General features: G+C 63.0%; 178 protein-coding genes, 2 tRNA genes, 1 other RNA gene and 3 pseudogenes (1 of these 184 only partly in view). 120 read left to right on the top strand and 64 right to left on the bottom strand.

The window, feature by feature from the left end; translation table 11 throughout:
- Nucleotides 1-380 precede the first annotated feature (380 nt).
- Nucleotides 381-1,379 (bottom strand): hypothetical protein, encoded by a 999-nt coding sequence (locus BKX98_RS16690; RefSeq protein WP_083586924.1) that lies wholly within the window; start codon nt 1,377-1,379, stop codon nt 381-383.
- 6 nt (nt 1,380-1,385) lie between these two features.
- On the opposite strand from BKX98_RS16690, the gene BKX98_RS16685 reads away from it, so the two are divergent.
- The 10 genes from BKX98_RS16685 (at nt 1,386) to BKX98_RS14065 (ending at nt 11,110) form a co-directional block, all read left to right on the top strand.
- Complete coding sequence (locus BKX98_RS16685; protein WP_083586922.1) at nt 1,386-2,150, top strand: hypothetical protein; 765 nt, start codon at nt 1,386-1,388, stop codon at nt 2,148-2,150.
- Between the two features lie 48 nt (nt 2,151-2,198).
- Entirely contained in the window at nt 2,199-3,206 is a 1,008-nt protein-coding gene (locus BKX98_RS14100; protein WP_038990318.1) for an HAD-IIA family hydrolase, read from the top strand.
- Nucleotides 3,207-3,208: 2 nt separating this feature from the next.
- On the top strand, nt 3,209-3,382 hold the full coding sequence (locus BKX98_RS17070) for a hypothetical protein (RefSeq protein WP_158024703.1): 174 nt from the start codon (nt 3,209-3,211) through the stop codon (nt 3,380-3,382).
- Nucleotides 3,379-4,167 carry a TlyA family RNA methyltransferase gene (locus tag BKX98_RS14095; protein WP_066137492.1) on the top strand — a complete coding sequence of 263 codons (789 nt, stop codon included), beginning with the start codon at nt 3,379-3,381 and terminating at the stop codon, nt 4,165-4,167. The genes BKX98_RS17070 and BKX98_RS14095 overlap by 4 nt, the downstream gene beginning before the upstream one ends.
- Before the next feature lie 74 nt (nt 4,168-4,241).
- Nucleotides 4,242-5,267: an NAD kinase gene (locus tag BKX98_RS14090; protein ID WP_052253599.1), complete on the top strand. Its 1,026-nt coding sequence runs from the start codon at nt 4,242-4,244 to the stop codon at nt 5,265-5,267.
- Between the two features lie 117 nt (nt 5,268-5,384).
- The gene (gene recN / locus BKX98_RS14085; RefSeq protein ID WP_073707688.1) at nt 5,385-7,139 is read left to right on the top strand and encodes a DNA repair protein RecN; all 1,755 of its coding nucleotides are present in this window, start codon (nt 5,385-5,387) and stop codon (nt 7,137-7,139) included.
- A 107-nt stretch (nt 7,140-7,246) separates the two neighbouring features.
- A complete protein-coding gene (locus BKX98_RS14080) occupies nt 7,247-8,926 on the top strand; it encodes a CTP synthase (RefSeq protein ID WP_038990321.1) in 1,680 nt (559 codons plus the stop codon).
- 116 nt (nt 8,927-9,042) lie between these two features.
- Nucleotides 9,043-9,687 (top strand): NUDIX hydrolase, encoded by a 645-nt coding sequence (locus BKX98_RS14075; RefSeq protein WP_083586920.1) that lies wholly within the window; start codon nt 9,043-9,045, stop codon nt 9,685-9,687.
- Complete coding sequence (gene xerD / locus BKX98_RS14070) at nt 9,684-10,607, top strand: site-specific tyrosine recombinase XerD (protein WP_073707686.1); 924 nt, start codon at nt 9,684-9,686, stop codon at nt 10,605-10,607. Before BKX98_RS14075 ends, xerD begins: the two co-directional genes overlap by 4 nt.
- Nucleotides 10,607-11,110, top strand: coding sequence for an 8-oxo-dGTP diphosphatase (locus tag BKX98_RS14065; protein WP_083586918.1), 504 nt, complete (start codon nt 10,607-10,609; stop codon nt 11,108-11,110). The genes xerD and BKX98_RS14065 overlap by 1 nt, the downstream gene beginning before the upstream one ends.
- On the opposite strand, the gene BKX98_RS14060 is transcribed toward BKX98_RS14065, so the two are convergent.
- From BKX98_RS14060 to BKX98_RS14035, 6 genes are all read right to left on the bottom strand, one after another.
- Complete coding sequence (locus BKX98_RS14060) at nt 11,107-11,337, bottom strand: helix-turn-helix transcriptional regulator (protein WP_038990325.1); 231 nt, start codon at nt 11,335-11,337, stop codon at nt 11,107-11,109. The genes BKX98_RS14065 and BKX98_RS14060 overlap by 4 nt on opposite strands.
- A complete protein-coding gene (locus tag BKX98_RS14055) occupies nt 11,337-11,834 on the bottom strand; it encodes a DUF2975 domain-containing protein (RefSeq protein ID WP_038990326.1) in 498 nt (165 codons plus the stop codon). The genes BKX98_RS14060 and BKX98_RS14055 overlap by 1 nt, the downstream gene beginning before the upstream one ends.
- A gap of 152 nt (nt 11,835-11,986) precedes the next feature.
- On the bottom strand, nt 11,987-13,126 hold the full coding sequence (locus BKX98_RS14050; RefSeq protein ID WP_038990327.1) for a bifunctional 2-methylcitrate synthase/citrate synthase: 1,140 nt from the start codon (nt 13,124-13,126) through the stop codon (nt 11,987-11,989).
- A gap of 95 nt (nt 13,127-13,221) precedes the next feature.
- On the bottom strand, nt 13,222-14,151 hold the full coding sequence (prpB, locus tag BKX98_RS14045) for a methylisocitrate lyase (RefSeq protein ID WP_038990328.1): 930 nt from the start codon (nt 14,149-14,151) through the stop codon (nt 13,222-13,224).
- 1 nt (nt 14,152) lies between these two features.
- Nucleotides 14,153-15,670 carry an MmgE/PrpD family protein gene (locus tag BKX98_RS14040; RefSeq protein WP_073707685.1) on the bottom strand — a complete coding sequence of 506 codons (1,518 nt, stop codon included), beginning with the start codon at nt 15,668-15,670 and terminating at the stop codon, nt 14,153-14,155.
- Nucleotides 15,667-16,320: a GntR family transcriptional regulator gene (locus BKX98_RS14035; RefSeq protein ID WP_038990330.1), complete on the bottom strand. Its 654-nt coding sequence runs from the start codon at nt 16,318-16,320 to the stop codon at nt 15,667-15,669. Before BKX98_RS14035 ends, BKX98_RS14040 begins: the two co-directional genes overlap by 4 nt.
- Nucleotides 16,321-16,507: 187 nt before the next feature.
- On the opposite strand from BKX98_RS14035, the gene BKX98_RS14030 reads away from it, so the two are divergent.
- Nucleotides 16,508-18,424 carry an AMP-binding protein gene (locus tag BKX98_RS14030; protein ID WP_073707684.1) on the top strand — a complete coding sequence of 639 codons (1,917 nt, stop codon included), beginning with the start codon at nt 16,508-16,510 and terminating at the stop codon, nt 18,422-18,424.
- A 12-nt stretch (nt 18,425-18,436) separates the two neighbouring features.
- On the opposite strand, the gene BKX98_RS14025 is transcribed toward BKX98_RS14030, so the two are convergent.
- Both BKX98_RS14025 and BKX98_RS14020 read right to left on the bottom strand, forming a co-directional pair.
- Nucleotides 18,437-19,186 (bottom strand): response regulator, encoded by a 750-nt coding sequence (locus BKX98_RS14025; RefSeq protein ID WP_083586917.1) that lies wholly within the window; start codon nt 19,184-19,186, stop codon nt 18,437-18,439.
- 15 nt (nt 19,187-19,201) lie between these two features.
- Nucleotides 19,202-20,899 carry a sensor histidine kinase gene (locus BKX98_RS14020; RefSeq protein WP_158024702.1) on the bottom strand — a complete coding sequence of 566 codons (1,698 nt, stop codon included), beginning with the start codon at nt 20,897-20,899 and terminating at the stop codon, nt 19,202-19,204.
- Nucleotides 20,900-21,076: 177 nt separating this feature from the next.
- Between BKX98_RS14020 and BKX98_RS14015 the strand changes: the two genes are divergently transcribed.
- Both BKX98_RS14015 and BKX98_RS14010 read left to right on the top strand, forming a co-directional pair.
- Complete coding sequence (locus BKX98_RS14015) at nt 21,077-22,375, top strand: cation:dicarboxylate symporter family transporter (protein ID WP_038990332.1); 1,299 nt, start codon at nt 21,077-21,079, stop codon at nt 22,373-22,375.
- Between the two features lie 128 nt (nt 22,376-22,503).
- Nucleotides 22,504-22,947, top strand: a complete 444-nt coding sequence (locus tag BKX98_RS14010) for a cytidine deaminase (protein ID WP_073707683.1) — start codon at nt 22,504-22,506, stop codon at nt 22,945-22,947.
- Nucleotides 22,948-22,963: 16 nt separating this feature from the next.
- Here BKX98_RS14010 and BKX98_RS14005 read toward each other — a convergent pair whose 3' ends face one another.
- Both BKX98_RS14005 and BKX98_RS17065 read right to left on the bottom strand, forming a co-directional pair.
- The gene (locus BKX98_RS14005; protein ID WP_233125393.1) at nt 22,964-23,356 is read right to left on the bottom strand and encodes a VOC family protein; all 393 of its coding nucleotides are present in this window, start codon (nt 23,354-23,356) and stop codon (nt 22,964-22,966) included.
- A 76-nt stretch (nt 23,357-23,432) separates the two neighbouring features.
- The gene (locus BKX98_RS17065; RefSeq protein ID WP_158024701.1) at nt 23,433-23,609 is read right to left on the bottom strand and encodes a hypothetical protein; all 177 of its coding nucleotides are present in this window, start codon (nt 23,607-23,609) and stop codon (nt 23,433-23,435) included.
- A 391-nt stretch (nt 23,610-24,000) separates the two neighbouring features.
- On the opposite strand from BKX98_RS17065, the gene BKX98_RS14000 reads away from it, so the two are divergent.
- From BKX98_RS14000 to BKX98_RS13950, 11 genes are all read left to right on the top strand, one after another.
- Nucleotides 24,001-24,897: a ParA family protein gene (locus tag BKX98_RS14000; protein WP_038990337.1), complete on the top strand. Its 897-nt coding sequence runs from the start codon at nt 24,001-24,003 to the stop codon at nt 24,895-24,897.
- The gene (locus BKX98_RS13995) at nt 24,897-25,799 is read left to right on the top strand and encodes a ScpA family protein (protein ID WP_073707682.1); all 903 of its coding nucleotides are present in this window, start codon (nt 24,897-24,899) and stop codon (nt 25,797-25,799) included. The genes BKX98_RS14000 and BKX98_RS13995 overlap by 1 nt, the downstream gene beginning before the upstream one ends.
- Nucleotides 25,792-26,382 (top strand): SMC-Scp complex subunit ScpB, encoded by a 591-nt coding sequence (gene scpB / locus BKX98_RS13990; protein ID WP_073707681.1) that lies wholly within the window; start codon nt 25,792-25,794, stop codon nt 26,380-26,382. Before BKX98_RS13995 ends, scpB begins: the two co-directional genes overlap by 8 nt.
- A gap of 102 nt (nt 26,383-26,484) precedes the next feature.
- Nucleotides 26,485-27,591: a pseudouridine synthase gene (locus tag BKX98_RS13985; RefSeq protein ID WP_038990340.1), complete on the top strand. Its 1,107-nt coding sequence runs from the start codon at nt 26,485-26,487 to the stop codon at nt 27,589-27,591.
- Between the two features lie 3 nt (nt 27,592-27,594).
- Nucleotides 27,595-28,695, top strand: coding sequence for a prephenate dehydrogenase (locus BKX98_RS13980; protein WP_073707680.1), 1,101 nt, complete (start codon nt 27,595-27,597; stop codon nt 28,693-28,695).
- Nucleotides 28,662-29,372 carry a (d)CMP kinase gene (gene cmk / locus BKX98_RS13975; RefSeq protein WP_369826796.1) on the top strand — a complete coding sequence of 237 codons (711 nt, stop codon included), beginning with the start codon at nt 28,662-28,664 and terminating at the stop codon, nt 29,370-29,372. Before BKX98_RS13980 ends, cmk begins: the two co-directional genes overlap by 34 nt.
- Before the next feature lie 65 nt (nt 29,373-29,437).
- On the top strand, nt 29,438-30,970 hold the full coding sequence (der, locus tag BKX98_RS13970; protein WP_073707678.1) for a ribosome biogenesis GTPase Der: 1,533 nt from the start codon (nt 29,438-29,440) through the stop codon (nt 30,968-30,970).
- A 101-nt stretch (nt 30,971-31,071) separates the two neighbouring features.
- Nucleotides 31,072-31,148 (top strand) — tRNA-Pro (locus BKX98_RS13965).
- A 99-nt stretch (nt 31,149-31,247) separates the two neighbouring features.
- A complete protein-coding gene (locus tag BKX98_RS13960; protein ID WP_073707677.1) occupies nt 31,248-32,090 on the top strand; it encodes a PhzF family phenazine biosynthesis protein in 843 nt (280 codons plus the stop codon).
- A 205-nt stretch (nt 32,091-32,295) separates the two neighbouring features.
- Nucleotides 32,296-34,002 carry a ribosomal protection-like ABC-F family protein gene (gene abc-f / locus BKX98_RS13955; protein WP_083586915.1) on the top strand — a complete coding sequence of 569 codons (1,707 nt, stop codon included), beginning with the start codon at nt 32,296-32,298 and terminating at the stop codon, nt 34,000-34,002.
- Nucleotides 34,003-34,427: 425 nt separating this feature from the next.
- Nucleotides 34,428-36,317, top strand: a complete 1,890-nt coding sequence (locus BKX98_RS13950; RefSeq protein ID WP_073707676.1) for an FAD-binding monooxygenase — start codon at nt 34,428-34,430, stop codon at nt 36,315-36,317.
- Nucleotides 36,318-36,562: 245 nt separating this feature from the next.
- Here BKX98_RS13950 and BKX98_RS13945 read toward each other — a convergent pair whose 3' ends face one another.
- A complete protein-coding gene (locus BKX98_RS13945; RefSeq protein ID WP_073707675.1) occupies nt 36,563-36,925 on the bottom strand; it encodes a DUF488 domain-containing protein in 363 nt (120 codons plus the stop codon).
- A 266-nt stretch (nt 36,926-37,191) separates the two neighbouring features.
- Here BKX98_RS13945 and BKX98_RS13940 point away from each other — a divergent pair, with 266 nt between their 5' ends.
- The 4 genes from BKX98_RS13940 (at nt 37,192) to BKX98_RS13925 (ending at nt 39,833) form a co-directional block, all read left to right on the top strand.
- Nucleotides 37,192-37,644, top strand: a complete 453-nt coding sequence (locus tag BKX98_RS13940) for an FHA domain-containing protein (RefSeq protein WP_038990347.1) — start codon at nt 37,192-37,194, stop codon at nt 37,642-37,644.
- A 74-nt stretch (nt 37,645-37,718) separates the two neighbouring features.
- Nucleotides 37,719-38,474, top strand: coding sequence for a MerR family transcriptional regulator (locus tag BKX98_RS13935; protein WP_223308918.1), 756 nt, complete (start codon nt 37,719-37,721; stop codon nt 38,472-38,474).
- Nucleotides 38,475-38,514: 40 nt separating this feature from the next.
- The gene (locus BKX98_RS13930; RefSeq protein WP_038990348.1) at nt 38,515-38,997 is read left to right on the top strand and encodes a bifunctional nuclease family protein; all 483 of its coding nucleotides are present in this window, start codon (nt 38,515-38,517) and stop codon (nt 38,995-38,997) included.
- A 242-nt stretch (nt 38,998-39,239) separates the two neighbouring features.
- A complete protein-coding gene (locus BKX98_RS13925; RefSeq protein ID WP_038990350.1) occupies nt 39,240-39,833 on the top strand; it encodes a MerR family transcriptional regulator in 594 nt (197 codons plus the stop codon).
- Nucleotides 39,834-39,938: 105 nt separating this feature from the next.
- Here the strand turns inward: BKX98_RS13925 and BKX98_RS13920 are convergent, their stop codons facing one another.
- Nucleotides 39,939-40,754, bottom strand: coding sequence for a ParA family protein (locus BKX98_RS13920; RefSeq protein ID WP_038990475.1), 816 nt, complete (start codon nt 40,752-40,754; stop codon nt 39,939-39,941).
- 351 nt (nt 40,755-41,105) lie between these two features.
- On the opposite strand from BKX98_RS13920, the gene BKX98_RS13915 reads away from it, so the two are divergent.
- Nucleotides 41,106-44,558, top strand: coding sequence for a pyruvate carboxylase (locus BKX98_RS13915; RefSeq protein ID WP_073707674.1), 3,453 nt, complete (start codon nt 41,106-41,108; stop codon nt 44,556-44,558).
- Nucleotides 44,559-44,658: 100 nt separating this feature from the next.
- Nucleotides 44,659-45,201, top strand: a complete 543-nt coding sequence (locus tag BKX98_RS13910) for a hypothetical protein (RefSeq protein ID WP_038990352.1) — start codon at nt 44,659-44,661, stop codon at nt 45,199-45,201.
- Here the strand turns inward: BKX98_RS13910 and BKX98_RS13905 are convergent.
- From BKX98_RS13905 to BKX98_RS13895, 3 genes are all read right to left on the bottom strand, one after another.
- On the bottom strand, nt 45,174-46,985 hold the full coding sequence (locus BKX98_RS13905; protein ID WP_073707673.1) for a long-chain fatty acid--CoA ligase: 1,812 nt from the start codon (nt 46,983-46,985) through the stop codon (nt 45,174-45,176). The two genes, BKX98_RS13910 and BKX98_RS13905, sit on opposite strands and share 28 nt — an antisense overlap.
- Before the next feature lie 113 nt (nt 46,986-47,098).
- Nucleotides 47,099-47,533 carry a hypothetical protein gene (locus tag BKX98_RS13900; RefSeq protein ID WP_052253602.1) on the bottom strand — a complete coding sequence of 145 codons (435 nt, stop codon included), beginning with the start codon at nt 47,531-47,533 and terminating at the stop codon, nt 47,099-47,101.
- Nucleotides 47,530-48,306 (bottom strand): carboxylesterase, encoded by a 777-nt coding sequence (locus BKX98_RS13895; protein ID WP_158024700.1) that lies wholly within the window; start codon nt 48,304-48,306, stop codon nt 47,530-47,532. Before BKX98_RS13895 ends, BKX98_RS13900 begins: the two co-directional genes overlap by 4 nt.
- A gap of 133 nt (nt 48,307-48,439) precedes the next feature.
- Between BKX98_RS13895 and BKX98_RS13890 the strand changes: the two genes are divergently transcribed.
- On the top strand, nt 48,440-49,111 hold the full coding sequence (locus BKX98_RS13890; protein WP_066137548.1) for a 1-acyl-sn-glycerol-3-phosphate acyltransferase: 672 nt from the start codon (nt 48,440-48,442) through the stop codon (nt 49,109-49,111).
- Nucleotides 49,112-49,191: 80 nt separating this feature from the next.
- A complete protein-coding gene (locus BKX98_RS13885) occupies nt 49,192-50,586 on the top strand; it encodes a class II 3-deoxy-7-phosphoheptulonate synthase (protein ID WP_369826794.1) in 1,395 nt (464 codons plus the stop codon).
- Between the two features lie 72 nt (nt 50,587-50,658).
- Here the strand turns inward: BKX98_RS13885 and BKX98_RS13880 are convergent, their stop codons facing one another.
- The 3 genes from BKX98_RS13880 to BKX98_RS13870 all read right to left on the bottom strand — a co-directional run bounded on the left by BKX98_RS13880 (nt 50,659) and on the right by BKX98_RS13870 (nt 57,774).
- Nucleotides 50,659-52,875: a Stk1 family PASTA domain-containing Ser/Thr kinase gene (locus BKX98_RS13880; protein ID WP_073707672.1), complete on the bottom strand. Its 2,217-nt coding sequence runs from the start codon at nt 52,873-52,875 to the stop codon at nt 50,659-50,661.
- A gap of 202 nt (nt 52,876-53,077) precedes the next feature.
- Nucleotides 53,078-53,326 carry a WhiB family transcriptional regulator gene (locus BKX98_RS13875; protein WP_013348560.1) on the bottom strand — a complete coding sequence of 83 codons (249 nt, stop codon included), beginning with the start codon at nt 53,324-53,326 and terminating at the stop codon, nt 53,078-53,080.
- 614 nt (nt 53,327-53,940) lie between these two features.
- Nucleotides 53,941-57,774 carry an FHA domain-containing protein gene (locus BKX98_RS13870; RefSeq protein ID WP_073707671.1) on the bottom strand — a complete coding sequence of 1,278 codons (3,834 nt, stop codon included), beginning with the start codon at nt 57,772-57,774 and terminating at the stop codon, nt 53,941-53,943.
- Nucleotides 57,775-58,023: 249 nt separating this feature from the next.
- On the opposite strand from BKX98_RS13870, the gene BKX98_RS13865 reads away from it, so the two are divergent.
- From BKX98_RS13865 to BKX98_RS13800, 14 genes are all read left to right on the top strand, one after another.
- Entirely contained in the window at nt 58,024-59,244 is a 1,221-nt protein-coding gene (locus BKX98_RS13865; RefSeq protein ID WP_038990359.1) for a CpaF family protein, read from the top strand.
- Between the two features lie 2 nt (nt 59,245-59,246).
- The gene (locus BKX98_RS13860; RefSeq protein ID WP_038990360.1) at nt 59,247-60,098 is read left to right on the top strand and encodes a type II secretion system F family protein; all 852 of its coding nucleotides are present in this window, start codon (nt 59,247-59,249) and stop codon (nt 60,096-60,098) included.
- Nucleotides 60,095-61,036: a type II secretion system F family protein gene (locus tag BKX98_RS13855; RefSeq protein WP_066137554.1), complete on the top strand. Its 942-nt coding sequence runs from the start codon at nt 60,095-60,097 to the stop codon at nt 61,034-61,036. The genes BKX98_RS13860 and BKX98_RS13855 overlap by 4 nt, the downstream gene beginning before the upstream one ends.
- Nucleotides 61,037-61,099: 63 nt before the next feature.
- Entirely contained in the window at nt 61,100-61,333 is a 234-nt protein-coding gene (locus BKX98_RS13850; protein ID WP_223309010.1) for a hypothetical protein, read from the top strand.
- 6 nt (nt 61,334-61,339) lie between these two features.
- A complete protein-coding gene (locus BKX98_RS13845; RefSeq protein ID WP_073707670.1) occupies nt 61,340-61,759 on the top strand; it encodes a TadE family protein in 420 nt (139 codons plus the stop codon).
- Nucleotides 61,752-62,198, top strand: coding sequence for a hypothetical protein (locus BKX98_RS13840; protein ID WP_233125390.1), 447 nt, complete (start codon nt 61,752-61,754; stop codon nt 62,196-62,198). Before BKX98_RS13845 ends, BKX98_RS13840 begins: the two co-directional genes overlap by 8 nt.
- Before the next feature lie 46 nt (nt 62,199-62,244).
- Entirely contained in the window at nt 62,245-62,646 is a 402-nt protein-coding gene (locus BKX98_RS13835; RefSeq protein WP_083586908.1) for a hypothetical protein, read from the top strand.
- A 60-nt stretch (nt 62,647-62,706) separates the two neighbouring features.
- On the top strand, nt 62,707-63,822 hold the full coding sequence (gene prfB, locus BKX98_RS13830) for a peptide chain release factor 2 (RefSeq protein ID WP_038990407.1): 1,116 nt from the start codon (nt 62,707-62,709) through the stop codon (nt 63,820-63,822).
- A gap of 280 nt (nt 63,823-64,102) precedes the next feature.
- On the top strand, nt 64,103-64,900 hold the full coding sequence (gene ftsE, locus BKX98_RS13825; protein WP_038990409.1) for a cell division ATP-binding protein FtsE: 798 nt from the start codon (nt 64,103-64,105) through the stop codon (nt 64,898-64,900).
- A complete protein-coding gene (gene ftsX / locus BKX98_RS13820) occupies nt 64,897-65,811 on the top strand; it encodes a permease-like cell division protein FtsX (RefSeq protein WP_066137562.1) in 915 nt (304 codons plus the stop codon). The genes ftsE and ftsX overlap by 4 nt, the downstream gene beginning before the upstream one ends.
- A 107-nt stretch (nt 65,812-65,918) precedes the next feature.
- The gene (locus BKX98_RS13815) at nt 65,919-67,328 is read left to right on the top strand and encodes a M23 family metallopeptidase (RefSeq protein ID WP_233125389.1); all 1,410 of its coding nucleotides are present in this window, start codon (nt 65,919-65,921) and stop codon (nt 67,326-67,328) included.
- Between the two features lie 54 nt (nt 67,329-67,382).
- Nucleotides 67,383-67,862: an SsrA-binding protein SmpB gene (gene smpB, locus BKX98_RS13810; protein WP_073707668.1), complete on the top strand. Its 480-nt coding sequence runs from the start codon at nt 67,383-67,385 to the stop codon at nt 67,860-67,862.
- A gap of 113 nt (nt 67,863-67,975) precedes the next feature.
- Nucleotides 67,976-68,344: a transfer-messenger RNA gene (gene ssrA, locus BKX98_RS13805) on the top strand.
- Between the two features lie 176 nt (nt 68,345-68,520).
- Nucleotides 68,521-68,994 carry a DUF2568 domain-containing protein gene (locus BKX98_RS13800; RefSeq protein ID WP_066137568.1) on the top strand — a complete coding sequence of 158 codons (474 nt, stop codon included), beginning with the start codon at nt 68,521-68,523 and terminating at the stop codon, nt 68,992-68,994.
- A gap of 47 nt (nt 68,995-69,041) precedes the next feature.
- Here the strand turns inward: BKX98_RS13800 and crcB are convergent, their stop codons facing one another.
- Genes crcB through aroA form a run of 7 tightly spaced genes read right to left on the bottom strand, consistent with a single transcriptional unit; the run spans nt 69,042 to nt 74,296 of the window.
- Nucleotides 69,042-69,422, bottom strand: coding sequence for a fluoride efflux transporter CrcB (gene crcB / locus BKX98_RS13795; RefSeq protein WP_073707667.1), 381 nt, complete (start codon nt 69,420-69,422; stop codon nt 69,042-69,044).
- Nucleotides 69,422-69,883: a CrcB family protein gene (locus tag BKX98_RS13790; RefSeq protein WP_073707666.1), complete on the bottom strand. Its 462-nt coding sequence runs from the start codon at nt 69,881-69,883 to the stop codon at nt 69,422-69,424. Before BKX98_RS13790 ends, crcB begins: the two co-directional genes overlap by 1 nt.
- Complete coding sequence (locus BKX98_RS13785) at nt 69,880-70,374, bottom strand: universal stress protein (protein WP_158024699.1); 495 nt, start codon at nt 70,372-70,374, stop codon at nt 69,880-69,882. The genes BKX98_RS13790 and BKX98_RS13785 overlap by 4 nt, the downstream gene beginning before the upstream one ends.
- Nucleotides 70,375-70,424: 50 nt before the next feature.
- Nucleotides 70,425-71,054, bottom strand: a complete 630-nt coding sequence (locus tag BKX98_RS13780; RefSeq protein WP_073707664.1) for a metal-dependent transcriptional regulator — start codon at nt 71,052-71,054, stop codon at nt 70,425-70,427.
- A gap of 14 nt (nt 71,055-71,068) precedes the next feature.
- Entirely contained in the window at nt 71,069-71,881 is an 813-nt protein-coding gene (locus tag BKX98_RS13775) for an inositol monophosphatase (RefSeq protein ID WP_369826795.1), read from the bottom strand.
- Nucleotides 71,882-71,888: 7 nt separating this feature from the next.
- Nucleotides 71,889-72,980: a ribosome small subunit-dependent GTPase A gene (locus BKX98_RS13770; protein WP_369826792.1), complete on the bottom strand. Its 1,092-nt coding sequence runs from the start codon at nt 72,978-72,980 to the stop codon at nt 71,889-71,891.
- On the bottom strand, nt 72,980-74,296 hold the full coding sequence (aroA, locus tag BKX98_RS13765) for a 3-phosphoshikimate 1-carboxyvinyltransferase (RefSeq protein ID WP_073707662.1): 1,317 nt from the start codon (nt 74,294-74,296) through the stop codon (nt 72,980-72,982). The genes BKX98_RS13770 and aroA overlap by 1 nt, the downstream gene beginning before the upstream one ends.
- A gap of 295 nt (nt 74,297-74,591) precedes the next feature.
- Here aroA and BKX98_RS13760 point away from each other — a divergent pair, with 295 nt between their 5' ends.
- Both BKX98_RS13760 and rsrA read left to right on the top strand, forming a co-directional pair.
- Nucleotides 74,592-75,245, top strand: coding sequence for a sigma-70 family RNA polymerase sigma factor (locus BKX98_RS13760; RefSeq protein ID WP_168202065.1), 654 nt, complete (start codon nt 74,592-74,594; stop codon nt 75,243-75,245).
- Between the two features lies 1 nt (nt 75,246).
- A complete protein-coding gene (gene rsrA, locus BKX98_RS13755; protein ID WP_038990421.1) occupies nt 75,247-75,507 on the top strand; it encodes a mycothiol system anti-sigma-R factor in 261 nt (86 codons plus the stop codon).
- 87 nt (nt 75,508-75,594) lie between these two features.
- Here the strand turns inward: rsrA and BKX98_RS17420 are convergent, their stop codons facing one another.
- The 3 genes from BKX98_RS17420 to BKX98_RS13745 form a co-directional block, all read right to left on the bottom strand.
- A complete protein-coding gene (locus BKX98_RS17420) occupies nt 75,595-75,669 on the bottom strand; it encodes a 50S ribosomal protein bL37 (RefSeq protein WP_369299107.1) in 75 nt (24 codons plus the stop codon).
- A 98-nt stretch (nt 75,670-75,767) separates the two neighbouring features.
- Nucleotides 75,768-76,373: a GDSL-type esterase/lipase family protein gene (locus BKX98_RS13750; RefSeq protein WP_038990422.1), complete on the bottom strand. Its 606-nt coding sequence runs from the start codon at nt 76,371-76,373 to the stop codon at nt 75,768-75,770.
- 213 nt (nt 76,374-76,586) lie between these two features.
- Nucleotides 76,587-80,342 carry a multifunctional oxoglutarate decarboxylase/oxoglutarate dehydrogenase thiamine pyrophosphate-binding subunit/dihydrolipoyllysine-residue succinyltransferase subunit gene (locus BKX98_RS13745; RefSeq protein WP_073707710.1) on the bottom strand — a complete coding sequence of 1,252 codons (3,756 nt, stop codon included), beginning with the start codon at nt 80,340-80,342 and terminating at the stop codon, nt 76,587-76,589.
- Between the two features lie 429 nt (nt 80,343-80,771).
- On the opposite strand from BKX98_RS13745, the gene BKX98_RS13740 reads away from it, so the two are divergent.
- The 5 genes from BKX98_RS13740 (at nt 80,772) to BKX98_RS13720 (ending at nt 85,695) form a co-directional block, all read left to right on the top strand.
- Complete coding sequence (locus BKX98_RS13740) at nt 80,772-82,094, top strand: hemolysin family protein (RefSeq protein ID WP_038990424.1); 1,323 nt, start codon at nt 80,772-80,774, stop codon at nt 82,092-82,094.
- A complete protein-coding gene (locus BKX98_RS13735) occupies nt 82,087-83,160 on the top strand; it encodes a hemolysin family protein (RefSeq protein ID WP_073707660.1) in 1,074 nt (357 codons plus the stop codon). The genes BKX98_RS13740 and BKX98_RS13735 overlap by 8 nt, the downstream gene beginning before the upstream one ends.
- Before the next feature lie 129 nt (nt 83,161-83,289).
- Nucleotides 83,290-84,123 (top strand): metal ABC transporter ATP-binding protein, encoded by an 834-nt coding sequence (locus BKX98_RS13730; RefSeq protein WP_073707659.1) that lies wholly within the window; start codon nt 83,290-83,292, stop codon nt 84,121-84,123.
- A gap of 9 nt (nt 84,124-84,132) precedes the next feature.
- Nucleotides 84,133-84,990, top strand: a complete 858-nt coding sequence (locus BKX98_RS13725) for a metal ABC transporter permease (protein ID WP_038990428.1) — start codon at nt 84,133-84,135, stop codon at nt 84,988-84,990.
- 75 nt (nt 84,991-85,065) lie between these two features.
- Nucleotides 85,066-85,695 (top strand): maleylpyruvate isomerase family mycothiol-dependent enzyme, encoded by a 630-nt coding sequence (locus tag BKX98_RS13720; protein WP_073707658.1) that lies wholly within the window; start codon nt 85,066-85,068, stop codon nt 85,693-85,695.
- Between the two features lie 27 nt (nt 85,696-85,722).
- Here the strand turns inward: BKX98_RS13720 and BKX98_RS13715 are convergent, their stop codons facing one another.
- Both BKX98_RS13715 and BKX98_RS13710 read right to left on the bottom strand, forming a co-directional pair.
- A complete protein-coding gene (locus BKX98_RS13715; RefSeq protein WP_073707657.1) occupies nt 85,723-87,183 on the bottom strand; it encodes an HNH endonuclease in 1,461 nt (486 codons plus the stop codon).
- A gap of 80 nt (nt 87,184-87,263) precedes the next feature.
- Nucleotides 87,264-87,689, bottom strand: coding sequence for a Fur family transcriptional regulator (locus BKX98_RS13710; RefSeq protein WP_073707656.1), 426 nt, complete (start codon nt 87,687-87,689; stop codon nt 87,264-87,266).
- A 152-nt stretch (nt 87,690-87,841) separates the two neighbouring features.
- On the opposite strand from BKX98_RS13710, the gene BKX98_RS13705 reads away from it, so the two are divergent.
- From BKX98_RS13705 to BKX98_RS13685, 5 genes and pseudogenes are all read left to right on the top strand, one after another.
- Nucleotides 87,842-88,546: an MBL fold metallo-hydrolase gene (locus BKX98_RS13705; RefSeq protein ID WP_073707655.1), complete on the top strand. Its 705-nt coding sequence runs from the start codon at nt 87,842-87,844 to the stop codon at nt 88,544-88,546.
- Complete coding sequence (locus tag BKX98_RS13700; protein ID WP_073707654.1) at nt 88,543-89,379, top strand: sulfurtransferase; 837 nt, start codon at nt 88,543-88,545, stop codon at nt 89,377-89,379. The genes BKX98_RS13705 and BKX98_RS13700 overlap by 4 nt, the downstream gene beginning before the upstream one ends.
- Nucleotides 89,380-89,408: 29 nt before the next feature.
- Nucleotides 89,409-89,837 (top strand): HIT family protein, encoded by a 429-nt coding sequence (locus BKX98_RS13695; protein WP_066137601.1) that lies wholly within the window; start codon nt 89,409-89,411, stop codon nt 89,835-89,837.
- Between the two features lie 86 nt (nt 89,838-89,923).
- Nucleotides 89,924-90,364, top strand: a pseudogene (locus BKX98_RS13690) (branched-chain amino acid ABC transporter permease); the annotation flags it as partial.
- Nucleotides 90,354-90,677, top strand: coding sequence for a branched-chain amino acid transporter permease (locus BKX98_RS13685; RefSeq protein ID WP_073707652.1), 324 nt, complete (start codon nt 90,354-90,356; stop codon nt 90,675-90,677). The pseudogene BKX98_RS13690 and the gene BKX98_RS13685, both read left to right, overlap by 11 nt.
- On the opposite strand, the gene hrpA is transcribed toward BKX98_RS13685, so the two are convergent.
- Entirely contained in the window at nt 90,672-94,652 is a 3,981-nt protein-coding gene (gene hrpA, locus BKX98_RS13680; protein WP_073707651.1) for an ATP-dependent RNA helicase HrpA, read from the bottom strand. The two genes, BKX98_RS13685 and hrpA, sit on opposite strands and share 6 nt — an antisense overlap.
- A 409-nt stretch (nt 94,653-95,061) precedes the next feature.
- On the opposite strand from hrpA, the gene BKX98_RS13675 reads away from it, so the two are divergent.
- From BKX98_RS13675 to BKX98_RS13665, 3 genes are all read left to right on the top strand, one after another.
- The gene (locus BKX98_RS13675; RefSeq protein WP_073707650.1) at nt 95,062-96,057 is read left to right on the top strand and encodes an ABC transporter substrate-binding protein; all 996 of its coding nucleotides are present in this window, start codon (nt 95,062-95,064) and stop codon (nt 96,055-96,057) included.
- 101 nt (nt 96,058-96,158) lie between these two features.
- Entirely contained in the window at nt 96,159-97,079 is a 921-nt protein-coding gene (locus tag BKX98_RS13670; RefSeq protein WP_038990442.1) for an ABC transporter permease, read from the top strand.
- Nucleotides 97,072-97,863, top strand: a complete 792-nt coding sequence (locus BKX98_RS13665; protein ID WP_038990443.1) for an ABC transporter ATP-binding protein — start codon at nt 97,072-97,074, stop codon at nt 97,861-97,863. The genes BKX98_RS13670 and BKX98_RS13665 overlap by 8 nt, the downstream gene beginning before the upstream one ends.
- A 74-nt stretch (nt 97,864-97,937) precedes the next feature.
- On the opposite strand, the gene BKX98_RS13660 is transcribed toward BKX98_RS13665, so the two are convergent.
- The 3 genes from BKX98_RS13660 to BKX98_RS13650 all read right to left on the bottom strand — a co-directional run bounded on the left by BKX98_RS13660 (nt 97,938) and on the right by BKX98_RS13650 (nt 99,378).
- On the bottom strand, nt 97,938-98,426 hold the full coding sequence (locus tag BKX98_RS13660) for an N-acetyltransferase (protein ID WP_073707649.1): 489 nt from the start codon (nt 98,424-98,426) through the stop codon (nt 97,938-97,940).
- A gap of 29 nt (nt 98,427-98,455) precedes the next feature.
- Complete coding sequence (locus BKX98_RS13655) at nt 98,456-99,178, bottom strand: VIT family protein (RefSeq protein ID WP_073707648.1); 723 nt, start codon at nt 99,176-99,178, stop codon at nt 98,456-98,458.
- Between the two features lie 124 nt (nt 99,179-99,302).
- Nucleotides 99,303-99,378: transfer RNA gene (locus BKX98_RS13650), tRNA-Arg, on the bottom strand.
- Nucleotides 99,379-99,544: 166 nt separating this feature from the next.
- Here BKX98_RS13650 and argS point away from each other — a divergent pair.
- The 20 genes from argS (at nt 99,545) to BKX98_RS13550 (ending at nt 120,930) form a co-directional block, all read left to right on the top strand.
- Entirely contained in the window at nt 99,545-101,188 is a 1,644-nt protein-coding gene (gene argS / locus BKX98_RS13645; protein ID WP_073707647.1) for an arginine--tRNA ligase, read from the top strand.
- A gap of 6 nt (nt 101,189-101,194) precedes the next feature.
- Nucleotides 101,195-102,616: a diaminopimelate decarboxylase gene (gene lysA, locus BKX98_RS13640; protein WP_073707646.1), complete on the top strand. Its 1,422-nt coding sequence runs from the start codon at nt 101,195-101,197 to the stop codon at nt 102,614-102,616.
- Nucleotides 102,617-103,903 (top strand): homoserine dehydrogenase, encoded by a 1,287-nt coding sequence (locus BKX98_RS13635; protein WP_066137615.1) that lies wholly within the window; start codon nt 102,617-102,619, stop codon nt 103,901-103,903.
- 1 nt (nt 103,904) lies between these two features.
- Nucleotides 103,905-105,005, top strand: coding sequence for a threonine synthase (gene thrC / locus BKX98_RS13630; RefSeq protein ID WP_038990449.1), 1,101 nt, complete (start codon nt 103,905-103,907; stop codon nt 105,003-105,005).
- Nucleotides 105,006-105,136: 131 nt separating this feature from the next.
- Complete coding sequence (gene thrB / locus BKX98_RS13625) at nt 105,137-106,069, top strand: homoserine kinase (protein WP_073707645.1); 933 nt, start codon at nt 105,137-105,139, stop codon at nt 106,067-106,069.
- Between the two features lie 334 nt (nt 106,070-106,403).
- Nucleotides 106,404-108,596, top strand: coding sequence for a transcription termination factor Rho (rho, locus tag BKX98_RS13620; RefSeq protein WP_073707644.1), 2,193 nt, complete (start codon nt 106,404-106,406; stop codon nt 108,594-108,596).
- A gap of 187 nt (nt 108,597-108,783) precedes the next feature.
- Nucleotides 108,784-109,857 carry a peptide chain release factor 1 gene (gene prfA, locus BKX98_RS13615; protein WP_038990452.1) on the top strand — a complete coding sequence of 358 codons (1,074 nt, stop codon included), beginning with the start codon at nt 108,784-108,786 and terminating at the stop codon, nt 109,855-109,857.
- A 7-nt stretch (nt 109,858-109,864) separates the two neighbouring features.
- On the top strand, nt 109,865-110,722 hold the full coding sequence (prmC, locus tag BKX98_RS13610; RefSeq protein WP_073707643.1) for a peptide chain release factor N(5)-glutamine methyltransferase: 858 nt from the start codon (nt 109,865-109,867) through the stop codon (nt 110,720-110,722).
- Nucleotides 110,723-110,757: 35 nt separating this feature from the next.
- Complete coding sequence (locus tag BKX98_RS13605; protein ID WP_038990453.1) at nt 110,758-111,441, top strand: L-threonylcarbamoyladenylate synthase; 684 nt, start codon at nt 110,758-110,760, stop codon at nt 111,439-111,441.
- Nucleotides 111,438-112,559, top strand: coding sequence for an MraY family glycosyltransferase (locus BKX98_RS13600; protein ID WP_073707642.1), 1,122 nt, complete (start codon nt 111,438-111,440; stop codon nt 112,557-112,559). Before BKX98_RS13605 ends, BKX98_RS13600 begins: the two co-directional genes overlap by 4 nt.
- A 170-nt stretch (nt 112,560-112,729) precedes the next feature.
- Nucleotides 112,730-113,164, top strand: coding sequence for a hypothetical protein (locus tag BKX98_RS13595; protein WP_052253623.1), 435 nt, complete (start codon nt 112,730-112,732; stop codon nt 113,162-113,164).
- 284 nt (nt 113,165-113,448) lie between these two features.
- Entirely contained in the window at nt 113,449-114,240 is a 792-nt protein-coding gene (atpB, locus tag BKX98_RS13590; protein ID WP_083515384.1) for a F0F1 ATP synthase subunit A, read from the top strand.
- A gap of 106 nt (nt 114,241-114,346) precedes the next feature.
- Complete coding sequence (locus tag BKX98_RS13585; RefSeq protein ID WP_073707641.1) at nt 114,347-114,559, top strand: F0F1 ATP synthase subunit C; 213 nt, start codon at nt 114,347-114,349, stop codon at nt 114,557-114,559.
- A gap of 80 nt (nt 114,560-114,639) precedes the next feature.
- Entirely contained in the window at nt 114,640-115,194 is a 555-nt protein-coding gene (locus tag BKX98_RS13580; protein ID WP_038990457.1) for a F0F1 ATP synthase subunit B, read from the top strand.
- Entirely contained in the window at nt 115,194-116,006 is an 813-nt protein-coding gene (locus tag BKX98_RS13575; RefSeq protein ID WP_038990459.1) for a F0F1 ATP synthase subunit delta, read from the top strand. The genes BKX98_RS13580 and BKX98_RS13575 overlap by 1 nt, the downstream gene beginning before the upstream one ends.
- A gap of 126 nt (nt 116,007-116,132) precedes the next feature.
- Complete coding sequence (atpA, locus tag BKX98_RS13570) at nt 116,133-117,770, top strand: F0F1 ATP synthase subunit alpha (protein WP_038990460.1); 1,638 nt, start codon at nt 116,133-116,135, stop codon at nt 117,768-117,770.
- A gap of 76 nt (nt 117,771-117,846) precedes the next feature.
- The gene (locus BKX98_RS13565; RefSeq protein WP_066137623.1) at nt 117,847-118,740 is read left to right on the top strand and encodes a F0F1 ATP synthase subunit gamma; all 894 of its coding nucleotides are present in this window, start codon (nt 117,847-117,849) and stop codon (nt 118,738-118,740) included.
- Nucleotides 118,741-118,775: 35 nt separating this feature from the next.
- Nucleotides 118,776-120,221 carry a F0F1 ATP synthase subunit beta gene (atpD, locus tag BKX98_RS13560; protein ID WP_066137625.1) on the top strand — a complete coding sequence of 482 codons (1,446 nt, stop codon included), beginning with the start codon at nt 118,776-118,778 and terminating at the stop codon, nt 120,219-120,221.
- Nucleotides 120,222-120,223: 2 nt separating this feature from the next.
- Nucleotides 120,224-120,493, top strand: a complete 270-nt coding sequence (locus BKX98_RS13555) for a F0F1 ATP synthase subunit epsilon (protein WP_038990466.1) — start codon at nt 120,224-120,226, stop codon at nt 120,491-120,493.
- Between the two features lie 8 nt (nt 120,494-120,501).
- Nucleotides 120,502-120,930 (top strand): DUF2550 domain-containing protein, encoded by a 429-nt coding sequence (locus BKX98_RS13550; RefSeq protein WP_066137627.1) that lies wholly within the window; start codon nt 120,502-120,504, stop codon nt 120,928-120,930.
- Nucleotides 120,931-120,989: 59 nt separating this feature from the next.
- Here the strand turns inward: BKX98_RS13550 and nagA are convergent, their stop codons facing one another.
- The 3 genes from nagA to nucS all read right to left on the bottom strand — a co-directional run bounded on the left by nagA (nt 120,990) and on the right by nucS (nt 123,850).
- The gene (nagA, locus tag BKX98_RS13545) at nt 120,990-122,198 is read right to left on the bottom strand and encodes an N-acetylglucosamine-6-phosphate deacetylase (RefSeq protein WP_073707640.1); all 1,209 of its coding nucleotides are present in this window, start codon (nt 122,196-122,198) and stop codon (nt 120,990-120,992) included.
- A 90-nt stretch (nt 122,199-122,288) separates the two neighbouring features.
- Nucleotides 122,289-123,011, bottom strand: a complete 723-nt coding sequence (locus tag BKX98_RS13540) for a DUF4126 domain-containing protein (protein ID WP_143181135.1) — start codon at nt 123,009-123,011, stop codon at nt 122,289-122,291.
- 143 nt (nt 123,012-123,154) lie between these two features.
- On the bottom strand, nt 123,155-123,850 hold the full coding sequence (gene nucS / locus BKX98_RS13535; protein ID WP_038990509.1) for an endonuclease NucS: 696 nt from the start codon (nt 123,848-123,850) through the stop codon (nt 123,155-123,157).
- Between the two features lie 59 nt (nt 123,851-123,909).
- Here nucS and BKX98_RS13530 point away from each other — a divergent pair, with 59 nt between their 5' ends.
- On the top strand, nt 123,910-124,281 hold the full coding sequence (locus BKX98_RS13530) for a hypothetical protein (protein WP_073707638.1): 372 nt from the start codon (nt 123,910-123,912) through the stop codon (nt 124,279-124,281).
- A 23-nt stretch (nt 124,282-124,304) separates the two neighbouring features.
- On the opposite strand, the gene BKX98_RS13525 is transcribed toward BKX98_RS13530, so the two are convergent.
- Nucleotides 124,305-125,675: an AI-2E family transporter gene (locus BKX98_RS13525; RefSeq protein WP_073707637.1), complete on the bottom strand. Its 1,371-nt coding sequence runs from the start codon at nt 125,673-125,675 to the stop codon at nt 124,305-124,307.
- Between the two features lie 161 nt (nt 125,676-125,836).
- On the opposite strand from BKX98_RS13525, the gene BKX98_RS13520 reads away from it, so the two are divergent.
- The 6 genes from BKX98_RS13520 (at nt 125,837) to BKX98_RS13495 (ending at nt 133,276) form a co-directional block, all read left to right on the top strand.
- Entirely contained in the window at nt 125,837-127,543 is a 1,707-nt protein-coding gene (locus tag BKX98_RS13520; protein WP_121866565.1) for a hypothetical protein, read from the top strand.
- A gap of 5 nt (nt 127,544-127,548) precedes the next feature.
- Nucleotides 127,549-128,460, top strand: a complete 912-nt coding sequence (locus BKX98_RS13515) for a co-chaperone YbbN (protein ID WP_038990505.1) — start codon at nt 127,549-127,551, stop codon at nt 128,458-128,460.
- A 137-nt stretch (nt 128,461-128,597) separates the two neighbouring features.
- Nucleotides 128,598-129,356 (top strand): ABC transporter ATP-binding protein, encoded by a 759-nt coding sequence (locus BKX98_RS13510; RefSeq protein WP_038990503.1) that lies wholly within the window; start codon nt 128,598-128,600, stop codon nt 129,354-129,356.
- The gene (locus tag BKX98_RS13505) at nt 129,338-130,903 is read left to right on the top strand and encodes a hypothetical protein (protein WP_073707635.1); all 1,566 of its coding nucleotides are present in this window, start codon (nt 129,338-129,340) and stop codon (nt 130,901-130,903) included. The genes BKX98_RS13510 and BKX98_RS13505 overlap by 19 nt, the downstream gene beginning before the upstream one ends.
- Nucleotides 130,904-131,202: 299 nt before the next feature.
- A complete protein-coding gene (locus BKX98_RS13500; RefSeq protein WP_038990501.1) occupies nt 131,203-131,454 on the top strand; it encodes a DUF3039 domain-containing protein in 252 nt (83 codons plus the stop codon).
- Nucleotides 131,455-131,509: 55 nt separating this feature from the next.
- Nucleotides 131,510-133,276, top strand: a complete 1,767-nt coding sequence (locus tag BKX98_RS13495) for a DEAD/DEAH box helicase (RefSeq protein ID WP_073707634.1) — start codon at nt 131,510-131,512, stop codon at nt 133,274-133,276.
- Nucleotides 133,277-133,352: 76 nt separating this feature from the next.
- On the opposite strand, the gene BKX98_RS13490 is transcribed toward BKX98_RS13495, so the two are convergent.
- Complete coding sequence (locus tag BKX98_RS13490) at nt 133,353-133,946, bottom strand: isochorismatase family protein (protein WP_038992073.1); 594 nt, start codon at nt 133,944-133,946, stop codon at nt 133,353-133,355.
- Nucleotides 133,947-134,049: 103 nt separating this feature from the next.
- Nucleotides 134,050-135,348 (bottom strand): nicotinate phosphoribosyltransferase, encoded by a 1,299-nt coding sequence (locus BKX98_RS13485; protein WP_038992074.1) that lies wholly within the window; start codon nt 135,346-135,348, stop codon nt 134,050-134,052.
- Nucleotides 135,349-135,490: 142 nt separating this feature from the next.
- On the opposite strand from BKX98_RS13485, the gene clpS reads away from it, so the two are divergent.
- From clpS to BKX98_RS13465, 4 genes and pseudogenes are all read left to right on the top strand, one after another.
- The gene (clpS, locus tag BKX98_RS13480; RefSeq protein WP_121866567.1) at nt 135,491-135,775 is read left to right on the top strand and encodes an ATP-dependent Clp protease adapter ClpS; all 285 of its coding nucleotides are present in this window, start codon (nt 135,491-135,493) and stop codon (nt 135,773-135,775) included.
- A 2-nt stretch (nt 135,776-135,777) separates the two neighbouring features.
- Complete coding sequence (locus BKX98_RS13475) at nt 135,778-136,356, top strand: DUF2017 domain-containing protein (RefSeq protein WP_073707632.1); 579 nt, start codon at nt 135,778-135,780, stop codon at nt 136,354-136,356.
- Between the two features lie 4 nt (nt 136,357-136,360).
- Nucleotides 136,361-137,284 carry a glutamate racemase gene (gene murI, locus BKX98_RS13470; RefSeq protein ID WP_073707631.1) on the top strand — a complete coding sequence of 308 codons (924 nt, stop codon included), beginning with the start codon at nt 136,361-136,363 and terminating at the stop codon, nt 137,282-137,284.
- Nucleotides 137,281-138,075: pseudogene (locus BKX98_RS13465) on the top strand (MBL fold metallo-hydrolase); the annotation flags it as partial. The gene murI and the pseudogene BKX98_RS13465, both read left to right, overlap by 4 nt.
- Before the next feature lie 324 nt (nt 138,076-138,399).
- On the opposite strand, the gene BKX98_RS13460 reads toward BKX98_RS13465, so the two are convergent.
- Nucleotides 138,400-139,200, bottom strand: a complete 801-nt coding sequence (locus BKX98_RS13460) for an SDR family oxidoreductase (RefSeq protein ID WP_073707629.1) — start codon at nt 139,198-139,200, stop codon at nt 138,400-138,402.
- Between the two features lie 182 nt (nt 139,201-139,382).
- On the opposite strand from BKX98_RS13460, the gene BKX98_RS13455 reads away from it, so the two are divergent.
- From BKX98_RS13455 to BKX98_RS17415, 3 genes and pseudogenes are all read left to right on the top strand, one after another.
- A complete protein-coding gene (locus BKX98_RS13455; protein ID WP_073707708.1) occupies nt 139,383-140,762 on the top strand; it encodes an aldehyde dehydrogenase family protein in 1,380 nt (459 codons plus the stop codon).
- 33 nt (nt 140,763-140,795) lie between these two features.
- Nucleotides 140,796-141,737, top strand: a complete 942-nt coding sequence (locus BKX98_RS13450) for an MBL fold metallo-hydrolase (RefSeq protein ID WP_073707628.1) — start codon at nt 140,796-140,798, stop codon at nt 141,735-141,737.
- 146 nt (nt 141,738-141,883) lie between these two features.
- A pseudogene (locus BKX98_RS17415) lies at nt 141,884-142,405 on the top strand (GrpB family protein).
- A gap of 643 nt (nt 142,406-143,048) precedes the next feature.
- On the opposite strand, the gene BKX98_RS13435 reads toward BKX98_RS17415, so the two are convergent.
- The 4 genes from BKX98_RS13435 to BKX98_RS13420 form a co-directional block, all read right to left on the bottom strand.
- Nucleotides 143,049-144,407: an MFS transporter gene (locus tag BKX98_RS13435; protein ID WP_038992087.1), complete on the bottom strand. Its 1,359-nt coding sequence runs from the start codon at nt 144,405-144,407 to the stop codon at nt 143,049-143,051.
- Nucleotides 144,408-144,608: 201 nt separating this feature from the next.
- Nucleotides 144,609-145,808, bottom strand: a complete 1,200-nt coding sequence (locus BKX98_RS13430; RefSeq protein ID WP_038992088.1) for a cytochrome P450 — start codon at nt 145,806-145,808, stop codon at nt 144,609-144,611.
- An 11-nt stretch (nt 145,809-145,819) separates the two neighbouring features.
- On the bottom strand, nt 145,820-146,800 hold the full coding sequence (locus tag BKX98_RS13425; RefSeq protein WP_083586907.1) for a PDR/VanB family oxidoreductase: 981 nt from the start codon (nt 146,798-146,800) through the stop codon (nt 145,820-145,822).
- 145 nt (nt 146,801-146,945) lie between these two features.
- Nucleotides 146,946-147,737 carry an IclR family transcriptional regulator gene (locus BKX98_RS13420; RefSeq protein WP_073707626.1) on the bottom strand — a complete coding sequence of 264 codons (792 nt, stop codon included), beginning with the start codon at nt 147,735-147,737 and terminating at the stop codon, nt 146,946-146,948.
- Nucleotides 147,738-147,933: 196 nt separating this feature from the next.
- On the opposite strand from BKX98_RS13420, the gene BKX98_RS13415 reads away from it, so the two are divergent.
- Nucleotides 147,934-149,247 (top strand): MFS transporter, encoded by a 1,314-nt coding sequence (locus tag BKX98_RS13415; RefSeq protein WP_073707625.1) that lies wholly within the window; start codon nt 147,934-147,936, stop codon nt 149,245-149,247.
- A gap of 179 nt (nt 149,248-149,426) precedes the next feature.
- Here BKX98_RS13415 and BKX98_RS13410 read toward each other — a convergent pair whose 3' ends face one another.
- On the bottom strand, nt 149,427-149,891 hold the full coding sequence (locus BKX98_RS13410; protein WP_073707624.1) for a hypothetical protein: 465 nt from the start codon (nt 149,889-149,891) through the stop codon (nt 149,427-149,429).
- A gap of 88 nt (nt 149,892-149,979) precedes the next feature.
- On the opposite strand from BKX98_RS13410, the gene BKX98_RS13405 reads away from it, so the two are divergent.
- The 3 genes from BKX98_RS13405 to rdgB all read left to right on the top strand — a co-directional run bounded on the left by BKX98_RS13405 (nt 149,980) and on the right by rdgB (nt 152,089).
- On the top strand, nt 149,980-150,636 hold the full coding sequence (locus BKX98_RS13405) for a metalloregulator ArsR/SmtB family transcription factor (protein WP_073707623.1): 657 nt from the start codon (nt 149,980-149,982) through the stop codon (nt 150,634-150,636).
- 89 nt (nt 150,637-150,725) lie between these two features.
- Nucleotides 150,726-151,460 carry a ribonuclease PH gene (gene rph, locus BKX98_RS13400; RefSeq protein WP_038992098.1) on the top strand — a complete coding sequence of 245 codons (735 nt, stop codon included), beginning with the start codon at nt 150,726-150,728 and terminating at the stop codon, nt 151,458-151,460.
- On the top strand, nt 151,457-152,089 hold the full coding sequence (gene rdgB / locus BKX98_RS13395) for an RdgB/HAM1 family non-canonical purine NTP pyrophosphatase (RefSeq protein ID WP_073707622.1): 633 nt from the start codon (nt 151,457-151,459) through the stop codon (nt 152,087-152,089). The genes rph and rdgB overlap by 4 nt, the downstream gene beginning before the upstream one ends.
- 63 nt (nt 152,090-152,152) lie before the next feature.
- On the opposite strand, the gene BKX98_RS13390 is transcribed toward rdgB, so the two are convergent.
- Nucleotides 152,153-153,157, bottom strand: a complete 1,005-nt coding sequence (locus BKX98_RS13390; RefSeq protein WP_143181134.1) for an HNH endonuclease — start codon at nt 153,155-153,157, stop codon at nt 152,153-152,155.
- 507 nt (nt 153,158-153,664) lie between these two features.
- Between BKX98_RS13390 and BKX98_RS13385 the strand changes: the two genes are divergently transcribed.
- From BKX98_RS13385 to BKX98_RS13365, 5 genes are all read left to right on the top strand, one after another.
- On the top strand, nt 153,665-154,024 hold the full coding sequence (locus tag BKX98_RS13385) for a GntR family transcriptional regulator (protein ID WP_038992147.1): 360 nt from the start codon (nt 153,665-153,667) through the stop codon (nt 154,022-154,024).
- A 29-nt stretch (nt 154,025-154,053) separates the two neighbouring features.
- Entirely contained in the window at nt 154,054-154,971 is a 918-nt protein-coding gene (locus BKX98_RS13380; protein WP_038992105.1) for an ABC transporter ATP-binding protein, read from the top strand.
- Nucleotides 154,968-155,663 (top strand): hypothetical protein, encoded by a 696-nt coding sequence (locus BKX98_RS13375; RefSeq protein ID WP_038992107.1) that lies wholly within the window; start codon nt 154,968-154,970, stop codon nt 155,661-155,663. The genes BKX98_RS13380 and BKX98_RS13375 overlap by 4 nt, the downstream gene beginning before the upstream one ends.
- Before the next feature lie 158 nt (nt 155,664-155,821).
- Nucleotides 155,822-156,319, top strand: a complete 498-nt coding sequence (locus BKX98_RS13370; protein WP_073707620.1) for an SRPBCC domain-containing protein — start codon at nt 155,822-155,824, stop codon at nt 156,317-156,319.
- A 218-nt stretch (nt 156,320-156,537) separates the two neighbouring features.
- Nucleotides 156,538-157,539 (top strand): exonuclease domain-containing protein, encoded by a 1,002-nt coding sequence (locus tag BKX98_RS13365; RefSeq protein WP_073707707.1) that lies wholly within the window; start codon nt 156,538-156,540, stop codon nt 157,537-157,539.
- Between the two features lie 86 nt (nt 157,540-157,625).
- Here the strand turns inward: BKX98_RS13365 and BKX98_RS13360 are convergent, their stop codons facing one another.
- Nucleotides 157,626-158,564 (bottom strand): hypothetical protein, encoded by a 939-nt coding sequence (locus BKX98_RS13360; RefSeq protein WP_143181133.1) that lies wholly within the window; start codon nt 158,562-158,564, stop codon nt 157,626-157,628.
- Nucleotides 158,565-158,616: 52 nt separating this feature from the next.
- Here BKX98_RS13360 and BKX98_RS13355 point away from each other — a divergent pair, with 52 nt between their 5' ends.
- The 3 genes from BKX98_RS13355 to BKX98_RS13345 all read left to right on the top strand — a co-directional run bounded on the left by BKX98_RS13355 (nt 158,617) and on the right by BKX98_RS13345 (nt 164,253).
- Nucleotides 158,617-159,783: an exonuclease SbcCD subunit D gene (locus BKX98_RS13355; RefSeq protein ID WP_073707618.1), complete on the top strand. Its 1,167-nt coding sequence runs from the start codon at nt 158,617-158,619 to the stop codon at nt 159,781-159,783.
- Nucleotides 159,780-162,866 carry an AAA family ATPase gene (locus tag BKX98_RS13350; protein ID WP_073707617.1) on the top strand — a complete coding sequence of 1,029 codons (3,087 nt, stop codon included), beginning with the start codon at nt 159,780-159,782 and terminating at the stop codon, nt 162,864-162,866. The genes BKX98_RS13355 and BKX98_RS13350 overlap by 4 nt, the downstream gene beginning before the upstream one ends.
- Nucleotides 162,867-163,026: 160 nt before the next feature.
- Nucleotides 163,027-164,253, top strand: coding sequence for an MFS transporter (locus BKX98_RS13345; protein ID WP_255209557.1), 1,227 nt, complete (start codon nt 163,027-163,029; stop codon nt 164,251-164,253).
- 114 nt (nt 164,254-164,367) lie between these two features.
- On the opposite strand, the gene BKX98_RS13340 is transcribed toward BKX98_RS13345, so the two are convergent.
- Nucleotides 164,368-165,063, bottom strand: a complete 696-nt coding sequence (locus BKX98_RS13340; RefSeq protein ID WP_066137671.1) for an IclR family transcriptional regulator — start codon at nt 165,061-165,063, stop codon at nt 164,368-164,370.
- A gap of 268 nt (nt 165,064-165,331) precedes the next feature.
- Between BKX98_RS13340 and BKX98_RS13335 the strand changes: the two genes are divergently transcribed.
- Nucleotides 165,332-166,672: an MFS transporter gene (locus BKX98_RS13335; protein ID WP_073707616.1), complete on the top strand. Its 1,341-nt coding sequence runs from the start codon at nt 165,332-165,334 to the stop codon at nt 166,670-166,672.
- A 137-nt stretch (nt 166,673-166,809) separates the two neighbouring features.
- On the opposite strand, the gene BKX98_RS13330 is transcribed toward BKX98_RS13335, so the two are convergent.
- Nucleotides 166,810-167,814, bottom strand: coding sequence for a LacI family DNA-binding transcriptional regulator (locus BKX98_RS13330; RefSeq protein WP_073707706.1), 1,005 nt, complete (start codon nt 167,812-167,814; stop codon nt 166,810-166,812).
- Between the two features lie 113 nt (nt 167,815-167,927).
- A complete protein-coding gene (locus tag BKX98_RS13325; RefSeq protein ID WP_073707615.1) occupies nt 167,928-169,616 on the bottom strand; it encodes a glycoside hydrolase family 13 protein in 1,689 nt (562 codons plus the stop codon).
- A 266-nt stretch (nt 169,617-169,882) separates the two neighbouring features.
- On the opposite strand from BKX98_RS13325, the gene BKX98_RS13320 reads away from it, so the two are divergent.
- From BKX98_RS13320 to BKX98_RS13290, 7 genes are all read left to right on the top strand, one after another.
- Nucleotides 169,883-171,151 (top strand): maltose ABC transporter substrate-binding protein, encoded by a 1,269-nt coding sequence (locus tag BKX98_RS13320; RefSeq protein ID WP_038992122.1) that lies wholly within the window; start codon nt 169,883-169,885, stop codon nt 171,149-171,151.
- A gap of 115 nt (nt 171,152-171,266) precedes the next feature.
- Entirely contained in the window at nt 171,267-172,862 is a 1,596-nt protein-coding gene (locus BKX98_RS13315; RefSeq protein WP_143181132.1) for an ABC transporter permease subunit, read from the top strand.
- On the top strand, nt 172,862-173,776 hold the full coding sequence (locus tag BKX98_RS13310; protein ID WP_073707614.1) for a sugar ABC transporter permease: 915 nt from the start codon (nt 172,862-172,864) through the stop codon (nt 173,774-173,776). The genes BKX98_RS13315 and BKX98_RS13310 overlap by 1 nt, the downstream gene beginning before the upstream one ends.
- 101 nt (nt 173,777-173,877) lie before the next feature.
- Complete coding sequence (locus tag BKX98_RS13305; protein ID WP_073707613.1) at nt 173,878-174,867, top strand: hypothetical protein; 990 nt, start codon at nt 173,878-173,880, stop codon at nt 174,865-174,867.
- A gap of 62 nt (nt 174,868-174,929) precedes the next feature.
- Complete coding sequence (locus BKX98_RS13300) at nt 174,930-175,685, top strand: TetR/AcrR family transcriptional regulator (protein WP_073707612.1); 756 nt, start codon at nt 174,930-174,932, stop codon at nt 175,683-175,685.
- Nucleotides 175,686-175,782: 97 nt separating this feature from the next.
- Nucleotides 175,783-177,339: an MFS transporter gene (locus BKX98_RS13295; RefSeq protein ID WP_073707611.1), complete on the top strand. Its 1,557-nt coding sequence runs from the start codon at nt 175,783-175,785 to the stop codon at nt 177,337-177,339.
- Between the two features lie 43 nt (nt 177,340-177,382).
- Entirely contained in the window at nt 177,383-177,799 is a 417-nt protein-coding gene (locus BKX98_RS13290) for an META domain-containing protein (RefSeq protein ID WP_038992131.1), read from the top strand.
- A gap of 21 nt (nt 177,800-177,820) precedes the next feature.
- Here BKX98_RS13290 and BKX98_RS13285 read toward each other — a convergent pair whose 3' ends face one another.
- Both BKX98_RS13285 and BKX98_RS13280 read right to left on the bottom strand, forming a co-directional pair.
- On the bottom strand, nt 177,821-178,921 hold the full coding sequence (locus tag BKX98_RS13285; protein WP_073707610.1) for an acyl-CoA desaturase: 1,101 nt from the start codon (nt 178,919-178,921) through the stop codon (nt 177,821-177,823).
- A gap of 127 nt (nt 178,922-179,048) precedes the next feature.
- Nucleotides 179,049-180,689 carry an ABC-F family ATP-binding cassette domain-containing protein gene (locus BKX98_RS13280; RefSeq protein ID WP_073707609.1) on the bottom strand — a complete coding sequence of 547 codons (1,641 nt, stop codon included), beginning with the start codon at nt 180,687-180,689 and terminating at the stop codon, nt 179,049-179,051.
- 83 nt (nt 180,690-180,772) lie between these two features.
- Here BKX98_RS13280 and BKX98_RS13275 point away from each other — a divergent pair, with 83 nt between their 5' ends.
- Together BKX98_RS13275 and BKX98_RS13270 are read left to right on the top strand one after the other, a co-directional pair.
- A complete protein-coding gene (locus tag BKX98_RS13275) occupies nt 180,773-181,138 on the top strand; it encodes a metalloregulator ArsR/SmtB family transcription factor (protein WP_073707608.1) in 366 nt (121 codons plus the stop codon).
- A 26-nt stretch (nt 181,139-181,164) separates the two neighbouring features.
- A complete protein-coding gene (locus BKX98_RS13270; RefSeq protein WP_073707704.1) occupies nt 181,165-182,388 on the top strand; it encodes an MFS transporter in 1,224 nt (407 codons plus the stop codon).
- Nucleotides 182,389-182,527: 139 nt separating this feature from the next.
- On the opposite strand, the gene BKX98_RS13265 is transcribed toward BKX98_RS13270, so the two are convergent.
- Both BKX98_RS13265 and BKX98_RS13260 read right to left on the bottom strand, forming a co-directional pair.
- Nucleotides 182,528-183,190: a phosphoribosyltransferase gene (locus BKX98_RS13265; protein WP_073707607.1), complete on the bottom strand. Its 663-nt coding sequence runs from the start codon at nt 183,188-183,190 to the stop codon at nt 182,528-182,530.
- A 169-nt stretch (nt 183,191-183,359) separates the two neighbouring features.
- Nucleotides 183,360-183,824 carry an HD domain-containing protein gene (locus tag BKX98_RS13260; RefSeq protein WP_073707606.1) on the bottom strand — a complete coding sequence of 155 codons (465 nt, stop codon included), beginning with the start codon at nt 183,822-183,824 and terminating at the stop codon, nt 183,360-183,362.
- A gap of 163 nt (nt 183,825-183,987) precedes the next feature.
- On the opposite strand from BKX98_RS13260, the gene BKX98_RS13255 reads away from it, so the two are divergent.
- Both BKX98_RS13255 and BKX98_RS13250 read left to right on the top strand, forming a co-directional pair.
- Complete coding sequence (locus BKX98_RS13255) at nt 183,988-184,317, top strand: PadR family transcriptional regulator (RefSeq protein WP_073707605.1); 330 nt, start codon at nt 183,988-183,990, stop codon at nt 184,315-184,317.
- Nucleotide 184,318: 1 nt separating this feature from the next.
- Nucleotides 184,319-185,314: a hypothetical protein gene (locus BKX98_RS13250; RefSeq protein WP_073707604.1), complete on the top strand. Its 996-nt coding sequence runs from the start codon at nt 184,319-184,321 to the stop codon at nt 185,312-185,314.
- 133 nt (nt 185,315-185,447) lie between these two features.
- Here BKX98_RS13250 and hpaD read toward each other — a convergent pair whose 3' ends face one another.
- From hpaD to BKX98_RS16895, 8 genes are all read right to left on the bottom strand, one after another.
- Nucleotides 185,448-186,545, bottom strand: coding sequence for a 3,4-dihydroxyphenylacetate 2,3-dioxygenase (gene hpaD / locus BKX98_RS13245; protein WP_038991538.1), 1,098 nt, complete (start codon nt 186,543-186,545; stop codon nt 185,448-185,450).
- Between the two features lie 62 nt (nt 186,546-186,607).
- A complete protein-coding gene (gene hpaE, locus BKX98_RS13240) occupies nt 186,608-188,104 on the bottom strand; it encodes a 5-carboxymethyl-2-hydroxymuconate semialdehyde dehydrogenase (RefSeq protein WP_073707603.1) in 1,497 nt (498 codons plus the stop codon).
- A gap of 80 nt (nt 188,105-188,184) precedes the next feature.
- Nucleotides 188,185-188,844 carry a GntR family transcriptional regulator gene (locus tag BKX98_RS13235; protein ID WP_073707602.1) on the bottom strand — a complete coding sequence of 220 codons (660 nt, stop codon included), beginning with the start codon at nt 188,842-188,844 and terminating at the stop codon, nt 188,185-188,187.
- Nucleotides 188,844-190,346, bottom strand: coding sequence for a fumarylacetoacetate hydrolase family protein (locus BKX98_RS13230; protein ID WP_073707601.1), 1,503 nt, complete (start codon nt 190,344-190,346; stop codon nt 188,844-188,846). The genes BKX98_RS13235 and BKX98_RS13230 overlap by 1 nt, the downstream gene beginning before the upstream one ends.
- A gap of 387 nt (nt 190,347-190,733) precedes the next feature.
- The gene (locus BKX98_RS13225; protein WP_073707600.1) at nt 190,734-191,969 is read right to left on the bottom strand and encodes an ABC transporter permease; all 1,236 of its coding nucleotides are present in this window, start codon (nt 191,967-191,969) and stop codon (nt 190,734-190,736) included.
- Entirely contained in the window at nt 191,966-192,673 is a 708-nt protein-coding gene (locus BKX98_RS13220; protein WP_073707599.1) for an ABC transporter ATP-binding protein, read from the bottom strand. The genes BKX98_RS13225 and BKX98_RS13220 overlap by 4 nt, the downstream gene beginning before the upstream one ends.
- Nucleotides 192,663-193,742, bottom strand: coding sequence for an efflux RND transporter periplasmic adaptor subunit (locus BKX98_RS13215; protein ID WP_073707598.1), 1,080 nt, complete (start codon nt 193,740-193,742; stop codon nt 192,663-192,665). Before BKX98_RS13215 ends, BKX98_RS13220 begins: the two co-directional genes overlap by 11 nt.
- Before the next feature lie 776 nt (nt 193,743-194,518).
- Complete coding sequence (locus BKX98_RS16895) at nt 194,519-195,091, bottom strand: hypothetical protein (protein ID WP_143181131.1); 573 nt, start codon at nt 195,089-195,091, stop codon at nt 194,519-194,521.
- 64 nt (nt 195,092-195,155) lie between these two features.
- Here BKX98_RS16895 and BKX98_RS17060 point away from each other — a divergent pair, with 64 nt between their 5' ends.
- Nucleotides 195,156-198,903 carry the 5' portion of a hypothetical protein gene (locus BKX98_RS17060; protein WP_158024698.1) on the top strand. 1,469 nt of this gene lie beyond the right edge of the window, so 3,748 of the gene's 5,217 nt are visible here — the first part of the coding sequence; the start codon lies at nt 195,156-195,158; its stop codon lies beyond the right edge, outside the window.

Here is a 198,903-nt window from a genome sequence, read left to right as displayed (position 1 = left end):
TCACCTGTTTAACCCGCAGGAGTGCGGCCAGGTGCTATTGCCTGGCCTGTTCGTGTTTAAGGGGGTTTGGCCGCTGGCCGCTGCCGTGCCCCGCTCCACAACGGATCAGGCCGGCATTGAGCCGAAGAGAAAACCTAAGTGGAGTGACTGAGTGTCTTGCCACATTGCACCTGTTTCCCTATGGTATGTCTCGTGGCTCCCGTAGACTTGAAGTTAGATGTACATGCCTTTATGGCGTGCAGAATAGTTAATAGTGAAGTGATTTGCTAAGGCAATCACGAAGGTTGCGGTATTGAGATAGCCGCTGAAGGGGACATTAGATGTCTAACGAATTCCGCCGTAACTCCGACAACGGACGAGGCGACTTCCGGAACTCAAACTCAAGCCGCAACAACTCCCGCGATGGTTTCAAGCGTCGCGATGACCGCAGCGATTTCAAGCGCACCGACGATAACCGTGGTGGATTCCGCGGTGAGCGCCGTGATGACAACCGCGGTGGCGGGTTCAAGCGTAATGATGATCGTGGCGGTTTCCGTGGTGAGCGCCGTGATGACAACCGCGGTGGCGGGTTCAAGCGTAATGACGACCGTGGCGGTTTCCGTGGTGAGCGCCGTGATGACAACCGCGGTGGCGGGTTCAAGCGTAATGACGACCGTGGCGGTTTCCGTGGTGAGCGCCGTGATGACAACCGCGGTGGCGGGTTCAAGCGCAACGATGATCGCGGTGGCTTTAAGCGCAACGATGACCGTGGCGGTTTCCGTAGCAATCGTAACGATGACCGTGGCGGTTTCCGTAGCGAGCGCCGTGATGACAACCGCGGTGGTGGCTTCAAGCGCAATGACAACCGCGATGGCGGGTTCAAGCGTAATGATGATCGCGGCGGTTTCAAACGCAACGATGACCGTGGCGGTTTCCGTGGTGAACGTCGCGATGACAACCGCGGTGGCGGGTTCAAGCGTGATGACAACCGCGTCGATTTCAAGCGCAACGATGACCGTGGCGGTTTCCGTGGTGAACGTCGTGATGACAACCGCGGTGGCGGGTTCAAGCGTGATGACAACCGCGGCGATTTCAAGCGCAACGATGACCGTGGCAGCTTCCGTGGCGAGCGTCGTGATGACAACCGCGGTGGCGGCTTCAAGCGCGCCGATGACCGTCGTTCCAAGGGGGATCGTCCAGCACGCGAGGACCGCTTTGCCGACAAGCGCGAGAATGCACCACGCGCGCACAACCCGGGCGATCTGCGCATCTCGAACCGCTCCGATCGCGAGCAGTCCCCGGACATCGATGAGGACGTTACTGGCAAGGAGCTGGACCGTGTAGCACGCGCACAGCTGCGCTACCTCGAAGAGCGTTCGGCAAGCTGGGTCGCCAAGCACCTGGTGATGGCTGGCCGCCTGCTGGAAGAGGACCCGGAACTGGCTTACCAGCACACCCTGGCGGCATCGCGCCGTGGCGGCCGCGTCGCCGTCGTGCGCGAAGCCGTTGGCATTGCCGCCTACCATGCCGGCAAGTACGCCGACGCGCTGCGTGAGCTGCGCACCCACCGCCGCATTTCCGGCTCGGACTACAACCTGCCGTTGATCGCCGACTCGCTGCGCGGCCTGGGCCGTGCGGAGAAAGCCATCGAGCTGGCGCACTCCGAGGAATGCGCCAACCTGGAAACTGCCGTCAAGGTCGAAATGCAGATGGTTGCCGCTGGCTCCTACGCCGACCTGGGTAAGCTGGACAAGGCACTGGCTGAGCTGGAGTCGCTGGAGCAGCTGAACTTCAACCGCGCCTTCTCCTTCAGCCCGCGCCTGTTCACCGCCTACGCTGACCTGCTCTCGGCTGCCGGCCGTGCAGAAGACGCGAAGCGCTGGAATGCACAGGTGGAGGTTGCCGAAAGCGCCCTGGGCATCGAACGCGAAACCGAATCCTTCATCATGGACCTGGCTCCGGAGCTGGACGAGGAAGAGGAAACCCCGCGTGCCAAGGATCTGATCGAACCTTCCGAGTCCTCGGAAGCGGCTGCCGACGCAACCGCAGACGAAGCTGAAGAGCCTGGAGCCGAGCAGACCGGCATCGACGAGGACGATGACCTGAACGTGGTCGTCGAATCCGACACGGACGCCGCCGAAGCCGACGTGGAAGACGAATCGACGAAGTAAGCTTTGGCGTAGTAGCCAAATACCTAAAGTAGTAGGAACCACCACCGAATGCTGATCTCCGGATTTGATTCTGTCCTCTCCGATTTGGATGGCGTCGTCTATGCTGGCCCGAACGCCATTGACGACGCCGTCGAGTCGCTGAACACCCTCGCGGAAGTGAATGTCACACTGGCGTTCATTACCAACAATGCCGGGCGTTCGCCGATGTCGGTCGCGGCGCACCTGCGCCAGCTGGGTGTGAAGACCAGCGCCGAGCAGGTCTTCGGCTCGGCCGACGCCGGCGCGGAGATGCTGGCCCGCGAACTGAATCCGGGATCCAAGGTCCTGGTGGTCGGTTCCCCCTACCTGCGCGAATGCATTGCCGTGCGCGGGCTGGAAGTCGTCGAAACCCATAAGGAAGAACCCGTAGCGGTGATCCAGGGGTTCGACCCGGACATCTCGTGGACGAACCTGGCCGAGGCCAGCTATGCGATCAATAACGGCGCCGCATGGGTTGCCACCAACACCGACCTGACGATCCCGCGCGCCGAGGGCCTGGCCCCGGGCAACGGGTCGCTGGTCAACGCGGTGAAGCTGGCTACCAGCGTGGAACCGCGGGTGGCCGGAAAGCCCGAATCCTACCTGTTCGCACGGGCCGCCGACCGGCTGGATTCCCAGCGCCCGCTGGTCGTCGGCGACCGCCTGGACACCGACATCCTCGGCGGCTTCCGTGCAGGATTCTCCACCGCGCTGGTGCTCACCGGCGTCGACACCCCGCGCACAGCGCTGGGCGCTCCGGTCGAGCAGCGACCCAACTACCTCATCAACTCCCTGGCCGACCTGTACCGTCCCTACCCGACCATCAAGGTGCTCGGCTACGGCGTGCAGGTCGGCGACGCGGTCGCCAAGGTCGATCACGGCGCGATCGAAGTGACGGGCAGCGACCAGGACCTGAACGCCTGGCGCGCCGCCTGCCATGCCTGGTGGCTGGCCCACCCGCGCCAGTCGCGGCACGAAGAACCGGAAATCCGGTTCACCGAACGCGGGCTGGATGCCCTGCGGAAGGTGCGGGGCTAGCCATGCAGCCACAGGAACCTGTCCCAGGCCCCGGCCCCCGAGGGCTGGATGAGGCGGCAGTCGAGCAGGCGCTGTCCTCGCTGGCCGACCACGACATTACCGAGCATGCCGGAATCTATGAGCAGCTGCTTGCCGGCCTGCAGCACGAACTGAACCGTACGGAGCACGGCGCGTGAATCGCCTGGATCAAGAACTTGTCACCAGGGCGCTGGCGCGCTCGCGCACCGAAGCTGCCAAGCTGATCGATGCCGGGAGGGTGCTGCTGAACGGGCAGGCAACCGCCAAGGCCTCCAAGAAGGTGTCCGCGGCCGACGAGCTGGCCCTGGTGCCCAGCGAAGGCGAGGAGTACGTCTCTCGTGCCGGGCACAAGCTCGCCGGCGCACTAGATGTCTTTGCGACTATCGATCCTGCGGGCCTGCGCTGCCTGGATGCCGGCGCCTCCACCGGCGGTTTCACCGACGTGCTGCTGCGCCGCGGGGCAAAGTCCGTGGTCGCAGCCGATGTAGGCCATGGCCAGCTGGTCGATGAGATCCGCGAAAACCCGCGCGTCACGGTCCGCGAAGGGCTGAACGTGCGTTATCTGCTCCCCGAAGATATTGGTGGACCAGTCGACCTCGTAGTAGCCGACTTGTCCTTTATCTCGCTGCGCTTGGTGATCGACGCTTTGGCCTCGGCCACCAAGGACGGCGGCGGGCTGCTGCTGATGGTCAAGCCGCAGTTCGAGGTCGGGCGCGAGCATCTGAACCGTACCGGCGTGGTCACCGATCCGCAGCTGCGCCGCAGCGCCGTGGAAGCGGTCGTGGCCAGCGCGCACGCTGCGGGCCTGCAACTGCGCGGCTTGGCCCGCAGCCCCCTGCCGGGACAGGACGGCAACGTCGAATTCTTCCTCTGGCTGGCCGCCGGCGGGAATCCACAGCCTGCCGATGTGCCGCTCTTCGGGCAGGACGTTGACTATTCTTAGTAGTGACGTGTTTTAGCCGTGGTCGATAACCACGGTCATTTTGCACCTCGCGAAGCTGAGAGGGGCCGACCGCCTTGCGCCGAATCCTGATTTTCACCCATACCGGCCGCCAAGAAGCGATCACCGCGGCCATCGAAACCTGCGCCCTGCTCAATGAAGCAGGCGCCATCCCGGTGATGCGCCGCAAGGACCAGCTGGCGATGACCGAAGCGATCGGCGCGGCTGTGCCCTCGGTGCAGGTGCTCGACGAGGATTGCCAGATCGAAGACGTCGACTTGGGCGTGGTGCTCGGCGGCGACGGCTCGGTGCTGCGCGCCGCGGAACTGGTCCGCGAATCCCCGATGCCGCTGGTGGGCGTGAACCTCGGGCATGTGGGTTTCCTCGCCGAAGCTGAACGCAGCGAACTGGCCTCCACCGTCCAGGCGCTGGTCAATGAGACCTATACAGTGGAAGAGCGCATGACCATCGAGGTCAAGGTGTGGCTGGATAACGTCTGCCTTGCCGAGACCTGGGCCTTGAACGAGGCCGCCGTGGAAAAGGCCAACCGCGAGCGCATGGTCGAGGTCGTGATCGAGGTCGATGGGCGTCCGATCTCCACCTTCGGATGCGACGGCGTCGTAATGGCCACGCCGACCGGCTCCACCGCATACTCCTTCTCTGCCGGCGGACCAGTGGTGTGGCCGGATGTCGCGGCGCTGATCATGGTGCCAATCTCCGCGCACGCCCTGTTCGCCAAGCCCCTGGTCATTTCCCCGGATTCGATCATGGCCGTGGAAATGCTCACCCGCACCGATGCCGGCGCGGTGCTCTGGTGCGATGGCCGGCGCACCATCGAGCTGCCGCCGGGAGCCCGCGTGGAAGTGACGCGCAGCGATCGGCCGGTCTACATGGCCCGGCTGAACACGACCCCATTCTCCGAGCGACTGGTCAACAAATTCGAACTGCCGATTACCGGCTGGCGCGGTCCGGCAACGGAAGAGGCCCGCCGTCCGGCAACCACGGCATTGCCGGTGATCGGGCCGGGACTGCAAAGCGTCGATCCGCACTACCGCGATGAACCGGGGATCCCCATGGTGGGACGGCCTGAGGACCAGGGCTAACCGCCCGCATCAGCGAAAAATTCTCCACCCGCTCGAACATAGTTGCGAAAAATAGGATTAGAACACATATACTAAAAACGCACGGTACGACTTGAACTCGACATTCGGGAGCAGGCAATGATTCAGGAAATCCAGATCTCCAACCTCGGAGTGATTACCGAGGCCACGCTGCCGCTTGGCCCCGGGCTCACGGTAGTCACCGGTGAAACGGGCGCTGGCAAGACCATGGTGATCACCGCCCTGTCCCTGCTGCTTGGACGCCGGGCCGATGCCGGTGCGGTGCGCAACGGTGCCAAGCATGCCCTGGCCGAAGCCGTAGTGCACCTGCCCCCGGATCACCACGTGCTCGATGCCGCAGGCCAGGCCGGTGCGTTCATCGAGCCGGCGGGGGAGAACAGCGAGCTGCTGCTGTCCCGCTCGCTCTCGGCCCAAGGTCGTTCGCGGGCCACCATTGGAGGACGAAGCGCCCCGGTCGGGTTGCTGGCCGAGCTGGGCCATGATCTGGTTGCCGTCCACGGCCAGTCGGACCAGATCCGCCTGAAAGAACCTGTTGCCCAACGTGACGCGTTGGACCGCTTTGCCGGTAGCTCGCTGTCGCGCACGCTCAGCAGCTACCAGCGCGCCTATCGCCAGTGGCGTTCGGCTTCCAAGGAGCTGGCTGGCCTGAAAACCGATTCGCGCAACCGCGTACGCGAAGCAGAGAACTTGCGCCTGGCGTTGGATGAGATCGATTCGCTGGATCCGCAGCCCGGCGAGGACGAGTCGCTGCGCGAGCAATCCATGAAGCTGGGCAATATCGAATCCCTGCGTACCGCCTGCCAGCAGGCCCAGGCCATCATCGACTCCGAAGATTTCGAAAACCCGGGCGTGACGACCTTGGCCGAGACCGCCCGCGGCGTGCTGGGCCAGGCCAGCGGCGATGACACCGTGCTGGCGGCTTTCGCAGGGCGGGCAGCTGAATTGGGCATTCTTGCATCTGAGCTCTCCAGTGATCTTTCCTCCTACGTAGCCGACCTCGATGAAGAAGGCCCGGAGCGCTTGGCGCAGATTGAAGCCCGCCGTGCCGACCTGAACAAGCTCATGCGCAAGTACGCGCCGAGCATCGATGAGGTGCTGGCCTGGGCGGCCGAATCCCGCTCCCGGCTCGAAGAACTTGGCGGGGACGACTCGCGCATCGAGGAACTGGAAGTAGAAGTCGTCGACCTGGAGCACAAGGTTTCCTCGCTGGCCTCGGACCTCTCCGATGCGCGCCGCAAGGCAGCCAAGAAGCTCTCCGCGCAGGTTTCGGCCGAGCTTAAGGCCCTGGCGATGCCCGATGCCAAGCTCGTCATCGAGGTGAGCGAATTGGAAGAACCCGGCGGTTTCGGGCAAGACGCAATCTCCATGCTGCTGGCCCCGCATGCTGGCGCTTCGCCGCGGCCGCTGGGCAAGGGGGCCAGCGGCGGCGAGCTCTCCCGCGTCATGCTAGCCATAGAAGTCGTCCTGGCAGCCGTCGATCCGGTACCGACCTTCGTCTTCGATGAAGTGGACCAGGGCGTGGGCGGCAAGGCAGCGGTGGCCATTGGCGAGCGCCTGGCCATGCTGGCCAAGCATGTGCAGGTCATCGTGGTGACCCACCTGCCCCAGGTGGCCGCCTATGCGGATCGGCATATCCGTGTGATCAAGAATTCAGATGCCAAGTTGAAGGCCGGAGCTGGCTACACTGCCAGCGACGTCATCAGCCTGGATCAGGAAGCCCGCGTCAAGGAGCTTGCGCGCATGCTCGCCGGCCAAGAGGAATCCGGCACCGCGCAGGCGCATGCCGAGGAGCTGCTCGAGGATGCCCAGAAGCTAGTGTCATCGCTCACCTCAAAGAAATTGGCGAAGGCCTAAAAGTCTTGGTGAACCCCTGAATTACGCGGATGCTATGGCATTGGCCGGTGGTGCACTAGAGTCTTATGAGGATGCGAAATATTGGAATGGTGATAGGATGAAATCCCGTGGTGCAGCGTAATTCAACTCGTGATTCTCGGTCGTCTGAAACGACAAAGCATATCTTCGTCACCGGCGGTGTGGCCTCTTCCCTGGGTAAGGGTTTGACGGCATCCAGCCTCGGACATCTACTTCGAGCTCGTGGTCTCTCAGTGACCATGCAGAAGCTCGACCCGTACCTGAACGTCGATCCAGGTACCATGAACCCTTTCCAGCACGGTGAAGTCTTCGTTACCGACGATGGTGCCGAAACCGACCTGGACATCGGCCACTACGAGCGTTTCCTGGACGAAAACCTGCCAGGTACCGCCAACGTGACCACCGGACAGGTCTACTCGACCGTCCTGGAACGCGAACGCCGCGGTGAATACCTCGGCGATACCGTGCAGGTCATCCCGCACATCACCGATGAGATCAAGCGCCGCATGCGCTTGGCGGCTACCGACCCGGGCGCCGGCAAGTCGGCTCCCGACGTGATCATCACGGAAATCGGTGGCACCGTTGGCGATATCGAATCCCAGCCATTCCTCGAGGCGGCGCGCCAGGTCCGCCAGGACATCGGCCGAAAGAACGCATTCTTCGTGCACGTTTCCCTGGTTCCGTTCATCGGCCCGAGCCATGAACTGAAGACCAAGCCTACCCAGCACTCCGTTGCGGCTTTGCGCTCGATCGGCATCCAGCCAGACGCACTGGTGATCCGCTCGGACCGGCCAATCCCTGCGGAGATGCGCGCCAAGCTCGGCCGCACCTGCGATGTGGACACCGAAGCAGTCATCAACTGCGCCGACGCTCCAAGCATCTACGACATCCCCAAGGTCATCCACTCCCAGGGCCTGGACGCTTACATCGTCCAGACCTTGGAGATGAAGTTCCGCGATGTGGACTGGGAGTCGTGGGATCGACTGCTCGAAGTCGTGCACAACCCGGCAACCGAGCTGACCGTCGCTTTGGTGGGCAAGTACATCGATCTGCCGGATGCCTACCTGTCGGTCACCGAAGCACTGCGTGCCGGCGGTTTCGCCAACAACGCGAAGGTCAACATCCGCTGGGTGCCGGCTGACGACTGCGCTACCGAGGCAGGGGCTGCCAAGGCGCTTGAAGGCGCAGAAGCAATCTGCGTCCCCGGCGGCTTCGGCATCCGCGGCCTGGAAGGCAAGCTGGGCGCACTGCGCTTCGCTCGCGAAAACAAGCTGCCAACCCTGGGCCTGTGCCTGGGGCTGCAGTCGATGGTCATCGAATACGCCCGCAACATGGCTGGCCTCACCGATGCCTCGTCCACCGAATTCGATCCAGAAACCTCGACCCCGGTCATCGCTACCATGGAAGAGCAGCTGGAGATCGTCGACGGCAAGGGCGATCTGGGCGGCACCATGCGACTGGGCCTGTACGACGCGAAGCTGCTTGAAGGTTCGGTTCTTGCTGAAACCTATGGCAAGACCGAGGTCGCAGAGCGCCACCGCCACCGCTACGAGGTCAACAACGCATACCGTGCCCAGCTTGAAGAAGCTGGTCTGGTCTTCGCTGGCACCTCGCCAGACGGCAGCCTGGTCGAGTTCGTTGAACTGCCGAAGGACGTGCATCCGTACTACGTCTCCACGCAGGCGCACCCAGAGCTCTCCAGCCGCCCAACTCGCCCACACCCGCTGTTCGCAGGTCTGGTCGAGGCAGCCCTGGAGCTGCGCAAGTAATACAGCTTGCCAGGGGTGAAACTCTGAAGGCAATGCGCGCCGGTCAGTACTGACCGGCGCGTTGCTGTTTAAGCTGGAGAGTAACGACCAGCTTTTTCTACCGAAGGACGATCCTCGTGCCGCTGCATCCGATAGCCGATGAATTCTCACCGCGTGAATTGCTGAACCGCGAAACCGTGTACGAGGGCCGCATCTGGGACGTCATCCATGACACCGTGAAGCTCTCTGAATCAGGGGCGACGATCGAACGCGACTACATCAACCACCCCGGTGCGGTCAGCGTGCTGGTCATGGACGCCGAGGAACGCATCTTGATGGTCAACCAGTACCGCCACCCGGTCGGCATGCGCCTGTGGGAAATCCCGGCCGGCCTGCTCGACGTAGCTGGCGAACCGCCGTTGGAAGCCGCCAAGCGCGAATTGTGGGAAGAAGCGGACCGCACCGCCGATCACTGGTCGATCCTCACCGATGTCTTCTTGAGCCCGGGCTCGTCGGCCGAGGCCGTGCGGATCTACCTGGCACGCGATGCGAAGCTGGTCGCAGCAGACCATCGCCATCAGCGGACCGAAGAGGAAGCCGAAATGGTCAGCACCTGGGTTCCCCTGGAAGAAGCCGTTGCCGCGGTGCTGGCAGGAAAGATCCATAACCCCACCGCGACCATCGCCATCCTGGCCGCCCATGCCGCCCGCGCCAACAAGTACCTCGACCTGCGCGATGCGAACGAGCCATTCGACGTGCACCCGTACCTGCGCGAAGGATGAGCAACCGGTTCGAAACCCCGCTCAAGCGCTACCTGCAGCATCTGGCGATCGAGCGCGGGCTGGCCGAGAACACCTTGGCGTCCTACCGCAGGGACCTGACCCGATACACGGATGCGCTGCAAGCGGCAGGCATCGCGCAGCCGCAGCAGATTACCGAGGCAGCCATCAGCGGCTACCTGCAGGAGCTCTCGCGCGGAGACGAAGAGCATCAGCCGTTGAGTGCCCGCTCCGTCGCACGCCACTCGGTAGCCATCCGCCAGCTGCACAAGTACTGGGAGCTCGAAGGGATCTGCGCGCCGAATCCTGCCCGCGAGATCCAGCCCCCGGCCATCGGCCAATCCCTGCCCAAGGCAATATCCATCGACCAGGTCACCCGGATCCTCGAATCGGTGAGCATCGAAACCCCTGCCGGACTGCGGGATCGGGCGATCCTGGAATTCTTGTACTCCACCGGCGCACGCATATCCGAAGTCGTGGACTTGGATGTCGATGATCTGCACTTTGCCGACGATGCCGTGGTGCGCTTGTTCGGCAAGGGATCCAAGGAGCGGGTGGTTCCGGTCGGCAGGTACGCCCAGCGTGCGGTCAGCGATTATCTGGTACGTGCTCGTCCCGGGCTGGCCGCCAAGGGAAAGGGCACCCCGGCATTGTTCCTGAACCAGCGCGGGGGACGGCTCTCGCGCCAATCGGTATGGCTGCTGCTGGCCAAGGCGGCCGAACGGGCCGGGATAGCTACCGAGGTCTCTCCGCATACGCTGCGCCATTCCTTCGCCACGCATTTGCTGGAGGGCGGAGCAGATGTCAGGGTGGTCCAGGAACTGCTGGGGCATGCATCGGTCACCACCACGCAGATCTACACCAAGGTCACCGTTGATTCGCTGCGCGAGGCCTACCAGTTGGCCCACCCGAGGGTGAACTAGTGGCGGGCCGCCGGATGCCCGGTGCCAAGCAGGTAGCCCTCGTTGCCCTGTTGCAGGAACGCGCCGGTCGCCTGCACGTGCTGCTCGGGCGCAAGCGCCGCGGGTTCGGCAAGGGAAATATCGTCTTGCCCGGCGGCAAGATCGAGCCCGGAGAGAGTGCTGTGCAAGCGGCCATCCGGGAATTCCGCGAGGAAACTGGCCTGGTGCTCGCACCGCAGGAACTGGAGCTTGCGGCACAAATCAATTTCCGATTCCCGGCTCAGCCGGCAGCCGACATGGAATGCGCAACCTTCATTGCTAGGCAAGCAACGGGCCAGCCGGAAGCCACCGAGGAACTGGAGCCGCTGTGGGCAGATCCGGATGCCCTGCCGGTCGAGCAGATGTGGCAGGATTCCCCGTTGTGGCTGCCCAAGCTCGTAGCCGGTGGGAATTTCACCGTTGAAATCGTGCTGGCGGGGGACAACATTTCGGTGCAGGAGATCAGCTTCGAGAACTGGGACTAGCTATCGGCCAGTTGCCCGGCTTCGCCGGGTTCAAAGACCAGCAGGTCGCCTGGCTGGCAATCCAGCTCCCGGCACAGCGCTTCAAGGGTGCTGAAGCGTACCGCCTTGGCACGCCCATTCTTGAGCACAGCGAGGTTGGCCGGGGTAATGCCGATGCGTTCGGCCAACTCGCCGACGGCCATTTTACGGCGGGCCAGCATCACGTCGATATCTACGCGGATTCCCATCAGATGACGCCGCCCAGCTCGGTTCGCAGCTCAGCTGCCTGTGCCTCGGTCATCGCGGCTTGCGCGAGCAGCTGGCGCAGCACGAGCACGATGATGCTGATCCCGATCATCAGCAGCCCGGCTCCGCCAACGAGGAGGACGACCCCAGGGGCGATGTCGGTGCTCGCGGCAAAGATGGTGCCGAGGGCGAAAGTGGCAAGCGCACCAACCGCGAAGGCGACGATGATGGGGGTGACATAGCCCAGCGACGCGGGATCGAAGACGGTGCCGCGCTTGACTCTCGTAGCCAGTTTCCACACGCTGTAGACACAAGTTTCAATGACCAGTCCGGCGAGAATCAGATAGCCGAGGAAAGCGGCTTGGAAGAACTTGTCGGTGCCGTTGCTTGGCGATTCATGGATAAGGATCATCGGTATCATGAACAGCTGCACAAAGAGCGTTCCGGCCAGGATGACGGCGAGAACTACCTTCAGGCCGATAATGCTGTATTTTCCCATGGCTAGGACCTTATCGTTCTTCGAAATGTTTCTATCGTTAAACGATAGGGCAAGAGGTCTGCGACGGCAACTCCGGATAGCTTGGGCATGCGAATGGCCACGGGCTGACGCGCTTGCGCCATTCCCGTGGCCAATGCCAGGAAGCGAAATTCTTACAGCGAACGCTGCTCCACCCCGTTGTAGGCCGAAAGCGGGCGGATCAGCGCGTTGGCTGCGCGCTGCTCGAAGATGTGGCTGGTCCAACCGGTGATGCGCGCCGCGATGAAGATCGGGGTGAACATCTCGGTGTCGAAGCCCATCAGGTGATAGGTGGGACCGGCAGGGTAGTCGAGGTTCGGCTTGATGGCCTTGGCCTCGTCCATGGCGGCCTCCAGGCCGTCGTACAGGCCCAGCATTTCATGGCGGCCATAGTGCTCGATCATGCGATCCAGTGCGGCCTTCATGGTAGGCACGCGGGAGTCGCCGTGCTTGTAGACGCGGTGGCCGAAGCCCATGACCTTCTTCTTGGCGGCCAGTGCTTCTTCCATCCAGGCCTTGGCACGCTTGGCGGCATCCTCGCGGGATTCCTCCTTGTTGATGCCGATCTCGTTGAAGGTGTGCATGACTGCTTCGTTGGCGCCGCCGTGCAGCGGGCCCTTCAGCGCGCCGATCGCCCCGGTGACTGCCGAGTGCAGGTCTGAGAGGGTCGAGGTGATCACGCGGGCGGTGAAGGTCGAAGCGTTGAAGGAGTGCTCCGCGTAGAGCACCATGGACACGCGGAAGGCGTCGACAACCTCTGGGGCCGCTTCTTCGCCGAAGGCCATCCACAGGAAGTTCGAGGAGTAGTCCAGATCCTCGCGTGGAGCCACGGCATCCTGGCCGCGGCGGCGGCGCTGGTCGTAGGCAACCACTGCAGGGAAGGCGGCGAACAGTTCCTTGGCCTTGAGCAGCTCAGCCTCGGGGGAGGAGTTCTCGGCCTCGGGGTGGTTGGCGCCGATCACCGAGACCGCGGTGCGGCCCACGTCCATCGGGTGGCAGTCGGTTGGCAGCAGGTCGATGGCTGCCTTGACGCGTGGGTCCAGAGCGCGGTTGGCCCGCTCGAAAGCGCAGAACTCGGTCAGTTCGCTTTGGGTTGGCAACTCGCCGGTCCAGAGCAGCAGTGCCACCTCTTCGAACGACTTGTTCGCGGCCAGGTCCTGGACGGGGTAGCCGCGGTAGAGCAGCGAGTTGGTTTCTGGATTGACCTTGGAGACGGCGGTGTAGTCAACGACGACGCCTGCCAGGCCCTTCTTGATTTCCTCGGTGGCAGTCATTCTTGCTCCTCTTCATTGCCGGAGAATAGTAATGCTTTGGATTGCGCCGGCCAGCGGGTGCCGGCCGGCGCAGATGGTGCTAAATGCTTGCGAGCCTAGAGGTTCGCGCTGTTGGAATCAATGTCCAGGGTCGGGACCTGGAAGTTGAAGATTCCGGTATCGAAGCGGTTGTAGGCCTCGTAGTCCACGAGCTCGTACAAACGTGACCTAGTCAACATGTTATCCACTTCGCGCTGCTGGGTGCCATCTTCGCTGATGGCATCCAGTACGCGTTCAGCGGCGCCCATGGCGCTGCGCAGCAGGGTGACCGGGTAGATGATCAGCGCGACGCCGGCATCTGCCAGTTCCTGGCGCTTGAACAATTCCGACTTGCCGAACTCGGTCATGTTGGCCAGCACCGGCACGTCCACCGCGTTGCAGATCGCCTCGAACTCGGCGACGTTCTTCATCGCCTCCGGGAAGATCGCGTCCGCTCCGGCATCAACCATCGCCTTGGCGCGATCGACTGCCGAATCCAGGCCCTCGACCGCGCGGATGTCGGTGCGGGCCATGATCAGGAAGTTCGCATCGATGCGCGCGTCGGCGGCGGCCGCGATGCGCTTGAGCATGGTTTCGGTATCCACCACGTTCTTGCCATCCAGGTGGCCGCAGCGCTTCGGGTTGAACTGGTCCTCGATGTGGCAGCCCGCCAGGCCGGCGTATTCCAGTTCCTGGATGGTGCGGGCCACGTTCATCGGCTCGCCGAAACCTGTATCGGCATCCACGATCGACGGCAGGTCGGTCATGCGGGCGATCTGCCCGGCGCGGGTGGCGACCTCGGTCAGCGAGGTCAGGCCGATATCCGGCAGGCCCAGGTCGTTGGCCAGCACCGCACCGGAGATGTAGACGCCGTCGAAGTTCTTCTCGCTGATCAGCTTGGCCGAGAGCGGGTTGAAGGCTCCGGGGAACTGGCGGGCAGCACCCGGGGTGAGCATCTCGCGCAGCGCGGCGCGCTTTGCATCTGGAGTTTTGGTTGAATACAGCATCTTAGAACAGGCCCTTCGGTGCGGCCGCGGTGTCGATGACGCCTGCTGCGGCCTGGATGTTCAGCTGGTCCAGTTCGCCGGCGGCCAGGTTTTCCAGGTTCTCGGCGGCGGCGATGAAGCGGTTGATCTCTGCCTCATCGACCAGGCCCTTAGCCAGGGTGCGGAACTTGTTGATGTACTGCTCGCGGGCGAATGGACGTGCGCCCAGCGGGTGCGCGTCGGCCACTGCGATCTGATCGCTGATCACGGTGCCGTCGTTCAGGGTGATTTCCACCGAACCGCCGAAGGCCTTCTCCGAGATGTCCAGCGAGTGGTAGCGGCGGGTCCACTCGGCGTCTTCCTCGGTGGTGACCTTGTTCCACAGCTCAACGGTATCGGCACGGCCGGCGCGCTCCGGCGAGTAGGAATCCACGTGGTGCCAGGCGCCGTCCTGCAGGGCGACGGTGAAGATGTACGGGATCGAGTGGTCCAGGGTCTCGCGCGAAGCGGTCGGATCGTACTTCTGCGGGTCGTTGGCGCCGGAGCCGATGACGTAGTGGGTGTGGTGGCTGGTCTTGATCAGCACCGACTTCACGTTCTTCGGGTCGGTGGCTTCCGGGTGCTCGCCGTGCAGCTTGCGGGCCAGGTCGATCCAGGCCTGCGCCTGGTACTCGGCCGAGTGCTCCTTGGTGTAGGTGTCCAGGATGGCGCGCTTGGCTTCGCCGGCCTCTGGCAGCGGCACCTCGTAGGCGGCATCCTTGCCATCGAGCATCCAGGCGATGACGCCGTCTTCGCCTTCGTAGATCGGCACTGGGGAGGTCTGGCCGCGCATGGCGCGGTCGGCAGCCTCGACTGCCATCTTGCCGGCGAAGGCCGGGGCGTGGGCCTTCCAGGTGGAGATTTCGCCCTTGCGCGACTGGCGGGTGGCGGTGGTGGTGTGCAGGCCCTGGCCCACGGCCTGGAAGATGGTCTCGACATCGAGTCCGAGCAGGGTGCCGATGCCGGCGGCGGCCGATGGGCCCAGGTGCGCTACGTGATCGATCTTGTGCTTGTGCAGGCAGATGGCCTTGACCAGGTCCACCTGGATTTCGTAGCCGGTGGCGATGCCGCGGATCAGGTCCTTGCCCGATGCGCCGGTGTGCTGGGCAACGGCCAGGATCGGCGGAATGTTATCGCCCGGGTGGGAGTACTCGGCGGCCAGGAAGGTGTCGTGGTAGTCCAGTTCGCGCACGGCCACGCCGTTGGCCCAGGCGGCCCATTCGGGGGACACCTTCTCGGAAATGCCGAACACCGAGGCACCCTTGCCGCCGGTGGAAGGGGCGTGGGTCAGCGCCTGGGCGCGGGCAGCGACGATCGGGCCGCGGTTCAGCGACGCGATGGCAACCGAAGCGTTGTCGATGATGCGGTTGATGATCATTTCGGTCACTTCGCTGGTGACCTCTACCGGATCGGCGGCAACCTTGGCGATCTTATGTGCCAGCTGGTCTTCGCGAGCCAGGTTTTCCTCGGAGCGGTATACGCGTACTGGGTGGTTGATCATGCTAACTGCCTTTCTGATCCGACCGCGTGGGTCATGATGTGGGTGAAGGATTCGTGCAGGTGGACTGTGGTGGCCGCGGCTGCGACCTCTGGGTTTCCGCTGGCAATCGCTCGTGCGATGGCCGCATGCTCGGAAGCGGAAGCCTTGAGCCTTTCGGGGTTGTCCTTGGCCAGGCGTCGCACCCGTTGCAGGTTCACCCGCAAGGTGCGCAGCGCGTTGGACAGGTACTTGTTGCTGGCCGCTTCGTCGATCGACTCGTCCAGCAGCTGCACCAGCTGGTAGTAGGACTCCCGGGATCCGGGAAGCTCCACTTCCTTGACGGCTGCTTCGAAGCGGCTGGCCAACTCGTTGAAGGCCGATCGCCCCGTCGACTTGGCAGCTTCGCGTGCGCTGGCGCATTCCAGCGCCACGCGCAGAACGAACAGGTCCTCTACGTGGTCTTCGCTGACCTCGGACACGACGGCGCCGCGTCCGCGTTGCTGCACCGCCAAGCCGTCGGCGACCAATCGGCCCAGGGCCTCGCGCACCGGAGTGCGGGAAACGCCCAGGCGTTCGGACTGCTCTACTTCTGCAAGAACGGTGCCGGGAGCCAGCCGCCATTCGACGATGTCGGCGCGGAGGCTCTCGTAGACCTTATCGCTTGCTCTCATGGCTCCAGTGTATACATAGAAGCGGGAAATGTGTGAGCCGGATCCAATTTATTTGGAATTTTTTCGAAATCTGTATACAACGTAGTTGCGATCATGTGATCGTACTCATACAGTTAATGCCAAGAGGACGACCTCAATCACCACGCAGGTGCCGGGTAATGACGCCCGGGGCCAGGAGGAGAGAACCATGGTGCAGGAATACCGCCAGGCCTTTGAGCAAGCCACCACTGACCCAGCAGCATTCTGGCTGCAAGCCGCCCAGGATATCCGCTGGGATACGGCACCGCAGACGGCGCTGGATGATTCGCGCAAGCCGTTGTACGGCTGGTTCCCGGATGGCACGCTGAACCTTTCGGCCAACGCACTGGACCGCCACGTCGAAGCCGGCCGCGGGGAGAGCACCGCGCTGATCTACGATTCGGCCATGCTGGGCACCGTCACCAAATACACCTACTCCGAGCTGCTGCGCGAAGTGGAAATCTTCGCCGGCGTGCTGGCCGAACGCGGCGTGAAGACCGGGGACCGCGTGCTGATCTACCTGCCGATGATCCCGCAGGCGGCTATCGCGATGCTCGCCTGCGCACGCCTGGGCGCGATCCATTCGGTGGTCTTCGGCGGGTTCGCGCCCAAGGAACTGGCGGCGCGCATCACCGACTGCGCCCCGGTGGCGATCGTCACCGCCTCGGGCGGCATCGAGCCGAGCCGCCGCATCGAATACCTGCCGGCGGTGGCCGAGGCGCTGAGCCTGGCGGAGCCTGCGGTCAGGGACGTGATCGTCGCCCGCCGCGAAGGCTTCGAGCACTCGCTGGATGAATACCAGGGCAAACCGGTCAACGGGCAGCAGATCAATTGGCTGGACTGGGATGAGCAGGCGAAGACCGCGTCGCCGGCCGGGCCGGTATCCGTGCCATCCACCCACCCGCTCTACGTGCTCTACACTTCGGGCACCACCGGGGCGCCGAAGGGCGTGGTGCGCGATACCGGCGGCTACGCCACCGCGCTGCAGTTCTCCATGAACGCGATCTACGACGTGCATCCGGGCGATACCATGTTCACCGCCTCCGACGTGGGCTGGGTGGTCGGCCACTCCTACATCGTCTACGCGCCGCTGATCGCCGGCGCCACCACGGTGCTCTACGAGGGCAAGCCCATCGGCACCCCTGACGCCGGGGTCTTCGGCCGCATCATCGCCGACCACAAGGTCACCACGATGTTCACCGCGCCGACGGCCTTGCGCGCGGTGCGCAAGGCCGATCCGGAAGGTGCGCTGATCGCCAGCCACGACCTGTCCAGCCTGCGCGCGCTGTTCGTCGCCGGCGAGCGGCTGGACCCGGACACCTACCACTTCGCCTCGAAGCTGCTGGGCATTCCGGTGGTGGACAACTGGTGGCAGACCGAAACGGGCTGGCCGATCGCCTCGAACCCGCTGGGCCTGGAGGAGCTGCCTGCCAAGGCCGGTTCGCCCACCACCCCGGTGCCTGGCTTCGACGTGCAGATCCGCGACGCGCTGGGCGAGCGGCTCGAAGCGAACCAGGAAGGCAACATCGTGGTCCGGCTGCCCTTGCCGCCCGGCGCCCTGACCACCCTGTGGGGCAACGACCAGCGCTTCATCGATACCTACCTGTCGCAGATCGACGGGTTCTACCTGACCGGTGATTCCGGCTATCTTGACGACGACGGCTACCTGTTCGTCATGGGGCGCACCGATGACGTGATCAACGTGTCCGGGCACCGGCTGTCCACCGGCGCCATGGAACAGGTGCTGGCCAGCCATCCGGCCGTGGCCGAATGCGCCGTGATCGGACTGGCCGATGCGCTCAAGGGCCAGCGGGCCAGCGGCTACGTGGTGCTCAAGTCGGGGGTCGACGTCGAGGAGGAGGCGCTGAAGAAGGAAATCGTCGCGCTGGTGCGCCAGCACATCGGTGCGGTCGCCGACTTCCGCGAAGTCACCGTCGTCGCCGCGCTGCCCAAGACCCGTTCGGGCAAGATCCTGCGCAAGACCATGCGGCAGATTGCCGATGGCAAGGAATACTCGGTCCCGTCGACCATCGAGGACACGAGCGTGCTCGACGAACTGGTGCCGCTGCTGCGTCCAGAGGCCTAGATCTCGGCAGTGCTAGCCATGGGAGGCCGCCCGGTATTCATATTCCGGGCGGCCTCTCGTGCCATGCCGGGGCTGCTTGACCACGGCCTTGGCCTCGGCCAGATGCTCCAGATAGCGCCGTGCGGTGACCCGGGAGATGCCCAGCTCTTCGCCGAGCTCGGTGGCGGACAAGCAGGTTTCGGGCTTGCTGCGCAGCAGGCCGGTGATCTGCGCCAGCGTTTCAGGGATCAGGCCCTTGGGCAGCGACGCCGAGGCAGTGGTGGTGCGCAGTGCGGAGAACGCATTATCCAGCGCAGCCTGGCTGGTATCCGGGCCGCTGGAGCTGATCTCGGAAATGAAACGCCGGTGGTTCTCCAATTTCTCGGTGAACGCCGCGAAGGTGAAGGGCTTGATCAGGTACTGGGTGATGCCTGTGGCGACCGCCGAACGCACCACCGCCAGGTCGCGCACCGCGGTGATCGCGATGATGTCGGTGGTCAGCCCGTGGCCGCGCATCCGCTTGGCGACATCGATGCCGTGCAGGTCGGGCAAGGTCATATCCAGCAGGACCAGGTCGAACGGTTCGTGCGCTGCGCGCGCCTCGGACAGCAGCGCGAGCGCCTGCTGGCCATTGGCTGCAATGGCTCCGGTGGCGAATCCGGGCACGCGGTTGACGTACTTCGCGTGGGAAGCTGCGGTTTCCGGTTCGTCGTCGACAACGAGGACCTTGAAGGTGTGCGCGGGCAAGCCCGGCGCGGGCGTGGCTGCAGCGGAGTCGTGCACTCGAAACCTCCCGGTCTAGTCGCTGTTTTTCAGGGGCAGGGTGACGGTGAAGATTGCTCCGGCGTCGTTGTCAACATTCATTGTGCCACCTAGCCGGAGCACCGCCTGCTGCACCAGCGCCAGGCCGAGGCCGCGCGGTTGGCCGCCGGCCTTCGTGCTGACCCCGAAGCGCAGCAGCTGATCGAGGAATTCCGGCTCGATGCCCGGACCCGAATCGGCTACCGAGATGATCAGCTCGTCATCGGCCGCTGCGACTTCCACCCACACCGTCGCGTCCTCGGTGCCGGCCGAGGCGTCCAGCGCGTTATCCAGCAGGTTGCCGACGATCGTGACGATATCGGTGGCGGCGAACGCGTCGCTCGGGATCTGTCCTTGCGTGTTGATATCGAGCTGCACGCCGCGCTCGTTCGCCTGGGCGGCCTTGGCCACCAGCAGGCTGGAGAGGTAGACGTCGTCGATGGAATGCACAATCGCATCGGTGAGCTTCTGCGAGTGCTGGCGGTCATCGACCGCGAAAGCCAGCGCCTTGCCGCTCTGCCCATTTTCGATCAGCGTGGCAATGGTGTGCAGGCGGTTGGCATGCTCATGGGTCTGCGCTCGCAGGGCGGTGGAGAAGGTCTTCAGCGACTGCACCTCGCCGGCCAGCTCCTGCACTTCGGTCAGATCGCGCAGCGTCATGACCTGGCCGGTCAGCGGCTGGGAACGGAACCAGCGCACCGGCAGCCCGCCGCGCCGGGGCAGGCGCGCGTTGGTCAGGCGGGCCGGCCCCTGGGAGATGGACAGCACCGTGCGGGCGCCCAAATGGATCTCGTCCTTGCAGCTGCGCCCGGTCGCCATCAGGGTGCGCAGGGTTTCGGGGATCTGCACCTGGTCGAGATCCAACCCGCCGGGAGGGACTTCTTCGGGGAAGCCGAGCAATCGGGCCGCTTCCTGGTTATAGAGCACGATGCGGTGCCGCCGATCCAGCAGCACCAGGCCTTCGCGCACCGAATGCAGCGCGGAGAAATAGAAAGCGTAGAGCCGGCGCAACCCGTGCGGGCCGAAGCCCAGCGTGGCCTGGTTGACGTAGCGGGAAAAGGACCATGAGCTGAAGCCGGCCAGCAGCAGGGCCAGCGCCGACACGGCCAGGATCTGCGGCAGCTCGCTGCGGTAGATCGACTGCAGGCTTTCCAGCGTGATGCCAGTGGCGACCATGCCCACCAGCTTGCCATCGTGGTACACCGGGGCGATGGTGCGCACCGAAAGCCCTAGGGTGCCCAAGGCGACCTCGTTGTAGGTTTGGCCGGCCTGCGCCTGGCGGATGCTTCCCGAATAAGGCTTGCCCAGCTGCGCGGGATTGGGGTGGGTGACGCGCAGGGCTTCGGCGGTCATGATCGTGATGAAATCCACGCCCTGCCCGCGGTCCAGGATCTTGTTGGTGTAGGGCTGCAGCAGCTCGGTGGGGTTCTCGCCGGCCAGCGCTTCGGCCACGAAGGGGTCGTTGGCCAGGGTGATGGAGATCGCGGCCACCGTGGCCTGCTTGTCGTCCTGGATCACCTGCGCCTGGTGCTGGTAGGTGGCGACGGCCAGGCCCACGACAACGAGGATGACCACCATCATCTGCGCCGCGAAGATGACGACCGCCAGGGACCAGCCGTCGCGGCTCAGCGGGGCGGGGGAAGCGGTGTTGCCAGCGCGCCGGGCCAGCGACAGGTCGGTGAAATGATCGGTCACTGCGCGCATCTCCTCGTGCTGGTTGCTCCTGGCAGGCCCACCGCGTGACCAATATGAACGCAATGGAGATGCGGATCACTTTGCGCCGCACCATGGATACAGAACGATTCTACGTAATGCCGGCCGCGCAAGGGTGCGCCGTCCGGTTCCACACGCACACGAGGGTAGGACCACGCAATGGCTGTCACAGACCAGATGACGCCGGCAGGCAATTCGCCGCAGGCCGGAACGAAGAAGAAGGACAAGACCCACTGGCTGTACATCATGGTGATTGCCGCCGTGGTGCTCGGCGCAGCGGTCGGCCTGATGGCCCCGGATCTCGGCAAGGCGCTCAAGCCGCTGGGCACCGGATTCGTCGCGCTGATCAAGATGCTGATCGCACCGGTCATCTTCTGCACCATCGTGCTGGGGGTCGGCTCCATCGCCAAGGCGGCGACCGTCGGCAAGGTCGGCGGCCTGGCGCTGCTGTACTTCATTACCATGTCCACCTTCGCGCTGGCCATCGGCCTGGTCGTGGGCAACATCATCCACCCGGGTTCGGGCCTGCAGCTCGAACCGTATGAGTCTGGCGCCAAGGGCGAAGAGAACTCCACCGTGGCCTTCTTGCTGGACATGATTCCGGGCGACATCCCCGTGCTGCCGACCCTGGTGCTGGCGCTGCTGGTAGGCTTCGCGCTGCAGTCCATGGGCAAGAGTGGCGAACCGGTGCTCAACGGCATCAAGCACATCCAGGCCGTGGTCTTCCGCCTGATGATGATGATCATGTGGGCTGCCCCGATCGGCGCGTTCGGTGCCATCGCCGCAGTGGTCGGTGCCACCGGCTGGGCCGCCATCGGCTCGATGGCGATCCTCATGGGCGCCTTCTACGTCACCTGCGCGCTGTTCATTGTCGTCATCCTGGGCAGCCTGCTGCGCCTGGTCACCGGCCTGAACATCTTCCTGCTGCTGAAGTACCTGGCTCGCGAGTACCTGCTGATCTTCTCCACCTCTTCCTCCGAGTCGGCGCTGCCGCGCCTGATCGCCAAGATGGAGCACGCTGGCGTGTCCAAGCCGGTTGTCGGCATCACCGTGCCGACCGGCTACTCCTTCAACCTCGATGGCACCGCCATCTACCTGACCATGGCTGCCCTGTTCGTTTCCACCGCCATGGGCATGCCGATGAGCCTGGGCGAACAGGTCGGCCTTCTGGTCTTCATGATCATCGCTTCCAAGGGCGCCGCCGGCGTGACCGGCGCCGGCCTGGCAACCCTGGCTGCAGGCCTGCAGTCGCACCGTCCGGAGCTGCTGGACGGCATGGGCGTGATCGTGGGCATTGACAAGTTCATGTCCGAGGCCCGCGCGCTGACCAACTTCACCGGCAATGCCGTGGCAACGCTGCTGATCGGCAAGTGGACCAAGGAAATCGACATGGACCAGGCCCAGGCAGTGCTGGCCGGCAACCGTCCATTCGACGAGAACAGCGTCGAAGGACACTAGTCCGCCAGGCCCTTAGCCAGGAATCCGTTATCCGACATGCTCGGGTAGCGGATTTTCTGCGTTGTGGCGCTTTCGGCAGACAGGCCCAAGCGTCGCGGCTGCGAGACGCATGCGGCTAGGCTGGAGCCATGAAATCAACACCGCACGAGCTGCACTGCCGTGAACTGGCAGAAGCCGAAGTAGAACTGGTTGAGCTGGCCCGGCGAACCATCGAGGCGGTGACCGACGCGCCCTATGGCGGCGACGGGATGCACACCATGGGGGCCGGTGTGCTTGCTGCCGATGGCACGATGCACGCAGGAGTGAATTTCTGCCATTTCACCGGAGGCCCGTGCGCAGAGCTGGTGGCCCTGGGAGCCGCTCGCGCAGCCGGGGCGGTGGATCCGCAGGTGGTGGTCGCGGTGGGCAATCAGGGGCGCGGAATCAAGAACCCGTGCGGTCGGTGCCGGCAGGTGATGGCCGACAGCTATCCGCGGCTTCGGGTCATTGTCCAGACCCCGGCCGGGGCGCGCAGCATCGCGATCGGTGAACTGCTGCCATGGTCCTTCGATTGGGTGGCCGAGCAGGCCTGAGCACCTGGGGCCAGGCTCAGCGCGAAAGTCCCACCAGGGGAGAGGCGAGCACCACCCGGTTGCCGTCGGGGTCCTGAAGCTGCAAGATCCGTGCCCCGCCGCCGGGCTGCGGGCCCTGGTGCTCGATGCCTGAGGCGAACAGGCGTTCGGCCTGGGCATCCAGGTCGGCGACTTCCAGGACCACTGTGCTGTGCCCTGCGCGTTCAGGGTCCGCGTAGACCTGGACGCCGAAGCCCGGGGCCAGATGCCATTCGATCAGCCCGTCCATGGGCCGCGCATCCGGCGCCCTGCCGAAGACCCGGGCATACCAGTTCTCCGCCCGAGCCGCATCGGACACCGTGCAATTGCCGAGCATTCCCGTGAACATCGCCCTCGCCCCTTTGGCCGCCAGATACCAGCGCGTGTTCATCCATTCGACCACTGCCGGGTACCAGGTTCAAGAACCCTTGGGTGATGGCCAGCGAATGTCCGGACTGGGCGCCGGATCAGCGGCCGCTCGAGGCGAGCAGCCGCTGCAGGCGCGGGCCGAAACGGACCTCGTGCTCCAGCTTCACCAGCTCCTCGGCGGGCTCCTGGATCTGCTGGGCGGCCAGCAGGGAGGCGATGTACTCCCAGTAATCGTGCAGCGCCTCGGCCTGCGTCCGCCCCCGGCGCCGGCTCATCCGGGCCCACCATAGCCAGTGCGGTGTCGCGGATTTCCTCCGGTCTCGCCTGCTGCCACTGCGCGCTCGTAAAGAACCCGCGGTCATCGAGCAGCACGATGCATTTCCCGTCTTCCAGCTGGGCCTGGAAGAGCACGCCGACGCTGACCTGCGTGCTGCCCGGCTCGGCTTCGGCCAGGCTGGGGAACTTGGCATTCGCCTTCATCGCTGCCTTTCGGTTAATGCCAGTTGGCATTCAGCTCGCATACAACATTAGAGCTAAGGTTCAAGGTAAAGGCTCGCCGTGAAAGAGACCAAAAAACCAAGATCTTTTGCTTCGGCCGATAACCTTGGAATGAGCTTACAGCTCGAGGAATCAGGTTTATCGAACGGGAAGTGTGGTTTACCCATCGTGAGCGAGGAACAGGGAAATAAGCACCGCGGAGCGGGGATGCTCAAGGAGCCTCGTCCGGTGGGTCCAACTGGCAAGCCATTGACAGATTTCCCCGTGCCAGCACCGCTGCCTTCGCACGGCCCGGCACGCGTGATCGCCATGGTGAACCAGAAGGGCGGCGTCGGCAAGACCACCTCCACCATCAACCTCGCTGCCGCGCTCGCCGAGTACGGCCGCAAGGTGCTGCTGGTGGACTTCGACCCGCAGGGCGCGCTGTCCGCGGGCTTCGGAACCAACCCGCACGAAATGGACATCACCGTCTACAACGTGCTGATGGACCGCAAGGTCAAGATCACCGACGCGATTGTGAAGACCGACGTCGAGAACATCGATCTGCTGCCGGCCAACATCGATTTGTCCGCCGCCGAGGTGCAGCTGGTCAACGAGGTCGCCCGCGAGCAGGTGCTCGAACGCGCGCTGCGCCACGTCATCGACGACTACGATGTGGTGCTCATCGACTGCCAGCCATCCTTGGGCCTGCTGACCATCAACGCGCTGACCGCCGCCCACGGCGTGATCATCCCGCTGACCGCAGAGTTCTTCGCGCTGCGTGCGGTGGCCCTGCTGATGGAAACCATCGACAAGGTCAAGGACCGGCTGAACCAGGTGCTGGAGCTGGACGGCGTGGTGGCCACCATGTACGACGCGCGCACCCTGCACAGCCGCGAGGTCATCACCCGGCTGGATGAGGCCTTCGGCGACAAGCTCTTCGAAACCGTGATCAAGCGCACCATCAAGTTCGCCGACGCGAACGTGGCCGCCGAACCGATAACTTCCTACGCGGCCAACCACCCGGGTGCCGAGGCGTACCGCAACCTCGCCCGCGAACTGATTTGGCGTGGTGGTGCCCCGTAATGAGCGCCACGCTCAGCGAGGAAACCGCCACCGAATCCACGACGCCAGCTGAAGCTGGGCAGGAATCGGCTGGCGGTTTTCGCCTTGCCCTGCAGAACTTCAACGGGCCCTTCGATGTGCTGCTGCACCTGATCACCAAGCGCGAGCTGGATATCACCGAGGTCGCACTGGCCGAGGTCACCGACGAATTCATCGCCTACCTGCGCGAACTGCAGGCTGCCAGCGCAGAAAGCGGCAGCGACGGGATGAAGGTGCTCGACGAGACCACCGAATTCCTCGTGGTCGCCTCCACGCTGCTGGATCTGAAGGCTGCCCGGCTGCTGCCGCGCGGCGAAATGGCCGACGAGGAGGACTTCGAGCTGCTCGAAGCCCGCGACCTGCTGTTCGCCCGCCTGCTGCAGTACAAGGCTTTCAAGCAGGCCGCCGAATTCCTGGGCGAACGCTACACCGCCGAGGGTGCCCGGCATCCCCGCGAGGTCTCGCTGGAACCGCAGTTCGCCGCCCTGCTGCCGGAACTGGTGTTCACCATCGGGCCCGACGCGCTGGCCGCGATGGCTGCCAAGGCGCTGGCGCCGAAGCCCGAACCTGCCACCGAGGTCGGGATCGGGCACCTGCACGGGGCGAATGTCACGATCGCCGAGGAAGCCGAGTCGATCACCGCCCTGCTCGAAGCCCGCGGCACGCTGGCCTTCACCGAACTGGTCGCGGACGCGCCGGCGCAGCTGGTGGTGGTCGTGCGTTTTCTGGCATTGTTGGAGATGTTCAGGCAGAAAGCCATCAGCTTTGCGCAACAAGATCCGCTCGGGCCGCTGCTGATCTCGCTGATCCAGGAATCGAGCTTCGATGCGCAGGCGGTGCAAGACGACTACGAGGGGAGTGGTGGTGAGGTGAATCATGAGTGAGATTGCACCCATTGACCGGCTGCCGGGGGGCCTGGAATCGGGTCTTGAAGCGGTGCTGATGGTCGCCGATATCCCCGTATCCTCGGCGCGTTTGGCCGAAATCTTCGAGGTGCCCACGGCCAGGGTTGCCGCCGCTTTGGAGAATCTTGCTTCCGAGTATGATGGTAAGGATCGCCCGCGCGGATTTGAACTGCGTCGCGCCGCCTCCGGGTGGCGCTTCTATTCGCGGGCCGATTACGCCGATTTCGTCTCCAGTTATGTGCTCGACGGGCAGACAGCACGCCTGTCGCAGGCCGCCCTAGAAACCCTGGCTGTCATCGCTTACCGACAGCCGGTCTCGCGTGGACGTATTTCGGCGATTCGAGGTGTCAACGTCGATTCAGTGGTGCGCACGCTGCTCACCCGCGGATTGATCACGGAGTATCCGGAAGTCGGGGATGGCGGAGCGACGCTGTACCAAACCACCGAATACTTCCTGGAACGACTGGGACTGGGCTCGCTTGATGAGTTGCCTGCGCTGTCCCCGTATCTTCCCGGGGTGGCCGATCTCGAATCGCTCGATTCGGCAACCTACGACGACTAGGTAGCTGCCAGCCGGCAGCTACACCGGACCAACCACGCGTGAAGCCGATGCCACTGGCGGGCTCGCGCAGCGAACACGTAACAGCAAGGGACACAGGCAAGCATGAGCAGGGGATCCTCCTCCGGCCGCGGCGAACGCGGCGGCAATTCAAACTTCGGCGGCAAGCCAGCAGGCGGCCGCAACAGCAACGGCGGCAAATCCGGGGGCAAGTCCTACGGCAAGCCAGGTGGCGCTGGCCGCACCGGCGGCAAGTCCTTCGGCGAGAAGCCGTACGGCAAGTCGTCCTCCGGCAAGCCGGGCGAGAAGTCGAACCCGGCCAAGCGCAACACTTCGGCAGCGCGCAAGAACTCCGAGCGGGCTTTCGGCAAGGAACGCTTCGGCAACTCCGTGCCGAACAACTACGCACGCCCGACCCAGCGCGCCCGCGCCCAGGCCCGTGCCGAGAACCAAGCGGCCCGCGAGATCAACGGGGAGCAGCAGGATGGCATCCGCCTGCAGAAGGCCATGGCCAACGCCGGGGTGGCATCGCGCCGCGTCTGCGAGGAGATGATCCTCGAAGGCCGCGTCGAGGTCAACGGCAACCTGGTCGTCGAGCTGGGCACCCGCGTGGACCCGGACAAGGACCGCATCCACGTCGATGGCATGCGCATCCAGACGAACCAGGCCAACCGCTACTTCGTCTTCAACAAGCCGAAGCACGTGATGTGCACGATGGACGACCCGGAAGGCCGGCGCACCATCGCCGACTACTTCAAGAACGAGCACAAGTCGCTGCGCCTGTTCCACGTCGGCCGCCTGGACTACAAGACCGAAGGCGTGCTGATCCTGACCAACGACGGCGAGCTGGCCAACCGCCTGCAGCACCCGAAGTACGAGGTCCCGAAGACCTACCTGGTGCAGATCCCCGGCCCGCTGCCGCGCGCGGTGAGCAACCAGCTGCGCGAGGGCATCAAGCTCGAAGACGGCTGGATCAAGGTCGATGACCTGAAGATCATCGCCACCACCCCGAAGCACGTGATGGTCGAGGTGACCCTGCACTCGGGCCGCAACCGCATCGTGCGCCGCATGTTCGACGCCGTGGGCCACCCGGTCCAGCGCCTGGTGCGCGTCGCAGTGGGCCCGGTGCAGCTGGGCGACCAGAAGCAGGGCACCATCCGCTCCCTGGGCAACCAGGAAGTCGGGCACCTCATGGCCATGGTGGGGATGTAGCTGATGGCCGCCTCGCACCTCGCAGGCCCGGTGCTGGTCATCGGCACCGGCTTGCTGGGCACCTCTGTGGGACTGGGACTGCGCGCCAAGGGCGTGCACGTCTACCTGTCGGATATTTCGCCGACCGCGGCCGGGGTTGCCCAGGACATCGGCGCCGGCGTGCTGCTGGATAACCAGCAGATCGCCCCCGAGCTGGTAGTGATCGGCGCTCCGCCGGATGTCACCGCCGCGCTGGTCGGCGATGCGCTGCTGGCCTACCCGAACGCCACGGTGGTGGACATCGCCAGCGTCAAGGGCTCGATCCTGGCCGGCGTGCTGGCCGATACGCGGCTGGGCGAGGCCGAGAGATCCCGCTATGTGGGGACGCACCCGATGGCCGGCCGCGAGAAATCCGGCCCGGCCGCTGCCCGCGGCGAGCTGTTCACCTCCATGCCGTGGGTCATCTGCGCCCACGAAGGGGCGCAGGCCTCGCGCGTGAAGGCCGCCGAATCCCTGGCCATCGACCTGGGCGCGACCATGCACCGGATGAGCGTCACCGAGCATGACGAATCCGTCGCGCTGATCAGCCACTTCCCGCAGGCGGCCAGCTCGATGATCGCCTCGCGCCTGCTGAACGCCGAAAGCCACCAGCTGGCCCTGGCCGGCAACGGGCTGCGCGACACCACGCGCATCGCGGCCAGCGACGAGAAGCTCTGGATCCAGATCTTCTCGCACAACGCCGACGCGCTGGTGCCGATCCTGACCGGGATGAAGGAAGACCTGGACCGGCTGATCAACACGCTGCGCAACCCGCAAGGGGCCGGCGCGCTGCTGGACCTCTCGCAGCTGATGACCGAAGGCAACGCCGGGCGTGCCCGGATCCCGGGCAAGCACGGCGCACCGCCGCAGGCCTTCGCCCTGGTGACCGTCGTGATCGACGACCGCCCGGGGCAGATCGCCCAGCTGCTGACCGAAATCGGCGATGCGCAGATCAATATCGAGGATTTGCGCATGGAGCACTCCGCCGGCCACCAGGTCGGCATGGTGGATGTTTCGGTCGTGCCCGGCCGGCGCGATGAACTGATCGACGTATTGACCAAGAACGGATGGAAAGTAGCCCAGTGAGCACCTTGAACAACGACAAGCTTGTTATTGCCATCGACGGCCCCAGCGGCTCCGGCAAGTCCTCGGTCTCCAAGGCCGTCGCCCGCAAGCTGGGCGCGGCCTACCTGGATACCGGTGCCATGTACCGCGCGATCACCTACTCGGTGCTCGCCGACGGCACCGACCTGGCCAACGCAGACGCCGTGGCCCAGGCAGTGCGCGATGCGAGGCTGTCCATCTCGGTTGATCCGGATGCCGAACTGGTCGAAATCGGCGGGGTGGATGTGACCGCGGCGATCCGCGAACCGCGCATCTCCGAGCAGGTCTCCACCGTGGCCACCAATCTGGACGCGCGAGCCGAACTGGTCCGCCGCCAGCAGGAGATCATCGCCGCCAACGCCCGCATCGTGGCCGAAGGCCGCGACATCACCACCGTGGTCGCCCCGGATGCCGATGCGCGCATCCTGCTGACTGCTTCGGAGGAAGCCCGCCTGCGCCGCCGCGGCCTGCAGCTGGGCGGAACCCAGAACGACGCGCAGCTGGCCACCCAGGTGTTGGCGCGCGATGCGAAGGACTCCACCGTGGTGAACTTCACCCAGGCCGCCGACGGGGTCATGACCGTTGACTCCTCGGAGCTGGATTTCGAGCAGACCATCGACGCGGTGCTTGACGCCATCAGCACCGCAACGAAAAACTAGCCTCAAGCTGGTGCCCATCCTCGGCGAGAGCCGATGAAGATTACGATCGCTGTGAAGGGAAAATCATGAGCGAGAACAACTCCACCCACGACGAGGAATACATCCCCGTTGGAGACGACGATATCGCCGAGCGCCTGGCCGAACTGAGCGAGGAAGAGGCCGACGTCCGCGCCAAGGCCCTGCTCAGCGGACTGGAAGACTACGAACTGGACGACGAGGACTCGGCCCTGCTGGCAGGCCTGGACCACTTCGACGACGACGATGAAGACGTCGTCATTCCACCGGTCCTGGCTGTCATCGGACGCCCCAACGTGGGCAAGTCCACCCTGGTCAACCGCATCCTCGGCCGCCGCGAAGCGGTCGTGGAGGACACCCCGGGCGTCACCCGCGACCGCGTGTCCTACTCCGCCGAGTGGATGGGACGCCCATTCACCATCGTGGACACCGGCGGCTGGGAGCACGATGCCAAGGGCATCCACGCCTCGGTGGCCGACCAGGCGGAAATCGCCGCCGACGTCGCCGACGCCATCCTCTTCGTGGTCGACTCCCATGTGGGGGCCACCTCCACCGACGAGGCCGTGGTGAAGATGCTGCGCAAGAAGGGCAAGCCGGTCTTCCTGGTGGCCAACAAGGTCGACGATTTCAACCAGGAAGCCGAAGCCGCCGTGCTCTGGGGCCTGGGCTTCGGCCAGCCCTGGCCGGTCTCGGCCCTGCACGGCCGCGGCACCGCCGACCTGCTGGACGCGGTCATGGAGAAGCTGCCGGAGCATTCGGCGTTTGGCGGCATGATCCCCTCGGGCGGTCCGCGCCGCATCGCGCTGATCGGCCGCCCGAACGTGGGCAAGTCCTCGCTGCTGAACAAGGTGGCCGGTTCCGAGCGGGTGGTGGTCGACGACTACGCCGGCACCACACGCGACCCGGTGGACGAACTGGTTGAGCTGGGCGGCGAAGTCTGGCGCTTCGTGGATACCGCAGGCATCCGCCGCCGCCAGCACATGGCCGTCGGCTCGGACTACTACGCGTCGCTGCGCACCCAGACCGCGCTGGAAAAGGCCGAGGTTGCAGTGATCCTGCTGGCCGCCAACGAGACCATTTCCGAGCAGGACGTGCGCATCATCCAGCTGGCCATCGAGGCCGGCCGCGCGATGGTCATCGTCTACAACAAGTGGGATGAGGTGGACGAGGACCGCCGCTACTACCTTGAGCAGGAGATCGAGCGCGACCTCGCGCACATCGAATGGGCCCCGCGCGTGAACATCTCGGCGAAGACCGGCTGGCACAAGGACAAGCTCGTTCCCGCGCTGAATACTGCGCTGGAATCCTGGGACAAGCGCATCCCGACCGGCAAGCTGAATGCCTTCCTGGGCGAGCTTGTCGCGGCCCACCCGCACCCGGTGCGCGGCGGCAAGCAGCCACGCATCCTGTTCGGCACCCAGGCCTCGGCCCGCCCGCCGCGCTTCGTGCTGTTCACCACCGGCTTCCTGGATCCGGGCTACCGCCGCTTCATCACCCGCCGGCTGCGCGAAACCTTCGGTTTCGAGGGCAGCCCGATCGAAGTTTCGATGCGAATCCGCGAACGCCGCGGGCGCAATCGCTAAATTTCGAATTTAGCCCTTCACTTGGTGTAGGCTAATGGAGGAGCTTTTCGCAGACGGCACCCTTGGTTCTCACGACTTGGGGATAACGGCTGCGAGGGCATCGGGCTATGGCGCAGCTTGGTAGCGCGCCTCACTGGGGGTGAGGAGGCCGTGGGTTCAAATCCCGCTAGCCCGACCAACCGATCGGAAAACCCCGTCGAGATGACTTCTCGGCGGGGTTTTGCCGTGCCCGCCCGCAATTGCGCATCCCGCGCCCGAACATCCGGAGGATGGTCCAATGCAACGCAGATTCCAGCAGGTCGACGTCTTCAGCACCGTCCCGTACAAGGGCAACCCCTTGGGTGTGGTGCTCGATGGCGACGGGCTGGAGGACGAAGCGATGCGCAACTATTCGCTGTGGTCCAACCTCTCGGAGGCCACCTTCATCCTGCCGGCACGCCACGTGCAGGCCGACTACCGGTTCCGGATCCTCGCCCGCGACCGCGAATACCCGTTTGCCGGCCACCCGGCCCTGGGCACTGCACGCGCCTGGCTGCAGGCCGGGGGAGTGCCGCGCGACCCGAAGCAGCTGATCGCCGAATGCGGTGCCGGGCTGGTGCCGATCAGGATCGACGGCGAGCTGCTGTCCTTCGCCTCGCCGCCGGCGACGCGCACCGGCGCGATCGGGCGGGGGGAACTGGCGGAAATGCTGCAGATCCTGGGCATCGGCACGGAGCAGGTGGTGGACGCGCAATGGGTGGACAACGGCCCAGGCTGGGCCGCTATCCTGCTGCAGGATGCGCAGCAGGTCCTGGAGATCTCGGCGCAGGCTCCGCAGCGGTTCGGCCGCTGGAAGATCGGGGTCCTTGGCGCGTTGCCACCCAGTACGCCAGGCGGGGGCTTCGAGGTGAGGGCGCTGACCATCGAAAACGGCGCAGTGCGCGAGGATCCGGTCACCGGGAGCCTGAATGGCGCGGCCGCGCAATGGCTGATCGACGCCGGGCATGCCGCCGCGCCGCTGGTCAACCGGCAGGGCGCCAAGGCGGGGCGCGATGGAGAAGTGCATTTGGAGATGGCCGACGGGCAGCTCTGGGTGGGCGGCGCCACGAATGTGCTCATCGAAGGCAATATCGACCTCTAGCCGCACGAGCCTTGCCAGCACCGAACCCAGAGCATTAGCCTTGGACGATGGGCACGATAATTCTTGGGATCCATTTCCTCTAGGCGCCAGCCAGCGTTGAGCTCTGCTTCGCTGCCGCCAAGTCCTCGGCACCTGCGAGTGCCTCCAACCACCAGCACCGAAGCCTGCTCCGGCGGGCGGAACCGGTGCGAGGCAGGAATGACCCATGACCCACTCCCGGAATGTGCGCCCCTCCGATCGGCGCGAACAAGACACCGAACCGGATTACGTCTGCTTGTTGCAGGACATCGCGGTCAGCTTCGGCGAACGAGATGTCCTCGCCGGCATCGAACTGTCCATTTCCGCTACCGATCGCATCGCCGTGCTTGGTGATAATGGTTCGGGCAAATCTACGCTGATGCGTGTCATCGCCGGAAATCTGGCACCCGACCGCGGGCAGCGCACGATGAACGCGCCCGGCGCCGTTGCCTATGCCGCGCAGAACCCGCGCTTCGCGCAAGCGATGAGCGTGCAGCAGGTTATCGACTCCTACCACCAGCGCTTCCGCGAACTGGAAACCTTGATGCGCGTCATATCCAATAGGCTCGACGATGCCCCGGAGGATCAGGCCCAACGGCTCCTGCAGCAGCTGCAGAAAGTTACCGATCTGTACGAAGCCGCCGACGGCTATTCGCTGGCGCCACGCCTGGACAGCGCGCTGGAGCAGCTGGGGCTGGGGCAGATGGACCGGCAACGACCCGTTGCGCAGCTATCCGGCGGGCAATCCTCGCGACTCGCCCTGGCCTGCGTGCTGTGCTCCGGTGCGCAATTGCTTCTTCTGGATGAACCGACGAACGACCTTGACGAGACAGCCATGAACTGGCTGGAGCGGACCATCGACAAGCACCGCGGCGCCCTGGTGCTGATCAGCCACGACCGGATGTTCCTCAAGCGCTTCGCCCGGTCCATCATCGAGGTCAGCGATGGCCAGCTCGCGCACTACGGCAACGGCTATGACGGTTACCTGCATGCCAAGGAGCAGGAGAGAACCGCAATCCGCGTGGCCTATGGGAAGTGGGTCCAGGAGTATGAGCGTTCGCAGAATCTGGTCGACAAGTACGCTTCGCGCGTTGCCGCCATCCCGCGCAAGCGGGAGAAGGCAGGTTTCGGGCACGGCAATTTTCGTGCCCGCGATTCCAGCCACGGCTCGACTTCGAAGATTCGCCAAGCCAAGTCGCGTATCGAGGAACTCGAAACCCACCGTGCCCCTGAGCCTGCCGCCGAATTGGCATTCGCCATGCCTAGCGGCGGCGAAGGCCAGCACAGCGGTGAAACCCTGCTGAAGGTGATGAACGCGCAGCGCAACATCGCGCCGAAACTGTCCACCGGCAGCTTCGAAATCAAGCTCGGTGAGCGTTGGCTGGTCACCGGCTCCAACGGCGCTGGCAAATCTACGTTGCTGAAGATGCTTGCCGGCGAACTGGAATGCACCGCGGGGCGGATCGAGCGCGCTGCTCACCTGCACTGCGCTTGGCTGCGCCAGGACATCGGGATCCTTCCCGGCGACAGCCTGATCGAAGCTTTCGCCTCGGCCACCAGCCAGTACGTCCAGGATGCTGGTGCGTCCTTGGCCAAGCTTGGCTTGTTTGCGCCGCAGGATTTCCTGCGGCATCCCATGGCGCTGTCGGTGGGCCAGCGCCGCCGCTTGGAACTGGCCGTTGCGGTCAGCACCAAGGCGCAGGTGCTGCTTCTCGACGAGCCGACAAACCATCTTTCCCCGGCTCTGGTCGAGCAGCTGGAAGCCGCACTGGTGGATTACCCGGGCACCGTGATCACGGTGAGCCATGACCGGCGATGGCAGCAGAAAATGCGCGAGCACGCGGTAGTGCATCGCCTCTCAGTCTCAGCCGGACGCGTCGAGCTGGTTAAGTAGCCCTCTGCCAGCCAGCATCTGCCACTCAAGCCGCCGTTTCGATTCTCCGGTTCGCTGCCCGAACCGCCGACGAACGTGCCGCGGGGTGGGCACGGCTCAGCTGTAATCCAATTCATCCGCTGCTTGCTGCCAGCTGCACAGTCCCGGCTCCCGGGTGGTCTGCGCAAAGGCCGGCAGTGCACCGAGCGCTCAAGTGCAGTTCGAACCTCCATGAACAACAAATACTGGAGTCTGCTGGCGCGCAGTGGGAGCCTCTGCGGCAAAGGGCATCAAGCGACCCGAGCGCGTGGGGTGCCGCCTACGTCCGCTTGTGTGTGAGCTCACAGATCGTATATGATTAATGTGCGATAAAAGATCATGGAGTTCTAATATCGAACAAGTAGCGCATTGACTGAGGTCATCAGAGGGAATTGGGAGATGAAACGGTGCAGTTTCACCACAACGGATACATTTCGGCAGATCCACGAGTGCAGCCAGCTGCTGGTGCGGGCGTAAATCGTCCCGCCGAGCTGCCGGATGAAATGGATGTGCTGATCGTCGGCGCCGGTCCTGCCGGGATCATCACCGCCGCCCAGCTGGCCCAATTCCCTGATGTGCACACCCGCATCATCGACCGGCGCCCGGGCCGGCTGGAAATCGGCCAGGCCGACGGAATCCAGTCGCGCACCGTCGAGACCTTCCAGGCATTCGGTTTTGCCGAGCGCATCACCGCCGAGGCCTATATCATCAAGGAAACCACCTTCTGGAATCCCGACCCGGCAAACCCGGAGCGGATCATCCGCACCGACCGCACCCCCGATGACCCAACGGGTGTCAGCGAATTCCCGCACCTCGTCGTCAACCAGGCTCGAGTCATCGACTACTTCGCTGAATTCGCCGCGAACTCGCCAGCCCGCACCGTCCCGGACTACGGCTGGGATTTCAAGGAACTGGTCGTCGAGGACGACGAGGAATACCCGGTCAAGGTCACCCTGATCGGTTGCACGGATGGCAACGAGGGCATCGAGCGCGTAGTGCGGGCCAAGTATGTGGTCGGATCCGACGGGGCCCGTAGCAATGTCCGCAGCTCAATTGGCGCGAAGCTCTCGGGAGATAAGGCCAACCACGCCTGGGGTGTCATGGATACCCTGGCGCTGACCAACTTCCCGGACGTGCGCACCAAATGCGCCATCCATTCCAAGGCCGGCTCGATTCTGCTGATCCCGCGCGAGGGCGGGCAGCTCTTCCGCCTCTACGTCGACCTCGGCGAAGTTCCGGAGGATGACAACGGCAAGGTCCGCGAGACCCCGCTGCAAGAAATCATCGAGCGCGCCAAGGCGATCCTGAATCCCTACACCCTGGAGGTCAAGGACGTTGCATGGCACAGCGTGTACGAAGTCGGCCACCGCCTGGCCGACCGCTTCGACGATGTAGCGGTCGAGCAAATCGGCCCCCGCGAACCGCGCGTGTTCATCACCGGCGATGCCTGCCACACGCACTCGGCCAAGGCAGGCCAGGGCATGAACGTGTCCATGCAGGACGGCTTCAACCTGGCCTGGAAGATCGGCTACGTGCTCTCCGGCCGGGCTCCGGAAAGCCTGCTGCGCACCTACTCGGAGGAACGCAAGGTGATCGCCAAGGACCTGATCGACTTCGACAAGAAGTGGTCCTCCATCATGGCTGCCTCGCCCGAGGAGCTTGAAGGCCAGGAAGGAGTTGCCGAGTTCTACGTGCGCACAGCCGAATTCCCTGCGGGCTTCATGACCGAGTACCCGCAGTCGTCGCTGACCGCCGGCAAGGACTACCAGGAACTGGCTGCCGGCTTCCCTATGGGCAAGCGCTTCCGCTCCTCGCAGGTCATGCGCCTGGCCGATGCCAATCCGAAGCACCTGGGCCACCACCACCGGGCTGATGGCCGCTACCGCATCTACGTCTTCGCAGACCAGCTGCCAATCGGGCAGTCGCAGAAGATTGCCGACCTGTCGAGCTGGCTGCTGGAGGACGAGCGGTCGCCGCTGGTGCGCTTCACCCCGAAGGGCGCCGACACCGACGCGCTGTTCGACATCAAGGTCGTCTACCAGCAGGACTACACCACGATGAACGTCAACGACGCGCCCAAGGTGTTCCGTCCGAACATCGGGGACTTCGGGCTCATGGATTACGAGAAGGTCTACACCACGCTGGAAGGCTCAGATATCTTCGAGGAGCGCCAGATCTCCCGCGATGGCGCGATCGTGATTGTCCGTCCGGACATGTACGTAGCCAGCATCCTGCCGCTGGACGCTACCGAAGAGCTGGCCGGCTTCTTCGAACCGATCCTGCTCGATCAGCGCTAAGCAGTGCGCTGACTGACGGCATCCAAGATGCCGATGGCACCGCGAATATCTCGCGGTGCCATCGGCATCTTGCTGGAGTCGGTCGCAGCTTCAAGTCCGGAATATTTGCTGGGCTGGCGCGGTTGTACCACTAGGACAGGGCTATTCGACGAAAGGTGCCACGGTGGGCGGGGATTTCAGCTTCGATCTTCAGCAGGTTGTCGCTTCGGACATGGTGTGCGCCGACGGCGTGTGCTTCGTGCCTCCTACGGAGCAGACAGCTGATCCAGCAGATAGTCACGCAACACCACCGCGTGATTAGCCTGCTCATCCTTCGCTCCGTAGACGAAGGTGACCACTGGATGCTGGGAGAGTAATTCCAGGAAATCGTCGACTGCGGGATTCTGGTTCAGTTCGGTACGGTAGTGCTGCGCGAATTCATCAAAGCGGGCGGGGTCATGATCCCAGCCCTTGCGCAGCTCGGTGCTCGGCGCAATGCCCTTGGCCCAGTGATCGAGCTGGAGTACCGCCTTGCTTTGCCCGCGGGGCCAGAGCCTGTCAACCAGAATCCTGTACCCGTCCTCGGCGCTGGGCGTTGCGTATGCCCGCTTGAGCAGTATTTTCGTCATGATTCACCTGAAAGTTCCTGATATGGCCTTGCATCGATTTCATCTGTACGAAAAGATCGAAGTGTTGGCGATCCCAGTGCATCTTCTTCTCTAATGGCATCATGCCACACTGGCCATCCTGCGCATCGGAAAATATGTACTTTCTGTTATCACTTGGGCAGTGAGTAGGCTAATCTGTAAATAGTTTGGTAATACTGACTGTGCCAACGTAGAACACAAGGTCGTCACGCACGAACTGTAAGCAGAATTTTCTGGAGGACCCCACAATGTCGGAACATCGGCCGGTTGACCCGCACAACGAGTCTGCCTCTGAGACGACCAATATCGCTCTTCCTGGGGCGCACAAGGGTGCTGAACCTTCGGTCATCTACACCCTGAGTGAAGATGAGAAAAACGCAGTTAACGCCCTTCCAGCTGGTTCTGCGCTGCTTATCGCCCATTCAGGACCGAATAAGGGCGCACGTTTCCTGCTGGACACCGACGAGAGCATCGCAGGCCGGCATCCGAACGCCGATATCTTCCTGGATGACGTAACCGTTTCGCGTCGTCACGCCAAGTTCTCCCGTACTGGCGAGCGCTTCACCCTCAGCGACATCGGATCGCTCAACGGCACCTACATCAACGGGGACCGCATCGACGAAATCCCATTGAGCACCGGCGTGCAAGTTCAGATTGGCAAATTCCGCCTGAATTTCTACCAAAGCGTTCCCAACCTTTAAACTGGTAGAGTTCGAGGTTTTGTCCGCCGGCGTCTAGCACGCCGACATATCCATACATCCGAGGTGTAGACCCTTTGCCGATCTTTGACGCAGCCCGCAGCCCACGACTCGAGGCACCACGCCACGAGACCGTCCGGCAGGCCGCGCTGAATATCGGCGAAGTGCTCTCGGAACTCAAGGATGAATTCCCGCGCGTCACCGCTTCCAAGATCCGTTTCCTGGAAGACAAGGGTTTGATCATCCCGCAACGCACCTCAGCCGGATACCGGAAGTACTCCGCGTCGGACGTGAGCCGCTTGCGTTTCATCCTGTCCGTGCAACGCGACCAGTACCTGCCTTTGAAGGTCATCAAGGACCACCTTGACTCGGTGGACCGCGGTGAAGCACCGGCGGCATTGCCTGGGGGAGCCCCGGTGGCTCCCAAGGCAGTCAACAACGACATGGCCGAGGCCGTGGAGCGAAAGGCCCGTTCGGTCTCCATGGCTGAGCTGCAGGGGCTGACCGGCGCCAGTGAGGATCTCATCGGCGAATTGATCAAGTATGGCTTGATCGAACCGTTGGCTGGCCTGTTCGACGCCAGCAGCATCAAGGTCACCAAGTCGGCGGTACAGCTGGCCGGTCATGGCGTCGAGCCTCGCCATCTGCGGCAGTTCCGCACAGCGGCCGATCGCGAGTTCTCGCTGATCGAATCGATTGTCGGCAACGAACTGAAAAAGCCGGAAGTTTCCGCCCGCGCCCGTGCCGCGGAAGAGGCCCAGGAAATCTCCCGCCAGTGCCTGGAAATTCACGAAGCCCTAGTGCAACGTGCTATTTCCCAACTAGATCGCTAGGCTGAATTCCAACAGGAAACCACAACTCTAAGGGGCTAGCATGCTGGAACTGGAGTTTGCCGGGATCCGTATTCAACTGCCGGCGAATCAGCCGCTGCTGCTGCTCAAGTATCCAGAGCGGAATCTCTACCTGCCGCTGTGGATTGGCGCGCCCGAGGCTTCGGCCATTGCCATGTCCGAGCAAGGGCTCACACCGCCGCGTCCGATGACTCACGACCTGTTGATCAGCGTCATTGAAAGCATGGGCGTGAAACTTGAACGGATCGAAATCGTCTCGGTGCACAACGCCGTATTCGTCGCCGAACTCGTCCTCTCCAACGGAAAACGCGTGGATTCGCGTTCCTCTGATGCGGTGGCGCTGGCCGTGCGCGCGCAGTGCCCCATCATGTGCGCCGAGGATGTCCTGGAGGAAGCAGGAGTGGCGATCGAAAACGAGTCAGACGGCGAAGAAGCGCCCGAAGAGCAAATGCGGGAATTCCGGGAATTCTTGGACAACATTGATCCAGAGGATTTCTCCTCATAGAAATCGGACGTTTGGTTTCAGCGGAATACAGGCCTTGAATTGGGTAATTCCCGAAGCTCGCGCGACACGCCTTAAAGTTAAGCTTGAAGGTCTTTGACCATTAGGCATTATCGCCGTACCGTCTTTGCATAGGGACATTTAAATAGAGCTGTATTTTGATGGTCATCACTCGCATCTGCGCGGTTCTTATTCGGTCCCTGGATACTCGTTTAGGAACGTGCTGACACGCAAGGAGCAATTGGATGGAGTCTCGCCAGACTGGACCTCACTATGGGGTCGATGGTGGCACCAAGCAATCCAGTACCCAAGGGTTGCTCTTCACCGATGACCTGCCTGAGCTGGACGAGCATGCAGGCTACCGTGGTCCGATTGTGTGCAAGGCGGCAGGCATCACCTACCGCCAGCTCGACTACTGGGCACGTACCGGCTTGGTGGAGCCAGCAGTGCGCGGAGCCAAGGGCTCTGGCAGCCACCGGCTCTACTCCTTCCGGGACATCCTCGTGCTCAAGGTCGTCAAGCGGTTGCTGGACACCGGAGTATCACTGCAGCAGATCCGTTCGGCTGTTTTGCATCTGCGTGAACGCGGTGTCGAGGATCTTGCCCAGATCACCCTGATGAGCGATGGCGCTTCGGTCTACGAATGCACGAGCGCCGATGAGGTCATCGACCTCGTCCAGAAGGGCCAAGGCGTGTTCGGCATCGCCGTGGGCCGCGTCTGGCGCGAGGTCGAAGGATCGCTGGCCCAGCTGCCATCTGAGAGCTCTGCGCAGCAGACCCTGCCTGAAGACGAGCTGGCTGCCCGTCGTGCCGCCAAGGCCGCTCGCAACGTCGGCTAAGCTCGGGACTGGAAACCAATACTTAAACTACTGGCCGGATCTTCCACGAAGGAAGATCCGGCCAGTAGTTTAAGTTCCAATTTCTCCAGATATCGTCCGGAGATCCTAGGTGTTGTTCGGGCCTGCGGCAGACATGACTTCCTTGAGCAAGGCGTCAAACTGGGCCAGCATCGGGGCGGTGGCTTTCGAAGGCCACTGGTGCACCGAATACGCGGCGCCCTGGATCTGCTGCCACTCCGGGTGCTCGGGAATTTCGGGCTTGACCATGGAATCGCCGAACATCTGGCGCATTTCGCCCAAGCGGAAGGTATGCTCTGCAGAATCCTTGCGGACCCGGTTGGCGACGACGTGTACCGGTCCCAAGGAGGGAGCGAACTCGCGGCGGAACAGTTCCAATGCGCGCTGGGTGCGCTCGGTGCCGGCGACGGAGAACAGGCTGGGTTCTGCGACCAGCAGGAGCTGATCCGATGCGCTCCATGCCATGCGGGTCAGGCCGTTGAGCGATGGCGGGCAGTCGATGAGCACCAGCTGGTAACCGCTGGTGCGGCTCAGGAGCTGGGAGAGGCGGCGCAGGTCGCGGGTGCGCAGATCAGGGCGATCGTAGATTCCGGTGAAGGCGTCGCCAACAGCAACGTCGAGCACTGGAATGCGGGTGCGGGACTTCTTCTCTGCTGCCTTTGACTGCCAGGCGCTGGCGACAACCTGATCCTGCAGGCGGGCACGGCGAGCGTTCTTGAGCATCTGCCCAATTGGCTGCTTTCCGTTAGCCCGGACTCCGAGGCCAGTGCTGGCATCCGCATGGGGATCCAGGTCAATGACGAGAGTCGGAATGCCGGCGGCAAGTGCTGCTGAAGCCAATCCGAGTGTCACGGAGGTTTTTCCTACGCCACCCTTGAGGCTGCTGATGCTCACTACGTGCACGGACCAGACCACGCCTTTCACTGTTCGTTAGTTTAAACGTCCCACCGAATTTTTAGTCTCTCATCATCATAGTGTGCCGACCGGCGTTTCTCCGACTTTGCAACGTGAGTTTTTGCCATTAGGCACAAGTTAGTGATTAAAACTTCACAGCTCCAATTATTTCATGTGGTCTGACCACAAGATGAAATGTTTGGACGTTCTGGAGATTCCCCGTGTAGGGTATTTCACAGAAGTGGCAAATGCTTGCCGCTTTTCGAGACCCGACACGCTGGTGTGGCGGGCAAGCACCCGACGGAAACAGTCCCGAGGGTGCCGTTGTGCCAGCGTGTAATGATTCGATGTAGGGACACTATGTTTGAAAAGATCTTGGTCGCCAACCGCGGTGAGATTGCAATTCGTGCCTTCCGTGCCGGCTATGAGCTGGGCGCAAAGACCGTTGCTGTCTACCCACATGAAGATCGCAATTCGATCCACCGCCAGAAGGCCGCAGAGGCCTACCAGATCGGCGAAGAGGGCCATCCAGTCCGAGCCTACCTGGATATAGACGAGATTATCCGCGTTGCCAAAGAAGCCGGCGCGGACGCAATTTACCCGGGCTACGGATTCCTCTCGGAGAACCCCGATCTCGCCCGCGCTGCCGAAGCAGAAGGCATCAAGTTCATCGGTCCAAAGGCGGACGTGCTTGAACTGGCCGGCAACAAAGTTGCGGCACTGAAAGCGGCCCGCGAAGCAGGCATTCCGGTACTGGAATCCTCCGAGCCAAGCGATGACGTCGACTACCTGATCGCCGAGGCCGATCGCATCGGCTTCCCGATCTTCGTCAAGGCAGTAGCCGGCGGCGGCGGGCGCGGCATGCGCCGCGTCGACAAGCGCGAAGACCTGCCGGAACTGATGGGGGCGGCCATGCGCGAAGCCGGCACCGCCTTCGGCGATCCAACCGTCTTCCTGGAGCAGGCAGTGCTGCGTCCGCGCCACATCGAGGTGCAGATCCTCGCCGACGAGCAAGGCAACATCGTCCACCTGCATGAGCGCGACTGCTCGCTGCAGCGCCGCCACCAGAAGGTTGTCGAGATCGCTCCGGCACCGAACCTGGACGAGTCGATCCGCCAGGCGTTGTTCCGCGACGCCGTGAAGTTTGCCCAAACCCTGGGCTACCAGAACGCCGGTACCGTCGAATTCCTCGTCGATACCGTGGGCGAGCGCGCCGGTCAGCACGTCTTCATCGAAATGAACCCGCGCATCCAGGTGGAGCACACGGTGACCGAAGAAGTCACCGACATCGATCTGGTCCAGGCGCAGATGCGCATCGCCTCCGGCGAATCGCTGAAGGACCTGGGCATCAGCCAGGATGCAGTCCAGGTGCGTGGCTGGGCACTGCAGTCCCGCATCACCACCGAAGATCCGGCCAACGGCTTCCGTCCGGATGTCGGAACCATTACGGTGTACCGTTCGGCCGGCGGCTCGGGCGTACGCCTGGATGGCGGCACGATCTACACCGGTGCGGAGGTCTCGCCGCACTTCGACTCGATGCTGGTCAAGCTCACCTGCCGCGGCCGCGACTACGCTACCGCTGTGGCCCGCGCCCGCCGTGCGCTGGCCGAGTTCCGCGTGCGCGGCGTGGCCACCAACATCCCGTTCATCCAGAATGTGCTCAGCGACCCGCAGTTCCTGGCCGGTGATGTCGCTACCAACTTCATCGATTCCCGTCCGGATCTGCTTACCGGCAACGAGTCCCAGGACCGCGGCACCAAGGCGCTGAACTACCTGGCCCATGTCACGGTGAACCAGCCCAATGGCAGCCGTGTCGAGGGCATCGACCCGCGCAAGAAGCTTCCCGCGTTCCCGGGCGACAAGTCCGACGAGCCGGAGCGTTCGCCATTCGACGGCCCATCGAAGTCTGCCGCACCGGTTGATGGCTGGCGCCAGAAGCTGCTGGAGCTGGGCCCCGAGGGCTTTGCCAAGGCGCTGCGCGACTCGAAGGCGGTGGGCATCACCGATACCACCTTCCGCGACGCGCACCAGTCGCTGCTGGCCACCCGCGTGCGTACCCGCGACCTGCTCGCCGCCGCTCCGGCCTACGCGCACAACGTGCCGCAGCTGTTCTCCATGGAGGTCTGGGGCGGTGCCACTTACGATGTGTCCCTGCGATTCCTGGGCGAGGATCCATGGAAGCGCCTGGAGCTGCTGCGCGCCGAGCTGCCGAACATCCCGCTGCAGATGCTGCTGCGCGGACGCAACACCGTGGGCTACACCCCATACCCGACCGAGGTAACCGACGCGTTCGTGAAGGAAGCAGCCTCCGCCGGCATCGACATCTTCCGCATCTTCGACGCGCTGAACGATGTGTCGCAGATGGCCCCGGCCATCAAGGCAGTGCGCGAAACCGGCACCGCGGTCGCCGAAGTGGCCCTGTGCTACACCGGCAACTTGCTGGATGCCAACGAGAAGCTGTACACCCTGGACTACTACCTGGACCTGGCCCAGCAGATCGTCGATGCCGGTGCGCACATCATCGCGATCAAGGACATGGCAGGCCTGCTGCGCCCGGCCGCTGCCACCAAGCTGGTGACCGCGCTGCGCGAACGCTTCGACCTGCCGGTGCACCTGCACACCCACGACACCTCCGGCGGCCAGCTGGCAACCCTGATGGCTGCCATCGATGCCGGCGTCGACGCCGTGGACGTGGCCAGCGCGGCCATGGCGGGCACCACCTCGCAGCCTTCGGCGTCCGCACTGGTTGCGGCGCTGGAATTCACCGAACGCGATCCGGGCCTGTCGCTGGATGCCGTGGCGTCGCTGGAACCGTACTGGGAAGCAGTGCGCGCGATGTACAGGCCATTCGAATCCGGACTGCCGGCGCCGACCGGCCGTGTCTACCAGCATGAGATTCCTGGCGGCCAGCTTTCGAACCTGCGCCAGCAGGCCATCGCGCTGGGCCTGGGCGAGCGTTTCGAAGCCATCGAGTCGATGTACGCTTCGGTCAACGACATGCTCGGCAACGTGGTGAAGGTTACCCCGTCATCCAAGGTCGTCGGCGACCTGGCCCTGCAGCTGGTCGGCTCTGGCGTGCCCGCCGCGGACTTCGAAGCGAACCCGCAGAACTACGACATCCCGGATTCGGTCATCCAGTTCCTCTCTGGCGAGCTGGGCAACCCTCCAGGCGGATGGCCAGAGCCATTCCGCACGAAGGCGCTGCAGGGACGCAACGTCAAGGCCCGTATCGAGGACCTCTCGGCGGAAGACGCGGCGGCGCTGAAGTCGGATTCGGAGACGATCCGCGGCACCCTGAACCGGCTGCTCTTCGCAGGCCCAACTCGCGACTTCGAGAAGTCGGTGGAGAACTACGGCGATTTGTCCGTGCTGCACACCCGCGACTACCTCTACGGCCTGGTTCCAGGCATCGAGCATGTCATCTCGCTGGGCACCGGCGTCCGACTGCTCGTCCGGCTGGTATCGGTGTCGGAAGCTGACGAGAAGGGCCTGCGCACCGTCGTGGTCAACCTCAACGGCCAGTCCCGCCAGGTCAGGGTCCGCGATGAATCGGTGGAATCCACCGTGAAGTCCGCGCCGAAGGCCGACCCTAACGACAAGGGCCATGTCGCCGCACCATTCGCCGGAGCCGTGACGGTCAACGTCAAGGTCGGCGACTTGGTCGAGGCCGGCCAGTCGGTAGCCACCATCGAAGCCATGAAGATGGAGGCAGGCATCACCGCCAACACCGGCGGCGTGGTCAGCCAGGTAACCCTGAACGGCACCAGCCAGGTGCAGGGCGGTGATCTGCTGCTGGTCATCGAACCGAAGTAGCACCCGCCGTACCCGGAGCGCAGGGGCTCGCGACCACGGTTGCGGGCCCCTGCGCTCTGCCGCAAATGATCGTGCGAACCAACTAGCTGAAGGAGCAGGGATGCGCGCACACAAGACGAAGCCCGGGGCTGCGCCCGAGGAGCTGAAGCAACAAGTTGCCGAGCTGGGATCCAGGATCCTGCCCATCTCGGTACTGGTCTTCACCCTTGACACGCATCTGCCATTTTGCGAAATTGCCGAGCACTTGGCCGAGCAATTCGGCGAGCTGGAGTGCCAGGCCACGGTAGCCACGGCCGGGCCGCAGCGCGTGCAATCGGTGAGGGAAGGCAAATTCACCGGTGTGAACGTGCTGGTGGCGGTGGGGGATACCAGCGCCGAATCCGAAGACCGGTTGATGGAACTGGTGGAATGGCTGCTGGCCAATGGCCGCAAGGAGCTTGCCGCGAACCTGATCTACGCGGTGCTCGGCCACGAGCACCAGAACCACCCTGCCCCGGCGTTCAGCCGCGTGGTCCTGCCGCGCAGCTACTATGCCCGGACACAGCAAAGCGGCCTCAAGTTGCCTTGGGCCGCTTCAGCTCGCGAATCGTGGGAGCTGGCTCATGCTGTGCTGGATTATGCAGTGGGCTTGGGAGCCGAGTAGATCTGATCGATCACTGCTTCGTAGTCCTTGAGCACTACCGCACGCTTGATCTTCATCGAGGGAGTCAGATGGCCGGTTTCCTCGGTGAAGTCAGCGGGCACGATGCGGAAGGACTTGATTGCCTCTGCCTTGGAGACCGAGGCATTGGCCTTGTCGATTACCGCCTGCACGGTTTCGAGCACCTTCGGATGGGTCGACAACTCCTCCAGCGACAGGTCCTTGTCCATCTGGTGGCGGGCCAGCCAGCCCGGCAGGGCTTCCTGGTCCAGGGTCACCAGGGCCGCAATGAACGACCGGCCCTCGCCGATGACGACGCATTGGGATACCAGCGCGTCGGCGCGGATCTGGTCCTCGAGCAGGGCAGGAACCACGTTCTTGCCGCCAGCGGTCACGATGATTTCCTTCTTGCGGCCGGTGATCTTCAAGAATCCATCGGCATCGAGCTCGCCGATATCCCCGGTACGGAACCAGCCGTCGGTGAAGGTCTCGTCCTGGAGTTCCGGGCGGTTGCGGTAGCCGCGCATCACGCAGATGCCCTTGGCGAGGATCTCGCCGTCAGCGGCAATGCGCACGGCGTTGCCCGGCAGCGGCTTGCCGACGGTGCCGATCTTGATGCGGTCAAGCGTATTGACCGAAATCGGCGCGGTGGTTTCGGTCAGTCCGTAGCCTTCCAGAATGGTCACGCCCATCCCGTTGAAGAAATGGCCCAGGCGTTCGCCCAGCGGGCCGCCTCCGGAGACGGCATGGCGGATGTTGCCGCCCATGGCGGTGCGCAGCTTCTTGTAGAGCAGGGCGTCGAAGAGCTTATGCTTCAGATTCAGCGCCAACGGAACCTTGCCCTGCTGCGTGGCCTTGGAATACGCCACCGCGACGCTGACGCCGGCGTGGAAGATCTTGCCCTTGCCGCCGTCCTCGGCCTTGAGCATGGCCGAGTTGTAGACCTTCTCGAAGACGCGCGGCACGGCGAGGATGAAATTCGGCTTGAAGGACTGCAGGTCCTCGAGCAGGTGCTTGACGTCCGGGGTATGCCCGGTGCGGCAGCCGGCGGCCACGTTGACCACAGAGATGAAACGGGCGAATACGTGGGCCAGCGGCAGGAACATGATGGTCGATGCGCCCGGGTAGACGGCACCGGGCAAGGCAGCCACCGCATTCTCGGCCAGTTCCACGAAGTTGCCGTGGGTCAGCTCGCAGCCCTTGGGGCGGCCGGTTGTGCCAGAGGTGTAGATGATTGTGGCGACATCTTCCAGGGATGCGCCTGCCCGGCGGGTTTCGAGCAGCTGGTCATCGACGTTCTTGCCATCTTCGGAGAGCTGGTCCAGCCCGCCGTCGAACTGCCAGACATGATCCAGGGAATCGAGCTGCTCCTGATGGGCGGCGCGGCGCACGACCGCTTCTTGGGCGGCGGCCTCGACAACCACGGCCTTGGCGCCGGAATCCGAAACGATCCAGGCAACCTGGCTGGGGGAGGAGGTTTCGTAGATGGGAACGGTGATGCAACCGGCGAACCAGATGGCGAAGTCGACCAGTGTCCACTCGTATCGGGTCTTGGCCATCAGGGCGATCCTGTCGCCGGCCTCGATGCCGTTGGCGATGAAGCCCTTCGCGATGGCCCGGGCATCGGCAGCGAACTGCGAGGCAGTGACATCATTCCATGTTCCGTCGGCTCCCGGCTTGGAGAACAAGGCCGGGTTCGCCGCTGAATTCGCGTGGCGCAGCAGCAGATCGGTAATGTTCGACTGCTCTGGCGAATGAATGCGAATTGGCGAGCTGTATTCGCGCATCTGGTCTTCAACTCCTGAAACTTCGTGTGACCCCATTAGCAATTGCGGGTAATCCGCATCACATGTTTATTACTATAGAGTAACCTACGGTGGTTCGTGCTCAAAGCCGTTTTCTAGACTTGCGCCCCATCATCTCCCGGATCGCGTTCAGTGGGAAGACGTTTCAGTAAGTATGCGACTCCGAGCAGGGCGATGATTCCCAAACCGAAATAAATGAACGCCGGAGCCGAGCGGAAAAACAGCACGCACAGCAGCAACCCCAGCGGGCCGCCAGCCGCGCCAGCCCAGGCGAGATTCAGCATCGGATCGCCCGAACCCAGTGCGGCGGGTGCTTCTGGAACGAACTCCTCGCCGGTGTCGTCGACTTCGTAGTCGCGTGGACCGCGAACCGCGGCAGGTCCGGTGTTGAACAGCTTCTCCAGCTGCGCCTTGCGCTCTTCGGCGCTGGGTTCGCGTGGTGCCGCGGCATCGAGCTGGCGGAAATTCTCGACCAGCTCATCCCATTGCGGGTCTTGCTGGTTCGAAGGATGGGCATCATCTGGATTCATGCGCGTTCCTCCTTGCGCTTCTGCTCCTTGGCGGCCAGCTGCGCGAAGAAGCGGGCCGATTCATGGAAGATCTGCTCGGCATCGTAATCCAGCGTGGCCACATGCTTGGAGTGCAGGAGCATATGGTGCTCGGCCAAGGTGCCCGGGTTCAAGCCCCCGACCAGTTCGCGCACCGATTGCTCCGAAACCACGTTGTCAACGGTGGACCGGAAGAGCTGCACCGGGGCGCTGACCAATTCCAGGCGGCGGCGGGTCTGGGCAAAGAGCGCGTGGAGTTCGGCTACTGCCGCTACCGGGGTGCGCGGGTAGGCCCCTTCATCGACGCCGCGCTTGGCAATGTCATTGCTGATCGGGGCGACAGTGCGCACGGCATGCTTGAGCCAACGGGTATAGGGCGCCAAGCGGGAGTCCACGACCAGTCCCGGGTTGACCAGCGACACACCAGCCACGTTGCGCCGGGTCGCCAGATGCAGGGCCAGCGCGCCACCCATGGAAAGTCCGGCGACGAATACCTGCTGGTGGGTCCTGGCGAGCTCGTCGAATGCTTCTTCGGTGGCACCGATCCACTGGTCGTACCCTCGGCCGACCATGTCCTGCCACTGTGTGCCGTGGCCTGGCAAAAGCGGGACGTCAGTGTCGAACCCGGCCAGCTCCAGGGAATCCGCCCAAGGCCGCATGGCGACGGGGGAGCCGGTAAAACCATGGATCAAGAGCACTGCGTTGGAGCGCACGGGCTCATTGAGCGGAGTATTGCCTTCATCAATTTTCATCATGGTACCCTCCCGAATTCTGCCTACACCTCCGAGCGTAGTGCACAATTGAATGGTGCGGAGTGCGCTTCGACCAGCAAGGTCGCGGTTTCTCTTCCCGCGTAGCTGGTCAACTAGAAGAAGGACTTTTCCCGCCGTGCTGTACGACTTCCTCAAGCGTTTCGCTGTCCGGCCAATTATCCGAATTTTCTTCCGCGTCAAGATCCAGGGCATCGGCAATGTGCCGGAAACCGGCGCGGCAATCCTGGCTTCGAATCACTTGTCGGTGTGCGACTCGGTGTTCCTCCCCGCTGCGTTGGACCGCACCGTCATCTTCCTGGCCAAGGACGAGTACTTCAATGGCACCGGCATCAAAGGCAGGATCACCGCGTGGTTCTTCCGCAACATCAACCAGCTGCCCATGGACCGGTCGGGCGGGCAGAAATCGGCGGCCTCGCTGGCCAGCGCCAAGAAGGCGCTGGAGCAGGGACAGGTGCTGGGCATCTATCCCGAAGGGACGCGTTCTCCGGATGGCCGGTTGTACCGGGCCAAGCTCGGTGTCGCCAAGCTCGCCTTGGAGACCGGCGCACCGGTGATACCGATTGCGATGATCGGTACCGACAAGGTGCAGCCCATCGGCCAGAGCCTGCCTCATCCGGGAAAGGTCGGCATCAAGATCGGCAAGCCGCTGACCTTCGAGCACCTGGGCGGCCAGCCATCGAACCCCGAAACGCTCCGTGCCTGCGCCGACGAAATCCGCAAGGCGATCAATGTCCTCTCAGGACAGAGCTACGTTGATATCTACGCACCGCGCAAAGCGAAGAAGTAGCAGCGCACCAGCGGCAGTGTTACGGCTCGTTGTTACATTCGTCGCGGTGCTTTGAGCCCACGCCACGTAGAATGGGCAAGGTGAGCGAAGAAAACCGAACCCCATTGCCCGGCTCCTCTGTAGCCGGCCCCGCCACCGATCCGCAACTAGATTTGTGGCGTGAACTGCCAATTGCCCAGCAGCCGACCTGGCGTGAGCACAAGGACTATCAGTCCTCCATCAAGGAATTGGGTTCGCGTCCGCCACTGGTATTTGCCGGCGAAGTCGACGTACTGCGCGAACGCCTGGCCGCGGCGGCCCAAGGCAAGGCCTTCTTGCTGCAGGGAGGCGACTGCGCCGAAACCTTTGCCGACGCGACCGCAGACAAGATTTCCTCGCGTGTGCGCACCATCTTGCAGATGGCCGTCGTGCTGACCTATGGCGCCTCGATGCCGGTCATCAAGATGGGGCGCATGGCTGGCCAGTTCGCCAAGCCGCGCTCCTCGAATGACGAAACCCGAGATGGTGTAACTTTGCCGGCATTCCGCGGCGACATCGTCAACGGCTTCGATTTCACGCCGGAGTCCCGTGCCCACGATCCAAAGCGCATGGTGCAGGCCTACAACACCTCATCTGCGACGTTGAACCTGATCCGCGCCTTCACCCAGGGCGGATTCGCCGACCTGCGCAGCGTTCACTCTTGGAACAGCGGCTTCATGGCCAATCCGGCGCACTCCGCCTACGAGCAGCTGGCCGGGGAAATCGACTCGGCCATCCGCTTCATGGATGCCTGCGGAGCAGACTTCGAGGCGCTCAAGCGCACCGAGTTCTTCGCTTCCCATGAAGCCTTGCTGCTGGACTACGAGCGTGCGCTGACCCGTACCGACTCCCGCACCGGCCTGCCGTACGCGACCTCGGGCCACTTCCTGTGGATCGGCGAACGCACCCGCCAGCTGGACCACGCCCACGTTGATTTCCTCTCGCGCGTGCGCAACCCAATCGGCGTGAAGCTGGGCCCAACCACGGATCCAGAAGATGTCTTGGCGCTGATCGACAAGCTCGATCCGAACCGCGAGCCGGGCCGACTGACCTTCATCACCCGCATGGGTGCGAAGAACATCCGCGAGAAGCTGCCGAACCTGGTGGAGAAAGTCACTGCATCAGGAGCACAGGTGCTGTGGGTTACCGACCCAATGCACGGCAACACGGTCACCAGCCAGAACGGCTACAAGACCCGCAACTTCGAAGACGTCATGGACGAAGTCCGCGGCTTCTTCGAGGTGCACGACTCGCTGGGCACCTTCCCGGGCGGTCTGCATGTGGAGATGACCGGCGACGATGTTGCTGAGTGCCTCGGCGGCGCGGATCCGATCCGCGAGGAAGACTTCGATTCGCTGTATGAGTCGCTGTGCGACCCGCGGCTGAACCACCGCCAGTCCCTGGAAATGGCCTTCCTGGTCTCCTCGGCACTGCAGAGCCGCAGCCGCAATCGCTAGCAGCTAGAAAAGTAATCCGGTTCCCCAAGCGGGAACCGGATTATTTTTTGTGAACTGGAAGCGCCAACGGCCCTAGAAAGCGTAGATGCTGATCTCGCTGCCGCGCACGGCTTGCTGGTGCAGCGGAGATTGCATGCGCACGGTTTGGCCGAAACCGCCAAAGACATCATGGGTCTTGACGGTAAAACCGGCGGATTCCAGCGTCGTGACGGCTTCTTCCACGCCCATGCCAATCACGGACGGGATCTGGACGTACTCCGGTCCTTGCGAAAGATTTACCGTCACGGTGCTGCCATATGGGACGGTGCCCTGAGCTGGATCCTGGAGTGCGATGAGGTCGTTTTCGACCGTCGAGGAATGGACGGCTTCACCTGCCTCAAGCTCCAGGCCAACCGCCTCAAGCTTCTCCTTGGCCGCCTCCTTGCCAAGGCCGATGACCGAGGGAACGCTGACCGGAGCATGTCCCTTTGAAATGGCAAGGGTGATGATGTTCTTCCTCGGCAATTTCTCGCCGGCGGCCGGGGTGGAACTGATGACTTCGCCCTCCTTGACCGATTCCGAGTAGGCTTCGGTGGTCTTAATGTCCTCGAAGCCGACCTCGGCCAGGGCCGTGGTGGCCTGCTCAAGGGTTTTCCCGGCAACATCCGGTACCGCAAAAAGCTGCGGCCCTTGTGAAACGATCAGGTCGATTCCCTGGAACTTCATGATGTTTTCGCCGGTTCCAGGTTGCGAATCCACCACCCGGCCGATGGCAATCTCATCGTCGTAGGCGGTGCCTATGCGAACGGGAACGCCTTGGCCGTCCATCTGCGCGACTGCCTGGGACTGGAGCATTCCGGTCAATGACGGGATGCGGATAATTGTTCCGGGGCCGCGGCCGAAGAACCATCCTGCGCCGGCCACCAGAGCGACGACGAGGATCCACATCAGCGTGATGACGAACCTCTGCGTTCCGGTGCGCGGCTGGCGCAAACTGTGGGTGGGCACCTGGGCTTCCTTGCGCCACTTCCTTGCGGCTTGCTTCTGCGCACGCTTCTGGCCACGGACCGACAGCGGAGCTTCATCGGCTTCGCCATGTTCTTCGGTTGATTCCAACTCATCGCCACGGGAGTACACCGACGTCGCGGCAATTCCAGGATCCGAGCCGGGATCAGCCGCACGAGGCGGGGCCAAGGTGGCTTGGGCGTCGCGAAGGTCCAGGACCTCGGTGGCATCGGCGGCGGCAATGACCGTCGTACGATCAGGATCGGCTGGAGCATCATCTAGTTCGTAGCCGGCCTCTTGCTGTGCAGCGTTCCGCTCCAGCCACAGCTGTTCACGTTCTTCCTCGCGCTCGCGTTGCATCGCATCTAGGCGCTGCTGCAGCGTCGTAGGCATCTGGGCGAATGCTTGCGGCGCGAGATCTTCGATCCCGCCGAGGTCCTCGGCACCGACATCCAATTGCGCATCGCTGAGCGTGGAGCGGATCTGGATGATCTCCTCCAGCAGCAATGAGGCATCCTGCGGACGCTTTTCCGGATCCTTCTCGGTGCACCATCGAACAAGTTCATCGAGATCTTCGGCCAAATCGGGAACGAGGTCCGAGGGCGGGGGCATGGGGGAGTCCAGATGATGTTTCATCAATGCGGCTGCATTGGTTTCGGTGTACGGCAATTGCCCAGTCAGCATCTGATAGATCATGATGCCCAGGGCATAGATGTCGCTGCGCGAATCGGCTGGCGCGCCTGAAACCAGTTCAGGAGAAACATGGGACAGCGTTGCCACGAGCGTCGCCGACTGGGTATGGGCGCTCGCGGCACGGGCCAAGCCGAAGTCGGTGACTTTGACTTCACCGGTATCGGAGAGCAGCACGTTGGCCGGTTTCATGTCCCGGTGGATGATGCCCTCGCTGTGCGCGGCGCTGAGGCCGCGGCAAATCTGCTCAAGGACGCTGAGGGCCTGGCGCGGTGTAAAACGCCCGCGTTCCTCTATGACCTGTTCGAGATTGCGCCCGCGAACATATTCCATCACGAGGTACACCAGATTGTCGCTCACGTTGTGATCTCGGATGGAGACCACATTCGGATGGGTGATATTCGCGGCGATGACAGCTTCAGATTCGAATCGTTCACGAACCGTGGACTCGCTGGCGAAGTTGTCATTCAAGATCTTCACGACAACGGCTCGGTGCAACCGCTTGTCCATGCTGCGGTAGATCCGTGACATGCCACCCAGAGCGAGCAGATGGTCGAGCCGGTAGCGGCCATCCAGCGTCTTGCCCAGGTTCGGGTCGGTCGGGGCCGGGCTCATTTTGCGGACGCACCTGCCTGAACGGTGCGCGCGAAGCGGGCCAGAGTCACTAACGGATCCTTTCGAACATGAATACTACTTTTAATGTACCTAGGTGAGCTGACAATTTGCCGTTTAAACTCGAAATCCGCCAGTGGTGTTGACCGCTGGCGGATTTCGTATAGCGTCTCGGGTTGCGAGAATTACCTCGAGCGCAGCTCAATTAGGAAGCGCGGCGAGCTCGTGCTGCGCGACGCTTCAAGGCACGGCGCTCATCTTCGCTCATGCCGCCCCATACCCCTGCGTCCTGGCCGGACTCAATGGCCCACTGCAGGCAGGTTTCGGTTACTTCACATCGACGGCAGACGCTCTTGGCCTCTTCGATCTGCAACAGGGCCGGACCGGTGTTTCCCACTGGGAAAAACAGTTCCGGGTCCTTTTCCAGACACGCCGCGCGGCTACGCCAATCCATGCTTATTGATGCTCCTTGAAATCTGAGAGGGTCTGAAACGCCAACGGCAATCAACACACAGGCAACAACGACCTAGGAGTGAAATGAATTCCTGGTTGCCTAGTGGTTAACTTCTGGCGTTTCGAAAGGTCGGTGAAGTCCATTCGGGCACTTCGTTTAACCAACCACATAAGGTTTTCATGTAACGCGGAAGTAAACAAGAGTCACGGAAGTGAAAAGTTGCTGAATGCCTGAGGGCTTTCTCACATGGCATTTGGCACCTGGATCCGCTAGTTATCGGTGGTGTGGCGCGAACAACAGCGAAAGTCAATTGTTGCGGTTTGAGTTCCCGTAGAAGGTCAACGAAAATTGTTGATGTGAGCAACGAAAATACAACCTCGTCCCGCCCAACCAGTGTTTTCGTGGTTGCCGCGCTGGTCCTGATTGAAGCACTGGCCACCCTGGCGTACGCCATCAGCTACATGCTGAACCTGGATGCCAATGGAACAGTCAACATGGGCGGGCAGCTATTCATGCTGGCTCTTTGCTTGCTGCTTGCTGTTTGGCACGGCTCGGTTGCCATTAACTTCTTCAAGGGAAAAGCGTTCACTCGTGCTCCGATTATCGTTTGGCAACTATTCCAGCTCATCCTCTCCGTTTCGTTCCTGAGCTCCGACATCCCGATGGTGACGGCCGCGGCGGTCCTGTCCATTGTGATCGCGGGAACTACTGTGGTGATGCTCTTCGCCCCGAAGACGACCGCATTCCTCGGAGACCGGCCGAATCGCTGAAAGCCCGCCAGATAATTCGTACGGAATGTGAATCACACGAGGGTTGCCTCGTTTAGAGATGATGGCGGCCCAATAATCCTTGAACCCTTGGTCAATCTCCGGGTGGATCGGCGGCCAGTTCATCGGTTGAAGATCCTGCGGATGATGGGCTTCGACAACAATCACCTGGCGATCATCTAGCCCATTGACGCTCATTCCCAAGTCGTAGGCGATCCTGTTGGACGGTGGAACGAATAGCACGACACCGATCCCACTGGACTTCAGTGCCTCAATGATCGGCGGCAGGCGCGAATCACTAGTGGTTTCCAAGTACACGCAGAGCAATTCCTGCCGGTCCCCGGATGAGGCGTCATCGAGAGCCCGGACGAACCGATCCAAGTCCGACAAGCCGCAAATATGCATGGCGTTCCAGCGCCCAGCGAGCACATCGCTCAACTGCCCGCGCTGTAGCGTATCGGGACAGAGCACAATGGCTAGTTGCCCTGCTGGTCGAGGCACGGCTTCACCATCAAAGGGCGAGAATCCCAGAAAAGTTTCCGGGCGCAGCGCAGATCCTGCAAAGATCTCTCTGGCCGTTGGCCGGACCGGCCAGGCGCTATCGGCGACGCCAGCCGAATGTGCGTGGGTGAGTTGGAAGACTTGCGGCGGTTGCCCGGAACTTAGTTTGACTCCGCGGCCAGGCAGCGGAGAACAAGCCGGAATCTTGGGCCAGATCATCTTCAACGACTCGGTGGCGTTGAATGGGAAAAACCATTGCTCGGTGCAAAGACCAGTGGACTTTAAGGCATTCTGGTCCCGGTCGACGGAACAAAGAACCATTGGCGATTCAGGCCCGCCGAAGCGCAATAGCGTACCGAGTGCTTCATCCAAGCGTTGAAAATGCTGGGGGTGGATGTTGGACTGCAACTGGGTGAGTGAATGTACAAGAATGATCAATGCCGGATCCTTCGGCATGGATTCCACGAAGTCGACAGCTTCGAAGAAGTCGTAGGGATCTTCACCGGTGACAACTTTGAGGTTCTTGGCGGCATCAGGAACTGGTGATGGACCGAAGCACAATATTTTTCTTGTCGAATCGGCAAGGGAAGCAAATAGCGCGCGTGCACCGGCTTCAGGCAGGCCGCAGATCAACGTTGATCGTGAACGGGCAGGGTCGAGGACCAGCGGCTCGAGCCGGGCCAGATGCAGGTTATCTGCAATACCGCAGCAGATAGCCCCGCGCTCCTTCCCCTCCCAAGACGGCGGCGAAGGCCATGGTTCTGATGGCAATGGCAACGCCGGGGCAAAACCGGATGCCGGCAGCTCCGTACCTGACCATCGTGAAGAAAGCTCGGAGGCACGGTCGCGCAATGGATCTCCGGTTGCTGATGCAACGCTCTTCTCGAATTGGCACAGGGGAAGCAAGGTGAGATCTTGGCGATTCCGCTCGAATAATTCGCCGTGCAGAGGTGGCTCGATGGCCAGATGGAATTGCAGGCACCGAGTTGGCTTGGAAGCACTCTTGATGATCGCCTGGCCAGGGAAGAGGAATTTGGATGCTTGGACGGAGCCAACCAGTTCGATCGATTCGCCTGGGTCGTTGACCCTCAAGGCGATTGTCGTGTTCAAGTTCGCCTTGGTTTGCCCGGTCAAGGCGCCAGCCGGTCGTTGCGTACTGAGAATCAGGTGGATACCGAGAGCCCGGCCTACCGCAGCCAAGCGATCAATTCTGGCGCTGGCTTGAGGCAGGGTTTCGATGAAGACGCGGAATTCGTCAATGACGACTACCAAGCGAGGCAGGACTGGGCCTGGTTCAGCGAGATCTTGATATTCGGCAATGTCGCTGCAACCGTGATCCGCCAAAAGCTCTTCGCGCCGATGCACTTCATGCTCCAATTGCTCTAACGTACGCTGAGCCGCGGCTTCATCAAGGTCGCTTGCGAAGAGCTGGACGTGGGGCAAGCCTGCATAAACACCGAGCCCAGCTCCACCCTTGAAATCAATGAGCACGAGAGCGAGCTGAGCCGGCGAATAGTTGCAGGAAAAATCTGCGATGATGCGCCGGAGCGCTTCTGACTTGCCCGAGCCGGTCGTGCCGCATACCAGTACGTGCGGACCGTCCTCGTGAAGGTCGAGGAACACGTCCTCTTGCTGGTCATCCAGACCCAGAAGCGCGCGTAGGCACCGGGAGCCAGATGGCCTTGAGTCTGGATTCTCTGTTGCTGCTTTCTTAGGCAGCTGCACATATTGCTGCACCATCTTGTCGAACCGAGCGAGGCTCAGCGTGCCCAGGCTCTGAAGAACTAGCCGTTCGTCGGGCAAATGCGCACAGACGGGGCTTGGAACAATCCAATTCTCCACAGACTCGGACAGTACCGGCGAAATGCCCAGCACCAGTGTGCCGGATATGGGCTGCGGTGATTGGGCAGTGACGTACAGCGTGGCCAGACCGGCTTCCTCTTTCCTGAGGAAGCTCGATTCATCGGAATCGGACAGATGGGACATGCAGACGTTGTTCATCAAGAGCAATGACGCAGGAAGACAGCGAATACTGGGATCGATCACCAGCCGTAGCTGGCCGGCATGTATAGCCGGGAGGTAACGCGCAAGAACTGCGGCGAGAATCGATCCCGCACTTTGCCCTTGCACAGTCTTCAATTGCCAGACGCCCGGGGTGCTTGGGAAGAACACCGGACCAAACCAGGGCGCATCCGTCTTCGTCTTTCTGAGGCCTCGAAATATCTTGCGCACGCCCGTGGAAGAAGGACGAGAGAATTCTTGGGGAGACCACAGGCCCTCGCCCCAAACCAAGGGTGGTATCCGATTACAGGACAGGCCCAAAGACGAAGCATCCAGTCCAGCTACGAACGCTTCGCCAAGGTCCGGGGAGTATCTCGTTCTTGCGGCGATCGCGAACGCCCGCTGCTCTTGCATTTCGCTTTTCCACCGACGCCGTTCCACCACCAGCTGACCCGCAGGTACCAGCCCCATCAGGGCAGAAACGCCGCTCAAGACCAGGAAGAGCATTGAACCGGTAACCACGGCAAGCAAGACGCCGGAAATGATCGGAACAAATGCGGCTAAGGCCAATGCAATCAATCGGGACAGTTCGGGCTTTGAAGGTGCCTGGATTTCCAACTGTTCGGAGGAGACCAGATGACCGGAGTCGGCAGCTAATGGATCGCCTACGGCGAATTCGGTGTTGCCTAGCCGGAAGCGTGACCCCTGCTCCAGCTCGACGGACTGGCGGTGGCTTCCATCTGGCATGGCAATTTCTTGCTCGGCACACGCGTGCAGGTGCAAGCCCTGTGCTGTCACGATGACCTTCGCATGATTCCTGGAAACCAGCGGATCTTCCAACCAGAGCGGGGCAGTTCGGCCGATGACATGCTCTCCCTTCGTGAGCGGAATCCAGGCACCAGCGTCGGGGCCGCGAAGCACTAGCAGCTTGAGGCGCGAAGCAGCGGTGCCTGAGACGAGAGCGGGCTGGGGCAGTTCATGGAGCACGAGGCGATCGGCAGCAGACAGAGTCTCCAATTCTTCTATCCGCGTTGCTCCCGCAAACCATCGATGGTCCGGGAAGTTCCGCTGCAGGAGCGCGGCGAGCTGCTCGCCCGAGATTCGCCCGGACATGACAAGTTCGAATTGTCTCGGATGCTGGAATTTTCGGGAAACCAGAAGCAATTCATAGCGGACCATGAGCCCTCCTGAAGGTGATGGAAAGTAGCCTTTCCCATCAAAACCAGCAATTTGGTCGGCATCGGGAAATATAAATCCCATTGTGGAGAGAGAATTAAGAACTATCCACAACTGCAGCAACCTCTTGAAAGCGGTCTCCGCTGCAGATAGCATCCCTTGTCATACGAATAGGTATGCTGCACCGACGACGCGCTCGCCGATGGTCCCCGACTTCGGGATCCTCCAACAGGAAAGCCAAAGGAGCCAGTGGTGGATGCGCTGTCCATTGTCGAAGACGAAGTACGTGAGCTGGTCCGGCGTCGCGGATTGGACCCAGCCAAGCAGCCAGCGATGATCCGGGCCTTAATCGATGAAGTCATCCGAGACTACGACGAACGCGCATTGCTTGGAGCTGTGCCTTCACTTGGATCGCTAGAGGCCGCCCAACGTTCAGTTTTCGACAACGTGTCCGGTTTTGGACCATTGCAACCCCTGCTGGATGATCCTTCTGTCGAGGAAATTTGGGTCAATTCACCGCATCAAATTTTTTGCGCAAGGGGCGGCCAAAGCGAACTGACCCACATCCGCATGGAATCGGCCGAAATTGCAGCCCTGGTAGAACGGATGCTCAAGTCCTCTGGCAGGCGCCTGGATCTTTCCCAACCATTCGTCGACTGCCAGTTGCCCGACGGATCTCGTCTGCACGTCGTGATTCCGGATATCACCCACGAGCATTGGGCCATCAACATTCGCAAGTTCATAGCACGCGCAGGAAAGCTCGAAGACCTGGTCGAGCTCGGATCATTGAGCGAACAAGCGGCGAGATTCCTTTCCACCGCCATCGGCGCAGGTCTTAATGTCATCGTGACTGGCCCTACCCAGGCCGGAAAAACCACAATGCTCAACTGCCTGGCATCAGCGATCGGCCCCAGGGAACGAATCATCACCATCGAGGAAATTTTCGAGCTCAATCTCTCGCTACGGGATGTCGTTGCGATGCAAACACGTCTCGCCAATCTTGAAGGAACTGGCGAAATCACCATGCGCCGATTGGTCAAGGAAGCTCTGCGCATGCGCCCTGAACGCATCATTGTCGGCGAGGTTCGCGAGGCAGAGTCCTTGGATATGCTGATTGCGTTGAACTCGGGAATCGCGGGGCTGTGCACCTTGCATGCGAATTCTGCCCGTGACGCGATCACGAAAATTTGCACCTTGCCTCTGCTTGCCGGACCGAACATCACCAGCGACTTCACCATCAAGACGGTAGCCGCATGCATTGACCTAGTTGTCCATTGCGTACGAAGCCCCCAGGGCCATCGCTACGTCAACGAAATTCTCAGTGTGCGCAATCGCGTGGAGGAGGGGCAAATTGAGTCCTCGACGCTTTTCGAACGGCAGGCCGATCGCCTGCAACCGGCCAGGGGTGCTGATTGGTCGCATGAAAAGTTCGATGTAGCTGGCATCAATATTGCCGAACTGATGGCGGTGTAGCGGTGGTTGCTTTCTTTGCTCTCCTCGGCGGGCTGGGCATTGCCCTCATGGTTGACTGGTTGCTGTTTGCCCCGTGGGAGAAATCGCCTAAACGCAGCTCGGCGATCAAGAACGCATTGCTCCATGCGGGCATGAGCAATCTGGCGCCGGCAAAATTCATCGCAATTTGCGCGGTCTGCGGGCTGACTTTCGCGTTGGTGACCTTGGGACTCACCGCTTCGTGGCTCTTCGCCGTCGTGTTTTGCCTCTTTGGGTCATTTGCACCATGGGTTTATCTGCGCCATCAGGCAGCTAAACGCCACGCGGCGTTGCAAGAGCAATGGCCCGAAGTGGTTGACCACTTGCGAAGCGCCATCCGGGCAGGTCTCTCGCTTCCTGAAGCCTTGAGCCAGTTGGCAGTTGTGGGACCGGACGTATTGCGGCCTCTATTCCGGGACTTCGCCTTGGACTATCGAGCCACCGCGAACTTCTCTGTGGCACTGGACCAGCTGGGCGAACGATTGGCAGACCCGGTAGCTGACAAAATTCTCACGACATTGCGCATCACCCGTGAGGTCGGAGGCACCGACTTGGGCCATACGCTCACAACGTTGTCGGCGTTCCTGCGAGATGACGTGAGAACACGAGGAGAACTCGCGGCCAGGCAATCATGGATTGTTTCAGCAGCACGTCTGGCCGTTGCGGCGCCGTGGATCTTGCTGCTGGTCCTGGGCACCCAGGAAGCTGCGAAAGATGCGTATATGACATTCGGGGGAGTGATCGTGCTCGGCCTCGGCGTGGTGGTTTCGTTCGTCTGCTATCGAATCATGCTCCGGCTCGGTACCTTGCCGGTAGAAGAACGAGTGCTGGCATGAGCAGCTATACGTCATGGGCGGCGCTTTGCGGTTTGGGACTTGGTCTGGGTCTATGGCTGGTCTTCGTGAACCTGCCGGGCTGGCGCAGAATGGCCTTCGCTGATCGTATTGCGCCGCACGTCCGTGTTGGCGTTCGAAGCTCGCGCATGCTTGAAGACTCCTGGCACTCGGACTCCGGGCACTCGGCTTTGGGCCAGCTAGCTGCCCCCATGCTGCAACAAATCAAGAAGCTGGCTAGCTTGCACAGTCCTTCTGCCGGTACGCTCCGGAAGCGCCTGAACGCTGCAGGATTGGACATGAGCCTCGTTGACTATCGGTCCCAGGAAATCGTTTATGCTTTGGCTGGTTTGGTAGCAGGTTCTGCATTCATGGCTCTTGCTGCCGTCCAGTATCACGTTTCTTTGTTCTTGTCAGTGCTGGTTGTCATTGGTTTCGGAATTTCGGGCTACGCCTTGCGTGGTTGGTGGCTTGGCGAACAAATCCACCGGCGGTCTAGAAAAATACTGACTCAATTCCCCACCGTGGCCGAGGTGCTGGCGCTAACTGTCGGCGCGGGCGAATCCACAACGGGAGCAATCGAGAGAATCTCGCGAATCTGCCATGGAGTGATCGGCGAGGAATTCACGAAGACCTTGAACGACATTCACGCAGGTACGCCGATGGTCCAAGCTATGCAGAATATGTCTGACCGGATGCAAGTCGGGGCGATGACGCGCTTTGTCGATGCGATCGTTGTTGCCACAGAGCGGGGCACGCCCTTGGCACAGGTGCTCAGAGACCAGGCGCAGGATGTTCGCGATGCGTCGAAACGCGAACTGATGGAAGTTGCCGGAAAACGTGAAATTTCCATGCTCATCCCGGTGGTATTCGGCATTCTGCCGCTCACGATCGTTTTTGCCGTATTCCCCGGCCTAGCGTTATTGGAGATGAGCTACTGAACGGTGCATAGAAAATCTTGAACCTCTCACTTTGAATTCTTTTAGCACGTTGGAAGGGCTGTCATGAACCACGTACAACAAATGATGCTCAAACTGGCAATGCAGATCATCGCGGCCGGTGAACTACTCATTCATATGCTTTTTCCGAAACTCAGGGATAGCAGAGGCGACGTTCCGGGGTGGGTCATGATCACGCTCATGTCTGCTTTGCTGGTCGCCGCGTTGCTGGCCATCGCAGGACCTAGGCTGCAGGACCTGTTCAACCAGGCAATCGATCGAGTTTCCGGATTGGGATAACCGCGCATGAGCTTTGGTGCGCGGTCATCCGGAATTCTGCGCTCCGTGGAGCCCACGCGCAGCGAGCGCGGGTCTGCTGTAGCGGAATTTGTCATGGTGACAACGTTGCTTGTGGTGATCGCAATGACACTTGTCCAACTCGCGCTGGTTCTGCATGTGCGCAATACGCTGATTGACGCGGCTTCCAACGGCGCCCACTACGGTGCACTGGCCAATCGTTCAGCGGCCGATGCCCAAGGCAGAACCCGGACATTGATCACCGAAAGCTTGCATGGTGGATTCGCCCGTGACATTGCCGTGAGCACCACTCCAGTAGGGGACAGCCAGTTGGTTACCGTATCGGTCAGCACCCGAGTGCCATTGATCGGGCTCTTGCCCAATGGGTGGGACTTGCACGTGGAAGGAGAAGCAGTGCGTTATGGGTAAGGCCAAGAATCTGGCTACCGCCATGCATCGCAGAATTCGGGATGAAGATCGTGGAAGTGCGGTAGTGGAATTCGTTTTTGCTTCAACCGTCTTGCTGATTCCCCTGGTGTACTTGATACTGGCCGCCGGCCAGCTTCAAGGAGGCAGCTATGCCGTGGTTGGTGCTGCCGATCATGCCGCCAAGGTCTTTGCCGCCGCCGAAGACCCTGTGCAGGCGAGGAACGATGCACACGCTGTTGTGCGAAGAACCATGCACAATTTTGGGTATCGCAACGCCCGCACTTCAATTCGTTGCGAAATGGAATGCTTGAGCCCGGGCAGTGTCGTCACCGTGACTGTAGCCTTGGATGTCCCGCTGCCTTTCGTATCCGAATGGGTCGAGGCGTCCGCATTCACCGTGGATTCCTCCGCGTCGCAAAGGACTGATCGATTTGGCTAGGCCGCAACGTGCCGTCCGGAATCTGCGGAATGAGGATGGGCAATCCTTGGTGCTGGCAATCGGCCTGTGCGCCATCACATTGCTGACCATTTCCGTGGTGCTGGCAGCCAGCGCCGTCAATCTCAAAGCGCGTCAGCTGTTGTCAATTGCCGACGGAGCGGTCGTGGCTGCCGTAGACGAATTCGAGTTCGTTGCGGACAACGGCAACCCAAGGATCCAGCTCGACCAGCAACGCGTGCAGCAAGCAGTGCAGCAGTACCTGTCAGACGTTGGTGCGGCCGGCCGGGTCGAGAATCTGCGAATCGACCGGGTCCAGATCATGCCCGATGGCCAAGGCGCGAATCTCCAGTTGAGCGGTTCGGTGCAACCGCCGATAGTAGGGTGGCTAGTTCCCGGTGGAGTGCCGATATCAGTCGAATCATCCGCTCGAACCGTATTGAGCAGGTAATCACCACGTTGGCCGCCGGACTCAATGATCAGAAGCCAAATGACGTAGTCTTAGAAGACCATGGCAAAAACTGACTTCTCCGCTGAAATCCGCTCACTGCGTTCTACATTCTCCGCAATCGAAGACGTGAGCGATGTCGAGCAGATCAAAGCTGACATCGCAGTCCTCTCGGAAGAAGCGGGCGCTCCCAACCTCTGGGATGATCCGGCCGCTGCTCAAATCGTCACCAGCAAGCTATCCCATCGCCAATCCGAGCTGGAACGGCTGACTCGGCTGCAGACGCGAATCGATGATTTGGAAGTCCTGGTTGAGCTTGCCGAGCTCGAAGAAGACGACGATACGCTGGATGAAGCGGACAAGGAGCTCACCAGCATCCAGAAGGCCCTCGCTGAACTCGAGATAGTCACCCTCCTCAACGGCGAATTCGATGCCCGAGGTGCGGTTGTCACGATTCGCTCCGGTGCCGGCGGTGTTGATGCCGCGGACTTCGCGGAGATGCTCCTGCGCATGTACCTGCGTTGGGCTGAACGCCGTGGATACAAGGCCACTGTCATGGACACTTCGTACGCCGAAGAAGCCGGCCTCAAATCGGCAACCTTTGAAATTGATGCCCCGTATGCCTTCGGCACGCTCTCAGTAGAAGCCGGTACCCACCGCCTGGTGCGCATCTCGCCATTCGATAATCAGGGTCGTCGCCAGACATCGTTTGCGGCCGTGGAAGTTGTGCCGCTGATTGAGCAGACCGACACTATCGAAATCCCGGAATCTGAAATCCGCGTGGACGTGTTCCGCTCCTCGGGGCCTGGCGGCCAGAGCGTCAACACCACCGACTCCGCGGTACGCATGACGCATATTCCTACCGGCGTCGTCGTCTCGATGCAGAACGAGAAATCGCAGATCCAGAACCGTGCCGCCGCGCTTCGAGTTCTGCAGTCGCGCTTGCTGCTCTTGAAGAAGGAGCAGGAGGACGCGCAGAAGAAGGAACTCGCCGGCGACGTGAAGGCATCTTGGGGTGACCAAATGCGCTCCTACGTGCTCAACCCGTATCAAATGGTCAAGGACCTGCGAACCGAACATGAAGTGGGCAACACCCAGGCGGTGCTTGACGGTGAAATCGACGATTTCATCGATGCAGGCATCCGCTGGCGTGCAGGACAACGCCGACCAAGCAAGTAGGCGGTCTCGCTGACACTGACCGCGGTGGACGCTTCTGTCATGCAGGGTGTAAGCATCATCACCGTTGCGGATCCTGCTGCGCCAATTACAGCTAGTCATGCCGAAGCTGCGCACTTCGCGTTAGCTGGACGTACGGCATGAATCTTGCAACACGCCTTATATTTCGGCTGGTTCGCAACCTTGCACCGATAGTGTTTGGAAGACTGGCGCATCAATAGACGTTTGATCTCGAGATTGGTGTTCGTGGGTCGCGCCCCGACGAAGACTAGCGATTGAAGACATGATTAAATTCGAAAACGTCTCGATGGTTTACGAGCCGAAGCAGCAGAATGCGGCTTTGGACGAGGTAAGCATCGAGATAGACCGTGGCGAATTCGCCTTCCTGGTTGGTGAATCCGGTTCGGGTAAGTCGACCTTCCTCAGCTTGGTGCTGCGCGAAAAGCGCTCCACCGACGGATCCGTCTACGTGGCCGGACAGAACCTCAACCGCATACCGAGCCGTCGTGTGCCCAAGCTGCGCCGCGACATTGGATTCGTTTTCCAGGACTTCCGCCTCTTGCGTGAGCGTACGGTCTTCGACAACGTCGCGTTCGCCATGGAAGTCATCGGTGCCTCCCGTGCCCAGATCCGCGAGCGAGTGCCGGACGCATTGAAAATGGTCGGCCTCGAAGACAAAGCACGCCGCAAGCCAACCGAGCTTTCCGGTGGCGAGCAGCAACGCGTTGGCATTGCCCGCGCCATTGTGAACAGGCCGTCGATCCTGCTGGCCGATGAGCCTACTGGCAACCTTGACCGCAAGAACAGCATCGAAGTGATGAACGTGCTCAATCGCATCAACCAGAACGGCACGACCGTCCTGATGGCTACGCACGCGCACGAGCTGGTGAGCGAATACCGCCACCGCGTTATTGAACTGAAACGCGGACGAGTCATCCGCGATGAAATTGATGGCCAGTACACGCCGATGACCACTGTGGTGAACCAGGACGGCTCGCGTGAACTGCTCGTCGGCGATTCGGCCGTGGAATACGACGAAGAATCGCAGGTTGCCGAGGATAAGAAGGACGAGGACCAGTGAGACTAGGATTTATTCTCCGCGAAGCGGCGAAGGGCCTGCGGCAAAACGTCGTCATGGTTGTTTCCGTGGTGCTGGTGACCTTCGTATCGTTGACCTTCGTTGGCGCTTCGGTATTGCTTCAGCTCCAGATCAACCAGATGAAGGGCTACTGGTACGACCGCATGGAAGTCGCGGTGTACCTCTGCGATGACACGAGCACCTCACCGAACTGTGCCGGCAGTGCGGTCACCGAGGAACAGCGGCAGGACATCGAGGAGATGCTCAAGTCCGAGCAGCTCGCCCCATACATCAAGGAATTCGCCTACGAATCCAAGGAACAGGCGTACGAGAACTTCCTTGACCAATACGAGAACTCCGCGTTGGTCGACCAAGTCACTGCAGAACAACTTCCCGAATCCTTCCGCGTCGCACTCGTTGATCCGGAAAAGTATCCGGTGATCAACGAAGCGTTCTCCACCGTTGACGGCGTTGACTCGGTAATCGACCAACGCGAACTGCTTGAAAAGGTATTCCAGTTGGTGCGCGTGGCTTCCGCTGCCGCCGCCGTCGTGGCAATCGTGATGATTGTTTGCGCGGTGCTGCTCACCGGGACGACCATTCAGCTCTCGGCCATGCACCGGCGGCTCGAAACAACCATCATGCGGCTGGTCGGCGCTTCGAAAGCAACGATTCAATTGCCATTCATCATCGAAGGCGTGATCGCGTCGCTGATTGGCGGCCTGCTGGCTTCGGGCACCCTGTGGTTGCTGCTGAAGTTCCTCGTTGAGGACAAGTTGGCCAACGAAAACGTCGGTGTAGCGTTCATCTCTACCACCGAAATATGGCTAGTTGCTCCGATACTCTTGATTATTGGTATCGTTTTGGCCACAATTTCATCAGTGGTAACGTTGAAGCGTTACCTGAAGGTTTAGCCGAAACGTTATCTAGGCTTGAACTGAAGTACGCAATTTCTTAAAGGAGCTTTATGCTGTCGAACGCCGTGCGACGTAAATTCTTACGCGCCTCTATCGGTGGAGCTATGGCTCTTGCGCTCACTCTGCCAGCAGGCCTTGTGGTCGCTGACGAGCTTGACGACAAGAAAGCTCAGGTCGAGAAGAACATCGAAAACCTCGAGACCGACATGGAATTCCTGGATGCCGACATCCAGGAAACCGACAAGAAATTGCGTGACCAGCAGGCGCAGGTACCCATTGCCCAGCAGGCATTGGCTGACGCGCAAAGCCGCGTAGCCAATGCCCAGGCCACCCTCTCCGATCTGAACAACCGCTTGATCAGCGCGCAGGCGACTCGTGATGAAGTGGCCCAGCAGATCGAAGAAAACGCTGCGAAACTGTCCGAAGCGGAGGACGCGATGGCGCAGATCGCCGCGGAAGCCTATAAGCGCGGCGGTGTCTCGGGCGGGCTGGACATGATCCTCAACATGGATTCGGCAACCAAGATGGCCGACGGTCTGGACATGGCCAATCGTGCCATGGAATCCCAGAATGCCGCATACAACGATTTGGCCCAGGAACAGGCCAATAACGAAAGCAACAAGCTTCGCCTGGTTGCCGTGGAGAAGGAAATCTCCTCGCTGAAAGCCCAGGCAGAGGAAGCTTTGGCGCAGGAGCAGGCAGCGCGAGATGCTGCGCAGAACGCCAAGAACGAGCTGGATGCACTGGTAGCCAGCACCGAAGCGCTCAGCGCCGAACTCGAAGCGCAGAAGCCGCGCATCCAGGCGAAGCTGGAATCGCAGCAGAAGGAATACGCTGCGGTCAATCAGCAGATCAAGGAACGCCAGGAGCGCCTGATCCGGGAAGCCGCCGAGCGCAAGCGCAAGGCAGAAGAAAAGGCGCGTCGCGAAGCAGCGGCCGAGCGAAAGCGCATCGCTGAGGAAAAGGCCGCCTACGAGGCTGAGCAGGAGCGCAAGGCTGCCGAAGCCCGAGCGGAGAAAAAAACCTACAAGAAGAAGCCCTACGTTGCACCGAAATCCCAGCCGAAGTCTTCGGACTACGCTGAGCCAAGTAGCTGGGGATTGATTAAGCCGACCACCAGCAACCGTTTGACCTCGACCTTCGGATGGCGCCCAACGCCAGCCGGAACCATCGATTACGGTGGCCGCGGCGGCTATGTGCACGCGGGTATCGACTGGGGCTTCGGCGGCCAGTGCGGCTCGCCCATTACGGCGGCAGCATCCGGCGAAGTCTGGATGGCCGGGTGGGGTGGATCCTCGGGCAACAAGGTCACCATTTCGCATGGAGTCATCAAGGGCAAGGCCCTGGCCACCAACTACCACCATATGTCCCGCATCGCGGTCAGTGTCGGCCAGCATGTGAAGCAGGGCCAGATCATCGGCTACGTTGGCACCACCGGCAATTCGACTGGCTGCCATCTGCACTTCGAAACGATCATCAATGGATCACATGTGAACCCATTGGGACTTCTCTAGCGCTAGACTTGTAGTCTGTGCGCGGGAATCCGCCCGCGACATGCAAGGAGTAACGTGGCTAAGAAGAACCAAGAAGATCGAGTCATCGCGAGCAACCGCAAGGCGCGCCACGATTTTGAAATCCTCGACACCTTCGAAGCTGGCATGGTGCTCACCGGTACCGAAGTGAAGTCGCTGCGCGAAGGCAAAGCTTCGCTCGTTGACGGTTTCGGCCAGTTCTACCGCGGAGAGCTGTACATCGAGAATGTCTACATTCCCGAGTACCTCAACGGATCGTGGACCAATCATGCGGCTCGTCGTCGGCGAAAGCTCTTGCTGCACCGCCAGGAACTGCTCAAGATCGAGCGCAAGATCGGCGAAGCCGGCCTGACTGTCGTACCGCTGAGCTTGTACTTCAAATCGGGTCGGGCGAAGCTGGAAATCGGTGTCGCCCGCGGTAAGCGCGAGTACGACAAGCGGCAGGCCCTGCGCGAAAAGCAGGATAACCGCGAAGCATTGCGTGCCATGCGCGAACGCAACCGCGGCAACGCGTAAGCAGAGGTTGTGGCGCATTTCGCATTGGGGCAACCCGGCGTGATGCGCTATGATTGATGAACACGCCCTAGGGTGTGGTTGCATCCGGGAAACCGGGACTGACAACAAAATACGGGGATGATCGGTTTCGACGGTGTGAGTCGCGACAGATGAAGCGGGCCGAGGACGCAAAGTTATCTCGTAAACGCTCTTTGCAAACCAATAAGTGCCGAATCAAAGCGCACTGACTTCGCTCTCGCTGCCTAAGCAGCCAGACAGTCCGTTAGCCAGGGGACGCTATCGCCCCTGTTCCTAACGTCATTTAGATAGCCAATGTATTCAGCAGTTGTTGCCGCTGCTGGGTACACATTCAGGCAACTGTGCCCGGATCAACCACTTGTTTGCGTGATGGTTGGGGCAGAGAAAATCCACAGCAAACTGCGCCCGGAGAAGACCTGGCAACACCACATCGGACGGGAGTTCAATTCTCCCCATCTCCACAAATTCCGGCTCCGGATCCAAGCCCACAAGCTTGGATCCGGAGCTTTTTGCTTGCCTTGAAGTCAGCCGCCGCATCGCGAGCCTGTTCGCGGGATGGAGAATTTGCACATAGACTTGAGATGAAAGTCGAAGGCATTTGAAATGCCGCGTGCGCAGAAACGGAGTGAGATTGAAGTCGATGGGTAAAAAAAGTTCCCAGCGGGTATCGCCTTTCCTCTCAGCAACCTATGCCGCAGTGGCTTTCCTCTTGGAAGTCGGGCTGCTGTTCGCGGCGGCACTCGCAGCTATCGCCTTCATCCCCTGGCCGACCATTCCAGCAATACTCGTCGTGGTCATTCCGCTGCTGATCCTGTGGTCGATCTTCTTCTCACCGAAGGCAGTCATCAAGCTGCGGCTGCGCACCCGCCTGCTCTTGATCCATATCATCTACCTCATCGGCGCCTACGTGCTTTGGCTGAGCGTCGACCATTCCTTCTATGACCAGTCCCAGATCTGGGCGATTGCGATGCTCTCGTTGACCGGTATCAGCGCCATATTGGTCATCGCCACTGGAGGGTACGTAGTTCCGCACGATCGCACCAAGCGGCCGCCGAAGGACCTTCCCAACCGGGCCCGGACGGGCGCACCCAAGGGACGCCGCGCAGCACGCTAACGAACGGCACATGCCAAGCCTTCCGGCTTGGCATGTGCTGTTTCCGGCTAGAAGAGCCCAGCCAGCTGGAAGCCGAGCCACGCGGCAAGCACGGCTCCAACCAGCGTGCCCAGGGCGTTGGCCAGGCTCGCCGCGATGCGGCCTGACTGCAGCAGCCGGACCGTTTCGAAGCTGGCCGTGGAAAACGTCGTGTAGCCGCCGAGCAGTCCCGTACCGATGGCCGCCAGCCATTGCGCAGACAGCAGCTGCTGGGCCAGCAGCCCGGTCAGCAGGCCGAGGGCGAAGGAGCCTGAAAGGTTGACCAGGATCGTCCCCCAAGGCAGAGGGGCGGGAAGCCACCGCCTGATCAGGGCATCAAGCACGAAACGCAGGCAGGCGCCAAGGCCGCCGCAGAGCGCAACCGTGAAAAACAAGCCGGGGGAGAGCACTACCGGGCTCCTCCCGCTGTTCGGGCCGCACGCCTCGCCGCGAGGGCAATGCCGCACCAGGTAGCCAAAGCGCCGCAGATCACCGTGGGCAGAGCATAGGCCAGCGCCGGGAGCACCGCACTGGATGAGAACAGCAGCATGCTGTCGGTGGCCAGCGCACTGTAGGTGGTGAAGCCGCCCATGAAACCGGTGCCCAGCAGCAAGCGCTGCCGGCGGCGCCGTCCCTCGCTGCCGCCGCCGTGCGACAGCGCCTCCAGCAGCAGGCCGAGCAGGAAGGCTCCCAGCATGTTGGCGGCGAAAATCGCGATCGGGAAACCGCCAGCGGAAGGCAGCAGCAGGCCCAGTCCTTGCCGGGCGGCTGTCCCGGCGGCGCCGCCAAGGAACACCAGCAGCAAGGAACCCGGGGCCAGGGAAGAAGGCGGCACGGTGTTCTGCGCGCTGCGCGATGGCGGAGGGGTCATGAACTCTGGATCTGTTCTGCTCGGCGGGCGGGGAGTGGCGGGACCAGAAGCACCGGATGGCGCTGGCGGTGCGTCAGATGCAACGCCACGGAGCCGTTGAGCAGCTCGCGGATGACGTTGGCCATGGATCGCTGGCGGACTCCGAGCACGATCAGCGCCGCATCATGCCGCACGGCAAGCCGCGCCAGCTGCTGCCCTGGCCCGCCAGCGGTGGCGTGCGCCTGCCAGTGGACTTCCGTGCCCGCAAGCTGGGCGTCGAGCTGGAGCAGCAGCTCCTGCGGGAAGCGGACGATGGCTTCCTCACCGGATTCGGGATCCAGCGGTGCGCTGCGTACGGTGCCGTCGGGCAGTTCTTCGAGAGGGTAGCCGGTGGCATCGACATGCACGCACAGCAGCCCGGTGCCCAGTGAGCCAGCCAATTGCGCGGCAGTGGCCAGCACGTGGGGATCGAACCGGTCGGGCACGCCGAGAATGATCGGTCGCTGCTCCATCCGGCCTCCCTGGGGTCTTGGGCTGTTCTTCATTCTCGCACAGCCCGCAGCTAGGCCTTGCGCACCCAGATCAGCGAGGCCTCGATGAAATCCAGCTGATGCGGCAGCTCGATCCCCGCCCCGGGCACCAGGCCCTGGACGGCGGCACGGCGCAGGAACTGCGGATCCTCGTCGCTGATCCGGTCGATGACCGCTCTGCTTCCGGTGAAGCGGTCCAGCCGGATCGCGGCAGACACCGGCAAGGTCCCGTCGGCGCTGGGGATCGCATCTCCGTGCGGGTCATGGCGCGGGTGGCCCAGCCGGGCATCCAGGGCGTTGATGAACCGGTCGGTGACGGTGTGCTCCAGGGCCTCGGCCTCGTCGTGGACCTCGTCCCAGCCGTAGCCCAGCTCGTCGCGCAGGAAGGTCTCCAGCAGCCGGTGGCGGCGCACCATGCGCAGCGCCTCGCGCCGCCCGGTCTCGCTGAGCGTGATCGCCCCGCGCGGCACGTGGTTCACCAGCTCCTTGGCGGCGAGCTTTTGCACCATGGCGGTGGCCGAGGCGGGGGACAGGCCCAGCTGGTCGGCCAGCGCACCGGTGCCGACTTCGGCGTCTTCCCATTCGGTGAGCGCGTACAGCGCCTTGAGGTAGTCCTCTTCGCTGGTGGTCAGGCCGGCCGGTCCGCGGCGTGCAGGTGCCATGATCGTCCCGGCGCCTAGCTGCGGTTCAGGTAGGGCAGGATCGCCTCGTGCAGCTTTCCGTTGCTGGCCAGCGCGTTGCCGCCATGGCAGCCTTCCGCCCCGGCCACCGAGGTGAAGCGGCCACCGGCCTCGCGCACCACCGGCACCAGCGCTGCCATGTCGTAGAGCTCCAGCTCTGGTTCGAAGGCGGCGTCGACCGCGCCTTCGGCCACCAGCGCGTAGGAGAGGAAATCCCCGTAGCCGCGGGTGCGCCAGGCGGTGCCCAGCAGCTCCAGCAGGCCATCTAGCTTGCCGGCGTCCTTCCAGCCGTTCAGCGAGGCGTAGGACAGCGAGGAGTCTTCCAGCGCGCTGACCGAGGAGACGGCGAGGCGGCGGGTGGCGGTGGCCCCGGAGGCGGTGCCCGGTTCGCTGACGTAGGCGCCCAGGCCGGTGGCCGCATGCCAGCGGCGGGTCATCGCCGGGGCGGAAATGACGCCGAGCACCGGCTCGTCGTCGATGAGCAGCGCGATCAGCGTGGCCCACACCGGCACGCGGCGCACGAAGTTCTTCGTCCCGTCGATCGGGTCGATGACCCAGCGCCGGGCCGAATCTCCGTGCACGCCGAACTCCTCGCCGAGCACCGAGTCGCCGGGGCGGTGGGCTGCCAGTTCGGCCAGGATCAGCTGCTCGGCGCCGCGATCGGCATCGGAGACCGGGGTCATGTCCGGCTTGGATTCGACTACCAGGTCGTTGGCGCCGTAGCGGGCCAGGGTGAAGGCGTCGACCTTGTCGGCCAATGCCAGGGCGAAGTCGAGATCTTGTTGCAGGGTGTATTCAGCCATGGTTATGCGGCGGCTACTGCGCGCCGAGCTCCTTTTCGTGCGTGGTTTCCTCGGTGGTGACCAGCCGGCGGTAGGAGGCCAGGCGGTTGGCCGCCTGGCTGCCTTCGGACTCGGCGGCCCAGGCTTCCAGCGCGCAGCCGGCCTCGCCGGCCGCATGGGTGCAGCCGCGCGGGCAGCCGGTGGCGATCTCGGCCAGGTCCTCGAAGGCGGCCAGGATATTGTCCGGATCCACCAGCCCCAGCCCGAAGGAGCGGATGCCCGGGGTGTCGATCAGCCAGGAGCCGGGGGTGCCGCCCAGGCGCAGGGCCAGCGCGTTCGAGGAGGTGTGCCGTCCGCGGCCGGTGACCGCGTTGACGTGCCCGGTGGCGCGGGTAGACCCGGTCAGGGCGTTGACCAGGGTGGACTTGCCCACCCCGGAGTGGCCGAGCACCACCGAGACGCAGCCGGAGAGCAGCTGCTCCAGTTCGGCCAGGGCACCGGCATCCAGCCGGGCGCTGGAGCCGTCGGCGCTGCGGGCGTCGATGCCCGAGGCCTCGGCCGCGGTGGTGCGGGAGATGACCACGGGGAAGTCCAGCCCCTCGTAGTGGGTGAGGAACTCGGCCGGGTCCTTCACATCGGCCTTGGTCACGCAAAGCACCGGCTGGATGCCGGCGTCGTAGGCGGCGACCAGCGCGCGGTCCACGAAGCCGGTGCGCGGCTCGGGGTTCGCGGCGGCGACGACGATGACCAGCTTGTCCACATTGGCCACGACCACGCGCTCGGTGGCATCGGTGTCATCGGCGCTGCGGCGCAGCAGGGTGCTGCGCTGTTCGATGCGCACCAGCCGGGCCAGGGTGTCGGGCTTGCCGGAGGTGTCGCCGACCAGCCCCACCAGGTCCCCGGGCACGATCGCCTGGCGGCGCAGCTCGCGGGCGCGGGCGGCGATGACGATGCGCTCGGTGGCGGTGTCCTCGTCGAGGATCGCAGTATAGCGGCCGCGGTCCACGGTGATGATGCGGCCGATCACCGCCTGCTCGTGGGCCGGTCGGTCCTTGGTGCGCGGACGGCTGCCCTTCTTGTTCGGGCGCACGCGCACCGAGGACTCGTCGTAGTCGGAGTAGCGCATCAGCCCTGGGCCTTTGCGGTAGCGGCCATGGCGCTCCACAACTGCGGGAAGTCGGGCATGGTCTTCGCGGTGGTGGCGATGTTCTGCACGCGCACCCCGTCGATGGCCAGGCCCAGCAGGGCGCCGGCGGTGGCCATGCGGTGATCCTCGTAGGACTCGATATCCGCGGCCCGCAGCGGCCCTGGGACGATGTGCAGCGCGTCGGCGGTCGCGGTGACGCGCGCGCCGACCTTCGATAATTCGGCTTCCAGCGCGGCCAGCCGATCGGTTTCATGCCCGCGCAGGTGCCCGATGCCGCTCAGCGTGCTCGGCGCATCGGCCAGCACGCACAGGGCGGCCAGGGTCGGGGCCAGCTCGGAGGCGTCGGCGTAGTCGATCCCGCGGATTGTTCCGGTGCCGCGCACGCAAAGCACGCCGTCATCGCCCAAGCTTGCCTGAGCGCCCATGGCGGTCAGGATCTCGACCCACTTGCCGCCCACCTGGGTGGTCTTCGCGGGCCAGAAGGGCACGCGCACGGTGCCGGCGGTGGCCAGCGCGGCGGCCAGGAACGGGCCGGCGTTGGACAGGTCGGGCTCGACGGTGACGGTGAAGCCCTTCAGCTGCCCCGGTGCGATGCGCCAGCCGCGCGCATCGGCATCGACCTGCACGTCCACGCCGAGCTCGCGCAGGGTCTGCACCGTCATCGCGATGTGGTCGGGCGAGGCGATCGGCCCCGGCGCGGCGCGCAGCGCCAGCCCGCCGGGCAGGGCCTGGCCGACCAGCAGCAGCGCCGAGATGAACTGCGAGCTGCCCGAGGCGTCGATGACCACTTCGGCGTCCTGCTTCATGGCGCTGGCATCGATGGTGAAGGGCAGCATTCCGGCGGCGCCGGCGTAGTCGATGCGGGCGCCGAGGTCCGACAGCGCGTCGAGCACCGGGGCCATCGGGCGCACGCGGGCCGCCTCGTCGCCGTCGAAGGCCACCGTGGCGCCGGCGACGGCGGCCAGCGGGGGCACGAAGCGCATCACCGTGCCGGCCAGGCCGCAGTCGATGGACAGCGGGCCGGCGGCCAGCTGGCCCGGGGTGATGACCACGGTGGTGGAGCCATCGGCCTGCCCGATGCGCTCGATTCCAGCCCCGAACTCGGCCAGGGCGCGCAGCATCAGCTCGGTGTCGCGGCTGATCAGCGTGTTGTGGATGGTGGAGGGGGAGGAGGCCAGGGCCGCAAGGATCAGATACCGGTTGGTCAGCGACTTCGACGCGGGCACCTGCACGGTGGCATCCAGGCCGGTGGCGGCGAAGGGCGCCGCCCACCAGTTCTCTTCTGCCTCGTGCAGCTGGTTGGGTCGGTTGCCGGGGGCGCTTGCGGTGCTGATTGGTAGATCCTTCGGCTCGATGCTTCACTTCGGGGGCGCTGGCAGCGCTTGAAGCACTGTGCGCCCACTGCTTAATCCTAGCCGAGATCGGTGCGGGAATAAGGTTTGCGCCCGGTTGGTTATGCCTAGTGTGACGATACGACAGGACACTTCAAGTGCCGGCGGCACCGCCTGCGCGCTGGTCGAGGCCCCGCGCCCGGCCCGGGCCCGTGCTGGCGCGCGCATAAAGCCGGTTGAACGCGTAGACTCGGCAGTGATGAATAACGAGAGCGTGGACGAGAATTTGCCCGATGCGGCCTCTGAGTCCGAACAGCAGCGCCGCGAACGCTTCGAGCGTGACGCGATGCAGTACGTGGACCAGCTCTATTCGGCTGCCCTGCGCATGGCGCGCAACCCGTCGGATGCCGAAGATCTGGTGCAGGAGGCCTACACCAAGGCCTATTCCGCGTTCCACCAGTACAAGCCTGGCACCAACCTCAAGGCGTGGCTGTACCGGATCCTGACCAACACGTACATCAACCTGTACCGCAAGCGCCAGCGCGAACCGCTGCGCACCTCCACCGACACGGTCGAGGATTGGCAGATGGCACAGGCCATGGAGCATTCGCCGACCGGCTTGCGTTCGGCCGAGGCCGAAGCGCTGGACCACCTTCCGGATTCGGATGTGAAGGCCGCGCTGCAGTCGATCGGCGAGGATTTCCGCATGGCCGTGTACTTCGTGGATGTCGAGGGCTTCAGCTACAAGGAAGCCAGCGAGATCCTGGGCGTGCCGATCGGCACCGTGATGTCCAGGTTGCATCGTGGACGAAAGAATTTGAGGGAATTGCTGGCGGATTACGCCGCGGATCGCGGGATCGCCACCGGCACCCAGAGCAAGAGCGCCGCCAAGGCCGAACGAGGAGCGAAATAGGATGGATTGCAATTCATTGGGTGATTGCGCCGATGACCGCATCGTCCGCATCTACGAGTACCTTGACGGCGCGCTGACGCTCGATGACCTCAAGGAGGTCAAGTCTCATCTGGAAGGCTGCCCGGAATGCACCGAGCAGTACGATCTGGAGTGCATCATCCGCTCGGTGGTGCGCCGCAGCTGCCAGGAGCATGCCCCGCAGACCCTGAAGGCCAGCATCATTGCGCGGATTTCACAGATCCGCGTGGAGTCGGGGCACTAGCCCGGCACCGCTAGCAAGGCAAAGAGAAACCCCGCATCTTTCGAGAAGATCTCGAAGGGTACGGGGTTCTTTTCATATTCGCTTCGCTTAGCTGTTTGGGCGCTTGCCGTGGTTGGCACCGCCACGCTTGCGATCGCGACGCTTACGAGCGCGCTTCGACATGGTGACTCCTTAGAGGGATCAATAGTACTTCCCGAAAATTCGGGCCGGCTCATAGTCTTTCACACTTCCGGCCCATTTTCCTAACGGACCGGACCGGCTCAGCTATCGCCCGGCTCGGGCAAGTCCAGCCAGGAATACCAGCCGCGGTGCAGCACCAGCCAGGCCATCAGGCCGTACCCGGCCTGGCCGGGCACGCCGCCGGAGGCGTTCAGGTCCGCACGCCACTGGGCATGGGCACGCAGCGGGGTGAAGGTATCGACGTAGTGGTGATTGCGGCGCAGCGCCACATCCGAGTACACCCGGTTCAGCTCCGCCACGCGCTGGTTGCGCGCATCGTCCAAGCCGGGGGCCGGGCCGACCAGCAGCGCCTTGATGTTCATCTGCGAGGCCGAATCCAGGATGTTGGCCAGGTTCAGCCGGCTTCGCGCGGTGGTGACGTCCAGGTCGACGTCGCGGTCGGACAGTGCGATGACCAGGCGGTTCTCGTACTGGTCGCTGAAGCGGCGGGAGGCTTCGCCCAGCCAGCGCTCGGCCAGCGACTCGGATCCCTCGGCCGGTGCGGCCAGGACGAAGGACTGCAGGCGCAGCGCCGGATCCTGGGTGCGGGCCATGACCCGGCCGAACCAGCCCAGGCCTCGCGGGTCGCCATGCCCGGCCAGCAGCTCATCTCCGATTGCGGTAATGCGGATTGTGCGTAACTCCAACTGGGCGACCTTTCGTTGGCTCAAAATGATGAATCGATCCCCACCTTAGCAGTCGGATCGCCGGCATCGGGGGAGGCGGCCAGTGGTTGAACCCCACAATTCCCTGCGAGAATCCGGTGCCGGGGTTAAAGCGCTGTGCCGGCGAACCTCCGAGGTCAACCCCCCCGGTCGGTTCGCCGGCACAGCTGGCTAGCAGCGTTCAGCCGATGCTGGTTAGCGGGCGAAAGCCTGCTGGATCAGCACTGCGTTTTCTGCTTCGTGGCGCTTGGCGGTACCGGCCGAGGTGGCAGCCGATGCCGGGCGCGAAACGAGCTTGATCTTGCGATCGAGCTGCGGCACCACGTAGAGGCCGAAGAACGGCCATGGGCCCTGGTTCGCAGGCTCGTCCTGGACCCACGAAACCTCGGCGTTCGGGTACTTGGCCAGCTCGGCGGCGATCTGCTCGGCCGGAGCCGGGTAGAGCTGCTCGACGCGCACCAGTGCGGTCTTGGTGTCGTTCGCCTTGGTGCGGGCTGCCAGCAGGTCGTAGTACACGCGGCCCGAGCACAGCAGCACCTTGTCCACGGCGTTCGCATCGGTGATCGACGCATCGCCGATGACCTCGCGGAAGCCGCCGGTGGTGAAGTCCTCCACGGCGCTGGCGGCTGCCTTCAGGCGAAGCAGCTGCTTCGGGGTGAAGACGATCAGCGGCTTGCGCGGACGGGCGTAGGCCTGGCGGCGCAGCAGGTGGAAGTGGTTGGCGCCGGTGGACGGCTGGGCCACGACCATGTTGTTCTCCGCGCACAGCTGCAGGAAGCGCTCGATGCGGGCCGAGGAGTGGTCCGGGCCCTGGCCTTCGTAGCCGTGCGGCAGCAGCATGACCAGCGAGGAGGACTGCGACCACTTCTGCTCGGCGGAGGAGATGAACTCGTCGATCACGGTCTGCGCGCCGTTGACGAAGTCGCCGAACTGGGCTTCCCACATGACCAGCGCATCCGGGCGCTCTACCGAGTAGCCGTACTCGAAGCCGAGGGCGGCGTATTCGGAGAGCAGCGAGTCGTAGATCCACAGCGGAGCCTGGTCCTCGGACAGGCCCTTCAGCGGGTACCACTCGTTGTCGTTCTCGCGGTCGTGGAAGACTGCGTGGCGCTGCACGAAGGTGCCGCGGCGCGAGTCCTGGCCTGCCAGGCGGACCGGCACGCCTTCCATGGTCAGGCTGCCCAGGGCTGCCAGCTCGGCGAAGCCCCAGTCGATGCCGCCTTCGCGGGACATCTTCTCGCGGCGCTCCAGCAGCGACTTCAGCTTGGTGTGCATGGTGAAGCCTTCTGGGATGTCCAGGTGGGCGGCACCGATCTTGGCCAGCGTCTGCTCGGAGATGGCCGAGCCGCGGGCGCCGTCGACGGTGTTCTCGTCGGCGGCCTGCGCGAATGGCTTCTCCAGGTCGTTGATGGTCGAGCCCGGGGTGATGATCGGGATCGGGGAGGTCTGGGCGGCATGCGTCTCGGCGAAGATGCGCTCCAGGTTCTCCTTGTACTCGGCCAGCACGTTCTCGGCTTCTTCCTGCGTGATGTCGCCGCGGCCGACCAGGGCCTCGGTGTACAGCTTGCGGGTTGAGCGCTTGGCTTCGATCAGGTTGTACATGATCGGCTGGGTCATCGACGGGTCGTCGCCCTCGTTGTGGCCGCGGCGGCGGTAGCACACCAGGTCGATGACGACGTCCTTGCCGAACTTCTGGCGGTACTCGAAGGCCAGCTGGCCCACGTGCACCACTGCCTCCGGGTCATCCCCGTTGACGTGGAAGATCGGAGCCTGCACGGTGCGGGCCACGTCGGTGGCGTAGACCGAGGAGCGCGAGGAGCTCGGCGCGGTGGTGAAGCCGATCTGGTTGTTCACGATCACGTGCACGGTGCCGCCGGTCTTGTAGCCCGGCAGCTGGCTCATTGCCAGCACCTCGGAAACCACGCCCTGGCCTGCGAAGGCGGCGTCGCCGTGGACCAGGATCGGCAGCACGGTGTTCTTCTGCTCCAGCCGGTCCAGCTTGGCGCGGGTAATGCCCTCGAGCACCGGATCGACCGCTTCCAGGTGCGATGGGTTGGCAGCCAGGTAGATCTTGGTCTGGTTGCCGGCGTCCGAGGTGTACGAGCCCTCGGTGCCCAGGTGGTACTTCACATCGCCTGAGCCCTGGACCGAGCCCGGGGTGGCGGTGCCTTCGAATTCGCGGAAGACCTGTGCGTAGGTCTTGCCAGCGATGTTGGTCAGCACGTTCAGGCGGCCGCGATGGGCCATGCCGATCGCAACCTCGTTGAGCTGCTCATCGGCGGCGTCGGAGATGATCGCATCCAGCAGCGGAATCAGCGATTCGCCGCCTTCCAGCGAGAAGCGTTTCTGGCCGACGAACTTGGTCTGCAGGAAGGTCTCGAAGGCCTCGGCGGAGTTCAGCTTGCTCAGGATGCGCAGCTGCTCTTCGCGGCTTGGCTTGGCGTAGCCGGATTCCAGCTTCGCCTGGAACCATTCGCGCTCTTCCGGGTTCTGCAGGTGCATGTACTCGGTGCCAATGGTGCGGCAGTAGGCATCGCGCAGCACGCCGAGGATGTCGCGCAGCAGCGCGCGGTCCTTGCCGCCCAAGCCGCCGGCCAGCCATTCGCGGTCCAGGTCCCACAGGGTCAGGCCGTAGGACTTGATGTCCAGGTCCGGGTGCTTGCGCTGGACGTATTCCAGCGGGTTGGTGTCGGCCATCAGGTGGCCGCGCACGCGGTAGGAATTGATCAGGTGCTGGATGCGGGCGACCTTGTTGACCTGCAGGTCGATGTCGACCTGGTTGTCGACGGCCCAGCGGACCGGCTCGTAAGGGATGCGCAGCTGCTCGAAGATCTCGTCGTAGAAGCCCTGCTCGCCCAGCAGCAGCGACTCGACCAGCTTCAGGAACTCGCCCGAACCTGCACCCTGGATGACGCGGTGGTCGTAGGTGGAGGTCAGGGTGATGTGCTTGCCGATGCCCAGGCGGGCCACGGTCTTCTCCGAGGAGCCGCGGTATTCGGCCGGGTATTCCAGTGCGCCAACGCCGATGATCGCGGCCTGGCCCTTGGACAGGCGGGGCACCGAGTGCACGGTGCCGATGCCGCCGGGGTTGGTCAGCGAGACGGTGGTGCCTGCGTAGTCGTCAGCGGTCAGCTTGTTGCCGCGGGCGCGCTTGATCAAATCTTCGTAGGTGGCCCAGAATTCGTTGAAGCTCAGGGTCTCGGCGGCCTTGATGTTCGGCACGGCCAGCATGCGGGTGCCATCCGGCTTCGGCATGTCGATGGCGATGCCGAAGTTCACGTGAGCCGGCTGGATCGCGGTCGGCTTCTTGTCGATCACGTCGTAGGTGACGTTCATCGACGGGATCTGCTTCAGCGCACGGATCACGGCGAAGCCGATCAGATGGGTGAAGGAGATCTTGCCGCCGCGGGCGCGCTTGAGATGGTTGTTGATGACAATGCGGTTGTCGATCATCACCTTGGCCGGCACGGCACGCACGGTGGTTGCGGTAGGAACGGTGAGCGAGGCATCCATGTTGGTTGCGATGGCCTTCATCGGCCCGCGCAGCGGGGTGCGCTTCTCCTCGCCGTAAAGTTCGGTGGACGGCGTGGCCTTCGGGGCCTGTGCCGGGATCGGGGCAGTCTTCGGAGCTGGCTCAGCCTTCTTGGCTTCAGCGGCCGGAGCTGGTGCTGCCGTGGCAGCCGGCGCTGGTTCGGTGGCACGGGCCTGGGCGGCGGCGCGTGGTGCGCCCTGCCCGTTGGCAGCTGGTGCTGCCGCGGCTGCCGCTGCTGGTGCCGGCTGCGCTGCCGGTGCTGCGGGTTCCTTCTTTTCGGCGGCGAGAGATTCGAAAATATCCCACCATTTCTTATCAACCGAGTTCTTGTCGACGAGATACTGTTCGAACAGCTCGTCTACTAGCCACTCGTTTCCACCAAACTCTTCGGTCAGCCGGTGGTGTGCTTGCTCTGGCACGTGCAACGCCTCTTCCCTGATTTCTACGTTGTTCTAGCTTGAGCCGGTGGTCTTTCGAGGACGTGATACGACCACTGCGGCCCACAAGATTTCTAGACCTGCGCACCAGTCTAGTGACTTTTTCTCCCACTTGGCCACGGGACGTATCTAATCTCACGAAAGTGTCGCGTATAACATGCCGTTCAGCGTATCCGCGGCACCGCTGAACGAGCATGTGTCGAAGTCGTGCGCAACAGCACTTCGTTCGATAGACTGATGCGCACTATGGAATCTCACTCTCCAAGCCGGTGTGCCGCCCACGGGCGCAGTGCCGGCCACAACAGTCCATGTTCAGGAAGTTCCGCCTCCCGTTTGGAGCCTTCTAGTTGCCGCCAGATCGGCACTGAAACTGAACTTTGCACGCCAGCGCATAGGCGGCGGTAAGCGCCTATGGAATGGCTCTCAATACTCTTCGGCCTGCTGCTGATTCTCGGCACCGGCTTCTTCGTGGCCGTGGAATTCTCCTTGGTCGCACTGGATAAAAGCACCGTCCAGAACGCAGTCAACAATGGCGAGCGCGGCTCCAAGCCGCTGTTGCAGTGCTTGACCTCCCTCTCCACCCAGCTCTCCAGCTGCCAGCTGGGCATCACGCTGACCACTTTGCTGACCGGCTATGTGCTTGAACCGGCGATGAGCGCGCTGCTCGAGCCGTTGATGGAAAAATTGGGCATTCCCGCCGCAAGCTCGCTGGCCATCGCGGTTGTCGTCTCGATGGTCGTTGCCACCTTGCTGTCGATGCTGATCGGCGAGCTGGTCCCGAAGAACATGGCGATCGCCAAGGCCATGGCGGTCGGCAAGCTGCTGGCCCGCCCGCAGCTGGTCTTCACCGCCATCTTCAAGCCGGCGATCATCGTGCTCAATGGCTTCTCCAACATGGTCCTGCGCAAGTTCTTCGGGCTGGAAGCCAAGGAGGAAATCTCCGCGGCCCGTTCCTCGCAGGAATTGGCGTCGCTGGTGCGCCGTTCGGCCCAGCTGGGCACCCTGGATGTGCAGACCGCGCGCTTTGTGGAATCCACCATTGAATTCTCCGAGCGCACCGCTGCCGACGTGATGACCCCGCGCACCTCGATGTCTACCATCGATTCCGAGGCGGCCCTGTCCGAGCTGATCGAAGTCAGCGCCGACACCGGCTTCTCGCGTTTCCCGGTCACCACCGGATCCACCGATGAAATCCAGGGCATCTGCCATGTCAAGGCGATTGTCTCGGTGCCCCGTGAACGCCGCGCTGCGCTGCAGGTCGGCGAGTTCGCCCGCGATGCGCTGTACGTGCCGGAAACAATCCACCTGGACGTGCTACTCGAGCAGCTGCGCGCCGCCGAATACCAGGTTGCAATCGTGATGGACGAGTACGGCGGAACCGCCGGGCTGGTCACCCTTGAAGACCTGGTCGAGGAAATCGTCGGCGAAGTGTCCGATGAGCACGACGAGGACGAGGAAGAAGCAGTCACCCAGCCCGATGGCAACTGGCTGTTCCCGGGCATGTACCGTCCGGACCAAATCAACGAGAACTTCGATGGCGACGTGATCCCGGAGGAATCGGCGTACGAGACGATCGGCGGCTTCATGCTCGCCGAACTGGGCCGCTTGGCCGAGCTCAACGACCAGGTCGTCACCGAGCATGGCACCTTCACGGTGACCGAACTCGACGGCCGACGCATCTCGCAGGTCCGCTTCGAACCAGCAACCCCAGCGAAGGAGGAAGGCAATGAATGACTTCATGGGCCTGATCTGGCTGGTTGTGCTGCTGGCCGGCAACGCGTTCTTCGTCGCCGGTGAATTCGCGGTGATGAGCGCACGTCGTTCGCAGATCGAACCGCTGGCCGACGAAGGCAACAAGCGGGCGAAGGTCGCGCTGTACGCCATGGAGCATGTGTCGATCATGCTCGCGGTATGCCAGCTGGGCATTACCGTCTGCTCGCTGCTGATCCTGAATATCTCCGAGCCGGCAATCCACCACCTGCTCGCCGAGCCGCTGATGAAGATCGGCATGGCCGAATCCGCCGCGGACTCCGTTGCCTTCCTGATCGCCTTGATCCTGGTGACCTTCCTGCACGTGACCTTCGGCGAAATGGTGCCGAAGAACATTTCGGTGTCCATCGCCGACAAGGCCGTGCTGCTGCTGGCCATGCCGCTGGTTGGCCTGTCCAAGCTGCTCAAGCCGATCACCGCGTCGCTCAACGGCATGGCGAACCTCGTGCTGCATGCCTTCGGCATCGAGCCGAAGGACGAGGTGGCCAGTTCCTACACTGCCGCCGAAGTCCGCTCGATCATCGATACTTCCTCCGAGGAAGGCGCGCTGGATGAGGACGACGCCGCACGGTTGACCAAGGCGCTGGAATTCTCCTCGGTGACCGCACGCAGCTGCATGGTTCCGCTGGATGACCTGTTCACCTTGGAATACGGACAGACCACCGCACGCGAATTCGAGAAGAAGGTCGGCAAGACCGGGTTCTCGCGCATGGTGATCACCAAGAACGACGTCCCGGTGGGCTACTGGCATGTCAAGGACGTGATGCTCATCGATGATGCGCACTCCACGCAGCCGCTGCTCGACTTGCCATTGCATCCGCTGGGCCGGTTGGAGCAGGACACCGAAATCGAGGCGGCACTCGAAGCGATGCGGCAGGAAGGAAACCACCTTTCTGCAGTCGTCGACGAGTCCGGCGCAACCCTCGGCGTCGTCTTCCTGGAGGACATCATCGAGGTGCTGGTTGGCGAGATCACCGATACCACCCGAAAGCGCGTTATCCCGCCTCGCAGCGAAAAGCAGGCAAAATAGCGGAAGCTCACGCCTAAGCGCATATTGCGAATGACTCGCAACTGGTAGGATTGACTGCGGCACCCATTGCGGTGCCGCAGTTTTTCGTCGCCGGCCCATCCGCAGCCAGCGCAATCTAGAAAGCAGTCAATGACTCAGACCCCCATCGTCAAATTCGAAGACGCGCGCCTTGCCTTCGGCTCGCGCGTGCTCTGGGAACAACTCGACCTGTCCATCGCGGCCGGGGAGTTCCTTGCAGTTCTGGGGCCCAACGGATCGGGCAAGACCAGCTTCATCAACACGATGCTCGGCACCACCGCGCTGAATCACGGCCGCGTCTCGATCGCCGGTGAGCCGGTGCGCAGGGGATCAGCTGCCGTCGGGCTGATTCCGCAGCAACGACCCTTTGGGGACAACGTTCCGTTGCGCGCCCGCGATCTGGTGGCGCTGGGGGTGGATGGCGCCAAGCCCGGGATCCGCATGGCCCGCCGGGCTGTGCGCAACAAAGTCGACGAACTGCTGGAGCTCGTTGGCGCCAGCGGTTACGCCAACCGCGCGGTGTCCGACCTCTCCGGAGGCGAGCAGCAGCGCTTGCGCGCCGCCCAGGCATTGGCCAGCGACCCTCGGGTCCTGCTGTGCGATGAGCCGTTGCTGTCGCTTGACCTGAACCACCAGCAGGCGATCAGTGAAGTGATTCACCGCCAGGCTGTGGAGCGCGGCAGCGCCGTGGTCTTCGTGACGCACGAGATCAACCCGATCCTGCCGTACGTCGACCGTGTCCTGTACCTGGCCGAAGGGCGCTTCCACCTGGGCAGCGTGGATGAAGTCATGCAGTCCTCCGTGCTCACCGAACTTTACGGCGCTCCGGTCGCGGTGCTTCGGGTCAACGGACGCATCGTGGTGGTCTCCGGTGACGGAACCCGGGCCTTGCCCGCCGACGGGCATGACCACATTGAAGACATCGAACTCGAGACCGGAAAGTAGGAGCAGGATATGAACTTTTCGGATCTTCTGGAGAAGGCGTTCAATTTCCAGGACTATGGGCTGCTGCTTCCGCTGGTGACCAATTCCTTGATCGCCGGCGCTGCCCTGGGCATCGTCGGCGGCCTGATCGGGATTTTCATCATGATGCGCGACATGGCTTTCGCCGTGCACGGCATCGCCGAGCTGTCCTTCGCGGGTGCGGCGTTCGCCTTGCTCATCGGCGCTGATGTGGTGACCGGTTCAGTCTTCGGTTCCATGATCGCGGCCCTGATCCTGGGCATCCTCGGAACCCGGGCCCGGGATCGTAACTCCATCACCGGAGTGCTCATGCCTTTCGGACTTGGCTTGGGCATCCTTTTCCTGTCGCTGTATGAGGGACGAAGCGCGAACAAGTTCGGCTTGCTGACCGGCCAGATCGTGGCCGTGGATGATGTGCAACTGAACGGAATGCTGCTCCTTTCGGCAGTAGTGGTCATCGCGCTGCTGCTTGTCTGGCGCCCCTTGACCTTCGCTTCGGTGGATCCGGTGGTTGCCAACGCCCGCGGCGTGCGCACCTCGGGCCTGTCCATTGTCTTCATGATGATTCTGGCGTTGGCCGTGGCCGTGACGATCCAAGTGGTTGGCGCCTTGCTGGTGCTTGCGTTGCTGATCACCCCGGCCGCCGCCGCCATGCGCGTGACCTCCAACCCGGTTACTACCGTCGTGCTCTCCATCGTGTTCGCAGAACTGGCTGTCGTAGGCGGCATCCTGCTGGCATTGGCAGGTTCCTTGCCGATCAGCCCGTATGTCACGACGATTTCATTCCTTATCTATGTGATCTGCCGTGGAATCGAAGCGGTGCGTTCCCCGCGCCGGCACCAGGTATAGCGCTGCTGTCCCTGGAGCGCGTCGGCTGGCATGGGCTTGCTTGACTAACTGGAGTCCATGCTCCCAAGGTGGAACATGAGCAAAATCCCTGCCAGTGAAATCTGGCCATTGGTCCACGCCGAGCGCCTTGCCCTGATCGATGATCTGGGAACATTGACGGCGGATCAGTGGGAGGCTCCTTCGCTCTGCAGCGGGTGGAGCATCCATGAGGTGGCCGCCCATTTAGTCGATAACGCGCGGGCAACGATTTTCCGGCTGCTGATCGCGATGGCCAAGGCCGGATTCAACTTTGACCGCCAGAACGATCAGGGAGTGGCGGCAGAGAAATCCGCAACTCCCGATGGGACATTGCAGAAGCTTGTGAAGGTAGCTGGTTTGCGCGATGCTCCGCCGGGGCCGGTAGCCAGCCGATTGGTCGAAGAAATCGCGCACGGCGAGGATATCCGCCGTGCCGTGGGCTTGAAACGGGACTATCCCGAAATGTCGCTGGAATTGGCGATCAAGTACCAGGCCGCCACCCCTCAAGGCGTTGGCGGTGCCAAGGAACTGGCACGCAAGGTGCAGTTATGCAGCCAGGACGAAACTTTTCGTTGGGGCATTGGCCCGCAGATCGCCGGCACTCGTCTTGAATTGCTGATGCTGCTCTCCGGCCGCGGCAAACATGCTAGAGGGTTGTTAGGCCCGGGGATGGCCTTCGTGCGATGAATAGCGCAACGGAGCACGCGCTGCTATCTATGATTGCCTGCAATGTGGCCCATCGGGATGGTCGAGCCGTTCCTTGAATTGCGTGAACCACTGTGAATCGCACATCAATTGCGGGAATGGCTTATGAACGTACCCAGTTGCCGGTGGCGCGGTAGAGCGATAGGACATTGCCGAGCCCGGGCAGATCAGCATCGAATGATGATCATTGAATGCGGTGTATTCGTACCAGCCGGTGGCTTGCTTTGCCTTATTGCAGATGGCGCAACGGCCCGATGAGTTCGAAACGCTGGTCGCTCCGCCACGGGCAAATTGGGTGACATGGTCTGTTTCCTCGACCAGCCCATCGCAGAATGGGGTTCGGCAGTGCCGGTCGCGGATCCTGATGAACTTCTTGAGCTTTTGCGGGAAGATCCGGGCTTTGGAATCCATCGTGATCAGTTCCTGATCCCCAGGTGCTGTGTACAGGCGGGTAATCTCGGTCATTACCTCGATCCGCTCAATATTTTCCGGGGTGAGCTTGGCTTCCATTTCCTCGAAGGTCAGCTCATTGGGGATCTGGTGGCCGCCAATTAGTTCCCGGGCTGTCTGGGCAGGGATGAAGCCGTAGCCTTCCAAATAGGCCGGTTCCCGATCGCCCATGAACAATGCCTTGTCCGTCATGATCAGCCCCAGCTGGACGTTGATCGTCTGTTCGTTGTTTTCATCGAAGAACATGTAGCGGGCCAGCAGGTCGGCCTCGATCTGCGTGCGCGTGCGCGGGTCGCCCTTGCACTTGATCCTGAACGATTGGTCCCTCAGGGTCTTCTGCAAACCGGTGCCGCCCACAATGGGCAGACGGGCTTGCAGGAAAACGCATCCTTCTTCGCGGTCCTTGCGGAAGCGGACATAACGCTGGGCGTTGGAGTCCTTGAGCTTCTTGTCTTCGCGATCCGAGGTGTATTTGACGGTGAAGTTGGTGACCGTCTCCTTGATGCGCTTAGGCCCCATGGATTCGAACATGTCTGGATTCTGCCCGAAAATTTCATCGAATTCGGTGCGGCGCAGCGGCCGGACATCCTGCAGCGGAGTGAGCATTGCCTGGATCTGCGCCTCGGTGAATTCACCGCGGGAAAACGCGGCGGCAATATTTGGCGTGTCTTCGAAGAGGATCCGGCAGTTGACCAAGTAGTTCCTGGAACCGTTTTGGGGCCGCTTGCGGGCGATGGCGACCCGGCTGGCTGCTCCGCGGACCTGGTCATCGATATTGGTGCCGCGCTCTTCATTCTCGCGCAGCACTTCTTTCTCCAGCTGATGGGCCAGGCCAGCTTGGCCATAGCGCAGGGAAGAGATGACGCCCTCGATGGATTCGATGGCTTGGGCGCATTCGGCTTTGCTGCCATGGTCTTGGAGCCATGACAGATCGTTCTGCAGCTGGATCAGGTGGGATTCCAAATCCGGCTGATCCGCGGTGAGTGCGAGGCCATTTCCGTGCGCCTTTGCTTCGGACATGCTATAAGTATACGCCCGTTATTCGAAAATGTCTTCGAATGTTTTCTTGTGGGGATAACCGATCCCGGGTCTTGAAACGGCTACTTGGCGGAGCTGGTGCCGGTCTCGGCCTTGGCTCGGCAGTCGGCGCAGAGGCCGTAGATCTCCACGGTGTGCTCGGGATCGGAGAAGTCGTTCTCCGCCGCGACGCGGGCGGCCCAGCGCTCGACGGCCGGGGCGAGCACCTCGACGGTCTTGGAGCAGGAGCGGCAGACCAGGTGATGGTGGTGGACTTCGGTGACGCACTGGCGGAAACGGGCTTCGCCATCTCCGCTGCGCAGCACGTCGACCAGGCCGTCGTCGGCCATGGACTGCAGCAGGCGGTACACGGTGGCCAGCGAAACCTTCTTCTCGGAATCCTGCAGCCAGCGGTGCAGCTGCTGTGCGGTGGCGAAATCATCGACCTCGCTCAGCGCCTCGGTGACGGCCAGGCGCTGCTTGGTGACCCGGGTTTCTGGCTGGGACATCGACGTGCACCATTCCTTGACGTTGTTGCGGACCGGCGACCAGCCAGCAAACTGGGCCAATCACCTGCGGTTTCCCTCAATTTTAGCCAACTTTGCGGCGCAATGCGTGTCTGGCTCTGGCATGGGCGGGGCGCTGAGCCTACGCTAAGGATATGCGCATCAAACTTAGGGGCCATTCCTGCGTGGAAGCGGGCACGATCGACGGCAAGGTCCTGCTGGATCCGGGCGGGTTCTCACAGCTCGACGACGCATTCAACGGCATCAATGCCGTGCTGATCACCCATGAGCATGCCGATCATGCAGACCAGCCGGCCATTGCCGCCGCGCTGGAAGCGAACCCCGTCCTGGAGCTCTACGCACCCGAAGCGCTGGCGCAGTCGCTGCGCGGCCAACTGCCGCCGGCCAGCCAAGCCCAGGTGGTGGCGGTGCGGGCCGGGGCCGACTTCATCGTCGGCGGCATCCGCATCCGCACCTTCGGTGGCACCCACGCCACGATCCACCATTCGATCCCGCTGGTGGCCAACGTGGGCTACCTGCTGGGGGACCGCGCGGTCGGCCAGCGGGAAATCTTCCACCCGGGCGACAGCTACCAGGTTCCCATCGGGGCCAAGCCCGATGTGCTGCTGCTGCCGGTGATGGCCCCGTGGGGCAAGATGGCCGAGGCGGCCGATTTCGCCGTGGCGGTGGATGCGGCGTGCTGGATCCCGATCCACGATGGGCTGCTCAACGGCAACGGGCTGGGCCTGTTCGACCGCCAGCTCGGCGCGATCGCCCAGCGCGCGGGATGCAGCTATCTGCGCCCGGAACCCGGAATCGAACACGAACTCGACGAGCTGCTGGGAGGACACAGCCAATGAACCCCTTGATCAGCGCCGCGCAGCTGCGCGAAATCCTGGACGCAGGCCAGAACCCGGTGCTGCTTGACGTGCGCTGGGTGCTCGGGCGCGATGACGGCGCGCAGAACTACGCCGCCGGGCATATTCCCGGCGCCGTGTTCGTCGACCTGGAAAAGGAGCTCTCCGGGACCCCGGGCGAGCACACCGGCCGCCATCCGCTGCCGCTGCCGGCGGATTTCGAAGCGGCCGCGCGCCGCTGGGGGATCGATGGCGGCAGCGAGGTCGTGGTGTACGACGACGCCGGCGCGCTGGCCGCCGCCCGCGCCTGGTGGCTCTTGCGCCATGCCGGGTTCGAGCGCGTGCAGGTGCTCGATGGGGGACTGGGCGCCTGGACCGACGCCGGCGGGCAGCTGGCGCTGGGCTACGAGCAGGCCGAGCCGGGCAGCGTGTCGCTGTCCTGGGGCCGGATGCCGGTGGTGGAGTACGAGGAGCTGGGACAGGTGGCCGGGACGCTGATTGATTCGCGGGCCACCGCACGCTATCTGGGCATCGAGGAACCAGTGGACCCGGTGGCCGGGCATATCCCCGGCGCGCGCAATCGCCCCACCACCGACAACCTGAACGCGCAGATGCGGTTCCACGCGCCCGAAGCGCTGCAGGCCAGCTTCGCGAAGCTGGGCGCCGACCGGCCGGGTTCGGCCGCCTACTGCGGTTCCGGGATCACCGCTTCGCACCAGGTGCTGGCCGCGGCCACCGCCGGGATCGAGCTGGCGCTGTTCCCCGGCAGCTGGTCCGAATACTGCTCCTACCCGGATGCGCCGATCGCCACGAGCGACGAGCAGCACCGCCACTAGAATTCAGCAATCAACGCAGAAAGGCAGCAATGAGCACGCTGTTCACCAAGATCATCAACGGGGAAATTCCCGGCCGCTTCGTCTGGAAGGACGAGCAGTGCGTGGCGTTCCTGTCCATCGGGCCGCTGTCCGACGGGCACACCCTGGTGGTTCCGCGCGAGGAAATCGACGAGTTCACCGACGCCCCCGACGAGCTGATGGCGCACCTGACGCTGGTCGCCACCAAGATCGGGCGCACCCAGAAGCGCGTGTTCTCCGCGCAGCGCGCCGGGCTGATGATCGCCGGCTTCGAGGTACCGCACCTGCATGTGCATGTCTGGCCGACCAATTCGCTGGCCGACTTCGATTTGTCCCGGGCGGCCGACAACCCGGATCCGCAGGCCATGGAGAACAACGCGCAGGCGCTGCGCGAGGGGTTGCGCCAGGACGGCCACGGCCAGTTCGTGCCCGAGGCCTGAGCCGGCCTTCAGCCCTGTGAAGGCCTAGCCGCGGACCTTGCGCATGGTCATATGGGAGGCTTCACCGGGGCAGGGGCAAGGGCGCAAAGATCTACAGCATGTTCGCACTGACCGATGAAGCCTACGCGCTGACCCTGCAGGCGGAGCGGAACAATTATTCCTCGACGCGGATCCTGGCCATCCAGGGCCTGCTCCATGCAAGCTGGACCACCAGCGTGCTGGCTGGGGCGCTGCTGGGCTCACTGATCCCCGAATCCATCAAGGGCCTGGAATTCGCGGTGACCGCATTGTTTGCGGTGCTGGCGATCGAAGCGTTCAAGGCGTACCGCAGTATTCCGCTGTCCGGCCTGGCGCTGATCAGCGCAGTGGTGGCCAGCTGGATCGCGCCGCAGAGCATGATGGTGATGGCCATGGCGATGTTCCTGGCCGGACTGGCGGTGGCCTACCTGGTGCGCCGGCGCACCGGTGCTGGCGACGGCGAGCCTGCCGCTGCGCCGCTTCAGGAAGAAGGAAGCAATGCCCGATAGCCTGTACCTCTTTTCGGCCATCGCGGTGAGCACCGCCGTGACCTTCGGGCTGCGCGCGCTGCCCTTCGCCTTCATCGCCAAATTGCGCAGCAACGGGTTCATCAACTACCTCGCCCTGCGCATGCCGCTGGGCATCATGGTGGTGCTGGTTGCTGCCACGCTGCCCACCGGCATCATGGATCCGGCAGTGGCCTGGCCGGTGGCCGCCGCGCTGGCGGCCACCGTGGGGCTGCACCTGCTGAAGTCCAACGCGGTGCTCAGCGTGCCCGGCGGTACCGCCGTGCATGTCGGGATCCTTTCCTGGCCGCTATAGCTGCGCCAGCGAATCCTTGATCGCCTTGCGGATGCGCTTCTCGCTGACCGTGTAGGCGGTGCCCAGCTCCTGGGCGAACAGCGAGATGCGCATTTCCTCCAGCATCCACTTCACCTGGGCCAAGCCGGCCGGCACCCGGGCGCCCTCGGGCACCTTGTCCAGCGCGGCATCGTACTCGTCCTCCAGCTTCTGGATGATCGACAACGCCTGCCCGTCGCGGGTGACCGCACCGCCGCGCAGCTTGTCCAGGCGCAGCTCGATGCCCTGCAGGTAGCGTGGCAGGCGCATCAGGTGCGGCGCGCCGGTAGCGGCGATGAAGCCCGGGTAGATCAGCTGCTCCAATTGCGAGCGGATATCGCTCACCGCCGCGAACATCGCCAGCGACTTGGTGTTCTTCACATCCTTGGCGATGCGGGTGGAGGAGCCGAACACCTTCGCCACGATCGCGGTGATGGTGAAGACCGTATCGATCTGCTCGGCGCGCACGGTTTCGAACAGCGCCTCGAATTCGGCGCGGTTCATCGGCAGCCGTTCGGGCACCAGCTGGTCCACCGCTGCCATGGTGCAGTCGGCGATCAGCTTCTCGATGGAGCCGTGCGGGTTCTGCGTGAACACCAGCTTCTCGGCGTTCTTCAGGTGCGAGATCACGAACTTCGCCGCTGGCGGCAGGCGCAGCATCAGCAGCCGGATCACGCCGGTGCGGTGTGCCGCGTCGCGTTCGGCCTGGGTGCGGAAGACCGTCAGGTCCACCTTGTCCCCGGTATCCAGCAACCCCGGGTAGGCGGTAATCTGCTGGCCCATCACGGTGGTGCTCACCTTCTGCGGCAGCGTATCGCCCAGGGTCTCGCCGGCGGATTCCAGCTGCGGCCAGTGATCCAGCCCGCGCTGGTCCCAGGCCCCGGTGGCAGCGGAGCCAGCGGCCGCGGATCCGGCGGCCTTGGCTCCCTTCTTCTGCCGCTTCGAGGAGGAAGCCATCGCCCCCGGGGTCCCGGGCTTGCCGGCTGCGCCCGGAGCGGCCGCCCCGGGGGAGTTGACCCCGCTGGCCAGCGCAGCGCGGTTGGCGGCGGCGAACTTGTACTGCAGCGCAGCCAGATCGTCCCCGCGCCCGAGCACCTTGCCCGAACCGTCGGTAATCGTGAAGCCGAAGCGCAGGTGCGCGGGCAGCGCGGCGAAATCGAAGGAGGCGGGGTCGACGACGATGCCGCGCAGCCGGCGCAGCACCAGGGCCAGGGACTCGGCCAGCTCGTCGGTGTCCGGATCGAAGTCCGCCTCCAGCATCCCCAGCGCCTTGGACGCCACATCCGGGGCGGGCACGAAGTTCTTGCGGATCGCCTTGGGCATCGAGCGGATCAGCGCGGTGAGCAGCTCGTGGCGCAGCCCCGGGATCAGCCAGGCGAAGCGGGCAGGATCGAGCTGGTTGAGGAACACCACCGGCACGGTGATCGACACGCCATCGCCCTCGCCGGCGGATGCTGCCGGGTTGTACTCGTAGGACAGCGGCAGGTGGATGCCGCCGAGCTTCCAGGTGGTCGGGAACGCGGTCTCGTCCACCGCGTCCGTTTCGGCCAGCAGCGCCTCGGGGTCGAAGTCCAGCAGCGCCGGGTCGGCGGCGCGGGCCTTCTTCCACCAGCGGTCGAAGTGCCGCTCGGAGTACACCTCGGCACCCACCCGGGCATCGTAGAACGCGAACAGGTCCTCGTCCGAGATGCGCAGGTCGTGGCGGCGCATGCGGGTTTCCAGCTCCTCGACTTCCTCGAGCAGCGCGCGGTTCTTCGCGAAGAACTTGTGGTGGGTGCGCCAATCGCCCTCAACCAGCGCATGGCGGATGAACAGCTCGCGGGCCAGGTCCTTGTCCACCCGCCAGTAGTGGAACTGCCGGCGGGGGACGATCGGCAGCCCGAAGAGCGTGACCTTCTCGTAGCCCATCACCGAGCCGTTGCGCTTGGACCAGTGCGGCTCCGAATAGGTGCGCTTGAGCAAATGCGGGGCGAGCTCCTCCACCCAGGCGGGGTCGATCGCCGCATTGGTGCGCGCCCACAGCCGCGAGGTCTCCACCAGCTCGGCGGACATCACCCAGGTCGGGGACTTCTTGAACAGGCCCGAGCCGGGGAAGATCGCGAACCGGGTGCCGCGTGCGCCCTGGTAGTCGCGCTTGCGCTCGTCATAGAGCCCGATGTGCCCGAGCAGGCCGGAGAGCAGCGACTTGTGCACCTCGTCTTCGTTGGCTGCCGGCTCGATCGGGGCGGCCGCGACGGTGATGCCCAGCGGCTTGGCCAGCTGGCGCAGCTGGGTGAACAAATCCTGCCACTCGCGCACGCGCAGGTAGTTGATGAACTCGGCCTTGCACAGCCGGCGGAAGGCCGAGGAGGACAATTCCTTCTGCTGCTCCTGCAGATAGGCCCACAGATTCAGCAGCGCGATGAAGTCGGACTTGCCGTCGGCGAAGCGCTTGTGCAGCTCGGTGGCGCGCTCGCGCTGCCCGGTCTCCTCGCTGGGCCGCTCGCGCGGGTCCTGGATGCTCAGCCCGGCGGCGAGCACCATCACCTCCTTGGCGACCGAGCGCTGCGCGGATTCGACGATCATCCGGCCCAGGCGCACATCCAGCGGCAGCTGGGCCAGCTTCCGGCCGACCTCGGTGAGCTTGGCCGGCTTGTCCTGGCCCAGCGCCCCGAGCTCGCGCAGCAGGTTCACGCCATCGGTGATCGCCTTGGCTTCGGGCGGCTGGACGAACGGGAAGCTGGCGACCTCGGCGGCCGAGGCCACCACGCCCATGGAGATCATCTGCAGGATCACGCTGGCCAGGTTGGTGCGCAGGATTTCCGGGTCGGTGAACTCAGGTCGGGAGTTGTAGTCCTCCTGGGAGTACAGGCGGATGGCGATGCCCTCGGAGACGCGGCCGCAGCGGCCCGAGCGCTGGTTGGCGCTGGCCTGCGAGACGCGCTCGATTGGCAGGCGCTGCACCTTGGTGCGGTGCGAGTAGCGCGAAATGCGGGCGGTGCCGGTATCGATCACGTACTTGATGCCCGGCACGGTCAACGAGGTCTCCGCCACGTTGGTGGCCAGGATGATGCGCGGGGCGCCGCCGGGGTGGAAGACCCGGTGCTGCTCGGCCAGCGACAGCCGGGCGAACAGCGGCAGCACCTCGTAGCGCGGCAGGCGCTTGTTGGCGGTGACCATCGCGCGCAGCGCATCGGCGGCATCGCGGATTTCGCGCTCGCCGGAGAAGAAGATCAGGATGTCGCCCGGCGCTTCGCCGCTCAGCTCCTTGACCGCGTCGGTCACCGCATCCAGCGGGTCGCGCTCTTCCTCCAAGGTGTTCTCCGCCGCCTCGTCGGCGTCCATCGGCTCTTCGGCCTGCAGCGGCCGATAGCGCAGCTCCACCGGGAAGGTGCGCCCGGAAACTTCCAGGATCGGGGCAGGGACCAGTTCGCCTTTGGCATCCTGTTTGCCGAAGTGCGCGGCGAAGCGCTGCGGGTCGATGGTGGCGGAGGTGATGATGATCTTCAAATCCGGGCGCTTGGGCATGATCTGCTTGAGGTAGCCGAGCAGGAAGTCGATGTTCAGGCTGCGCTCGTGGGCTTCGTCGATGATGATCGCCGAGTACTTCTTCAGCAGCTTGTCGCGCTGGATCTCGGCCAGCAGGATGCCGTCGGTCATCACCTTCAGCTTGGTCTTGCGCGAGACCTCGCCGGTGAAGCGCACGTGGAAGCCGACTTCCTCGCCGATGGTCGTGCCCATCTCCTCGGCGATGCGCTCGGCCACGGTGCGCGCGGCGAGCCTGCGCGGCTGGGTGTGCCCGATCATGCCCTGCTCGGCCAGGCCGAGTTCGATGAGCATCTTGGGAAGCTGGGTGGTCTTGCCCGAACCGGTTTCGCCGGCGATGACCACTACCTGGTTTTCGCGCACCGCGTCGAGGATGTTCTCTCGGCGGGCTGAGACAGGAAGTGCTTCGGGATACGTAATGCTGAGCGCCATGATGTTCCCATTCTATTCACGCCCCGCATTTTCGTGGTGGCCGCCGGGCCGGAGCCTGGCCGGGCAGCAGAAATGCAATAACCCAGGCGGTCGGCAAGCAGGGGTCCAGGAGTCAAATTTTCAGATTGTCCAAGCAATTGTCGACAACTTCGGGCCGCCAAATACAAAACTTCCAGATTCCGGCCAGAAGTGGATCGTTTGTGTCCATCAGAATCGGTATCAAGAGGCAATCGTCTAGGAAACGACCTTGATTGTAGGCAAGGTGAGGTCGTTCACATGTAAGATCGTGGGTAATCATCGTCGCGATGCCTGGACGGTTCCCGCATGCTGCGCACCAGTTGCGCTTCATAACCTGGCATCCGCGCTATCGGTGGGAATCACTCGCAAGGGAACTTTGAAAGGAACTTCAATGAAGAGCTTCACCGCCATGAAATTCGCTGCGATCGCAGCAGCTGGCGCATTGGCCCTGACCGCCTGCGGCGGCAGCGGAGAACAGGGTGCCGCCGGCGGCGGCGACGAACCAGTCAAGATCGGCATCTCCCAGTTCGTCTCGCACCCGTCGCTGGATGCAGTGGTCACCGGCTTCAAGGCAGGCATGGAAGAAGCCGGCTACACGGGCGAGAAGATCAGCTACGACGAGAACAACGCCGAAACCGACCAGGCCACGAACACCTCGATCGCCGGCAAGCTGGCCGCCGATTCGGATATCGACCTGGTGCTGGCAGTAGCCACCCCATCGGCACAGGCAGCCGCTCAGGCGATCACCAATGTTCCGGTGCTCTTCTCGGCTGTGACCGACCCGGTGGATGCCAAGCTGGTTGCTTCCAACGAAGCCCCGGGCGCAAACGTCACCGGCACCTCGGACATGAACCCGGTCGATGAGCAGCTGCAGCTGCTCAAGGACCTGGTGCCGGATGCCAAGAAGGTCGGCATCGTCTACTCCTCGGGCGAAGCGAACTCCGCCGTCCAGGTGAAGATGGCCAAGGAGGCCGCCAAGGGCCTGGGCCTGACCATTGAGGAAGCCGCTGTCTCGGCTTCCAGCGAAGTCCAGCAGGCCGCCAGCTCGCTGGATGTCGACGCGTACTACGTCCCGACCGACAATGCCGTGGTCTCCGCACTGGAAGGCCTGCTGCAGGTTGCCCAGAAGAACAAGGTTCCGGTCATTTCGGCTGACGGCGAGTCCGTCAAGCGCGGCGCGACCGCAACCTACGGCATCAACTACGAGAAGCTCGGCGAGCAGACCGCTGCCATGGCCGTGAAGCTGCTCAAGGGCGAGGCCGAGCCGGCAACCATGCCGGTGGAGACTATCTCCGAGGTCGACCTGTACCTGAACGAAGATGCCGCCAAGAAAGCAGGCATCGAATTCACCGATGAGATGAAATCGGAAGCCGTCGAGGTCTACTAAACCCCGGCAACAACTTATCGACGAAAGGCGAGGCGCATAACCTGACGCCTCGCCTTTCGTCGTGATAACTCGCAAAAAACTTACAACTCAAGGATCCACACATGATCACAGCGGTTGAACTCGGCCTGATCTACGCCATCATGGCGCTCGGGGTGTACCTGACCTTCCGCATCCTGGACTTTCCCGACCTGACCGTCGACGGCAGCTTCACCACCGGTGCAGCCGTCGCCTCGGTCGGCATCGTGAACGGGATGAATCCCTGGCTGGCCACCGTGCTGGCCTTCTTCGCCGGCATGGTTGCCGGTGTCATTACCGGCCTGCTGCATACCAAGGGCAAGATTGACGGCCTGCTCGCCGGCATCCTGACCATGATCGCGCTGTACTCGGTCAACCTGCGCATCATGGGCAAGGCCAATACCCCCTTGCTCGGCGAGGAAACGCTGATCAGCCCGATGCGGGCCGCCGGCATCCTCGGCTCGGCCGCTTCGGTGGCGATCCTCTTCGGCGTCTGCTTGGTCTTCGTCGCGGCAATCGTCTGGTTCCTGCACACTGAACTGGGCATGGCCATGCGCGCCACCGGCGACAACCAGGAAATGATCCGCTCCTTCGGCGTAAGCACCGATAACCAGAAGATCCTGGGCCTGGCGCTGTCCAACGGCCTGGTGGCGCTCTCCGGCGCGGTCATCGCCCAGTACCAGGGCTTCGCCGACATCGGCATGGGCATCGGCCTGATCCTGATCGGCCTGGCCTCGGTCATCGTCGGCCAGGCGATTTTCACCCAGCGCTACATCTGGCTGGCCGCCATTGCGGTGGTCTTCGGCGCCGTGATCTACCGCCTGGTCATCCAGCTGGCCCTGTCGGCCGGATTGGAGGTCAACGACATGAAGCTGATCTCCGCGGTCCTCGTGGTCGTTGCCCTGCTGCTGCCGAAGTGGAAGGGCTTCCAGAAGATCGTGAAGTCCTTCAAGCGCACCCCGGCGCCCGTCACCGAATCCAAGGAAGAGGTTCGCACCAATGCTTGAGATCAAGAACCTGTCCCGCACCTTCTTCCCGGGAACCGTCAACGAGCGCAAGGCGCTGCGCAACATCAACCTGAACCTCTCGGACGGTGAATTCGTCACGGTCATCGGTTCCAACGGCGCCGGCAAGTCCACCGTGCTGAACATGGTCGCCGGCAAGCTGCAGCCGGATACCGGCTCGGTGTCCATTGCGGGCAAGAATGTCACCAAGATGGCCGACTACTCCCGCGCCAAGTACATCGGCCGGGTGTTCCAGGATCCGATGGCCGGCACCGCGCCGACCATGTCCATCGAGGAGAACATGGCGCTGGCCTACGCCCGCGGCCGTTTCCGCGGACTGGGCCTGGGCGTGGGCTCCAAGCGCCGCGAGCTGTTCGTCGAGGAGCTGAAGTCCCTGGAGCTCGGCTTGGAAGGGCGCCTGAAGACGAAGGTGGGCCTGCTCTCCGGCGGCCAGCGCCAGGCGCTGAGCCTGCTGATGGCCACCTTCTCCAAGCCGAAGATCCTGTTGCTCGATGAGCACACCGCGGCCCTGGATCCGCAGCGTGCGGCGCTGGTCTCGCGCTTGACCAAGGAAATTGTCGAACGCCACCAGCTGACCACGTTGATGGTCACGCACAACATGGAGCAGGCATTGCAGCTGGGCACCCGGCTGATCATGATGCACGACGGGCAGATCATCCTGGATTTGAACCAGGAAGAGAAGTCCAGGATGACCGTCCAGGACTTGCTGGACGAATTCAGCAAGATCAAGGGCGCGCAGCTCGATGACAAGACCATGCTGCAGTAGCTGAATTGTCCAGTATCAAGGGCTTTGCCGATCCGAGGGGGTGGCAAAGCCCTTGCTGTTTTTAAGCCAGGGTTTTAGCGCAGTGTCTTGGACAACAGGATTTCCACTCGTCCCGAAGCTTCATCCCTGAGTTCTTCACCAGTAGGACGGTAGCCGTTGGCCTGATACAGCTTGATGGCCCGTGAATTATCGGCGATGGCCCATAGACGCAAATCGTGGGAACCGGCCTTCTGCGCGAAGTGGTCCACTTCGGCCAAGAGTTCGCGTGCCACGCCCTGTCCCCAGAAATCCGGCGCAACAGCGACGTAGTAGATCTCCAGATAGCCATCTTGCGGTGAGCAGAGGGTAAATCCTGCTGGAACCCCGTCCTCGGATGCGACCACGAGCCTGGCACCAGGCAGGGCCAAACGACGCTCGACGCCGGCCAGTGCTTGGCTGCCGTCGAAAGGCAGGGGCTTGTGATCGCGTTGGGCCGCAGCCTGCGCCCAGATTTTCGCAGCGCTCTGGACGTGCTTCGAATCCGGTGGTGTCGCTTCAGCAAAAGTTATCGATGGGGTGTCCATGAATAGTTTCCCAGGCCGGAGTTCGTGGGCTAGATAATTCCGCTGGAGCCAAGCAGTGAGCCGATGGCGAAGGTCGCGGCCAAGGCCAGGGCACCGCCGATGACCAGGCGCAGCGCTGCCACGCGTTTGGAGCTTCCGCCGATGTAGGCGCCGAGCGTCCCGGTAAGTGCGAGGGCTACGAGTACCGCGGCAAAGGTCACCGGAATGCGGATCTGTTCCGGCGGCAGTAAGATCGCCAGCATGGGCAAGATGGCGCCGACAATGAAGGACGCCGCCGATGCATAGGCGGCATGCCAAGGATTGACGACTTCTTCTTCATCGATATTCAGCTCGGCGGACAAATGTGCTGCCAACGCATCATGCTCGGTCAGCTCGGTGGCTACCTGCATCGCGGTGTGCTGGCTCAATCCCTTGGCCTCGTAGATTCCGGCAAGCTCAGCGAGCTCCGCGTCGGGATCGTCACGGAGTTCTTGGCGCTCCTTTTCAACCAGGGCTCGCTGCGAATCACTTTGGCTGCTGACCGAAACATATTCACCCAGGGCCATCGAGATGGCTCCGCCGATGACCGCGGCCATTCCGGCAGTGAAGATGGGGGCGGTGTGGTTGGTGACGCCGGCGACGCCAACAACTGTGGCGGCTACCGAAACGATGCCGTCATTCGCGCCGAGCACCCCGGCGCGGAGCCAGTTCAGGCGTTCGGCGAAGTTCTGATCGTGTGGCTCATCCGGGTGGGCCTGCGTTGAATCGGTCATGCCCCAAGATAACCACCAGCTGGGCGAGAACCGCCAGTGTTTAGCTGATCTGCGGTGGAAGATCACACCGCTGGGGAAATAAAAAAATTGCAGGTCCTGGATCAACCAGGACCTGCAATTTCGTTGGTGCCCCTGAAAGGAATCGAACCTTCGGCCTTCTGCTCCGGAGGCAGACGCTCTATCCACTGAGCTACAGAGGCGTGTTGCCGGGCAACAGGAAAAATACTATCAGGTCGTGCGTTGATCTGCGCAATTCAACCACCCCGGTGCTGATGTGTTGCAAAAGTCACCGGCTTGGGCCAGTCTCACAGGCGCTGGGAGTCATGAATGCTGAAGAAGCACTGCAATTACCGGTATTCTTGAACGGTGACTCCTGAAGAACTCTCCGCAGCAATATCCGCATGCCTCACCGAAGCCGTAGCCGCCGGTGAAATCTCAGTCGAGGTGCCAGAGACGGTCCGCGTGGACCGCCCGAAGAGCCGTGAGCACGGCGACTGGGCAACCAACATCGCGTTGCAGCTGGGCAAGAAGGCCGGCATGGCCCCGCGCGACTTCGCGCAGATCCTGGCTGCCCGGCTTGCTTCGGTCCCGGGAGTCGGCGCCGTGGACATCGCAGGTCCCGGCTTCCTGAACATCACCCTGGACGCAGCCGCTGCCGGTTCTCTGGCCCGCGCCATCGTCGAGGCAGGTTCCGCCTACGGCAACAACGAGGCCCTGGCCGGACACGTGGTCAACATGGAATTCGTCTCCGCGAACCCTACCGGCCCGCTGCACATCGGCCACACCCGCTGGGCCGCGCTGGGCGACGCCATCGCCCGCGTGCTGCGCGCCTCGGGCGCCGAGGTCACTTCCGAGTACTACATCAACGACGCCGGCAACCAGATGAACGTGTTCGCCCGCTCGGTCTACAACCGCATCCACGGCCTGCCGGTGCCCGAGGGCGGCTACCCCGGCGAATACATCAAGGAGCTGGGCGATATCGTCCTGGCGCAGAACCCCGAACTGGGCACGCTGGATGAAGAGCAGGCCATTCCCGCCCTGCGCGAGGCCGCCTACAAGGCGCAGCTCGAAGACATCAAGAAGACCCTGGCCGACTTCGGCGTCAGCTTCGACGTGTTCTTCTCCGAAACCAGCCTGCATGAGGGCGGCGCGGTCGCCGACGCCGTGGCTCGCCTGCGCGAACAGGGCCACATCTTCGATTTGGAGGGAGCCGTCTGGCTGCGCACCACCGACTTCGGCGATGACAAGGACCGCGTGCTGATCCGCGCCAACGGAGAGCCTACCTACTTCGCCGCAGACGCCGCCTACTACCTGTCCAAGAAGGACCGCGGCTTCGAAGAGAAGATCTACCTGCTCGGCGCCGACCACCACGGCTACGTCAACCGCCTGAAGGCCATTGCCGCCTGCGCCGGCGATGACAAGGAAAAGAACATCGAAGTGCTGATCGGCCAATTGATCAGCGTCAACGGTGCCAAGCTCTCCAAGCGCGCCGGCAACATCATCGAGCTGCGCGACTTGATCAACTGGATCGGCGCCGACGCGCTGCGCTACTCGCTGGCCCGCTTCCCGGCCGATTCGCCGATCGCACTGGACCCGGAGCAGCTGAAGAAGAACACCAACGACAATCCGGTGTTCTACGTGCAGTACGCCCACGCGCGCTCCTGCGCCGCGGCCCGCAATGCCGCCGCCAAGGGCGTGACCCGCGATGAGTTCGACGCCGCGCTGCTGACCGACGCCACCGAAAACGAGCTGCTGGCAGTGCTCGGCCAGTTCCCGTCGGTGGTTGCCGGCGCCGCTGAATTCCGCGAGCCGCACCGCATCGCCCGCTACCTGGAGCAGGTCGCCGGCGCCTACCACTCGTGGTACGCCGCCACCCGCATCACCCCGATGGGCGAAGACGAAGCTGTCGCACCGGTGCACGGCACCCGCCTGTGGCTGAACGACGCCGCCACCACCGTCTTGGCAAATGGATTGGAACTGCTGGGCGTTTCCGCCCCAGAGAGGATGTAAGACCCTATGGCCGTATCGCCGCTAGCCCCGCAATGGCTGCACTTCCCGGAAAACATCAACGCGCTTCGTCAGATCGAGTGGGCTTCGGGGGTTTCCCGCGAGGTTGGCGGCGAACTGTCCATCCAGGGCCTTCCCGTCTCCGCGCTGGCAGCCGAATTCGGCACCCCGCTGTTCGTGCTCGACGAGAACGACTTCCGTGCCCGCGCGCGCGGATTCAAGACCGCCTTCGATGAGGCGTTCAAGGACCTGTGCGGGGGAGTCGACGTCTACTACGCCGGCAAGGCGTTCTTGTGCACCGAGGTGGCCCGCTGGGTAACCGACGAGGGCCTGCGCCTTGACACCTGCTCCGGCGGCGAGCTGGCAGTGGCCGGCGCCGCCAAGGTGCCGGCCGCCAACCTCTCGCTGCATGGGAACAACAAGTCGGCAGCCGAGATCACCCGCGCCATCGAGATGGGCGTGGGACGCCTGGTCATCGACTCGCTGGACGAGCTGGACCGGGTGATCTCCATCGCCGACGCCATGGACAAGACCGCCCAGGTCATGCTGCGCATCACCCCCGGCGTGCACGCCTCCACGCACGAGGCCATCGCCACCGCGCACGAGGACCAGAAGTTCGGCCTGTCCATCCTGGACGACGCCTCCGGCAGCTCGCCTGCGCTGCGCGCGGTCGCCCAGGCGATCGAGGCGAAGAACATCAAGCTGCTGGGCCTGCACGCCCACATCGGCTCGCAGATCTTCGAGGCCGAAGGCTTCGCCATGGTCGCGCGCACCATGCTCGGGCTGCTGGCCCGGATCCGCGAGATCCACGGCGTATCCTTGCCCGAGCTGGATCTGGGCGGCGGCTACGGCATCGCCTACACCTCCGAAGACCACCCCTCCACTCCATCCAAGCTGGCCGGCCAGATGGCCGAGGTGGTCTCTGCCACCTGTGCCGAATTGGAACTGGACTGCCCGCGCATCTCGATCGAGCCGGGCCGCGCCATCGCCGGCCCGTCCACCTTCACCCTCTACGAGGCCGGAGTGCGCAAGGACGTCCAGGTGGAAGACGAAACTGGAGCACTGCATCCGCGCCGCTACATTTCGGTGGACGGCGGGATGAGCGACAACCCGCGTCCGGTGCTCTATGACGCGCAATACACCGCCGTGCTGGCCAGCCGTATGACGCAAAGCGACGCAATTATTTCTCGTGTAGTTGGGAAACATTGCGAGTCAGGTGACATAGTCGTGAAGGACGTTTACCTGCCCGAGGACGTGGCGGCCGGCGATTTGCTCGCCGTACCGGCCACCGGCGCCTACTGCTGGGCGCTGTCGAGCAACTACAACTACCTCACCCGTCCCGCGGTGGCAGCTGTACGCGATGGCCAAGCCCGCCTGATCGTGCGCAGGGAAACGGAAACAGACTTGTTGGCCCGCGACATGGGAGTTTAATTGAGCGGCGAAAAGAACCTGAAGGTAGCCCTGCTGGGTTGCGGCACCGTCGGGGCCCAGGTGGCCCGGATCCTGCTGGAAGATGCGAATGAACTGGCGGCCCGCTCGGGCGCCGGCCTGCAGCTGATCGGCATTGCCGTGCGCAACCTGGATGCCAAACGCGATGCGGCGCTGCCCCAGGAGCTTTTCACCACCGACGCTCCCGGGCTGATCGCCCAGGCCGATGTGGTCATCGAGCTGCTCGGCGGCATGGAGCCGGCCGGCGAATACATCGCCGCCGCGCTGTCCAAGGGCGCCAGCGTCATCACCGGCAACAAGGCGCTGATCGCGCTCAAGGGCGCCGAGCTGAACGCGCTGGCCGCCGCCAACGGCGCGCAGTTGCGCTACGAGGCGGCGGTGGCCGGGGCCATCCCGATCCTGCGCCCGATCGCCGATTCGCTGGCGGGCGACCACATCACCAAGGTGATGGGCATCGTCAACGGCACCACCAACTTCATCCTCGACGCGATGGACACCACCGGTGCCGCGTTCGACGACGTGCTGGCCGAAGCCCAGGCGCTGGGCTACGCCGAAGCCGATCCGACCGCCGACGTGGGCGGGCACGACGCCGCCGCGAAGGCGGCCATCCTGGCCTCGCTGGCCTTCCACACCACCGTGTCCTCGGAGCAGGTCTGGACCCAGGGCATCACCGAGGTCACCGCCGCCGATGTCGCCGCCGCGTCCGCCGCCGGCTACGTGATCAAGCTGCTGGCCATCGCCGAACGCGCAGAAGCCGGGATCTCGGTGCGCGTCTACCCGGCGCTGGTGCGCCGCAGCCACCCGCTGGCCACCGTGCACGGCGCGTTCAACGCCGTGTTCGTCGAGGCCGAGAACGCCGGGGACCTGATGTTCTACGGCGCCGGCGCGGGCGGCAATCCGACCGCCTCGGCGGTCATGGGCGATGTCGTCGCCGTGGCCCGGCAGATCGCCGCCGGGGCCCCGCTGCCTAACGGCTCGGTCAGCCAGGCCCCGCGGCTGCTGGACTTCGAAGCCATCGACACCCGCTACTGGATCGGCCTGTCGGTCAAGGACCAGCCGGGCGTGCTGGCGGCCATCGCCACCGTCTTCGGCGAGCACGGGGTCTCCATCGAGTCGATGAGCCAGCAGGTCGACGCCGAAGCCGGCGCGCAGCTGCGCATCCTGACCCACCAGGGCACCGAAGCGGCCCTGGCCAGCACCGTCGAGGCGCTCACCGCGCTGGACGCGGTGCACTGTGTACTATCCGTTATGCGAGTTGAAGGAAACTAACGTGGCTCACCAGTGGCGCGGAGTGATCCGCGAATACGCCGATCGCCTGCCAGTCGACGAAAACACCAAGGTCATCACGCTCGGCGAGGGCGGCACCCCGCTGGTCTACGCCCCGGCGCTGTCGGCGGAAACCGGCAACGAGGTGTACCTGAAGGTCGAGGGCATGAACCCGACCGGTTCCTTCAAGGACCGCGGCATGACCATGGCGATGACCGCTGCGGTCGCCGCCGGTGCCAAGGCAGTGGTGTGCGCCTCCACCGGCAACACCTCCGCCTCGGCTGCCGCCTACGCCACCCAGGCCGGGCTGAAGTGCGCCGTGCTGGTGCCGGACGGCAAGATCTCCATGGGCAAGATGTCCCAGGCGATCGCCCACGGCGCAGACATCATCCAGATCGACGGCAACTTCGATAACTGCCTTGAGGTCGCCCGCAAGCTCAGCGAGAACTACCCGGTATTCCTGGTCAACTCGGTGAACCCTGCGCGTATCCAGGGCCAGAAGACCGGCGCCTTCGAGGTCGTGGACTTCCTGGGCGATGCACCTGACTACCACCTGCTGCCGGTAGGCAACGCGGGCAACATCACCGCGTACTGGAAGGGCTACAAGGAGTACTCCACGCAGTGGACCAACGAGGCCGGCAAGGTCCTCGAACCGGTATCCACCAAGAACCCGATCATGTGGGGCTTCCAGGCAGCTGGCGCCGCTCCGATTGTTGCCGGGCACCCGATCACCGAACCGGACACCATCGCCACCGCGATCCGCATCGGCAACCCGGCTTCCTGGGAACAGGCCGAAGCAGCCCGCGATGAGTCCGGCGGCCAGATCGACTCGGTCACCGATGAGGAAATTCTCGCCGCGCACCGCTGGCTCTCCTCGCGCGAAGGCGTCTTCGTGGAACCCGCCTCGGCAGCCGGCGTCGCCGGACTGCTCAAGCACCACGCCGCCGGCAACGTGCCCACCGGCAAGAAGATCGTGATCACCGTAACCGGCCACGGCCTGAAGGATCCTGACTGGGCCCTGAAGCAGGCCGACGGCTCGGACGTCGCACCAAAGAAGGTGGCCTTCGACGTAGTCGAGGTCGCCGGCGCCCTGGGCCTGGCCTAAACGCCTTCGGCCAGAATTCTTCTGGCCAGCCAACGGCCCGCCGCGCCAATGGGTCTCCCGGAAACGGGGGAGCCGGCCGTGGCGGGCCGTTGCGCACCCATTACCACTCGCACCGAATTCTTGAAGGAACCATGACGCAGCAGATCGCCCTGGGCCAGAAGTTGATCGTTTCCCCGCCGGCTACCTCCGCCAACCTCGGCCCTGGCTTCGATTCGCTGGGCCTGGCCCTGGAATACCGCGACCGCCTCGAAGTGGGCACCGCGCACTCCAGCCGCGTCGAGATTTTCGGTGACGGGGCCGATGAGCTGCCACGCGATGAATCCCACCTGATCATCAAGGAAATGCACCGCTACTGGAAAGACGCCGGCTTCGCCCCGGTAGGCGTGGAACTAGTGGCGCATAACCGCATTCCGCATGCTCGGGGTATGGGCTCGTCCGCAGCGGCGATCGTTGCCGCCTATGCTGCGGCCGACGCGCTGCTGCCAGCAGAGGCACGTCGTGGAACCGAATCAATCTTCCAGGCCGCGGCCGCGTGGGAAGGCCACCCGGATAATGTGGCCCCTGCGGTCTTTGGCGGTTTGAGCATTTCTGCCACGAATCCCGATGGCAGCTTCAGCTCCGTGCAGGTGCCATTGCACCCGGATCTGCGTGCGGTGCTGGCCATCCCTTCCAACGGGCTGTCCACCGAAGTGGCCCGTGGTGCACTGCCCTCGCATATCGAGCATGCGGTGGCCGCGGCGAACAGCGCTAGTGCCGCCTTGCTGATCCACGCTTTGAGCAATGACCCAAGCCAGCTGCTGGGCGGCACCAAGGACTACCTGCACCAGGATTACCGGGCTGCGGCCATGCCGCAAAGCGCCGCACTGATTGCCAAGCTGCGCGATGCCGGATTGGCCGCAGTGGTTTCCGGTGCCGGCCCAACGGTGATGACCCTGGTATCCAGCGAGGACCAGGTAGCTGCCGTGCAAGCGGTGATCAACGAATTTTCTGCGAGTTCTTCAGTGTCTTGGCGTGCTGAAGTTCCCAAGCTTGCCAATAACGGTGTTACAGTAGAAGTGCTGTAACACCATGGCAGGCCGGATCGCTGGGCAGTAGCCCGGTCCGAATCATTTGTGGCCAGTGTTGATGCGGATAAATTCGGTTCTTGAACCCCATTTCATCCCTCCAGCCGCTCCGGATTTCCCTGCAGTTCGCAGCACCTTTGATATCCCGCATCCAGGTACGTCTTCGTGCCCAGGGGATATCAGTTTCTTTAATCCACCGCAGTTTTGCTCCGAATTCTGGGCTATCTTGCGGGGAGAAAGTGAAGTAGCCACGGAATCTTCGGCTACGGAACATCATTTACGGCATAGTGGGCCTGCCTGAAGCGGCCCATCCTACGAGTCAGAAGGAACTTTCGTGACCGAAACCACGAGCCTCAACGAAGGCGTGGACACCAAGACTTCCGAAAACAAGAGCGCCGGTCTGGCCTCCTTGAAAATGACCCAGCTCCAGCAGTTGGCTTCGCAGCTGGGCATCACCGGCGGTTCGCGGATGCGCAAGGCCGATCTGGTCAAGGCCATCGGCGACCACCAGCGCGGCGGCTCCGTTGCCGCCAAGGATGCCAAGGCAGCGCAGGAAGCCAAGGCCGCGCAGGAAGCGAAGTCGGCCAAGGCCGAAGCACCTGCAGCCAAGGGCGAAGCCGCCGCCGAGCCGGCCAAGGAAACCAAGGCCCGCGCACGCCGCGCTCCGAAGGCCGCAGCCAAGGAGCAGGCCGAGGCCGATACCACCGCCGCACCGGAAACCGCGGCAGCTGCCGAAGCACCGGCAGAAAAGCCTGCTCGCGCACGCCGCACCTCGCGCCGCGTGACCGACTCGGGCAAGGTTGCCGCTGCTGCCGAAACCAAGGAAGCAGCCGCCGAAGCACCTGCCGAGAAGCAGGCCCCAGCAGAGGAAGCCAAGGCCCCGCGCCAGCGCCGCAACTCGCGCAGCAGCAAGCCAGCTGAGCAGGCTGCAGAGCAGGGCACCGAGCCAGCCGAGGCACCGGCAGAGAACGCCGAGAACAACGGCGAAGCACGCGAAGAGCGCCGCGAGCGCGGCAACCGCCGTGAGCGTGGCAACCGCCGCGAGCGCAACAACGAGCGCAATGACGCCGCCGAGCCGGAGAACGCCGAAGAGCGCACCGACCGCCGCGAAGAGCGTCGCGAGCGCAACAACGATCGCAATGACCGGAACAACCGCCGTGAGCGCAACAACGATCGCAATGATCGCAACAACGACTCGAACGACTCGGAGAACACCGAGGAGCGTTCGGAACGCAGCGAGCGCAATGACCGCCGTGAACGCCGCGAGCGCAACAATGACCGCAATGACCGGAACAACCGCCGTGAGCGCAACAACGACCGCAACGACCGGAACAACCGCAACCGCCGCAACCGCCGCGACGACGACGAGCCGCCGCTGAGCGAAGACGATGTCGTGCTGCCGATCGCCGGCATCCTGGACGTGCTGGAGAACTACGCGTTTGTCCGCACCTCCGGCTACCTGCCCGGCCCGAACGACGTTTACGTCACCCTGGGACAGGTCAAGAAGTACAACCTGCGCAAGGGCGACGCCATCGTCGGCGCCATCCGCCAGCCGCGCGAGGGCGAGACCCCGAACCCGCGCCAGAAGTTCAACGCCCTGGTGCAGCTGACCTCCGTCAACGGCAAGAAGCCGGAAGACAACAAGGAACGCGTCGAGTTCAACAAGCTCGTGCCGCTGTACCCGACCGAGCGCCTGCGCCTGGAAACCGACCCGAAGCTGGTCGGCCCGCGCGTCATCGACCTGGTCGCCCCGATCGGCAAGGGCCAGCGCGGCCTGATCGTCTCGCCGCCGAAGGCCGGCAAGACCCTGATCCTGCAGTCCATCGCGAACGCCATCACGACCAACAACCCAGAGGTGCACCTGATGATGGTGCTGGTCGACGAGCGCCCCGAAGAAGTCACCGACATGCAGCGCACGGTCAAGGGCGAGGTCATCGCCTCGACCTTCGACCGCCCGGCAGATGACCACACCACCGTGGCCGAGCTGGCCATCGAGCGCGCCAAGCGCCTGGTGGAAATGGGCATGGACGTCGTGGTCCTGCTGGACTCGATGACCCGCCTGGGCCGCGCCTACAACCTGGCAGCACCGGCCTCCGGACGCATCCTCTCCGGCGGCGTGGACTCGGCGGCGCTGTACCCGCCGAAGCGCTTCTTCGGTGCCGCCCGCAACATCGAGAACGGCGGCTCGCTGACCATCCTGGCCACCGCCCTGGTGGAGACCGGATCCAAGATGGACGAGGTCATCTTCGAGGAATTCAAGGGCACCGGCAACATGGAGCTTCGCCTCTCGCGCCAGCTGGCCGAGAAGCGCATCTTCCCTGCGGTGGATGTCAACGCATCCTCGACCCGCCGCGAAGAGCAGCTGATGAGTGCCGAAGAGGTGCGCATCATGTGGCGCCTGCGCCGCATGCTCTCGGGCATCGATCCGCAGCAGGCACTGGAGGTGCTCACCGGGAAGATCCGCGAGACCCAGTCCAACGCGGAATTCCTGATGCTGGTCAACAAGACCACTCCAAACAAGGATTAGCACCATCCACCGCCATGGCGTCCAGCCAGCTTGCCACCTCGGCAGCTGGCTGGACGCCATCGGCGCGTAGTGACACCTCGCACGCCGGTGACCGCCGGCGCAGCGTCTAGAATTGAATTCCAGCAGTGCCCGGGCAGCGCCAAGCGCCGGCACTGCGCGGAAAACGCCAACAAGGAAGCACACCACCATGTTCGAGTCCGTCAAATCGCTACTAGAAGAGCATGCAGCCATCCAGGCGCAGCTCTCGGATCCAGCGGTGTACGCCGACCAGGCGCTGGCCCGCAAGCTCGGGCGCCGTTCGGCCCAGCTGAACGGCATCGTCGAAGCCTACAACAAGTGGAACACCGCCACCGAGGACCTGGAAGCCGCCAAGGAAATGGCCGACGAGGATCCGGACTTCGCCGAAGAGGTCGAAACCCTGACCGCCGAGCTGCCGGCGCTAGAGGAGAAGCTGCGCCGCCTGCTGATCCCGCGCGATGAGAACGACGGCCGCAACGTGATCCTCGAAGTCAAGGGCGGCGAAGGCGGCGACGAAGCGGCGCTGTTCGCGGCCGACCTGCTGCGCATGTACACCCGCTTCGCCGAGCACAAGGGCTGGAAGGTCGAGATGATCTCCTACAACGAGTCCGACCTCGGCGGCTACAAGGACGCCCAGGTGGCCATCAAGGGCAACTCCAACGACCCGGCAGAAGGCGTCTACGCCCAGCTGAAGTTCGAGGGCGGCGTGCACCGCGTGCAGCGCGTGCCGGTCACCGAATCCCAGGGCCGCATCCACACCTCGGCCGCCGGCGTGCTGGTGCTGCCCGAAGTGGACGAGCCCGAAGAAGTCGATATCCACCAGAATGATTTGAAGATCGACGTCTACCGTTCCTCGGGCCCAGGCGGCCAGTCGGTGAACACCACCGACTCCGCGGTGCGCATCACCCACCTGCCTACCGGCATCGTAGTGGCCATGCAGAACGAGAAGTCGCAGATCCAGAACCGCGAAGCCGCGATGCGCGTGCTGCGCTCGCGCCTGCTGGCCCACCAGCAGGAACAGATCGACGCCGAGAACTCGGCGCAGCGCGCCAGCCAGATCCGCACCATGGACCGCTCCGAGCGCATCCGCACCTACAACTACCCGGAGAACCGCATTGCGGATCACCGCACCGGGTACAAGGCCTACAACCTGGACGCCGTGATGGACGGCGACCTGCAGCCGGTGGTCGACTCCTGCATCCAGATGGACGAGGAAGAGCGCCTGGCAGCGCTGGGCGAGTAACTGCGCCTTGGAAGAACTATCTGCCGTACGCCGCCAGGCGATTGCGGCGCTGGCCGACGCCGGGGTGCCAAGCCCCGGCGTCGATGCCGATCTGCTGCTCTGCCATGTGCTGGGCATCGACCGCGCGCAGCTGAAGCTGCGCGAGCTGCGCGGCGACGGCCTCGGTCCGGAGCACCGGGAGCAGTTCACCGCGCTGGTGGCCGCCCGGCGCACCCGCATCCCGCTGCAGCACCTGACCGGCGTCGCCTACTTCCGCTACCTGGAACTGAAGGTCGGGCCGGGGGTCTTCACCCCGCGGCCGGAAACCGAAACCGTGGTGCAGCTGGGCCTTGATTTCCTGGCGGCCCACGGGATCGGCAGCCCGCGGTGCATCGACTTGTGCTCGGGTTCCGGCGCCATTGCCGCGGCCCTGGCCAGCGAGGTGCCGACGGCCAGCGTCTGGGCCGTGGAGCTCTCGGATGATGCTATCGGCTACACCCGGACCAACTGCGAACCCCACGGGGTCACCGTGCTGCACCGGGACGCCACGCAGGTGCCCTCCCAGCTCGAAGGCACCATGGATCTGGTGATCTCCAATCCGCCTTACATCCCGCCGAATGCGGTGCCGCGCGAGGTCGAGGTGCGCGAGCACGACCCGGAGATGGCGTTGTACGGGCTGGGGGAGGATGGGCTGCAGGTCCCGCGAGCCGTCACGGCCCAGGCCCTGACGCTGCTGCGTCCCGGCGGCTGGTACGTGATGGAACACGCCGAAGTGCAGCGCGAGAGCGCGGCCGCGATGCTGCGCGAAGCAGGGTTCACGCAGGTTGCCGGCCACCAGGACCTCACCGGGCGCGCCCGCGCCACATCCGGCTACGCGCCCCAATAACCAAACGACACACCAGTGCATGAAAGAATGATCCCGTGAGCACAACATTTTCGGTAAGCAACGAGCAGGAACACGCTGACGGCATCGCTGCAGCCAAGGCCGCATTGGCGGACAAGCGCTGCATCGTCTTGCCCACAGATACCGTCTACGGGATTGGCGCCGATGCCTTCAGCGCCCAGGGCGTAGCGATGCTGCTGGCGGCCAAGGGCCGCAGCCGCACCATGCCGCCACCGGTGCTGATTGCCCAGACCGCCACCATGGACGGGCTGGCCCGGGACATCCCCGATGAGGCCCGGAAGCTGGCCGAAGCCTTCTGGCCAGGCGGCCTGACCCTGATCCTGCACGCCCAGCCGTCGCTGACCTGGGATCTGGGGGAGACCCGCGGCACCGTAGCGCTGCGCGTGCCCAACGACGACACCGCCCTGGAACTGCTGGGCCAGACCGGCCCGCTGGCAGTGTCCTCGGCCAACCGCACCGGCAACGCGGCGGCACTGGATGTGGAGCAGGCCATCGCCCAGCTGGGCGAGTCGGTGGATGTGTACCTCGACGGCGGTCCGCGCGGTGCGGCCGGCGAAGAAGTCCTGCCATCAACCATCATCGATTGCACCGGTGCGCACCTGCAGGTAGTCCGCTCGGGTGCAATTTCCATTGAGGAATTGCGCGTGGTCGTCCCTGGAATTCTCGATTTGGGACAGGACGCACCGGAAACCGGCGCATGAGAACATATGTCCTGCTCATAGCGTTCAGCTTTACGGTCTCGTTCCTGCTCACGCCGATCGTGCGCACGTTCGGCCAGCGCTTTACCGGGAACCAGCTGGTGCGCGAGCGCGACCAGCATGAAAAGCCGATCGTGAAGTTCGGCGGGCTGGCAATCATCGCCGCCTTCGCCGCAGGATTATGGCTCGCGAGCAACTTCCATTTCTTCCGCGGGGTCTTCGGCAATGACGAAGCCATCCGCGGCATCGCCTATGCGCTGGGAGTCATCGTGCTCATGGGCCTGGCCGATGACATGTTCGACTTGAAGTGGTGGCTGAAGCTCGCCGGGCAGATCCTGATCGGCTGGCTGATCGCCACCCACGGAATCGTCATCCAGTCGCTGCCGGTCGGTTCGTGGCAGATCGATGAGCCGTGGCTGCAGATCGCGGTGACGGTGTTCCTGATCGTGCTGACCATGAACGCGATCAACTTCTCCGATGGGCTCGATGGCCTGGCCGCGGGCCTGGCCGCCATTGGCGCGGCGACCTTCTTCGTGTATTCCTATGTGCTGGCCACGCATGTGAGCGCGGATGACTACGCTAACATCGGGGCGCTGCTCTGCGCGCTGCTGCTCGGCGCCTGCCTGGGCTTCCTGCCGCACAACTTCAACCCGGCGAATATCTTCATGGGGGAGACCGGGGTGCTGGCCATCGGCATGGTCCTCTCGGTGGCCGCGATCGCGGTGACCGGGGATGTGCAGGGGCTGGAGGCACGGCGCTTCCGCAACATCCCTGCCTACATGCCGATGCTGCTGCCGATGGTCATCGTGTTCCTACCAGTCCTGGACCTTGTGCTCTCGGTCTTCCGCAGGCTGGCCAACAAACGCTCACCCTTTTCACCGGACGCCAAGCACATCCACCACAGGATGCTGGCCCAGGGCCATTCGGTGCGCCAGTCGGTGATCCTGCTGTACCTCTGGGCTGCCGTGATTGCTGTCTCAGTGGTGTCCATCGCCTTCATCCCGGTGGTCCTGGTGGTGCCGATGGCCTTGCTGTTGTTCCTAGTGGCAGCGGTGGCCACGTGGCGTCCGCTGGTGATCAAGCGGGTCGATGCCCTGCGCAAGCGCATGGGCAAGGCCTAGCCCGGTTAATTAGCCAAGTAATGCGTGCGCAATCTGTTTCTATCTCGTGTAGAATTCAATGTGGATCTTCTTCCTCCTGTTCTTTTCGGGAACGGGTGGGAGTTTCAAGTTTCATCAGCATCGATGGGTGCGCGATGGTCCCTCGGTGTTGACGAAGAAAGGTTGCGGACGTGAATTCTGGTTCTGCCCGCGTCAGTGCTTCGTCAGCCCCGAAATCCATCTGGCTGCCGATTCTTGGCTTGTCACTGGTGTATTCGGCGATCGCTACCGCCATATTTTTCCTGATTTCATGGCTGGTAGCTGATCTCACCTACGCGCTTTCTGGTGCGCTGGCTGCCGGGATCGTGATCGGCTTTTTCGCAATTGGCATCCTCATTGCCGAAGCTGCCGGGCGAATCCGCCGATCGTGGGCCATGCCCGCATTCCTGGGCGTCTTTGTCATCAAGGTTTTCGGCATCGCCTTCGTGCTGTTGAACCTGGGGTTGCCCGAATGGGTCAACCGCCAGGGATTCGTTCTTGCAGCAGCTATCTCCCTTGTTGCCTGGCAGGTTGGCGAGGTGCGTGCCTTCATGAAGGCACGCCTGGCTATCTACAACGAGGAATAGAGTATTCCGCCCGACTTTGTGTCGGTGGGGTGCTGTGAGTTTGATAAGCTTACTTCGGGTCATTTTTGGCCGTCCGCTGAACCGCGGGCGGTTTATGCAAGATGCATCCGCGGGGAGACCCGCAGATGGACCTTCATCAGGGTTGATGCTTTGGCATGGGCCGTGATGGGATCCCCGTTTGATCTTTTCTTCACACGGTGAGAGGCAGTTACCGCCAGTCACCGCCTTTTGCCCGTGACCGTTACTGCAGAGAGGACAGCGCGTTGTTCGCGTTTGCGCTCCCAATGGCCTCAGAAGAAGGCGGCTTCGTACCGCCATCCGTTTCCGATACCCACCTTCCAGATATCTTCCCTTGGATGGCGGAGTACGGCACGGGTTTCGGCAAGCAGATGCTCATGATCGTTTTGTCGATCGTGCTCATCACTTGGTTCTTCACCGCGGCCATCAAGAACCCTAAATTGGTTCCAGGCAAGATGCAGTACATCGCTGAAACCGGTTACGCATTCGTACGTAACGGAATTGGCCGCGACATCATCGGCGAGAAGAACTTCCGTCCTTGGATTCCTCTGCTGTTCGCGACCTTCTTCTTCGTACTGCTGAACAACCTCTTCGGCGCGATTCCGTTCCTGCAGCTTCCATCGTTCTCACACGCTGGTTCTGCCTACGCGATGGCTATCATCATCTACGGCACCTGGATTGCCGTAGGCCTGAAGAACCATGGTATCCGCTACTTCAAGCTGGCTGTCGTCCCGTCCGGTGTTCCGGGCTGGATCATGCCGCTGATGGTTCCGTTGGAAATCATTTCTAACTTCATCGTTCGCCCGCTGACGCACTCGCTGCGTTTGATGGCAACGATGCTGGCCGGTCACATGATCGTGATGCTGGCAGCGTCCGGCGCGCGTCACCTGATCGTTGTCCAGGACTCCCTGGCCATGAACGGCCTCGGCGTGCTGGTCATCATCGGATCGGTCGCTATGTACTTCCTGGAACTTCTGATCATGTGCCTGCAGGCGTTCGTTTTCGCCCTGCTGACCGCGATCTACCTCCAAGGTGCAATTGAAGCCGACGCCCACTAGGCCAACACTTCTTTCTTCCAACCCATAAAGATCTTCCTTGAGTCGCTCAAGGAATACCTCACAACCTACCGGCAAAAGCCCGGTATCTTGAAAGGAACATAATCACATGTTGCACGGCTCCCTGAATATGATCGGCTACGGCCTGGCTGCTATCGGTTCGGCTATCGGCGTTGGCTTGATCTTCGCTGCCTACATCAATGGTGTTGCTCGTCAGCCAGAAGCTCAGCGCATCCTGCAGCCAATCGCCTTGCTTGGCTTCGCACTTACTGAAGCACTGGCCATCCTGGGCCTGGTCTTCGCCTTCGTCGTAGGCGCCTAGTCTTTTCGCAACTGTAGTGGCCTCGCCACTATCGCGAGGCGTACACAAAAGCGGAAACTAGTAGATAAGGAATAGTGAGAATGAACAGCACTGATTTCATCCTCGCTGCGAGCGAATCGGTCAACCCGCTGTTGCCGAACCCGTGGGAAATTCTCGTTACGGGTGTTGGTTTCGCGGTCCTTCTGTTCATCGTCATCAAGGTGATTGCTCCGAAGTTCGAGCAGTCCTATGAAGATCGCGTCACCGCGATCGAAGGTGGCCTTGAGAAGGCTGAAGCAGCGCAGAAGGAAGCAGAGGAGACCTTGGCACTGTACAAGGCCCAGCTTCTGGAAGCACGCACCGAAGCAAACCGCATCCGTGAGGAAGCTCGTAGCGAAGGTGCTCAGATCCTCGCCGATCTGAAGACCAAGGCAACCGATGAGGCAGCTCGCATCACCGAGCAGTCGCACCGCCAGATCGAGGCTGAGCGCGTATCCGCACTGGCTTCGCTCCGCACCGACGTGGGCGCATTGGCTACCGAGCTTGCAAGCAAGGTTGTTGACGAAGCTCTGCAGGACGATGCCCGTGCCCAGCGCGTGGTTGACAAGTTCCTGACCGATTTGGAAGCTCAGCAGAACGCAGGTGCATCGAACTAATGGCAAGTGTATCGAGCGAGTCACTGGCAAAGGCTTTGGAGTTCCTGGAACCCAAGCTGGCACTGGCATCTATTGAGCTGCCTAAGGAACTGTTCGCGGTCCTGGAAGTACTGGATGCAAATGCCGGTCTCCGCCGCGCATTGACTGACCCAGCCCGTGGGAATGCCGACAAGGCAGGCCTTTTGGCTCAGCTGCTGCGCGGAAAGGTCTCGGCTGACGCCGAGGATACCGTTGCACAGCTGGCTTCTACCCGCTGGAGCTCGGAACGCGACATTAGCGATGCGCTCGAAACGCTGGCTGTCACCGCGGTTGCCGCGGTGGCGGAACAGCAGGACGGCGCTTCGGGGCTGAACAAGCTGGAGCAGGATCTGTTCTCCTTCATCGAGGTAGTTCGTGGCAATCACGAGCTGCAGCGTGCGTTGGATGATGCACAGGCCCCAGTCGAGGCTAAGCGCGCACTCGCGCTGAAGCTCGTGCCTAACGCGTCGCAGACCTCGCAGGTTTTGATCTCCCAGGCAGTTTCGAACCCTCGCGGTTTGAAGCCGGCAGCCTTGGTTGGACGTTTCGTAGAGCTCGTGGCCAAGCGCCAGCAGCGCTGGATCGCTTCGGTGACCAGCTCCATCGAACTCTCCGAAGCCCAGCTTTCGCGCCTGGAGAGCAGCCTGAACAAGCTATACGGTCGTCAGCTCAAGCTCAACACCACTACCGACCCATCGCTGGTTGGTGGCCTGGTAGTCAAGGTTGGCGACGAAGTTGTCGACGCTTCCGTGGCATCACGCGTGGCCGAGTTGCGCCGCGCCTTGGCCAGCTAGGACTCATTGGGCGCGAGGAGCGATCCTTCGCCCGGTGTTCCTGGCTGCCAGGACCACAACAGACTTCATTCACATTCGATTCGGCCCGCCGGGCCGGATCACAATTTAGGAGAGCAGGGACTGCAGATGGCCGATTTGACCATCAATGCCAACGACGTCCGCGATGCCCTAAACGAGTTCGCATCTTCCTTCGAACCGGGTAAGGCAGAGCGCACCGAGGTGGGACGCGTCGTCGCCGCGAGCGACGGCATCGCCAGAGTGGAAGGCCTTCCTTCCGTCATGGCCAACGAGTTGCTGAAGTTCGAAGATGGCACCCTGGGCTTGGCCCAGAACCTCGATACCCGCGAAATCGGTGTCGTTGTGCTTGGTGACTTCACCGGCATCGAAGCTGGCCAGAAGGTAGAGCGCACCGGCGAGATCCTTTCGGTTCCAGTCGGCGACGGCTACCTGGGCCGCGTGGTCGACCCATTGGGCGAGCCACTGGACAACCTGGGCCCAATCGCTTCCGAGGGCCGCCGCGCCCTGGAGCTCCAGGCCCCAGGCGTGACCCAGCGCAAGAGCGTGCACGAGCCAATGCAGACCGGTCTGAAGGCTATCGACGCCATGATCCCGATCGGCCGTGGCCAGCGCCAGCTGATCATTGGCGACCGCCAGACCGGCAAGACCGCCATCGCGGTCGACACCATCCTGAACCAGCGTGCCAACTGGGAGTCCGGCGATCAGACCAAGCAGGTCCGCTGCATCTACGTGGCAATCGGCCAGAAGGCATCGACCATCGCTGCCGTCCGCCAGACCCTCGAAGAGCAGGGCGCCCTGGAGTACACCACCATCGTGGCCTCCCCGGCATCGGACCCAGCCGGCTTCAAGTACTTGGCTCCATACGCAGGCTCGGCCATCGGCCAGCACTGGATGTACGGCGGCAAGCACGTTCTGATCGTCTTTGATGATCTGTCGAAGCAGGCTGAAGCCTACCGTGCCGTGTCCCTGCTGCTGCGCCGTCCGCCAGGACGCGAAGCCTACCCAGGCGACGTCTTCTACCTGCACTCCCGCCTGCTTGAGCGTTGCGCCAAGCTGTCGGACGAGTTGGGTGCAGGCTCGATGACTGGCTTGCCAATCATCGAAACCAAGGCCAACGACGTGGGCGCGTTCATTCCGACCAACGTCATCTCGATCACCGACGGCCAGATCTTCTTGCAGTCGGACCTCTTCAACGCCAACCAGCGTCCAGCTGTCGACGTGGGTATCTCGGTATCCCGCGTTGGCGGTTCGGCACAGGTCAAGGCCATGAAGAAGGTATCCGGTACCTTGAAGCTGGAACTGGCTCAGTACCGCGACATGCAGGCATTCGCAATGTTCGCTTCGGACCTGGATGCCGCTTCCAAGCAGCAGCTGACCCGTGGCGCACGCCTGATGGAACTGCTCAAGCAGGGCCAGTACACCCCGTACCCGGTTGAGGACCAGGTCGTTTCGATCTGGGCCGGCACCAACGGCTACCTGGACGATGTCCCGGTTGAGGATGTACGCCGCTTCGAGGGCGAGTTCATCGAGTACCTGCGCCACCGCACCGATGTGCTGACCGTGATTGGCCAGACCGGCAAGCTGGAGAACGAGACTCTGGAAGCCATGAAGACCGCTGTTGCGGACTTCAAGGCCGGCTTCTTCGGTGAAGGCGACGACAAGCTTGTCGCAGCCGGACACGAAGAGCATGACGCTCTCGATTCCGAGTCCGTTGACCAGGAACAGATCGTCAAGCAGAAGCGCTGACATTTTCCTTGCCAAGGGGGAGCGGCGCCGGTAACGGCGCCGCCCTCCCAAGGCAGGGGATAAGGAAAGGACACACATGGGAGCCCAGATTCGGGTCTACCGCCAGAAGATCGGATCGACCAAGTCGATGCGCAAGATCTTCAAGGCGATGGAACTGATCGCTGCATCCCGCATTGGTAAGGCACGTACGCGTGTCTCGGCCTCGCTGCCGTATGCCAATGCGATTACCCGTGCAGTAACCGCCGTCGCGTCCCAGGCCGATGTCGATCATCCACTGACCACCGAGCCGGCGCAGGTACGCCGTGCCGCGGTCCTGGTGATGACTTCGGACCGAGGACTTGCCGGGTCCTACTCCGCCAGCGTTCTGAAGCAGGCAGAGCACCTCGTGGAACTCCTGCGTGAAGAAGGCAAGGAAGTCAAGACCTACTTGGTCGGCCGCAAGGCCCAGGCTTACTTTGATTTCCGCTCACGCGAGTACGCACGAGTGTGGACCGGGGAAACCGATTCCCCGCGTTTCGAAACCGCACGCGAGCTGCGCGATGTCCTCCTGGAGGACTTCGACACCGACTTCGAGCAGGGAGGCGTGGACGAGATCCACGTCGTCTACACCCAGTTCAAGTCGATGGTCACGCAGGAACCGACGGTCATCCGTCTGTTGCCGTTGGAGGTTGTCGAGGACGAGTCCGAGACCCCGGCCGACGAGCTGTTGCCACTGTACGAGTTTGAGCCATCGCCGGAGGAAGTGCTTGACGCACTGCTGCCGCGCTACATCGATTCTCGACTGTTCAACTGCCAGCTGCAGTCCGCTGCCTCCGAGCTCGCTGCCCGCCAGCGCGCCATGAAGGCCGCAGGCGACAACGCTGGTGAACTGATCAAGAAGTACACCCGATTGCTCAACAATGCCCGTCAGGCTGAAATCACCCAGGAGCTTTCGGAAATTATTGCCGGCGCCGACGCGCTGAACAGCTGATTTCCGAGATTCCGACCAGACAAGAAGTGAGAAAGATGACTGCCCAACTCAACGAGCAGGTTACCGCAGGGGCCATTGGTCGCGTCGCGCGCGTGACTGGCCCGGTCGTGGACGTCGAGTTCCCAGCCGACGCACTGCCTGCTATCTACAACGCACTGACCGCTGAGCTGACCCTCAACGGCGAAACCAAGAAGATCACCTTCGAGACCAGCCAGCACCTCGGTGAGGGCCTGGTCCGCGCAGTATCGCTGCAGGGCACCGACGGCCTGGTCCGCGGCGCTCAGGTTATCGATACCGGCGCTGCCATCTCCGTCCCAGTCGGCGACGGCGTCAAGGGCCACATCTTCAACGTGCTGGGCGATGCCCTGGACGTTGATAACTCGGAGATCCAGGTTTCCGAGCGCTGGCCAATCCACCGCGAGGCACCGAAGTTCTCGGAGCTCGAGGGCTCGACCGAGATGCTGGAAACCGGCATCAAGTCGATCGACCTGCTGACCCCTTACATCAAGGGCGGCAAGATCGGCCTGTTCGGCGGCGCTGGCGTGGGCAAGACCGTGCTGATCCAGGAAATGATCACCCGTGTGGCACGCAACTTCGGTGGTACCTCGGTATTCGCCGGCGTGGGCGAGCGCACCCGTGAAGGCAACGACCTCTGGGTCGAAATGGACGAAGCCAACGTGCTCAAGGACACCGCACTGGTGTTCGGCCAGATGGATGAGCCACCAGGCACCCGTCTGCGCGTGGCACTGTCGGCTCTGACCATGGCGGAATACTTCCGCGATGTGCAGAACCAGGACGTGCTGCTCTTCATCGACAACATCTTCCGCTTCACCCAGGCCGGTTCCGAGGTGTCGACCCTGCTGGGCCGCATGCCTTCCGCCGTGGGCTACCAGCCGAACTTGGCCGATGAAATGGGCCTGCTGCAGGAACGCATCACCTCGACGAAGGGCCGCTCGATCACCTCGATGCAGGCTGTCTACGTCCCGGCCGATGACTACACCGACCCGGCGCCGGCAGCAACCTTCGCCCACCTGGATGCAACCACCGAGCTGTCGCGTGAAATCGCGTCGCGCGGCCTGTACCCGGCAATCGATCCGCTGACCTCGACCTCGCGAATCCTGGATCCGCAGTACATCGGCCAGGATCACTACGATGTAGCCATCCGCGTGAAGGCTATCCTGCAGAAGAACAAGGAACTGCAGGACATCATCGCGATCCTCGGTATCGACGAACTGGGCGAAGAGGACAAGATCGTCGTTGCCCGTGCACGCCGCATCCAGCAGTTCCTGTCGCAGAACACCTACACCGCAAAGCAGTTCACCGGTGTCGAGGGCTCGACCGTATCGATCAAGGACACCATCGAAGGCTTCAAGGCCATCTGCGATGGCGACCTGGACCACATTGCAGAACAGGCGTTCTTCAACATCGGCGGTCTTGACGACGTCGAGCGCCAGTGGGCCGAAATCCAGAAGGCCAGCTAATCATGGCTGAGCTTCAGGTCGAAATCGTCGCGGCCGACCACTTCGTGTGGTCGGGCGCAGCGAAGCTGGTCAAGGCTCGTTCGGTGGACGGCGAGATCGGTGTTCTGCCCGGTCACGTTCCGATGCTGTCCGTGCTTGCCGCTGGGGACCTGGAAATCGAACCGGTTTCCGAGTCCCGCTTCTCGGTCCAGATCGATGGGGGCTTCTTCTCCGTTGATTCGGATCGCGTAGTGATCGTTGCTGACAACGCTGTGCTTGGTACCGCAGCGTAGGCGATGAATTGTTCGAGATAACCGCACCAGTTCTGATCGCGTTGCTGATCCTCATCGGCATCGCCATGTTCTTCGGGGCCATGGCCGTGCGCCGCATCCAATTGCGGCGCACGCTGGGCACCTTCGATGCATCAATCCTCGCGCCCTCGGGCAAATGGATCATGGTCATCGGCCGCTACGGCGGAGCGCATGTGGACCTGTTGCGGTTTTTCTCTGTCTCCCCGGTGCCGAGCTTCGTGATCGAGCGCCGCGGACTGGACATCACCGGAACGCGCCAGCCCACCGATGAGGAAACCTCGCGGATCCCGCCGGGATTCATCATCGTGATGCTGGTGCGCAGCGGTGAGGAACTGCTGCTGGCCATGGACTACCGTGACTACACCGGCTTCTCGGCCTGGCTCGAAGCCGGACCGATCGCCGGAAGCTGGCAGATCTAGTATTTGAATACGCGAAGACCGCCGCTGCACTTGCAGCGGCGGTCTTCGCTTCTTAAAGGCTAGAGGTATTCCCCGTTGCGGATCGTCTGGACCAGCTGCAGGTCGGCATCGAGGACCAGCGCGTCGGCCGCGAAGCCGTAGTGCAGGGAGCCGACTTCATCGGCCAATCCGATCAGCGAGGCAGGGATGGACGTGGCCGAGTTGACCGCCTCGACCAGCGAGACCCCTGCCTGCACCGCATGCTGTACGATCTGGAGCAGCGTGCAGGTGCCGCCAGCCAGCGAATTATCGCTCGACAGCCGTGCCTGGCCGTTGGACACGGTCACCTCCTGCGGGCCGAGGGTGTAGTGGCCATCGGCCAGGCCAGTGGCTGCCATGGAATCGCTGACCAGCAGGATGTTGCCTCCGCCCACCAGCCGGTAGACCAGCCGCACGGTATCGGGGGACAGGTGCACCCCGTCGGCGATCAGCTCCACGAACGCATTGCGGTTCACCGCTTCTTCCAGGCAGGCGGCCACCGGTCCCGGCTCGCGGTGGTGCAGCGAGGGCATGCCGTTGAACAGGTGGGTGACCGTCGGGCGTTCGGTGAATCCGTCCACCCCGGCGCTGCGCAGCTGCTCGCGGGCAAAGCGCAGCGAATCGGAGGCGACCTGCGCGCTGGCATCGGTATGCCCCAGCGAGGGAACCACGCCGTGGGAGACCAGCTGCTCGATGATTTCCTCGGTGCCCTCCAGTTCGGGGGCATAGGTCATGGTGCGCAGCTGGCCGCGGCTGGCGGCCACCAGCTCGCTGACGAAGCCGGGATCAGGTTCCTGCAGGAAGCGCGGATCCTGGGCGCCGCAGCGGGCTTCGGAGAGGAACGGGCCCTCGGCATGGATGCCGGCAATCTTCCCGGCCTCGGCCAATTCGGCGAGCAGCTCGGCGGCCTCGATCATCGACGACGGCTCAGCGGTGACCAGCGAGGCGAGCAGCGTTGTGGTGCCCGAACGGTGCAGGTACTCGATGGCTTCGGTGACGCTCTTGTGATCCGGCGACGAGAAATCAGCGCCGAGGGCGCCGTGGCAGTGCAGGTCAATGAGGCCCGGGATGATGATGGATCCCGGGGCCACTTCGCGCACCGGGTAGTCGGCGGCGTCAGGCAGGGCGGTGAAGTCATCGCGGTTGCCGGCAAAGCGGATGCGGTCTCCCTCGACGGCGAGCACGCCATCGGTGACCTTGAGACCATCGGAAATCAGGGTGGCGAACAAAGCGTAGCGCGTCGTAGTCATGTTCCCAGCTTAGAAGAGAGAAGGCATCCAGTCACCGACTTGGCGGATTATTCACGAAACGGACGTGGAAGGAGGGCGGGCCTCATGCGCTCAGCCGCGTGTAGCGGCAGGATCCGGGTTTTCCGGATCGGTGCCGGAAGCGATGAGCTTCAGCGATTGCCAGGCGCTGGCATTCCCGCCGGTATCGAGCTGCGCTTCGCGCGCGGCCCGTGCGGCGGCCTGCTTGTCCTTCGCGTTGCCGAATTTGCTCTTCAGCGAGCGGTAGGCCTTGCGGAACATCCGGTAGAGGAGGAACCCGATGGCCACCGCTGCCAGGCCAAGCAGCGCGGCCAGCACCGGAAGCAGCACGGCCGCGAGCACCAGCACCAGCGCACCGAAATCCTCTATCAGGCTGCGCACCCATTGGGCCACCGGTTCGGGCACGACGTTGGTTGCCGCGGTCAGCGATGATTTGCCCAGGCTCACCGACAGCGCGGATCCCGCACCGAGCAACCCGGTCACCACGGCAACTTCCACTCCCGAGTTGGCCCCAAGCCCAATGCCTACCAGCGCTCCGAAGACCGGGCGCAGCCATACGGAGACCGTTTCCATGGACAAGTTCAGGAAAGGGATCTTGTCCAGGCCCGCCTCGCCAATGGCCAGCACCGCGCAAATCGCCAGAACCCAAGGATTGCTGATGCTCTCGGGGATCTGCCGGGCGGCCGAGGCGATCATCTCTGGTGCGGTGTCGGGAATTGCGAGTCCGGCAATGCCGAGCGCCAACACGGTGAAGTAGGGCCGAAGTCCGGCGGCGGAACCGCTGCCAATGGCCATGAGCGAAGCTGTCAGCGGATCCAATGGTCCTCCCGGCAAAGCTGGCTGGTGCCGTGCGGCCCCCAGCGCATTTGGTTGAGGAGATCAGATTAGCAGTCGGCAGGCAGCTCCGGGACTTGCAGCGCGTCGGGCAGGACTCTGCGCTAGAAGAGACGTCCTGCGGAATCGTCGACACCGCGCATGGCGTCGTAGTCCAGGGTGAGGCAGCGGATGCCGCGGTCCTCGGCCAGGGTGCGGGCCTGCGGCTTGATCTGCTGGGCTGCGAAGATTCCGGTGACCGGCTTGAGCAGCGGATCGCGGTTGAGCAGGTCCAGATAGCGGGTCAGCTGTTCCACGCCGTCAATGTCGCCACGGCGCTTGAGCTCTACCGCTACCGTGGCGCCCTTGGCATCACGGGCCAGGATGTCCACCGGGCCGATGGCGGTCATGTACTCGCGGCGGATCAGCTGGTGGCCGTCGCCGAGCAACTCGATCTGCTCGGCTAGCAGGCGCTGCAGGTCGGCCTCGACGCCGTCTTTGACCAGCCCCGGATCATTGCCCAGGATGTGGGCCGAGTCGTGCTCGAAGCTGTGGAAGTGGATGGTCAGCTTGTCATCGGTCTTCGCGCTGGCCACGATCCACGTGGCGGTGGCTCCCAAAGCGGCGGCTTCCTCGTCGGGGTCGGCCTCGCGCAGGGTCAATGGAGGATTCATCCAGTTCAGCGGCTTGTAGCTGCCGCCATCCGAATGGATGAGAACCGATCCATCGGCCTTGACCATGATCAGGCGGGTCGCCAACGGAAGGTGGGCTCGCAGACGGCCCTCGTAATCTACTGAACACTTCGCTACCACTAAACGCACCCCACACACTTTACTAGCTGGTTGCGACTTGTGCCCTCAGATACGGCATGATTAATGACATGCCACGTTCCAACCGCCCGCGCCGCTCGAAGAATTCACGACCTGCCAAGGGCCGGAACTCCGGATCCGGACACGGCTATGGGGATGACGAGCAGGAGTACGGAGCGGACCAGGAAGAGTGGATGCAACGGGCGCGCTTCGGCGTGGTGCTCCGCCAGGATGCCCCGGATGGGCAGTGGCATGTACGCAAGATCGCGCCGCTGAACGCCAACAAGATCTACACCTGCCCCGGGTGCCACCGCTCCATCGGCGTGGGCGTGGCCCATGTGGTCGCCTGGCGGGCGGATCACTGGTCGGGGGATGAGGCCGCGGCCACCGCGCGGCGCCACTGGCATCCGCACTGCTGGGAAACCCGCTCCTACCGCTACTAGGACGAGCCTGCGGAGTCAGTCCGCTAGCGGCGGTCCTGGCGTGCGATGAATACCTCGCGCAACAGGATCATGGCGCTGGCAGCTACCGGAATGGCCATCAGCGCACCGGTAACCCCGGCCAGGCTGCCACCGGCAATCACCGAGATCACCGCTACAGCGCCGGGCACTGCCACCGCCCGGCGCATGATGCGCGGCGAGACGAAGTAGGCTTCGATTTGCAGGTAGCCGAAGTAGCAGACGGCATAGATCAGCGCGGTTTGCCACCCCAGGGACAGCGTCACCAAGGTGACCAGCACACCGGCGATCACGCCACCGACCAGTGGGATGAAGGCCAGCAAGGCCACCAGCAAGGTGAGCAGCGCGGTGAACGGAACGCCCAGGATGCTCATCAGGAGCAGCGCCACCAGGCAGTTCAGTATCGCCACGGTGGCTTGGCCCATGACATAGTTGCCCACCGAGCGCGTGATGCGCACGGTCAATTCCGAGACGCGCTCGCGCTTGGAGCGCGGGGCCAGGCGCAATGAGAAGCCCATCATGCCAGGCAGGGACGCCAGGAAGTAGATGGCCAGCACCAGCACGATCAGCACGCCGAACATCGACTGCGCGACGGTTTGCGAGACGCCCAGGACACCGCCGAAGACATTCGTTACGGCGCCCGAGTCTCCAAAGAAACGGTCCACCTCGGTTGTGATGCGCTGGGAGATTGCATATTGGCGGTCGATTTCCCTGACCCATTCGCTATTGAGGAAATCATCGACGATTTCAGGCGCGCGCGTGATGAAGGTGGTGATCTGATTGACCAGCGTAGGGATGATCAGGGCCATGAAGCCGCCGAAGATTGCCAGCATGCTGACCATGGTCGCGGTCACGGCCAGCGGACGGGAGAGCCCCTTGCGCATCATGAAGCGCACAAGCGGGTCAAGGCCCAGGGCAATGAACAGCGCGATGGCAATCCAGGTCATCAGCGAGCCGACATTGGTCAGCAGGTAGAAGCCGCCCAGAGCGATGCCCACCCCGATGGTGCCCAGGAAGCCCATGGAAATCGGGTGCAGCGCAGGAATGGGTTCGGGGGATCCCTCCAGCGGCTGCTCGGGTTCCTCGCCGAGGGCCGCGCCCCGCTGCGGGGCGTTGAGCAGCTTGCCCACCCGGTCGGCGAGCTTCCTGGTCCAGCCCTCGCGAGCCGCAGTGCCGCCCGATGGCGCAGAAGCGGGATAGCGGGGGACCGGCGAGCCCTCTGATGATGGCGGCGCCGGCTGGGAATTCGCCTGATGAGGCTGGGAATGCGCTGTGGATTCCGGGCCTGGGGCCTCTGGTTCCACGGAGCGCTCAGGTGCGTGCGATTGCTCGTCGTGCGCGTGCTGAGCGCGATGCGGGCGCGGCTGATCTGGCTCCATGGGTCAGAGCATATCGCGCATTGGCGTCTATTAAGTGGTTCAAGGCACCACGCACTTGCGGTGTTGAGGCAGTTCACAGGCACTGATCGGAACCATGATCCGCCGCAACTCGTTAGACTTGTCGAAGAACAGCTGTGAGACGTAGGCGAATAGGTGAACTTGTGCGAAAAGTAATCTCCGTGATCGCGATGCTGCTGGGGGCCGTGGCCCTGGTGGTCGGCATCGGACAGAAGACCTTTTGGGCGCCGCCCGAAACGGTGACCGCGACCATGCCGCAACTATCCGATGAGGCCCCGCTGACCGTGATTGAATCCTCGGTCAACGACCCCAAGCTTGATCCGGTGGAACTGGTGATCAAGTCGAAGGGTGAATTCACCGCGTCCCTGGGACGCGACTATGACGTCGAGTCGTGGGTCGGCGATGCCGCGCACGTTTCGGTCACCGGAATCGATACCAATAACCACAAGATGATTGCCGAATACGCCAAGGGCGAAGCCGAAGTGCCGAACCCCGCCGGCGATGACATCTTCTTCGACTCGCAGACCGCAGACCAGACCATGACCTACCGCTGGACCGCTCCGGATTCCGGCGACTGGTCGCTGTTGCTGGCCGCCGGCGGAAAGGACGCCGCTCCAGTGGACATCTCGGTGAGCTACGCAAATGACGACGCCATGCCATTCGCCCTGCCGTTGATCATTGCCGGCGCGCTGCTGCTGGTCTTCGGCGTGGCCCTGCTGGCCATGCGCCCCGGCAAGGCGAAGACCGGCTCGAACACCCAGCACTCGGTCGCCGCCGTGGCAGTCGTCGCCCTGGCCATCTCCGGCGTCTCGCTGCCGATGGCTCCAAGCGACGAGGACAGTGCCAAGGCCTCGGAATCGGCGCAGAAGTCCGATGAAGCGAAGTCCGAAGAAGCCAAGTCCGACGAGGCCAAGGGCTCCGAATCCGCCGCTTCCTCGGAGGAGGAAGCGGCCAGCTTCCCGGTGATCACCGAAGAGCAGCTCAAGCGGGTGCTGGCCGATGCCCAGAAGCAGATCGCCAAGGCAGATGAAAAGAACGATTCCAAGGCCCTGGAACAGCGCAGCGCCGGTGCTTTCAAGTACCTGCGCAACAAGCGCTATGACATGCTCAAGGAAGAGTTCAAGGTCGACAAGCCGATGGCGCTCACGACCCAGGTGATCCGCTCGGCCGCGGTGCCGAATGCGAATGAAGCCAAGTTCCCGCGCGTGATCTCCGTGGTGACCGCGAAGAACAATGACGCAGACACCCTGCCGCAGGCGCTCACCCTGGTGCAGGCCAATGCCCGCGAGAACTTCAAGGTGGTCTTCGCCGGACAGATGCTGCCGAACTCCACCTTCCCGGGCATCGCGGTGGGCGATCCGTCGACCAAGCAGCTGGGCGCCGACGCCGAAGGCCTGCAGATGACCCCGAAGAAGGCGCTGGAGGCGCTGGGCAAGGTGCTGACCGATCCCAAGGCCAAGGAGAAGGACAAGTTCGCCGAGTCGGACTTCATCAAGGCGGTGCACGCGGCCCAGGAGGACGAGTCCAAGGAAGCCAACGAGGCGAACGTGAAGTACAAGCGCTCGGTCACCGAGGGCGACACCAAGGTGGTCTCCACCCCGGACGGCGGCGCGATTGTCACCGGCAAGCTGAACAACAAGGCGCTGTTCGTCCGCACCGAAGACGCCGACCCGCTCAAGAGCACCGACAAGCTGACCGAACAGCTGCTGGGCTCCAGCTCGTCGAACGGCGACGTCGAGAGCACCTACGCCGAACCAGTGATGTTCTACCTGCCGGCCGATGGTTCCAAGGACAAGATCCAGCTGATCTCGGCAAGCCAGGTCCTGCTCGATGTGAAGGAAGTTGACTAATCCCCATGACTGATCAGAACATCCCCTCGACCCGCGGTGCGGTGGATCTCTCGGCGCTGGCCAACCACGGCCCGGAAGCCACCGACAGCACCCCAGCCGGTGCCGCCAGCTGGACCACCAGCCTGGACGAGGCCGCGTTCCAGCAGTTCGTCGGCCTGTCCCAGCAGGTGCCCGCCATCGTTTCCCTCGGCTCGCCGCGCGTGCAGGTCTCTGCAGACCTGGATGCGACCCTGCGCAAGCTGGTGGATGCCAAGGGTGGCAAGTTCGTCCTCGGCCTCGTGGATGCCGAAAGCTACCCGCAGATCGCCCAGGCCTTCCAGGCGCAGCAGATCCCGATGGTGGTTGCGCTGATCAAGGGCCAGCCGGTGCCGCTGTTCCAGGGTCCTGCCGAAGAAGCGCAAATTGCCCAGGTTTTCGCGCAGCTTGAACAGCTTGCCGTGCAGCAGGGCATGAGCGGCACCGCCCCGGCATTCTCCGGGCAGGCCGGCCAGGCCGAGCCGGAACTGCCGCCGCTGCACCAGAAGGCAGTCGACGCCATTGATGCGGGGGACTACGCCGCCGCCGAGGCAGCCTACTTGGAAGCGCTGAACGAAAAGCCGAACGACAAGGACGCGCAGGTTGGCGTGTACCAGGTCCGCTTGCTCTCGCGCACGCACAACCTGGATCTGAACAAGGCTCGCGAGCAGGCCGCGCAGAACCCCGAGGACATCGCGGCGCAGCTGGATGTCGCCGACCTGGATGTGGTCGGCGGGCATGTCGAGGACGCCTTCGCCCGGCTGGTCTCGCTGATCTCCAAGCTAGCGGATGAGGACCGCGAGCGGGTGCGCCGCCGCCTGATCGAGCTCTATGCGGTCATCGGCAATGCCGACCCACGCGTCGCCGCCTCGCGCCAGAAGCTGGCCCGCGTACTCTTCTAGGCTGATGCCGAAGCGCTGAAGCGCACAGCTAGCAAGCCGCGGTCCGGAATATTTCCCGGGCCGCGGCTTTGTCTTGCCTTCAGGTTTAACTCCAAAGGATGATGTGTTCTGACTTGGGGCATTGCTAGCCTTAAACTATGAATCAGATCGCACTGGACATCCGGTCTCTCGCCAAGCAATTTGGCGCCAAGATTGCCGTGAACAACGTCAGCCTGCAAGTTCCCGCCGGTTCATTCTATGGGCTGGTCGGGCCCAACGGCGCCGGAAAGACCACCATGCTCTCGATGGCTACCGGTTTGCTGCGCCCGGATGCGGGCCAGGCGGTGGTCAACGGCGTGGACATCTGGGCCGACCCGCACGCCGCCAAGTCCACCCTGGGCGTCCTGGCCGATGGCGTGCGCCAATTCGATCGGCTCACCGGCCGGCAGCTGGTGACCTATTCCGGGCTGCTGCGCGGCATGGACCGTGCCGAAGTTGCCCAGCGCACCGAAGACCTGCTGCGCGTGATGGACCTGCTGGATGACGGGGACAAGCTGGTGGTGGACTACTCCGCCGGCATGACCAAGAAGATCACCTTGGCTACCGCGATGATCCACTCGCCAAAGCTGCTGGTGCTCGATGAGCCATTCGAGGCAGTGGACCCGGTCTCGGCGGCGAATATCCGCGACATCCTGAACAACTACGTGGAGTTCGGCGGCACCGTGATCGTTTCCTCGCATGTCATGGACCTGGTCCAGCGCATGTGCACGCATGTGGCGGTCATTTCCGATGGCGTGCTCAAGGCGCAGGGCACCGTGGATGAAGTCCGCGGCGGCATGAGCCTGGAAGACCGCTTCGTCGATCTGGTGGGCGGCCGCGCCAACAACGAGGGGCTGTCATGGTTGCGCACGTCCTAAGCCTGAAACTGCGCTTGCTGGCCAATGGCTTCAAGCGCTCCGTCGGCCAGCTGATCGGCGTCATCATCGGCGGCCTGTACGCGCTGGGCATGATCACCATGCTGACCTTGGCCGTGTGGTTCGCCGCTGACGAGATCCCCTTCCAAGGCGAAATGTTTACCCTGATCGGTTCGGCAGTGGTGCTGGGCTGGGCCATCATCCCGCCGCTGCTGACCGGCGTCGACCTCACCCTGGAACCGTCGCGCTTCGTCCAATTCGGAATCCCGGAAAAGACCCTGGGTCCTGCCCTGGTGCTGGCCGGCTTTATCTCGATTCCTGCGGTGCTGACAGTTGTCGGCCTGCTGGGCGCCTCGCTGATGTGGCGAAGCGATGCAGGTGCGTTGATGCTGGGTCTGCTCGCTGCGGTGGCGACCGCGGTGATGGCGATCCTGCTGTGCCAGTACCTGGTGATCATGGCAACCGCGCTGCGGGCCAAGCGCCGCTTCCGCGAATTGACGTTCGCGCTGCTGTTCTTGCTGCTCGTCGGGCTGGGCCCGATCATGGCCTCGGTGTTCTCCGCGGCAGAGTCCATGGGCGACTGGATCCATCCGCTGTCCACGGTGCTCGGCTACACCCCGCTCGGCGCCTTTGCCGCTGTTCCCGGGGCCTATGCCTCGGCGCTCTACGGGCAAATGGCCATCCACCTGGCGCTAGGTGCGGCCTACCTCGGCGGGCTCTATTTCCTGCTGGCTCGCGCTACTGCAAAAGCCGCGATTACCCCGCCGCCGCAGCAGCGCGCTGCCACGGCCAAGGGGCTGGGCTTCTTCAAGCTGCTGCCGGCAACACCGACCGGCGCCGTCGCCGCCAGGGCACTGACCTATTGGTTCAAGGATCCGCGCTACGCCGTGGGCGTGCTGATTGTGCCGGTGCTTCCATTGCTCTTCTGGTTCACCGGCAGCCAATCCGGCAACTACACGATGATGTATCTGATGGGGCCGTTGATCGGCATCCTGCTGGGCTTTTCCATATCCGCAGATATTTCCTATGACAACACGGCCTTTGCACTGCATGCACTGACCGGCATATCCGGCCGGGCCGATCGTGCAGGACGGGCGCTGTCCTGCTTCCTGATTGCCATCATTCCGGTCCTGGCGGCCGCGATCCTGCCTGGCCTCATCGCTGGCGAGCTATGGCGCATCCCGGGTGATCTGGGCTTGTCGCTGGCCGCGCTGTTCGTCGCGTTGGGCGTTTCCTCGGTGTCTTCGGCCCGCTACACCTATGCGGTGCCGCTTCCGGGCGATAACCCGATGAAGACCCCGCCTGGCAGCGGCATGCGCATGGCGCTCACGCAGCTGGGTATCATGCTCACCATGGGACTCTTGCTGATCCCGGTGCTCATTCCCTACACTATCGGCTGGTTCCAGCACTCGCAGGTCTTGGGCTTCATCACCCTGGGTGCGGGCTTGGTTCTGGGCACCGGACTGGTGCTCGGCGGCATTGCCCTCGGCGGCAAATGGTATGAGAAGCGCACTCCAGAGTTGATGCAGTCGGTCATGCTCAACAAGTAGGCAGGGCAACCGGAACGGCATCCTGGGCCGTCCAGCGGACAGCAATGTTCCGCCGGGCGGCCTTTTGCCTGCCCTGGTGCAACAAGGTTCACAGGATATTGGCCGGTGGTGCCCAAGCCGGGAGAAATCCAAATCAAACTGGATGGCAGCCATTTGAGCAGATGCAAGAAAACGATCACTGACCTGAAGATATGAAGCCGAACACGGAGCAGCTTAAGCAACAGCGGCAAAGTCAATGTGGACAAGCTCCCATGGCCGCCACGCGGACAGCAGGGGCAATCCGTACTAGACTTGAAGGCATGGTGGAACAGTCTGAAGAAACCCGCGGTGGCACTGCCACGATTGAACGTACCGAGACAACCCAGAGTGTCGAGGCCGGAGATCACGAGCGCTTTGCCCACTATGTGCAGAAAGAAAAGATCATGGAGTCGGCAATGACCGGCGAGCCAGTGATCGCCCTGTGCGGCAAGGTCTGGACCCCAGGCCGAGATCCGCAGAAATTCCCGGTATGCCCCGAGTGCAAGGAAATCTACGATTCCTTGATGGGGTAGTGCTGCGAATGAACTAGCACTACTTCACACGATGCACGCGGCCGGGAAAAGGTAAATGACCGAGACACTCTTTGATTTTGGCGACAAGCTTCCACTAGAAGACAAGCTTCCGGTAGCGTACCCGGAACGCGCGGCATGGGGAACCGGGCCGAAGCTGCGTGCCTGGCAGGCCGAAGCGCTGGCCTTGTACTTCGATAAGGAGCCCAAGGACTTCATGGCCGTGGCCACCCCTGGCGCCGGCAAGACCACTTTCGCGCTGCGCCTGGCGAAGGTGCTGATCGATTCGGGCAAGATCAACCGCATGATCGTTGTCGCGCCGACCGACCACCTGAAAAAGCAGTGGGCGGATTCGGCAGCGCGTGTGGGCATTGCCCTGGACCCGAACTACAAGAACTCCGACGGCCGGCACGGCTCGCATTACATGGGCGTCGTGGTGACCTATGCCCAGGTCGCGCTGAAGCCTGCCGTGCACCGTGCGAAGACCGAGGATGCCCGCACCCTGGTGATCATGGATGAGGTCCACCACGCCGGCGATGCGCTGAGCTGGGGCGACGGCATCCGCGAGGCATTCGAACCTGCCACCCGCCGACTGGCCCTGACCGGTACCCCGTTCCGTTCCGATGCTGCACCGATTCCCTTCGTGCAGTATATCGATGAGGGAGACGGCATCCGCCGGTCCAAGGCCGACTACACCTACGGCTACGGCAACGCCCTGGCAGACCATGTGGTCCGTCCGGTGCTGTTCATGGCCTATTCGGGCAATATGCGCTGGCGAACCGCCGGCGGCGAGGAGATGGAAGCAAACCTCGGCGAGGGCTTCACCAAGGATGTCACCGCCCATGCCTGGCGCACCGCGCTGGACCCGCACGGGGACTGGATTCCCTCGGTGCTGCAAGCCGCCGACCGGCGCCTGTCCGAGGTGCGCCGCACCGTGAAGGACGCCGGCGGGCTGGTCATTGCCACCGACCACGAGGACGCGCGCGGCTATGCTGCCCAGCTCGAAGCCATCTGCGGCGAGAAGGTCACCACCATCCTGTCCGATGACCCCAAGGCATCGCAGAAGATCGACGAATTCTCCGAATCCGATGCGCGCTGGATGGTCGCGGTGCGCATGGTGTCCGAAGGCGTGGACGTGCCGCGCTTGTGCGTCGGCGTCTATGCGACATCCACCTCCACGCCGCTGTTCTTCGCCCAGGCGGTGGGGCGCTTCGTGCGCAGCCGCAAGCGCGGAGAAGTGGCCTCGGTGTTCCTGCCCTCGGTGCCGATCCTGATGGCCTTGGCCAACGAGATGGAAGTCGAACGCGACCACGCCTTGGACCGCGAAGGCTCCAAGGACGAGGACGGCCTGGACGATTCGCTGCTGGAAGCGGCGAACAAGGAAGAGAAGGCCAGCGACGAGCTGGCACGCAACAAGTTCGAAGCGCTGAACTCGCAGGCTTCCTTTGACCGCGTGCTCTTCGACGGTGGCGAATTCGGCACCGGTGCCGACATCGGCAGCGAAGAGGAACTGGGCTTCCTGGGAATCCCGGGCCTGCTGGATACCGAGCAGGTGTCTGAATTGCTGCGCAAGCAGCAGAACAGGCAGATTTCCAAGGGCGCCACGAAGCCCGAGCCGGTGTCCGACCACCGCCGCATGATGGAGCTGCGTACGAAGCTGTCCAAGAACGTCTCGGCATGGGCTGCCCGGACCGGCACGCCGCATGGGCAGATCCACAACAAGCTGCGCAGCATCTGCGGCGGGCCTGCGGTGCCGCAAGCAACAGCTGACCAGCTGCAGGCGCGCATCGACAAGCTGCAGGACTGGTTCGTCGGACGCAAGTAGTTTCCGCGAAAAAACGGCTTGGCGCTGACCGGAGAATTCGGTCAGCGCCAAGCCGTTGTGGTTTTCATGGCAAGGATCAGCCCAGCGACAGCACCGTGACGCCGGCTGCGCGCAGTTCCTCGCGGATCGCTGGCAGATTCTCCGGCGAGACCGCTGCGGTCAGCGGGGAAATGATGGTGGTGGTGAACCCGGCTTCCACCGCATCGAACGCGGTGGCCTTCACGCAGTGGTCAGCGGCAAGTCCCACGACATCCACCGAAGTGATGCCCTTGGCCTTGAGCCAATCACCGAGCAGTTCTCCGCTTTCATCGGCCTTGTCTGCCGAAGGATCCAGTTTCCGGGCTTCGAAGCCGGAATAGGCCGCGGCGAAACGCCCCTTGGCGAAATGCGCGTCGACTGGCACGTGCGCGAGCTGCGGATGCAGCGCTGCGCCAGGTGTGCCGGCGACACAGTGCACCGGCCAGGAATCAATGAAGTCCGGGTTCTGAGAGAAATGATCGCCCGGCTCGATGTGCCAATCCTGGGTGGTCACGATGGCCGAGTAGGAATCGCGGCGTTCGGCAATGTCCGCGGCAATGGCCGTAGCTACAGCATTGCCGCCGGTTACCGCGAGGGCACCGCCTTCGCAGAAGTCCGGCTGGACATCAATGATCAATAGGGCTCTGCTCATCGCTGCCTCCCTGGCTAGTGAATGTAGACCTTGGACAACTGCGGACCGCAGGATCCTTGAACCTGGATCCTACGTTCCGCAGCTGAGTTTTTCGTGTGTTTGTCTAGTCCTGGATCATGACGGTCGGGATGACCGGTTCGCCGCGCTGCATCTTGCGGGCCACGCCCGGCAGCTCCTGGACCGATGCGTGGTGGCGCTCGGTGGCGCGCTTGACGCCGGCAGCGCCGACATGGGCCTGGTCGATCTCGCCGTTGCGGACCAGCGGGACAACCAAGTCGCGCTCGGGGCCGCCGGTGGTGTACTCGGAGGTGGAGACGATTTCGGCGACGGCGCGGTTGCGCTCGTTGAGCTGGCGCACCGCATACTTGCGGCCGCCCACGCTGGCCTTGTTCGCCGCGGCCTTGGCCACGGGAATCCATTCGCCCGCATCGTCCTGGCGGGCCACCAGCTTGTAGACCATGGACGCGGTCGGGTGCCCGGAGCCGGTGACCAGGGCCGTGCCCACGCCGTAGGAGTCCACCGGGGCGCTGGCCAAGGCAGCGATCGCGTACTCGTCCAGGTCCGAGGTGACGGTGATCTTGGTGTTCCAGTTGCCCAAATCATCGAGCAGCTCGCGGACCCAGCCTGCCTGCTGCACCAGGTCGCCCGAGTCGAGGCGGACGCCGCCCAGCTCGGGACCGGCCACCTCGACCGCGGTGCGTACGCCGTTCTCGACGTCGTAGGTGTCGACCAGCAAGATGGTGTCCTTGCCCAGCGAGGCAACCTGCGCTTCGAAGGCGGCGCGCTCGGTGTCGTGCAGCAGGGTGAAGGAGTGGGCCGAGGTGCCAACGGTTTTCAGGCCGTAGCGTGCACCGGCTTCCAGGTTCGAGGTCGAGGAGAATCCGGCAATCATGGCGGCGCGCGCGGCGGCCACCGCTGATTCCTCATGGGTGCGGCGCGAGCCCATCTCGATGCAGGGGCGCTCGCCGGCCGAAGCGATCATGCGCGAGGCGGCCGAGGCAATGGCCGAATCATGGTTCATCGCCGAGAGCACGAACGTCTCGATGACGCAGGCTTCGGCGAAGGTCGACTCCACGGTCAGCAGCGGCGAGTTCGGGAAGTACAGCTCGCCCTCGGCATAGCCGGAGATGTTGCCGGTGAAGCGGAAGTTCTCCAGGTACTTGATGGTCTCGGCGTTGACCACCTTGTTGTCGCTGAGGAAACGCAGCTGCTCGTCATCGAAGCGGAAATCTGCCAGGCCTTCGAGCACGCGGCCAGTGCCTGCGACCACACCGTAGCGCCGGCCTTCGGGCAAGCGGCGTGCGAATGCCTCGAAGACGGATGGGCGGTGAGCTGCACCGGATTCCAGCGCTGCCTGGAGCATGGTCAGCTCATAGTGGTCGGTGAAGAGACTGGTGCGCATGTGACGCTCCTGATGATCGGAAAAGGCCTTGTGCGGTGCTGCTTGGGAAAGCAGACCCGTTTTACTGTATAACGGCTCACGCCCAAGGTGATATTTGCCGTGTCCGGTGTTGCGTTCAGCTTCCGCGCGTAAAATGGTAGCCATGACCGCAATGCCCGATGTACTTTCCGAATTTGAAACCCTGGTATCCCAAGACAAGCTATGGCGCTTGGTTGTGTGGAATGATCCAGTGAACTTGATGAGCTACGTATCCTACGTGTTCCGTTCCTACTTTGGTTTCAGCCCGGAAAAAGCTGAGAAGCTCATGCTGCAGGTGCACCATGACGGCTTCTGCACCGTGCGCAGCGGCAGCCGCGAAGCCATCGAATCCGATGTGCAGGCCATGCACGGGTTCGGACTGAACGCAACCATGACCCAGGGAGCCTGAACGTGGCCAAGGCCTTCAAGAACGGTTCCAAGGGCATTACCGGCACGCTGCATTCGCCCGAACGCAAGCTGATCCGCGAACTCTTCTCCGACGTCATCGAAATGCTCGAAGAACGTGCCCGGCTGCACCAGCTGCCCGAGGACATCGATCCGCTCTATGCCTTGACCGGCATGCGGCCCGAGTCCATGGACTTGCCTCCGATTGCCGATCCGGCACTGGCCAGGCTGCTGCCCGATGCCAGCGACGACGCCGTGGTGGCTGCCGAGCATCGCCGGCTGACCGAAGCCGATTCGATCGCGCAGAAGGTCGGCCGCCTGCGTGAAGCCCAGCTGCTGCTGGAAACCGACAGGCTCGTGCTGGACAAGGACGCCGCGGCGCGTTTCGCCCAGGCCCTGAACGACGTGCGCCTGGTGCTCGCCGAGCGCCTTCAGATCCGCAGCGAAGAGGATTCGGCCCGCGTCGCCGAGGTGCTTGATGCTTCCGAGGTGGAAACCCCCGAGGAATACATGTCCCTGGTGTACAACCTGATCTCTTGGGTGCTCGATACCTTGATGGGCGCGCTGATGGATGCGGAGTCCTGAGCCCATGAATTCCTACTTTGCCACCGGGCAGGTCTCCGCCCCGGACGCCAATACTCCCATTGGCATCTTCGATTCCGGTGTTGGCGGGCTGACCGTGGCCCGCGCGATCATCGACCAGCTGCCCGGCGAATCGCTGATCTATGTGGGGGATACCGCCAACTCTCCCTACGGTCCGCTGCCCATCGCCCAGGTGCGGGCCAACGCCCTGGGCGTCATGGACGAACTGGTGGATTCCGGGGTGAAGCTGCTGGTCATTGCCTGCAATTCGGCCTCCGCAGCGGTGCTGCGCGATGCCCGCGAACGCTACACCGCGCGCTACGGCATCCCGGTGGTCGAAGTCATCCAGCCGGCGGTCCGCCGTGCCGTGGCCGGCACGAAGAATGGCAGGATCGGCATCATCGGCACCCAGGCGACCGTGGGCTCGCGCGCCTATGAGGATGCTTTTGCCGCTGCCCCGAACCTGCAGGTATCGACCGTGGCCTGCCCGCGTTTCGTGGAGTTCGTGGAATCCGGCATCACCGCCGGCGCCGAGCTGCTGGAGATCGCGCAAGAGTATCTGGCGCCGCTGCAGGCCGCCAAGGTGGACACCCTGGTGCTGGGATGCACGCACTACCCGCTGCTCACCGGCGTGCTCTCCTACGTGATGGGGGATTCGGTCACGCTGGTGTCATCTGCAGAGGAAACGGCGAAGGACGTTTTCCGGGCGCTGACCCGGCATTCGCTGGTGCGCAACGACGGCGCCGCGGCGCGTCATGAGTTCCTCGCCACAGGCAACGCTGATAGTTTTGGTGTACTGGCTCGCCGTTTCCTCGGACCCGAGGTGCTGCAGGTGCGCCACGTGGACCATGTAGCCGCCCACTATCCGACCGGAGCCATCTCGCGGATCACTCCGCAAATGATTGCCGCGTCGAAAGCGAGTAACGAATGAAGCTGACCATCATCGGATGCACCGGGTCATTCCCAGGGCCGGGATCGCCCGCGTCCTGCTACCTGGTGACGGCCTTTGATGGTACCCGCGACTGGAAGATCCTGCTGGATCTGGGGTCCGGGGCTTTGGGCGTGCTGCAGCGCTACACCGATTTGAAAGACATCGACGGGATCATGATTTCCCATCTGCATCCCGACCACTGCATGGATTTGTGCGGTTTGCATGTGGCGATCCGCTGGGATCCCGACGGCTGGGGCCGGGAGCGGATGCTCGTGCACGGCCCGGAAGACACCGCCGAGCGCATCGAGACTGCCTACTCGCTGCCTGACGGCGACACCATGGCCAAGGACTACGACTTCCAGGTCTGGAAATCGCTGAAGCCGGTGAATATCGGACCGTTCACCATCACCCCGTACCCGGTGCGCCACCCGATCAAGGAAGCCTATGCCCTGCGCGTGGAAGCGCATGAACCGGGCCCCGACGGCGAACTGCTGACCAGCGTGCTGACCTATTCCGGGGATACCGACAGCTGCGATGGCCTGGTGGAAGCCGCCCGCGGCGCCGACATGTTCCTGTGCGAAGCGGCCTTCGAGGAAGGCCGCGATGACCACATTGACGGCGTGCACCTGACCGGGAAACGCGCTGGCGAAATGGCCGCCGCCGCCGGTGCCGAGCGCATGCTGCTCACCCACATTCCGGTATGGACCGACATCAACAAGGTGGTTGAAGAGGCCAAGGAAACCTACAGCGGCGGCATTGCCGTTGCCGTATCCGGCGTAACCTACGGCGTGTACTCCGGCAGCCTGAAGGAAGACAAGGACCCGACCCTGTTCAAGGGGGATCGCGGTACCGACTACCTGAAGACCCGCACCGGATCCATGCCGACCATCAAGTACGAGAAGACCCGCAAGTTCCCGCTGCTCAAGCGCAAGAAGTAGCAGCTGGAGTACCTTGGTTATCAGGTCCGGCCGCGCCGCACCATTTGGTGCTGCGAGGCCGGGCCTTGCACTCTGTGGCGCAGCTAGGCCGCTTCGGAAAATAACATAGCCCAGCACGAGAGCTTTCGTGCTGGGCTTTGGCCGTGATGCTAAAGGCTTACCGCCTAGCTAGGCGTTTCAGGCCTGAGTGGCGGGCACCGAGCTGCTGCGGTAGGCGACCAGACCGCCATCGACGCGCACATCGGTACCGTTAACCCATATCGGCTGGCTGGAGAGCAGGTAGGCGATGACCTCGGCAATGTCCTCGGGGGCGGCAAAGCGGCCAAGCAGTTCAGCGGCGGAATTGACCTTATCCTGGCCGTGGTCCTTCTTGAAGTCATCCAGGATCGGAGTCTGCACCGGGCCGGGGCTGACCGAGTTCACCCGCACCCGAGCGCCGACAAACTCGGCGGCCAACTGTTCGGTCAGCAATCGTACGCACTGCTTGGAGAACAGGTAGCTATTCTCCGCAATGGCGGTATCGGCCGCGGCCTGCTCCAGCGCCTGGTCCTGGTCCTCGGCCAGCGCGAAGTCGCGGCAGGCCTCGGCCACACTGCGCCAGCCAAAGGCCACCGAGGAAGCCAGATTCACCACGGAGGCGCGTTCGCCCAGCAGCGGGGCCAGGCCTCGGGTCAGTTCACGCACGGCAAAGACATTGACCGACAGCACGGTGCGCAGCGGCGCGGTGCCTGGTACCCCGGCAATATTTGCCAGGCCAGCCAAGCCCTGCGGGGCCAGTGTGGTCAGTTTCTCGATGACTGCCGAAATGCCGGCAGGGGTGGACAAGTCAGCTTGGATGAAGTCACCCGCGAAGCCAGTGGTCGCGGTGCGGTCGATGCCGATGACTGTGTAGCCGCGGGAGGCCAGTAGCGCCGCGGTGGCCGCGCCAATGCCCGAGGCGCATCCGGTCAAGGCAATGGGCAGTGAAGATGCTGACATGGGGTTCTCCTAGGATGTAGGGGGCCACCGGGCGTCGCCGGGCCGTGCTTGATAGTTAATCCTGCGTCATTGTCCAGGTGGTTCACGACACACTTTCCATCCAATGGAATCAGATCCGGTGTCGGGGCTGGACACCGGGCAAGCTGACATTAGCTAAGATTTCCCGTGAAGAGAGGGTGCTGATGAAAGTGCCAGTCTACGATGTGCTCGACCCGGCCACCCTAGAGGTCGTTGGGCAGGCCCCGGAACACACCGAAGAAGATGTGCGCCAGAGCATTGCTACGGCCAATCTCGCCGCCGCCGGCTGGGCCGCCGACCGTGAGTCCCGTCGCTCCACGCTGCGTGAAGTGGCAGCCCGTATCCGCACCCGCGCCCCACAACTAGGCCGCATCCTGTCCCTGGAACAGGGCAAGGTGCTGAGCGAAGCAATCGGCGAATTTCAAGTGGCCGCGGACCTCTTCGAATACTACGCAAACATGGACTGGGATGAGACCGAGGCACTGCCCGAACGTGCTGGTCGCAAACTGCAGGTGCAGTACCGCCCGGTCGGGCTGGTTGGCACCATCACGCCATGGAATTTCCCGATATCACTGCTCTGCGTGAAACTGGCCCCAGCCTTGGTGGCTGGGTGCACGGTGATTGCCAAGCCTTCGGCGACCACTCCGCTGTCCACTATCGCACTGGTGGAACTGGCTAACGAGCTGCTCCCCGAAGGCGTGCTGCAGGTACGCACCAGCAGCCGCCGCACGGTTAACGTGGCGCTGGCCGAGCTGCCAGAAATCCGCAAGATTTCCTTCACTGGCTCTACCGAGGTGGGCGCAGCGGTCGCCGCCGCGGCCACGTCGAGTGTCAAGCGGGTTACCCTGGAACTGGGTGGCAATGATCCGGCCATTGTGCTGGAGGACGCCGATTTGGAAGCCACCGCCCGCGGCATCGTGGGCAGTGCCTTCCGCAATGCCGGACAGGTCTGCATGGCCGTCAAGCGCGTGTACGTGCCGCGTGCAATGCAGGGGGCATTCACCGAGGTTGTGGTGGCCGAAGCGGCCAAGCTGAGCCTGGGACACGGGGTAGCCGAGGGCACCACCATGGGCCCGATGCACACCGCCAAGCAGCGCCAGAGCGTGCAGGAGATGGTCGATGCAGCGTTGAATTCCGGAGCCCGGCTGGCTGCCGGGGGAGGTACCGGTTGCGATTTGCCTGGCCACTTCATGAATCCGACGATCATCGCCAATGCGGCCGCGGGCATGGCGCTGGTTGATCAAGAACAATTTGGCAGCGCACTACCCATCATTGGATACGACAGCGTCGATGAGGCCATGGTGCAGGCGAATTCCGGGCCCTTTGGTCTGGGCGCATCGTTGTGGACTCCGGATCTGGACCGCGCTGAAGCGCTGGCCTCGAACCTAGAGGCGGGCACGGTGTGGATTAACCAGCACACCGTGGTAGAACTCGATGCGCCCTTTGGCGGGTGGAAGGCCTCGGGCACGGGCCGCGAACGCGGCCGCTGGGGCCTAGAGGAATACCTTGAACCACGCACTATCAATGCTCGAAGCCACGGCTAAGCCCCGCAAGCCACAAGAACTTTAAGGATTGAAATGAACATTTCGTCGAGCACTGAGCTCATCACGCTCGGTACCGCGGCCGGACCGGCCATCCGTGGTAAAGAAAATGGGATGGCCAGCGCCGTCGTCGTCGATGGCAAGCATTATCTGGTGGACTTCGGATTGGGCTGCGTGAGGGCCGCCCACCAGGCAGGACTGCGCGGCCAGGATCTAGTCGCCGGGTTCATCACGCACCTGCACTCCGACCACGTGGGTGAACTGCCGGCCTATCTCATGTGGAACTGGGGTGCCCCTGTGGGCGGCTTCACCACACCGGTGGGCCTCTACGGTCCGGGGAAGGACCCGAACCATGTGCGTGGCCAGCAGCTGGCCGGCACCCGCGAGCTGGTGGATCATACGCTCAAAGCCTTCTCCTACGATCTGGATATCCGCGTCACGGATGAGGCACGCCCGGTGATGAACACGTTGCTGGACGTCCAGGAGATCACGCTGCCCGCAGCGGCCGAAGGTTCCGGCAACCGCCCCTTCATCATCTACGAAGATGACCGGGTGACCGTGCGCGCGGTTCTGGTGGAGCACCCACCGGTATTCCCGGCTTTCGCCTTCCGCTTTGATACGGCCCACGGGTCGATGACCTTCTCCGGGGATACAGCAGAATGCGATGCGCTCATTGAGCTGGCACGCGGCAGCGACATTTTGGTGCATGAGGCAGTGAATCTGGAATTCTTTACCGCCATGGGCTTCAGCCCTACTTTCATCAACCACCAGCGGGAGTCGCACACTCCGCCGGAAGGTGCCGGCCGAGTGGCGCAGGCTGCCGGAGTGAAGCATTTGGTGCTCTCGCATCTGGCCGGGGTAGCAACCCCGGAAGAATGGAAGCAGCGTGCCGAAACCAGCTTCGCCGGTCAGGTCACCGTGGCGAGCAGTGGCCAGCGTTTTGCGCTCAACACATTGGCAGCGGACGTCGTCGGCTAGGAACCGTCGAAATTCTCTGAGCCCCCGGGATTTGATCCTCGAATATATTGTGGATCGAAGCCCGGGGGCGTTGTTCTGTCCCTCGGAACCCCATCGACGTGTGCTGTGACCCGGTTTGAGCGGGCAATTTGGGCGAGAATTGGATCATGCCAAGTGAGTGGTTCGATAAGCCTGGTGGGGAACCGGTGGAACTCTATGAATCTGATCCGCTGTGGCCATTGATAGCGGCTGAATGGACCAACCGAATCCAAAGCAACATTCTTCCTACGCTTGCGCGAGTAGAACATGTAGGGTCAACATCGATCCCCGGCCTGATCGCCAAGCCCGTACTTGACTTGCAAATAGCTGTGCCAGATTTAAACGATGAAGCGGCCTACCGTACTGGTCTTGAATCCTTAGGCCTCGTGCTTCGGCAACGCGAACCTGACCACCGGTTCTTTCGGCCACCAGCCGGTGAACCTCGCCTCGTGCACGTACACGTCTGCGAACAATGATCGGTTTGGGAACACGGCGTACTGCGTTTCCGGGACAGGCTCCGAGTCGATCCGAAGCTTGCCGCCGAATATGCCACGCTTAAGCTCGGACTCGCTGACCGTTTCGGCACTCACCGGCTTAACTACAACAACGGAAAAGCTCAATTTATCTCGCGCGTCATGGCTGGCGAGTAGTTGCTGCGAAGATGTTGACTCTGGAGGCGTTTCCCTGCTGGTCATCCAAGATGTACGTTATATTCGTCTGTAATTTGGTCGTTCACCGGGACATCCGCCCTAATGACTTGGCTAGCAAGCCATTTCCATATTCATAAGCAAGAGAGGCATCCCGTATACCCGCCCGCAAAGCTGGCCGGTGAACGTGCCGTATGCGGACGCGAAAAACGACCGTTACATAACAATGGGTGTCAATCAGAGGTTGGCATACGTGGCTTCGCTTGCAGGGCAATAAGAAATTGCCTCGTGCTCCGATTCGTGCCACTCATTGCAAACACGGATCTCCGGCTCTCCGTCGTTTTTTCAGGGGCGCGCTCCGGGTGTATTCTCACGACGTGCATTCCGGGCACCATACAACCCTGAGATCCATCGCACGCGTGCCATATTCTTCCATTTTCTCCACTTTCTAGCGCTCCATCACCAATATTTTCAGCTTCTCCCGATAAAGCCGTTCGGATACGTTCCAGGATGCGACCTGCTACGCCAAAGGGAGTAACCCCAGCGCAAAGCGGAAGAGTCAGTGCACAAAAACACCACTGGCGCCCTACCCGACAAGGGTGGAGCGCCAGTGGCATCATTGTGCGGCGCGAAGCCGGAGTGCAGCTTAGAGCTGCAGCCCCAATTTCTTGCGGTCGCGCTGCTGGTTGATGCCGAAACAGGCGATGATGCCGGCAATGGTGATCATGATGCCGGTAAGCCAGAAAGCCTGCTCGTATCCGATTGCCGGGGTCGCTGCGGCGCTGACCATGGCACCGACCACGGCCGGGGCGAACAGGCCGCCAGCGGTTAGGAAGGCGTTGGTAATCTGCAGCAGGGCCCCACGCTGGGCGATGTTGGTGGTTTCCGCGGCGACCAGGTAAGTAAGAGCGAACAAGGCCGGGGCGGTACCGAAACCGAAGGTGAAGAAGGTCAGCGCCGCGCCCTGCGAGTCGGCGGCGGTACCCAGCAGCACCATCACGCCAGAGAACACAGCCGACCCGCCGAGAACCAGACCACGGGAGATGCGGGTGTTCAGGCCACGGTTCCCGAGCACCTGAGTAAGCCAGGACAGGCCCACGGTGGAGATCGCACCCCAGATGGCCGGCAAGGCGATTAGCGAGCCGCCCTGCTGGGTGCTGGTGCCCATCACAGTCTCGAAGTAGGCAGGCAGCCAGGTCATTGCGACGGTGAAGGTCCAGTAGCCCAGGAAGGAGCAGAGCACTGCCAGCAACCAGCTGGGGGTGAGGAATGACTTCAGATAAGGAACCTTGGAGTCGGCCGCCACGGCGGTGGCGCCTTCCAACGGGCTGGTGCCTTCGATTTCGTGTTCGGCTTGCACCGAGGTGTAGGGGCCTTCCTTGCCGATGAACAGCCACAGAACGGACCAGACTACACCAACCAAGGCGACGAAGATGAAGGCTGACTTCCAGCCGAACTCGGAGGTCACCCAGGCGATGACCGGGGCGAAAGCCACCACGCCGAGGGTCACCCCGGCCGAGGCCACTGCAGCCGGGGTGGCCGAACGGCGCATCGGGAACCACTTGTAGACCGCGTGCATGGTGATCGGGGCCAGCGGGCCCTCGCCGGCGCCGAGCAGCAAGCGGCTGAACCACAGTGCGGGAAGCGACGCGAAGACGATGACCGGGACCTGCGCGATGGACCAGACGAGGCACAGCGCCAGCAGGATCCACTTGGCTTGGACGCGGTTGGCGATCGGTGCGGCCACGAACTGGGCGACACCGAAGAGGGCGAACACGGCGCTGCCAAGCAGACCGAATTGGGCCGGGGTAATGCCCAGATCCTCCATGAGCGGAACGGCCACGATACCCAAGATGGCCTTGTCGGCCCAGCTGACCATCATCAAGATGAGCAGCATGATGGTGACTGTCCAGCCGTAGGCGGTGCGTTTGCGGCTGGTCCACGTGGCGGGGTTGGAACGCTGAGACTTGCTGGGCACCGGTGGTGCCGGAGTGGTCTGTGTCATTGGTATTCCCAGGTGTTTTCGGGCGGCGTCATTGCCGGGTACGAATGCCGAAGGTGGCGTGTGTTCACCCTAAGTAGTTGTGACAGGGTGCATTAGATGGAATTCTCCGCCGGCGAGCAGGTGGTGCGGGCGGAGAATTCCTTGACAAGCGCGGTGTTTCGCGGGCTTCAAGGTGTCGACTCCAGGGAGCCGACGGCGGTATTAGCGTGCCGGAGTAATAGTTACCGGAAGCGATTCGAAACCGCGCAACACATTGTGGATGATCGGTACGGCCGGGCCGGCAGGGGCGATGGTTTCCACCCGTTCCAGCAGTGCTTGGAGCACGATTTCCATTTCCAGGCGGGCAATGGGTTGGCCCACGCACTGGTGCAGCCCCATACCAAAGGCCACGTGGCCAGAGGAGGAGCGATCGAAACTGAACTTATCGGCGTCCGGTCCCCACTTCTGCGGGTCGCGGTTGGCTGCACCGAGGAAGACCAGCACCTTGGTACCGGCTGGCAGGTGTACCCCGCCCAGTTCGGTATCCACCGAGACGGTGCGGTGGAACTTCTGGAAGGGTGATTCCAAACGCAGGGCCTCATCGATGGCGAACTTGGCCAGGTTTGGTTGGCGGCGTAGTTCGGCCCAGGCTTCGGGTTCCTTGGCGAGTACCGAGAGGGTGTTGCCAATGCCGAAGATGGTGGTGTCCACTCCGGCCGATAGCAAGGCGCGCACCAGCAAGGTGGCTTGCTGCTCGGTGATCAGCCCGTCGGCAACGCGGTCCCAGATCTGTTTGCCAAAGCCTGTGTCGTTCAGCGATTCGCGCTCGCAGGCAGCCATGACCACCTTGGAGTGCACATCGGCTTCGGCGAAGGCCTGTTGGAAAATGTAGTTCTCCGGGCCGAAGGCGTTGAAGACCATGTTCCCATAGGGCAGCAGATGCTCGCGCCCTTCCTCTGGGATGCCTACCGCGTCGGGGAAGACCCTAATCGGATACTTTTCAGCTAGGTCGGTGACCGCGTCGAAGCCACTGCGGGTAGCCAGTTCATCGGTCAGTTCTAGAGCTGGGGGAGTGAAGGGGCCGCGCAGCGCGCGCACGGTGCCCGGGTTGATGACCCCGGTCAGCGCGCGGCGCATGAGGGTGTGGATCGGCGGGTCGGATTCCAGGATGCTTGGTGGACGCCAGGCTTCATCCTTGCGGATATCCCGGGGACCCAGGCCGCCGGCGGAGGAGTAGGTTTCGAAGTCAGTGAGGACCTCGTAGACCTGCTCGTATCCGGTGACGGCGTAGCTGCCGGTGGCTTCCAGATAGCTTACCGGGCCGGCCTCGCGCAGTCGATCAAGAAACGGGTAGGGGTCGGAGATGGCGGCAACGTCGAAGGGGTCTTCCTGGAAGACCGTAGGTTGAGTGCGCAAAGACATGGTGGGCTTCCTTAGAGTTCGAGGACGAGTTTGGAACAACCGGCAGCGGCGCGGGATACGCAGACCATCATGACCTCGTTAGCGTCCTTATCGGCCTGGGAAAGGGCGGCGTCGCGATGTTCGGGCTCGCCAGAGATGATGCGGGTTTCGCAGGTGCCACAGAGTCCGGCCCGGCAGCTGGATAGGACTCGGGCGCCGACCTGTTCGACGGCTTCGAGGATGGTCTGGTCGGACTCCACGGTGAGCGTGGTGCCGGTGAGGGACAGTTCCACCTCGAATGGTTCGGAGCTGCCGCCCACGCCGAGGCTGTCGGCGGCGAAGCGTTCGGTGTGCAGGGCACCCGGAGGCCAGCCCATGCAGAAGTCTTCCACTGCACCGAGCATGCCGCCTGGGCCGCAGGCGTAGACCAGCATATGGGCGCGGGGCAGACCCAGGATCTGGCTCAAATCCAGACGACCCGATTCATCCTCGGCCACAATGCGAACCTTGTTGTTGCCGAATTCGGCTTCAAGTGCTTGGGCGAACGCCATGGTGTTGCGGGATCGGCCACCGTAGTAGAGTACCCATTCGCGGCCTGCGGCCTCGGCAGCGCGCATCATCGGGATGATCGGGGTGATGCCAATGCCGCCGGCAAGAAAGAGGTACTTGCGCGAATCAATAAGCGGAAAGTTATTGCGTGGTGCGGAGATGCGCAGTTCGGAACCGGCGCTCAGGCGATCGTGCACCCAAGCGGAGCCGCCACGGGAATCCGGGGTGCGCAGTACGCCAATGCGCAGGGTGGACAGGTCCTCGGTGTCCGAGCACAGCGAATATTGCCGGGTGAGATCGTCGGTGAGGTGCACGTCGATGTGCGAGCCTGGGGCCCAGCTGGGGAAGTTCTGCCCATCGGCGCGACGCAGCACCAAGGAGGCGACGCCGTCCGCGGGATACTCTACGGCGTCGATCACCGTATTGATGATGGCCGGTGCCTGAATGGGCGCAGTGATAGTCATGCTCTACCGCTCCTGAATGCAGTGGTTGCGAGGTGGCCGACCCCACAGGGTCGGTGCGTGAATCCAGCGTAGGTGGAGCTGGTCACACTTAAGCGATTGTTTTCCATCCAATGGAAATCTCTGTGGGCTAAGGTGTGCAGTCTACTTAGCTCTCGGTGGACATGCTTAGGCGGCGGGCAATACTGCGTGCCGCGATACGCAAGACGGGCACCACCGCACCCACGGAGGCCGGACGCTCCAGAGTCACAACTCCCAGTGCCGCGAGGCAGCGGCCATTGAGCGAAATCACCGGCACTGCGACCCCATAGTTCTGTGCGCCTGCCTCTTGGCTGGTAGTGGCGTAGCCATCTTCGCGAACCTTGGCGATTTCGCGGCGCAGCTGCTGGGGGGCCGTGATGGTGTGCTCGGTCAGTTGGGTGAGGCTGGCCATGCCTGCCTCTAATACATCAGATTCGCCAAATGCCATCATGACCTTGCCCGCGGCCGAGGCGTGGAGAGGGAGGTGTTCACCGACGCGCCGGAATGGGGCTCCCACCCGGGTGCCCGACATGCGTTCGAGAAGCAAAACCTGATCGTTGTCCAATATGAACAGGTTCACGACGTTCTGGGTCACGAATAGGACATCTTGCATATAGGGCGCGGCCAATTCGGCGAAGCCTTGGTGGGCAGGTGCCAGCAGTCCCAGTTGCCAGATCCGGTGGCCAATGAGGTAATCCTGGCCGGAGCGCTGCAGCGCACCCCAACTGACTAATTCGCCGGTGAGACGGTGTGCAGTGGCCACCGGCAGGCCGGCCCGAGAGGCCATGTCGCTCAGGGTGAGTCGCGGGTGTTCGGAGTCAAAAGTGCCTAAGAGTGCGAGAGCGCGCGAAGTTACCGACTGTCCTGTTGGGGCGCTGGTGGTGCTGTCACGTTTGAGCCGTGGTTTCGGATTGGCGATGGGAATGCTCCATGGTTCAAGACTTCTTCGGACTCATCAGCATAGGCATTGGGCGGTCACCCTCGGCAATAGATGACCCGGTGTTTCCATTGGATGAAATCCTAGGAGCAGAATCCAACGAGCTGGGAAAGCCTTGGTGATTAGCATTAACCCACCTTCCGGCGCTTGGCGCCGTGCTCAGAAAGCCCTATTGCATATGTCTTGTCCTGTTCCACGTCCCACAGTCGTCGCCGGCGCGGTCGAAGCGACCGAAGCGCATGCACCGCACGCTCAGGGACGCGGTCCAGGGGTGGCGGCGGGGCGCTGGATGATCGTGGTCGGTGTGGGAGTAGTTGCAGCGATGAACATCTGGAAACTGCCGTTGGCGCTGCAACGATTGGAAGCCGAACTGGGCTTTGGGTTGGTGTTCTCCGGACTTCTCTTGGGGGTTATCCAGGTGGCGAGCATGCTCGGTGGCTTGCTGGTTGCCTGGGGTGGGGAGCGTTTCGGCTTGCGCCGGTTGCTGATGCTCGGATTGATTTTGCTGGCGCTTGGCTCGGCTGGTGGTGCGGTGTCACCGAACCCCGGATTATTGCTTGGCACGCGCATGGTCGAAGGCATCGGGTTTCTGCTGTGCACGGTGCTGGCCCCGGCCTTGATCCGTGTGATTTGCCGCCCGGCCGATCTTGATCGGGCCATGGGTGCTTGGGGGTCCTTCCAGGGCATCGCGATCATGCTCTCCTTCAGCGGCGGGATCTTGGCCTTGCAGGTGCTGCAGTGGCGTGCTTTGTGGCTGCTGATGGCGCTGCTGGCCGTCGGTATGCTGTGGCCATTGGCTCGGTGGGTGCCGGCCGGCCCGGTGGAGCGGGGCATTGACGGGCGCGGTTCCTTGCGCAAAATTCTGCTGACCATCAAGGTATTGCCGCCGTGGATGGCAGGACTGGCCTTTGCCTGTTACACAGTGCAGTGGATGGCCGTGATGGGCTTTTTGCCGCGCATTTATGCCGCCTATGGATTGGAAGCACTGCCGGCAGGGTTGCTCTCGGCGCTTGTGGGTGGCCTCAACATTATCGGTGCCTGGATCTCGGCGGCCTGGTTGCAGCGCGGACGCGGCGCCACCGGAATCCTGCTTTTGTGCTTTGCGGTCATGGCCGTTTCTTCGGTGGGGCTCTTCGCTGTGCCGTGGATGCAGCTGCCGCGCGGGATCGTCGGGGCGCTGGCTTGCGCCTCGGTGTTCTCGCTCATTGGCGGGATCGCACCGGCCGCGCTGAGCAGGGTGGCCGTGGATCTGGCACCGCCTGGCGGGGCGGTGAGCGCAGTGATTGGGCTGATGCAGCAGCTGTTTAATGTGGGCAACTTCCTCGGCCCTTTCCTGCTGGCCTGGATTGCGGTGCAGGTCGGCGGTTGGCAGGCTTCCTGGGTGATGACCTGCGGCTTCTGTGCCCTGGGGATGGGCGCGACGCTGGCGTTACACGTGCGCACGCGATCAGTGAATCCCTCACTCGCTTCGCAAGTGGTTCGCCATCAGTAGTTCCTTGGAGCGCTGTGAACACTGGCGAATGAAGAAGGTCTTCGGCAGGAAGCGGGATTCCAAGCTCAATATCATGCGCTTAATGGGACACGGCCGATGCAACGCCTGCTTGATCAGGCTGTTGCAACGACCGTTTGAAGCCAAGCAGTTCCCGGTGCTTTGCTCTGTACTGCAGCGGATCAGCGGGTGCCGTGCTTGGCGCCCCACGGTTTGTCGTACTTGCTGGCCAGCCGGGTCAGCGCCAGTGCGGCAACGAGCAGGCCGACGTCGCGCAGGGCGACATCGAGGAAGATGCCCATCGAGACCAGATTGATGATGATGCCCAACAGCCACAGGGCGAGCACATAGCTCGCATAGCGCGGCTTGATGATCATCGATGCGGCGGCGACCAGTTCCACCACGCCAACCACGTGCATGACGGTTTGCGCGGAGAACGGCAGGATGGCAATGACCCACGGGGCCAGGTAGTCCGGCCAGTAGGTCATCATGTTCGCGAACTTGTCCAGTCCCATGAGCAGGGGCAGGACGACAAATCCAATGCGCAGGATCCAGAATGCGCTCAACGACGGGTCGGTGCTGACCCGTTCAGCTGTTGTTGCCCGGATGTGCGAGAGCGGATGCTTCTCGCTCCATGAGGCGCTCATGGCGATCACCCTCCAAAGATTTGAACGTATACCCAGAATTCGCCTCCCGGACCTATTTGTCAAGATCTATTGTTGATAGAATTTGGCCATGTCGAGAAAACTGAACTTGCACCAAGATGCGGTCATCAAATCGCTCAACGATCCGGTGCGGCGCCAGCTGTTCGAGTTCATTTCGCAAAGCACGCAACCGGTAGGACGCGAGGCGGCAGCCAAGGCCGCGGGAATCAGCCGGACCCTGGCGGCCTACCACCTGGACCGGCTGGCCACCGCAGGATTGCTGGCCGTGACCTTCGCCCGGCCTGAAGGAAGAACCGGGCCCGGCGCCGGGCGCACGGCCAAGCTCTACGCGCTCGCCCAATCCGAAGTGTCGGTGAGCCTGCCAGCGCGCAACTACCGGCTGCTGGGCAGCTTGCTGGCCCAGGCGGCCAGCGCCGACACCTCGGGGGCCGTGCTCGCTGCGCTGCATCAGGCAGCACGCGGCGAAGGCAGGAAACTCGGCCAGGGCGGCGACGGGCTCGTGCCGCTGCTCGATGAGCTGGGCTATGAGCCCGAAGTGGATGAGCACGGGGAAATATCCATGCGGAACTGCCCATTCCACCAGGTCGCCCAGCAGCAAACCGAAATGGTCTGCTCGATGAACTACGAACTGGTTTCCGGCGTCCTGGAAGGTTGCCAGCTGGACTGCGGCAGGGCCGAGCTGAGCCCGCAATCTGGCCGGTGCTGCGTCGTGGTGCATCCGCACTAGCGGCCGCGAACGGCCCACGAGGTGCATTTCACCGTAACGCGCGGCGCCGCCCGTGCGGATCGCGGGGCGCACGTGGTTAGGATGGAACCATGACTTTACGCGCTGACGGCCGAGGAGCCGCGCAACTTCGAGACATCACCATCACCCGCGGCTGGTCCGCTCAGGCCGAAGGCTCGGCCCTGATCGAATTCGGCAACACCCGCGTGCTGTGCACCGCTTCCTTCACCGAGGGTGTGCCGCGCTGGCTCAAGGGCGAAGGCACCGGCTGGGTCACCGCTGAATACGCGATGCTCCCGCGTGCCACCAACACCCGCAACTCCCGTGAATCGGTCAAGGGCAAGCTCTCCGGCCGCACCCACGAAATCTCCCGCCTGATCGGCCGCTCCCTGCGTGCCGTGGTGGATACCAAGGCGCTGGGCGAAAACACCATCGTGCTGGACTGCGATGTCCTGCAGGCCGACGGCGGCACCCGCACGGCAGCGATCACCGGCGCCTACGTGGCGCTGGCGGAAGCAATCTCCTGGGCCCGTTCGCAGGGCATCGTGAAGCCCGGCGCCAAGGTGCTGACCGACTCGGTGGCAGCAATCTCGGTGGGCATCATCGACGGCACCCCGATGCTGGATCTGCCCTACGAGGAAGACGTCCGCGCCGAAACCGACATGAACGTCGTGGTCACCGGATCCGGCGACTTCGTCGAGGTCCAGGGCACCGCCGAGGGCGTGCCCTTCAAACGCGAAGAACTGGACGCCCTGCTGGATCTGGCTCTGGGCGGCACCAACGAGCTGGCCGAAATCCAGCGCGAGACCCTGAACAGCACCAAATGAGCAAGCCGGTACTTGTCCTCGCCTCGCGCAACCAGGGCAAGCTGCGCGAATTGCGCGAACTGCTGCGCGGAAAGGTGCCGGGCCTGGACGTCGACACCCAGGTCATCGACGCCGCCACCGCGGGAGCTCCCGACCCGGTCGAGGACCAGGTCAGCTTCGCCGGCAACGCGCTGAAGAAGGCCCGCGAGATCTCGGCATCCACCGGACTGGTGGCGCTCGCCGATGATTCCGGCCTGAGCGTTGATGTGCTCGGGGGAGCGCCGGGCATCTTCTCGGCCCGCTGGTCCGGAGTGCACGGCAACGACGAGGCGAATATCGATCTGCTGCTCGGCCAGCTTGGCGATATAGCCGCCGAGCATCGCGGAGCGCAGTTCGTCTGCGCCGCGGCGCTGGCTGCCCCAGGCGGAGCCGAGCACGTGGAACTCGGCACGGTCGAGGGCGTGCTGCGCACCGAGCGGGCCGGAGAGCATGGCTTCGGCTATGATCCGATCTTCGAACCTGCGGGGGCCGGCAAGTCCATGGCCGAGCACACTCCGGAGGAAAAGAACGCGATCTCGCATCGCGCTCGCGCCTTCGCCGCCTTGCTGCCTAGCATCATCGACGAGGTGACCAAGGCCCTGGCCAAGTAGCACCAAGGCAAGGACAGCAGAACGCCGGCACATCCAATTCAGGATGTGCCGGCGTTCTTGTGCTCAGCGCTGCAGGTTCTGCCCGTATATTGCCCAGGCCTGGTGCGGCCGGTCATCGAATTCGGCCACCAGGTACTGGGTTTCGCAGGCGCGGCACTCCCATTGCGATGGAGGCCCGAAAGGCATCATGCATCCAGCGGTGACGAATTCATCATCATCTGGCCCGAAACTGGGCATGCCCCAGATGACCTTCCGCGGATTGCGTTCCCCGCAGGCGGGGCAGGCAGGTTTCGCGTAGTTGCGCAGCTGCTGCAAGGTTGGCTGGTGGGCCATCTGGTGGCAGTCGCCGCACAGCAGCACCAGCTCATCCACGTGGTCCTGGATCTCCCAGCGCAGGCCGTCCTGATGGACCTGCGGCAGGTGGATCTGTGGGCGGACAGAGATGTCCCGCTCGCAAATTTCGCAGGCCAGCGGCTGGCCCGGCGCGCTGCGCTGGAGAATGGCAGCAACGCCCAGCACCCGGTTGGCCTTGGCCGGCTTCGACGGCGAGCATGCGCCCGCGGTGACGAAGATCGGGCGCGGGCGTTGGAGCAGCTCCCGGATGCCGTCCAGAATCTTATCGGCCAGCGGATCGTCCAGGTACCGCGAACGCCGTGGCAGCTTCTCGCCGATCATGGACTCGATGTCGGCCACCGAAATGGGATCAGTGAAGGTCGCCAATGCAGTGAAAGTGAGCTTTCCGGGTTCCTCCGAACTGGCGATTTCCAAGGTGGCAATCAAGGCCGGAGTGCTCTCCAATGCCGTCAGGATCAGATCTCCCGCTTGCATGGTTTCCGGCAAATTCCAGAGGTAATTCTGGTCCACCTGCCCCAGAGCTGCAGCTGATTCCAGGGGCTTGGCCTGTCGGCACCAGTAGACCGACTGGCCTGGTTCGCGGACCAGCAATCCGGGTTTCACTGCCCCAAAGTTCGGACGGCGCAGGGGATAGTCGTCGATGATGCAGCTGGGACGGTGCCCGGCATAAGCGCGTTCGGTCTGGATCCTGGTGATCAGTTCACGTCGGCTCATACGCGCAATGTCTTCACCGCTGCAATCGGGGAAGCACGCCTTGAACAGCTCGAGCAGAACTTGGCGGTCCAGCGCTCCAAGAAGCTGATCTGGTATCTCAAGTCGGTTGAAATCTTCTTGCATGGTCCCTCCCATAAAAGCCTGCAACACGAGGAGGGCTGTTGGCCTCCAAGTGCGCGATCGCAATTTTCCGAACCGAACCTGGCCAATTTTTCGCTGCCCGCGCTCGTGTTCCACGGTTTCGGGCTGGGCGTACAACTCTCCCGGTCGGGCGGTTTCCAATCAGGGCTTCACCACTGTGAACGCAGCATCGATGGTGCGCGTGCAGGGCTACCTTTCTTGGCAAGTCCCAGCTTAGATGCCGTGGCGGACAGTATGGAGCCCCTAATTTCCACGGGAATTCTGCCGCTCCGTACTTGCGCAGAACTTCCCGAGGTTCTATGGTTAGTTACATGAGTAACTAACCCACTAACTAACCTGGTGGGGATGAGCACGGAGGGAGCCAGCATGATTGATGATTCAAAACCGATCTTCATGCAAATTGCTGAGCTGATTGAGAACGACATCATCTCTGGTGTTCTGGCGGAAGAAGCGCAAGTTCCATCAACCAATGAATTCGCAGCGTTCTACCGGATTAATCCGGCCACCGCAGCCAAGGGAATCAACCGGCTCGTGGAAGATGGGCTGCTCTACAAGAAACGGGGAATCGGCATGTTCGTCACCGAAGGAGCACCGCAGCGGCTGCGAGCGCAACGCCGCGAGAAATTCCAGCAGCAATTCATCGCGCCATTGACCGCAGAAGCTTCCAAGCTGGGCATTGGCGTGGATGAGCTGGTCGCCATGATCAAGACCGGCTCGGAATCTTGAAACATCTCTACAGCACAGGGAGGAACGACATGCCACGCACGACAGCAATCGCCACACGCGAACTGAGCAAGACCTACAAGGACGTGAAAGCGCTCGACAACGTCACCCTGGATCTGGAGCCGGATCGGATCTACGGGCTGCTTGGACGCAACGGAGCCGGCAAGACCACGCTGATGTCCATCCTGACCGGGCAGAACTATGCAGACCACGGCACCGCCGAAATCTTCGGCCACGCCCCGTTCGAGCATGATCCGACGCTTTCGCGCATCTGCTTCATCCGCGAATCACAGAAATATCCCGATGATTTCAAGGTCCACCAGGCATTCGAATCCGCAGCCCTGTTCTTCGAGAACTGGGACGAGGATCTGGCCCAGGAGCTCGTCGAAGCATTCGCGCTGCCGATTAAGCGGAGGATCAAGAAGCTCTCCCGCGGGCAGCTGTCCGCCGTTGGCGTCATCATCGGCATGGCCTCGCGGGCCGACATCACCTTCTTCGATGAGCCCTACCTCGGCCTGGACGCGGTAGCCCGGCAGATCTTCTACGACCGCCTTGTCGAAGACTTCGCTGAATACCCACGCACCATCGTGCTCTCCAGCCACCTGATCGACGAAGTCGCCAACCTTCTCGAACACGTCATCGTGATCGACAAGGGGCAAATCGTCATCGACTCGGATGCCGAAGAGCTGCGCGGCACGGCGGTCACTGTCACGGGTGACGCCGCCAAGGTCCAGGAATTCATCGGCGCCGCGCAGGTATTGCATCGCGATGCGCTCGGCGCCCTGGCCAGCGTCACGATCAAGGCCAAGCTGGATGCGGACCAGCGCGAGCAGGCGAAACTTATGGGCCTGGACCTGAGCCCCGTGTCGCTGCAGCAACTAGTGGTGCGCAGCGCATTGAGCGGCACCACGGCACAAAGGACAGAAGAACGGACGGAGGCAAGAAAATGAACCGCGTCATCAAAGTTGCCCGCATGCAACTGATCAACAAGGGCACCTTCATCGGAATTCCGCTGATCATCCTGGGTGCATCATTCCTCTTCACCCTGGCCATCTGGTGGCTGGTCAGGCGCAACGGCGGAGACGGGGCAATGTACGGCGGCGGCGCCCAAGCGCCCATGTGGTACTTCCTGGCCCTGGGAATCCAGTCGCTGACGTTGACCTTCCCGTTCTCCATGGCCATGAGCATTTCGCGGCGAACCTTCTATCTGGGCACCGTGGCACTGTTCTCCGTATGCGCGCTGGCGCTCTCGGTGTTCTACTACCTGATGGGACTGCTGGAAGTTGCTACCGATGGTTGGGGCATGGGCGGACAGTTCTTTGCGCTGCAATGGATTGCGGATAACAACTGGCTGGTCCAGATCCTGTTCTACTTTGTGCTGATGGTGCTGCTGTTCATGATCGGATTCCTGGCAGCGACCATCTACATGAGATGGCGCACCACTGGCATGGTGGCATTCTTCATCTGCTTGGGTGTGCTGGTGCTGGGGATCATCGCCCTGTTCACCTTCACCAACTCCTGGGGCGAGTTCTGGAGCTGGGCACTGACCTGGACCGCCGCTGGGGTGACCTTGTGGGGCGGTATTGTCGCCCTGCTGATGGCTGGCGGCTCCTATCTCACCTTGCGCAAGGCTACCGCATAGCCCGTCTGCTGGCCGGGTCCAAGATCATGAAATGAGCGCTGGCTTCTTTTCCATTTGGGAGGGAAGCCAGCGCTTTTTGCTATTCTTCAATCACTGCCGGCGAAGGCGTTGGAATAGCCAGTGCCGCGGTGGCAGTGGAGCAACCCAGGAGTACAGCCATGAGCGCTACGCCCACCGGAAACCGCACCGCGCACGGCGCGCTGGAATTGCGCCGCGTGTTCACTGAATCACCGGACAGGATCTGGCGCTATCTGGCCGATTCCGAGTACTTGGCGCTCTGGTTCGGATCCTGGCACGGGGATCCAAAAAGCGGCGCCGTCGAGGTAGTGCTGCTGGCCGAAGAGGAAGCGCCCGCCGAACGCGTGGAGATCTTGCAGTGCGATCCGCGCACGCGACAGCTGCAGGTGCGCACTGGAACCGGCGATTCGGCTTGGCAGCTGGAGCTGAAGGTAGAGGCATCTTGCCAGGGCAGCTGCCTGGTCTTCCAGATGCCGGGGCTTGACCCGCAGCAGGCCGGGTCCATCGGGCCGGGCTGGGAGTTCTACCTTGATCGGCTGGCCGCGGCGGTGGACGGAACCGACGTGGCGAGCGTAGTCTTCGAGCCCGATTACTATCCGGCGCTCAGCGAGTACTACGAGAAATTGTTCCGCAGCTGACTTCCGGGCATACCAAAAGCGAGGTTGCCGGTTTCGCATGTGAGATGCCCGGCCTCTGGCTTGCGCCGCGCGGGCCGGCGATCACTTGATATCCACAGGTCAATTCCGGGACTGCAGTGAATTGCCACCACGGTATCGCCCTGCGAAAACCCCGCCGGGCACGGCGCGCGCGTCACACCCATGCCGGTGCCAGCGATAAAGCGAGTAAGCTATTGGGCGTGGCATTGGACTTCACAGCAGTAGATTTTGAGACAGCAAACGGTTTTATCGGCTCCGCCTGCTCGGTGGGCCTGGTCAAGGTGCGCTCCGGGAAAATCGTCGAAACCGAGCAGTGGCTCATGCAACCGCCGGCCGGATTCGACCACTTCGACCCGCGCAATGTCTCGATCCACCACATCACCCCCGACATGGTGAGTGCGGCGCCACGGGTTACCGACAAGATTCCGCAGCTGCTGGAATTCATCGGATCCGATGTGCTGGTGGCCCACAATTCATCTTTCGATTCGGGCGTGATCCGCGCGGCCAGCGAGGCCGGCGAAGTCGCCGTGCCGGAAATCGCGCACCTGTGCACCGTTAAGCTCTCCCGCAAGGCCTACGACCTGCCCAGCTACTCGCTGCCGTTCGTTGCCGAAGAAGCCGGGCACCCGATCGAGAACCACCACGAAGCGCTGGCCGACGCCGAGGCCTGCGCGTGGGCGATGATCGACATGTCCCTGCGCAGCGCACAGCCCTCGGTGCTGGATACGGCAGACCACTATGGCGTCCGGCTGAGCCTGACCCAGGCCTGGCAGCCAGGCGACGAACTGTCCCGCGCCACCCGCGACGCGCAGGGTTGGCTGGCCGCAGGCAACCCGCTGCCGCCGCAGGATGCCTTCAACAACTGGCCGCAAGAAGGCCCGAACCCCAAGCCGAGCGAGAACGCGGATCCAAGCCACCCGCTGTTCGGCCAGATCATGGTGTTCACCGGCAACCTGTCCATGCCGCGCCCCAAGGCCAAGGAATTGGCGGCCGAGCACGGAGCGCAGACCGCCTCGCGGGTCACCCGCGCTACCACCGCGCTGGTGGTCGGCGACGGCTTCGTCCCGGAGGACCTGGCCACCGGGCGGCTGACCAACAAGGCCAAGCACGTGCTGCGGCTGCGCGAAAAGGGCCAGCGGGTCAGCATCATCTCCGAAGGAGAATTCATGCAGATGGTGGGCGGCTTCGGGCTGACTGCCTAGCAGCCAAGAAAAGCAGAAAAGAAACCTCCGGCCGGCACAGATCGCTCTGTGCCGGCCGGAGGTTTGTCATGCTCCCCTTCGGGCGCCTAGACGAGCAGCGCCATCCAGCGGTCATGCAGCTCGGAGATGATGTCATCCAGCGCGCTAGCGGGGCGCTCGCCGACAGCTTCGGTGCCGTAGACGGCGGCCAGCAGCGCAACAGCGTAGGCATCCACCTCGGGATCCCTCACGGCTGCTTCCTCGGCGGCAGCCGCCGGGGCTGCTTCCACGTCCGATGCGCCGTCCGCTTCGGCCGCCTGCTCGCCGAAGTAGGCGTCATAGGCTTCCGGTCCGGACAGCGAGATGTTCTCGCCGATCTTGGTGGCGACCTCGCGCAGCGCATCGGCCGACGGGCCTTCGAGGCCATCGAGCAGCGCGGCCCATTCTCCGGCAGATGCCTCGGAGCGTTCCATGGCCGAGCGGATGATCTTCGCCGCGGCCACGGCGGTCTTGGCCGCCTGGGCGTCGTGGGTGAGGAAGGCCGCCGAACGGGCCAGCGTCTCGGTGGTGCCCAGCGGGACCCGGGCCAGCAGCGCGGTCACCGCGGCGCGCGGCAGCACGCCGGTGGAGTCGGCGCCGGCACCGGTTGGACGCCCGGGCTGCCCCATGTCGGAGCTGTCCAGGCCGGCCAGGTTCTGCGGATCTCCGTCGTGGATCTTCTCGAAGATCTCGACGTTGGAAAATTCCTTGTCGATCCAGCGGCCCAGCGGTTCAGGGGTACGGTCCGGGAAGGAACCGGTGATCTTGCGGTAGCCGCGCAGGGCGGCAAGCCACATGCAGGCCGCTTCGTCGCTGGCTACACCGTCATGGGCCCATTCCAGCGCTTCGAGCAGGCCGTCGGCCAGGTAGAGCGGGAGGATTTCGGTGGCTCCGGGATCAATGTCGTCACGGGCGTGGGTTGCGCCATCGGCCAGGCCGAGGAGGATCGCAAACACCTTGTCTGAGTAGTTCTCTGGCAGGAGTGCAGTTTCACCGGTTTCATTCACAACCCCCATTCTAATGTCCAAGTTGTCCGCGGCATTGCATAAGGTTGGACACATGCGATTGCTTCATACCTCGGACTGGCATTTGGGCCGCACCTTCCACGGAGCCTCCCTGATCGAAGCGCAGCGGGCAGTGCTGCAGGAAATCATCGACATCACCATCAGCCAGCAGGTTGACGTGGTGCTGATCTCCGGGGACATCTATGACCGGGCGCTGCCGCATGTGGATGCCGTCCAGCTGTGCAACTGGGTGCTGCGCGAGCTGCGCGCCACCGGGGCCAGTATCGTCATCACCAGCGGCAACCACGACTCGGCCTCCCGCCTGGGCTTCGGCGCCGATCTGCTGGATTCCGCCGGGGTGCATATTATCGCCGATACCCAGCGCATGCTGCAGCCGGTGCTGCGCGATGCCGGCGACCACCAGGTGGCCATCTATGGCATCCCGTACCTGGAACCGCGCATGGTGATGGAACGCCTGGGCGTCGCCAAGGCCAGCCATGAAGCGGTGGTGCAGGCGGCCATCGCGCAGATCGACGAGCATCTGGAGCAGCTGCGTGCGGGTCAGAAGCCGGTCGTTTCCATCGCTATGGCGCACCTGTTCGCCGCCGGCGGCATCGGCAGCGACTCGGAACGCGAATTGAGCACCGGCAACCTCGACGTGGTGCCGGCCGAGCTGTTCGAGCACTTCGACTACTCGGCCCTGGGCCACCTGCACGGACGGCAGAAGGTCAAGGAGCATGTGCGCTATTCGGGCTCGCCGCTGGCCTACTCCTTCTCCGAGGCCACCCAGCGAAAGGGCGTATGGCTGATCGAGACCAGCGCCTCTGGCATCGAGTCCATCGAAGAAATCCTGCTGCCCGTGCCGAAGAAATTGGCCATCCTCAAGGGCAAGCTCGCCGAGCTGCTGGCCGACCCGGACCTGGAATCCGCGGTCGGGGCATGGTGCCAGGTCACGCTGACCGACAGCGAGCGCCCCGCCGACGCGATGGCAACGATCCGAACCCGTTTCCCCGACACCGTGGTGCTGAACTTCGCTCCTGAAGGAACCGGTGAAAAGGAGCAGCCGGCCAGCTATGCCGAGCGCATGGCCAAGGCAACCAGCACCGAGCAGGTGGTGCGGGACTTCGTGGAGCACGTCCGCGAACGCGCCGCCGATGACCCCGAACGCGAAGTCATCGACTCAGTCATCCAAGCCACCCGAGAGGCACAGGTCAGCCAGTGAGAATCCACCGACTCCAAATCCAGGCTTTCGGTCCCTTCGCCGGCACCGAAGAAATCAATTTCGATGAACTGGCCGACGGCGGGCTGTTCCTGCTCGATGGCCCCACCGGGGCCGGCAAGTCCAGCATCCTGGACGCGATCTGCTATGCCCTGTACGGCGCGCTGCCCGGAAGCCGGGCGGGCAGCCGGCAGATCCGTTCCGACCACGCCCCGGCGGGACTGGCCCCGGAGGTGGTCTGCGAGCTGACCATCGGCGACCGGCGGTTCGAGGCCACCCGTTCCCCGGCGTGGATGCGCCCCTCCAAGCGCGGCAAGAACAAGACCACCGAGCAGAAGGCCGCCAGCTTCCTGCGCGAATTCACCGATGCCGGCTGGCAGGAACTGTCCACCCGCAATGACGAGGTGGGCCACATCCTGGGCAGCCTGCTGGGCCTGGACCGCGAGCAGTTCACCAAGGTGGTCATGCTGCCGCAGGGCGGCTTCGCCGACTTCCTGCGGGCCAAGGCCAAGGACCGCGAAGAGCTGCTGGCGAATCTCTTCGACACCAGCGGCTATGCGCGGATCGAAGATGAATTTGCTGCCCGCCTTGCTGAAGCGCGCAAGCACAGCGAAAGCGTGGAAGCGCGCCTGAGCGCCAGCGAGGAAGCCATCCACTCAGCTGCCCGGTCATTCCTGGCCGGCCGCGAAACCGCCGACGAGCTGGACGGCACAGAGTTGGACGGCGCCGAGGGCGCTGGCCAGGCGGAGGCGGGCGAGGATGCGGCGCAGGCCGAGCAGTTCGCCGGTTATCGCCGCCGGATCGCGGTGATCCTCCAGCGCTCGGCCGACGAAGCGGCCGCCCTGCGCACCGAGAAGACCCGCACCCGCGAGCAGTCGCAGGCACTGGAAGAGCGGCGACGGATTTTCGCTCGCCTGGCCGAGCTGCAGGGGATGCAGGCAGGCTACGCTGAAAAGCATGAGGCTGCCGTGGCCGCTGGCACCCGGTTGGAGGCCGATGCCAAGGCCGGGGCGGTGCGCGCCTATTTGAACCAGCTCCATGAGGCGACCGCGGCGCAGGAGCAGGCCAATGAGTCCTGGCTGCGCAGCCAGCAGTGGCTCGAAACCGAGACGGGGCTGGAGCCCGGTGCCGATGCCGACGGCCTGGAAGAGCTGCGCCTGCCCGCCCAGAAGGCTGCCGAGGAACTGGCGGTAGCCAAGGCCGCCCTGGAAGATGAGCAGCGCCGCGATCTGCTCGCCGGCCAGGCGCGCAAGGCCGCCGAATTGGCTGCCGAGCATGAGAAGACCCGGGCCCAGGCCGAAACCGAGGTGGGCCTGCTCAAGGCAGAACGCGAGACGCTGGAAGCCGGGGACCTGGACCTGGTGGCCGCCAATGAAAAGCTCCAGCAGGCCAAGGCACGCGTCCTGGAGCTGGAGACCAGGATCAAGCACGCCACCGAGCGCGACGCGCTGGAACGCAAGGCGCTGGCCGCCCGTGAGAAGGCCAGCGCGCAGGAACTGGTCATTGCCGGCGCCGCCAAGTCCCTGCTCGAGCTGCGCACCGAACAGCTGGCCCAAAGCGCCCTGCGCTTGGCCGCCGCGCTGGAAGACGGGCAACCCTGCCTCGTCTGCGGTGCACAGGAGCATCCGGCGCCGGCACAAGCCGATGCCGACGCCCCGCTGATCGACGATGCGCAGATCCAGGAACTGGAGGCCGCGGAGGCTGCGGCACGCACCGCCGGGCAGCAGGCCGCGCAAGCGCGCGACATGCTGGTGGCCAAGTTCCAGACCGCCCAGGAAGCGGCCGGCGAGGCCTCGGTCGCTGACCTGCGGGCAGAACTCGCCACGGCCCATGGACTACTGGAACAGCTGCGCAGGCAGCAGGCAGAGATCGCCGCCCGCGTGGCCAAGCTGGATGCGGTGCGCCAGCGTACTGAAAAGCACGCTGCGCGGGCCAACCAAGCCGCACTGGAACATGCGACGGCGAAGCAGCAGGCGCAGTCCTTGGATTCCCAGCTGGCTGAACTGGATGCCAAGCTGGCGCAGCTGCGCCAAGGCCGGAAGAACCTGGCCGAGCTGGTGGAGGAACTGGCAAAGAAGTCCAACGGGCTGGCCAGCGCAGTGCAGCACCTGCGCCGCCTGATCGACGCCGCCGAGGCCGTGCGGAAAGCGGAAGCCACCTGGAACAGCCAGTGCACCGCCGCCGGTTTCGAGAACTTGGCTGCCTTCGAGGCGGCCCTGCTGGAAGGCGCCGAACGCGATCGCCTGCGCCAATTGCAGCGCGCGGATGCGGATTTGGCCAGCGCCATCGCCACGCTCCAAGCGTCCCAGGACTGCCGTAAGGCCCAGGAACTTGCAGGGCAAGGCATCGCCGCACCCAGCGAGGAAGATCTTGCCCAATCGCAGGTGCTGGCAGCCCAGGCCGAAGAACGCTTCGAGGCGGCACGGGAAGAGGAAATACTTGCCCAGACCCAGCTGGCTCGCCATGAGCAGGCCACCAGCGACCTTGCACGCCAGCGGTCCGAGGCAGGTCCGGTGATCGAAGCCTATCGCCGGCTGCGCTCCCTGGCAGAAGTGGTGCGCGGCGGGGGAGAGAACCTCTACAAGATGACGCTGAGCACCTATGTGCTGGCAGCTCGCCTTGAGGAAGTGGCCATCGCCGCGACGCAGCGCCTGGACGTGATGTCCGGCGGACGCTACTCGCTGCACCATGATGATTCCAAGCAGGGCAACGCCAAATCCGGGCTGGGGCTGCAGGTGCTCGATTCATGGACAGGCAAGCGCCGCGAGACCCAGACGCTTTCCGGGGGCGAGACCTTCATGGCCTCGCTGGCGTTGGCCTTGGGCTTGGCGGACGTCATTTCCCACCACTCCGGCGCCGTGGACATGCAGACGCTCTTCGTGGACGAAGGCTTCGGTTCGCTGGATGCCGAGACGCTGGAAGAAGTCATGCTGGCCTTGGAAAACCTGCGTGCAGGGGGCCGGACCATCGGCCTGGTCTCGCACGTTGCAGAGATGAAGCAGCGGATCACCAACCGGATATCGGTGCTCAAGACCCAGCATGGTTCCACCATTGAACGCGAAGGCGCTGTGATCTTGGCTGGATAGATTGGACTTGCCTTGGGGCAGTAGCTATCTTGAAAGTAGTGCCATCAGGCATGTTTGGGAAATTTGTGCGTCGGGGGGTGTGGGACGACGCACGCTTCGTCATGGAGTTTTGTTGACTCAGCATACTTTGTCGAAGGAAAACAGTGAGGAATCCGAGAAAATGTCCGGATACTCCGCGTTAGTTCCTTTGGTGGGAGCACCGTTCCTGCCACTCACTTTCCTTGCACGTCTCCCGCTCGCGATGCTCACCATCGGGTCCATGACCCTGGTGACCGCAACCACCGGCTCCTATGCCATGGGCGGCCTGGCCGCGGCCATGGTTGGCCTGGGATCCGCCGTGGGCGGCCCCAGTATCGGCTATCTGGCCGACCGCGTCGGCCAGCGCCCGGTCTTGACCACTGTCGCCGTCATCCACACGATCCTCCTGGTGGCCCTGACCCTCTTCGGCAATTCCGGCCCCGACATGTCCGCGGCGCTGCTCGCAATCCTGTGCCTTGCCACCGGTGCCACCGGCCCGCAGGTCGGTCCGATGTCCCGTGTCCGCTGGATCTCCATCACCCGCCAGCAGAAGAAGAATCACAAGGTGCTGTCGGCGGCCCTGAGCCTTGAATCGATGTTCGATGAACTGGGCTTCGTCTTCGGCCCGGTGGCCGTCGGGCTGCTGGCCTCCTTGGTGGATCCGGTGCTGCCGCTCTACCTCGCCGCGCTGTTGACCCTCGTGCTGGTGCCGGTCTTCGCCTCGCACCGTACAGGCCATGCCGTGAAGCCGGTGAAGAATACCGAACACGCGCCGAAGGTCTCGATCAGCGGCGCGCAGGTTGCCTCGATCGGAGCCCTGATCCTGGGCATGGTGGCGCTGGGCACGGTCTTCGGGTCCTCGGCAGCCGGGACCCTGGCCTTTGCCGGCGCGCAGGGCGACTCCAACTCCGGTGGCCTGCTTTATGGCGCCATGGGCTTCTCCAGTGCGATTGCTGCAGTCTCCGTGGCAGCATGGCCGCAATCCTTCAAGCAGATCAACCGCTGGATCCTGTGCGGCGCGGCACTGACCGTGCTCAGCTTCGGGATGCACGTGGCCGGCAATGTGCCGCTGATGCTGCTGGCCCTGTTCATCGCAGGCTTTGCCGTGGGGCCGGTGATTGTCACGGTCATGACCCTGGGCGGTGAAGTCGCTCCACCGCAGCGCCTGTCCACCGTGATGACCATGCTCTCTGCCGGCATCGTGGTGGGAACCGCGATCGGCAACGGACTGGCCGGCGTTTTTGCCGAAACCCTGGGCTATCTCGGCGCCTTCTGGGTCTCCACCGGTGGCGCGCTGGTGATCTTCCTGGCCGCTGTGGCAATGAAGCTCATCGTCGCGAAGTCTCCGTCGCTGGCCCGCGTCCGCTAGGGAGCGAACGCCAAGAACCGTGCATCCGGCCGCCATGGCCGGATGAGCAGAATCCCGTGGCACTGCAGCCATCAAGGTGCAGTGCCACGGGATTTCGTTCTGTGCCGGGAATTCCTAGTGCGCGAGCTTGTCGCTGATGCGTGCCGCCGCGTGCTTGAGCTCCTCGATCATGCGCTCGTAGTTGCCGGCCGTGCTGGTCGCGAAGACCACGGCCAGCGCCGCCGGGGTTTGCCCCGAATGCTGGATCGGAACGGCAATGGACTTCACGCCCTGGATGACTTCATTCTCGCTGGTGGCATAGCCGTCAACCCGTGCCTGGGTGGCAGCGTCACGGTACTCGATGCCCGTGTCCAGCGCATCCCACTCGGCCTTGGTGTAGCGCGACTGGATTGCGATGCCGGCGGCTCCCACGTCCATGCCGTGCACCGAACCCGGGCGGTGGACAATCGCGCGCTGGGAGTTCAGCGGGGAGACCGACTGCAAGGTGGTGCACAGGTCATGTTCCCAGACGGCCACGAAGGTGGTCATGGACAGTTCGTTGGCCAGTGCGTTGAGCTCGGGAGCGGCGGCCGCCTGCAGATCGCGCTGGACCGAGCGGGCGAGCACGGCCAGGCCGGAGGCCGAGCGGATATGGCCGGCCTCATCGCGGTTGAGCAGGTGATGCTGTTCCAGGGTGCGGATGATCCGGTAGGCGATGGATCGGTGGACTTCCAGCTTCGCGGCGATTTCCGCGATGGATAGGTTCACCGGGGAATTGGCGACGATTTCAAGGACGCGGATTCCACGCGAAAGCGTCTGGGAGGTAGGCATTGATCTTCAATCCGGCCTGCGGCGTTGCGGGAACGTCGTCGAGGCCTGCTTAGTGAGCCTGGGGACCAGGAAGGTCCGTGATCTATCTTCGATTTTAGTCGTTCTCTATTAGAACACCGAATTCGCTGGCGGGGCAGGTCGCAAAGTGCCTGCCTGCATGGGGTCACGTTTGGGGCAGATCTTGTGATCCGCTTCACTCTGCGCTTATGATGGTGTGCGACACATAACCGTCCGAACGGTCGGTATACTACTCGCAAAAGGTCTTCACATGTCATCGACTGTCTCTCGCACCCAGGAGGAGCGCCGGGTACTTGCCGGCACCCTCGTGGGCACCACCATTGAGTGGTACGACTTCTTCATCTTCGCCCAGCTCACCGCGACGCTGCTAACCCCGCTGTTCCTCGAGCCCCTGGGCGAGTCGAACCCGGGCATCGCGCAGATCCTTTCCTTCGCAATGATCGGCATCTCCTTCTTCTTCCGTCCGCTCGGCGCAGTAGTTGCCGGGCACCTGGGCGACCGCTACGGACGCAAGCGCATCCTGGTGCTCACCCTGATCCTCATGGGCATTGCCACCGCTGCCATCGGCCTGCTGCCAACCTACGCATCCATCGGCGTGGCCGCGCCAATCCTGCTCGTGCTGCTGCGCGTGATCCAGGGCTTCTCGGCCGGCGGCGAATGGGGCGGCGCCGCCTTGATGGCGGTAGAGCATGCACCGAACCACCGACGCGGCTACTTCGGCGCCTACCCGCAGATCGGTGTGCCTATCGGCATGATCCTGGCTACCGGCCTGCTGTACATCCTGCGTGTTGCCATGAGCCCGGAAGACTTTATCGCCTGGGGCTGGCGCATCCCGTTCCTGCTCTCCATTGCGCTGATCTTCGTGGGCTACATGATCCGCCGTGCGGTCGAGGAATCCCCGGTCTTCAAGCAGCTCTCCCAGCGCAAGGCCGCCGAGCACACGCCGTTGCGCGAACTGATGACCGGCCACACCAAGCAAGTCCTGCAGGCTGCGCTGATCTTCATCTCGAACAACGCCGCCGGCTACCTGGTCATCGCGTTCTTCATCTCCTACACCACCAAGGTGCTGGAAATGCCGGTTGCGCCAATCCTCTTGGCCACCACCATTGGTTCGGTGGGCTGGCTGATCTTCACCCTGGTCGGCGGCTGGCTCTCGGATAAGATCGGGCGCCGCGCGACCTTCGTGATCGGCTACGCGCTGGTCTTCGTCTGGATGATCCCGATGTTCATGCTGGTCGATACCGGCAACATCGTGCTGTACACCATCGCCATCTTCGTGCTGACCGTTGGCCTGGGCTTGTCCTATGGCCCGCAGTCGGCAATGTACGCGGAAATGTTCCCTGCACAGATCCGCTACTCGGGCATCTCCATCGGCTATGCGCTCGGTGCTATCCTCGGTGGTGCCTTCGCTGCCACCGTGGCGCAGATCCTGCTGGAGACCACCGGCGCTTCGGTCTCGATTGCCGTCTACATCATGGTGCTGACCGTCATCTCCGTGGCGGCCGTGCTCTGGGTGGGCGAGACTCGCGGACGCAACCTGCATCTGGAAGAAGTCGAGGGCGAACAGGCCGACTCGACTGTGGCGCACTAATTCCACAGCAGCGCGATGCCCGCGCGGGCACCGGCCCAAGCGACCCGGTGCCCGCGCGGGCATTTGCGTGTTCGGCGATCGGCGATATCGATGGCAGCCAGTGGAATCAGCGGGCTGGTGAATCCCTGTCCAGGCTGCTAGGCCGGTCGGGTGGTAGATGAGCGCACGACCAGCCGATGCTCCAATTCGTGGGCCTGTGCCGGTTCCTCTCCGCGGATTGCCCGCAGCAGCATCGCGACCGCCAGCTGACCCTGCTCATGCGGTCGCTGCTCGACGGTGGTCAAGCCGAACAGTTCGGCAAGGTCATGGTTGTCTACGCCGACCACCGAGAGATCCTGCGGAAGCTGCAATCCGAGATCGCGCGCGGCCAGGATGGCGCCGATGGCCATTTCGTCACTGGCCGCGAAGATTGCGGTGGGCCGGGACGCCGGGTTGCCCAGCAGCTGCTTGGCCACTGCGTAGCCCTGGGGCAGGGTGAAGTCGGCGCTCACAATCAGCGACTCATCCACTTCAAGCCCAGCCTCGGCCAGGGCCCGCTCATAGCCGGTGCGGCGGTGCGTGGGCACCAGGAAGTCCACATCGGTTTCCGCGTTGCCGCCGATGAAGCCGATGCGTTCATGGCCCAGGGAAACCAGGTGCCCGGTCGCGAGGGCCGAGATCGCTTCGTCGTTGACATGCAGCGTGGGCACGCCGGGCAACGGGCCGCCCACGCCAACCAAGGGCTTGTCCACCGCCAGCAGCGCCTGGACCTCGTCCTCGGCCAACTCGACATTGACCGCGATGACCGCATCTACCCGCTGGCGCAGCAGGAAATCGGAGAAGATCTTCTCGCGCTGGGTGTGGTCCTTGGTCAGCTGGTAGAGGGTGGTGTCATAGCCCTCGTCCATCAGGCGGCTGGAGATGCCTTCCAGCACGCAGGCATAGAACCAGTGGTTGATCACCGGCACGAGCACACCGATATTGCGAGTGCGGCCCGATGCCAGCCCGGACGCGGAGGAAGAGACCACGTAGCCCAGTTCCGCGGCGGCACGCTGCACCGCCTCCTGCGCGGCCGCCGAGACCGAACCCCGCCCAGATAGCGCGCGGGAGACGGTGGCAATGGATACGCCAGCGGCTTGCGCTACGTCCTTGATTCCGGCCACATCATGTCCTTCCTTCATGCCAGTAGCCGCGGCTGGGGGAAATCTCTTTCCCATGGCCGCGGCTACTGCCTAACGTTACCCGGTGCGGCTGCTGCCGGAAACTTGATTGCTCCCTATGCCAGCTGGAACCAGATGGCGGTTTCGCCCGGGATCATTCCCGGTTCCGCGGACTGCTCCATTTGGCTGCGCACCAGCTCGGTGGCGCTGTGCGCCTGCACCGGCAATGGCAGGGGGGTTGCGGCGTAGTTGGCCACGACCAGCACGTTGCCGTTGGCGAAGGCCAGGACCTCGTCCTCGGCGCCGTCGATCCATTGAAGGGTGCCGGTGCCCAGCGCGTGGTCCTGGCGCAGCTGCAGCAGGCGGCGGTACAGGTTCAGCGTGGAGGACTGGTCTTCGAGCTGCGCATCGCGGGCGTAGGAATCCCAGCCGGCTGGCTGCGGCAGCCAGCTTTCACCGGTCGAGCTGAAGCCGAAGGCCGGCTTGCCGCTCTCCCATGGCAAGGGAACGCGGCAGCCATCGCGGCCATAGCGTTCGCCATTGGTGCGGAACCAGGTCGGATCCTGGCGCGCATCATCTGGCAGGTCGATTGCTTCCGGCAGGCCCAGTTCCTCGCCCTGGTAGAGGTAGGCGCCGCCCGGCAGGGCCAGCATCAGCGTGCTGGAAGCGCGTGCGCGGCGCAATCCGACGGCAGGCTCTGGCAGGTTCGGGGTGTTCGGGCCAATGCCCTCGCCCTGCGGGTTCTCATCGGTCAGCGCCAGGCGGGTCGCATGGCGCACCACGTCGTGGTTGGAGAGCACCCAGGTGCTCGGTGCGCCGACCTTGCCAAACTCCTGAAGGGACTCGTCGATGGTCTTGCGGATCTGCTTGGCATCGAAATCGCAGGAGAGGTACGGGAAGTTGAATGCCTGGTGCATCTCGTCGTTGCGCACCCACTTCGCCATCAGCGACAGGGGATTGACCCATGCCTCGGCGCAGAGCACGCGGTCGCCCTCGTACTCGTCCATGACCTTGCGCCAGTCGCGGTAGATTTCATGCACGCCGTCCTGGCCCCACCACGGAGCCAGTTCTTCGGTGCCGCCCATCGAAGCTGCCATGGGGTCCGGCGTGAAATCGGGCAGGCCTTCGGCCTTGATCAAGCCGTGGGCCACGTCGACGCGGAAGCCGTCGGTGCCCCGATCCAGCCAGAAGCGCAGGACGTCGCGGAACATCGCGCGGACTTCCTCGTTGTGCCAGTTGAAGTCAGGCTGCGAGGAATCGAAGATGTGCAGGTAGGACTGGCCGGTGCTGCCATCCGGGTTCCTGGTTGCGGTCCACATCGGGCCGCCGAAGACCGAACCCCAGTTGTTCGGGTGTCCGGTTTCCGGGGTGTCCTTGAAGATGAAGCGGTCGCGTTCGGGGGAGCCGGGAGCTGCCTGGAGCGCCTCCTGGAACCATGGGTGCTGGTCCGAGCAGTGGTTCGGGACCAGATCGATGATGACCTTCAGACCCAATTCATGGGCCCTGGCCACCATCGCGTCGTAGTCTTCCAGGGTTCCGAACAGCGGATCCACGTCGCAGTAATTCGAGACGTCGTATCCGGCGTCCTTCTGCGGGGAAGTGAAGAATGGCGAAAGCCAGATCGCGTCGACCGAAAGCTGCGCGATGCTTTCCAGGCGTTGGGTAATTCCGCGCAGGTCGCCCATGCCATCGCCATTGGAATCGGCGAAGGAGCGCGGGTAGATCTGGTAGATCACCGAGGAGCGCCACCACTGCGCGTTTTCGGCCTGCACAGGGAAATCAGCTGCTGTACGAATTGAAGTCATGACGGTAACGATAAATGATCGAACGCAGAATGTAAACGCTTGCAATTATGATCTACGGATTACGCCTCCTGAGTTGCCGTGATTCCACGTAAGGGTGATTAAAACTGATTTTATGGCTACTCTTGTCAAAGCTGATGATCTATGCCACGCTGTAAACGCTTACAAATATGGTGTTACTCGCACCACTTACGACCCGACCGGTAGCCATAGCTGATATCGCGGCCAGCCCGGTCCCTGATGACACAGTTGTCACGAAAGGACATCCCATGAAGGTGAACAAACACCCTTGGCTTCTTGGCGGAGCGTTGACGGCGATTGCCGCACTCTCTCTCACCGCTTGCGGCGGGTCCGCCACCAGCGAACCAGCAGCATCTTCGAGCCCGGCCGCCGCGGAATCCTCCCCGGCAGCCGCTTCCGGCGGCAAGCTGACCGTCTGGGTCGATGCCAACCGCGAACCAGTGCTGAAGGAAGCCGCCGCAGACTTCGAGAAGCAGTCCGGTGTCAAGGTGGACCTGGTGATCAAGGACTTCTCCAAGATCCAGGAAGACTTCCTGCGCCAGGTGCCAACCGGCAAGGGGCCGGACATCACCATCGGTGCCCACGACTGGCTGGGCAACCTGGTCAACAACGGCGTGGTCCAGCCGGTTGAACTGGGCGGCAAGGCCGGCGAGTTCCAGGATGTGGCAGTGACCGCGATGAGCTACGAGGGCAACACCTACGGCGTTCCGTACGCCACCGAGAACCTGGCCCTGCTGCGCAACGCGGATCTGGTCGACGAAGCCCCTGCGACGTTCGATGAGATGATCGCCGCCGGCGAGAAGGCCGACACCGAATTCCCATTCCTGGTGCAGGTCTCTGATGTTGGCGATCCATTCCACGCCTACCCATTCCAGACCTCCTTCGGCGCACCGGTGTTCGGCACCGATGAAAAGGGCGCCTACGATCCGGCCGACCTGCAGATCGGCAACGAAGGCGGCATCGAATTCGCCAAGTGGCTGGCTGAAGAGGGCGAAGAAGGCAACCTGAAGACCAGCATCGACGGAGACATTGCCAAGGAGAAGTTCGTCTCCGGCGACTCGCCATTCTTCCTGACCGGTCCATGGAACGTGGACGCTGTCGAAGACGCTGGCATCAATCTGGAAATCGATCCGATTCCATCGGCTGGTGGCGAGCCAGCCCAGCCTTTCGTCGCAGTCCAGGGCTTCTTCGTTTCCTCGAAGACCGAGAACCTGCTGGCAGCAACCGAATTCCTGACCAACTACATCGGCACCGAGGAAGTTCAGACCGAGCTGTACGAGGTAGGCAACCGACCGCCAGCCAACAAGGCGGCCTTCGAAGCTGCCAAGTCCGATGAGACCATCGCCTCCTTCGGCGAGGTCGGCGCTAACGGCGTTCCGATGCCGAACATCCCTGAAATGGCGGCCGTATGGGAGTTCTGGGGTGTGGCCGAGGCCGAGATCATCTCCGGCAAGGCTGATCCGGCCAAGCGCTGGAAGCAGATGACCTCGGACATCGAGAAGGCCATCTCCAAGTAGTACCGCCTGCCACCAGGCACACCGATGGCGCTGGGGACGGAAGGCGATCCTTCTGGCCCCAGCGCCTGCAATCCAGCAGCATTAGCTGCACTTGATCGACAGGGACATCTGGAAGATGACAAAGACTGCCCACCAGGGGCCGCAATCAAGCACCGAGGAGACGAAGCCCAAGCTGTCACCGGCGGCCAGGCGCTTCGCCAACGCCACCAGCACCTCCGTTGGCGCCATGCTCGCCAAGATCATCCTGGTGGCAATCGTCGATGCGACGGCCATCTTCGCGGTTTTCACAGCGCTGGGGCGCGAAGCCTGGGTGATCGCCTCGGCGATCGCCGTGATCACCGTGCTGATCAACGTGATCTACTTCAAGCGCGGCTGGCTGCCGGCCAAGTACCTGCTGCCGGGCACCATCTTCCTGCTGATCTTCCAGGTCTTCGTGATCGGCTACACGGGGTACATCGCCTTCACCAACTACGGGTCGGGACACAACTCGGATAAGGACGATGCGATCACCGCGCTGCTGCAGTCCAACCAGAACCGCGTCGAGGGAAGCGCTGGCTACCCGGTGTCCATCCTCGACGGGCAGGACGGGCTGGCGATGCTCATCGAGCGCGATGGCCAGCAAATGCTCGGCGACGCGGATCAGCCGTTCGCCCCGGTCGATCCTGCAGCCCTGGGGGACTACTCCGAATTGGCCTTCGGCGATCTGCTGGGTCGCCAGCAGGAGGTCACCTCGCTGACCGTTCCGGTCAGCGAGAACCCTGCCGATGGCACCCTGCGCACCAGCGACGGGCGCACCGCATACCAGTACACCTCGTCCCTGAAATACGACGAAGCCGCCGACACCATGACCGATCAGAAGACCGGCGTGGTGTACAAGGACACCGGCGTCGGCGCGTACACCGCCGAAGATGGCACGCAGCTGATGCCCGGCTGGTCCATCAACGTGGGCTTCGACAACTTCACCCGCGCGGTCACCGACTCCTCGATCCGCAACGCCCTGTTCTCCGTCACCGTGTGGACATTCGCCTTCGCCTTCTTGTCGGTGGCAACCACCTTCTTCCTGGGCCTGTTCCTCGCAATCGTCTTCAACGACATGCGCATGAAGGGGCGGAAGATCTACCGTGTCATCTCGATCCTCCCGTACGCCTTCCCGGCGTTCTTGGGCGGCCTGGTCTGGGCCGGCATGCTCAACCGCGACTTCGGTTTCATCAACCAGGTGCTGCTGGGCGGGGCGCAGATCCCGTGGCTGACCGACCCGTGGCTGGCGAAGTTCTCGGTGCTCTGGGTGAACCTGTGGCTCGGCTTCCCGTACATGTTCCTGGTCTGCACCGGCGCGCTGCAGTCCATTCCGGATGAGCTCTCCGAAGCGGCCACCCTCGATGGGGCGAAGCCATTTCAGATCTTCCGTTTGATCAAGCTTCCGCTGCTGCTGGTCTCGGTAGCTCCGCTGCTGATTAGCTCCTTCGCGTTCAACTTCAACAACTTCAACGTGATCTACATGCTCACCGAAGGCGGGCCGCGTCTGCAGGATGCAGGATTGAACGTGGGATCCACCGACATCCTGATCTCCATGGTCTACAAGGTGGCCTTCGTCGGCTCGCAACGCGACTATGGCCTGGCCAGCGCCTTCTCCATCATCATCTTCGTGATCGTCGCGATCATCTCGATTATCAGTTTCAAGCAGACAAAGGCACTGGAGGAGCTGAACTAATGAGCACCCAAATCACCGGCCGTCCCGCGACACGCGCGCTCAGGGAACGGGCACCGCGGCGAGGCTTTGGCAAATGGTTCGCCACCACCGGCTGGCGCCACCTGATCGGCGTAGCGCTGTGCATCTATGCGGCGTTCCCGTTGCTCTATGTGCTTTCGGCATCGCTGAACCCCAACGGCACCCTGCTGTCCTCCAACGGCTTCTTCACCACCGTCGGCTTCAACAGCTATGTGGAGCTGTTCCAGAACGAGCAGCGTCCCTTCGGTGCTTGGTTCGTGAACACCTTGTTCATCGGCCTGACCACGGCCGCCGCCTCCGTGTTCCTCGGGGCGCTGGCCGCCTACAGCTTCTCGCGGATGCGTTTCACCGGGCGCCGCGTGGGCCTGGTCAGCCTGCTGGTCGTGCAGATCTTCCCGCAGCTGCTGGCAGTGGTGGCGATCTTCATCCTGCTCACCTCGCTGGGAGATGTCTTCCCGGTGTTGGGCATCGACAGCCAGATCGCCTTGATCATGGTGTACCTGGGCGGCGCACTGGGAGTGAACACCTACCTGATGTACGGCTTCTTCAACACCGTTCCAGTGGAAATCGATGAAGCGGCGAAGATCGATGGTGCCGGCCACGCCCGCATCTTCTTCACCATGATCCTGCGCCTGGTGGCGCCGATCCTGGCAGTTGTCGGCCTGCTGTCCTTCATCTCCAGCACCTCGGACTTCGTCATCGCCTCCGTCATCCTGGTCTCCCCGGAGAACCAGACGCTGGCCGTGGGCCTGTACTCCTACGTTTCGGAGGAGTTCACTTCCAACTGGTCGGTCTTCGCCGCCGGCGCGGTGCTGGCAGCAATCCCGGTGATGGCGCTGTTCCTGTTCCTGCAGAAGTACATTGTCGGCGGGCTCACCGCCGGCGCAGGCAAGTAGCGCTCGAGCACCTCTACGCTGCTCGAAAAGGGGGCAACGCCACTGGCGTTGCCCCCTTTTCCTGTGCTGGCCAAGCGCTCGGAGCACGTAGAGTAAATGGCATGAAGCCCTACCTGCCGCGCGCCGCCCGCAACTATTTGGAGCAACTTCGCCGGGCCTTGGATTTCTTGTCGCTGGAAGAACGCAACGAGGTCATTGAAACGACCAAGCAGGAGATTCTCCGCCTGCCGGGCGGCGGACGCCGCAAACGCGATCTGGTCCGCCTGCTTGGCGAGCCTGCATCCCGTGCGCGCAAATTCGAACGCCATGAGCCCGAAGCCCTGGAAGTCAGCAGCGGCAAGCACTTCCTCACCCGCATCCTGGCATGGCCAATCTTCGCGCTTGCCTTGCTCACCCTGATGGTGGTGCTCTTCGCCCCGCCCCAGACCGCCTTGGTCGAGGGGCAAGGCTTCGGATTTGTTGCCGGGGGAGCAAGCGGCTTCCTGGGGAAACTTGAATTGCTGATCGGCTCGCAGCTGCTTTGGCTGGCCTTCATTCCGGCCATCCTCAGCCTCGTGCCGTTGTGGCTTCCGAATATTGCCGGCACCATCATCCAGATCCTTGGGGCGGTGATCATGACCGCCATCTGCGTGGCCGGTGGCGGAACGCTCGCTCTCTACTTCGTCCCGGTCACCGTGCTGCTCTGGGCACAGGTATTCACCCCGCTGCTGATGATGCGTGGTTCCATGGCCAGGCCAGGGCCAGCCTGGCTCATCTGCGCTGCCGTGCTGCTGATCCTTGTTGTCGGGTATGCCAGCTACCAGGGTCTGGCTGGATTCAGCGGTGCACCGTGGCTGATTGCGGCTCCGGCCGCGCTGCTGGCTGTGCTGGCGCTGCTGCTGCCGTTCCGCTGGAAGCTGGCCCATATTGCCCTGGTGGCAGCCGGCCTGCTGGTGATGGCTGCTGGATTCGTCGCCGCGCTGCCCGGAACCTACGGCGCAGTTCTAGCGTGGCCATGGCTGGCTGGCGGGATGGGCTTCGCCGTAGGCCATCTCGCGGTAGCCGCGGGCATGTGGCATGAGCGGGCCAGGAAGTTGCTGGCCCTGTTCTAGCGTTTTCAGGTCTTGTGGTGCTTTATGGGATTTTCCATAGGGAATGCGTATATCCTCTTGGCATGGCCGAAAACAAGGAAAAATCCTCTCCTGAACCTATAAAACGAGGTCGCGGGCGCCCGCGCAAGGACTCCGAGTTCCAGACCCTGAGCAAGGATCAGATTGCCCAGAAGGCATTGGAAATAGCCGGTGCCGAGGGCTATGACGCGCTGACCATGCATCGTCTTGCGACCGAATTCAATGTCACCCCGCGGGCGTTGTACAACTACGTGGCTGACCGCCAAGAAGTCATCAACCTCGCCGTATCGCGCTTCATATCGATCAATCCGCTGATCGAATTCGACTGCAACGACTGGAAGCGTGGCGTGACCGAAGCCTATAACGCGACGCGCAAGGCCTACCGCGCCTACCCCAGGGCTTCGCAAATGGCGCTAGACGAAAAGCTCAAGGTCGAGCCCGGTCCATTCCGCAACGAATTGATGGAACGGATCCTAGCGTTCTACGTGGATATCGGATTGACGCTCAAGCAGGCTGTGGCGCTGGTCCGCGCACTGGAACGCGACGTCCTGGGTTTCGTGATGCATGTGGATTACTACTACGACCGCCGTTCGAAAGACAGCCCGGACTACGTGAGCTCGCTGGTGCCGGTCCAATTGCTTGACGCTTATCCGGAAGTTCCCACGCCGCTGACACGCCAATCCCTCGAGCTGCCGCAACAAGACAGCGACGACCTCTTCGAGGAAGTTATCGAGTTGCGATTGCTGGCTATTGCGCAGATGCTCGAGCTCAATCGCACCGCCGAGAATCCCGAACAGTGAAAAAGCACGTCGACAGGGAATAATAGCCAACCGGCTGGCGCTGTAGGTTGCAGGGCCGCAGGAATCTGCGGCCTGGAATTCGTGTGAAAGTTGGCCCATGTCCCAGAGCAAGCCGCATCCGGCACCAGTTGCTGAAGAACTCTCGGCCGGGGCCCGGTGGCGATTGCTGGGTGTGCTGCTCGCCGCGATGTTCATGTCCCTGGTATCGGTCAGCATCGTCAATGTGGTTCTCCCCGCTATCGGTTCCACCCTGCACGCTACCGAGGCCGACCTGCAATGGGTGCTGGCAGGCTATGCGCTGACCTTTGGCGTGGTGCTGGTTGCCGCCGGACGCGCCGGGGACCTGCTGGGCCGCGGCGTGATGTTCGTGGCAGGCGTCGCGATCTTCACCGCGGCCAGCGTCCTGGCTGGCCTGGCAGCTGATCCATTGGTCTTGAACATTGCGCGCTTCATCATGGGCATCGGCTCCGGATCGCTCAACCCGCAGGTGATGGGCATGATCCAGCAGCATTTCCGTGGCGCTGCCCGTGGCCGGGCCTATGGCTTGCTGGGCACAGCTGTTGGCTTCTCGGTCGCCATCGGACCGGTGCTGGGCGGACTGCTGATCAACTGGTTTGGCGAAGACGCCGGCTGGCGTTCCACCTTCCTGATCAACGTACCGGTAGGAGTGCTGGCAATTGTCCTTGCCTTGCTGTGGCTGCCCAAGCCGCTGTTCAGCAAGCCAACGGGCAAGGTGGATCTGGATCCAGTTGGCGGTTTGCTGCTGGCAGTAGGCATTTTCGCCCTGCTGCTGCCCTTCGTGCAGGGACGCGAAACCCCGTGGCTCTGGTCGCTTCTGGCCTTGGCCTTCCTGCTCCTGGTGCTCTGGGTCCAGTGGGAGAAGAAGTACAAGAAGCGCGGTCGTGAACCAATGGTGGAACTGGCTTTGTTCAAGATCCGCAGCTTCACCAATGGCACGCTGATCGCAGGCCTTTACTTCATGGGGGTTTCCAGCGTCTGGGTGCTGGTGGCAATCTATGTCCAGCAATCCCAGGGCTTCAGCGCACTTCAAGCAGGATTGATCTGCCTTCCGGCCGCACTGCTGTCGGCCTTCAGCTCCGATATTGCCGGACGCTACGTGATGACCTTGGGGCGGAAATTGGTTATTGGCGGCATCCTCAGTGCACTGTTCGGCCTGCTGGCCACCATTGCCGTGGTGCTCTTGGAAGAGCGCGGGGTGCTGGGCATCTGGTGGATGCTGCTTTCGCTGGCCTTCATCGGAGTGGCGCAGGGCTTCATCATTTCGCCTAACCAGGCGCTGACCCTGATGGAAGTTCCCGTGGCCAACTCCGGCAGCGCCGGAGGCTTGATGCAGACTTCCCAGCGCGTGGGCACGGCCGTGGGCATTGCGGTGATCACCGCTGTCTTCTACGGCATGAATCATATTGCCGGCTATTCGCTGGCAATGTCGCTCTCCTTTGTTGCCATTTCGTTGCTGGTCTTGGCCACCCTCGTGGTCGGCGTCATCGACCTGCGCCATGGCCATGCCGCGCACGCCAAGCCTGAAGCTGAGGAAGTAGTTCCGGCCAGCACCGGCGCGCAGCGTACGGTGACAGGGGCTATCGAGATCGCCGGGCCGAAGGAACCAACCCAGCCAGTAGACTCCCAGCCATAATTCGGTGCTGGTCAGCGGAGGATTCTGAACCTAGGCTGGGACCATGAAGCGATTCTTCCTGAGCAGCGCAGCAGTAGCTCTGGCCTGTGGCGTTGCCGCCTGCGCATCTACCGGGAGCGGGTCTGGCGCCAGCCAGCCAACTGAAAGCGAGACCAGCGTGATACTGCAGGATCCGGCAGGTTTGTGGGGCAGCAAGGAACAAGGCCAGCCGTGGCTGGAACTTTCAGCGGACGGCAAGGTCGCCGGCAGTGATGGCTGCAACCGCATTACCGGCACATGGAGCGGATCCGAAGAGCTGGAATTCGGCGCGTTGGCTTCGACCAAGATGTACTGCGAAGGCGTGGATGACTGGCTTTCGCGTGCCGCCACCGCAAAGCTGGAGGAGGGCAACAAGATGCTTGTTCTTGACGCCAACGGCGAAGAGCTGGGAACCCTTGCCTATGGTGGCAGCAATTCCTAGCTCATGCGCCTGGCGCAGACGCTATGCGCTAACGCGGTAACCGGAGATCATCGGGCACTCGAAAGGATCCCGGGCCGATAGCCCTACTTTGTTCAGGTAGGTGATCACCTGTGCGTAGGATTCGCGGACACTGGCCACGGTGTAGGGCACCTGATGCTCTTCGCAGTACTGGCGCACGATGCGCGACACGCCGGCCAGGTTGGCGCGCGGCATGGACGGGAACAGGTGGTGCTCCACCTGGTAGTTCAATCCGCCGTAAACGTGGGATAGCACGCGGTTTCCCCAGCTGGACTTGGCCATGACGTTGCGTCCGGTCAGTACTTGGCGGGAGAAGAAGTCGATGCGGGCGTCCTGGGGAACCATCGGCATGCCCTTGTGGTTCGGGGCAAAGGATGCACCCATGTAGATGCCGAAAACTGCCAGCTGCACGCCCAGGAAGGCGAAAGCCATGCCTACTGGCAGGAAGTAGAAGACGATGGCCAGGTAGATTCCGATACGCAGTGAAAGGCCGGTCATTTCGCGCTTGCGGTTCTTGACCCGCTCAGCCTTGAACAGGTACTTGATCGAGTGCATGTGCAAATTCAAGCCCTCAAGGGTCAGCAGCGGGAAGAACAGGTAGCCCTGGCGGTTGGTGATCCACTTGAGAAGTCCACGCTGGCGCTGGGCATCGGCCGTCTGGAATGAGATGGTATCCCACTCGATATCCGGATCCTTGCCCACGGTATTGGGAGTTGCGTGGTGCTTGTTGTGCTTGTTCATCCACCACTGGTAGCTGATGCCCACGACGATATTGGCCAGGAACTGGCCCAGCTTGTCATTGCGCTTGTGCGAGGCGAGGATCTGGCGGTGTGCCGCCTCATGCGCCAGGAAAGCGAACTGGGTGAGCAGCAGGCCCAAGGCCCCTGCCATCAGCAACTGGAACCAGCTGTCGCCAAGGAGGATGAATCCGGCAACGGTGCCAGCCAGCAGCACCGTCAGCACGATGCCCAGGCCGAGATAGTGCCCGCGTCGGCGGCCAATCAATCCGGCTTCGGTGACCAGCTTCTTTACGTGGAAGAAGCTCTTGGGGTCGCCCGGCTTGAGTGTAGGCCCTTGGGAATGGAGTGTTGCAGTGCTGCTCAAGAAAATATCCTTGGGTACTAGGCGTCGACCTCGCAGTCGAAAGAACTGAAAAACTCGGCTCCCATGATGCCAATCCTACGTTGGATTGCTGTGAAATTGCCTATGTAAGAAGTGCCCAAGCCAGACCCTAGAAATGGGCAGTTAGTTGCCCTTCAGCAACTTCCCAGTGGGCGGACAGGCTGACATTCTCCAGCAGCCGGCGGTCGTGCGTGACCAGCAGCAACGCTCCAATGTATGCTTCCAGTGCTTCTTCGAGCTGCTCGATGGCCGGCACGTCCAGGTGGTTGGTCGGCTCGTCGAGCACCAGCAGGTTCACCCCGCGTGCCTGGAGCAATGCCATCGATGCGCGGGTGCGCTCGCCGGGAGACAGCGAATCGACCAATGCAGAGGACTGGTCTGCCTTCAAGCCGAACTTGGCCAGCAGGGTGCGGACCTCGGCAGCGGAGTACCCGGGAACTTCCTTTTCGAAGGCTTCGCCCAACGACAGATCACCGGGAAGCTGGGTGCGCGCCTGGTCGATTTCGCCGATGCTCACCGAGCTGCCCAGGGAAGCGGTGCCGCTGTGCGGAGCCAGCTTGCCCAGCAGCAGGTTCAGCAAGGTCGACTTGCCTGCTCCATTTGGGCCGGTGATGCCAATTCGGTCCCCGGCATTGACCTGAACCGACACCGGCCCGAACGTGTAATCGCCGTGGGACACCGAGGCTTCGTTGAGCGTGCACATCACCGAGGATCCGCGCGGGGCCGACGCGATGGAGAACTGCAGAACCCATTCCTTGCGCGGTTCGGCCACTTCCTCAAGACGGGCGATGCGCGATTCCATTTGGCGCACCTTGGCTGCCTGCTTCTCCGAGGATTCGGTGTTGGCACGGCGGCGGATCTTGTCGTTGTCCGGCGCCTTGCGCATGGCATTGCGCACGCCTTGCGAAGACCACTCGCGCTGGGTGCGGGCGCGGGAGACGAGATCCGCCTTCTGGCTTTCGAACTGCTCGTAGGCTTCACGCGCGTGGGTCCGCTTGATGGTCCGTTCGGCGAGATACGAGTCGTAGCCGCCTTCATAGGTGGCTACCTGATTCTGGGCCAAGTCCAATTCGATGATGCCGGTGGTGCAACGGGCGAGGAACTCGCGGTCATGCGACACCAGGATCACCGGTGCGCGCAGGGAATTGATGAAGTCCTCCAGATGCTCCAGACCTTCAAGATCAAGATCATTGGTCGGCTCATCGAGCAGCACCACATCGAAGCGGGAGAGCAGCAAGGCCGCCAGGGCAACGCGGGCAACTTGGCCGCCGGACAGGGCAGTCATCTCGGTATCGACCGGGAGGGCGAAGCCGAGCTTGGCCAGCACCTCGGGGATGCGGTCTTCAAGATCCATGGCGCCGGAGGCCATCCAGTGATCGAAGGCGGCACTGTAGGCATCATCTGCGCCCGGCTTGCCGCTGCCCAGTTCTTCGGCGGTCGTCTCCATGGCGGTGGTGGCCGCGGCGCAACCGGTCCGGCGGGCCAAATACGCGGCAATGGTTTCACCTGGAATGCGATCGTGCTCCTGCGGCATCCAGCCGATGAACGCGGAATCCGGGGCAGTGCTCACGGTTCCGGCCTGCGGGGTTGCGGCCCCGGCTAGCAGCGACAGCAACGTGGACTTGCCGGCGCCGTTTGCACCCACCACGCCATAGACATCGCCGGGTGCGGCGGTGAAGTCCAGATTCGAGAAGAGGGTCCGGTGGGCGTGGCCGCCAGATAGGTCCTTGGCCACGAGCGTTGCAGTCATGGTTCCAATTCTAGTTCCAGCCATAGGCGGAATATTTCCGCTGTGCCCTAGGCGATACGTCGCAAGAGTATTAGTCTATTAGCATGCATGCAGATAATAAGATTTATGCCCCCGAGCCCTCCTCGGAATTCGTGGAACTTGCCGCGGAAGTCTTCGGCTTGCTTTCCGATGCCACGCGGATCCGGATTGTGCTGCATCTGCGCCGTGCCGGAGAGCTCTCTGTCAACGCGCTCGCAGAGCTCGTCGAGAAGAGTCCCTCGGGGGTTTCCCAGCACCTGGCTCGCCTGCGCCTGGCGCGCATGGTGACCACACGCCAGGACGGAACCAAGGTTCTCTACAGCCTTGCCGATGACCATCCGGCGCGCCTGGTCAGCGAAGCGATCAAGCAGGCTGAGCATTCTGTATCCAACGGCCAATTGCCGCTGCATCACGAAGCGCCAAACACCTAGGACTAAAGAAGACAGGGGTGGCCAAGATGCTTTCAGTTCTCAGGGACCAGGCGTACGCCAAGCTCTTCGGCGCGCAGATGATTGCGCTTCTGGGCACTGGCTTGCTCACCGTAGCGCTGGGCCTTTTGGCTTTCGATATCGCCGGCAACGACGCGGGCTTGGTGCTCGGCCTGGCCTTGACCGTCAAGATGGTCGCCTATGTGGCGGTTGCACCATTGGTCAACGCCCTGGTGTCCCATATTCCGCGCAAACCGGTGCTTGTCGGGTCCAATGTCATTCGTGGACTGGTGGCGCTCTGCCTCCCCTTCGCCAGTGAAGCGTGGCAGATCTATGTGCTGATATTTGTCCTGCAATCGGCATCGGCGACCTTTACCCCCGCATTCCAGGCGGTCATTCCCTCCATCCTGCCTGGAGAACGGGAATATACGAAGGCCCTGTCCCTGTCGCGTCTGGCCTATGACATGGAGTCGTTGGCCAGTCCGATGCTGGCGGCCGCGTTGTTGACTGTCACCAGCTACCACAACCTCTTTGCCGGGACCGTGATCGGCTTTGCCGCGTCAGCTCTGCTTGTTGCCGCGACCCGGTTCCCGCTGATCCCGCCGCCGCAGAAGACGCTCTTCTTCCATCGCCTCACCGGCGGAACCCGGGCGTTCTGGTCGGCACGCGAACTGCGCAGCCTGATGGCACTGAATCTGGTCGTTGCCGCGGTCTCCGCCATGGTCATCGTCAACACGGTGGTGCTGGTGAAGGGGGAGCTGGGCCGTTCGCAGGTGGATGTTGCCTTGCTGCTCGGAGCCTATGGTGCAGGTTCGATGGCGGTGGCACTGGGCATGCCCGGGTTGCTGGAGCGATTCGAGGACCGCACTGTGATGCTCGCCGGCGCCGTAATGATGCCGCTGCTGCTGCTCATTGGTGCTACGGTCATCGGCTGGGCACAGGGAGCCGGGCAATGGGCCGGGCTTCTTGGCTTATGGATGGCTTTGGGTGCGGCGACTGCAAGCATCCTCACGCCCTCGTCCAGGCTATTGCGCCGCAATAGTACAGAGCAGACGCGCCCGGGGGTTTTCGCCGCGCAATTTTCCTTGTCCCATGCCTGCTTCTTGCTGACCTACCCGGTGGCCGGTGTCCTTGGCGCGTCAATCGGCTTGTGGGGCGTCGCCGTGGTTCTGGTCGGGATCGGCGCGATCGGCACGGTGCTGGCCCTTGCTTCATGGTGCCCGGTCTTGGATCGCCGTAGCCAGCTTGGGTGAGCTCGGCAGAACGGTCGCTGGCCTAGTCGAAAGCCGGTGGCTGGCCAACCTCTTGCTCGGCGATCGGCAGTCGCGGCGCGGAGTGGGGACTCATGCTGGAATCCTCAACGCCGGCCCTTGACTGCGCGGTACTGGATCTTCACCGCTTCGAGCGAAGCAACTCCAGTACTTGGTCCTGGCTGACTTGGCCAAAATCCTCGTAAAACGCTCCGACGGCAGTAAAGTTATCCGGGGTGAGAAGTTCGCAGATGCCATCGACATGGGGCGCCAATTCAGCAACCGTTTCGGGGGAAGCCACCGGAACTGCCAGCATCACGGAGGCAGGGGACAACTCCTGTACGAGATCCAGCGCGGCCTTCATCGTCGCGCCCGTGGCCATCCCGTCATCGCAGAGCAGCAAGTCGCGCCCGGACAGATCCGGGCAATAGTCCTTGAACCTGTCGGCGAGGGCCAGCAGGTCGGCACCGGTGCCTCGTTCCAGGGATTCGAGCTCGTCCTTGCCGAAATACTGCAGCGCCCGGCGATAAATGGCCTCGTTGATATGGCGGGAGCTGCTGGACCCATACCGGGCGATGGCGCCGAATGCCAGCTCTGGATTGCTGGGCACCCCGAGCTTGCGCACCGCCACGGCGCTCAGGTCGGCGCCGAGCGCCGTTGCGACTTCGTAGGCAATGGGCACCCCGCCGCGCAGCAGGCCCAGCACCGTGTAGTCCCCGGCGGGCAGCAGAGTGGACAGCTTCATGCCCAGCGCGGCGCCGGCATGGCTGCGGTTTTCGAACACTGTGCTTCTACCTGTAGCCATGGTTCCAGTCTTGCCCAATGGCGCTCGATTGCAAGGGCATCGGTGGAAACATCCAGCATTTAATGTCGCGTGCGGTGATCAGGTGCTTGAGTCGACAGTCTGCAAAGTCGACGCAAGGGGCATTGCGGGCCGACACTGGAGCTGCAGTATTTGGGGTTCCACGCGATCCTTAGGGCCCCGGCTGCTGCAGGAGGCCGAGAAGTGTCCTGGTGCGCCGGTATTTCTCGGCCAGCCGCTGCCGGGTAACCGGGTCCAGTTGGCTGGTGCGTTCAGGGTCGGTGTTGTCGGCCAGATCCGCCTGCTTGACCAGCAAGGCCAGCGAGTTGCCGCGTACTTTTGCGCAATACTCTTCCAGGCTCTGCCCTGGACGCTTGCTCAGCAGCTCGACCGCCTCGATGACTGTTTCGGGAATGCCTGAGTTGCGCAGATCCTCCGCGCTCACCTCGCAATCCTCGATCACGTCATGCAGCCACGCGGCCGCGATGGCCTCCGGCGAACCGCCAAGAGCGCGGGCATGGCCGGCCACTCGTGCCGGATGCCCGATATACGCAGCGCCAAGCTTATCGACCTGGCCTTCGTGGGCGCGGACAGCAATCGCCTTGGCCAATTCAACTAGCGATTTTTGCTCGTCCATGTTCCGCCTCACTGATCGGCTGTTGCTGATTCACAGCTTACGCGTGGCGGGAGGCGGGTTGGCAGGATTTGGCCTGCCAGGCTACGACACTGAACACGTCGTTCCACAGAATCCACTAATGTGTCATTGACTGTAGTGTGTGGCACACAGTAATGTAGTGGACATGGAAGAGTTCGACACCCAGCTGCAAGAGCTGCGACGCGGCACCGTAGTACTGGCCTGCCTGCAGCTGCTGCGCGGCGCCGGGTATGGCTACAGCCTGCTGGAGCAGCTTGGCGATCATGGTTTCTCCACTGACGCCAACACCCTGTATCCGCTGCTGCGTCGTTTGGAGAAGCAGGGGTACCTCACCAGCGAGTGGAACACCGAGGAGGCGCGGCCACGCAAGTTCTACCGGACCTCGCTCGACGGCATCCGTCTCGCTGACGCGTTGACCACCGAATGGCGATCCCTGACCACGGCGATCGCCTCGCTCACCAAAGAGGAGCACTGACATGACTGCCACCTTGACCGAACGCTACATCTCGGCCACCATCCGGAGCCTGAAACCCGAACTGCAGGACGACGTCCGCGCCGAGCTCGAAGCCTTGATTGCCGACGCGATCGAGGCGCGCACGGACCAGATTGAGGCCGCGGACGAGGCTGAACGCGAAGTCCTGTCCGAGCTGGGCGATCCCGGCCTGCTTGCCGCGGGCTACGCGGACCGGCCGCTGCACCTGATCGGTCCGAAGTACTACCTGACCTGGTGGCGGCTGCTGAAGCTGCTGTTGTGGATCGTACCGGTCTGCGTGGTCGGCGCGGTGCTGCTGGGCCAGCTGCTCTCCGGAGCTGAGGTCGGCGAGAGCCTCGTCCAGGCGCTGGCCATCGGGCTGCAGGTGGCCGTGCATCTGGTCTTCTGGACCACGCTGGTCTTCGTCGTGCTCGAGCGCACCGGCGCGGACACCGGCATGAAGTGGGATGTCGACCAGCTGCCTGAGGTCCAGGAGGATGGCGCCGGACGCACCGAGCTGATCGCCTCGCTGGCGTTCCTGGCCATCGCCGCCGTGGCGGTGGTGTGGGATGCGGTGCGCGGATTCTTCCCGACCGGCGGCGAGCCGATCGCGATCCTCAATCCGGGACTGTGGCCGTGGTGGATCGGCGCGCTGTTCGGCCTGATGGTGCTTGAAGCAGTCTTCGCTTTCGCGCTTTATGCCCAGCGCCGCTGGACTACCGCGCTGGCAGCGCTGAACACCGTGCTTGCCCTGCTCTTCGCGGCCTGGGTGCTGGTCCTGCTGCTGGGCGGCGAGCTGGTGAACCCCGAGTTCCTCTCGTTCATCGCCCAGGCCGGAGGCGAGGAATTCGCTTCCGGGAACGCGGATGCCGCAGGCAACGGGGGAGTCTTCCGGATCCTGGCGGTGCTGCTCGGATTCGGGATCGCCATCGGGGTCGGTTGGGACATCGCCGATGGCTGGCGCAAGGCGGTGCGCGAACGGCGCGTTGCCCGGGTCTGAATTCCTTGGAAGAACGAAACCAGAAAAAGAAGAATCCCGGGGCATCGGTGAAGAAAATCGCTGATGCCCCGGGATTCTTGTGCTGCAGCTCAGGGAAGCTGCCAAGCTCTGGGTCTAGAAGAGCTGGTCTGGCTTAGAGCTGGTTGCCCAGCTTGAAGCCCTTGGATGCCTGGCCGTGGTACGAGCCGTCCTCGTCACCGGCACGGGTGTAGGAGAAGCCGTCGGCGCCGATCGTGACTTCCAGTTCGGAGTCGTCGGTGCGCTCGACGATTTCCTGCACGTTGCCATCCAGGTCCAGGACTTTGGAGGCTTCGGTGTACCACGAAGGCACAACCGGGTTGCCCCACCAGTCGCGGCGCTGGTTGTCGTGCACGTTCCAGGTGATGGTCGGGTTGTCCGGATCACCGGTGTAGTAGTCCTGGGTGTAGATCTCGATGCGGTGGTCATCTGGATCCAGGATGTACAGGTAGAACGCGTTGGACACGCCGTGGCGGCCTGGGCCGCGCTCGATGCGGTCCGAGATGCGCAGTGCGCCCATCTTGTCGCAGATCTGGATGATGTTGTGCTTCTCGTGGGTGGAGAAGGCCACGTGGTGCAGGCGCGGGCCGTTGCCGCCGGTCAGGGCGGTGTCATGCACGGTGCCCTTGCGGTGCATCCAGGCTGCGTAGGTGGTGCCTTCGTCGTCCTGGATGTCCTCGGTGACGCGGAAGCCCAGGTCCTCCAGGTACTTGCGGCCGCGCGGCACGTCCGGGGTCACCTGGTTGAAGTGGTCCAGGCGGACCAGCTCGCCGGCCGAGTACAGGTCGTAGCGCATGTGCAGGCGCTCGACGTGGGTGGTCTCGAAGAAGAACTCGTAGGGGAAGCCCAGTGGATCCTCGACGCGCACGGCATCGCCGATGCCCTTGACGAAGCCTTCCTTGCGGCGCTCGGTGCGGCAGCCCAGTTCCTTGTAGTAGGCCTCGGCCTTGTCCACGTCTTCGGTGGAACGCACGCGGAAGGCCATCGCCTTCAGCGCGGCCACTGGGCCCTTGGTCAGCACCAGGTTGTGGTGGATGAATTCCTCGAAGGAACGCAGGTAGATCTGGTTCTCGTCCTCGTAGGACACGTGCAGGCCCAGCACGTCGACGTAGAAGTTGCGCGAGCGCTCAAGGTCGGTGACGACCAGTTCGGCGTAAGCGCAGCGCAGGATATCCGGCGCTGGCACCGAAGGGGTTGGGATCGGGTTTGCGATCTCTTTGCTCATGATGTGCTCCTTTGCAAGCAAAAAATTTAGTGGTGGGAAGCTGGTGCTTCCTAGACGCCGAACTTCGGGGAGTGCGCTTCGTTCAGGGTGATCTGGATGGACTGCTGGGTGGTGTAGAAGTCCACCGAGCGGTAGCCGCCCTCGCGGCCCAGGCCCGAAGCCTTCACGCCGCCGAATGGGGTGCGCAGGTCGCGGACGTTGTTCGAGTTCAGCCACACCATGCCCGAGTCGATCTGGTGCGCGAAGTTGTGCGCGCGCTTCAGGTTCGAGGTCCAGACGTAGGCGGCCAGGCCGTACTTGGTGTTGTTGGCCAGCTCCAGCGCTTCCTCGTCGGTGTCGAACGGGGTGATGGCAACGACCGGGCCGAAGATCTCGTCCTGGAAGATCTGCGCATCCGGTGCGACATCGGCGAACACGGTCGGGGCGACGTAGTTGCCCTCATTCTCGAAGCCTTCGGCGCGGCCGCCGCCGGCCAGCAGCCGGCCTTCGTTCTTGCCGATCTCGATGTAGCTCATGACCTTGTCGAAGTGGTTCGGGTGGACCAGCGATCCGACCTCGGTCTTCGGGTCGCTCGGCAGGCCGACGCGGATGTTCTTGGCGCGCTCGGCAAACTTGGCAACGAAATCATCGTAGATGTCGCGCTGGACCAGGACGCGGGAACCGGCGGTGCAACGCTCGCCGTTCAGCGAGAACACGCCGAAGACGGTGGCGTCCAATGCGGCTTCCAGGTCGGCGTCGGCGAAGACGACGGCCGGGGACTTGCCGCCCAGCTCCAGCGAGAGGCCCTTGAAGAATGGGGCGGCCGCGGTGGAGATGGTGGCGCCGGTCGAGGAGTCGCCGGTGAAGGAGACCAGCGGGACGTCCGGGTGCTTGACCAGGTAGTCGCCGGCCACGCCGCCGGAGCCGAAGATCAGGTTGAAGACGCCCTCTGGCAGGCCGGCTTCGCGGAAGATCTCTGGCCACAGGGTGGCGGACAGCGGGGTGTAGCTGGCAGGCTTCAGGACCACGGAGTTGCCGGTGGCGATGGCCGGGGCCAGCTTCCAGGATTCCTGCATGAACGGGACGTTCCATGGGGTGATCAGCGCGGCGACGCCGATCGGCTTGCGGTTCACGTAGTTCATCTGGCGGCCCGGGACGCGGAAGGTGTTGTCCACCTGGGCGACGATCAGGTCGGCGAAGAAGCGGAAGTTCTCGGCGGCGCGGCGTGCCTGGCCCTTGGCCTGGGTGATCGGCAGGCCTGAGTCGTAGGACTCGAGCAGCGAGAGCTCCTCATCGCGGGACTCGACGATGTCGGCGATCTTGTGCAGCACGCGGGAACGCTCGCGCGGCAGCATCTTGGACCATGGGCCTTCCTTGAAGGCCTTGCTGGCGGCGGCGACGGCCAGGTCCACGTCTTCTGGCTGTGCCGAGGCGACGGTGGCGTAGGTGGTGTTGGTGACCGGTTCCTGCACGTCGAAGGTTGCTCCGCCGATGGAGTCAACGAATTCGCCGTTGATGTAGTGCTGCAGGTGGGTTGGGAGATTCTCCGGTACGAAGTGCTTGCTCATGGCAGTTCCTTTCGTGCGTTGTCCCGGTGTTTTCACCGGATGGCTTTGGGCAAAACTATGGGTAGTGCAGGGGCTGCCGGCTAGATGGCGCTCGGTGCCATGCCGGCGGCCTTGAGGTAGGCATTCAGGGTGCGGGCGCGGTGCTCGCGGGCCGCGGCCTCGATCTGCGCCGGGGTGGCGTGATCGGCAATCAGATCCAGCAGCTTCTCGTGTTCCTCAACCGAGGCGCGGGCCCGGTTCGGGATGTGCGTGAAGGAGCTCGCACGCATCGCCGCCAGCCGCCGCCATCCGCGCTGGACCAGGTCCAGGATGTGCGGGTTAGGGCACTGGCCGTAGAGCAGCTGGTGGAATTCGGTGTTCATCCGGGTGAAGGACACCGGGTCGAAGTCCTCCAGGCATTGGCGCATACTCTCGTTCAGCGCCCGCGCCTTGGCCAGCCACTTGGCGTCCATGGCATCGGCGGCCAGCGCGGTGGCGGCCGGCTCGATGACCATCAGCGTCTGCATGGTGTGCAGGTAGAGCGTGGAATCCACATGGGCCACCGTCGCCCCGACGTTTCGGGTGAAGTGGACCAGCCCTTCGGCCTCCAGCCGGCGGATCGCCTCGCGCACCGGAACCACGGAGCAGCCCAGCTCATCGGCAATGGTGCCCAGCACCAGCCGGTAGCCGGGGGAGTATGCCCCGTTGACGATGCGCTCGGAGACCAGCTGGTAGGCTGCCTCGGACTTGGAAGCAGTCATTACAGCGACCATGAGTCCAGATCCGGGCTGCCTGCGTCCTTCCAGGCGTTGTACTTGGCCTTCCACTCGGCGTTCATCGGGAACAGGCCCTCGATGCCGTGGCCTCGCTTGACCATGGCGAAGATGAATTCGTCATTGGACTCGGTCACCGCTGCCTCGGCGGCCACCTCGGCCACCATGGCTGGCGGGATGACCACGATGCCATCGGAGTCGGCCACGATCACGTCGCCCGGCTGCACGGACACGCCGCCGCAGGCCACGGTGATGTCCTTGTCCCAGGCCACGTGCTTGCGGCCGAGCACTGCCGGGTGGGCGCCGTTGTAGAAGACCGGGATCTGAAGGTTGGATACCGCGTCCAGGTCGCGCACGCCGCCATCGGAGATGATGCCAGCGGCACCGAGCTGCTGGGAACGCAGGGCCAGGATGTCGCCCAGGGTGGCCGAACCCGTCTCGCCGCGGGCTTCCATGACCAGGATTTCGCCGTCCTTGAGCGAGTCGATGGACTGCTTCTGCATGTTGTAGCCGCCGCCGTGGGCCTTGAACAGGTCCTCGCGGTTCGGGATGTAGCGCAGGGTGCGGGCGGTGCCGATCACGCGCTGCATGCCCTTGGTGGCACCGGGAACCTCGATGTTCACGTTGTTCAACCCGCGCTTGCGCAGGGTGGCGGAGAGGGTGGCGGTGGCGACCGAGGCCAGCTGCTCGCGGACCTTGTCGGTCAGCACCGACTTGCCGGTAATCAGGGGTTCCATGCCGGCGCTCTCGCGATCGCCGTAGGCGTCTTCCTTGTCCTTGTCGGTGACCTTTGGCTGGTTGCCGAATGCGGCGAAGGCTTCGGTGCCCTCGGTGGCGGTGGTCTTCAGCTTGCCGGTGGATGCTCCGGAAACCAGGTCGGTGACCTCGACCTCGACGACGTCGCCCGGGAAGAAGACGGTGGAGCCGGCAGGGGTGCCGGTGAGGATGATATCGCCTGGCTGCAGGGTCATCTGCTGGGACAGGTCGGCCACGATGGTGGCGAGGGAGAAGAGCAGTTCGGAGGTGTCGGCATCCTGGGCGAGCTGGCCGTTGACCCAGGTCTGCACGCGGAGCTTGGCAGGATCCAAGGTGGAAGCATCCAGCGCGTTGGGGCCGACCGGGGTGTAGCCGTCGCCGGACTTCGAGCGGATGTTCGAGCCCTTGTCCGCGTACTTCATGTCGTGCACGCCCAGGTCGTTCGATGCGGTGACCTGTCCGACGTAGCTCCAGGCGTCCTCAACCGAGACGCGGCGGGCGGCCTTGCCGATGATCAGTGCGATTTCGCCCTCGAAGGCGAGCAGCTCGGTGCCGGCAGGGCGTTCCACGGTGGAATCGCTGGCGGCCAGCGAGCTGGTGGCCTTCATGAAGTAGCTGGGGAATTTCGGGGTGCGTCCACGCTGCGCCGCACGCGAGGAGTAGCTCAGGTGTACGGCCAGGATCTTGCCTGCCTGCGCGAAGGTCTCTTCGGTTACTGGGACAATATTGCTCACCGTTGATCGGCCTGCTTTCGTCGAACATCATCTCGTACATCAAATCGTATACGATCAGTGTGCTCCCAATCTCAGACGGTGTCAAGCGGGAAGCGGGAATCTTTCGAAACGCCCGCGAGGCAGGGCGGAAAATCCGCGGAATCACAGGAAATTTGGCGCAGTCGAAAGTTTTCCAGAATCGCCGAAATCTGGGAATCAGATTGAATGTACGATAGTGCACAATTGCCGACAGGAATGCCTTTCGGAGGCCGGGGGCCGGCGGATCCGGTATTCCGATAGGGACCCTTAAAGGTTGAAAGCCGCGTTAAAAACGGCGTTGGCCGGAGAGAATTCCCCGGCCAACGCTTCGTGCTATTCAGTTACTCAACTGGCAGTGCAGACCGTGGCCTAGACGCGAATGGCGTCCACGATCTTCACACGTGCTGCCACCAGCGCTGGGAGCACGCCGGTGAGGGCACCCACCGCTACGGAGACTCCCATGCCCAGCAGTGCGGCATCGAGCGGGAAGGGCGGCATCTGGTCCAGCTCGGTAGCGAGCACCATGTTCAGCAGGCTCTCATTGGAAACCAGGGCTACCGAGATCAGCACGCCCAGGCCGCCGGCCACCGCGGTGGCTACCACGCTCTCCATCATGACCGAGAAGAAAACCCGGCCGGTGGTGGCGCCGAAGCTGCGGCGGATGCCAACTTCGCGGATGCGTTGCTTCATGGTCACCATGGAAACATTCAGCAGGCTCAGCGAACCAAGCAGCAAGATGATCACAGCAATGCCGGAAACCACCAATGCCAACTGCTTCAGGCTTTCATCAGCACCCCACATCAGGTAATCCTCGCGGTGGGAATCGACGGTATAGCCCGGAAGCTCGGCCTGCATCTGCTGGCCAAAATGCATGGCCAGCTCCTCGGATCCCTCGATAGGGACCCACATCTTGTAGGACACCTCATTCAGCGGGGATTGGCCTGCGAACCAATGATCATAGGTGGCCGGAAGCATCCACAACTGGCCAGACATCCCGAAGGATCGGGAACTGGCGGTGCCGATGACCGTGACAGACACGGCGTCGCCGTTGCTCACCAAGTCGACGGTGAGCGGCAGACGCTGACCTTCCAATCCCAATTCCCTCATGATGTTCTGGTCAACCACCACGGCTGGTGACAGATTTTTCGCATCCTCGACTTCCAGCCAGCGGCCCTGGCTTATGACCAGCCGGTGCATCGGGGCGTAATCCTGGTCGACCACCAGGGTTTCCGCTTCAAGGGTCATACCCTGATATGAGACCCGCTGGTCGTAGCTGCGTCCAACCATCGTGGTGTAGTCGATCTTGAATCGCTCGCTGGTTTTCTCGAAAGCCTGCGCCACCGAATCATCACCCTGCGGACCTCCATCCGAGCGTGCATCAAAGGCATAGGTGGTGATCATTGCCGGACGGCCGTCGCGTTCAAGGCTTTCGGTCATCATCTGCCGGGCCATGCCGGCGCCGGCCAATGCGGTGGTCAGCGATGCCACGGCAACGGTCACGCCAATCAAGGAGAGCAGCACCCGCAATTTGTGGATGCGCAGTTCCTGCCATGCTTCCAGCAATGCTGCGGCAAATCCGGTGGCCAGGCGTGCAAGAGCATTCATCGGATCACGACCTCGCTGAGCGGATGCAGCCGCCCTGAATCGAGGCGGAACTGCCCACGTGCCAGGGCCGCCACATTGCTGTCGTGCGTGATGGTGATCAGGGCCGCTCCCGAATCAACCGTGGCGGAATCCAGCAGTTCCATGACTGCACGTCCGGTGCTGACATCCAATGCGCCGGTCGGTTCGTCGGCCAGCACCACGCGGGGACGGCGCACCAGCGCGCGGGCAATCGCCACGCGCTGCTGCTCGCCGCCCGAGAGGGTCTGCGGCATTGAATCCAGGCGCCCGCCCAGCCCTACGCGTTCCAGCGCCTCGGTGGCCAGCTTGCGCCGATTCCAGAAGTCGCGGCCGCTGGCATACATCAGCGGAGCCATGACATTTTCCAGTGCTGTGCGTCCGGGCAGGAGGTTGAACTGCTGGAAGACGAACCCGAGGTCGCGACCGCGGGCATGCGCAGCCTGCTTGGCGCTCAGCCGGACGGCATCCTTGCCGCGCCACAGCAGGCTCCCGCTGGTCGGCTTATCAAGCAGTCCCAGGATGTTCAGCAACGTTGACTTGCCGGTGCCCGAACGTCCGACGATGGCTATGTGGTCTCCCTCGGATACGGTGAGATCGATCCCGTTGAGGATGTGCAGCTCGCTGTCATCGGGCAGCCGGACGCTGCGGGTGACGTCCTCGAGCTTCAGCAATGGCTCACCACTCATCTGGGTAGGGCTCCATCTGCATCATTTCACCTGGCGCCGGGGTGGATCCCGGGACGAACCGAAGGATTTCGGTCTCGTCCTTCAGCCCGGAAACCACCTCGATGATCTTTCCATCGGTCACGCCCAGCTCTACTTCGGTGCGGATTTCCTTGCCGTTCTCATCCAGCTTCCACACCGCGCCCTGGCCAACCAAGCCGCGAACTGCCGATACCGGTACAGTCACTGCATCCTCAACGGTGCCAGCATCGATTTCCATGTTCATGCTCAGCCCATCAAAGACCACGACGTCAGCTGGAACAGCACAAGAAATCTCGCTGCTTGAAGAGCTCTCCGGGGATTCGCCGGTGGCCATTGGATCCATGGACGATTCCATATCCTGGTCCTGCGTGCTGGAGCTGGATTTCTTCGACGCGCTGTCCCCGACAGACAGATCCTTGCACGTGAAGGGCTCCGGCCCGCCGTCAATAGTGATCATTGCTTCGAGGGTTTCGTCCATCAGGCGGTAGCGATCCAGCGGATCGATCGAACCGGCCGCCAGGAATTCCTGCGGCTGGATGGAGCCGAGGCCCGTGCCCTTGGTGACGTCATCGCCAATCTCGATCTGGAAAGCGCCTACCTTGCCGGTGGCCGATGCGTAGACATCGTGGTACTTCACGACGGGAGCAGCTTCCACCGTCAATTGTTCGCCTTCGGAACCCTCGGTGTCCGAGTCGCTGGCTTCAGCGACTTCAGGCTGGGACTCTGTGCGGACCTGGAAGATACGGTCGCCAAGGGACACATTGTCACCCGGTTTGACGAAGGCCCAGTTGACGACGCCGTCCACGGGAGCGTTCAGCTCTTTGGATTCGGTGAGCTTGATGGTTCCGGGGATGGTCAGCTTGTTCTCGACCGTTGCTTTTTCGGCAAAAACGGTCTCAGCCGGGATTTCTCCGGTGGGGAACAGGTCGTCGTCGGCGGCGGAAGTACCGCCGGCAAACGCGAGCTTCACGAGGCTGACGGCGATCAAGGCGCCGATGACCAGCCAGGCAGCGGGAAGGAAAACGCGGCGGAACGCGCGGCGTTGGCTCATAGAGTTGCTCTTTTCACCATACAAAAATTACCCGAGCCAACTGCAACCTCCAAGCCTAATCAAGAGAAACGCGTAACCTTTATCAGATTGAGATGTATTTTTACTTTGCTAGTCAGACCCGCTAGTCAAGTTACTGATCGAAGGGTGCATTTGAGTTCGTTGCGCGCGAGGCGGCCTGTGCGGAGCACCGTGGTGCCGATTGCCATGGAGCCCTCAAAGGCGATCGGCACGCTGAACTCCCAGCCTTCCTCCTGGCGCAGCAGGGATCACGGAACAGGAGGCGCTGGGAGCCCTGCGCGCAGCGGAACCGGACGTGGCCCCGCGGTATGGCGTGCACCGTTAAATGGGGTCGATCTGGATGTCCCGACCGCGCGATTCCGGTGTTCGGACAGTGCCAGGATCGAGAATAGCGGGGATGACAAGACGGTTTAATCCACAGAGGAAGAAGTGCATCATTTGCTTCATTCTGTGCCAAAATTATTTCCCTCCAACTGCTGGCAAAAATTTGGATCCCGGCGTAGGATGTCGGCATATCGTTGTCTTGAATTGGGGGATTTAAAGACGAATTGAAACACTCGCATTCATTTCGCATCTTTAGATGCATTGGGGAACTTATCCTGAGCAGTTGAGCCACATGGGGTGGCTGCATCTTAGGCCAGGCTTTTATTATCTGAGGTCAGAGCCTTACTACCGCTCGCTCTTTTTCGGGTGGATCGCACTTACACGCCGCGCGATCCACTCTGGACATTCTTGTATGGGGGAGAAATGTCTAGGCATCAAAGGCGTGGCACTTTTGTGCCAAATTCGCGCCGCAAAACTATTTTAAAAGGATCCCTAAAGCCATTTTTGGCGATAATTTCGTCAATTTCCTTGTGTTTTGTCATGACCATTCCGGGCATGGCAGTTGCCGCCGAAACTTCTGTTGGGGAAGAAACCGCGGCCACACAGCCGGCAACTGAATCGGAGGACTCCGCATCCGCCGTGGACACGAAGTCCACAGAGGAAGCAGCGGTCGAAGCTGAGGAATCTTCAGAGGCAACCACGGCGGAGGAATCGCCAGCTGCTGAAGCAGAAAATCGTACCAAGGCATCGGCTCCTGACAAAGATGCAGTAGCCGAACCCGAGCCGGCCCCGGCACCTGCACCAGAATCTGAGAAGCCAGACCAGCCAAAATCAGCGGAAACCACGAAACCAGCACCTAAATCCGAACGTGTGGAATCGGTGGCACCCAAGCAGGAAAAGAAGCTGAAGGACACGGCTTCGCCGAAACTTGCGCAGCCGAAGGCCGAAGTTTCGGAATCGGAAGAGTCTGCCGAGTCTTCGGCAGCGGCCCGCGAACCGCTTACCATTACGGCGGAAGAAGCCTTGGAAGACTGTGGACCCAATCAGAATTTGGGTTCGGTCAATACCTTCATGCAGAAGTCCGAATCGATGGACGAGTTTGCCAACGGCAATATCAACCGGGGCCTCTACGAAGGCGGCGTCGTACACCAGCGCGTGGAGATGACCTTGCCAGCAGGCGAGAACGAGCTTGTCATCCACTACCAGGTGAAGCAGGCCGGTAAGTGGGCCTACGATTACCTGCTCAATTGGAGCGTAACGGGAGCTACGATGAGCGCTCCCGTGATTTCCGAGGGAAGCGGGAATGACCAAGTTAACACAGCCACGATCACGTTCCAGGTTCCCGGCGAAGAAGGCGATGAATCGAGTGTCACCTTGTTCTTCGATGCCCACATCGCATCTGAACTCGATCACGGCCCGGGCACCGGCGCTTCGTCGATCAACGGGTCGCCGTACCACGTCGTCATCGACACGCTGAATTGCAAGTCAGCCGGCAGCCGCGATAACCAGATCCAGGCCGGTGCGGTCCAAGCAGGCTTCGTGACCATCATCAAGGACGCAGTACCTGCCGACGGCACGGACTTCGGATTTACCCTCGCCGAGGACCGCTTCGGCGACTCGACATCATTCAACCTCGATGACAGCGCGGATTCAGATACCGGCGCGGACCTGCCCAGCAGTGTCACCTACACGGTGGCACCGTCCACGGTAACCGTCACCGAGAACAGCCTGCCAGCGGGATGGAATCTGACCGATATCACCTGCACCGGCGCCGCCGCAATCCGCAGCGGGACGTCCATCACCTTCGAACTGGTCGACAATGATGAAGTCACCTGTACGTTCACCAACACGAAGACCACCTACGAGGAACTCACGCTCACGAAGGATGTCACTGCATCCTATGACCGGGACTACGACTGGGATCTGGTCAAGTCCCTGGCCGAAGGCCAGGAAGCCACGGTGAAGGCGACAGCCACCGGAGTGGAGGTCGACTACAACGTGGTCGCCACCGCCAGCGAGGCCCAGGACAGCAACTTCGAGTTGTCCGGCACCATCACCGTGAACAACCCGAATGATACGGCGATGACAGGGGTTTCCCTGGTCGACCAGCTCGACGGCGCCAACTGCGTCATTTCCGCTGGCGGATCGCCGATCACCAACCCGCTGACCATACAGCCAGGCGAGACGTCCTTCACTTATGAATGCGACCTGCCCGAGGGAACCAGCGCCGGCAGCGCCGGCACCAACACGGTCACGGCAACCTGGGACGCGGAGGACTACTACGGCACCGATGGCCAGGCCAGCGACTCGGCCGGCTACGACTTCGCGGAGGTTTCGCCAACGGTGACGGATGACGAAGTAACTGTCAACGATAGCGAATTCGACCTGGCGGGCATCGAGGGCGGCAACACGGTCACGGTAGCTGACAGTCCGAAGACCTTCGCCTACACCATCGAATGGGATGGCGTGCTCGGCCAATGCGCCGACTACAAGAACATCGCCAGCCTCGCCACGGATGACGGGGAAACACTGACCGATGATGCCACGGTGGAAATCTGCATCGGCCAGGACCTGAGCATCGAGAAGCTGGTCGTCTCCAGCTTCAACCGCAGCTACGACTGGAGCATCGTCAAGAATGCCCTAGGCGAGCAGCCGTTCACCGCGGATCCTGAAACCGGCGAATTCACCGCCGAGTACTCGGTTACAGTCACTCCCGAAAGCTACACGGACAGCGACTGGGCCATGAGCGGAACCATCACCGTAACCAACCCCAACGACTGGCAATCGGTTGACGTGACCGTCACCGACCAGGTCAATGTGGGCGGGGGAGCCACCTGCCAGGTCGTCGGCATTGTCGGCGACCCGGACACGATGGATGCCGATCCGGCCGCTCCGGGCTTCCAGGCGACTCTGGATGCCTCCGAAACGCTGACCTTCACCTACAGCTGCACCTTTGAATCGCAGCCGAACTATGAAGGCAGCAATACCGCCGAGGTCACCTGGTCAGCCAGCGAAGCGTCCACCGCATCATCCAGCGCCACCAAGGTGGTTGACGTCGATGCGGACGACTGGACGCAGACACCGCTGAACGAGACCGTGACCGTCACCGATCCGCTGCATGAATTCGATCGGGCCTGGACCATCAGCTACTCCGATGGACCGCAGACCAGGACCTATTCATACACCTGGACCGTGGACGAAGCAGGCACGTGCCAGAGCTTCATGAACACCGCCACGATCACCGGCAGCAACCAGCTGGTCAAGAGCGATGACGCCGAGGTCGAGGCATGCCGCCAGGCAGGCCTGACCGTTACCAAGGACGTGACGGCCAGTTATGACCGCACCTACCTGTGGAGCATCGACAAGCAGCTGGCCGAAGGCCAGCGGCCAGATGTCGTGGTCGAGGAAGACGGAACAGCTACCGTCGATTACACGTTGCTGGTGGACAACACCGGCTATGAGGATTCCGGGCAGCAGCTTTCCGGATCCATTACCGTGAATAATCCCAACGACTTCGAAGATCTCGAAGTGACGATCAGCGACGAGAACACCCTCTCGGCCGCCTGCACCATCGTGGCCGAGGACTCGAATCCGGGCATGGCGGGCATGCAGCAAGTGGTGCCGCGCGGCGACTCGATCACCGTGGACTACACCTGCGATGCATCGGCCGTTGCCGAGGCCGACTACACCGGCCACTCCAATACGGCGATTGTCACCTGGGGCGATGGGCTGCAGGCTGAAAGCCAGCCGGTGCCCATCGAATTCACCCTCGATGAGACCACCGATGCAACCGTCGACGTCTGGGATGACCAGGCTGATCCATCCGGCGACCCGGTACTGCTGGGCACGGTGAACTACGCCGACGCTCCAAAGAGCTTCAGCTACCAGATCACCTATGAAGTGCCACGCGATGAATGCCTGGTCTTCACGAACACCGCCTGGGTGGATCTGACCGGCGAAGACATCGAGGACTCGCAGGACGTGTCCATCTGCGACCAGAAGAACCTGGTCATCACGAAGGACGTGGACGCCAGCTACGAACGCGACTACGACTGGTCGCTGGACAAGCAGGTGGACCAGAGCGAGTTCACTGTCGCCGGCGACGGCACGGTCACCGCGCACTACACGGTAGTGGCCACCGCCGGCGCAGCCCAGGACAGCGCGAAGCAGGTGTCCGGAACCATCACCATCAGCAACCCGAATACGCAAGTCGGGGAACTGACGGCAACGGTCGCCGATGTGCTCTCCATCCCGTCAGCCACCTGCACCATCGGCGGGACCGACGCGGATGAGAATGCGGACGGTTTCCAGGTCGTGCTGGCGGACGGGGAGAGCATCACGCTCGACTACGACTGCCAGGTGCCCACGGACACCGACATCACCGCGCAGTACACGAATACCGCAACGGTGAGCTGGGGCCAGGAACGCCAGGCCGAAACGGAAGTCGGCTTCGGCTTCGAGCAGGCCGCGTTGACCGACGGCGAAGTCGCCATCACCGATGACCAGACCGTCGAGGGCCAGGAAGTGGTGCTCGGCACCGCCACCGCCGAGGAATCGCCGAAGGCCTTCGAATACGACCTGGAACTGCAGGGCGTTGCCGGAACCTGCACCGAGTACACCAACACCGCGGTGCTCGACGAGGCCACCGGCGAGGGCGAAGAGAACACGGACTCGGCCAGCACCACGGTGTGCGCCGGCGCGGATCTTGATATCGCGAAGAACGTCGTGACCTCCTTCGACCGCTCCTACCTGTGGTCGCTGGACAAGGAACTGCTCTCCGGCCAACCGCTGGCAGCCAACCCGAATACCGGCGAGGTCA

The sequence above is a fragment of the Glutamicibacter sp. 0426 genome (assembly GCF_001906485.1).
GTDB lineage: Bacteria > Actinomycetota > Actinomycetes > Actinomycetales > Micrococcaceae > Glutamicibacter > Glutamicibacter nicotianae.
Note: the sequence above shows the minus strand (reverse complement) of the source record. Positions and strands in the feature narration are given on the sequence as shown.

Coding starts and splice junctions, on each gene's coding strand:
- BKX98_RS13565 (WP_066137623.1), top strand. CDS start 117,847: ATGGGAGCCCAGATTCGGGTCTACCGCCAGAAGATCGGATCGACCAAG.
- lysA (WP_073707646.1), top strand. CDS start 101,195: ATGGCCGTATCGCCGCTAGCCCCGCAATGGCTGCACTTCCCGGAAAAC.
- BKX98_RS14100 (WP_038990318.1), top strand. CDS start 2,199: ATGCTGATCTCCGGATTTGATTCTGTCCTCTCCGATTTGGATGGCGTC.
- BKX98_RS13530 (WP_073707638.1), top strand. CDS start 123,910: ATGCCACGTTCCAACCGCCCGCGCCGCTCGAAGAATTCACGACCTGCC.
- BKX98_RS13510 (WP_038990503.1), top strand. CDS start 128,598: ATGAATCAGATCGCACTGGACATCCGGTCTCTCGCCAAGCAATTTGGC.
- BKX98_RS13720 (WP_073707658.1), top strand. CDS start 85,066: ATGAGCAAAATCCCTGCCAGTGAAATCTGGCCATTGGTCCACGCCGAG.
- BKX98_RS13540 (WP_143181135.1), bottom strand. CDS start 123,011: ATGGCCATTGGCAGCGGTTCCGCCGCCGGACTTCGGCCCTACTTCACC.
- BKX98_RS13730 (WP_073707659.1), top strand. CDS start 83,290: ATGACTCAGACCCCCATCGTCAAATTCGAAGACGCGCGCCTTGCCTTC.
- BKX98_RS13575 (WP_038990459.1), top strand. CDS start 115,194: ATGGCAAGTGTATCGAGCGAGTCACTGGCAAAGGCTTTGGAGTTCCTG.
- BKX98_RS13500 (WP_038990501.1), top strand. CDS start 131,203: ATGGTGGAACAGTCTGAAGAAACCCGCGGTGGCACTGCCACGATTGAA.
- BKX98_RS14010 (WP_073707683.1), top strand. CDS start 22,504: ATGAAATCAACACCGCACGAGCTGCACTGCCGTGAACTGGCAGAAGCC.
- BKX98_RS13600 (WP_073707642.1), top strand. CDS start 111,438: ATGAGAACATATGTCCTGCTCATAGCGTTCAGCTTTACGGTCTCGTTC.
- BKX98_RS13345 (WP_255209557.1), top strand. CDS start 163,027: ATGTCCGGATACTCCGCGTTAGTTCCTTTGGTGGGAGCACCGTTCCTG.
- BKX98_RS13235 (WP_073707602.1), bottom strand. CDS start 188,844: ATGACTGCTTCCAAGTCCGAGGCAGCCTACCAGCTGGTCTCCGAGCGC.
- BKX98_RS13490 (WP_038992073.1), bottom strand. CDS start 133,946: ATGAGCAGAGCCCTATTGATCATTGATGTCCAGCCGGACTTCTGCGAA.
- BKX98_RS13800 (WP_066137568.1), top strand. CDS start 68,521: ATGGGTAAAAAAAGTTCCCAGCGGGTATCGCCTTTCCTCTCAGCAACC.
- BKX98_RS13915 (WP_073707674.1), top strand. CDS start 41,106: ATGTTTGAAAAGATCTTGGTCGCCAACCGCGGTGAGATTGCAATTCGT.
- ftsE (WP_038990409.1), top strand. CDS start 64,103: ATGATTAAATTCGAAAACGTCTCGATGGTTTACGAGCCGAAGCAGCAG.
- BKX98_RS16895 (WP_143181131.1), bottom strand. CDS start 195,091: ATGGTAAGCGGTTCGCGGGCCGCTGCCGAAGACTCGGCAGACTCTTCC.
- thrB (WP_073707645.1), top strand. CDS start 105,137: ATGACGCAGCAGATCGCCCTGGGCCAGAAGTTGATCGTTTCCCCGCCG.
- BKX98_RS14040 (WP_073707685.1), bottom strand. CDS start 15,670: ATGATCAACCACCCAGTACGCGTATACCGCTCCGAGGAAAACCTGGCT.
- BKX98_RS13270 (WP_073707704.1), top strand. CDS start 181,165: ATGCTTTCAGTTCTCAGGGACCAGGCGTACGCCAAGCTCTTCGGCGCG.
- BKX98_RS13495 (WP_073707634.1), top strand. CDS start 131,510: ATGACCGAGACACTCTTTGATTTTGGCGACAAGCTTCCACTAGAAGAC.
- BKX98_RS13870 (WP_073707671.1), bottom strand. CDS start 57,774: ATGGTCCGCTATGAATTGCTTCTGGTTTCCCGAAAATTCCAGCATCCG.
- BKX98_RS13760 (WP_168202065.1), top strand. CDS start 74,592: ATGAATAACGAGAGCGTGGACGAGAATTTGCCCGATGCGGCCTCTGAG.
- murI (WP_073707631.1), top strand. CDS start 136,361: ATGAATTCCTACTTTGCCACCGGGCAGGTCTCCGCCCCGGACGCCAAT.
- BKX98_RS13785 (WP_158024699.1), bottom strand. CDS start 70,374: ATGGAGCAGCGACCGATCATTCTCGGCGTGCCCGACCGGTTCGATCCC.
- BKX98_RS13275 (WP_073707608.1), top strand. CDS start 180,773: ATGCATGCAGATAATAAGATTTATGCCCCCGAGCCCTCCTCGGAATTC.
- BKX98_RS13325 (WP_073707615.1), bottom strand. CDS start 169,616: ATGACTTCAATTCGTACAGCAGCTGATTTCCCTGTGCAGGCCGAAAAC.
- BKX98_RS13380 (WP_038992105.1), top strand. CDS start 154,054: ATGCCACGCACGACAGCAATCGCCACACGCGAACTGAGCAAGACCTAC.
- BKX98_RS13485 (WP_038992074.1), bottom strand. CDS start 135,348: ATGCGCACCAGTCTCTTCACCGACCACTATGAGCTGACCATGCTCCAG.
- prfB (WP_038990407.1), top strand. CDS start 62,707: ATGGCAAAAACTGACTTCTCCGCTGAAATCCGCTCACTGCGTTCTACA.
- BKX98_RS14015 (WP_038990332.1), top strand. CDS start 21,077: ATGGCTGTCACAGACCAGATGACGCCGGCAGGCAATTCGCCGCAGGCC.
- BKX98_RS13670 (WP_038990442.1), top strand. CDS start 96,159: ATGATCACAGCGGTTGAACTCGGCCTGATCTACGCCATCATGGCGCTC.
- BKX98_RS13555 (WP_038990466.1), top strand. CDS start 120,224: ATGGCTGAGCTTCAGGTCGAAATCGTCGCGGCCGACCACTTCGTGTGG.
- BKX98_RS13855 (WP_066137554.1), top strand. CDS start 60,095: ATGAGCAGCTATACGTCATGGGCGGCGCTTTGCGGTTTGGGACTTGGT.
- BKX98_RS14030 (WP_073707684.1), top strand. CDS start 16,508: ATGGTGCAGGAATACCGCCAGGCCTTTGAGCAAGCCACCACTGACCCA.
- hpaE (WP_073707603.1), bottom strand. CDS start 188,104: ATGAGCAAGCACTTCGTACCGGAGAATCTCCCAACCCACCTGCAGCAC.
- BKX98_RS13715 (WP_073707657.1), bottom strand. CDS start 87,183: ATGTCCGAAGCAAAGGCGCACGGAAATGGCCTCGCACTCACCGCGGAT.
- BKX98_RS13280 (WP_073707609.1), bottom strand. CDS start 180,689: ATGACTGCAACGCTCGTGGCCAAGGACCTATCTGGCGGCCACGCCCAC.
- BKX98_RS17070 (WP_158024703.1), top strand. CDS start 3,209: ATGCAGCCACAGGAACCTGTCCCAGGCCCCGGCCCCCGAGGGCTGGAT.
- BKX98_RS13415 (WP_073707625.1), top strand. CDS start 147,934: ATGTCTTGTCCTGTTCCACGTCCCACAGTCGTCGCCGGCGCGGTCGAA.
- BKX98_RS13515 (WP_038990505.1), top strand. CDS start 127,549: ATGACTGATCAGAACATCCCCTCGACCCGCGGTGCGGTGGATCTCTCG.
- prpB (WP_038990328.1), bottom strand. CDS start 14,151: ATGCTGTATTCAACCAAAACTCCAGATGCAAAGCGCGCCGCGCTGCGC.
- BKX98_RS13685 (WP_073707652.1), top strand. CDS start 90,354: ATGCCCGATAGCCTGTACCTCTTTTCGGCCATCGCGGTGAGCACCGCC.
- abc-f (WP_083586915.1), top strand. CDS start 32,296: ATGACCCACTCCCGGAATGTGCGCCCCTCCGATCGGCGCGAACAAGAC.
- BKX98_RS13375 (WP_038992107.1), top strand. CDS start 154,968: ATGAACCGCGTCATCAAAGTTGCCCGCATGCAACTGATCAACAAGGGC.
- BKX98_RS13525 (WP_073707637.1), bottom strand. CDS start 125,675: ATGGAGCCAGATCAGCCGCGCCCGCATCGCGCTCAGCACGCGCACGAC.
- BKX98_RS13255 (WP_073707605.1), top strand. CDS start 183,988: ATGGAAGAGTTCGACACCCAGCTGCAAGAGCTGCGACGCGGCACCGTA.
- BKX98_RS13695 (WP_066137601.1), top strand. CDS start 89,409: ATGAGCACGCTGTTCACCAAGATCATCAACGGGGAAATTCCCGGCCGC.
- BKX98_RS13815 (WP_233125389.1), top strand. CDS start 65,919: ATGGCTCTTGCGCTCACTCTGCCAGCAGGCCTTGTGGTCGCTGACGAG.
- BKX98_RS13300 (WP_073707612.1), top strand. CDS start 174,930: ATGGCCGAAAACAAGGAAAAATCCTCTCCTGAACCTATAAAACGAGGT.
- BKX98_RS14005 (WP_233125393.1), bottom strand. CDS start 23,356: ATGAACACGCGCTGGTATCTGGCGGCCAAAGGGGCGAGGGCGATGTTC.
- BKX98_RS13930 (WP_038990348.1), top strand. CDS start 38,515: ATGCTGGAACTGGAGTTTGCCGGGATCCGTATTCAACTGCCGGCGAAT.
- BKX98_RS13390 (WP_143181134.1), bottom strand. CDS start 153,157: ATGAGCCGACGTGAACTGATCACCAGGATCCAGACCGAACGCGCTTAT.
- BKX98_RS13780 (WP_073707664.1), bottom strand. CDS start 71,054: ATGGCACCTGCACGCCGCGGACCGGCCGGCCTGACCACCAGCGAAGAG.
- BKX98_RS13320 (WP_038992122.1), top strand. CDS start 169,883: ATGAAGGTGAACAAACACCCTTGGCTTCTTGGCGGAGCGTTGACGGCG.
- BKX98_RS13455 (WP_073707708.1), top strand. CDS start 139,383: ATGAAAGTGCCAGTCTACGATGTGCTCGACCCGGCCACCCTAGAGGTC.
- BKX98_RS13335 (WP_073707616.1), top strand. CDS start 165,332: ATGTCATCGACTGTCTCTCGCACCCAGGAGGAGCGCCGGGTACTTGCC.
- BKX98_RS13370 (WP_073707620.1), top strand. CDS start 155,822: ATGAGCGCTACGCCCACCGGAAACCGCACCGCGCACGGCGCGCTGGAA.
- BKX98_RS13770 (WP_369826792.1), bottom strand. CDS start 72,980: ATGCGCTACTCCGACTACGACGAGTCCTCGGTGCGCGTGCGCCCGAAC.
- BKX98_RS13675 (WP_073707650.1), top strand. CDS start 95,062: ATGAAGAGCTTCACCGCCATGAAATTCGCTGCGATCGCAGCAGCTGGC.
- BKX98_RS13290 (WP_038992131.1), top strand. CDS start 177,383: ATGAAGCGATTCTTCCTGAGCAGCGCAGCAGTAGCTCTGGCCTGTGGC.
- BKX98_RS13910 (WP_038990352.1), top strand. CDS start 44,659: ATGCGCGCACACAAGACGAAGCCCGGGGCTGCGCCCGAGGAGCTGAAG.
- BKX98_RS13880 (WP_073707672.1), bottom strand. CDS start 52,875: ATGAGCCCGGCCCCGACCGACCCGAACCTGGGCAAGACGCTGGATGGC.
- BKX98_RS13505 (WP_073707635.1), top strand. CDS start 129,338: ATGGTTGCGCACGTCCTAAGCCTGAAACTGCGCTTGCTGGCCAATGGC.
- BKX98_RS13655 (WP_073707648.1), bottom strand. CDS start 99,178: ATGACCGATTCAACGCAGGCCCACCCGGATGAGCCACACGATCAGAAC.
- BKX98_RS14055 (WP_038990326.1), bottom strand. CDS start 11,834: ATGGGAAAATACAGCATTATCGGCCTGAAGGTAGTTCTCGCCGTCATC.
- BKX98_RS13580 (WP_038990457.1), top strand. CDS start 114,640: ATGAACAGCACTGATTTCATCCTCGCTGCGAGCGAATCGGTCAACCCG.
- BKX98_RS13940 (WP_038990347.1), top strand. CDS start 37,192: ATGTCGGAACATCGGCCGGTTGACCCGCACAACGAGTCTGCCTCTGAG.
- BKX98_RS13425 (WP_083586907.1), bottom strand. CDS start 146,800: ATGACTATCACTGCGCCCATTCAGGCACCGGCCATCATCAATACGGTG.
- BKX98_RS16685 (WP_083586922.1), top strand. CDS start 1,386: ATGGCTGGCCGCCTGCTGGAAGAGGACCCGGAACTGGCTTACCAGCAC.
- xerD (WP_073707686.1), top strand. CDS start 9,684: ATGAGCAACCGGTTCGAAACCCCGCTCAAGCGCTACCTGCAGCATCTG.
- BKX98_RS13410 (WP_073707624.1), bottom strand. CDS start 149,891: ATGAGCGCCTCATGGAGCGAGAAGCATCCGCTCTCGCACATCCGGGCA.
- BKX98_RS13460 (WP_073707629.1), bottom strand. CDS start 139,200: ATGTCAGCATCTTCACTGCCCATTGCCTTGACCGGATGCGCCTCGGGC.
- BKX98_RS14060 (WP_038990325.1), bottom strand. CDS start 11,337: ATGGGAATCCGCGTAGATATCGACGTGATGCTGGCCCGCCGTAAAATG.
- BKX98_RS13845 (WP_073707670.1), top strand. CDS start 61,340: ATGAGCTTTGGTGCGCGGTCATCCGGAATTCTGCGCTCCGTGGAGCCC.
- BKX98_RS13700 (WP_073707654.1), top strand. CDS start 88,543: ATGAACCCCTTGATCAGCGCCGCGCAGCTGCGCGAAATCCTGGACGCA.
- clpS (WP_121866567.1), top strand. CDS start 135,491: ATGACCGCAATGCCCGATGTACTTTCCGAATTTGAAACCCTGGTATCC.
- BKX98_RS13850 (WP_223309010.1), top strand. CDS start 61,100: ATGAACCACGTACAACAAATGATGCTCAAACTGGCAATGCAGATCATC.
- BKX98_RS13985 (WP_038990340.1), top strand. CDS start 26,485: ATGAGCAGGGGATCCTCCTCCGGCCGCGGCGAACGCGGCGGCAATTCA.
- rdgB (WP_073707622.1), top strand. CDS start 151,457: ATGAGCAAGCCGGTACTTGTCCTCGCCTCGCGCAACCAGGGCAAGCTG.
- BKX98_RS13840 (WP_233125390.1), top strand. CDS start 61,752: ATGGGTAAGGCCAAGAATCTGGCTACCGCCATGCATCGCAGAATTCGG.
- BKX98_RS13960 (WP_073707677.1), top strand. CDS start 31,248: ATGCAACGCAGATTCCAGCAGGTCGACGTCTTCAGCACCGTCCCGTAC.
- BKX98_RS13220 (WP_073707599.1), bottom strand. CDS start 192,673: ATGAGTGGTGAGCCATTGCTGAAGCTCGAGGACGTCACCCGCAGCGTC.
- BKX98_RS13660 (WP_073707649.1), bottom strand. CDS start 98,426: ATGGACACCCCATCGATAACTTTTGCTGAAGCGACACCACCGGATTCG.
- atpD (WP_066137625.1), top strand. CDS start 118,776: ATGACTGCCCAACTCAACGAGCAGGTTACCGCAGGGGCCATTGGTCGC.
- BKX98_RS13925 (WP_038990350.1), top strand. CDS start 39,240: ATGGAGTCTCGCCAGACTGGACCTCACTATGGGGTCGATGGTGGCACC.
- hrpA (WP_073707651.1), bottom strand. CDS start 94,652: ATGGCGCTCAGCATTACGTATCCCGAAGCACTTCCTGTCTCAGCCCGC.
- prfA (WP_038990452.1), top strand. CDS start 108,784: ATGTTCGAGTCCGTCAAATCGCTACTAGAAGAGCATGCAGCCATCCAG.
- BKX98_RS13705 (WP_073707655.1), top strand. CDS start 87,842: ATGCGCATCAAACTTAGGGGCCATTCCTGCGTGGAAGCGGGCACGATC.
- BKX98_RS13710 (WP_073707656.1), bottom strand. CDS start 87,689: ATGTCCCAGCCAGAAACCCGGGTCACCAAGCAGCGCCTGGCCGTCACC.
- BKX98_RS13665 (WP_038990443.1), top strand. CDS start 97,072: ATGCTTGAGATCAAGAACCTGTCCCGCACCTTCTTCCCGGGAACCGTC.
- BKX98_RS13265 (WP_073707607.1), bottom strand. CDS start 183,190: ATGGCTACAGGTAGAAGCACAGTGTTCGAAAACCGCAGCCATGCCGGC.
- BKX98_RS13790 (WP_073707666.1), bottom strand. CDS start 69,883: ATGACCCCTCCGCCATCGCGCAGCGCGCAGAACACCGTGCCGCCTTCT.
- BKX98_RS13295 (WP_073707611.1), top strand. CDS start 175,783: ATGTCCCAGAGCAAGCCGCATCCGGCACCAGTTGCTGAAGAACTCTCG.
- BKX98_RS13905 (WP_073707673.1), bottom strand. CDS start 46,985: ATGCGCGAATACAGCTCGCCAATTCGCATTCATTCGCCAGAGCAGTCG.
- BKX98_RS13340 (WP_066137671.1), bottom strand. CDS start 165,063: ATGCCTACCTCCCAGACGCTTTCGCGTGGAATCCGCGTCCTTGAAATC.
- rph (WP_038992098.1), top strand. CDS start 150,726: ATGACTTTACGCGCTGACGGCCGAGGAGCCGCGCAACTTCGAGACATC.
- BKX98_RS13435 (WP_038992087.1), bottom strand. CDS start 144,407: ATGACACAGACCACTCCGGCACCACCGGTGCCCAGCAAGTCTCAGCGT.
- BKX98_RS13585 (WP_073707641.1), top strand. CDS start 114,347: ATGTTGCACGGCTCCCTGAATATGATCGGCTACGGCCTGGCTGCTATC.
- BKX98_RS13310 (WP_073707614.1), top strand. CDS start 172,862: ATGAGCACCCAAATCACCGGCCGTCCCGCGACACGCGCGCTCAGGGAA.
- BKX98_RS14050 (WP_038990327.1), bottom strand. CDS start 13,126: ATGACTGCCACCGAGGAAATCAAGAAGGGCCTGGCAGGCGTCGTCGTT.
- BKX98_RS13355 (WP_073707618.1), top strand. CDS start 158,617: ATGCGATTGCTTCATACCTCGGACTGGCATTTGGGCCGCACCTTCCAC.
- BKX98_RS13250 (WP_073707604.1), top strand. CDS start 184,319: ATGACTGCCACCTTGACCGAACGCTACATCTCGGCCACCATCCGGAGC.
- BKX98_RS13385 (WP_038992147.1), top strand. CDS start 153,665: ATGATTGATGATTCAAAACCGATCTTCATGCAAATTGCTGAGCTGATT.
- recN (WP_073707688.1), top strand. CDS start 5,385: ATGATTCAGGAAATCCAGATCTCCAACCTCGGAGTGATTACCGAGGCC.
- BKX98_RS13735 (WP_073707660.1), top strand. CDS start 82,087: ATGAATGACTTCATGGGCCTGATCTGGCTGGTTGTGCTGCTGGCCGGC.
- BKX98_RS14035 (WP_038990330.1), bottom strand. CDS start 16,320: ATGAGAGCAAGCGATAAGGTCTACGAGAGCCTCCGCGCCGACATCGTC.
- BKX98_RS13225 (WP_073707600.1), bottom strand. CDS start 191,969: ATGAATGCTCTTGCACGCCTGGCCACCGGATTTGCCGCAGCATTGCTG.
- BKX98_RS13215 (WP_073707598.1), bottom strand. CDS start 193,742: ATGAGCCAACGCCGCGCGTTCCGCCGCGTTTTCCTTCCCGCTGCCTGG.
- BKX98_RS13315 (WP_143181132.1), top strand. CDS start 171,267: ATGACAAAGACTGCCCACCAGGGGCCGCAATCAAGCACCGAGGAGACG.
- BKX98_RS13945 (WP_073707675.1), bottom strand. CDS start 36,925: ATGACGAAAATACTGCTCAAGCGGGCATACGCAACGCCCAGCGCCGAG.
- BKX98_RS13900 (WP_052253602.1), bottom strand. CDS start 47,533: ATGAATCCAGATGATGCCCATCCTTCGAACCAGCAAGACCCGCAATGG.
- BKX98_RS13405 (WP_073707623.1), top strand. CDS start 149,980: ATGTCGAGAAAACTGAACTTGCACCAAGATGCGGTCATCAAATCGCTC.
- BKX98_RS13895 (WP_158024700.1), bottom strand. CDS start 48,306: ATGATGAAAATTGATGAAGGCAATACTCCGCTCAATGAGCCCGTGCGC.
- der (WP_073707678.1), top strand. CDS start 29,438: ATGAGCGAGAACAACTCCACCCACGACGAGGAATACATCCCCGTTGGA.
- BKX98_RS13725 (WP_038990428.1), top strand. CDS start 84,133: ATGAACTTTTCGGATCTTCTGGAGAAGGCGTTCAATTTCCAGGACTAT.
- BKX98_RS13995 (WP_073707682.1), top strand. CDS start 24,897: ATGAGCGCCACGCTCAGCGAGGAAACCGCCACCGAATCCACGACGCCA.
- BKX98_RS17065 (WP_158024701.1), bottom strand. CDS start 23,609: ATGAGCCGGCGCCGGGGGCGGACGCAGGCCGAGGCGCTGCACGATTAC.
- scpB (WP_073707681.1), top strand. CDS start 25,792: ATGAGTGAGATTGCACCCATTGACCGGCTGCCGGGGGGCCTGGAATCG.
- atpB (WP_083515384.1), top strand. CDS start 113,449: ATGGCCTCAGAAGAAGGCGGCTTCGTACCGCCATCCGTTTCCGATACC.
- nagA (WP_073707640.1), bottom strand. CDS start 122,198: ATGACTACGACGCGCTACGCTTTGTTCGCCACCCTGATTTCCGATGGT.
- BKX98_RS13305 (WP_073707613.1), top strand. CDS start 173,878: ATGAAGCCCTACCTGCCGCGCGCCGCCCGCAACTATTTGGAGCAACTT.
- BKX98_RS13450 (WP_073707628.1), top strand. CDS start 140,796: ATGAACATTTCGTCGAGCACTGAGCTCATCACGCTCGGTACCGCGGCC.
- BKX98_RS13875 (WP_013348560.1), bottom strand. CDS start 53,326: ATGGATTGGCGTAGCCGCGCGGCGTGTCTGGAAAAGGACCCGGAACTG.
- BKX98_RS13980 (WP_073707680.1), top strand. CDS start 27,595: ATGGCCGCCTCGCACCTCGCAGGCCCGGTGCTGGTCATCGGCACCGGC.
- rsrA (WP_038990421.1), top strand. CDS start 75,247: ATGGATTGCAATTCATTGGGTGATTGCGCCGATGACCGCATCGTCCGC.
- BKX98_RS13430 (WP_038992088.1), bottom strand. CDS start 145,808: ATGTCTTTGCGCACTCAACCTACGGTCTTCCAGGAAGACCCCTTCGAC.
- BKX98_RS13260 (WP_073707606.1), bottom strand. CDS start 183,824: ATGGACGAGCAAAAATCGCTAGTTGAATTGGCCAAGGCGATTGCTGTC.
- atpA (WP_038990460.1), top strand. CDS start 116,133: ATGGCCGATTTGACCATCAATGCCAACGACGTCCGCGATGCCCTAAAC.
- BKX98_RS13740 (WP_038990424.1), top strand. CDS start 80,772: ATGGAATGGCTCTCAATACTCTTCGGCCTGCTGCTGATTCTCGGCACC.